Raw genomic sequence first — 230,686 nt, 5'->3', positions numbered from 1 at the left:
TTCCAAAGGATATTGCTGGCGCCCAGGTTGAAAGCATCGGCGTTAGCGGCAAAACCGCTGGTGAAATTAATTCCGCCAGGAGCGGTGAAGTCATAAGCCAATTGGCCCGCGCCGCCAACCAGGTGAGCGGTGGAAACGTTGATGATGACGGTTTCAGCGGAACCGGCATTCAACTCCAGACGAGCGTTTTGACGGAAAACATCAGCCGCGTTCACGGAAAACACAGCCACGCTGTCGGAACCGGAATAGTTCAAAGATACAACGTTGGGACTCGCAACAACACTGCCGTTGGCAGTCAGGTTGCTGTAGCGTTCAGAGGTATCGTAGAGCTCGCTGATGATGTTGTCGCGTTGATTTTGCAGGTCGCTCTGGTTGCCCTTGAGCAGTTTACCGCCGCCGTTGAAATTAAAGCCGGTGCCGCTCACATTACCACCGGTGACCACATTGCCTGCCTGTACATTGAACCAGCTGTTGTTGCCGGTGATATTGCCGACAACCGTCAGCGAATCCAAAGTGGGGCTTTTGGTTAGATCCAGACCGAGGTCAAGAGAATTTTTGGCGATGACGTTGCCGCCGACGAAAATCTTACCGCCGACAGAAGAGGATTGGTGCGTGTAATCCTCCGCAACGATCAGGTTGTACTCACTTAAGGGTAAAGCAAAAGCCCCTAAGCTTAATAAGCTGGTTGAGGCCGCGAATAAGGCCCTGGCAATCAATCGTTTCATATAGTCTCCGTCTTGTTGAAGTGTCCGCTATAGCCAAGGTTGGCTCTCATTGCGAAGCAGCGTGACACTTAGCACGTCTCGTGCCGTTTTGTGCCGGTTGGACCAGGGGCTTCCTATATGATTGATTTGCAAACAAAAAAATTAGACAAATGTCGCCGAAAATCTGCTGATGACAGAAAAAATGACACGGGTGTAAGAAAATTCGGCAGTGTTGCGTAGGGACTCGCTGAGAATCCCTATTAAGCTGGATTTGACGACGGTTCAATTCGGTGAAGCACCCCTGTTTTATCCAAGCGGTAGTGCGCAAAGTCCTCTGCCAGAAACAGATTACCTTGATAGTTCGCGGAGGCCTCCTGGTGCACATCCATAATGGACGGTGATTTGGTTGCATCTCGCTGATAACGCGGGCTGAAATGGGTGAGGACGAGGTTGGGAATAGCGGCATTATTGGCAAAGGAGGCGACTCTGGCGGCAGAGCTATGTCCCCAAAGCTCGCCGGATTTCCGTGCTACCTCCTCGGTATAGGTCGCCTCGTGAACCAGCACGTGACATCCAGCGCTGACGTTTGCCAACAATTCCGGCGTGTCATTGTCTCCACACACTACGATTTTTCGCGGTTCATAATCGAACAGTAAATACTCTTCTGCGCGGAGCCACTTTCCGTTTAACTCGACATCCACACCTTTTTTGATTTCTCCCCAGAGCGGACCGCGGGCAATGCCATGCGCCTGCAATTTTTCCTGATTTAGACGCGACTCCTGGCGCACCTCGGTAAAGCTGTAGGCATAAGACGGAACTCGATGAGATAAGGCCACAGAGCTGACGACATAATTGCCGATCGACTGTTCCGCTAAAGATTCTGCAGCGAGAAATTGCAATTCAAAAGGCAGATGCAAGGATGTGTGCAGCATAGTGCTGTTGAGCCATTCCTGAATTCCTGCGGGAGCCACAATTACCAGCGGCTCCTCGCGTCCACTCATGCCAGCACTGGCTAAAACTCCGGGCAGACCATAACAATGATCACCGTGAATATGGGTGATAAAAATGGCGCCGAGGCTGCGCAAAGATAAGGGCGTGCGCAAAATCTGATGCTGCGTTGCCTCGCCGCAGTCGACCAAATACCAGCTCCGGCCGGACGTTTCCAGCAATGCGAAACCTGTTACGTTGCGGAACTTGGTTGGTGTACCAGCGGATGTGCCCAAAAAAATAAATTCCATAACGGACTCGTTGCAGAAATGACTTGTGGAAATGTACTGCAATATGGGTCGATAATCACGCGGTACACAACATCCTAATCGCCCAACCCAGCAAACCTGACTAGCGGAGACACATTTATGAAAGGAAGTTGTTTATGCGGCACCGTAACCTACGAAATCGACCCGCCTTTTAAAATTTTCCAGTACTGCCACTGCCAACGCTGCCGAAAATTTACCGGCTCCGCCCACGCCTCCAATATATTCGTTCCGCCGGAAAGATTTCGTTGGTTGAGCGGTGAAGAAAAAGTAGGGCGCTTTGAAATTCCCGAGGCAAAATATTTTTCTACCTGCTTTTGCAAAAATTGTGGCTCGTCTCTGCCATGGCATGTCAAAGGCGGAAAAAATGTGGTGATACCCGCAGGTACATTAGACGACGATCCAGAAATCAGGCCACAGCAAAATATCTTCTGGGACTCCCGCGCCTGCTGGTATGTGGAATCACATGAACTGCCGAAATATAGTGAGTTGCCACCTAAAAAACACTAGTCGTAATAGCATGGGGACGCGCTCGTAGTGTCCTTAAGTCAAACGATGACGCTACGAGTGGGATGGTCTTAATTTATTTGATATGCAGTTTTAACCAGTGGTGAATATCTTCAACCACCTGTTCCGCTTTTGAAATTCCATCTGTGTTTATTAGGCCGTGATCCAAATCGGGGTAAACCACAAAGTCGAGATTGCTTTTTCCCGAAGCTTTAAGGTTTTCCACCATGGCAGTAGCATTTTCCGCTGATACAGATTTATCCTGGCCTGCTTGAATAATAAGAGTGGGGATGCGAATTGAGGTCAAGGTATTTTGCATATCGTAAGTCAACATATTGCGCCACCATTTATAACCGTGATTGCTGACCTCCAACTCAAAAAAATCTCCCATAACAATTTGCTTGGCAAATTCGCTGAAGCCGGCGATTTCTTCCTCTAGAATATCCTCCGGCGTGGTCAAACGGATATTGTGAAGTACATCATCCAGAAAATAGCGGCCGCCGGCATTGATCAGAACTGCAGCGTCTATTAAATCGGATTCTGCTGCAATCATTGCAGCTATTTGAGCGCCCTCGCTGCCTCCAAGGGCTATCACTTTTTGGTAAGCATATTTTTGCTGGACTGAATTAAGCGCCTTTTTCAGATCCGTAACTCTTTGTTCGGGATTATCGTGCTGAATATATTCTTGGGGGCAACCTGATCGCGCTGCGTCAAAAGAAGGCGGTAAATCTGCAGTGATGCCACGTTTCTCAACCAATAGTACATCTGCAGAAGGCCAGAGCTTTTCGATATGGTCTTGCAAAAATCTATCGTGCAAAACACTGTTGCAGTCGGAACCTTGTAAATAAAGCAAAAGTGTTTTGGCAGAATCAAATTTCATATAAAAGTCAATTGTAGAGCCGTCGCTTCTTGAAAGAGCGACTCTTTCTGGCAATGTTGAAGTTGTGCTGATGATGGAGCAAGAAAAAATGAAGGGGATACAGATAAGCAGGAAAGATTTCATTTGTAGTTATTCGTGTTTGTCGAATGGTTATGGATTTGTGTTTGGCTGTAGAGTCCGCGCCGTCCTTTCGAGTCTAAGGCAGTAGCGGAGCTGGTAGATTGATCCAAAAGCAACAAAAAAGTTGCATTTCCGCAGTTATAATGTGAAAAGCAATTTATATATTGCTTTACTGTAGTGACAACCTTGAAAGCAATCTATATGTTGCTTTTTGGTTGGTTGGCAACTAATATGTTGCTTACAAATTGAAATGCAACATATATGTTTCCCAATGAAATCTCTTTTGCAACAGATAAAAGCGCGGCGTTTGGCCTTGAAGTTTAAGCAAAGTGATATGCCGTCCCGCATAGGCATCTCCCGCCAGCAGTACCAACTTTTGGAGTCGAAGGGAAACCCAAGGCTTGACACGCTCGAACTGATCGCCAAGGGGCTTAATAGCGAAATTCTCTTGATACCAAACGAAAAACTCGACACTGTCATAGCGATCCTTAGCGAGAAATCCGAAGAGAGCGAACAGCCTAATGAAAGCAAAAAACCTGTATCTGACGATCCATGGGATGGGTTATTAGGAGATGATCCATGAGTCAGGGAAGAGAAAATGAAGTTAACGTACTCAAACTTACGTTACATGGAAAGCTAATAGGTTACTTGACGGGATACCTTAATGGCAGAAATATACTGAGTTTTGCTCGTGAATATCGACAGGACTCGTTGCGACCAACATTGAGTTTAATCACCCATCCAAAATTTCCTCGCTCAGTTAAGTTCATGGCTGAACCACTGGTGCGTTCACAACGACTCCATCCAATACTATCGAATTTAATGCCAGAAGGATCTTTAAGAGAGTATATCGCTCACAGCTTGAAAGTTCATGTGGATAACGAGTTTCATATTTTTTCATATCTCGGCCGAGATTTACCTGGCGCATTAATGGCAGAACCTATGGACCCGGAAGAGGTTCCGAGAGCAGCGTTAAATATCAATGCTGAGGTAAACCCGGTAAAATTCGGAAAAAAAATCCTAAAAGGCGGAGAAAAAAATAGATTTTCTCTTGCCGGTGTCCAAATGAAGTTCTCCATGAACAAAAAGGATGGGCGATATAATCTGCCCGCGGAAGGTGAGTTGGGCGACTGGATTGTGAAAACGCCGTCTACACAGCATAAAGATGTTCCGCTCAATGAATACAGCTCTATGTCACTTGCTGCGATGGTTGGTGTTAATATTCCGGATATCAAACTTGTTGCTCTGGACAAGCTTGTTAATTTACCGCCAATCAATCTTCCGCAAGAAAATTTAGCGTTTGCAATTAAACGTTTTGATAGAGAAGAAGGCAAACGGATTCATATGGAGGATTTTGCACAGGTTTTTGTTAAATATCCGCACGAAAAATATAATACAGCCAACTATGAGCAAATCGCTCGTGTTCTTTACTTATTTTCTGGTGATGGTTTGGCTGATGCGCAACAGCTTGCTAGACGGCTACTTGTGAACGTTCTACTCGCCAATGGTGATGCACATTTGAAAAACTGGAGCCTTATTTATATGGACAAAATAACTCCGCGGCTTTCACCTTCTTACGACATAGTAACCACCGGTGTTTACGTGGAAAATGAACGACAGTTTGCCCTCAATCTTGGTAAAACCAAGGATTGGTATCAAGTATCTCTACAGCATTTTCAATATTGGTCCGAACATTCTGATATTCCGTGGCGAGCCATCAGATGGCATCTGAACGATGTGATGGAAAAAGCCAGAACTTTATGGCCGGAAGCTTTAAAAAACCTGCCGATGAATGAAAACCACAAGCAGTGGCTTCGCAATCATTGGAAACGGTTGAATCTGGATTTTCGAATAGCATGAACCTCAACAAAGTAATAAATTCTGAATTTCAGACTTCGTGAGTTGAGAACACTGTCGCCCTGTTTGGCAAATTTCGCTGGGGTACCTATAAAACAATAGAAACTATTTAATTTTCTATTTCTGAAACACGTGTACCCTTTCCATAAATGCTGCTATATCCTGCGGAATTCTGCCTTTGGCCATTTCCAGCTCTTTAGTATTGCGGGCGGAGATCGAGGATAGAAATGCGAAAGTCAAAAAATATCGATCATGAAACTCAAGGGCATAATATCTAGCGCCTTGACCTGTATCTCTACTATCCTCTGACCACGTGAATGCGGGTGCTCCGTTGACGGAGATTTCGGAGAAGTCGTTAGGTATTGATTTTATCCAACTGCCGAGTTCATCATCCGACCGATTTGGGCGCTTGCGTCGGAAATTAGTATTTAGTCCATTTTCTCCGTTATAGAATTCTTCATATAGAGAAGCGATAAAAGATTTTAGGCTAGTTAATTCAGGTTTCAAGGCGATATCGATTCTTAAATTTAGATCAGCCCTGCCTTTCATCTTGTAGTCCCACATAGCACCATCGAGCATAACCGATTCTCGCCAATGCCATAACTGAAATTTATGCTCTTCCGTTGTATCAAACGTTATTGTTCTTGGAGATTCGTTTGGATAGCGAATTCCGAAATTCATCAAGTTGGACATATTGCTAGGCATCTCATATGTAACCGTTATGCCTGGCTTTATATGCAGGATTTTAGGAATGGTCTGGTTGAAGTCCGGCCCCTGTAGGGAAGCCGGTTTGCAACCGAAAAGAGTGCTAATCAATGACATAAGTAAAAAGACCAGAATTCTAGGTGACAATAGTGGCTGAGGTTTCACGAGTTGGCCAGCCTTTTCATATACTTTTCCACCCTTGAAGCAGACTTAGTGTCGCCCGCCAGTGTCAGAAAGTGATGATAAGCCTCAAGGCTGATAAAGGGGAGTGTATGAGGACTTTCAACGACACTGGCGGTTTCGTTGCCTTTGACCTTTTTCCAGAATTGCAAGGTACGTTTTATGGTTGCCGGGTACAGGTCATTTCTTCCTGCCAAATGAGGAACAAGGTCAAAAGGATTATCCTTGTCTGGAGCGTTTTTGCGAATTCCAACTTGACCTAAAAGCTTTTCAGTTTCCTTCTTGTTATTACCCCCCGCATGGAATACAACGGAGTTTTTATCCAAGGATTGACCGGGGTACTTTTTAATATGATGGGCGACCGCTTGTTTAAAGATAATTCCACCTTGGCTGTGCACTACCCATTTCACTGGTTGACCTTTTCTTTGGATATCGGCCAGAATCTCTGCAAGATGTTTGGCATTTTCAGTGGTAAAACCCAAGTTGTCCCTGACTGACTCGAAAAAGTCAGGTAATGCGGATTCGCTGGGATTGTGGAAGAGAGTGTAGCCTTTGATCTCATCTTGAGGGTAGGCGTGCTCAGCATGAATCCCCATTAACCAGGACGCCTTTCGCAAGTCATTGAGCATACCGTTAACTGCAGCGATCTTTGTTTTGACCTCAAGCACAGGATCTTCCAATACCCAGGTATTAGGTAGCGTAGCTACCGTATTAAGATCAACACCGGAATGGAAATTCGTAACATCGAGTTTTTTGACATGGTAAAGGCAAGCTCTCTCATCCTTTGAATTATCTTTTACACCAAACAGTGTGTCATTAAGACAGATTTCCGAAATAACCACTGCCTCAGAAGTAACTCGATATTTAATTAAAAATCTAAAAGCATTAGCATCCGCGTGCTTTGCTTTAAAAAACGCGGGACGTTGTTTATTGACGGCTCCATCTAGGGGTAAGGGAATGCTGGCGAGTTCTTCAATACTTTTACACACCTGCATCTGATCATAGCCATTGAGATTGGTAACGTATTGAAGGGGGTCAGGCTCGATATAAATTTTGCGGCCGGACTTTTTATTAAGCCAATGGCGTCTGTTGGGAAGTTGATATCGAACGGCGGTGCCAATTTTATCTTCGTGCAGAATCCTATCTGGTATGTTCACAAACGTAACTCCTTTACGGATGTGGTGGGGTCCAAGTGCTAAAAGATTAATTTATTTTTCTTGTTATTGAGGATTGGATTTTTTGTGATTAATTTCGCAAAAATAAATTGCTATGGCGCGAGAAGCTTCTGTTGGCCAGTGTTAGGGGGGTGGAAGAGTGGGCAGGCTTGCTGCACCCAACCCTCTCCCAGGGTATCCATCTGATTAGGACAAATTCCTTGACCCTCCCTTTTTTGGGGGTTCGAATCCAGTAATGGACATAGGGTTTATAGTTATTGCGTACTACACCGGCATGGTCTAAGCGGTTCTAATAGTTTCATGGTTAATAGTTAGCCGGTTCTTATATATAGATAAAATCAAAACTCGAAGTCGATAATATTTTGTTATAACAGGCAATTACCACTTAGATGCCCTATTTAAAGGCATGGTTAATATGATGATTTGGCTAGCGGATTTGCCGTTATGTGCTAGGGTGAAAAAGGTTTATAACTATTCCTCTACGCATTTAGGAACGGATATGTCAAGTGCGACCACCATCGATGATCTGCGGAAAGAGCGCGCAAGACGAGCGGATAAAATCTTTCTCTGTGTTATTGCACTCGAATTCCTCTACGCCTTAGCGCTTGCCCCTTGGTACGGGACCTGGAATGAGGTAATAACGGTCGGTGTACCTCTAGTGATCTTCAGTTTTGCCAGTTACTTCCTCTATCCCGCAACCCGTCTGTCCTCGATCTTGTTGATCTCCTTTGGGATGGTGTTTGTGATGCTGCACATTCACCAGGCGCGGGGGCTGATCGAAATGCACTTTGGGGTATTTGTGCTGATTGCCTTTATCGCGATTTATCGCGATTGGTTGCCTCTGATAGTTGCGGCGGTTCTCATTGCGGCACATCATTTGCTGTTTTGCTATTTACAGCATCACGGCGCTGGTGTTTGGTTGTTTCGCGATATGGAAGATCACTGGCTCAGAGTATTTATGCACGCGGGCTATGTGATTGGCGAAACCGTCTTCTTTTTAATCTTCACTCACGCGGCTCGTAAGGATGTGGCGGTAGGTGACGTGCTTACGGTCACCACGCAAAAAATGATGGAAAAGGAGAATGTCATCGATTTTCGGATACAGGTGGATGACAGTATCAGCGGCTTGAAACACTTCGCCAATCTTATCCAGGGCCTCAAATTGTTTTTGAGCGATGTGCAGCAAGTATCCAATAAACTGGCGGCGTCCGCTGGTGAACTCGACGAAAAACGCGAATATTTGCGTCTGCGCAGTGAATCCATGCAGAGCGATATCCACCATTTGGTGAACGCGGTGGAAACCCTGTCAAATGCTGTCCACGATATAGCTTCCAGTGCGGAATCCGCCGCTCAGGCGGTAAATGATGCCTATAGCGACGAAGCCTCTCTGCGCGGTGTAGTGCAGGCAAGTCAGGAAATTAATTCGCAACTCGAGCAGGCGTCCGAGCGCATGCGCAATCTCAACAACGCCTGCCATACCATCGACAGCGTTGTGGCGGTAATTACCAGTATCGCAGAGCAGACGAACCTGCTGGCTCTTAATGCCGCCATTGAGGCTGCACGCGCTGGTGACGATGGGCGAGGATTCGCGGTGGTAGCCGATGAAGTGCGCGCACTCGCCGGTCGCACTCGCGAGTCCACCGATGAAATTGTTTCCTTGATCAAGGCACTGCAGGACGATTCGGAAAAAACCCTCAGCATGCTCGAATCCTGCCGTCGTATTTCCACGGAAACCGAACAGCGCGGCCTCGCTGTCACTCTGTCCCTCGACAAGCTCAAAACCAATTTAAGCAGCATCGCCCAGCTGAACCAGTCCATTGCTTTCGCCACCCAAGAGCAGGACCAAGTCAGCAAACGCATGACCCAAAACGCCCATCAAGTGCGCGAAGAAAATGCGGTGGTGCGCCAGGAAGTACAAACCCTAAGCGCTATTTCCGAAGAATTAATCATCCAACAAAGACGCTTGTGCGAGCGTATGCATAATTTGATATTGGATGCGGAAGTGCCTGCGAATTATCAAGGTAGGTCGGAAAAGGGATAGAATGCCTCAATGTTGCACTAGCAAGTGTTGTGAATGCGATCAGCTGCCGACCTAACCATCCAAGTCTTGATCGGGCTTTCATAAACGAGTAGAAAGCAGTATCTTGACGCGCTTTGATATGCCAACGTGCGCTTCCCACTCCCTCCATTATCTCCTATGATTCTTGTGCCAATGCTTTTGCGCTTGCTTAAAGTTGGGTTTAAACGATTACATTGCTGTTAACAATGAGTGAAATACGATTGTGTAGCCGGCTAATGAAGGCCGAATTTCTCAATGCTGGGTAGAATTGCGGGCGATGTCGTAATCGCGGGCGCAGCTGCAGCGACCTCAATTGGAGCAAATAAATACGCCAAAAAGCATGGCGGTGAATGGTACGACAAAATTATGAGCGCAATAGGGGTTATATGAACCTCTCTATTTTACTCGCCATTCCGGCAGTTTTAGCATTTTTTACATGTATTTTATTCGTGCTGTTCGGCCAGATCACTGTTCGAAAATTGAGGAAAAATCCGGAAACCAAAGACGCATTGGGAGCAGAATTTTTTAGCGGGTGGGATATTATCAACGTTGCACAGGCTGTTGCGTTTCCTAAATCTTGGAGCGATAAATTAGAGAAAGGGAGTCTAGCTTTTCTCTATGCAAATGCCAGTTTAATCCGTGCGCATACTACGAAATTTGATCGATGTTTGGGTGCTTTATTTTATTGGGTGTTTGCGATATCTGGCTCCTCTTTGATTTTCTTGGTGTTGGCCGACGCGCTCGGTTTTTCTGAATAAAAAACGAATGGACGTTTGTGGAGTATTTTGCCCGTTGTAGTAGTCAATCCAGACACTGGTGTCCACTAAGATCATTTATCCCTTCTCATCTCTTCCAGCGCAATTTACCCCGGAGTGCGCGGATACTTTCTTGTTTGCGTTGTTTGATCAAGGCGCGCAAGCCTGCTTCGACTGCTTCTTTTTTAGTTTTCAAGCCGGATGCTTTAAGAGCCTCATCCATCAATTGGCCGTCTATCACAATGTTGGTTCTCATATAACCCACCCAAACCGATGTGTATAAATGTGTGCATGTATACACATGCTGGTCGGGTTGGCTCTATTGGGCAACTCTTACTCCTTCTCCTTATGAATCCTCTCCTGCAACTCCCCCACCTGCCTCTCCAACTCCTCCAACTTTAACCGCGTCCGCTGCAGCACAGCCTGCTGAGCATCAAACTCTTCTCTCGTAACCAGATTGAGTTTGCGCAGGACTGATTCGAGCAGGGCGCGGAGTTGGGTGGGGGAAAGGTCTTCGGGTTGGCGGCCTTGGAGGCCTTGGCGCAGTTCGTGCAAAAACTCCTGAACTCGCTGCTTGGGAAAGTCGAAAATCATAAAACCTCCGGCGCAATGGCGCTGTATTGGTGCATAGCAAAAATTCTATGCATCTTTTTGGGGCGTATTTTGCCCCGTGGTTGGCAAAATTGCTGGCTTTTGTCGGCAAAGCTTTGATTTTCCGGGCGTTTCAATACTCGGAAATATTCATGTCACATCACCAGTCTTTATCGCTCGAACCTGTCCAGACGCGCCACTGGTTTGCCCAGTTGGATCTGCACCTGGAGCGGCGTGGGGCGAAATCCGTTTTGAGCCACGTTCGCCATCAAGGGCCTTTGCGGGTCCAGAGGCCGTTTTATCCCGAGGAAAACGGCTGCTGTCATGTGTACTTGCTGCACCCGCCGGGCGGCATGGTTCTGGGCGATTTGCTGCAAATTAACATAGCCGCCGCACCCGGTGCGACCGGGCTGATCACCACCCCCTCGGCGGGCAAGATTTATCGCGCCCAGGGCTTCCAGGAGGTGCAGCGTCAGCAGGTGCACATAAGTAGTGCATCTGGATCGTGTATTGAGTGGCTGCCGCAGGAAACCATCGTCTTCAACGGCGCTAACGGTCGACTGCGCACCCGCCTGGAACTTGAGGGCGACGCGCGGGCGTGTGTGTGGGATGTGGTCTGTCTCGGCAGGCCCGCGTCTGATGAGGTTTTTTCCGAAGGCCGGTGTGAACAGATTCTGGAAATCTACCGGGACAATCGCCCGCTGCTGATCGAGCGCAATCGCTTTGATGGCGGCGACGAGCGTATGCAGGCGCGCTGGGGTCTGCACAATGCTCCGGTGGCTGGCACATTTCTCGCTACGCTCAAGCCCACTCGCGACCGGGTGGACGCCTTAGTGGAAGCGCTGGAAGCCCTCGCACCGGCACCGGATCACCAATGGGGTCTGACGCAAAAAGGCGAGCTGTTTATCGTGCGTTATCTCGGCCAGTCCACGCGTTTGTGTCGCGCCGGATTTGAATATGTGTGGCGCGAGTTGCGGATGGATTTAACCGGCGCGCAGGCAGTCGCGCCGCGCATTTGGAATACATAAATCCGATCACCGCACTTGAGCGGAAGAGTTTCAGCCGCCCTTTCCGGGACCCTCACCGACAGGGAGGTCGGTGAGGGAGCCTACATGGACGTACTCGTGGGCGATCCCGGGAAGGGCGGGTGGAGCTCTGAAGCGGTGGTGATCGCTGGCACGCAGCCCTGACAAATCAGAAAGACACTTCAAATTACTGGGGGTAAAACCGTGGAGCTAACTCCAAGGGAAAAAGACAAATTGCTGATATTTACCGCCGCCTTGCTGGCAGAACGTCGCAAAGCGCGTGGGCTCAAGTTGAATTATCCCGAGGCGGTGGCGCTGATCAGCGCGGCGATTATGGAAGGCGCACGGGACGGCAAAACAGTGGCGCAACTGATGAGCGAAGGCCGCACCATCCTCACCCGCGAGGACGTCATGGAAGGCGTCGCCGAGCTGATCCCCGAAGTGCAAGTCGAAGCCACCTTTCCCGATGGCACCAAGCTGGTGACCGTCCACGATCCGATCGTTTAAAGGACCGCTCCATGATTCCCGGCGAATATCAAATCCAACCCGGCAGCATCGACCTCAACGTCGGCCGCGCCACCAAAAAACTGCTGGTCGCCAACACCGGCGACCGCCCCATCCAAGTCGGCTCCCACTACCACTTCTACGAAACCAATCCCGCCCTGCGTTTTGACCGAGAAGCCGCGCGCGGCTTTCGCCTGAATATCGCCGCCGGCACCGCCGTGCGTTTTGAGCCCGGCCAGGAGCGCGAGGTGGAATTGGTGGAATTAGCCGGTTTTCGACGCGTATACGGCCTGCGCGGCGCGATTATGGGGGATTTGTAATGAGCAGAATCGATCGTCGCGCCTATGCGGATATGTTCGGCCCAACCGTGGGCGACCGGGTGCGCCTGGGGGATACGGAATTGTGGATCGAAGTGGAAAAAGACCACACGATCTACGGCGAAGAAGTGAAATTCGGCGGCGGCAAAGTAATCCGCGACGGCATGGGGCAGGGGCAGGAATCCTGTTCGGTCACGCCGGATACAGTGATTACCAACGCCTTGATTATTGATTACTGGGGCATCGTCAAAGCCGACGTCGCCATCAAAAACGGCCGCATCAGCGCCATTGGCAAAGCGGGCAACCCGGATATTCAACCGGGCGTGAACATTATTATTGGCGCTGGCACGGAAGTGATCGCCGGGGAAGGGCAGATCCTCACTGCGGGCGGCATCGATTCACATATTCACTTTATCTGCCCGCAACAGATTGAAGAGGCCTTGATGAGCGGCGTGACCACCATGATCGGTGGCGGCACCGGTCCTGCGACTGGTACCAACGCCACGACCTGTACGCCCGGCACTTGGCACCTCGCCCGCATGCTGCAAGCGGTGGAAGCCTTCCCGATGAATATCGGCCTGTTGGGCAAGGGCAACGTCAGCGTGCCGCAGCCCATTGAAGAACAACTGCTTGCCGGCGCCATGGGCCTGAAGCTGCATGAAGACTGGGGTACCACGCCTGCCGCGATCGACAACTGCCTGTCGGTGGCGGAAGAGTACGACGTGCAGGTGGCCATTCACACGGACACACTCAACGAATCCGGCTTTGTGGAAGACACCATTGCCGCATTTAAAGGCCGCACCATTCACACTTATCACACCGAAGGCGCAGGCGGCGGTCACGCGCCGGACATCATCAAAGCCTGCGGCCTGCCCAACGTGTTGCCATCCTCTACCAACCCCACGCGGCCTTACACCATCAACACGGTGGACGAGCACCTGGACATGTTGATGGTCTGCCACCACCTGGATCCGAATATTCCGGAAGACGTGGCTTTTGCCGATTCACGTATTCGTAAAGAAACCATTGCTGCCGAAGATATTCTTCATGACCTCGGTGCGTTTTCGCTGATTTCGTCGGACTCGCAAGCCATGGGGCGAGTGGGCGAAGTGATCTGTCGCACCTGGCAAACCGCGCACAAAATGAAAGTGCAGCGCGGTGTATTAAGTGGCGATGGCAGTCCTGCGGATAATTTCCGCGTTAAACGTTATATCGCCAAATACACCATCAACCCCGCGATTGCTCACGGCATTGCGCACGAAGTCGGTTCCATTGAAGTAGGCAAATTGGCGGATCTGGTTTTATGGCGACCGGCATTTTTCGGCGTTAAACCTTCATTGATTATTAAAGGCGGCGGTATTGCCGCAGCGCCCATGGGCGATCCCAACGCATCCATTCCCACACCGCAACCTGTGCATTACCGGACCATGTTCGGCGCATACGGTCGCATGTGCAAAGCGACTTCCGTGAGTTTTGTCAGTCAGGCGGCGTTGGAAGCGGGCATTGCCGCGAGTTTGCGTTTGGAACGCCGTTTGGTCGGTGTAAAAGGCTGCCGCACCGCCACCAAAGACAAAATGATCCTCAACGATTATCAACCCCATATGGAAGTGGATGCGCAAACCTATGAAGTCCGGGCGGACGGTGTGCTCCTGACCTGCGAGCCAGCCAAAGAATTGCCATTGGCTCAGCGCTACTTTTTATTTTGATAGCGGAATTCAAATTATTTGATTGTGGAATTGCAAATGCTGGAAGTTTTTGAAATTGCCAAAAAGCTATCGCAAGACGCCACTATGCAAGTGGTGCTCACTTTCGATGAGCGGCAAAAAAGTCGTTACAAAACGGCAACCGCGTGCGGCAAAGAATTGGGTTGGTTTATTGAGCGTGGCACAGTTTTGCAGGACGGTGATGTTCTGCAATGTAAAACCGGTGAGTTGATTAAAGTGATTGCCGCTGCGGAAGAAGTCAGCGAAGTGCGCAGCCAAAATCAATTATTGCTGACGCGTGCGGCTTATCACTTGGGTAATCGCCACGTACCATTGCAAATTGGCCCGGGATTTTTGCGCTATCTGCGCGATCACGTATTGGACGATATGGTGCGCGGTTTGGATTTGGAAGTGCATTACGAGGAACAGCCATTTCAACCGGAAAATGGTGCCTATCACGGCCAGCATCAACACTCCATGTTATTGCTGCACAACCATCACCATTAATTCATGAACGCAGCGCTGCTCCACCTAATGCATTTAGTCAGCCCCGCGTTACCGGTGGGGGCTTATGCCTATTCGCAAGGATTGGAATACGCGGTGGACAGCGGCTGGCTGAACAATGAAGCCGCGATGGAAAACTGGCTGCGCGGTGTTATGGCCTTTGGTTTTGGCCAGTTGGATGCGCCGGTGTTATTGCGCTGCATGAATGCGTTGCGCGAAAACGATTGGGCGACCGCGAATGATTGGAACCAATTTTTACTCGCCTGTCGTGAAACGCAGGAATTGATGTTGGAAGACACACAGCTCGGTGTGGCTTTGCAGCGCTTGATGCGCTCGCTGGAAATTCCGGGCGTAGAAAATTTTAGTGGCGATGTGAGTTTTGCCAGTCAATTTGCGCTGGCGTGCCACCACTGGAAAATTCCTGCTGCAGATGCGGTGCAGGGATTTATCTGGGCCTGGCTGGAAAACCAAATCGCCGCCGCCACCAAACTAGTCCCGCTCGGCCAAACCCAAGCGCAAAAACTATTGGTGTGTTTGATGAAGGATATTCCGCCAATCGCAGAAAAAGCCCTGCAATTGCCGGATGAAGACATTGGCTGGAGTTTGCTGGGTGTTGTGATGGCATCGGCGAAACACGAGCGGCAGTATTCGAGGTTGTTTAGATCCTGACCCCGGCTAAACAAAAAAACCAAACTCATTATTCAAAAAACAGAGAACCGTTCATGAAAAAACCTGCACTGCGCCTTGGTATTGGTGGACCTGTGGGGTCCGGTAAAACGGCGCTGATGAAAACGCTGTGTGGCGAGTTGCGCGATAAATACAACATCGCGGCGATCACCAACGATATTTACACCCGCGAAGACGCGGAATTTTTGTTGCGGCATGAGGCGCTGGATCCGGATCGTATTATCGGTGTGGAAACCGGCGGCTGTCCGCACACGGCGATTCGCGAAGATGCCTCTATGAATTTATCGGCGGTCGCGGAATTGCAGAACCGCTTTCCCGATCTCGATGTGATTTTGATTGAAAGCGGCGGTGATAATCTGGCGGCGACTTTCAGCCCGGAATTATCCGATCTTACTCTTTATGTGATCGACGTTTCCGCCGGCGACAAAATTCCCCGCAAAGGCGGCCCCGGCATTACCAAATCCGATCTGTTGATCATCAACAAAATTGATATCGCCCCATACGTCGGCGCGGATCTTTCGGTGATGGACAGAGACGCGCGCAAAATGCGCGGTGAAAAGCCGTTTATTTTTTCCAATTTGAAAGATGGCACAGGCGTGGCGGACATCGTCGCGTTTATCGAAAAACAGGGCATGCTCACGCCGAAAACCAACACTTAAATGAGAGAAACACCAATGAAAAAACTTATCGCATTTGCCCTCGTCATGTTTCCCGCTGTGGCGCTTGCGCACCCCGGGCATCATCACGTTGACTGGCTGGACGGTTTTCTCCATCCGTTGACGGGTTTGGACCATTTGTTGGCATTGGTCGCCACTGGCCTGTGGTTGGCGCAAACTCAGACGCGCCATAAAGTGGGGTTTATCGGAGCCTTTATCGCAATCCTGGCTGTATCCATTGCGCTCGGCACGCAATTTTCTCATCTCACCATGGAAGCTGGTATTACTGCTACTTTGGTAGTGCTGGGTGGCTTGATCGCCTGCGCAGTAAAAGGCTCGATGATTTTGCGAACTGTAGTGGTTGCCTTAACCGCGATTATTCACGGTTTTGTGCACGGCACGGAATTGCCCGCTGAAGCGGCTATGCCTTTTGCGGCTGGACTATTGGCAAGCAGTGCGATGGTTGTTGTGCTCGCCTCCTGGCTCGGCCACTACAGCCAAAAATTCGCCAAGGGTGTTGTCGCGCAGGTTTTAGGTGCGCTATTAGTTCTTTTTGGTATTACTACCGCCTTCTAATTACTCGTGCGCCCCACAAAAATGCGGGGCGCATATTCTTCCGCGTTTTAAAGCTCTCTTTTCGTCTCCAATTATTGTTTCCAATCCCTCTAATCTGCACTTAATTCCTCAAAAAACTCGATTGTGCACCATTGTGGGTGCAGAGGACGTTTTTGGTGCCCTGATTTGCGCCATTAATGGACAGCTCTAATTTGGTGCTTTTGCAATGCAGCTGCAGGGGATCCCCGGCCGCATAAAAAATTTCTTTATTTACAATAAGTTGCTTGTATACAAGGTGCCAAAAACGCAACAAGCGCCAACATTGGCACCATTTCTGCTCTTCCTGCCAAGCCGTTTTTCGGAAAAAAGCAATACGAATTTATGCGTATCGAAATACGGCAAATGAATTCCGTTAATTCGAAATCCAGCAGGCCGAAATTATTCGTATCGATAGCTGCTTTGGTTTTGTCGATTAACGCCACCCAAAAATTTTTTCACAACATCTTAAAAAAGCGCTACAAAAGTCGAAGGAGACTATCATGAGTTCCACACTTAAGAAGCTGGTGAAAAAAACCAGTTTGGCCATTGGGGTTGCTGCTTTAGCAACTGGGGCGGCAGTATCTCACGCTGCAGATACCATTAAAGTCGGTGTATTGCACTCACTTTCCGGCACCATGGCGATCAGCGAAACGACGTTGAAAGACACCGTTTTGATGATGATCGAAGAGCAAAATAAAGCTGGTGGTGTATTGGGCAAAAAATTGGAACCAGTCGTGGTAGACCCTGCATCCAACTGGCCATTATTCGCTGAAAAAACCAAACAATTGCTGTCCAAAGATAAAGTCTCCGTTATTTTTGGTTGCTGGACTTCCGTATCACGCAAATCTGTATTGCCTGTTATCGAAGAATTAAATGGTCTGCTGTTCTATCCGGTGCAGTACGAAGGTGAAGAGTCTTCCAAAAACGTTTTCTACACCGGTGCGGCGCCAAACCAGCAAGCTATCCCAGCAGTTGATTATTTGATGTCTGCTGAAGGTGTAAAACGTTGGGTTCTCGAAGGTACTGACTACGTTTATCCGCGTACCACCAACAAAATTCTGGAAGCCTACCTGATCAGCAAAGGCGTGAAAAAAGAAGATATTTCCATCAACTACACCCCATTCGGTCACTCTGACTGGCAAACCCGTGTAGCGGAAATCAAAAAATTCGGTTCTGCCGGTAAAAAGACTGCTGTCGTTTCCACCATCAACGGTGACGCCAACGTTCCTTTCTATAAAGAACTAGCTAACGCTGGTATTTCTGCAGAAGACATCCCGGTTGTTGCTTTCTCCGTAGGTGAAGAAGAACTGTCTGGCTTTGATACCAAACCGCTGGTTGGTCACTTGGCTGCTTGGAACTACTTCATGAGCGCTGAATCACCGGAAAATGATGCCTTTATCGAAAAATGGCACAAATTCATCAAAGACAAAAAACGTCCTACCAACGACCCAATGGAAGCCACTTACATCGGTTTCAAAATGTGGGTTAAAGCGGTGGAAAAAGCTGGCACTACTGACGTAGACGCTGTGCGTAAAGCCATGTACGGAATCACCGTTCCAAACCTGACTGGTGGCATCGCTGTCATGAATACCAACCATCACCTTACCAAGCCAGTTTTGATCGGCGAAATTCAAGAAAACGGTCAGTTTGAAATTGTATGGCAAACCCCAGACGGTGTAATTGGTGACGCATGGACTGACTTCCTGCCGGAATCTGCCAGCATCGTTGCTGATTGGACTGCGCCAATCAACTGCGGAAACTTCAATATCAAAACTGGTAAGTGTTCAGGTCAGAACTATTAATCGCTGTCTCCAAAATTAGCCAATTTTGGAATAGCTTTACGGCTCCCTCCTTAGGATACGTAGCACAAGGATGTGCACCTCCAAAGCAAGAGTTAAAACCCTTCATCTGATTTAAAACAAGAATGGCTCATGTATCGAGCCGCGGCAGATTTGCAAACATTGGTGCTAACACAATGAACTACACGATAAAGAAAATCGTGCTGATCGCCATCGGATTACTTCTATCCTGGATATCCGTCGGATGGTCAGCAGATTTTGAATCGCTTACCAAGGAAGTAGCGCAGAGTTCCTATGCGCAAAAAAACAAATTGATCGATCAATTGGTGGCGCTGGAAGATCCGCGCTCTTTAACCGTCCTTAAAGCCATGCTGGATGGCAAATTGTATTTACAGAAATCCGATCAAACCGTCGTGATCGGTGAAGACCACCCGGATGGTGTACAAATCAAAAATATCAGCGATGAACAAGTCATAGACGTTGTCGGTGCACGCTCGCTGGAGAAAGTCAAAATCAACAACAGTGTGCGCGGCAAACTGCGAACCGTTATAGCTTCATTGCAGCTGAGCGCAAAGGACGCTTCACTGCGTCGTCAATCCGCTCGCGATTTGATTAAATCACCCGACGCCGAATTGCGCGACATAATCGCAGCAGCTGTCGAACGCGAAGAGTCCTCATCCGTTAAAAAAGAAATGGAGTTGGCCCTCGCTTTAGTGGATGTCGAATCCGAGAATGCGGATCGACGTAAACAAGCTATAAAAGTCATGTCTGCGTCATACTCACCGGAAGCACTCGCGGTGTTGGAGCGTTTGAGCGCGGACAAAGAAGGTGCAGCGGACATTGCCAAACTTGCGGCCGAGGGTGCGGATAAAGTGCGTCACCGCATGGGCATAATGAAATTCATCGAAAATCTTTTCTTCGGCGCCAGTTTGGGTTCCGTTTTGCTGCTTGCCGCGATTGGTCTTGCCATTACCTTTGGTGTAATGGGTGTGATCAATATGGCGCACGGCGAAATGATCATGCTGGGTGCTTATACCACCTTTGCCGTACAACAAATTTTCCCCAACTGGATCGAGGCCTCGATCATCATCGCCATTCCTATGGCATTTCTGGTTTCCGGTTCTGTCGGCGTGTTAATTGAGCGCACAGTCATTCGCCATTTGTACGGCCGTCCGCTGGAAACACTGCTGGCCACTTTTGGTATCAGTCTTTTTCTGCAGCAATTGGTGCGTACCTACAACTCCAACAACGTTCCGGTAGTCACTCCGGATTGGATGAGTGGTTTTTATCAAGTGAACGGCGCACTTTCGCTGACCTATAACCGTCTTTACATCATCGTGTTCAGCCTGCTGGTTTTGGGATTGCTCGCGCTGTTGCTGCGCAAAACCTTGTTGGGATTGCAAATGCGCGCGGTGACACAAAATCGCGCTATGGCAAATTCCATGGGTATTCGTTCCTCCTGGGTTGATGCTTTGACGTTTGGCCTCGGTTCCGGTATTGCCGGTATCGCCGGTGTGGCCTTGAGCCAGATCACCAACGTAGGTCCGAATATGGGACAGGGATTTATTATCGACTCCTTTATGGTGGTGGTTTTCGGCGGCGTCGGTAATTTGCTCGGAACCTTTTTTGCGGCCATGGGATTGGGCGTGGTCAACAAATTCCTCGAACCTTACGCAGGTGCAGTACTTGGCAAAATCTTCGTACTGGTTTTCATCATCTTGTTTATTCAATGGCGTCCGCGCGGCTTGTTCGCGCTGAAAGGCCGGTTCGTGGAGGATTGATTTTATGAGCCGCAAACCGATTCTCCAGTTATTACTGACAAACGACAAAGCATCCCGTTGGTTATTTATTGTGATGGGGGTGCTTGGTGTACTGGTCCCCATATTAAATCTCGCAGTGCCAGCAGATTCCGCATTTCACGTGCCGACCTATATGGTCACACTGATTGGCAAATATCTGTGTTTTGCCATGTTGGCTCTGGCCCTGGATTTAATTTGGGGGTATTGCGGAATTCTGAGCCTCGGCCACGGCGCATTTTTTGCGCTCGGTGGTTATGCCATGGGCATGTATCTGATGCGCCAAATCGGCGACCGCGGTGTGTATGGCAACCCGGTATTGCCGGACTTCATGGTGTTTTTGAACTGGCAGGAATTGCCTTGGTATTGGTACGGCTTCGACAATTTTGGCTTTGCCTTGCTGATGGTATTCCTTGCTCCGGGTTTGCTCGCATTCCTGTTCGGTTGGCTGGCCTTCCGCTCGCGTGTTACCGGTGTTTATTTATCGATTATCACGCAGGCGCTGACCTACGCATTGATGCTGGCATTTTTCCGCAACGACATGGGTTTTGGTGGCAACAACGGTCTGACCGATTTTAAAGATATTCTCGGTTTTGACCTGCAGGCGGACAGCACCCGAGTGAGCTTGTTTGTGATCACACTGCTGTGTCTTGCAGGTGCTTATATCCTCTGTCAGTACATCACCCGCAGCAAAGCCGGTCGAGTGCTGATTTCCATTCGCGACGCCGAAAGCAGAACCCGTTTTATCGGTTATAAAGTTGAGCACTACAAGTTGTTTGTCTTTGTGGTTTCCTCTCTGATCGCCGGTCTTGCGGGTGCGCTCTATGTTCCGCAAATCGGCATTATCAACCCGAGCGAATTCAACCCGCTCAACTCCATTGAAATCGTTATTTGGGTTGCCATCGGTGGTCGTGGAACACTTTACGGTGCGATCATTGGTGCGATATTGGTTAACTACGCCAAAACAACCTTTACCAGCGGTGTGTTTGCCGAATATTGGTTGTTTATTCTCGGTGCTCTGTTCGTTATCACCACCATTTATCTGCCGCGCGGTGTCGTTGGCATTCTCGATGGATATCGCCAGAAGGTAGCGAGAAAAAAAGCTGATCAAGCGGCTGCAACGCCGGTTCCTCAAACCGCGGGAGGAAAATAACCATGGTAGAAACTAAAGTTCAAAGTATCCTCTACCTCAACGGTGTCACCAAATCGTTTGATGGATTCAAAGCGATTAATAATTTGTCCCTGGATATTCGTCCCGGCGAATTGCGCGCAATCATCGGACCTAATGGCGCTGGCAAAAGCACCATGATGGATATCATCACCGGCAAAACCAAACCGGATGAAGGTGAAGTGAAATTCCGTGATGTCATTGATTTGACCAAACACGATGAAGCTGAAATCGCCAATATGGGAATAGGGCGAAAATTCCAAAAGCCTACGGTGATCGAAAGTCTTTCCGTATGGGAAAACCTGGAATTAGCGCTCGCGGGCCATCGAAATGTTTTTCAAACATTATTTTTTAAACTCGACAAAGCGCAAATTGAACGGATTGAAGAAATTCTTCTGCTGATCGGTTTGCAGGAACGCCGCGCCGAGCAGGCGCGCAATTTATCCCACGGACAAAAGCAGTGGTTGGAAATAGGGATGTTGATTATCCAGGATCCGGAATTGTTGCTGGTCGACGAACCCGCAGCCGGAATGACGGATTATGAAACCATGGAAACGGCCAAACTGCTGAAATCCATCAGCGAAAATCACTCAGTGATTGTCGTTGAGCATGATATGGATTTTATCCGCGCGTTGGACACCAAAGTGACTGTTCTGCATGAGGGCAGCGTGTTGGCGGAAGGCACACTCGATGTAGTGTCTTCCAATCCGCGTGTTATCGAAGTCTATCTCGGTCGGTAAGGGATAAATTATGTTGAATGTAGAAAATATCGATCTCCACTACGGCGCGAGCAAGGCTCTGCACGGCGTCAACCTGAAAGCGGAAAAAGGCAAAATCACCTGTATATTGGGACGCAACGGTGTGGGCAAAACCAGTATTGCCCGCGCGGTTACCGGTCGTCACAGTATCAGCGGCGGGCAAATTCTGTGGGAGGGAAAAGACATTGCCCGCATGACCATTTCCGAGCGCGCGCGCATGGGAATTTCCTATGTGCCACAAGGGCGGGAAATCTTTTCCCAACTTACGGTTTTGGAAAACCTGAAAACCGGCTTTGCGGTTTTATCGCGCAAGCAGCGCAAAATCGATGATGAAATCTTCGATTTGTTTCCGGTGCTGCGCAAAATGTTGCATCGTCGCGGCGGTGACTTGTCCGGCGGTCAACAACAACAGCTCGCCATCGCGCGTGCCCTGGTTATGAAACCGCAATTATTGATTCTCGACGAGCCTACAGAAGGTATTCAACCTTCAATCATCAAGGATATTCAGGAAGTCATCTCCATTTTGCGCCAACGCGGGGAAATGGCAATCCTCCTGGTCGAACAATATTTCGATTTCGCTCGCGCCCTGGCCGATTCCTATATCGTTATGGACCGCGGCAATGTGATGGTGGCAGGCGATATCCAGGATATGGATGAGCAGAAGGTCAGAAGTTATTTGATGGTTTAAGCGCTCTTCTCTCTGTCTCTCTCACTGCGTAAGATTTCACGCCGCCGCCCGCAGACATCTGTTGTAAGGGCGGTTATTTTCTAATCTCTTTTCCTCATTCTCTGTCCGATTGACGATTCTTAATATTCGAATTATCTGAAACAGGGATTGCGTAAGGCTATAGCTTGTGCAGTTATAGATTTAATTACGACAGTGATATCAGAGCTATTTGGCGTTTTCATATTTGAGATACTGAGACGACCATCAATGTCTTAATCAACGTCTTCACAAGGAAGGTCTACCTTGCTGTCTAGCTCACCTCAACCCACTTGGCAAACAACCCCATTTCCCGATAAATTGCGCCGCCTGGCGACTCTGCTCGCTGCTATTCTTCTCAAGCGTCCTTCTCTTGGATGCCAGCGGCAGAGGCTTCGTCCTTTGACCGCCATCAGCACTTGCTGTGGTTATTTGCATTTGCTTTCAACCATCACTGTTGTATGTCGAACCAGTCTCCTTGTCTGTCGTGTGGCGCCTGCTGTGCTTCTTTCCGGGTGTCTTTTTATTGGGGTGAACTGCAATCTGCCGGCGGTTTAGTGCCGGATAACCTGACTGAACAGATAAATCCGCATCGTGCCTGTATGAAAGGCACCAATCAAAAAGAGCCGCGCTGTGTGGCCCTGCTGGGGACGGTGGGTGAGCAGGTGCGCTGTACAGTCTATGAAAATCGTCCCAGCCCTTGCCGGGAGTTTTCCTGTAACGGGGAAGTGGCGGAATACAATGAGGGTTGCGATAAAGCGCGAGCGCGTTTTGGTCTGCCTCCGTTGACGCCTCCCGTCATTAATCCTGCATTCGATGATGAGCCGCCCATCAGCGCCTGATTCTGTGCTGCGTAGCGGCTGGTGATCTATTTTGATGCGCCCCATAACAGATATGGGGCAAAGAAGGGATTATTCGCCGATTGGAATGCCAAATGAGACAACGAACTTCAATTTGTCTTCAAATGGTGCATCGGCAATAAACTGGCTCAAGGTAAAGGACAGATTCTCGTTATAGGCGTAGGTCACATCCAGATGCACGGGAGAGCACTTGCGCTTGGTGGACCCTGCATCCACATGGCATTTCGCCACACCGCCGCCAGCCACATCTTCACTGTGCATACCGAGCAGAATAGAGAAGTCACCAAATGAGCCGCCGAGGGTGAAGTAGGTGTAATCGCCGCTGCTGTTAAGTTTGCCCACAGGGATATAGGCTCCAAAGGATACAGGGCCGTAGCCAAGAGAAATCACTGCATCGCTGTAATCGCCGAATTCGCTGTTGGCTCGTGTTGGATAGTTGTAGCTGATAGCCCCCAATCCGTACGAAAAATCCCCGACTTCTCCGTTGTAACCAGCGCTCAGCTCGTATTTAGAGCCTCTTGCTTCATCTCCGGATGTGCCCCAGATGCCGGAATAAAAGCCGTGGCTCTTGAAATCCAATGAGCCGGATATCGCAGGCGTTCCCTGTCCCAAATCCAGGCCGCGATACAGATAAGTGCTTGCGATGCCCGCGGATGCTGAGACTTCCGCGAATGCCGGAACTGAAGCTGCGGCGAATGTCGCGGCGGCAACTGCGCCAGCTACTGCTTTTTTTATAAATGTCATGAATGTTTCCTCCAGGGATACAACAAGTTTGGGGTGTAAATCCGGTCCTGCATAAAAGCGCGGTCGATTTGGCAGGCGCCAAGCCTACCCTTTTTTTCTGATTTCAAAAAATTTTATCGGGCATTTTTAAAAATTTATTCAGACAACGCCACCCCTTTTGCACAAAACCAGTGCATTTGGCTAAACCGTAGTGCATCAGGATGCCCCCCAAGGGAGCTTCGACGCTTTGGTACAACCACAAAAATATGACCAATTTTTAGTTAACTGCATGATTCAAAAGGAGAAACAAAAATTGGCTTAGAACCTGCTATCCCAGGCGAAGCTCAGCCATTCCGCGAATGGGTCACGGCTCAAAAACAACGAAATGACGTCTCTCTCATTACTTGGAGGAAACATCCATGAAGTTCCACAAAAAAACTCTCGCTACATCTGTCGCTGCAACTATGCTCGCGGTTGGTTCCGTTCCTGCGGCTTTTGCTGATATTGAATTGGGGGAAGGTTTAAGCGTTACTGGTTTCGTCGACATGTCATACCAATACATTGACGACGATGCAGAAGAAAGTACTACCAAGTCTTTTGGAATTGACCAAGTAGAAGTTGATTTTCTCTACACCGGCGCTAACGGTATTTCTGCGCGAGTCGATGTTGAATACGCGTCGGGTGGTGAATTTGCGGAAGACCGCACGTTCATCGAACAGGCTTATATCACCAAGCAAATCAACGATCAGTTCAGCGTCAAAGCCGGACGTTTCCTGAGCTATAGCGGCTGGGAGACAGAAGAACCCACCGGACTGTATCAATATAGCCCCACCGGATATGCCCCGTATTTTTACGGATATTACCAACAAGGTGTGTCTGCCTATTATGACGGCGGCGTAGTCGATTTCATGGTGTCGGTAGTTAACAGCGCAGTAGCGCCTGGCGAATACGACACTACAACTTTGGCAACGGAATTCGGTGTAGCAATTCAGCCGGTGGAAGGTCTCTCTGCCAAATTGTTTTACATCAGCGATGATGATAATGATCTGATCAACTTCTGGACCTCATACGAAGTTTCCAATTTCACGTTTGCCTTTGAATATAACCAAGCAGACTACGCCAACGATGACGAAGGTGACGGCTTCTTGTTGATGGCAAATTACGCGGTTGGCGATTTCGGTATCACTCTCCGTTACCACGATTATTCAATTGAAGACGCAGCTGGTAACACCCTTGAGGAAAATACCGGTATCACCATCTCGCCCAGCTATGCCTTGGGTGACAACCTGTTGCTGGTCGCTGAATACCGTATAGATGAATTCGGTGATGACGACAGAAATACTTTTGCCCTGGAATTGTTGTATTCCTTCTAATTGAGGGAGAAATAAATTCCGGATTTTGGTGCCACGTGTCGGTTGATAAAACCGACACTTTTACCTCAGAGAGGACAGTCCCATGAAATTGATAACGGCTGTAATTAAACCCTTCAAACTCGATGCCGTGCGCGAGGCACTTTCCGATATTGGCGTGCAAGGTATCACCGTAACGGAAGTAAAAGGTTTTGGTCGACAAAAAGGTCATACCGAACTTTATCGCGGAGCGGAATACGTTGTTGATTTTCTGCCGAAAACCAAATTGGAAGTTGCGGTGGCTGATAGTCAAGTGGATTCGGTGGTGGAAGCCATCAGCAAGGCTGCTCACAGCGGGAAAATTGGCGATGGAAAAATCTTTGTTTCAAATCTGGAACAGGTGATTCGCATTCGTACCGGCGAAGCCGGCGAAGACGCATTGTAAAAAAATTTAAATCTCACGCTTTATAGATACCACAGCCGGAGATACCGCTATGGAAAATACGATATTTGAATTGCAGTACGCCATGGATACTTTTTATTTCCTGGTGTGCGGCGCACTTGTTATGTGGATGGCCGCTGGCTTCGCCATGTTGGAAGCAGGGTTAGTCCGAGCAAAAAATACGACTGAAATTCTCACCAAAAACGTCGCGCTGTTTGCGATTGCATGCACCATGTACCTGATTTGTGGCTATCAAATCATGTACGACGGTGGCTGGTTCCTGGCAGGTATTGCGTTGGATGGAGCTGAGTCTGCTGAAGCATTGGCAGAAAGCGTTTATGGAGAATTCAAAGGTGAAGATGCAAACGCCTACTCCAACGCCTCTGACTTTTTCTTCCAAGTGGTGTTTGTGGCTACCGCCATGTCCATTACATCTGGAGCTGTTGCTGAGCGCATGAAACTCTGGTCATACCTGCTTTTCGCAGTATTTATGACTGGTTTCATCTATCCGATGGAAGGCAGCTGGACTTGGGGTGGTAAAGAGGTATTTGGTCTCTATTCACTGAATTATGTCGACTACGCCGGATCGGGCATTGTGCACTTGGCTGGTGCAGCTGCAGCCTTGGCTGGTGTGTTGATCTTGGGTCCCCGCAAAGGAAAATACGGCCCCAATGGCGCAATCAACGCAATTCCGGGTGCAAACCTGCCATTGGCTACCTTGGGTACCTTTATTCTGTGGTTAGGTTGGTTCGGATTTAACGGTGGTTCGACCCTGTCTCTGGATTCCATCAGCGCTGCCAACGAAGTTGCTGTTGTGTTCGTCAACACTAATGCTGCTGCATGCGGCGGCTTGATTGCGGCACTCATCTTTGCACGCTTGCTGTTCGGTAAAGCCGACTTGACTATGGCGCTCAACGGCGCGCTGGCAGGATTGGTTTCCATCACTGCTGAGCCTGCAGATCCAACACCTCTGGTTGCCACCATCATCGGTGCGGTCGGTGGTTTGATCGTTGTCGCCAGCATCCTGTTGCTCGACAAATTGAAAATTGACGATCCAGTCGGTGCGATTTCTGTTCACGGTTCGGCTGGCCTGTGGGGTGTATTCGCAGTCCTGATCTCCGATGCAGAAGCAACCTTTGTAGGTCAGCTGGTTGGCGTAGTGACTATCGCCGTCTGGATGTTCGTAGCTTCTCTGGTCGTCTGGCTGATCATCAAAGCCATCATTGGTGTTCGAGTCTCCGAAGAGGACGAATTCTCCGGTGTCGACATTTCCGAATGTGGTATGGAAGCCTATCCGGAGTTTACCTCGAACAAATAGTTTTAATCTGCACTCCGTTAGCATCTTATGCCCCGGTCATTTTGACCGGGGTTTTTTTATTTAAGGGTGGTTGACGTTTTGTGCGGTCATTGCGGTGAGGTAACGCTCAGCGGTGGTCAATTAACCTTGGGAGTGGTATACATTGCCCCTAATTTTGGAATTCAAACGGGGCGCAGCCCCTGGCTTGTTCATTTAATATCGGGAAATAAAACATGAAACTCATCACTGCAGTAATCAAGCCCTTCCGTTTGGATGACGTGCGCAACGCACTTTCGGATGTGGGTGTACAGGGCATGACTGTCACGGAGGTTAAGGGTTTTGGTCGCCAGAAGGGCCACACTGAGCTCTATCGTGGTGCAGAGTATGTGGTGGATTTTTTGCCGAAAGTGAAGCTTGAGATGGCGGTTGCTGATGACATGGTGGATCAGGCGGTTGAAGCCATCACCAAAGCGGCCAAAACAGGCAAAATTGGCGACGGCAAAATTTTTATCCAAAATCTGACCGAAGTTATTCGTATCCGCACCGGTGAAACAGGGCCGGATGCCGTCTAACGCCGTACCGCTCACGAATTTTTCAGCCACCCGCTTTGGGTGGCGGAATTGTCTTGTTCCGTTAATCTCTTTTCTGTAAATTCCCGCCCGCAAACTATCCACCGGACGCTGCCCAAACCAGCTTGCTTGCATGTGCTAAATTTATCCTGCGGGGTATGTTTATAGAGAGGGTTCTTTTGCCGGTTTCGCCGACATTTGAACGGGTTTCCACAAGTTTTTGCCGTGCTCTTTTTAAATAACCGAACAGCTACTAAGCTTGGCTGTCTAGAACAAAAAATACTAAGAAAAAGCGACATTAATGATGACGGCAAAATTGGCCTGGACTATAAATATCCATACTACCCGCATTCTTAGGGGTATTCCGGCAGCATTGGCGAGGCTTCGCCTGCGGAAAACTCGGGGGTTCCGGTGATAGTTCCTTGCAAGTTACAGAAAACGTGAGGATGTTATGAGCGACGAACACGATATCGAAGAAAACGAAGAAGAAATTGAAGCCGAAGCCGAAGAACTGGCTGAAGATGACGACGTTGGTGCCTTCACCGCTGCCGCTCCAACAGGTGATTATCCTGTCGAGGAGTCCGTAGTCGCACGTGAGGCTCTGCGCCAACAGATCCAGAGCGACGTGGAAGCGTTTCTCGCCCGTGGTGGCGTGATTCACGAGATTCCACCTAATGTTGTCTCGGATCCTCCGCGCAAGCCGCAAAGCAACTACGGCGGACAGCCCATCTAAGAGCGTTCAACAAAACAGAATTTCCAGCTAAACCCGGCCTTTGTGCCGGGTTTTTGCGTTTGGGCTGAGCAGAAATAAAATCGCGTGGGCAATTAGGGGAGATGTTTGGGGATAAGCCGGTCCAGCACATCGGCAATATGGGTTAAAAACAGCGTTCCCATGCCGGCTTGATAATATTTCGGGTCCGTGTGACCGATTGCCAGCACGCCCAAGAGCTGATTGGTATAGAGCGGAACCATTGCGGCAGAACCAACGCGGGCGTGATCGCGGTCGAACAAAAAGGCGATTTCTTCCCGGTTAAGGCCACCGCCGACCGCCCGGCTGGTTTTGAGATGGCGGCCGATAACCATCTTGGCCTCATCTTCAGTCGCGATGCGGACATTGCAGGGTTGCGGCGGTTTGCGAAAGAGGATGAGGCGGGTAAAGGGAATACCGAACTCTTTATCAAAGCTGTAGTAGAGCGCGTCGACTATATCGCCCAGTTCATTGCACTCCAGTAGCGCCAGCACAAGACGCTTGCTGCGTTCGAATAGGCGGTCGTTTTGGCGGGCATTGTCCAGCAGTTGGTTCAGGCGGTGACGCAGTTCGGTATTGCGTTCGCGCAGAGCGGAAACCTGCTTTTCGATCAGCGAGATGGCTCGACCGGTGGGGTGATATAAGCGCAGGTCCCGCAGCACGTCCTCGTGCCGGTCAAAAAAGTCCGGGTTTTGAGCCAGATAGTCGGCGATGATTTGTTCGCTGGGAAAGTGATCGTCAGAGTTGCTCATCGCCGGGTCCGTCAAATATTGATTTGCCCGTGGAATACGGTGGTGGCCGGACCCGTCATCAGCACGGGGTGGCCCTCGCCATCCCATTGGATCGTAAGATCGCCGCCGGGAAGGTGAACTTTTACTTTGTTTTCAAGCAGGTTGCGCAGTCTGCCGGCGACCACCGCCGCGCAGGCGCCAGTGCCGCAAGCCAGAGTTTCGCCAGCGCCGCGTTCAAACACGCGCACACGAATCTCATTGCGACTGATCGGTTGCATAAAGCCCGCATTGACCTTTTTGGGAAACGCCGGGTGTTTTTCCACTTCCGCGCCGATCGTGCGCACATCAAACGTCTCTACATCATCCACCACAGTCACAGCATGGGGATTGCCCATGGACACGGCGGAGATTTCCAAGGTGCGATCGGCCAAAGGCAGGGAATAGGTGGTAGAGCGCTGTGGTGCCTGGAAGGGGATTTCCTGCGGCTCCAGACGCGGCACGCCCATATCCACGGTGACGCGATTGTCCGGCAGTACTTTCAGGATCAACAGACCGCCGGCAGTTTCCGCACGAATAATGCGTTTACCGGTGAGTTTGCGCTGGCGGACGAACACGGCAAAACAGCGGGCGCCATTGCCGCAGTTTTCCACTTCGCTGCCGTCGTGATTGAAAATGCGATAACGAAAATCCGAATCGGGTGAATGAGGTGGCTCCACCAATAAAACCTGGTCGCAACCAATGCCGAAATTGCGATCCGAGATTTTGCGGACGCGCTCGGGCGTCATAGTGATTTTTTGGCTGATGGCATCGATCATGACAAAGTCATTGCCGAGGCCATGCATCTTGGTGAAGCGAATTTTCATGCCGCTCAACCTTGATCCGGAACTATGGATTCCAAAGCGAGCAGATCACTGATGGTTTCGCGTCGGCGGACCAGATGGGTGCGAGTGCCGTCCACCATCACTTCGGCTGCTCTGCCGCGGGTGTTGTAATTCGAGCTCATAACAAAACCATAGGCGCCGCTCGATTTCATTGCCAGCAGGTCGCCTTCTTTCAAGGCCAAACTGCGGTCTTTACCGATGAAATCGCCGGTTTCACACACTGGGCCGACGATATCCCAGGTGCGTGTTTCGCCGTCGTGAGGGGCGACCGGAACTATGTCCTGCCACGCCTGATACAGCGACGGGCGAATGATGTCGTTCATGGCCGCATCGACGATCGCGAAATTTTTGTGCGCAGTGGGTTTAAGGTACAGCACGCGGGTCAGCAATACACCGGCGTTGGCGACAATGGAACGGCCGGGTTCGAACATCAATGCGAGCGGACGATCGCCAATTTTTTCTTTGACGGCTTTAAGGTACTCCGCCGGAGTGGGCGGGGTTTCCTGACGATAGGTAACGCCCAAGCCACCACCCAAATCCAGGTGGTGGATAGAAATGCCGATGTCGGCAAGTTGGTCGATCAACAGCAGAACGCGGTCGAGGGCGTCGAGGAACGGAGTCAGGCTGGTCAATTGTGAGCCAATATGGCAGTCGACGCCTTTGATATGAATGCCCGGCAACTGGGCGGCGCGGCGGTAGACGGATACCGCTTCATTGATATCGATACCGAATTTGTTTTCGCGCAGACCGGTGGAGATGTAAGGGTGGGTTTGCGCATCCACATCCGGGTTTACCCGCAGGGAGATGTGGGCGACTTTGTCTTGTGCGGTAGCCACTTGAGACAGCAGCTCAAGTTCGCTGGCTGATTCCACGTTGAAACAGGCAACGCCAACTTCGAGAGCGCGCGCCATTTCTTCCGCTTTTTTGCCGACGCCGGAGAAAACCACTCGGGAAGGATCGCCGCCCGCTTGCAGAACGCGTTCAAGTTCACCGACCGAGACAATATCGAAACCTGCGCCCAGGCGCGCCAATACGTTGAGCACGCCGAGGTTGGAGTTGGCTTTTACCGCAAAGCAAACCATGCCCGGATGTTGTCCGAGGGCGTTGGCGTAAGCGAGATAAGCCTCGGTAATCGCCGCGCGGCTGTAGACATAAGTGGGAGTGCCGTATTGAGCGGCTATGTCTTGGAGACTGACGTCTTCCATAAACAACTGATCTTGGCGATTCTGCAAAACGGACATACAAACCTACTGTTGTTGGGTAGCGGAGGCGGGCGCTTCGATAGTGTCGGCTGGCTGCTGCGACTGAGGCAACGTCAACGACCCTTTCTGACCGCAAGCCAGAAGAAAAAAGCTCAATAAGCTGATGACGCCAAACCTTGCCACAGGAACTCCGCGCTGGACCTGACCAAAACGCCGAAGTATACGGTGGGCAGCGGCCGTGTCACAACTTTTGTGACGCTTGTCTATAGGCGTTCAGCACCAGTTGCCAGGAATTGTCGTGCCAATGGAAAGGGGAGTGGCGCGCCTGCAGTTTGCGCAGCGAGCGCAGCAGGCGGTCGAGATTGTTTTGCTGCCAAGTCGCGGCAGGTTCGCGGATTTCGCCGCGATCAAAATCGAGCAGAAAAAATTGCCCCTGCTCGTTGAGCAGAATGTTATTGGCATTGAGATCGGCGTGGTAAACGCCGTGCTGGTGGAAACACGCGAGTAGTTTTCCAAGATCACTCCACTGCGCATCCGATAGCGGGTGGTTTTGCAGGGTTTGCGCCAGGGTTTTGCTGGCGGGAATCAATTGCGTGATCAGATCGCCGCGGTAGAGAAAGGGGCCGGTTTTACAGCAGCGCGCGGCTATGGGGGTGGGCACTGGTAGATCGAGTTCGCGCAGACGCAGCAATAAACGAAATTCCCGCCACATGCGGGTGTTCTGCACCTCACTGCCGAAATACAAATCGCGGATAAAGTGCCGAACAAAACCGCCGCGCTGGTAATGGCGCAACACCAAATCCATGTCGCCATGACGGAATAGAATCACGGTGCCGCGACCGAGAGTGTTGTGGTTATCGGCGGTGGGCGTGAATATCTCCGGTATTGCCTGGGGCAAAGCCTGCAGATTCCAGAAGTAGATCGTGGAGTCCTGCTCCGTCTGGGTGGGGGATTGCTCAGCCATATGTGTGAGTGACGGTCAGTGCAGGGATGGATTCGCCGCCGCAGAGGTGGGCGCTCGGATTGAGGGGCGAATTTTACTTGGGTATCATGCCCGCCTCAACTTATCTGGCCTGCGGGCGACGATCGAGCAAATCCTCATGACGCAATACACAGTGCCGCCGGATCGCTGGTACGACCCATTGGTGGGGCGATTTTTGCGTTTCGCCGCCGGTGGTTGGGTACCCGCCAGCTGGTTTCTGCCCAAGATTCCTGCCGAAAGCGAACGCGCGGCCAAAACCGGCACCCTCCATATCGAAATCGTCAGCCACTGCTGGAAATATGCGCACTTTCTGATTTATCAGCTGAGTTCGCTGGTGCGTTTTCCGCCGCAGAAAGCGCACGTCACTATGACGGTGTATTACTGCAGGGAAGACACCACCACGGTCGCACTGCTGAACTATTTTGGCTCTCTGCAAGTACCCAATGTCACCTGGAACTGGCGCGAGCTGCCGCGCCAGGCGCTGTTCCGCCGCGCGATCGGGCGCAATGAGGCGGCGCTCAATACCAAAGCCGACTGGATCTGGTTCACCGACTGCGATCTGATGTTCCGCGAGGATTGCCTCGACCGCTTGGCGGACGTTCTGCAGGGGCGTAAAGATGTATTGGTCTATCCGCGCATTGAGCGCTGTACGTCGCTGCTCAGCAATGAAGATCCCATGCTCGCAATAGACTGGAACAATTTGCAGGTGGTGGATGTAGATACCACCCAGTTCGAAGAATTTGTCCGCACCCGCGCCACAGGCCCACTGCAAATTACCCACGCTGATGTCGCGCGCGCCTGCGGTTACTGCGACAGTCTTTCCTATTACCAGCGCCCCTCGGAAACTTGGTGCAAAGCCTACGAAGATCGCGCTTTCCGCTGGCTGCTGCGCACTCAAGGTGTGCCGCTGGAAATTCCGGGTGTCTACCGCATTCGCCACGTATTTAAAGGCCGCTATACCGGCAGCGCGATTAACACGGGTGTGCGCAGTTGGATTCGCCGCACTGTCGCGCGTATCAAAGGGTGAGTGGCGCACTATGAGCGCCCTGCATTTTTGGGTCTTTTCCTACAATCGCGCTGAATTTCTCAGCAACTGCGTCGCCTCGATCGAGCTCTGTGCGCCCGGCCGGCCGATTCATATTTTTGATGATCACAGCTCGGACCCGGAAACTCGCGCGGTCCTCGCCGAACTCGCCCTGCGCCACCAGGTTGTCTATCCCACGCCGCAAGCGCACGAGCAGACCAAACATGGCGGTCTCTACGCCAATATGCAGGCGGCTTATGAGCAGAGCGGCGCGGACGATATTGTGTGTTTTCTGCAGGACGACACCCAGTTGGTCCGGCCTCTGTCCGCTGAGGACGTGCAGGCTATCGAGACCTTTTTTGCCAGCCAGGCCAAACCCTGTTTGTTGCAGCCCGCGTTTATGCGCGGCTGCAACAAAAAGAAAGACTTTGCGCGCACCCGCTACGACGCGACCCACAGGGTTTACTACGTCGACCGTTTGAGCAACAGTGCGGGTGCTTTCTATTCCGATATCTGCCTGTTCCGCGTGCGCGATTTGCGCGCGGTGGGTTGGCGCTTTGTGACCCGCGAGGCGGGCAACGAAACCCAGGCGCGGGAGCTCTTGGCGCAAATGGCGTACTGGCGCGATCCTTTCGCGGCGTGGTTACCGAATGTGCCGGCGTTTCGCGGCAAACAGCAGACCTTGGCGCTGCGCCTTGCACAAAAACGCCGCCGCAGCGGTTTTTATCCAGTGAAAATTATGTCCGCTGAGGACAACCGCTGTTTTCTTGAGCGGCCTCATAATGCCGTGCCTTATGCAGAAGATTTTTTACAGTTGCAGCAAGGTCGTGTAAGTGAACCGTGGATTTATTACCCCTTACAGGGCAGTTCCTGGTTTAAGACGTTAAACAGCATCGAGTTGAAATGGCGTAAATGGCGAGGGAAGTGATCATGGATGAGAACACACCGTTTGTTTTTCTTACGGTGACCTGGGCAGCGGATCGCACACATTTTTCGTTGCTGCACCAATCCCTTGCGCAGTCGCGCTTCGCCCACATTCCCCATCACGTGGTGGTGCATCATGAAGACTTGGCACTCTTCCGCGAATTCCCCGACATTATTCTGCACTCCACTGCCGACATTCTGCCGCCAAAGGTCGAACAGCGACGCCGTGAGGCCCTGGTCTGGCAATCGCGCCTGGGCCGTCGCGGCACTGTGGTGAGCGGCAGCCTGACGCGCTATACGGGCTGGCCCCGCTGGGTGCGCTATACCGGTTGGCACACCCAGCAGATCACCAAATTGGCATTTGTTGCGGCAAGTCCGGTGGATACTGTGGTCGTTCTGGATTCCGATGTGATCGTCACACCAAGTGCGGCAATCGAGGATTTCGTCTGCCCCGGTAAAATTGTGTGTTATCAGGATCTGCGCTCAGCCGACGGACTCAGAGGCAAGGTTTTCCACTGGCAAGAATCTGCCCACCAACTGTTTGGCGAGCGCTTTTCCGCCAGCGAGTACGACGGCTATTACGACACGCCATTCGTTATGCATGCACCGAGCGTCCGGGCGATGCTCGCGTCCTTGGAAAACCGCTATCAGAAGCCCTGGTGGCAGGTGCTGCTGCAACAGCCGCCCCGGCGCTGGTCGGAGTTCGGCACCTACAAATACTTCTTGCGGCATTGCCAGAACCAGTCGGTGGATTGGCGGAATGCGGACATCATGGGCTATCTGTTCGATGCCAGTGATATCGCTCAGCTGACCGACAAATTCACCCGCATGTTGCGTGATCGGCAACAACACTACATCACCATTCACTCGCAGAGCAGCGGCCGTCAGCTGTGGACGGCTGAAGCATACGTGGACGCGGTCCGGGAAATCCTCCGCAACAACGTCTGACAAAACCCTCTTATCTATCCAGTCCCAGATACGGGTTCCTCTCCCATCCCGCATTTTTTTAACGGGTTCTTTGTTCGCGTTTCCGAAGCATGAAGCTGAGCACAGATAAGTCCTATATATGGGTGTTATTTTCCCAAATAGCGTCTAAGCCATGGTGACAGTGGGCTCTCGATAGAAGCGGCGCTATTCGATAACAAGTCCTTAACGGACATCCATAGGGGTGGTTATGCAACGATATTGCACCATTTTGGCGACTCTGGCGTTGACGGGGTTGCTTTCGGCATGTGGGAGCCCGGACGATACGTCGAGTTCTTCCGGTTCCTTGTCTTCAAGTTCATCCTCATCTTCCAGCTCGGGTAATCCAGGTTCCGGCGCCGCAGATCTGGTGGTTTCGGAAGTGGTCGCCAAATCCGCCGACAACAACTATTTGGCTGGCAACGACTGGATCGAAATTTTTAACGCCGGTTCTGTAGCGGCCAATCTGTCTGAATATGCGCTGGCGGATGACTCCAGTCCGCAGATTCAGCTACCCAGCATTACCTTGGGGCCGCAGCAGTACATAGTGATTGCCGCGGCGGACAAAGACGATCCCAATCCACCAAGCCCATCGGTGCCTTTCAAATTAGGCGGCGCTGATTTGGTGAGTTTGTATTGGAAGGGTGAGCTGATCAGCAGTTTGTCCTGGCAGGATGGTCAGGCGCCCGAAGGCAAGAGCTATGGCTTGTACGACGGCAGACCGCAGACCTTGGATCCTACCCCTGGCGCGCCCAACAAGCTCCCGATCACCACAGGTCCTGTTCGTGGCAACCCGACCGGCAACTCGCCGCTGCGCATCAGCGAAGTGGTGGCGCAGTCTGATCGACCCGCTTTCCACGACTCTGCCGACTGGATTGAACTGGTTAATACGGGATCCGCAGCGATTAACCTGGGCGACTTCTCTCTAGCGGACAATCAAAGCCCGCTGGAAAAACTGCCGGCTCGAACGCTGCAGCCCGGTGAGCGCGTGGTGATTGTCGCGGGCGCTACCACCAATGACGGCACGCCTTATGTCAGCTTCGGTCTAGGACGGGAAGATTCGGTTTCCCTGTTCCGCGGCGAGGAAGAGGTCGACTATGTGATTTGGGGCCGCGATTACAGTAAAAATGGCCGCAGCTACGGTCGCCTGACCAATAACAGCACCACCTTCCAGGAGCTGTACCCGACGCCTGGATACGAAAACGTTGCCTATGTGCTGTTTGACCGCACCAAGGTCTTCACTGCAAAAGTCGATATTTCGCCTTCCACCTGGCAATCCATAGTGAATGCGCGACAAGAGGTGTATTACCCGGCGAACTTCGAACTCAATGGCGCGAAAATTGAGAACGTCGGTTTCCGCATCAAAGGGCAGGGGTCATTGATGTCCGTTCCCCAAAACTCCAAACGTTTTGGTTTTAAAGTCGATATGAATCGTTATGTCGACCAGAAATTCATGGGCATGAAAATGCTCGTATTCAACCAAAGCTTCTCCGACCCGACATTCATGCGCGATCTGCTCGCCTATGACCTGATGCGCGATGCGGGCGTGCCTGCGCCGGAAATTTCCTACGTGGATTTGTATGTGGCGGGTGAACACCTCGGCTTGTATCAAATGATCGAGATGATCGACACCGAATTCCTGGAAAAACATTTCCCGGAAGATGAAGACGATCAAGGCGATTTGCACAAGGGCGAGCTGCTCCAGCGCTTAACTTTGAATGGCAATTCCTATTCGAACTATCGCCAGGGCTTGCCGTTGAAAAACAACTCATCGACCGTGGGTACCCCGCAGGAAGGCGCTGCGCTGGTGAAATTCATCCAGGACATCAACAGCGGCAACGCGGATCTGGCGCGCTCACGGGTGGATATAGATCTCACCATCAAATATCTTGCCGCATTGGTGCTGACCGGCAACCTCGACAGCCCCAATGGCGCGACGGCGAATAACTTCTATCTGTACGAACGCCGCAGCAAAAACACCTTCACCTATCTGCCCTGGGACTTCAATTTAGGTTTTGGTCTGTGGGGCAACGGCGCTGCGCCCAACCTGGGCGGTGGCGGCGGCTTCGGTGGTGGTTTCGGAGGTTTTGGCGGCGGATTTGGTGGAGGATTCGGCGGTGGTTTTGGCGGCTTCGGCGGCACCACTCAAAGTTCTTGCCGCATCACCAACCACGTGATCGACAATCCGGTGCACGATGCCAATCCGACGCGCCCGATGCTGGATGTGATCTTGAAAGATTCGACATTGCGCGAGCGCTATCACGCGGAACTGCGCCGCCTGATCGAAAACTTCTACAACCCGCAGGTGATGCGTACCAAGATTGAAAGTATCGCGACTTTGATCGACACCTACGTGCGCAACGACCCGACCAAATTCTTTACCTATGAAGAATTCCGTCAGGCGCTCGATCAAGGTCTGCCCGCCAATAGCAATATCAGCGGTGGCCGCGGTGCGGGCATTTATGGCCCGGATCCAGGTTTGCTGAAATTCATTACTGAAAAATCCAGCAATATCCTGAGCCAGTTGAATGGTCAACTGCCCTCGTCCAATGGGGGTGGCACTGCGGGATCCTGTCCTCCGGGAACCTGATTTTTGCAGCACAAAAAGCCGGCATTTGCCGGCTTTTTTTATTTCTGATGTTCACCTGAGCGAAATATTGCCTCACAGGGGGTAACGAGGCCTGCGCTCTGAATAAGGTTTATTCCCAGTGTGACAGGATTTGGGTGAGGGATAATGGAAATGGATCCGTTTTATTTAGTGGGGCGTGCACCGATCTGTTTGATATACGGCCCTCACCTGTGCAACCGGAACATAGGTAACAACTCATCTGGGAATCGCCGTGCATCGTACGAAGCCGGGTACACCCACTCAAAACGCCCGGCATGAGCGTATGCACGGCTCACTGAATCAGGCGATAGGTGATCAGCTGCGAGGTTCCAGCTTGAGCCGACAACAAGCAATGCTGGAGTCGTTTCGACACGAATACAATTCCGAGCGCAGCCATGAAGCCTTGGGAAGAAAAACGCCAGCCAGCGTCTACCAGCCATCAAGGCGAGCTTACTCACCTGTTTTAAAGCCAATTGAATATGACGCAGACCAGAAGGTCCGCAGCATTCGCCAAAACGGTGAAATTAAATGGGGCGGCAAGTTGATCTACATCAGCGAGCTACTCGCTTTCAACCATGTAGGCATGAGAGAAATTGATAATGACCGAGTGGAAGTGAGATACAGCTTCCACCTACTTGGTCATATCAACTTAAAAACTTCGCGACTGGAAACTGCATGCGAGTGGCATGCAGGGGAAAAGGTGTAACCCATGTTCCCGGTTTAAAGTGTTACCTATGTTCCGGTTGCACAGGTGAGGGCGTATGTGGGCGTGTTCGGACGCAGGGCAAATCAGTTCGTATGATTGGAGGGCTGAGAATTCAGTCTTTATCGCCCAACTGGCGAATACCAAACTCGGTAGTGGTGACTTTGTTTTTCTCATTGGCAATACGCAATTCCCGGTTGGCTTTTACACGTTCAGGATCGATGTAGCCACGGCTGTGATCCAGGTGAATCACAATGGCATTAAAGCGGACGTGTTTGGGTTTGATGCCGGAATTAATGAGGCGCACGCCAAATTCGCGATCTTCTCCACCCCAGGGCATACGTTCGTCAAAACCGTTCACCTTAAGCGCATCCGCTTTCCATACCGAAGCGTTGGAGCCTTTCAGATTGCATTTGGTGGTAGTTAGATGATTGAACACTTTTGCCCAGCTGGGATTTAGGCCGATTTTATAGCTCTTGCGCCAGAAGCTGAGACCGTGCTCGCGCAGCCAGGAGACACTGAAGCAGCGACCGCTGAAAATATCGTCCTTGGTAATGGCTTTGCTGGTTGACATAGGCAGCTTGAAATAACCACCTGAAAGGTAATGTCCGGGGCGCGCTTCTTCCGCGTGAACCTGAAGAAAGTCGCGCCGCGGAATACAGTCGCCGTCGGTGAACACCAGATAATCGTAACGCGCCTGGGTTATCGCCTTATTTAGAATTCGACATTTGCGAAAGCCTTTGTCCTGCTGCCAGACGTGGCGGATATCCAAACCCGTTTCCACACGCATGCGATTTAGTAACTCTACGGTGCGCTGATCGGAGCCGTCATCGGCAATGATGATTTCAAAATCCTGAAATGTCTGGCAGCTGTAGCCCCACAGTACTTTCTCCAGCCATTCGGGAGAGTTGTAGGTGGAAATAATGACGGAGAGCTGCATGAAGTGGCCTTTTGTCTCAGATCGAAGACGCGATCGAATTATTTAAAAGCTTTCCGTAAAAAATTTTCCAATTTATCCAGTTTGCGCAAAACGCGGGAGCGTTTGAGCGGGTGGAAAATCCACGGCTTGCGCAGCACTGGATCAGTTTCCAGGTAATCTTCGGCGATGGGCACTTGCGACGCGGGCCGGTTTTTCAATTTTTCGACGTCCGCATCGGTCATATAACGGAATTTATACAAGCCCGACTGATTGAGCTTTTCTGCAATTTGAAATGCTAGGGTTTTCTTTTTATTGCGGTATGCCGGTGCATTGGGAAGCTGCATGGCGACTGGCGCGTATAGATATCCCATCTCGTGGAATTTATCTTTCGCCTGCAGTTCATTTTGATATTCGCCCGGAATAAAACGCCAATCCACTTCTCTCAGTCTTTGTCGGGTTGTAATTGAAATGTCGGAGTAATAAACGCCTGCGACTTCGATGCGACTGCGGTGATGGCAAATATAAACACCGAGTTCAGGGTGGTAGATAAAGCGATCCAGGGTGCGCTGTTTGGTAATGCGCTTTTGGAAAACCGGCGCTAAAAAACCTGCCCGAGGATTTTGCGCGAAATAATTGTTGATAAATTCCAAATCGTTTTCAGTGATTTTGCGAATCAGCTGAGCATCGTCCTGGATGAAAAAAATCAGTTCATCATCGCTGACGGAATCAATGGCGCGCTGCATATTGGTATAAAGCGCGCCGTGCTGGTCCTTCGATTTTTTATCTCCCATGGAGCGCACTTCGTGCCGCTTGGCGATATCTGCCAGAATTTCCCGGGTTTCCGGATCGTTGCTGTCGTCATCGTAAATAATGAGCGTGGAATTGGCAGGTGCGCAGTGCTCGATGGACTCGACGCAGTTTTTCAGCAGGGGTCCACGATTGTAAGAGAAGAGAAAAAAAATCAAGTTGGCCTCATGATAGCAATACGGCTAAATATGAAGGCGCTGATTGTAGGGATGTGCCCCGCGCAACTCAAGATCACGCGATGCGCGTACTCAGGCGCTTTCTCACCCACCGGCGCCAGTAAAAGCGTTTGAAAAAGCGCAAGCGGTCAATGACTTTATGCCGCTCACACGACAGGTTGGACTTGAGTTTGGTTTCCTCCGGGTGCTGCACCAACATGGGGACGCATACGCGTGCGCCAATCTCTGTAATGTCACCCGGCCAATCTGCGGTGTGGTCGATGGGACGGGAGTGCTGCAGTAGATACTCGGCACCTCGCCGCGATACAACATAGGCGGCAGTCATCCAGCAGGGCAGTAACAGGCGGTAGGTTTTGAAATGGCCGAACAGCGGACGTTCCGAAAAGCGCCACACATAACTGAAGCGATGGTTTAGCAGAAGCAGGTCGTAGCGGGTATAGGCTTCGCTTGATATTAGCCGCAAGAGGTTTTGGTCTACCTGAACGTCGTCTTCCAGGATCAAAGCGTAGGGATGACCTTCAGATAAAATTCTTTCGTAGATTAAAGCGTGAGAAATGGCGCAAGCGGCTTCGCCATTTCCCAATCTTCTGCCGAGGCGAGCAGCGGCTTTTACAAAATCGACCCGCCTGTAATATTCCTCCGGCAGTCCATTGCGGCCGTCCACGGCATTAAAAATCTCGAAATCCAAACCGAGGGCACGCAATTGCGCGACTAAGCGCGCGCGCCTCTCCGTGTCGCTTGCCAAACTCAGGACGTAAATTTTCATTGCAAAACTATGCACAGCATGTGACTACGCACCCTCCCTTTTCTTCCGGGCGCCACCAGGAAACGCCGCGGATTTTAGCAGAGCTGCGGAGCGAATTTGTAAGAATATTTAAAGGAGAGTGCGGGACGCAGCGAGTAATTGGCGCTCTAAATCGATTTTGGCGCGGAGATAATGACTAACCTGCAATTCTCTCTTGGAACTGAGCTGTTCGCGGCAGGCGTCGAGATCTAAATCGCTGATCAAGTAATTATCGCTTTCACCAAGATGGTGCAATAAATATTGTGCCGCTGCATAAAAAACGTCGTGTTTAAACTGCTCCCATGCGAATAGCTGTTGTTCGCAATAAAGGTCGTATTCAAATTGGCCTTGATCGTTACAGACAACCCGTGCCCGCAGATCGAGTCGTCCTGGTTGGGGTGGGATAAGTCTGGGAATCACTGACCAATGGCGTCCCGGTTCTTGGTGCAGTTCATAAAATTCGATTGGGTGAACACCAAAATCCACGTTGAGAGCTTTGGTGCAGCGTCGCAGTGCTTTGCGAAAAAAAACATGCAAGTTACTCAACAGATCGCGTGCAGATGCATTTTCTGCCATGAACTGCACCAGCGAGCCGCGTTCGTCGGATACATAAATATCGATAAAACCTTGTTGGCGTTGGAAGAACACTTGGATCGCATTGCCGGAAACGCGCCGCGCAAGCGCTTTTAATGGGTGATCATGCAAAGCGGCGCTGTCGACCACTATCGGGCTGTAACGGCTTTGACCTTCACCGAGGTATTGCATTAACTGCGCAGGATCTTTGTGGTTGAGCACAACCAGTTTGGCGCCCTGAAATTGCAAGCTGTAATAACGCGGGCCAAGACAGAACACGTAACGGGCGGTAGGTGGCTTGCCGCCGTAATAACAGGCACACACGTCGTGAAACCAATGGCGGACTCTATGGGCGATTAAAGCGGTTTGGGTGGTACCCAGGCAGTCGATTTCCCACTTTGGTGGTGACTGGTGAGTTCCAGGTAGGCACAGGGCGACGTAGGCGTGGAGCGCCTGGATCAAAGCATTGCTGCCTTCGAAACGCTCGCAGGTGATCTCCTGCCAGGAGTTGCGCACGACCAGATCGACACTGGCAACCAGATTTTCTTCCAGCGCGCCATAACATAGGGGGTCGCTGTTGCTGCTCAGGCGATGCACGTGAGTACCATAGGGCGACGGTGTTTCCGCGGCGACGTTCAGGAGCAACAACACATGGGTCGGAGCTGCGGGACGTTTAAAGGCGTCGCGGCTCGGCGCTGCCATGGGTAACGGCAGCCATTGGCGCAGGCGCACAAGCGTGCGGCGTAATTGGCTCTCTCTGGCGGAAGGAGCTCGGCTGGCATCCAGGCGCACATGTCCAGCCGCAATACCGTTCAGGTAACTCCAGAACAGAAGTTCCACCGGACTTTGACTTTGCCGCAGCAATACCTGTTGTTCGCCTTCCCAGGCGTGAAGCTGCCAGACGGGTGGTTCGTTTTCCGCGCGCTGCTCGACCAGAGCCAGCGCGGGTTCACTCAGATCTTTGGATATTCCTGGATTGATCCAATCCAGTTTGCCGGGGCGGCGTTCAAAGGAAGCCTGAAGTTTACGTCCGAGTTCATTTAATTCATCGGCTGAAATCGCGCGTGCTGCGCGACTGCGCTGGGCGAAGTCGAGCAGCATGCCATAGCTGCTATTAAGAGCTTGCACCAGCTGGTTGCGCTCTTCCTTTACCCGCAGGGTCTTCCATTCGCCGCGTTGATCGAGCATGCGCATATAGTCGGGGGTCCAGCCCCAGTCCGCGACCAAGGTTTCCATTAATTCATGTTGCCAGGATTTGTTGCGCGGCGTGGACGCGCGGGAAAGCGGCTTGTTGACTTTGAAGTACAGACACCGGCGTACAAGATCCAGCCGGTTCATATCCCCCAGCTGGGTCAAATAGCGTTCGATACGCCGGTAAATCAAAACGTAGGGGTCGAGCTCATTGATATGCAGATCCCCTTGATACAAATGCTGTTTGTATTCCAGCGCGAGGGGCGTGATGTTGGGGTAGTCGTGAACGTAGGATTCCAACAGCAATAATTTGAGCACCGATTTGTAGGGCGACGAGATCGCTTTATACAGCTGCCAGATACCGGCGCCGATGAACTCACCATCTGGAATTGGCGCAACCGGGCCGAAGTCGATCACCGAGTTGGGGCGGATAAACCGTTTGTTGACCAGCTCGTGGGATTCCGCGTTGTAGTCGACTTCATGCGATGCCGGCACGAACCACCAGAGAGGATGGCGTCCGGCAATATGCAGGGCGGTGCGATAAAACTCGTCCAACAGCAACAAGCGCTGGGCGCTGCCGCTGGATTCCGAGTCCAGGCAAGCCAGCTGACCGGCACGGAATGCCTCGCAGTCCATCAAAAAGATATGTACATCCAGGCGTAAGGTTTTTGCCCATTTACTGATGCGCTGACATTTTTGCTCCAGCTCCGCCAATGCCGTGCGGGACAGGCCGGGGCGGTGGCACAGCCAAATGTCGAAATCGCTGTGGCTGCTTTGCGCCAGCGTTCCAACGCTGCCCATCATAAAAATGGACCAGATATCCTCACCTGAGTACTGACTACTCAGGAAAAAGCTGCGCGCTATGGCTTTGCCATAATGAATATCACTTCTTCCGGGTTTAAATCCGCTGATTCCAGCAGGCGTATTGTGGCTGACGAAGCCGGGCAACATGGGGTGGTTGCAATGAAACAGGAGGGGCAAAGCGCCCAGAAAAACGTCTTGCTGGTGGTCGAGTGCAATACGCGTGCGCCGCAGACGATCGTGATTGATTTGCAGAAATCGCTTGCGCACCGAAGCAGGGCTTTGGCGTTCTACGTCATGCTCCATTGAGCCATTGCGTCCTGTATGCGTTGCAGGGGAATCATGGCCCACAGAAGTATTGCGTTCCACCGCTTGGTGAAATGACATAGGGGTCGCTCGATTTCGTCAGGGATTCTGTGCGCGGCAGGCCGCACTCGAAACACGTGAACGTATCTGGTTTTGTGAACACGTCCAGGTTTGATAGTAGCAGTGGGTCACGAGCCGTGCCGTGGCTTAGGCAGGCATAGGAGAAACTGATCTAGAGGTCTGGCGATTAATAACACACATCGATTGCCTATTGACTTTAGTTAACAATCGATTTGATCAAAATTAACGCAATGCTAAACAAGACCAATCGCAAAAAGGATGCGTGTCGCATTTTTTGCAGGACAGGCGAAAAAGACAGTGATACCTTACGGGACCTTAAAGTGAGGCTTTAACTGGCGCACTTGTACGGTTGATTCCGTTGGGCCAAGCCCGCTGGTGATTACAATAGATAAAAGACGGAGATGCAAAATGTCCACAGCCGCTTTGTTTTATAAAAACGTCACGCCCGTCAACAAAGTCCGCCATGCGGATTGGTCGATCGTTGGTTCCAATACGTTTGAGTTTGCAAAGAACATCCACTCAGTGCCGCTTAACGCCATTGAGTTTCCCAGTGCCTGCCACGAATTCACTATCGTTTTCGCGAAAAACAATGACGGAGTGCTGCCGATCGCTGTGATGGGCGTTCGTGTCGGCGAAAATCTCTATGTCACTGCCGAAGGAAAGTGGGACGCGACCTATTTGCCTGCGTTTATCCGCCGCTATCCTTTTATTTTTTCCACCTCTGACGAAGGCAAAACCCTGACACTGTGTATTGACGAAGAATACAAAGGGTGCAGTCAAAATGGCGAAGGGGAGCGTCTGTTTACTGAAAGCGGCGAAAATTCTCCGTACCTGAAAAAAGTCGTGGAGTTTTTGCAAGAGTATCAAGGTCACTTCCTGCGCACCCAAGCGTTTTGCAAAAAACTGGAAGAGCTGGATTTGCTTGAACCTATGAGTGCACAGTACAAAGCAGCTGACGGTCGGGAAGGTTCGCTGAGCGGATTTTTTGTCGTCAACCGCGACAAACTGAAAAAACTCAGCGCGGAAAAATTGGCCGAGCTTGCGCAAACCGACGAACTGGAAATGATTTATTTGCATTTGAGTTCACTGGGTAATCTGCGCAAAACAATTGCCCGGGTAGGTCAACAAAATTCTGCTAATGCGTAATCTGCATTGAGCAATAAAAAAGCCCCGTAAGGGGCTTTTTTATTGGGCCGTATTTTACAAATATCTCGACCAGAGCAGTTTGGCACCCGAACCGGGAAGCGGAGTGCCGCAACCTACTTGGCAAGGATCTGCGCCCATCCAAGGTACTGTTTTTGGTGAATACCATTCGGTTTCTGAGTCGGTATAGATTTTGATATCACCGTCAGTGATATTTTTAACAGCTCCGTCTGTTCGCGCTGGCCCCTGCACAGAGGCGGAAACATAACCCGTAATAGCGACATTGTTCCTTACGGAGAGATATCCCCCAGCCAGGACAATTCCAAATATATTGGAGTTGTTTTTAATATAGATATCACCACCACTGTAAGTGATGTCGTCACCACCCAGCTCGTTATCTGACGGCCGCACACCGCCAGCTGCTAAGGCAATATTGCCGAGTTTATGGGGAATATAAACGCCATCTGTTTTATTGCATAAATTGGTTGGAAACTGGTCTTTGAATCTGTTTTTATAAGTAGCGAGGTGATGGCCCATTTCGTTGTTATTCAAGCCGGTTCCAATGACTTCGCAAATCTCCTCGTAAGGAGTTGTCCTTTTAGTCTCGTCTCTGACTGAATCGGAATAAATAACCGGCTCTGCGCCATAGTTTACGGCAGCACCTCGGTAGTGATTGCTGGTGGCGATATTGCCAGTCGCCAAAATTGTGCCGTTATTATAACCATTGCTGAAAATCAAACTGCCGTCAAACCACCATATTCCAGGAGCTATGCCAGCGCCTTGGACCTCAAAATATCCTTTTGATGGATGAGTGCCAGTAGTCAAATCTTGATAGGAGATAGAGGCTGAGGCGTTCTCTGCCACTGTAAAGCTTTTGAATGAATAAGTGAGGCACGCCTCACTTGGGCTTTGCCCAAGGCATACATACTTATCGGTTGGTGTATCATCATTACAATCGCCGTTTGACTTTAATTCGCGGCAAATTTTGTGTCCATTTGCTACGTAGTAAATTCCATCTTCCAAGCCATTGATATTGCTTACCCGCACCTTTATTTTTCCTTCGACATAGCTCACCACGTAATTGGCTTCTGCTCTAAAAGGATAAACGTCAACGGCCAGGGTAGGCATAGTGAAGGACGAGACTGGATTCATGACGTCCACCTTGACTCCCGCATTCTGAATAACGGTTTGTCCTGGCTCCAGTGGGGGCAGTAGCTTGGTACAGGCACTATCTATAGTGCCGTTAACGGCAATTTTGGTAAATCCGTTCCATTCTTTGTTCTCACAATCAAAAGTTGCTTCTCCGGAAGCCGTGACCAAAGTTGCATTTTTGGATTTGTTGATGATTGTGCGGACAGACCAGAGATCTGTAATGGTGCCTTTGTAAGTCGAGTTAATGGTCACGCCGCCGCCTGCACTAACAAAATCATGGTTGCCGCTATTATCTACTGTTATGTCGGATCGGCTGCGCATGCTCATGGTATTGGTGCTGGCATTATGAAAGACATCGCCATTAGCAGAAATCAGAGGCGCTTTCGCGGTATTTTGAAGCGTTACTTTTCCTTGGGCTTTAATCTCCGTAGCAGTCGCATCAGTACCACTTAACTTGACATCGCCATTTGCATGGATGGTCCCGAGTTGTACTGCATTATTGGATACCACAGTGACAGAGCCCGTAGCATTGATGCCTTGCAAATTCGAGATATTGGCATTGGCGATTTTCACATCGCCTTTAACATTAATCGTCAAGGGCTTATCGAGCACCAACCGGCTAGTCAATTCCAAGTCGTCATTAAAATTCAGTGGCCCTGATAATTCATACTCCCCATAAGAAGGAGTCACCTCATAAATAACTCCCACCGCAGCAGAAGCGTGCGCTGCATCCTGCACATTTACGATGGTCGCTTCTATGCGATATCCACCAGTACCCGTAGGATTCACGCTTTGGACTTTGGCTTGCATAGTGCCATAGCCCGTTAATTCGATTGGGTAAACACCTGCAGTCAATCCTTCAACACCTTTAGAATCGAGATAGCGGCGAAATGCTTCTACGCCAGCCCATGCGCCGGTTTGTGCATTCGTTACCGCGTGCACCGCAATATGTTTTTCCTGCGTGCTGCGAATGGAATGCATCATGCCAATCGCTGTTGCGGTCAACGCCACACCAATCAGCACCACAATCAAAATGGTTGCAATGCCCCGTTGGGAAGACGGGCGGGAAGTTTTAGAAAAAAACAACTGACGTTTCATACAACACCTGTAGCGATCACGGAGACGCCGGATAAATATTGGGTAAACAGTATTTATATTCGTTGGCAGTCATATCTGCTGCGCCCTGCAGAAATGCACTACCGGGAGCTGTTACGGTTAATACAACACGATCTTCGGTTGCATCGCTGAGTGCGCCGTAGGGATTGCAAGGTTCTTGAGTCAAGCCATAACCAAACATATTGGAGTAGGTATCTATGTAATTATCGAGACCATCACCGTCCAAGATGCGCCAGCGGCCCAGCACCGCAATAGGATTTGCAGTCTGCCAGGTCAAACTGTCTAAAGCCGTAACGCCATCGCAGCCGCTGTCGACTTTGACGAGTTTTAATACGCGAAATACACCGCCGTTGGTGTCCTCCTCTTCGTGAAGGCCGCGGCATTGATAAGTCGATCCGCTATCGGTACTAAATCTCCACAATAATTGACGTTTTCCCGTTTCTGGCTCATTGATCACTATATGGTTGAGAGATGCGTTATCAATACCAAACCCCGCACTTTGCACTTCCAGTTGCACGGTCAGCATGGCACTGGCCAGTTGACCGTCGTGATTGGAGTCGAGCTTGCTTTCGGTGGCGACCTGAATCAGATTTTTGTACAGCGTCAAACTACCCAGCATACAAAGCACGGAAATCAATAAACCGATCAGCAAGCCGACAAGGGTCATCCCATCCTGGTGTGAAAAAGAAATAGTTTTCATGCGTCAGCTTCCACTACCGCCCACAATCACTTCGCCGCCCAATACATCGCTGGTAACCGAGATATACAGGGGTTTTCGAATATCGCTAATGGTTATGCCACCGATAACGGCTGTAGTTAATCCGCTAGCATCGCAACCGAAAACTTTGGTTTGAATGGCGCTGTCATCGACACCAGGCAGCTTTACGGAAGGTGGCGTCGCACAGATATCGATTCCACCTGTGCCATTGTTCAGCAACAATGCTCGCATCTGATTAACCGCGATTTCCTGCAAGCGCATATCTTTTTGTGCGACCGACATTTTTGAAGTCACGAAAACCACACCCATACCGATAATGGCCATCAGCACCAGGCCGATCAGTGATTCAATTAAAAAATCGCCACGCTGCCGATTTATTGAAATCTTTTTGCTATTGGATAAATGCATAATTTTAACTCTGCGCATAATTAATGCAGTGCCAATGGATCTTCGCCATCTAAGGATAAATTGGATGTAGTGGCACAAGCGCTGCAACTGCCGCTGGTGGTCAACAAACCTTTGTTGTTGAAGCACACGCAGGAAAAATCATTGGAATCCACTTTTACGCTGATGCCTTTGTGCAACTGCGCCTGCCAAAGTTTTGTTCCTGCAGCAGAGGTGCAGGATGGCGCTGCACCAGCAGTACCTTCGAGGACAGTTAATAAATTGGAGTCGGACAGGCAGATTGCCGTCACCGGACTTTCGCCCGTTGCGGCCATATGATTGCGCAGCGCCGCTGCTTTAGCGCGACCCACGGCTTGTGTTAATTGCGCTTCTGCTTCTATACGTTTGGCATCTGATACCCAGTTACCTGTGAGAGGCGCAGCGACTAACACAACCAGTGCTATCACCGCGATCACGATCATAATTTCGATCAGAGAAAAACCCTTGCTCATAACCAGTCACCAGTTGAGCTTAATGAGCAGCTTTCGATTTTTCTGACATTGTCTTTGGTAATTGACACAACGCAACCTGCGACGCCGGTGCCAGTTTTCCCTTTGGCCACCAATTTGTAGTCGGTTTTGGACGCAACATCCTTATCGCTTGCGAAATCGAAATCTTTGGAGGCGGGCTGCCAGCCTTTAAATTCTGTTGTCAATTTATCAGTCGTGGTCAGATCCTTGGTATTCTCGGGATAAGCCAGTTTGCGCTGATAATAATTGGCGAAGTTCAGGTTCAGAGCGATCAGATCTGCCTGCGCAGTTTTGATTTTTCCGCGGTTGATATAGTTGTTGTAAGACGGAATCGCGATTCCCGCGAGAATGGCCACTAAAGCGACCGCAATTAGGATCTCTATCAGGGTAAAACCGATCTGCGAACGCATATTCAGTTTTGTCAGTTTCAGGTATTGCATGGGCATCTTGTCCGTCCAGTTCGACGCATGGAAAGCTTCTGTCAAGAGGTTCTCGGCTAGCCTTTCACGGCGCCTTTTTTGGCGTTTATTTGGTTAAAAAAAGTATTGACGTAGAGTCAGACACAGGCAACAGATGGTGATTTATGCGCCACAATTATAAAAATATGAAAAACCCTCTAGATTGGTTATTGATCACCGTACAAGCCGCGCCATGTCTAGCTTTTCGACCAAAAAACCTAGCGGATCTTAATTTTTGATAGGGGTAAAAAAGGCGAAAAAGACCCAATCATGTTGGGTAAAAGTTATATTTAATAATAATTTCGCAAGAGATTTACGATTTTAAATAAATAAAAGATCTAAGACTGTGCCCAAAAATTGCCAGACAGGCGGACCCTTTTTGGGATAAGTGGAGAAGGCTATTTTTTGGCAGTTTTTACTCAGAAAATTAGCGGAGATAAGCGGTTGGTAAAGCGGTACGAAGGGACAATTTTTCTTATTTTCTGCCGGGATAAATGGTCATTTTTTCCGTTAAACGGCGTAAAAACCCCGCCAGTTGCGAGGCATTCAGCCTCAACTATGCTCTATAAGTAGTCAGCGCCGCGCAGCATACGGTTGCGAGCCCTTGCATGAGTAAGGGGTTAGGCCTTTTTCACGCACTGGAGCAGTAGTTGTGGTAAGTCTGAAACAGTCCAAGCCGATCCTTATTATTGATGATGTGGCGGACGAACGCAGAGCATTAGTAGAACAATTGGGGAAATATCGCGACGAATTTCCACGAATTGTCGAAGCCGACAATATTGCAGAAGCATTATTGCGGATTCGTGAAGAGGAACCCATTTGTTGCCTGATTGGCGCTGGCGTTACACGCAATGAAGGCTTGGCATTGCTCCAATTAATTCGCCACGATTATCCGGCGGATGTGCTGTCCGTTATAGTCGTGACCGACCCTGAATGTGAAGACCTCGCCGTTGATATGTTGCACCACGGCGCCCAGGATTGTTTGATTCGCGACAACATTACGCCGACGCGACTTTACAGTGCGATTTGGAATGCGATGCGGGCGAGCGATCTCTATAAGCAAGTAAAACATCTCGCTCACTACGACTCCTTGACCGGTTTATTGAATCGCAATTTATTGATGAACCGCCTGGAGCAGGCGCTTAAACGCTGTGATCGTTACAAACAGCGCTGTGCGTTACTGCATCTCGATATAGATCATTTTAAACCGGTCAACGAAACCTATGGTCATACCGTCGGTGATGAGTTATTGCAGGCCGTAGCAGAAAGAATTCGCAATCATTGCCGCAACACCGATAGCCCTGCGCGAGTTGGCAGTGATGAATTTTTGATTTTGCTGGAAAATGTCGACAAAAACACCGGGCGGAAAGTTGCAGATAAATTATTGAAAGCCCTGGAAGCACCGTTTGAACTCAGCGGACATGTGGTACAGGTAGGCGTGTCCATCGGAATTTCCACTTATCCCGACACTGCTAAAAACGCAGAAGAATTAATTAAGCAGGCAGATCAGGCGTTGCGCAGAGCAAAGCAGGAAGGTATTGCCAATTTTGTGGCCTTTTCCGAGCAGCATCGTCACCAGTGGAATCGCCAACATGTGTTGGAAACCGAATTGCCACGAGCCATAATGCGCGGCGAACTTTCGCTGGTTTATCAGCCGATTGTGACGGCAGATTCTTTTGAATTAAAACGTCTCGAAGTCTTAAGTCGCTGGCCGCGTTCGGATTACACCGTGAATGCGCTGGAATTAATGGAAATGATCGATCGGTTAAATTTGACCGAACCGTTTCATGAGTGGCTTTTTAATACGGCATTTGCCCAGCTAAGAAAATGGCGCAGTGAATCGATCAATCCAGATTTGTGTTTGAATATCCCAGCCAATTACTGCTATCACTCGGCGATTTCCAATTGTGTTCTCAGCGCCTTGCAGCGCCATCAGGTAGATCCGCAAAAAATCGAGTTGGAAATTACTGAATCGACCTTGATGCGCTTCCCGGATAAAAGCGTCCGCGTGTTGCAAGGCTTGCATGATGCGGGCTTGCGCATTGCCGTCGACGATTTTGGAACAGGTTATAGTTCCATGGCGTACCTGACCAGTTTTCCTTTGGATACCTTAAAAATCGACCGCAACTTTTTTCTCGCGGATGTGAATAAGGATCGCAATCGCAAAGTGATTGAGGCGATTACCGCCTTGGGCCACAGCTTGGATCTGGAAATTATTGCCGAAGGTGTGGAAACAGATGTTCAGTTGAAATTGGCGAAAGAAGTCGGTTGCGACCTATTGCAGGGATACTACTTTGGTCGACCGGAATTTCCCGGAATCAATTGGGAAGATTACGCGAAGCACTTTTCACACATGAGCGTACCGCGCTGAACATCAGCGCGGTTTACCACTATTTCAAATACTTTCTTATCCCCAAAAAAGCCATCCGAAAAGAAGCCCAACTACAGCGCCAGCGGCAAAAATCCAGAGACTATTTGAGTTGCCAGATTCCGCTTGACTTGGCCGTGTAGGTTGGGTTGTCGCCTGGGCTTTTGGTGTTTGTGTTTGTTGCAGGATTTTGCGGGTTTCATCTGGCCGCAAAAACACGGTGCTGGTCGTAACCGGAGGGGGTTCGGCTGAGGGTGGTGGTTCCGAATCCGGCAGAGCTTCTTCGCTCAATTTAACCGTCAATGCGAATTTGCCGATGCCGATAGTGTCGTCGCTAGTCACGGTCGCCTCTTGAATCGACTGGCCATTTAGGAAGGTGCCGTTGCCGCTGTTCAAATCGATCAGCTTTACCTCGTTTCCTTGCCGCAAAATTTTTGCGTGGGTACGGGAAATGCCGGCGTTGTCCAACAGGACGTCACATTCGGAGGATCGACCGATCAGAATCTCGGTTTCTGTAAAGTTATACCGGTGCAGTTCGCTGTTATTGATAGATACCACGATGTGTAAAAACATAAGCCCGTCCGCTGCCAAGTGGGTTTATTGAAGCTGCAATAAGAATAAATGCGTCATTATAGCGAGCGCATTGAATGCCGAACCAGTGGATATGCGCATTTTTCGCCGGTATTCATGGATTTACATGGGGTGATTGTGTATTGGAACCTGCAATAACAGTGCTGCCAACAGAGTTGGCAATTTTATTGATGGGTAATTTCTTGACTGTTGTCACGAAAACGCCACTTAAGCGGGCGTTTTTTGTCTCTGGCGGTAAAGGCGATAGATGGTATTTAAATTGACAATGATTAATGTCGATTCCAGCAGTGTTCCTCCCAGAGAGCCGACAATAATATTGTTGGTCAACCAAAAAACTGCCCCGAGCAAAAATGCCAGGCGCATGCGGATGCCACTTAAACAAAAAACGGCGTAGGTTCCCATGCAGGAGCCGAGGATCGCAAACATATCCGTCCAGTGGTCCCCCACCCAGATCCCCAAAATAATACTCAGCAGCATAAAAAGATAAGCCAGCCGGCGCGACTTGGTGCGAATCGCCAATCCCGTGCGGGCGACGGACAGAAGTGAGCTGAGACTAGCTGTCCAGGCACCAAGCAAGCCGTAGTGCAGCACGTTGTTGAGCTGCAGTAGCAGCATCATGATTTTGAGCTTGCGGTCATCGCGCTGGTAAAAACACAGAATTCCCAGTGTAAAACTCAATAATCCGAAAATTTGCGCTATGTTCAGTTCGAACATGCGTAGCCCAGGTCATACATAAGTGTCTCGAAGAGGGTCATTGGACGTTGCTACAGCGGGCGCCCAAACAGCATTTGCAGGAAAGTATTGCGCACCATCGGGCTGTTGTCGCGCTGAGTAAAAAATTTTGGTGTCTCGTCAGGCTTGGAAATGTTGATTTCAATTCCCCAAAGCGGGACAAGGGAATGAGGCAGCATGGCATAACGTCCATCGCCAATGCGTTGTGGGTTGTCCGGATCCGCTATCAGCATGCCATTGGTCAAATGATAAAAGCGTTGCAAATCCTTATAAGCCCGCGATTCTTTTGGATAAGTGTTCGGATCGAACAAGGCGCGGCTAGCTCCCTCATACCACATGGCTTCGCCAAAGGGCGGTAGGAAAACTGCATTCGCGTATATCTGATTCTGATGAACTACCAGAGTGCGCCACAACAGCAAGTTGGCTAGCGTCGGTTTGACTTCGATTCGAGCATCCATCATCTGGCGTTCGGTAGCCCAATTTTTCGCAGTTTGGTGGGCGCGCTTATGCTGTAGACCACCAAACGCAACAAGATAGAGTATGCCGGCGAATATGCCGTACACGGCCGCGGGCTTTCTCGCCAAAGAGAATATCAGCGCAATGGCAAGGACTAGCGTAAATGCAGGGTCGATGACAGCCACTATGCTGAGTGCCACCGCCTCAAATGGCAGTGGCCAAAGTAGATAGGTGCCATAGCTGGTGCAGGCGTCGAGCAAGCAGGCGCTTATATAACCCGTTAATGAAATGCTGTAAGCACGTAACCGAGTGAAGTGGTTGCGCCATAACGGCCATAACAAAAATGTGGCCAAAACGGCGCCCAACGGAGCGAACAAAAGTGAATGGCTGAAATGGCGGTGGTATTCCAGCACCAATAGAGGATCTTCCGCGCTGCGAATAAATACATCCAGGTCGGGCAAAAGCGCAGAGATGGCACCGATTGCGGCCGTGCGATAGCGCGGACTTTTTGCGCGCAGGGCTGATGCACTCAGGGCTCCGAGAACAGCGTGGGTCAAAACGTCCATCAAGACTCCAAAACAGCATGATCAAAGAATTTAATCAAAGTTTTCACCTTATATCGTAGTTTTCTACAGAAGAAACGCGGTTTATTCAGGTGAAGCGAGTGTCGTCAAAAAGTGTGTTGATTAAGCAACGGCTTACTTCATCGGACGCGCCCGTGTAATACTTCACAACTTCTCCTGCGCTTCCTCTCTATAATCCGCAGATTCGCGCGTCCCTTGATCGCAGGAATCACTCACGGCTTTATTCTCTACTTCGGGGAGCTTATCGTGGCTATAGATTTTACCCCTGCCAAATTTTTTACCCAGGAAACCCGTCATCTCCGTGTCCAATCCAATTTGGGCACCAACGCATTGTTGTTGCGGCGTTTCAGTGGTGTGGAAGGCATATCCCGCTTGTTTCATCTTGAGCTGGATTTACTCTCGCATAACGGTGCCATAAAACCGCAGGATATTGTGGGCGACAAAATCGGCATTACGATTGAGCCCGAGGGAGAGTCCAAGCGCGTTTTCAGTGGCTTCGTTAAAAGTTTCCAATATTCCGGTTTAGAAAAGAGAGGTCTCTACTCTTATAAAGCCGAAGTAGTGCCGTGGTTCTGGTTTTTGGGCAAGCGCACGGATTGCCGGGTGTTTCAAAACCAGACTGTGCAGGAAATCGTCGAGTTTATCTTTAATGAGCTCGGCTTTTCCGATTACGTGTTTGCGCTGATCGAGCAGCATCCAAAAATCGAATACTGTGTGCAATACAACGAGTCGGATTTGGACTTCATTAGTCGCCTGCTTGAACATGAAGGAATCTATTACTTCTTTGAGCATCAAGAAGACAAATGCATCATGCATTTTTCCGACGACGCCTCCCATTACACCGACTTGTCGCCCCGACTGATTGAACACAGCTCGGGTGTTCGGCAAAAACACTATATTCGCCAGTGGCAGCATCTTTATCAGTATTGCTCCGGCGCCTACGCACAAACCGATTTCAACTTTGAAAAATTCAACCAATCGCTACTGACGGAAACCCCGACTACCATCAAGCTCAAAAACAACGCGAATTTTGCGCGCTTTGAGTTTCCTGGCAGCTATCGCGAAAACGAACAGGGAAGGGTGTTGACCAAGCTGCGTATGCAGCAAGAGGAAATGAACTACGAGCGTATAACCGCCGCCAGTAACGTCAATACGCTGGAAGTCGGCAAAAAATTTACTCTCAAATCCGATGAAAATGAGGCCGATCACGGCAACACCTACGTCATTACCGAAATTCGCCACTCGGCTTATGACCCGAGCTACCTGAAAAGCGAAAATGACGAGCCGCCATATACCAACCATTTTGTCTGCATTCCGGCGAGTACCACTTTCCGTCCGGCGATGGTCACGCCGCGACCGCGCATCGATGGTGTGCAAACTGCTGTGGTGGTCGGTAAAGCAGGGGATGAGATTTACACCGATAAATACGGCCGCATCAAAATTCAGTTTCACTGGGACCGTTATGGTGCCAAGGACGAAACCAGTTCCTGTTGGGTGCGTGTGTCGACACCTTGGGCCGGTAATAAATGGGGCTCGGTGACCATTCCGCGTGTCGGTCAGGAAGTGATCGTAACTTTCGTCAACGGTGATCCCGATCAACCTCTGGTGATCGGCAGCCTTTACAACAGTGCTCATATGCCGCCTTATCCTTTACCGGAAGGCAAGAGCATGATGGGTATGAAATCCCGCTCTGTTAAAGGCGACGGCGGCAGTTATAACGAGATGGTGATTGACGACACCAAAGGCTCGGAAGGCTTCCGCGTCAACGCGCAGAAAGATTACGACATGAAAGTGGGGAATAATTCGAATACCCACGTTCTCAATGATCACACTGGCAAAGTGGACGGAAATTCCACCACTACGGTGCAAGGCAATTCCACCCATACCACGCAAGGTAACGACAGCTTTACCGTCAACGGCAATCGCACTGCAACCGTTGACGGCAATGAAGACAGCACCGTGCAAGGTAATGCCACAGTGACGGTAGTGGGAAATAAAGATGCGACCGTCAACGGCAATACTACGTTTACGGTTGGCGGTAATGACACAGTTGCTATAGGCGCAAAACAGGAAGTTTCCGTCGCAAGCAAGCAAACCATTTCGGTTGGTGCGGATCAGGAAACTGTGGTGGGTTCCAATCAAATGGTTCAGGTTGGCGGCAAGCAGGAAATCTTCGCCATGTCACAAACGGTGGGGATTACTACTGATGCGTCGCTCGGAGCAATGAAAATCACTCAGGTTGGTGAAACCGAAATTACACTGGCGGTAGGTGCGTCGGTTATCACGCTTACGCCGGCGGAAATCAAGTTATCCGTCGGTACAAGTTCGGTCACCATCGACATGTCAGGCGTGTCAGTACAAGGTCCCAAAGTCAACCTGAATTAAGCCTGAGGAGTACGCATGGCTCAGGAAAACGCGATTCAAAAGGAAGTGGAAAAATTGGCGCAACACTGGCAGGAATTTACTGCCGGTGATCATGCTATTTTACATTGGATGATCAAAGCTACCGATATTGCTCTGGCAAATACCTTCGTCCAAATCAAAGAGCGCTTCGATCAAAAAAACGGCGAATGGTTTATTCAATTAACCAACGAATTTGTCGAAATTAATTCTTATGCGGGCGACCTTGCAACCGAGCTGAATAGATTGATGGAGGAGGGGCTTGCACAAGAGTATGAAGAACTTCTGGACGATTGGAAGAAAATCAACCTGAATGAAGCGCAAAGTGGCTTTCATGCACTTTTTATTGTATGTGGAGAAATTCTGCGCTTATTTGGCAAAAACTTCGAATTTCTGACCCTGGTCATCAGTCCTACCGCAGTCAAAAAGCCGCAGGAATATGCACGGTGGTGGGCGCTTGCTTGCAAAATCCGCCGCGACTACCGCGAGTGGGATCCCAAACTCAAGCTGCTGGTTTTGGACAAAGCGGAAAAACCCTTTTTGGCCGAAACTTTTGCGGATAATTCTGATGTGGCACTCAGCCAGACCCCGCCGCTGGATTTTAACGGCGCTGCGCGCGCTATAGCCGAGCAGGCCAACGACGGCTCGGACAGCGGGCATTTTCGCGTACACCTGCTGGATTTGAACAACGCCATTACTGAGCAAAATAAAAAGAAGGTAGAGCAAGCATCCGTAGCCGCACTTGCCATAGCAGAAAAAAATCAATGGCTTGATATGTGGACAACGGTTTTGATGACCCGTGCGGCTGGCTGGTTGAACTTTAAAATGTTCGATCAAGCCATCAAAGATTATCGGCAGGCACAACAGATAGCGACGCGCGGAACCGAACAACAGACACCCGGCTGTGACAAATTATTAATGCAGGCCATGTTATTCGAAGGCACTGCCTATTTTATGGCGAATTATTTTGAGCATGCGGCGCAAGCCTTTGTCAGCGCGGCGAAAAAAGCCGAAGAATTAAAAGATGCCTGGATACGCCTGGAAGGTTGGCGCATGGCATCGCTCAGCATGGAACACCACAAACAAAAGGATATGGCCTGGCAGTACGCCAGTCAGGCATTTGCTGTTGGTCGCGAAATGGCAGACGAAGAACGTAAACAATCGACACTGGCGTTTGTCGGGCACGCAATGTTGCGCATAAGTCCCAATAGCCAAGTGAAGTCAGAAGTCAAAAATGCATTCGACCGACTTCTTGGCGAGGAATGGTTGGAGCAAGTGGAGGCCGTCACCAAATGATGCCCGTCATCAAACATTTCGACCCGGTAATGGGGATCGATATTCATATAGTGACACTCCCAACAGGTGTGCCCACACCCATGCCGCATCCGCATATCGGCATGATCATTGACCCCATAGATTACATTCCGATTTTGGGTGCGACTGTGTTTGTCGGCCCCTTACCGCGCGGTCAAGCAGGCACCATGGGTAAAGCAATTCCGCATATTCCTATGGGTGGGCCATTCATCAAGCCACCGATGAATGAAGACGAAATTTTTATGGGCAGCACCCTGGTTTGCGCCGATGGTGAACCCTTAAGTTATACCGCGCTGCCTGTTTTGAGCTGCCAGGAAGTCGGCACAATGGCACCGCTGCGGCCTGATAAACCCAGGTGCACATTTGGCATGGTGTTGCCTCTCAGTATTGTGCTGGGCATTCCATTGGGGCGACCTGTTCTTGTCGGTGGTCCACCAACCATCAGTTTGCTGGGGGCGGCTTTTGCTTTTTTGGGGCCAGCGCTTTCCGCATTCCGAACATTTCAAAAAAATAGCCAAAAATTTGCAGACCTGTCCGCCGCATTGCGGGGCCGCGCTGACAATCTTTGTGCGAATTTGAAAGTGCCAACCAATATCCGTAACAAAATCAGCGATGCCATCTGTTTTGTCACGGGGCATCCGGTCGATATACCTTCCGGCAAATTATTTACCAAAGCGCTGGATTTTGAATTGCCGGGGCCAATTCCGCTGAAATGGCAGCGTATTTGGTACAGCACTTCTATATATGACGGCCCCCTCGGTCACGGTTGGCATCACAGTTACGACTTGGAATTAATGGAAGATGACAAAGTCGTCGCCGTGCGTATGACCGACGGTAGGCCCGTCGCATTTCCCCGTCCACAAATGGGTGAAAGCTGTTTTGAGCGCAATGAACGATTGACGCTGATCCGGGATGCGCGCGGTTACGCATTGGATACGATCGGCGGTTTGCGTTACCGCTTTGAAATCAGCAACGTTCAAGAAAGGCGGCATAGACTTAAATTTATCGCGCAAAAATCCACAGGCGTAAAAATCCAATTTGAATACGACGGCAAAAATCGCCTACGCCAGATTATTGATAGCGGCGGCCGCTTTATTCGTTTGGAATACAATGCGGATAATCGCCTGCACAAAATCTTTTTGCCACATCCCGATACCCATAGGGTTGAGGAGTGGGTATGCGCTCTGGAATATCACTATCGCGATGGCGAATTGGTGCAGGTAGACGATGCGATGCAACAACCCTGGAAATACGAATATCAAAACCATCTGCTGGTCAAAGAAACCTGGCGCAACGGCCTGAATTTCTTTTTCCGCTTCGATGGCGATGACCACAACGCCCGCTGCGTTGAAACCTGGGGTGATGGTGGACTTTATTATCGCAAGCTTACTTACGATCTCGAGCGCAATATCACCTGGGTGCAGGATTCCCTGGGGCATGTCACCGAGTACCATCACAACCTCGTCCTGCCGCATAAAATTATCGATCCGCTCAAAAACGTTACACGGATTGAGTACAACGACTACTACCAGCCCGTATGTGAAATTAATGCGTTGGGTTTCAAAAAGAAATACGAATACGATGAATACGGCAACATAACAAAGATTATCAATACTGATGGTGCGACCATCAGTATGGTGTATGACCAAAACCATAACTTGGTACAAACGGAGGACGCCGTAGGTGGCAAGTGGGAATATAGGTACAACAATCACAACCGTTTGATTGAAGAAGTCGATCCGTTGGGCAATAAAACGTCTTATGGTTACGACGATACGACGCTTATTTCGGTTGCTGACGCCAACCAAAACCAATATTTTCTCCACTACGACCAGCACTTCAATCTGTGCAGCATAGTGGATCAAAAAGGGACGGAAGTAACTTGGGAGTACGACAGTCTGGGTCGGCTTGTCACTATTACTGATCCTCGCGGCAACAAGCGAATATTTCAGCACGATCTGCTTGGGCGAGTGACTCAGATTAATGAGCCAGACGGCAATGTGCGCCGTTTGCAGTACGATCCTGACGACAACATTATTCGCGCACAGGATAAACACTACGACGTTCAGTTTGAGTACCAGGGGTTGGGCCGCATGGTATCACGTAGCCAGGCGGGTACCACGGTTAAATTCGAATACGATACGGAAGATCAACTCAAAGCCATTATCAATGAGCATGGCAAAGTCTATAAATTCGAGCTTAATCCGCTGGGAAGAGTTATAGCCGAATACGGTTTTGATGGTCTTACCCGTAGTTATTTGCGCGACGCCTTAGGCCAGATTAGAAGAGTGCAACGACCGGACGGCCGTTATTCGACATTTGGTTACGATGCGGCTGGACGCATCACAGAAATTGTCCATTTCAACGGTGAAAGAGAGAAATACGAATATCGTGCCGATGGCGTATTAATTAAAGCCAAAAATGCCGTTACTCAATTGGAATTTGAGCGTGACTTAGTCGGTAATATTCTGAAAGAAGTTCGTGATCAGTATTGGGTGGCTTCGGAATACGATGCGCTGGGTTACCGCACACGAGTTTCTTCGTCGTTCGGTTTCGAGCAGAAAATTACGCGTAATAGCGACGGCCAAGTTACCCAGGTTTTTTGTGGAACGTTAGAGCGGCCGGAACAGTTTATTACTCAATTTGCCCGCGATGATATCGGGGTCGAACTGCAGCGCACTATGCCTGGTGGTATTCAATCGCGCTGGCGGCGGGATAGACTTGGTCGACCTATTCAACAGGATATAATCGGCGGACAAAAAACGTATTCCAGCAAAACTTACGTCTGGGGTTTGGACGATCGACTTAGCAAAATTATCGATGCGTTGGGGCGCGAAACCATTTTCCATCACGATGCCTTAGGCAATCTCGCAGCAGCGCAATACGGGCAAAATCATTTTGACCTGCGCATGCCGGATGCGGTGGGCAATCTGTTCCGCACCGAAGCGAAAAAAGATCGGGAATATGGACCTGCAGGACAGTTGCTCGCCAAACACGATAAAAATGGCACAACGCGTTATCACTACGATGCCGAAGGCAATTTAATCAGCAAAATTGAGCCTAATGACAAAGTCTGGCGATACGAATGGAATGCCACTGGCTCATTGCGCAAGGTTATTCGTCCGGATGGCAAAGAGGTTACCTTCGAGTATGACCCATTGGGCCGACGAATCAGCAAAACCTTCAATGGCAAAATCACCCGCTGGGTTTGGGACGGCAATAATCCCTTACACGAATGGGTTGAGTCTGTCCAAGTCGTAACGCCACTTAAATTAATCAGGCCCAATAAATCCGCAGAAGCCGAAATTGCTGCAGATCAGCGACAAATCGCCTTGCAACCGCTGCAATCGCAAGCGCCGCCGGTGGTTCCGCATGGCGATGAAAAAAATCCTGCAACCTGGTTATTCGATCCCGAATCATTTGCCCCCATGGGTAAAATGGTTGATGGACGCTATTACCCCATAGTCACCGATTATCTCGGCACGCCCGTGGCGATGTTCGACGACGCAGGTAATAAAATTTGGTCCGCGGATATAACTGTTTGGGGAGATTTGCGTAATCTCGAAGGCGAGCGGCAGACCTGCCCGTTCCGCTGGCCGGGGCAGTATGAAGATGAAGAAACGGGGCTCTATTACAACCGGTTCCGATATTACGATCCGGATGCGGGACAATATGTTCGTCAGGATCCGATTGGGCTAAGGGGAGGCTTAAAATCCTACGCTTATGTTGTAGATCCCACTGGCTGGGTCGATTCGTTGGGGCTGTCTGGTAAAAAAAGCTACTCCGTCGATTCTGATTTAACCGACACGGATATTGCCAAGGGGGTTTTGGTTGACGGAAGTTATGTTAAGAATCCAACAGCGCAAAATCTTGCGTCAGCGATTACGAGTTCAGGAAAGGTGGGAGGTAAAACGACCAATGGGCAATTTATGTATGTAATCGATCAAAATGGAGAAATTATTTTTGGAACAAGAGGAAAGGATGCTTTGACTGGAATGACATTGCATATGCCTCATCCGACATTGGTCGGAGGCCAAAATCCACAGGTACTAGCAGCTGGTATGATCGATATTAGAGGAGGGAAAATCTACAGTGTCGACAACGTTTCAGGCCACTTCAAGCCAGATGCAAGTTCGTTGAGCGTAGCGGAAGACGTCTTCAGAGGATCTCTTCCAGAGAATGTATTCCATAGAGATTTTCAGGGCTTTCTGCCTTTCTCGGGGTGAATATGTCAAATTCAAGTACTGTGATCTCGAAGATATGGGGTGTATTCCCTTGGCACCCCGAGCATGGTCTTCACCATATCTTTGATGAGGATGTGTCTTTAGCCAACCGGTATTTGCCGACTTCTTGTGTATTTAAATGTGTTGGCAGGTGCGGTGATTACCTTAAATTAAACTATAAGACGTTGCATATACGCGTTAAACCGGATTTGTTCCAAGAAGTTTCCGGGCCAATCACGGACATTGGAGGAAGGGTTAAAGTGCTGACGGGATCAGCAAAAGGTAAAGAGGCAGTGATTGAAAATCTAGCTTGGCATTTCAATAAGAAGGAAATTATCTACTCCTTAAAAATTGATGGAAAGTTGAGTTCTCGTCAATATTTTGCGAGTGATATCGAGTTGCTAAATTAGTAAATGCAGAATTTGAGGAATCTAAAAATTCTGTGAGCCATTAAGCGTGGTCCATATGCTCGCTTCATATGATTTATATCCTAGCGAGGCGGTTATGCACGATATAAAGACGATGCGCGAAGAATACTGCTTAGTCTATGAGGATGACACACTAGTTTTGAATGGCAAACCATTCACTGGTGTTGGATATGCTGAATTTCCAAATGGGAAACTTAGAAGGGAAGTTACTTACGTTGACGGATTCCCTCTCGGCCTGTGTCGTGAATGGTATGAAAATGGGCAATTAAAAAAAGAGTGGGTTGCTGAGCGAGGCGTGGCCCCGTCCAAAACCACTGAGTGGTACGAAGACGGCAAAATAAAATCAGTGTGTATTCGCGAACATGGTATAGAGCTTAAGTTTCAAGAATGGTCTAGCGATGGGGTTCTAATTGTAGAAAGAGCTATAGAGGAGGGGTCTCCTATGCACCGCGTTTTAATAAGAATGAGAACGTTAAAAAAAGGAGTTTAAAAGCTTTCTTTTAACGCGGTTCGTACAGCATGATCAGCTTGCCGAATTGTTTCAGGTAGGCGATATTTTGGTGAGAGTTGCAACGTCCATTCACACGCAGACATTAATGAAATGCGATGTCCTATCGAAACAAAAATTGGTTTGATTCCGGACTGAGTTCTCAATGCGCTCCCAATCACCTCTCCAGTTGTAGTGTCAACTAGAGGTGCTCTCGCACCTCTAGGAATATCGGGTTGAGGATATTCCCCTATTAATCGACTTTTACTACATCCGATAGTCGGCACATCAAACAATACTCCTAGGTGGCAAGCTAAGCCGAATCGACGAGGATGCGCGTAACCTTGTCCGTCGCAGAAAATTAAGTCAGGTGTATGACATAACTTCTCCAGTGCGTTTATAAGAGGAGGAAGTTCTCTGAACGAAAATAAGCCTGGAATGTAAGGGTACTGGGCATGAGCTTTGGCTGTCGCCGTTTCGATAGGCTCCAGCGTGCTAGCTTCCAATATGACTACTGCGGCCATTAATTGCTCGCTGCCGGAGGAATAGGCTACATCAACACCAGCGATAAGTTTTATTTCATCAAACTGATCTTCTTTTATTACTTTGGCCGCTAGTTCTTGTTGTAGCTTTTGAGCTTCTAACTCAGTTAGGGCCCACGGATGATTGATTTTAGGTTTCATTTTTGATGATCAGGTGATTTTGATGCGAAGTATTACGTGATGTTAACTCCCCATTTGAGGTGAGTTCAAATCTTAATAAGAGCTTTTGGTGAACCTTATGCCGTTAGAGCTGCGCAGCACTTATCCCAGTACAAAATTTTTATCTTCTTCGCTGGTGTTAAGCGCAGAAATGGTGCGGAAAGTCTTAAACTTGTGCTAATCAACTTGTACTGCTTGTATGGTGTGCTGAATCTGTAAAGGCTTCTGAGAAGCAGAAGAACGCGAGGAATATATATAGAGCCCGCTTGAGCTGAAAGGTGGGGTAGATATTGAAAAGGCAACCGAGCCACCCCGGTTGCCTTTTTCATTTCTAAAAACTTACTTCTTCTTTTTAGCCTTGGCTTTCTTGGCAGCTGCTTTAGCTTTGGCAGCGGCTTTCTTCTCAGCGGCTTTGATTTTCTTGGCATCAGCGGCAGAGCGCTTTTTCTGCCATGCAGCTGTGAACTTCTCTACTGCTTTGGCCAGGTCTTTCTCAGACTTGGCTGCCAGTGATTCTTTGAGCTTAGCTACTACATCAACAGCTACTACTGATTTTTCAACTTTAGCAGGAGCTTTGGCTGGTCTGCCAGCTTTTGCTTTAGCTGGACGGCCTGGCTTTCCAGCTTTTGCTTTAGCTGGACGGCCTGGCTTTCCAGATTTTACTGCAGCAGGTTTAGCAGCAGCGGCGGGTTTGGCTTTAGCGGGGCGACCACGCTTTTTCGCAGTTGTCGCTGGCGCTGCAGCGGCAGTAGAAGCTTTGGCGGGACGACCGCGTTTTTTTGCGGGAGCTTTAGCAGTTGCCATTAGTGATTCCTCTTTATGGATCGGTAAGTCTCTGTTGGTTATCAGTCAATGCATCCAGAAGCGGTTGCATCACTTATTGCCTAGTGCCTACGCTCGGTCTGTAAATCTGTTTTACCGACCCTGCTTCCCGATTGAGACAACTTTCGTCGCTCTATTTCGAGAGGCTGGCAAACAAAGTGAGACAGCTTCCCTTCGTGCGTTCTTTATTTAAGCCTTTTCAACAACTCAAATGACCGGACCGCTGGTGCATTTGGGCGTGAATAGTATTTTAAACAAAAAACATTTGCACCTGTTTTTTTTATAATAGTGCGTGACATTTATTTCTTGCAAGCTCACGAAGCAAAAAAATGAAGTTTTTTTGTACTTCGAGGGGTAATTTTTATGTGTAAACGCCGGTTTAACCTTTTTTGAGACGTCCGGAGATGTGATTTAGCTCAAATGAGTGGACGTTTTTACCTCTCGGCGGAGGTTTAATTTGTTGCAGCCCGCCTTCAATTTGCGGAATTGATCCTCTCATGCAGCCCTTCCTCCTTTAAAAACCTATTTGGATGACAGACCGAGCGATAAAACCAGTGTGTGCTTTCCAACAAGGTAAGTTGCGGTTCAGTCGCTTGGGGGTTACGAGTTTCAACTTGCTGAAAAGTGTTTTGAGCCAATAAAAGAATGTCTCAGTGCACAACAATGGAACTTTTTGAGAATTAGAGCGCGCGTTCGAATCCAGAATAGGTTCGTGTTTTTGGTTCTTTTGGATCAAATCCGCCTTTATGGTGCAGCTCTGCCTTATTTATAAGATGAAGATTGCCTTTCACCGGCTTTGACGGTGTCATGGACCGGGTTTTACATCGCGTGCAAATTGTTTGAGCAGGATTTTAGCGAGAGCTTTGGTTGCTGGACCGGCGTGAGAAGCGTTGGTGGTTACTAGAGATAAGGGTACATTTCGCTGGGCGCCGATTTCCAAAGGCAAAAGAATTAATGTCCCTTCTGCAAGATCTTGCGCAACACGGTGTTCGGGTACAAAGGCAAATCCAAGCCCGGATCTTAAAATATCGACGCTGGTGGCAAAATGACTAACCGTCCAGCGCTGTTCGGCGCCCAGCCATCCTGCATCTTGTTCACGTCGAATACCGCTATCGCGTACAACGATCTGCCGGTGGGTTTTCAATTGCGCTTCGCTGATGCTTTTTAATTTTGCTAGCGGATGGGATTTGTGAGCAACCGCGACCATCCGAATGTTTGTTAAAGGATCGGCCAAAAATCCTGGGGGTACTCGCGGGGCGATGGCGAGATCGCACTCGCGAGATAGGATTGCCTCGTCGGTTCCTGAGAGTGATGTTTCCAAAACCTTAACCCGCGTAAGTGGGCTTAGTAGAGAAAATTCCTGCAGTGCGCAGAGCACGTTCGGCATTGGCGTGACCGCATCGGCCACAAGTGTAATTGTGCTTTCCCAACCGCTCGCGAGATATTGCGCCGCCAGTTCAGTTGCGCACGCCTGATCCAATAGACCTGCCGCATATCGATACAAAGCGTTTCCTGCGGAGGTTAATACTGCTTTTCGTCCGTCCAATTCCAGAACCGGCGCAGGAAGTAATTCATTCAGTCGGGCGATGGCATAGCTGATGCTCGACTGGCTTTTATTAAGCACCTCTGCTGCGCGCGCAAAGGAACCTTCATCTACCACGGCTTTAAACGCGGCCCACTGCTCCAGGGTGATCTTGGGAATCGGAGTGTTCTTATGCATGGTCAGAACCTATCGAATTTGTCGTTCAATAAGAGCAAGTTTTTGAATCCATTCATCGATAGTACACCAATACACTGCTCCCCATAGACAAGCTGAACGGGAGAACTCAAATGACCAAGATATTGCAATTAGAGACCAGTGTATTTGGTGAAAACGGTGCGTCCAGCAGGCTCAGTCGCACGCTGATAGAAAAGTTAGCGCAGATTTACGGGGACGTCGAAATTATCCGGCGCGCCCTGGCGAGTGAACCGCTACCGCATTTTTCTGCCGAGGTGATTACCGCGCTTAATACTCCGGCGGAGCAGCGTAGTGAAGAGCAAGCGCGCCTGACTCAGTTGGCGGATGATCTTATTGCCGAGCTGTTTGCGGCGGATATTTTGGTGGTTGCGGCACCTATGTATAACTTTGGTATCCCATCAACTCTAAAAGCCTGGGTTGATTATGTCGCTCGTGCCGGTGTGACATTCCGCTATACAGAAAATGGCGCTGAGGGGTTGGTGACAGGGAAAACACTTTATTTGGTAACCACTCGAGGCGGCATTCACAAAGGATTAAAAACGGATGGTGCAGTGCCTTTCCTGCAGACCTATTTTGAGTTCCTGGGTTTTACGGATATTCGGACACTGTATGCGGAGGGATTAAATATGTCGGGCAGGGAAGAGCAATTTGCTATCGCGCTGGCGGATATTGAGCGGTTGATTGCTGCTTAACAGATGGCTTGCTTCTTAACAGATGGATTGCATAAACAAAGGATTGATAGCGAAACGAAATAGATTGATAGTGCAATTTTTATAGATGGTGAATTGAAAGCCGATAGCACAACGTCCTGTTTAGACGTTGATTAACCTTGGAGGTCAAAATGAACATACGCAAACCTGTGGAAATGATCAGAGGCAGACCCGCTTCGGATGGTGCAGGGGTAAAACTCTTGCGCGTTTTTGGCGGACCTCAGCCTGAGCGTTTCGATCCGTTCTTAATGCTCGATGAATTTGGCTCCCAAGAGGCTAGCGACTATATCGGCGGATTTCCTCCTCACCCTCACCGAGGTTTCGAGACCATCACCTATATGTTGCGCGGTAAGATGGAACACCGGGACCATTTGGGTAATGTCGGCTTATTAAATGATGGCGACGTGCAATGGATGACGGCTGGTCGAGGCATTATTCACTCCGAGATGCCGCGGCAAACCGAAGGCATGATGCGCGGATTTCAAGTTTGGCTGAATCTTCCAGCGGAAAACAAAATGACGCCTGCGCATTATGAAGACGTGCCCGGAGAGAAATTGCCCCGTTTTCAAATTGGCAACAGCGAGATTGTTGCTCTGGCCGGAAGCGCGGAAGTCGCCGGCGTTAACGTAAAAGGCTATTTCGAGCGCCCGAAGACTTTGCCGATCTACTGGGATATACATCTGGCTGCAGGTGAGAAGTTGCAAATCGCAGTTCCGGATCAGTACGTGGTGATGTTGTATGCCTATGAAGGAAGCGTGAAGGTCGCGGAAACCACATTGCAGCCGCAACACTTGTTGCGTTTAAGTCTCGATGGTGTTGTGGAAGTGAAAAATGACGGTGCTGACGAAGTGCGCGTGTTGTTGCTCGCTGGCAAGCCTCTGCGTGAGCCTATTGCGCAATACGGGCCATTTGTCATGAACACACCGGCGGAGATCGAGCAGGCGATTGTGGATTATCGCAATGGGGTTTTCGGTCAATAGAAGTCGGTTGCGAAAATCGCGAGCAATAAAAAAGGCGGGGAGACCCGCCTTTTTCGTGTGCGTCGATTCGGAATTTATCAGGCGCTTTTAGAAATGCGCGCTTCCTGTTCTTGCATAAAGTCGACCCAGATATCGTGAGCCTGGCGCAAAGGCATCATCTCCCAGCAGTTGGAGGCGAACAATTCGCGCAGCAACTGGTTGTTGAGGCGGTGACCGGAGCGATGGCCTTTAAATTGGCCGATCACGTAATGGCCCGCCAAAGCCAAGTCGCCGACGGCGTCGAGGAATTTGTGACGGACGAACTCGTCGGCGTAACGCAAACCTTCGCGATTCACAACGCGGTCGTTGGCAATCAGGATGGCGTTGTCGAGCGAGCTGCCGCGGGCCAATCCGCGGCGTTTCAATTCCATCAAATGTTCCTCAAAACCGAAGGTGCGCGCGCCGGCCACTTCCTCGCAGAATAATTGCGAGGTGAAAGGCAGTGACAGGCGCTGACGGCCGATCAAGCGCTGTGAAAAGTCGATGGACATGTCGAGCCATGGCACAGCTGACGGCAAATATGACGCGCTGGCTTTGTTTTCAGTGACGCCTACGGGGCGGTTTATGACGATGACTTGGCGTTCGGCTCGTTGTTGCACAACGCCAGCCTTGTGAATCAATTCGATAAAAGGAGCAGAGCTGCCGTCCATGATCGGCACTTCTGGCGCATCGAGAATCACGCGCGCGTTATCGATACCTGACGCATTGAGCGCTGCCATCAAGTGTTCGATAGTGCTGACGCGAATGCCGTTGGCATTGCTGATGGTTGTAGACAGCTCGGTATCGCTGACCTTGTCCCAACGTGCTAACACAACGTTATCGGTATGGGTTACATCGCGGCGGACAAACTCAATCCCGGTGTTTTCTTCCGCAGGTATGACGGACATAACAACGCGCAGACCGGTATGGAGGCCGCGACCCATGCAGACGAATGAATCCGCCAGCGTTTGTTGCTTGAAGGACAAGTCGGTATTGGCAAAGAAGTCGCTCACATCAAATCTCTCGGTAGTTGCGGCGATCTGCCGCGGTAATGCCCCGAGGGGTAGGGGCATTTTTTCTGAGTATGTGGATAGTTTTAGACCAGAGCGGCTTAACGTGAGCTGAATGGTGGAAATTTGTTTGCAAATGTGATGAAGCGCGGCTTCTGAGTGGGGGGAGGCCTTTGTGCTGAGCTTTGGGGGATAGGCTCAGCGCTCGTCTCGCCTTTCAGTGCTTAATACGTTTATTCAGTAACGACTTTGTAAAGCAGAAGTTCCGGGTCATCCATATCGATCAGATGTCCCAGCTTGATTGCCCCTTTGCCAACTAGTGGATAGTACTCATTATGGATAAAGACACTATCGGCGCGGCCTGGGCGCACAAAGGTGCCGTTGGTACTGGTGTCGAGCAGGCCGATCTGGTGGTCGCGCATCTGCAATACACAGTGGCGGCGGGAAATGGTGTCGCCGCTGATGGCGAGGTCACAGTTCTCTTCGTCCCGCCCTATATAAAAAGGAAGGTCTTCTCTTTTTATGACGAACAGCTTGCCGCGGTAAAAAAGTTCAATACGAACAAATTGAGCTATGACTACTTTGGCGGAATCAGTATTTAAACGGGTGGCGTAAGTTTCGTCGTTAGTCATGAGGTTCTCGATTGCATCTGCAGAGGCACAAAACCGGGCGCAATTTTGCCACGGCGCCTGCAGCAAAGGTAGCGTTTGATTCTGTTGCAGATCAAATACAGGTTAGTTATTGCGTGTCGAGGGGCAAAAATGCTTCGTTTTTCTAGGGTAAAACTTTGTGGCTAAGACTTTTTTCCAGGGTGACGATTAGAAACTTTCCAGAGTAATGCTTCAGGAATCGTTCAGAGACGGCGGAGCAACATCTGAATAAAAGCGGTTCATGGGAGATGGTGGAATGAAAACTCTAAAAGCGCTTGTTGTGGCTTTGATCATGATGTCTTTGCTGGCGTGCGACGGTGGTACTACTGAAACCGTATATGTAGACTCTTATCGCGGACCGGAGCTTTACAGTTTCAATATTATTGATTCTTATGGTGTCGATAGCGCAGAGAACCACGTAGACCCTCTGGTGCTCAATCCTGATGTAAATGGCGGTTATTTTGATATCGACTGGGATGTTCGGAGCCGTGGTGATTACTCCGTTTTAATCGGTATCAATGATCGCCCGATCATGAAAGACGCTGTGATCGTAGGATCAGCTTCGTGTGGTCGCGGATTAGCATGCGATCAGCAGACCTGGTATGTATGTCGCTATACCGAAGATTTACGTATTGGATGTGGTTTGGATGAGACTGCAGCGGATTTCAAACTGAAGTATGTGGATTATTTTATTTACGACCTTCCGCAGGATGTATATCTGGTAATTAAAGCGTGTGGTTCGCGCGGTGAAGGTTGTGAAGAAACCTCATTGCCTATTTGGCTGGAATAAAAGCAGGCGAATTATTTATTTTATTCAGAACTTAATTTGGCTTTGGTGAATAATTTTGGGCTGGCAGCAAATAACTGAATTTTTGCATAAGTTTTTTTGCTAGCACTAAAAATAATTAAGTTCTGAATTCCTCTTTAATGATCTTCGGTTGCTTTTGCCTTTTTTATTTTTCTTTTTAGTGCCTCCAAAAACGTCAAACTTCTGACGAATCTTAGTTCAGCATCCGCCCTTATGGCTGTGAATTACAGTTTTTCACAGTTTTTTGCTCCATTTAGTTATTTTCTATGCCAACTGGCACATTAGTCAGCGTGAATTACACTTAGTCATATACCTGTCACTATAACGAATAACGATCTATATATTTCAAAAAGGTAGAAGGAACAATATGGCAAGTGTCGGCGGATTATTGAAACTCAGCGTTCCATACCGGCCAGCCCGCTACCATTCACCGCGTAACATCTGAATTGTTGGTTGCCGATGTTGTTGTCGCAATTCCCATCTTTCAGCAAACGTTGCCGGCTTCTGCGGGCGGTTTTCTGCTGTTTGCTTTTAAGCCTTGTGTGCGGCGTGGGCAGCGCTGTGGCGGGGGGGCTCAGGTTCGAGCACATCATGAGCGAAAGTGGTGTGTCCGTAGCCGAGACCAATGCCATAGAACAAGACCAGCAAGGGTTTATATGGATCGGGGGCAGTAATGGACTCGCCCGCTACAACGGCCATAGTTTTGAGCTTTTTCGCCACAACCCGAAAGACGCCAAGAGTCTCAGCAATAACTTTGTCTGGGACCTGCTGGTGGATCGCCGTGGACGTTTGTGGGTGGCTACCACCAACGGCCTCAACCAGTTCATCCCGGAAACCCAGTCCTTTGAACGCTATGTCAACCGTCTGGACGACCCAGCAAGCCTGATCAGCAATGACGTCTACACCCTGATGGAGGACCGCCATGGTCAGCTGTGGATTGGCACCCGGGATGGCTTGGCCCGGTTGGATGCCGAGCGCAGCCAGTTCCGCCACTTCACCCAGGAGTCTTCGTCTCTCAGTGCTAACAATGTGACGGCACTTTATGAAGATAGCCGCGGCACTATTTGGGTGGGCACGCAGCGCGGACTCAATATCTATGATCCGGCGACACAAACCTTCAGCCTGTTCCGGCCTGATAGCCCCTTGTTCGACGAGAGTTTAAGTATCCGGGGCTTGGTGGAAGACGGTGACACCTTGTGGATCGGCACTGACGAGGGGCTGTTCCGCTACCACACACCCACGGGCGCTATGGCGGCTTATCGCCGTGATCCCAATGATCCTACGAGCCTGAGCGACAACCGTGTATGGAAGCTGCTGCTCGATAACAAGGGCATTCTCTGGGTTGCTACGGATCACGGGGGCTTGAACCAGTTTCAGCGCGATTCCGGTCGTTTCCTGCATTACCGCTACAACCCTTACGACAGTGCCTCCCTGGCGAGCGATCAGGTGCGCGAGATTTTTGAAGACAGCGCCGGGGACTATTGGGTAGCGCTATTCCCATCCGGGGTCGATTACGCCGACCACTCCGCCAGTGTGTTTACGGTCTACAACCACGATCCCAAAGACAGTCGCAGTATCAACCACGACGCTATTCTTTCGATTGCAGAGGGGCCCGCAGGCAAGGTGTGGATTGGCACTGAGGGCGGACTCAATCTGTTTGACCCGGCAAGCGGCAAGTTCCAGCATTTTCGCCATCAGCCCGACAATGACAGCAGTCTCGGCGCCAACGCGGTGCTCGCTGTTACCCAGGACAAAGCCGGTCGTTACTGGTTCGGCACCTGGTCCGGTGGCCTGAACCTGTTCGAGCCCAAAACCAAAACCTTCAAACGTTTTATGCCCGATCCAGCTGCAGACAACAGCGTCAGCAGCGCCTATATCTGGTCGCTGCTGGGCGATAGCAAAGGGCGCCTGTGGATAGGAACAGAGGCGGGGGATCTGGACCGGTATGACCCGGCAACCAACAAATTCACCCATTTCAAACCCGATTTGAACGACCCGCGTGCTCTCAGTGGCGGTTTTATGCGCGCCATTCTGGAGGACCGTGAAGGCGTTATCTGGATCGCGACCCTGCAAGGACTCAACCGTTTTAATGAAAGTGACCAGTCATTCACTCGCTATCAGCACCAGCCGGGCAATCCCGCCAGCATCCCCCACAACAGTGTGGCAACCATTTTTGAAGACTCCCGGGGACGCCTTTGGGTCGGCACGGAAAGCGGGTTGGCGTGGCTGCAGGATCGGTCTACAGGGCAATTCAGAACCTATACCACCGAGCAGGGTCTGCCCAACGATTCAGTTATGGGCATCCGTGAAGATCAGGAGGGCTATCTGTGGATCAACACCCTCAACGGTTTGAGCCGGTTTGATCCGCAAAGCGAGCGCTTTACCAACTACAACCGCCTGAATGGTCTGGCGGGCAACATCATGAACCGCCCGGCGATTCATATCACCGAAAGTGGTGAGATGTACGTGGGCAGCACCAAAGGACTCACACGTTTCCGCCCGGCAGAGGTTAAAGACAACACCCTGGTGCCGCCCTTGGTTTTAACCTCGTTCCAAGTGTTCAACCAGGAAGTCGAGATAGGCGGTGCGCTGCTGGAAAAGCATATCCAGTACACCGACCGAATTGTGCTGGATTACAAAAAGTCGATGTTCTCCATCCATTTTGCGGCCTTGAGCTACCGCAATTCCGCCGCGAATGAGTACACCTATCGCCTGCAGGGATTTGACGATCAATGGATCAACGCCGGACGCAATCTCAGCGCCACTTACACCAATCTCAATCCCGGCAATTATGTTTTTACGGTGAAGGGCTCCAATAACAATGGTGTGTGGAACGAAGAAGGGCGCTCCATTCATATCACCGTCCTGCCGCCGCCCTGGCGTACCTGGTGGGCCTACTGCATTTATGTCCTGATTGCGGCGGCAATTGTGTATGCCTTTGTGCAATCCCAGCGTCGCAAAGTGGAGTTTGAGAAACAAAAAGTCGCGCATCTGCGGGCGATCGACAAACTCAAAGACGAATTCCTTGCCAATACATCCCACGAATTGCGCACACCGCTCAACGGCATTATCGGCCTGACGGAGTCTCTAATCGATGATCCTGCGGCGGAGATGTCAGAAAAAGTCCGCAATTACTTGAAGATGATCGCTGGCAGTGGCCGCCGCCTGTCGAACCTGATCAATGACATTCTGGATTTCTCCAAAATCAAAAATCACGGCATTGAATTGCGTTTGGCGCCGACCAACTTCGCCAATGTGTGTGATGCCGTCTGCATCATGTCCAAACCCTTGGCGGATAAAAAGAGTATCCAGCTGATCAATGACTTGCCGGAAGATATGCCGCCGGTGCTCGCCGATGAAGACCGCCTGCAGCAGATTCTCTACAACCTGATCGGCAATGCCATCAAATTCACCTTTACCGGCCACGTGCGCATTCAAGCAGAGTGGGACGAAAAGACTTTAACGGTTTATGTGGAAGATACGGGTATAGGCATACCCGAGTCTGATCTCGGGTCCATTTTTGAATCTTTCACTCAAGCTCGCGGCGACGCGGCGCGTGAGTATGAAGGCACCGGACTTGGCCTAGCGGTGGCGAAAAACCTGATCGAATTGCACGGCGGCACTATTTCTGTGGTGTCGGAACTCGATAAGGGTTCCACCTTCCGTTTCACCTTGAAGATTTCCGACCAGCCGGTTGCGCATCAACAGCGCGAAAGCGCTTCGGCAGTGCGGTTGAATTCCGTGGTGGATGTTTTCTCCGACAACGAAGTTGTGGTCACCGAATCGCCCAATATGGATCACGGCAAGTTTCATATTCTGGTGGTGGATGATGACTCGATTAACCGGCAGGTTTTGATCGGCCAGTTGTCGCTGCATAACTACCGGATATCGGAAGCTTCCAACGGCCAGGAGGCGGTGGAGAAGATCAAATCCGATGATTCGGTGGATCTGGTGCTGTTGGACGTGATGATGCCGCGCATGACGGGTTATGAAGCCGCAATGCAAATTCGCGCGATAAAACCGGTGCACGAACTGCCAATTATTTTCATCACCGCCAAACATTTGGCGTCGGATCTGGTGGCGGGTTTTGTCGCCGGCGGCAACGACTTCCTGATCAAACCGGTTTCCAAAAACGAATTGTTATCGCGCACCAAAACTCATCTGCTTTTGATGGACGTTACGCGCAATCTGGAAAATATCGTCGAAGAGCGAACCAACACTTTGCGCGAAGCGCAAAAATCCCTTGAAACGGTTGATACCATCGTCAGTCTGATCAACCGTCAGAGCAGTTTGGAAGGGCTGGCGCGCATTCTGCTGAAGGAATCGGCGAAATTGTTGAACGATCAGGTCGCCGGCGCATTCTGGTTGTTAAATGAGAATGGCAATGCCTACAACCTGATATCCATTTATGGCGATAACGCGATTTCTCAGGTTTTTCCTACCAGTATTCCAGTTAAATATCTGACAAGGCCGGACGGTACTTTAGGCCTGAAATACGGCGTCCAGATAGTCGATCAGGAGCGAATCGATAAAGTCGTGCAAACGAAAGGTTCATTGGGCAGCGCTTTGGTGATGGCGATCGAAGCGGAAAATCAGTTGGCCGCGCTGCTGGTGTTTGCTCATCCGGTTGGTGGCGGAAGTTTTACCGAGCGCGATCGAGAGTTGTTTTCCCGTCTGGAAGTGCACGCGATTTCCGCTGTGTCGAAAGCGCGCATGTTGGAAGCCTTGCGCCGGCAAAATCAGAAGCTGGAAGAAATCAGCTACACCGATCAGCTCACGCAACTGCACAACCGTCGTCACCTGATCAAATACCTGCAGGGTGATATAGCATTGTGCAAGCGCCGCTACCAGGTTGCCCAGGCACGTCAGGCCTATCCGAAAGATGCCGATCTGCTATTTTTGCTGCTCGATATAGATCACTTTAAACCGGTGAACGACACCTATGGCCATAACGCTGGCGACCTGATTCTGAAAAAATTCGCGTCGATCATGAAAAAGGTGTTCCGCGAATCCGACCACTTGATTCGCTGGGGCGGCGAAGAGTTTTTAATAGTCGTACGTTTCTTTGATCGCGATGCCGTTACCAACCTCGCCGAGCGCTTCCGCCGTGAAGTTGAACAAACCGATTTTGAAATTGGGGGTGACGCCAAGATCAAGGTTACCTGTTCGATTGGTTTTGCCTGTTACCCCTTCTATCCGCAGGCGGTGGATGCTTATTCATGGGAGCAGGTGGTGGAAATTGCTGATGCCTGTCTTTACGCCGCGAAGAAAACCCGCCGCAACGCCTGGGTGGGTGTATGCGGCAATCATGAAAAGGAAATTCGTACCTTCGAAGAAGTTCATGCGGATATCCCAGCTGCGGTTGCCGATGGTTCGCTGACTTTGATGTCGAGCATCGAAGACAAACCTTTGATTTGGGAATAACCCGAACGGAGTGGACGCGCCACTCCGTTTCAGGGCCGGTGTTCTAAATATACAAAGCCACCACCGCAGCGATAATTGCCACCGCACTCAGCGACCAGGACAACATCAACAAGCGGCGCATGCGCGTCATATCCCGTTCCAGTTTTTCCGCCGCCAGCTCAATTCCCTGAATGGTTTGCTGCAGTTTATCGGCGAGCGAATGAATGGATTCCGCATTGCGTGTGGCCGCCGCCTGCAGTTCCTCGATTTGCTGTGCGATCAATGGATCGGCTTTGACATCCTCTTTTTTGGTAAATGCGGGAATGGCCACTGTGGCAATTTGAGCCACATGCGGCAAAAGAGCTTTCAAGATAGGGACTATGGCGGCCATCGATAACACCTAAGCGACAAATAAAATCTAAGTTTGGCTATTGGACAGTAATAATTAAAGGCCTTTCCATAATAAACCACGATTTATGTCTAGTGACGTGTTTGCAACCACTCCGTCATCACGGCCGCAGGCATGGGTTTGCTGACAAAGTATCCCTGAGCTATGCCGCATTGGCTGTCGCGCAGAAAATTTAATTGCGTTTCGGTTTCGACACCTTCCGCCACGATTTCCAGATTCAACTTTTGTGCAAGGGTGATGCTGATTTCGATAATGGCGGAATCACCTTCGTTTTTCTGCAGATCGCGTACGAAGGTCTGGTCGATCTTGAGCAGATTGATGGGAAATTTTTTCAGATAGCTGAGAGATGAATAGCCAGTGCCAAAGTCATCAATTGCACTGCGGACGCCTAATTCGCGTAAGGCATAAAGCATATCGACAGTAGTATCCGGATTCTTCATCAAAATATTTTCGGTAATTTCGAGTTCGAGTTTATCGGGTGGCATATCCTCTTCTTGCAATAATCTATGCACTTTTTCGAGAAATTTTTGATCATTGAATTGCAAGGCGGATACATTCACGGAAATGCGAATATCGCCGAGTCCTTTTTCCCGCAGCTGCCGGTGCTGTATGCAAGCTTGGCGAATAATCCATTCGCCGACCGGCACAATCAGACCGGAATTTTCCAGCAAGCCGACAAATTCCCCAGGGGGAACAATGCCGCGGCTGGCGTGCTGCCAGCGAATCAGCGCTTCCAATCCTATGGCGCGGCCTGTGCGCAGATCGAGTTGTGGTTGATAGAACAAACTGAATTCTTCCAGCTCGATGGCGCGACGCAATTCGGCTTCCAGCGCGAGAATTTCGCGACTGCGCGCATTCATCTCGGGGGCGTAAAAACTATACTGATTGGATCCCGCATTTTTGGCTTTGTACATTGCGGTATCTGCGTGGCGCAAGAGTTCTTCCGGCTGATTGCCGTCGTGCGGATACAGTGAAATTCCGGTGCTAAAAGTCGCGTAAATTTCATTGCCTTCCACAACAATCGGTCGGGAAAATTCGTGTTTTAATTTACTGACAACGGATAAGACATTACTGGTATCGCGCACCTCAGACAGAATAATGGTGAATTCATCGCCGCCGTGTCGCGCAACTGTATCCTGAGGTCGTAAACATTTGCGCAAGCGTGCGGCAATTTGCGCAAGAAAATCATCACCAGCGGCGTGGCCCAGGCTGTCATTGACGCGTTTGAAATTATCCAGATCGATAAACAGAACCGCGACCTGATTTTTATTCCTTTGCGCCTGTTGGAGGGCCGAGCGGACGCGATCGAGCAACAGAAAACGATTGGGCAATTGGGTGAGCGCGTCGTGAGTGGCCCGATGTTGTAATTCGATCTCGAACTGTTTCCGCTCTGAGATATCGCGCGCGATCACTGACAAATATTTCACTCGGCCGGTTGTATTTTTATGTGCCAGAATAACCAGAGAATAGGGGTTATCTATGCCTCGGCAAGGCAAATAGGCTTCGCCGGACCAACTGCCGCGCTCTAAAATTTCTGGCAGTACTTTATTTAGCAGGTGGAGAAATTGTTGTGGCAGATATTCCTCAAGACGACTTCCTCTGATGTCTACATTGTCAGGAATTTCCAGTGTTTTATAGCCAGCTGAATTCAAATACCACAAACGATCAGTTGGCTGCATAATGCAAACAACGTCCGGCGTCGCCTCCAAAATATTGGCCAGGCGTCTGCGACCTTCTTCGGCTAATATTTTTTCTGTGATATCCCGACTGGTAGAAACAAAATGACTGATTTCGCCTTTTTCATCCAAGAGCGGTGATATAACCCTTTCTTCACAAAAAGGATTGCCATTTCTTTTATGAGTGACACAGGTGAGACGCTGGACTTTAAGGGATTGTGAAATCCAGAAAGGTGCTTTGTGCAGATGATTTTTGGTGGGGTGCGGATTCTGATAAAGAAATAACGGCTGCTTACCTTTTAATTCAGTCAGCGTATAGCCGGTGAGTTCTTCGAATGCCGGGTTGACATATTCAACAAAACCATCGCGATCAGTAATGCAAATACCATCTTTGCTTTGCGCTATGGCAACGGACAATTTGCGCAAATTTTCTTCCGATTCGCCGCGCTCACGGCGCAGTTTGGCTTCGTGTAATTCGCGGTCGATGGTGGGCAACAACCGTTTTAAATTGCCCTTCATCACATAATCCTTTGCACCGGCCTTCATGGCCGCGACGGCTGCGTCTTCGCCCATGGTGCCGGAGACGAAAATAAAGGGCAGATCGAGGTTTTGCTCGCGCAATATTCCCAGTGCGCGAGTGCCGCTGAACCCTGGCATGGAGTAATCGGACAGGATAATGTCCCACGGTTTTTGCAAGGCTTCGAGCATCGCTGGCTCGGAATCGACTCTCTGCCATTCCAGCTGATAACCCGAATTTTTCAGGCTGTCGATCAGCAGCAGAGCATCATTTTCATCGTCTTCAAGAATCAGCACCCGCAGAGGAATTGCCTCTTCTGCTGGGTTGTGATGGCCGTTCATGGAATCATTTTTATTATTCATGACGTCGCCCTTCTATTTCCTAAGCCATTTATCAATAATGCGGTGGAGGTTGATTCAACAGCAGCCAATAAAGGCCGAGTTGGCCTGCCGCCTTGAGAAACTCATCAAAATCCACCGGTTTGCGCACATAACTGTTGGCGCCGAGTTTATAGCCGCGAATACGATCTTCATCTTCATTGGATGAAGTGAGAATAACCACAGGCTGAAATTTGGTGCGCTCGTCTGCGCGAATCAAATGCAAAACCTCCAGTCCGTCGATTTTGGGAAGCTTCAGGTCGAGAAGCACCACCGCCGGTTGGTCCGTGACGTCGCGCCCGGAAAACTTTCCTGTGCCGAACATATAATCCAGCGCTTCCACACCATTGCGCGCAACAATCACCGCATTGCCAACGTGATTCGCTTTCAGCGCGTCAAGGGTGAGAAGCTCGTCGTCCGGGTTGTCCTCTACCAATAAAATCGTTTTGCTGTTCATGAGTTTCGCCAGGTTGCCTATTGATTGGTTAAATTAAATATTGGATAGCCAAAACCCGGTACCGATCCCGCTTCGCTCAATTAACTTTTGAGGGTGAAATAAAAAGTCGCGCCCTTGTTCACCTCGCCGGTCGCCCATACGCGGCCGCCGTGTTTATGGATAATGCGCTGTACTGTGGCGAGTCCTATACCGGAGCCGGGAAATTCGCCTATATCATGCAAACGCTGAAAAGCGCCGAATAACTTGCCGGCATATTCCATCTCGAAACCCGCTCCGTTATCCCTTAGGAAATACACAGTTTGGTCATTTTGTCGTTCGCAGCCGAACTCGATAGTGGCATTGGATGTTTTGCCGCTGAATTTCCAGGCATTGTTGAACAAGTTTGTCAAGGCAATGCCCAACAAACGCACGTCACCTTTAACTTGCATGTCGGGCTGAATTTTTACCTCCATTTTGCGCTCTGGGTTCGCTTGGCGTAAATCATTGATGATTCCATTTGCCAGTTCGCTTAAATTAGCAGGAGTCCATGCAATTTCAGTGCGGGAGACCCGCGATAAATTCAAAAGGTCGTCGATTAAGGTCGCCATGCGCTGAGCCGCGCTGCGTATACGTAAGAGACGATCGCGTCCGCGCTCGTCGAGCTGATCTTGATAATCCGTTAACAAGGTGCTTGAGAATCCATCCATGGCGCGCAGCGGTGCACGCAAATCGTGGGATACGGAATAGCTAAAAGATTCCAATTCCTGGTTGATCTGTTCCAGTTGTGTTTTGCGCCGCTCCAAATCTTTATTAAGTGTACCTATGCGTTCACTTTGCTGTTTGCGTTCCGTTATGTCTTCCAGAATGCCGTCGTAGACGGTTTCACCATTGATGGTATTGGCTGCGATCGTGAGAAAACCAAAAAAATCTTCACCGTTTAAGCGGCGGAAGCGAAACTCTAGAGAGTTCAGATGAAACTGCTGTGCCATGCGCGCTGTATAGGTCGACCAATCTTTGTGGTCGAAAAAAAGTGATTCCAGAGAGGACGCCAATAATTGTGAGGCCGATTGCGCCGCGAAAATCGTCACCATCGCCGGGTTCACCTCTTGAAAGTGTGCAAGATCACTGTCGCAGATGCGAAAAACGCCAACTGGCAAATTGGTGACCAGCTCACTCAGGCGAGTCTGCGCATGGAGCTTGGCGAGCTCCATTTCTTTGCGCAGGGTGATATCGCGCACCGACGCCGTTATCCAAAGCTCACCACCAAACATCGAGGGGCTGAGACTCACTTCCATCGGAAACTCGCTGCCGTCACTGCGAATACCAACCAGTTCTGTACCGGATGCCATTATGCGCGTGCTGGGGTTTTGGTTGTAACGATTGCGATGCTCAATATGAGCCTGTCGCAAGTGCTCGGGTACCAGCATTTCCACTTTTTTGCCGACGAATTCATCTTTGCGATAACCAAACCATTTTTCCGCCAAGGCATTGGCAATATGGATGGTGCCTGTACCATCCGTAATAAAAATGGCATCTGGTGCGGCGTTTAGTAGAGCTCGGAGGTGTGCTTCGTTCCAATAATCCTTGTTTTCCTTCTTCGAATGGGCTTTGTCTTTTTCGGCGGATTGCCTTGCTATAAGTAAGACGAGGCCAACCATCGATAGCGCAATCGCGAGAAATAGAAATGCGATGAGATTTTTGTGCGGCAATTCATAGGGTCGAATCAGCCTTGTAAAAATTATTAACAAAACGCAGCAGGTGATTGCTGTAAAAATCACAATTATTCGAGAGATGCGGAAATTTTCAGAAAAAGGATTTCCGTGGTGCATGGAGGTAATCTCGCATAATGGAGGTGATCTCGCATGGTGAGAGTCTATTTGGTTAACATAGCACACTAAATTTCATGAGAGGGATTATGGCGCTTTGAGAGAAGGATTGGCGCGCGGAGATTTTGAGGAAGTGGTTATATCTCAGGAATTTGAATAATGCGGCATTATCCTTATGCCGCATTTTGAGCTGTTTCGACAGCTATGATTGGCTCAGTTCGAGCGCAATTTGTTTTGCTTTGCTGAAATCCGTTTTACCGGAGCCGAGTTTTGGTAATTGATCCAGGCGGATCCAATCTGATGGAACAGCCAAAGGATTTAATCCCCCAGACAGCAGTTGCGATTTTAAAGTATCCACCGATAAATCCGCATTATAGAGTGCCACCAGTTTTTCACCTTTTTTGGCATCGGGGATGGCTACTACAATCACCTCTTTTTCCGGATCGGCCAGTGCAGTTCGAATGGCATTTTCAACCGCTCCGAGGCTGACCATTTCACCGGCTATCTTGGCGAAGCGCGAATAGCGATCGACGATAAACAAATATCCGTCCGCATCTATATAGCCTTTGTCTCCCGTGACATACCAGCGTGTGCCGAATAATTCTTTGATAACGCTGGCGGTTCTTTCCGGATTATTCAGATAGCCCTGCATTACCTGGGCGCCGCCAATCAAAATCATACCGGCTTCACCGGTTGGCAGTTCCTCATAGGTTTCCGGATCGACCACCATGCAACTGGTTCCGGGAAGAGGCATACCGACTGAGCCCAATTTGTGGCCGCGTTGCACTTGGAAAGTTTCGGATTCCATTTTGTCCGGCAGGTTGACGCTGGCAACAGGTGTGGTTTCGGTTGCACCGTAACCTTCAAATATGGGTTTATTGAATTTCAACTGAAATGCGGTGTGCACGTCTTCGCTAAGTTTTTCCGCGCCGGCGACCACAACGCGCAGACTGTCCAGCATCAATGGATGCACTTTGGTGTTGCGACAATACAGACGCAGGAAGGTGGAAGTGCCACACATAATGGTCGCGCGATAACGCGCGATGGCTTTTGCACCGCCGACGGCGTCGGTCGGGTCCGCATGGCAAATCATCGGGCAGCCTTCCAGCAAGGGTAAAAATTGCGAGACAGTCAGGCCAAACGCATGAAATAAAGGCAAATTCGCCATCATGGCGTCGTTGTCTTCCATATTCAGAACGTCCGCAACCTGCTTCACGTTGGCGATAATGTTTTTGTGGGACAGCATTACCCCTTTGGGAATGCCTTCGCTGCCGCTGGAAAATAAAATTGCCGCGGTGTCATCCGCATTTTTGCCGAACGAATATACCGATTGAATAAAACTGGTGGGCAGGAATTTTACACATAGCAAGGTGATCAGTTTTTCTGCCGTTGAAATTGAACGGCTGAGCTGTTCGAGATCCACTATATCCAAGTCGACGCTGAGATCTTCCAGTTGAATTCCGCGCTGCGCCAATTTGCGCAAAAAACGTGTGGACGTATAAATGGTATTGATGCCCGCTTGTTCTATGGCATATATCAACGCTTCGCGACTGGCGGTGTAATTTAAATTGACGACCGTTTTACCCGCGAGTAGCACCGCCATATTGATCAAAGCGCCAGGTGCGCTGGTAGGCATCAATATGCCGATATTTTTCTCTTTGATTTTTGTGCGCACTCTGCGCGCCAGCACAATACTGCCAGTCAAAGCTTGGTTGCCGCTTAATTCCTGATCGAGAGAAAAATCGGCAATGGCCAATTTGCGCCCGGTTTTTTTCGCGCTGGCAATCCAGGCATGGCTGATGGTCGGCAGGTTTTTCACATACTCTTGCCACGAGGTAATGCCCAGATCAAACACGCGCCGTTTGAGCACATCTGCCTTGGTGTCTTTCGCCAGAGGCGAACCAAAGGCCACCACCAGATCGCGCGTCAAGGTTGAAGATGAATTTGCCTTTAAGCGCGGTGAAGAGCGGGAAAATTGGCTGCCCCATAAACCGCGCAAATAAAACGGCACGATTACGACGGAATCTTTTGCCAATTCGCAGGCGCGCTCATAACCGTGGCGAAATTCCGCCAAATGGCCGGTGCGGCTGATGGTTCCTTCAGGGAAGAGGCACACGGCATCACCGCGATTCAAGGCTTCCGCAACTTCCACCAGCGCCTTGCGACTGCGTGGGCCAGAGTCGATGGGAATACAGCCGAACAAATCAAAAAACCATTTGAGATACCAGCGCTGATAAATCGACCGCAACATGACAAAGCGCAATGGCCGAGGGCAGGCGAGTTGCAAAATGGCCCAGTCGATCCAGCTGATGTGATTGCCGAGCAATAAAACGCCGCCCTTGGAGGGAATATTTTTCATACCTTGAACGGTGAGTTTATAGCGGCGCGACAAAATATAGCCGAGCAGAAACCGCATAAAACTTTGCGGCAATTGAAACACTACGTAGATACAGCCGATTACCGCCACTACAGCGATCAATTGCAGCAGAGTTTTGCTGCTCCAGCCAAAATAGGCGAAGCTCGCAGTGAGAATGAGAAAACTCAGCATCACCACGTTCTGCACCCAGTTATTCGCCGCCAGAGTTTTGCCCAGCTCGTTGTTGCCGGCGTAGTACTGAATCAGTGCGTTGAGTGGAACAATAAACACACCGCCGGAAAAGCCGACAAACAAAAAGATTGCAGCGAATGCCCAACCGGAGGAGGAGCCCGGCAATAGCCACAAGCCTATGGCGATGCCCAGGGCGCCGAGTGGCAATAATCCGGTTTCGATGTAATTGCGGGAAAATCTGCCGGCGAACACGGAGCCTAGTGCAATACCAATACCGGTGCACGCCAAAATTCCCTGGACCAGAATGGTGTTATCGTCGTCGACAGTTTCCTTATAAAACGCCGGGAAAGCGGCAAGCATGACCTGCCCTACACCCCAGAAAACCGCCAATCCGACAACTGACAGGCGAATCAAGCGGCTTTGCAACAGCGGCTGCATATCGTCTTTAAAGGTGCGTCCGCTTAAATAACGCGGCCAGGAAAAAGCCGTCGTCACCCCAGTAGGAGGCTGTTGCGGTAGACGATACATCATGACGACTTCAATCAGACTGTTCAGAATCAGCAGAAAGCCGATGGGTGCTATGGCTCTCAGCACTTCGGCTTCTGTCTCTAAAGGCGCGGCGGCGCGGAAGCCCGATTCGAACAACACTGAATACACAAAAATGCCCGCGAGAATCGCCACAATGGATAGCGCCGATACCACACCATTGCCTTCGCCCAGGCGCTCCTTGCCGAAAAGCTCTTTGATAAAGCCGTATTTGGCAGGTGAATAGATGGCGGATTGGGCAGCGAGCAAAAACGTCATCGCAAACGCTGCCCAGAACCAGCCCAAATAATAGAAGAGGGTGATCAACACGGTGCAGGCCACCGCCGCCCAGGCGGAGATGCGCATGACTTCGGTTTTGCGGAATTTGTCCGACAGAAAGCCCGCGGGGTAAAGCAAAAGAATAAATGGCAGCAGGATCAAACTATTGACCAGCGCCGTCAGCATAACCTGCGGCGGCCCGACATAAAGTTTAAAGACAGTATTTTGGATAACGATCTTGTGGCCCAAGTCGACAAAGGCGTTTAAAAAGACTGCGGTAAAAAAGGGAATGGCGCCAGTGAAGTGGCGTAGCTTCTGCATAGTGACAATCCTTTAGAAGACCGAGCACTAAGTCTTCGTCAGTTTTTAGAGTTACCTGCAAGTATTGCATCTCGGCACAGGAACGCTCAAACGGTTACTCAAAGCTATCTCAACTTATACACCGGGATGCCGTGGGGGATGCTGATCACGCGGAGCACCTAGCCTGCGCGGCGACCAGGTGGTTTTTGAGATGACCTTTCGATAGTGAGCGCTGAATACGGCGCAAGGCGGGAGTTTGTCTAATCCGTCGTGCGTAAATCAGACGTTTTCGACGGAGTCTGGCCTGCAACTATTTGCACAGTTAATAAATCTGCTCGTCTTATGTATAAACAGTGACTGTTTGATATGGCGCAAGTGGGCGACTTCTAAAACTGCCGATTTTTTGTCTATAGTGAATCTTGGGGCTACAATCCAAACCGCTGCGACGCCCGTCGTCGCGACCAAATCCATCTTCCGTTTCATTCCTGGTATTACGGTTTATGAAACGACTGTTTTAATTTGAAATCTTGACCGGGGTAAACCTGCATGAGTCTAGACAAGAAGTACTTGAAATCGAAACCCATTTGCAAAGTCAAATTCATTGCTCCAGCTGAGTTGGCCAAGGAAGCCAAAAAAATCTACCTCGCAGGAGACTTCAATAATTGGGAGTTCAGCGGCACGCCACTGAAAAAACAAAAAGACGGCAGCTTCGCCACTACGCTGGAACTGGAAACCGGCAGCGAATACGAATATCGCTATGTGCTCGACGGTGAGCGCTGGGAAAACGACTACGATGCCGATAAATACGTGCCCAGCAAAATCGCTAATGTGGATAATTCGGTTGTGGTGGTATAACGAAGTTGTGATGGTATAACACAATTTTGATCTTATAACTAAAGTTGTGTGAGCTGCAGACCGGCGGTCTGGTCGTCTGCAGCTTTTGTGAATATTGTTCTCCCCATCCGCACATACATGAAGGATCGCTATGTCAAAAAGAATCTCCCCCTGGATTTTTGCCGCTTTAATTTGTAGTGCCAACGCGCAAGGCTTTGTCGAAGAAATTGTTGTAACCGGAATTCGCGCCAGTGCGGACGATTTTTATGAAGTACCTGCCGTTACTATTGTTAAGGATGCTGATTTTCTTGTGCAGAACATCCGTCTGATTAATGACAGTCGCGATCCGGACCTGCGCCGCAATGAAGTTATCAAAACCATCAACAATTTCATCAAAGCATCCTCATCTGTTAAAGGTATTGAGATTTCCTACGGCGATGGGTTTCTCGAGCCGGTCAAATTGAACTATGAATCCCTTGAGCTTCTGCAGGATAAAAGTAAGTCGGATACTTCCTACATTGATATCTATGTCAAAGTCGCCTTCGATAAAAAACAATCCGCCAAATCTCAAATTGGAAATCTGCGTACTTTTATTCAAAAAACGAAGCTGGAAGGGCGAACCTTGGTGGAAGAGCGGGGCGATATTGGCTTGAGTATCGTCGAACCGCAAAAGTATCGCTACGAAATTATCAAGGCCATTGCGGCAGAAAATCAAAAACTCAAAGAAGTCATTGGTCCGACCTGCGCTATCTCCATTAAAGGTCTCGAAGGCCGGGTTATGTGGGAGAGAATTAGCGTTGGAGAATTAATGCTCTATATCGGCCATTCGACCACTGTGTCGTGCAAATAAAAAGCATTTCTCTTGAATTCGTTTCTGAAGCCAGGTCTAAATTATGAAGCCAAGAATTTCCGTGCTGACACTTTGCGTGGATGATTTGGAAAAGGCGGTTCGCTTTTATCGCGATGGCTTAGAGTTGCAGACAGAAGGAATCGTGGGGGGGGGGGAATTTAGCGCATGGTGCCGTGGCATTTTTTGATTTGAATGCCGGATTAAAACTGGCGCTCTGGCCGCGCAAAAGTTTGGCTCACGATACGGGTTTGCCGGTCTCCTCTCCCAGTGCCACTGATTTTTCCGTCGGTCATAACGTGGCCTCAAAAGAAGAAGTTGATGCGGTAATGGCGCAAGCGGAAAAGGCAGGTGCGGAGATCGTTAAGCCTGCGCAGGTGACTTTTTTGGGGGGGGGTATGCCGGCTATTTCCTCGACCCCGATAGACACTTGTGGGAAGTTGTCTGGAATCCAAAACTATTACCTGCCGACTAATATTTCCCCAATTCACTCCCTCGGAAACATCCATGCATAAAGGCAGCTGCCTATGCGGCACCATCACTTTTGCAGTCTTGGCAGAGCCAAAGGCTGTAACCCATTGTCACTGCAAAATGTGTCAAAAGCAGCATGGAGCGGCGTTTGCGACATACGCCAGTGTTAAACGCGAGTATTTGCACTATTTATCTGGAGAAGCAGAACTCACGTCTTTTCAATCTTCAGATTCAGTTGTGCGCAGATTTTGTCGCAAGTGCGGTTCAAATATTGAGTGGAGTAGTGAAGGGGAATATGCAGATTGGCCGCTGGCTATTCTCGATACACCATTCAAGCCTTCTAAAATCAAGGTGATTTTTGCGGGGTCCAAAGCGGATTGGTTGGATTCAAGTCATCTCTGAAATGCCTACTCTCAACTGACTTGGCGCTACTTGGTGGAATCACAAATTATCGAGAGCACAAAAGAAAAGCCCCCTCGGCATCACCGAGGGGGCTTTCAGTTTTTGATCTCGAACGATCAGTGACGATTAATAGTCACTGGTACCGAGTTCAGGATAGGCGTTCTTGATCAGCATGATGAACTGCTTGTGGAACCAGCCACCAGCGTGTGGTGCCAATGCAGGAACCACGTCCACTTCTTTGTCGCCGTCACGAATTCCGCCGGGTGTACACATGGTATCCAGTGTCTTACCTGCGTATTTCGGATCAGACGCGCTGTCAACGATTGCACGGTCTACTTCGTCAAGAGCGTTATAAGCAGCAGAGCCTTTCGGATACTTGCTGGCATCGAAGGAGATACCGTCGGATTCACCCGGTGGTTTCATCCAGAAGAACGCGTCCAAGTGTGGACGGGTTGGATCTGGGTTGGCCTTAGGTACTTCACCAACACCGGCGTTATTGACGTTACACCAGTGACCGCGGTGGGCACGTTTGTCAACTCGCTTGCTGCTGTCGGTACCTTTGGTGCCTGTGCCGGGTTTCGGACGGTTTGGAGCGCCCCAGCCGTTACGTGCAGTGTCAATGATGAAGCCAGGATTGAAGCCGGGCTGTTGTGACTTAACACGTGCGCTGAACGCGTCGATGTAGCTCAGTTCGTCAACAGACTTGTTCCACTCGTACCAGTCGCTCAGAGCCATACGGTCAGCTTCTGCGTTGGAGATGAGAGGCTCTTCAACTGGAGTGTAACCAGATGTGTTGGAGGCGAAACCACGGACTTTCTTGAAGCCGTCGATACCGTCAGTGTTAGCACCTTTGATCAACTTCAAGAAACCTTCCACAGCGCGCTTCAGGTTACTGTTGTTGCTCATAGAGTCATCCCAGCCCAGCCAGCCAGCGTGGCCGATATCCAGGTAGGTGTAGACGTTGCCAACTTTGTACAGTTCTTCGATGGCGATCTGCAGACCGCGACCGTATACACCGAGGCCGGATTCCAGACCTGGAGAGCTATAGGTCAACAAGGTATCGCAGTAGGTAGTGCCGTCTTGAGTGGTCAACTCAGGCCATACCAGAGAAGGTCCATCGGGGTTCAGCTTGGTATTGGTGATCATGTTGGGGTAGGAGTCTGGCTCCAACATGGCAACGATACGCAAGTTTTTGTACTCGGGCTTCTTCTGGAGAGTGCTGGTGATTACACGCAGGTAATCGTTTTGGTATTTCTCCATACCGCCCAGGGTTGGGTTCGGATCACGTGGTTTACCGATTTCATACAACTGGCCGTTGGATGCGAAGGCCGCACAGTCACGGTCGGGCAGGTTGTAGATGATGATAACGATGGTCATTGGAGAAATCTTACCATCGAGCTCTTCGAAGAATTTCTGTTGCGCAACAGCTGCGTCCAAGTGGCCTTCCAAAGAACGACGTCCGGCTGCTGGATCACCGTAAATAGTCGCGATGGAGTCCATCCATACAGCACTTGGTTGACGCTGAATGTATTTGATCTTGTTCACCAGATCAGCGTCGTTACGAACTACGTTCAGTGAGTAGTCCATCATGGTGCTGATGTCTGGGCTCAAATAGAAATAGGAATCCGCGAACGGGTTACCAGTAGTTTGCAGCGATGCACCGGGCTTACCTTTGGCTTGTTCAGTCAGAGGGATAGTGCCGTCGTAAGTTGCAGGGTCAACAACTGCTACGTCAGAGTTGCCCAAGCCTGAACTGCTGGATGAGCTGGAGCTTGATGAGCTAGAAGATGATGAAGAAGATGAAGGTGTGCCTGAGCTAGAGGAGCTGGAGCTCGAAGAGCTTGAGCTGGAACTTGAGCTTGAGCCGCCGACTGGATCTGGATCTGGGCTGCCGCAAGCGGACAAGAGCGCCACGGAACTCGCCAACAATGTTGTGGCGACGAGGCGGGAACTGAGACACCGCAGGTTAGTGGATAGCATGGTTTACTCCGTTTGCTGATCAATAATCGATCAGAATTAACAGTTTATTATTGCTGAACCGGTTTTTATCGTTGAGAAGTACTGGTTGGAAGTAGGAAGCTGCACAACCTCCGGACCATCTCTTTACTTCACGCCGCATTCTACCTTTTGGGCGGCGACTTTCTGCCGTGATCATCACAGAATTTGGAATATGTCTCATTTGACAATTAGAAAAAGAGGCCACCTTCCGCATTTTTTTAAAAACTCACAGTTAATTTAAGAAAAGCCTCGGTCTTTTTTGTGATGGAATTCTCAAAGTGTGAGTGATAGATGACAAATGTGACATCAAGGGCAAGATCAGGCGAATAAAAAAATCATCGCAAGCGTTTTTTGCACCTCCAATAGAGACCATATCTTTTGAGCTGGAGGATGCTGCGACCTTAGTAAGGATTTATTTAGCCCTTTAACGTGATCGGCTTGATATCACTTTGGCGAACGCTGAAAGAATTTGGCATGTTAAAGGATAGAGGCGGGCAGACAGATGCTGACGAAGTCCAGGTTTCTTATATGGATGTAACAGAAGCTCCCGTTTCAGCCGCACATGCCCAATGCAACGCTTATGTGTCTTGCCGCACTCTTTGAACAAGGTTATCCGCGCGTGAAGGGCATGTATAAATAATGAGCTATCCAATGCAGTGCCGATTATGCGGGGCTGCATCTGTAGCAGTGGCCATCGTCGTCACGTGCAGACGATCAAAAATCAAAGTGGATACGATCATTTTTGCAGAGTTTGCGAAAAAATAATTTTGTTCTTGCACGCCAAGTTGATTTGGCGCATCGAAGATGTCATGGAAAATTGTGCGATAAAAATACCAGGGTAAGTGGTAGCTGTTTTGTTACAGAGAAGATGTTGAGGTATTCGAAATGGATTTTCTTTTTGAGAAAAAATAATTTATTCAATTGTTGGAGATCTCTTATGCATATTTTACCCAAGCTGTTTTTGGGATTTGCCATGCTGGCCTTTTGGGGTTGCGCTACCGCGCCTATCGATTCTCATAAAAAATCTGAAAAATTTTCGCAGACGGGTAAAGCTGCTTTTTATTCGGATAAGCACCAAAATCGAAAAACGGCGAGTGGGGAACTTTATAGGCATGATTTAAAAACCGCTGCACACAGGACTTTGCCGTTCGGCACAAAAGTGAAAGTGACCAATATTCAAAATGGAAAAAGTGTGGTGGTAAGGGTCAATGATCGAGGGCCGTTCGTGCAAGGCAGAATTATTGATTTGTCGAAATCCGCATTTGGCAATATCAGCGATCATAAAGTGGGCGTGATCGATGTGAAGATCGAGCAGGTCGAGTAATTCGATTTGCGATGTGTAATCGCCGTTACAATTCTTTAGGCAAATTGCATTTTTCAATTAAACCAATACTTGAATGTTTGGGCGATTCGGCGGTCTTTTATCTATACCTACTTATTGATAACTCTGCGCGTGTTTTTTTAGAGAGGTGATATGGCTCGCTTGCCTTCCTTATTTGTCTCCCACGGTTCGCCGATGCTGGCGATCCAGGAGAGCCCTGCCCATCACTTTCTCAAAAACCTGGGGGCGACATTGCCGACGCCTTCGGCAATTCTGGTGGCATCGGCGCATTGGGAATCCATGGGTGGGCCGGCGGTATCGGTGACGGCGAAGCCTGAGACCATTCACGATTTCGGCGGATTTCCGCAGGCATTATTTGACATACAGTACCCTGCGGCAGGTGCTCCCCAACTTGCCGCGCGCGCAGTGGAATTGCTGAAACAGGGGGGATTTCCTGTCGGCGTCAGCACCTCCCGCGGCCTCGATCACGGCGCCTGGGTGCCGTTGCGTTTGATCTATCCGCAAGCGGATATTCCGGTATTTCAGGTGTCCGTTGTGCGCGGCGCGACACCGGCTGATCACTTCCGCATAGGGCAGGCGTTGCAAACTCTGCGCGATGAGAATGTGCTGATTCTGGGTTCTGGTTCACTCACCCACAATTTGTACGAGTTTCGCGGTCAGCATATAGATTCTGCGGTGCCGGCGTGGGTGAGCGAATTTGATATCTGGATGAAAAAATGCCTGGAAGAAAATGACGTTGACGTTCTGCTGAATTATCGCTCCCTGGCGCCTTACGCCAGTCGCAACCATCCTTCTGAAGAACACCTTTTGCCTTTATTTGTTGCCCTTGGTGCGGGTGGGGCTGGCAATGTCCGGCATCTGCACAGCAGTTATGAGTATGGGATTCTGGCGATGGATATGTTCGCCTTCGATTAAAGGTTCTCGGCCCTCACCTCAAGCCTCTTCCAGTGGGAGAGGGGGTTTTACCAGTGAGAGGATTTAGGTGAGGGCATGTGAGTGATGGAATTTAGGACGAGTTACAGATAATAAAAAAGCGGCTAAGGATTTCTCCTTAGCCGCTTGGATCTTCCATACAGCAGGGCGGATTACCAGCCCATGATGTAACTCTTAACGTAGTTGCCGGTCTCGGTCAGATCGGCGTCAGTCCAGCCGTTTTCCCCGTTGGTGCCCGGTTTCAGGATAGAGGCGCCTTCGAGTTTGTCGCTGACCGACCAGTTGGCGTGGCTGATGTTGTTGTCGTAGAGGAACTGCAGCCAGGTATCCGATTCCGCAACATCCATAGCGCCGTCGCCGCTGGCGGTCACAGTACCCCATTCGGTCACGAACAGCGGAATGCCATTGCGCAGAGCGGTGCGGGCGCGGTTGCGCTCCTGCTCTTTATGGGTCGCAGCATAGAAGTGCAGAGTGTAGGCGATATTGACGCCGTTGATGGGGTCTTCGGACGCTTCATCGACGAATTGTGAATAGAAAGGCGTGCCGACGATGATCAGGTTGTCCGGGTCAATTGCGCGGATGGCCGCGATTACGTCAACCGCGTAAGCCTTGATCGTGGCCCAGGAAGTTTTGTTGTCCCAGCCGCACAGCACCACGTTGGTCGGGCAATCGGGCTCGTTGTAGATCTCATAGATCACGTTGTTGCGATTGCCGTAAGTGCGCGCCATTTCCTGGAAGAAAGCAATGGCTTGCGGTTTGTTGTCTTCGGCGTTGTGGGAGTGCCAGTCGATAATCACGTACATATCGTTGGCAATTGCCGCATCCACCACGGTTTTCACGCGGTTGGTGTTGCTCGCCGGATCTTCCAGATAGCCGCCAGGGCCGTCGACGCCCATAGCCGCGCGGACCAGTTTTGCGTTCCAGTCATTTTTCAGCGTGCGCACCACTTCCGCCGTATAGAACTTGCCGCCGTCTTCCACGAAGCTCGACCAGAACAGGCTCATGCCAGCGATACTGCCAGGCTGGCCGCCGAACAACACTTGGTTGCCCTGAGTGGTGATGGGCGGGGTGCCGACGATATTGGAACTGCCCACACCTGTAGGTGCCGCAGGCGTTTTGCTTGGATCGCCGCACTGAGAGCCAGGGTAAATACCTATGTCATCCAACTGGACGCCCAGTTGGGATAGGCCGAGGTTGAAGGTCAGACGGGAAGAGGTATCCGTCGTATTGGCGACGAAGGTGTATTTATAGTTCTGATAGCTGGTGGACAGTTGTGGCGTGTAGGGACCTTCGGTGATGACGCTGTCATAACCCGGTGTGCCGCCCTGGTCGATGTTGACCAACATAGTACGACTGCCTTCGGCTTTGGCGCGGAAGCAGATGCTGTATTGCTGTCCTTGGGTCACGGAAACATCGTGGATCAACTGAACGTGCCAATCCATTTGTGGCAGGGAGCGGATCGCCACACTGACTTCGCCATTCCAGGAGAAGGTAGCGTTGGTGCCCTGGGCGACGCTGCCGATGAAAAGGCCCTGACCTTTGCTGAAGGTACCGTCTGTTTCCAACAGTGTGCCTATGCCATTTCCGCCTGACGAAGACGAGCTGGATGAACTTGAGCTGCTGGAAGAACTGCTCGACGAACTGCTTGAAGAGGAGCTACTGCTGGACGAACTTGAAGATGAAGAAGAACTTGATGAGCTGCTGGAAGAGCTCGAAGAAGAACTTGAATTACCGGATGAGCTGCTGGAAGGAGATCCACAGGCAGCCAAAGTCATGGTGAATGCGCCGGCGCAGATCAACTTGGCCAATGGCAGCCGCCGCAGAAAGTCCAGATCGAAAATCATAATCGTCCCCAATTGTTAAATTGCTCAACCCATATGGCGGGCGGCACTATAACACGGGTCAAACCGGCAGTTATAAGCGAGTGAAAAAAGTGAGAACTGCGATATAGAAGGGGAATCGGGAAATAGTACGAATGAAGGCAAGGCGAAACGAGGCGGAGGACCGCCCCGTCGTCTGCGGATTAACGTTCGCTAAGTTCCTTACGTGCAACTTGAACCGCGCGGCGAACCTGCTCAGGTGCCGTTCCGCCGATATGGTTGCGGGCGGCGACGGAACCTTCGAGAGTCAGAACCTTAAACACATCTTCATCGATGCTGCCGCCGAACTGACGCAGCTCTTCCAGTGACATATCTGAAAGATCCTTGCCGGTTTTAACCCCGTAACCAACAGCCTTGCCGACGATTTCATGGGCGTCGCGGAAAGGTGTGCCGCGGCGCACCAGATAGTCGGCCAAGTCGGTTGCGGTGGCAAAACCGCGTTTGGCGGCTTCGCGCATGACTTCGCGCTTGGGCTCGATCGCCGGGATCATATCGGCAAAGGCGCGCAGGCAGTCACGCACTGTGTCGACGGCGTCGAACAGCGGCTCTTTGTCTTCCTGGTTGTCTTTGTTGTAGGCGAGCGGCTGAGACTTCATTAGCGTCAGCAGGGCGATCAAATGGCCGTTGACCCGGCCGGTCTTGCCGCGCACCAGCTCGGGCACGTCCGGGTTTTTCTTCTGCGGCATGATGGAGGAGCCGGTGCAGAAGCGGTCGGGCAGGTTGATGAAGTTGAATTGCGATGAGGTCCAGAGAATCAGTTCTTCACTCGCGCGCGACAAATGGGTGAGCAGAATGGCGGCGAAGCTGCAGAATTCGATGGCAAAGTCGCGATCGCTCACCGAGTCCAGGGAGTTGCGGGTCGGCTGGGAGAAGCCGAGCAGGCTGGCGGTCAGCTCGCGGTCGATCGGATAAGTCGTACCGGCCAGGGCGGCAGCGCCGAGCGGACTTTGATTCATGCGGCGGCGGCAGTCCTGCAGACGGGAATAGTCGCGGTTGAGCATTTCGTACCAGGCCAGCAAGTGGTGGCCGAAGGTCACCGGCTGAGCAGTTTGCAGGTGAGTGAAGCCCGGCATAATGGTGTCGGCTTCGCGCTCGGCCAACTCCAGAATGCCCTTCTGCAGACGGGTCAGCTCCTGGGCGATCACATCGATCTCGTCGCGCAGGTACAGGCGTACATCAGTGGCGACCTGGTCGTTGCGCGAACGACCGGTGTGCAGTTTTTTACCGGCGATGCCGATTTTCTGCGTCAGGGCGGATTCGATGTTCATATGCACGTCTTCCAGCTCGACGGACCACTGGAATTCGCCGCTGTCGATCTGCGCTTCGATGTCGCGCAGGCCGGTGTGAATCGCGTTTTTCTCTTCTTCGGTCAGCACGCCGACTTTGGCGAGCATTTCCGAATGGGCAATGGAGCCGCGGATATCCTGGCGGTACATGCGCTTGTCAAAATCGACAGACGCGGTAAAACGCTGGACGAAGGCGTCGGTGGCTTCGCTGAAGCGGCCGCCCCAAAGGGTGCTGGTGGATTCTTTCTTGCTCATCTCGGGCTCCTCTTCTGCCGCGTCTAAACTATGAGTGCATGGCCGCCTGGGGCGTTGTTACACTGCTGGCGCCTGCGAAAAGTGGCGGATTATAAACAAAGCCATTCGCCAGAGCAGTGGTTTCACCGAGCTGTTCAAGAACGAATAACGATAAAACGCATACAGAGGACACGCTTATCAACACATCCAGGCGCACATTCCGCGGCGACTTCCTGCCCGATCTCTGCACGGTGCAGGCAGTTTTCCACCTGATTCTGGTGGGCGAGTTATTGGCCATTGCGCTCACTGTGGTGCACGGCGGGGTGGTGGACTTCAACTGGAACCGGCTCGGTGTGCTGTCCATGTTGATTCAGTGGATCGTGCTCACCAGCGCCGCCTGCCTCTGTCCGCTGAGACCCTGGTTCCGCCGCCAGCATCCCATGGTCGCGGGGGTGATCAGCTACCTGCTGGTGCTTGGCATTACTGTTCTATACACCGTGGTTGGCGCCTTTATTCAGGACCTCGACGGGCCATTTCCCTGGGATCAATTGCTCACCAACCTGATGCTGGCCGCCGTGTTTGCCGGCATTGTTCTGCGTTATTTCTACCTGCAACAGCAATTGCGCAATCAGCAGCAGGCGGAATTGACCGCACGGATTCAGGCGCTGCAGGCGCGCATCCGGCCGCATTTTTTGTTTAACAGCATGAACAGCATCGCCAGCTTGATCGCTATAGATCAGGACGCGGCGGAAAAAATGGTGGTGGATCTGTCGGAGCTGTTTCGCGCGTCCTTGAGCGAGCCTGGATTGATTCCGCTGGAGAACGAGCTGGAGCTGTGCCGCAGGTTTGTCGCCATAGAACAGATCCGCATAGGCGACCGCCTGCAGGTTGAGTGGGATCTGGACCATATGCCGGAAGCCAAGGTACCGAGTTTGTTGCTGCAGCCGTTAATTGAAAACGCGATCTACCACGGCATTCAGCCGTTGCTGGAAGGCGGTACCGTGACCATTGCGGTGAAGCGGGTCGGCAGCCACTGCCGCATCCAGGTGCGCAACCCGATTGGTGATACTCAGCAGGCGTCCAACAAAGGCAACGGCATGGCATTGGAAAACATCCGCCACCGCCTAGAGGCCCACTACGGGGAAAAAGGCGAGCTGCAGGTGCAGGCCACCGCCAGTTTTTACGAAGTGACGGTGGAATTTCCCGCCGTGCCGCCGGCGGTGGTGGGTTGATTTTCGTGTTAACAGCAGTAGGCGGGTATTCACAACCTTTCGTCGGCGCACTTATGGCCTACACTTAAACAGACTTGGAATTGACTCACTTACAAGGACTTACAACAACTAAAGACTGACGGTGCAAAACTGCCCGTCATAAACTCGGATTCAATGTGTGATGCATGTATTAGTCGTGGATGATGAAGGGCTGGCTCGTCAGCGGTCCATGCGCTTGATTGAAAGCATTGATGGGTTCGACGTCATTGGAGAGGCCGCCAATGGTGACGCGGCGCTCAAAGCTATTCAGACGCTCGATCCAGACATCGTTCTGTTGGACATTCGCATGCCGGGCGAAGACGGTCTCGCAACCGCCAAAAAAATTGCCCAATTGAGTGATCCTCCGGCTGTGGTGTTTTGCACAGCCTACAACGAATACGCGGTGGAAGCTTTTGAAACCCTCGCGGTGGGCTATCTGCTCAAGCCGGTACAAAAAGACCAGTTGGCTGCGGCACTGGATAAAGCGCGCAAGTTCGTCAAATTGCAGCGCGCTGCTTCTACTCAGGACAGTGATCGCTCGGAAAGACGGCGCAATATAGCCGCCAAAACCCGCCGTGGTGTGGAGTTGGTACCGATCGAAGATATTTATTGTTTTATCGCTGATCAGAAGTACGTCACCATCATGCACCGCAATGGCGAGACCCTGATCGACGATACGCTCAAAGAGTTGGAAGAAGAATTCAAAGGCGTGTTTGTGCGCGTCCACCGCAATGCGCTGGTGGCCATTGATGAAATCGAAAAACTCGAACGCATGCCCACCGGACAATACGAATTGAAATTAAAAACGACGGAGTACCGCCCGGTGGTCAGTCGACGCCATGTGGCATCTGTGCGGGAATTGTTGTCCAACTTGTAGTGCCGAAATAAAACGTAATCTGATTTACCGAAACGTCCGGTGTGTCCCATCGGGCGTTTTGTTTTTTTGGGGGCTAAGTTGCCCTCACCCCAGCCGCCAGAGGGAGAGGGGGGTTAGGGTAGTGCGCGGAGGGAGGATCAACTTTTATTGACTGGGCGTGTGCGGCCGGCGTCGTCTATGGCGACGTAAACAAATTCACCTTCGGTCACTTTCTGCTGCGAGCGGTCGTAATGTTTTACCCACACTTCTACGCGCGTTTTGATGGACGAGCGGCCTATATCCAAAACTTCGCAATAACAGCTGACCGTTGAACCGACGGGTACCGGGCGCAGAAATGCCATGCTGCCAACGGCCACAGTGGTCACCCGGCCCTTGGCGATTTCGCGGGCGATAATGGCGCCTGCCAAATCCATCTGCGCCATCAACCAGCCGCCAAATACGTCGCCATTGGAATTGGTGTCCTTCGGCATGGCCAGCGTTTGCAGGGCCAGCTCACCGGACGGCACGGGATCTTCGTCGATTTTCGCCATATAAATAACCTTGTTCTGTACCGAGTTTTGAATGTTGTTGTATGTAGTTTTCATTGTTTCATTAACAGGTTCGGCAACCAGGTGGCTAATTGAGGCCACAGGGCAAGCACGACCAGCAGGGCCAACTGCATCACAATGAAAGGCACTGCTCCTTGGTAGATCGTGCGCGTGGCAATTTCGTCTGGCGCTACCCCTCTCAAATAAAACAACGCGAATCCGAAGGGCGGAGTCAAAAACGACGTCTGCAGATTAAGAGCAATCATTATGCCGAGCCACACGGGGTCTACCCCCATCGCCAGCAATGCCGGGGCGACCAGGGGAACCACCACGAACGTGATTTCGATGAAATCCAGAATAAATCCCAGCACAAAAATCACGGCCATTACCACCAGCATAGCGGTAAATACGCCGCCGGGCAGGTGATGGAAAAACCGTTCGATCATCGCCTCGCCACCAAGACCGCGAAACACCAGGGAAAATACTGATGCCGCGAGCAAAATGGTGAACACCATAGCGGTCATTTTGGCGGTGTCGTGCACTATGGCGGTGAGCTTACGCCGGCAAAGTTGCTTTTTTATGAGCGCGAGAATCACCGCAGCCACCGCGCCTACTCCGGCGGCTTCGGTTGGGGTGGCAGCACCGCTGATGATGGAGCCGAGCACCACCAGGATCAGCAGAATCGGCGGCAGGATGCTGAACACCAAACGCCGTGCACTGACTTTTTCCTCTTCCAATATGCGCGGTGCTTGCGCCGGTTGGAACAGCCCTTTACCGAAGGCGTACAAAAGATAGAACACAACCAGCAATAATCCAGGCAGCAGCGCGCCCAAAAACAGGTCACCGACAGACACGGGTGCTGCGTTAAAAATCCCTTTGGCCAATTGAGACTGTTGATAGGAACTGGAAAGAATATCGCCGAGCAAAACCAGTGCGATGGAGGGCGGGATGACTTGCCCCAAGGTGCCGGTGGCGCAGATAAGCCCGGTCGCCAATTGTGGTGAATACCCCCGCCGCAACATGGTGGGCAGCGACATCAAGCCCATGGTCACCACAGTGGCACCGACTATACCGGTACTGGCGGCCAGCAGGGTGCCGACCAGCACAACCGAAACCCCTAGTCCTCCCGGCAGCCGTCCGCAGGCGCGCGCCATGTTTTCCAACAATTCTTCCGCCAGTTTGGAACGCTCCAACACCACGCCCATAAAAATAAACAGGGGGACAGCAATCAGGGTGCCGTTGGTCATAACGCCGAATACCCGATCCGGGTAGGCGAATAACAATTGCGCATCAAAATGGCCGAGCAGAATGCCGATTCCGGCAAACCAGAGCGCCACCCCGGCGAGAGTAAAGGCGACGGGATAGCCGAGCATCAGCGCAGCGCAGACCGCCAAAAACATCAACAGGGGAAGCAAATCACTCATGGTCGTTCACATAGAGCAGGGTGATCAGGTTGCGCGCCAGCTCCGCCAGTCCCTGCAAAGCCAGGGTGGCGCCGTAGACGATGATCAGGGACTTCATTAGAAAAATTGCCGGGATGCCACCAGCATCAGGTGAGGCTTCGCGGATTGCCCAGGAATTGGCGACGTAATTCCAGCTAATGACGCCGCAGTAAATGCAGAAGGGCAATAAAAACAGCAGCGTGCCGAGCGCGTCCAGCCAGGCTTTCTGCAGTGGCGAATAGCTGCGATAGAAAATATCCACGCGCACATGGCCGTCGGCGCGCAAGGTATAGGCTGCAGCGCACATCATCACCAGCGCATGCATATAGGTAACGGATTCTTGAAGGGCGACAGCGCCAACATCGAATAGGGCGCGGCTGATCACAATAACAGTGGTCGCCACGGCCATCACAGCCGTCAGCCATGCCACGCCTTTACCAAGGATGACGGAGGCGGCGCTGCAGTGCCGGTCGATGGCGCGGCATATCCTGGGCAGGAAACGCATAATTATTGTCTTTTTCTGCATTCGCGGAGGGGCCGCCATTATAACCATGTCCGCGGAAAATGCTCTTGCCTGCAGGCAGTTTTGCCAAATGTGAGCGGCAATTTTTCGAGCTGCAACACAATTGTCATATAGCCTCATTAGGATGGCTCTCATACGGACCCCATCAGGAGGCTTTTTGTGAAAAAACTATTGCTCGCCCTTACCTGTGCCGCCGGCCCTCTCATCAGCGGTGCCGCAATTGGCGACAGCCGCGACCATATCATGGTCGTCGGCTCTTCCACGGTATTTCCCTTCTCCAAAGTCGTCGCCGAGCGCTTCAGCCTTAAAACCGGGCAAAAGGCTCCCAAGGTGGAGCCGACCGGTACCGGCGGAGGTTTTAAGGAATTTTGCAAAGGCGTCGGCGTGGGCACGCCGGATATTGCCAACGCATCCCGCCGCATCAAGGAATCGGAATTCAAAGCCTGTCAGGACGCTGGCGTTAAAGACATAGTGGAAGTGTTTATCGGCTACGACGGCATCGTTATCGCCAATAGCAAGAAAGCGGAACCTATAGCGCTTTCCCGCCGCGATATTTTTCTCGCTCTCGCCAAGGTAGTTCCCGATCCGAAAGGTGGCGAAGAGCTGATTGCCAACCCCTATAAAACCTGGAAAGACGTCAATCCAGAATTGCCCGCCAAAGCCATTTCCGTGATGGGACCGCCGCCGACTTCTGGCACGCGCGACGCTTTTGTGGAGCTGGCGATGGAAGGCGGTTGTAAAGCGTTTCCCTGGATTGCCGCTTTGGACAAAAGCGATAACGCTCGTTACAAAGCCATTTGCCACGGCGTGCGCGAGGACGGCGCATTTATCGAAGCCGGCGAGAACGACAATTTGATTGTGCGCAAACTATCGGAAAATCCCAATTTGCTCGGCATTTTCGGTTTCAGTTTTCTCGATCAAAACGCCGATGTAGTGCGCGCAGCAACCGTCGATGGTGTGGAACCACAATTTGAAACCATTGCTGACGGCAGCTATCCGGTATCGCGGCCTTTGTATTTCTACGTCAAAAAAGCCCACGTCGGTGTTATTCCGGCGATTCAGGAATTTCTCGCAGAATTCACCAGTGAAAGAGCCTGGGGCGACGAGGGATATCTGGCGGAAAAAGGCATGATTCCGATGGAAGAAAAACGGCGCAAAACTGTGGCGGAGAGTGTGAAAAAACTCGAGCCCATGAGTCTGTAAAAAAATGAATGCGTCTTTGTTGTTGCTGATTGTTGCACTGCTCAGCGGCCTGGCATTCTGGGCCGGCCGATCCCGCTCCCTTGTGGTGGCGGGCGTCGGCGGTGTGCGGACGCTCAATTCCCTGCCGTTTTATTACGGCTCCCTCACCGCCTTCTGGTGTGCACTGCCCAGTTTGGTGGTGATTTTTCTTTGGTCCATATTCGACGGCGTTTTTATCGAAAAACTGGTGCACCCGCTGATCGCGCCTGCAGTGTTGGAGGCGGCGCACGGCAATATGGATCTGGTGATGAATCAGGTGCGTAATCTGGCGGCGAGCCACGTCAGTGCCGCATCGGTCGATCCTTCCGTTGTCGCCGCGGCGGAACGGTTAAACTCCCTGGAAAATATCAACCGCTGGGCGCAAGCCGGAGTGGCCCTGAGTTTTGCCGTTATAGGTGCAATCTGGATTTGGCTGCGCATCAATCCGCAACTCAAGGCGCGCGCAAAAGTGGAAGATATTTTTCGCTGGCTGTTATTTTCCTGCGCATTGCTCGCCATTCTCACCACCATCGGCATTTTGCTGTCGGTTTTATTTGAATCCCTGCGATTTTTTCAGCGCGTACCCGTAACCGAATTTTTATTTGGTTTGGAGTGGAGCCCGCAAACCGCGATTCGCGCCGATCAACAGGGCAGCTCCGGCAGTTTCGGCGCTGTGCCTTTATTTGCTGGCACTTTGTTGATTGCCGGCATTGCACTTTTGGTGGCTGTGCCAACGGGTTTGATGGTGGCGATTTATTTAACCGAATACGCCAGTCCACGTATGCGCAGTTTGATCAAACCGGTGCTGGAAGTGCTCGCTGGAATTCCCACAGTGGTGTACGGATTTTTTGCCGCACTGACGGTAGCGCCTTTAATTCGCGATCTGGGTTTGTCATTAGGGCTGGATCAGTGGCTTGCCATCAGCTCGGAAAGCGCCTTGGCCGCCGGTTTGGTGATGGGGGTGATGATTATTCCGTTTGTATCTTCCCTGTCCGACGATGTCATCAACGCTGTGCCGCAAAGCCTGCGCGACGGCGCACTGGGTTTGGGTTCCACCCATTCGGAAGTGGTCAAGCTTGTCGTCATTCCCGCTGCGCTGCCGGGTATTGTCGGCAGTATTTTGCTCGCCGCCGCGCGCGCGATTGGTGAAACCATGATTGTGGTGATGGCAGCAGGATTGGCGGCGAACTTGACGGCGAACCCTTTCGATTCGGTTACCACCGTCACCGTACAAATCGTCACTTTATTGGTGGGCGATCAGGAATTTGAAAGCGCAAAAACTCTGGCGGCATTTGCGTTGGGATTGGTGCTGTTTATGGTGACGCTCGGCCTTAATTATTTCGCCCTGTACATCGTGAGAAAGTATCGTGAGCAATATGAATAGAAAACCGATGGAACTGGTGCAGAAAAGTTTGGCGCGACGTTATCGCGCTGAACGGCGTTTTCGCTTTTTTGGTGTGGTGTCGGTCATTATTGGTGTGCTCGCGCTGCTGGTATTGTTTTTCGAAATTTTCAGCAGCGGTTTGGGGGCCTTTCGTCAAACTCATATTCAATTGAGCGTCAATTTCGATCCAGAAATTCTCGAAATCACTGACGCGCATGATGCTACTCAAATTCGGAGTGGCAATTACGAAGGCATTTTGCGCAAGGCGTTGGCGCAGCGTTTTCCGCAAGTCAGCGGTCGCGCGGCAAAACGCGAACTCAATGGTTTGATCAGCATCGCCGCCGCATACGATCTGCGCGCGGAATTGGCGGACAATCCGGAATTATTGGGCCAACAAAAAACCTACTGGGTATTGGCAGATGACGATGTCGATACCTATTACAAATCGCTGCAAGGCGACAAACCTTTTACCGCGCGCACTAGTGAAGCCCGCCAGGCGCAAATCGCCGAATTAATTAATCAGGGTGAAATTCGCACGCAGTTTAATTGGCGCTTTTTTACTTCCGGCGATTCCAGCGAGCCGGAAATGGCCGGTATTCTCGGTGCGGTGGCGGGCAGTTTGCTCACTTTGTTGGTGACCTTTGTTTTGTCGTTTCCCATAGGCGTAGCCGCAGCGGTTTATCTCGAAGAATACGCACCGAAAAATCGATTCACGGATTTTATTGAGGTGAATATCGCCAATCTGGCAGCGGTACCATCGATTATTTTCGGTTTGTTGGGACTGGCGATTTTTATTGGTTTTTTCGGCATGCCGCGCTCGATTCCGCTGGTGGGCGGTCTGGTATTAACCCTGATGACGCTGCCGACCATTATTATTTCCAGCCGCAACGCCATTAAAGCCGTGCCGCCCAGCATTCGCGACGCCGCGTTTGGCATAGGCGCGTCGAAAATGCAGGTGATTTTGCACCACGTATTGCCGCTCGCCATGCCCGGCATGTTGACCGGTGCGATTATCGGTATGGCTCAGGCACTCGGCGAAACCGCGCCGCTGCTGATGATCGGCATGGTCGCCTTCATCATGGATATTCCCAACAGCATCAGCGATTCCGCCACTGTATTGCCGGTGCAAATTTTTCTCTGGTCTGACAGTCCCGAGCGGGCGTTTGTCGAGCGGACTTCCGCTGCTATCATGGTGCTGCTCGTGTTCCTGGTCTGCATGAATACGCTCGCGGTCTGGCTGCGCAAACGTTTGGAGCGCCGCTGGTAAGCGGCGGATAACGAGGTAACACGATGCACGACATTCTCGAACACAAATCCCGGGTTTCACCCAAGGTAGACCTGCCCTTTATGGCTCCAACCCATCCCATCGCCGAACCCGGCCAGCGCCCTTTTGCAGCGGATGACTATCAAACTGTAGGCAGTCCGTTTGTCGACAAAGCCAAATTTGCCATGCGCGATGTCAACGTTTTCTACGGTGAAAAACAGGCAGTGGTGAACGTCAGCCTGGATATCGCCGAAAATGAAGTGATCGCCATGATCGGTCCATCCGGCTGCGGCAAATCCACCTTTTTGCGCTGCTTAAATCGCATGAACGACACCATCGAAGCCTGCCGCGTCAGCGGCAGCATTCAGTTGGACGGGCAGGAAATTTATTCCAGCAAAATGGATGTAGTACCGCTGCGCGCGCGGGTAGGCATGGTGTTTCAGAAGCCGAACCCGTTCCCTAAATCGATTTACGAAAATGTCGCCTATGGGCCGAAAATTCACGGCCTGGTCAATCGCCGTGTCGATCTTGATGAAATCGTCGAAACCAGTCTGCGGCGCGCCGGTTTATGGGACGAAGTCAAAGATCGCTTGGATGCACCGGGCACCAGTTTGTCCGGCGGTCAACAGCAGCGTTTATGTATCGCCCGCACTATTGCGGTGAGTCCGGAAGTAATTCTGATGGACGAACCCTGTTCTGCACTCGACCCCATTGCCACGGCCAAAATCGAAGAATTGATCGCCGAGCTGAGCGAGAACTACACCATCGCCATAGTGACCCACTCCATGCAGCAGGCGGCGCGGGTCTCCCATCGCACGGCCTATTTCCACCTGGGCAAGCTGATTGAAGTCAACGACACCCAAAAAGTGTTTACCACTCCGGATCATCCATTGACCGAAGCCTATATCACAGGGCGCTTTGGTTAAGTGAGGGTTTTGCCATGGACACTTTGAATCTCGACCAGCATATCTCCAACCAATTCAACGCCGATCTGGAGCAGCTGCGCACGCAATTTCTCGAAATGGGCGGCCTGGTGGAACAACAGGTGGCGGACGCCGTGCGCGCCATTGAAACCGCCGACGGTGCCCTGGCGGAAAAGGTGCGCCGCACCGAAAGTGAAATCGATCGCCGCGAGCTGGAACTCGACCGCGTGTGCACACTGATTCTGGCGCGCCGGCAGCCGGCGGCGTCGGACCTGCGTCTGGTGCTGATGGTCACCCGCGCGACCGCCGACTTAGAGCGCATCGGCGATGAGGCCAACAAAATCGCCAAGATGGCCATAGCGCTGAACGAAGACGGCGCTTCGCCGCGCGGCTATGTGGAGCTGCGCCATATAGCCGCCCGCGTCTTGAAACTGGTCAATCTCGCCCTCGATGCTTTTGCGCGCTTTGATGTGGACACCGCGAAAACCGTGGTGCGCGACGACTCCCTGGTGGACCAGGAATACCGCACCGCGATTCGCGAACTGATTACCTACATGATGGAAGACCCGCGCTCCATCTCCCGGGTGATGAACATCATGTGGGCCCTGCGCGCCCTGGAGCGCATCGGCGACCACGCGGGCAATATCGCCGAGCACGTGATCTATTTGGTGCATGGCATGGATGTGCGCCATATGCCCTTCAACGAGATGGAGCAAAAAATCGAACAACGGACCGGCAAAAAGTAATCAATGTGCGTCGCAAGCGGCTTCTAGTTGGCATTCCGGACTATTTCTGACTAGTCTGATAAATACAGTGATGCCGGCTCGGCCCGGATGGATAATCCTGCTAACTACCTGATCCTGTTGATTAACTGTCTGACCTGCTTGCGAGTGTTCATGAAATCATTCTTCGCGATGATCGCCGCTTTTGTTTTTTTGTGCGCGTGTGAAGGCAACTCCAAAATGAAGCAGATGAGCAATGCCGAGCTCGCGAGCAAACGCGACGAATGCTTGCGGGTAAATCCCAGCGCGCCGGGGAAAGTGACGGCTTGTGAAAATATTCGCAAGGAATGTGAAAGACGGCGGAGTCAGGGGAATTATTCCTGCTGATCCCGTCTGAGAATTAGCCAGCCTCCCGCAACACCACCGCTGGCGGTGTATTAACCGCCGGACGACAGCTCACCACTCCCAATCCTCCAATCAACAATGCGCTCAATAATGGACCGGTAAGCCACAGCCAATAGTGCGGCTTGATAGGGGTTTCCAGCACCCAGTGTTGCAGACTGGCTAATAAGATTTCCGCCCCCAGAACCGCAATAAGCCCAGAGAGCAGTCCGAGCAGGGAGAACTCCAGCCAGACGCTGCCGAGCATCAAGCGGCGCGGGCTGCCGAGGGCGCGCAGCAGGCCGACTTCCTGTTTGCGTGAATCGATACTGCTGGTGACCGCGGCGAGCAGCACCAGACAGCCAGCGGCCAAGGTGAGCAACAGCACCAACTGCACGCCGTCACTGACATTGGTGACTATGGTGCGGATCTGCTCGAAGATACGGTCGAGTTCGATCACCAGTACCGTGGGAAAGCGCTGCAGCAGGTCGTTGATAAAGGCTTTGTCCGACGGCGGTAGATGCAGGCTGGTGATGTAGGTGGGCGAGAATTGGTCGAGCGCGCCCGGTTCGAAAATAAAAAAGAAATTTGGCCGCATGGAGCGCCAGTCGAGGGAGCGCAGGCTGGCGATTTCAGCTTCCATGGCGAGTCCGCCGAGGGAGAAGGTCAGGCGATCACCCGGTTTTAAATCCGCCTCGCGCGCCATTTCCACTTCCACCGATACCCCGGGCAGGCCGTGCCGGCTCTGCCATTGCGGCCACCAGTTGCCATCCACCACCTTGTTGTCATCCGCCAGATCCGCCGTCCAGGTGAGATTGGCCTCGCGGTTGAACACCCCTTCGCGCGCGACCTTGGTTGCGCTCAACTCCACGCCGTTGATATGGGTAAGACGCCCGCGCACCATGGGGTAGAGCGGCTGGCGCTGGTAGTGGCGTTCGTCAATCAGCTGCTGGATGTCGTCGACCTCGTGCTGCGGGATATTCACCAGAAAATGATTGGGTGCATCATCCGGCAGTTGCGCCTGCCAGTCGTCCAGCAGCGAGGTGCGCACTATGGTCAGCGTCAGCAGCAACATAATGGCTACCGAGAACACCACTATCTGCATCAGGGTCTGCTCGCGCCGCCGCTGTAGATTCGCCACCGCCAGACGCCAGACGCTGCCCGCGCTGCCCGCCAGGGACCGGCTGAGCCGCAGCAAGCCGAGTGCAAGCAAAGCTGTTGTGAGCAAGACCGCGACCAGCGCGCCTATCACGCTCGCGGCCAGCTTCAGGTTCTGACTGAACATCAACACCAGCAACAGAATGGCGAAAAACGCCAGTGCTACCTGTACGCCTATCTGTATACGTCCGACAGTCAGCTCACGGCGCAGGATTTTCATCGGCGGCACATAAGGCAAAAACCACAGGGCGGGCAGGGCGAAGAACAGCAGGCAGATCAGGCCGCTGCCAAGGCTGATCAAATAGGGATACACAGTTCCGGAGCCGAGGCGGATCTGATAGCTGCGCCAGAGGGCTTCTTCCACAATTCGCTGCATGATCTCACCGACCAACAACCCCGCCAGTGACGCCAGCACAGCCAGCACAAACAATTGGGTGAAGTAGAGCCGCCGCACGCGCCCGCTGCTGGCGCCGAGGCTTTTCAGCAAGGCCACCTGATCCACATGGCGATTGGCAAACTGGCGCGCTGACAGGGCGAGGGCGACGCTGGCGAGCAGCACGCCAATCACCGCCGCCAACAGCAGAAAGCGCTGGCTGGTAGCCAGCGCGCGCCCCAGGTTTTGCTGGTTTTTGCCGACGTCCACCAGGCGCTGATGCGGATTCAATTGCGGTTCCAGCCACGCGGAAAACGCCTCTACATCAGCGGGGCGACCGGCGTACAGCCATTGGTACTGCACCCGGCTGCCCGGTTGCACCACTTCTGTCAGTGGCAGGTCGGCTTGATTCATCAGCAGGCGCGCGCCCATAAAACTGAAGGGGTTGCTGCTGTCTGGCTCGCGGATCAGTACGCGGGTGACGGTCAGCTCGTATTCGCCGACCGCCACGCGATCGCCGAGCTGCAGATTCAACAGGGGTAATAAACGCGAGTCGACCCAGGCTTCGCCCGGTGCGGGAATGCCGTCGGCAATGGTGATTTGCTGCGGGTCTATGGCAAAGGGCACCAGGCTGGTTTCCAGCTGGCCGCGCACGGGATAACCCTCGCCGACCGCTTTGACTGAGGCGAGGTGCATATGCTCCCCGGCATAAACCATGGAGGCAAAATGCACCGCGGTGGTTTGCGACAAACCGGCTTCTTTTGCTGCTTGTTCCCATTCCGGATTGTGGGGGTGAGAGCCGCGCACCACTCGGTCCGCGCCGAGCAGCACATTGCTCTCCTGCACCAAAGTGCGTTGCAGTCGGTCGGTAAAAATCGCGATGCCGCTGACTACAGCAACTGCCAGCAACAATGCTCCCGCCAGCAGTTTTACCTCGCCGCTGCGCCAGTTGCGCCAGAGCAGTCGCAGGGCCAGCATCAGGTTTGCACCGTAGAATTGGCAATGCGGCCCGCGTTCAATTCGATGCGTCTCTGACAGCGCATCGCCAGGCGCTCTTCGTGGGTAATCAACACCAGGGTCGTGCCCAGCTCGCGATTCAGGTCGAACAACAATTCAATAATGCGCGCGCCTGTGGCGCTGTCGAGATTGCCGGTGGGCTCGTCGGCAAATAACACCCGCGGCGAACTGGCGAAGGCGCGGGCTATGGCGACGCGCTGTTGCTCCCCGCCGGAGAGTTGTTGCGGGTAGTGATGCAGCCGCTGTGCAAGGCCGACGCGACCGAGAAACTCCGCCGCCGCTGCACGGGCATTGCTGACGCCGTGCAGTTCCAATGGCAGCAGCACATTTTCCAGCGCGGTCAGTCCGGGCAGAAGTTGAAAGGATTGAAAAATAAAACCGACATTTTCCGCGCGCACCTTAGCGCGGCCTTCTTCATCCAAATCCGTTAAGTGATGGCCGTTGAGGAACACGCTGCCGCTAGTAGGCAAATCCAGCCCGGCGAGAATTCCGAGCAGAGTCGACTTGCCCGAACCGGATGCACCGACAATCGCCAGACTTTCACCAGCGGCAACGTCCAATGAGATGTCCTGCAGAATGGTGAGGGCACCTTCATAGGTGTGCACGGTCTTAGCCACGTTCTGCGCCGAAACCATAGGTTTTGCTGCAACAGGATTCGTTGGCGCGGAGTTGGCGGTTGGTACGGAGTTCGACTGCAAACCCATGGAATTCCTTAAATATTGGTAGATGGGGTTAAAGGCGTGTCGATGCATCGGCAACTAAGCTGTGCATTGGCAATGTTTTCTTCCCTCAACAGAGTTAAGCCCATGTCGCACCTATTGTCCGCCCGCGTTTTGGTCTTCTGGTTCCTGCTGCTGTCCATTCCCTTACAAGTTGTTGCCGAGGCCCCGCGTATTCTGGTGCTCGGTGACAGCCTTAGCGCCGCCTACGGTATCGAGGTGCGTCAGGGATGGGTGAGTCTGTTAGAACAACGCTTGGCAGGAAAATATCCCCACGTCGTCATCAACGCGAGTGTCAGCGGCGAAACCACGGGCGGCGGTCTCGCCAGACTGCCCGCGCTGCTGCAACAGCATCAGCCATCAGTGGTGATTGTGGAGCTGGGCGGTAACGACGGTCTGCGCGGTTATCCGCTTAACGTGATGCAACAGCAGATGACGGAAATTATCGAGAAGAGCCGCGCGGCGGGAGCGACCGTGGTGCTGGTAGGCATGCAAATTCCGCCTAATTACGGCCCGCGCTATACCAATCGTTTTCGCGATATCTACAAAGAATTGGCGGAAAAATTCGGGTTGCCATTGGTGCAGTTTTTATTGGAAGGTGTGGCCACGGAGGCCGCGCTGATGCAGCGGGATGGTATTCATCCCACGGCAGAAGCACAGGAAAAAATTCTCGATAACGTGTGGTCGGTTTTGCAGCCTTTATTGGTGAAAGAATAAAAACTGTTGGTGAGGGATAAAAACTGTTGGCGGGTAAATAGAAGCGATCACGAAAATGTCTGTGCGCGAGGGATTTTTGCGATCGCTGCAAATTTATTTGGTGAACTTTCCAATTGGAATTGCTATGCCTGCTTGCACTTGAGTTTTCAGGCGCTGGGTATAAAAAGCTTCCACGTAAAGTCCGATGCCTGCGTACCTGCCTAAAACGGCGGTTGCGTAAAACGGAATACCGATCAGGGTGCCTTTCTTTTCGTCGCAACGCCGAATAGGAAAAAACAAGCCGTCTACCTGCAAAGAACCGCAATTCTCGGTCCACGAACCAGTTCCAACGCCCAATCCTATACCGGCATCGGCGTAACCCCAGCCGCTGGTAGCGGAGATAAAACGGGAGACAGAAGCGGTTTTAAACAGCGGATTAAATGTTTCCCATTTGTTTTGTTCGATGCGGCCGGTGCGAATATATCCTGGATCGCCATCATATTGGGAATAACCAAATGCCCAGCCGGCTTTTTGCAGATCCTGGAACTTGATTTTGACTGCTGCGTTCTCCCAGCTCGACGAGCCAAATTCCATCCAGGCTCTGTCGTAGTCCGCAAAACACTTGGGAATCTGCGACAGCAAAAAAATTAACAAAAACACTTTATTCATAGGTCCCTCAGAGCTAAACAAAAGGCCGGGCAAACTACCGGCAATGTTTCGGTTCGTCAAGCTTTTGCAGAACATGGAAATCTGCGAAGGAAAATAGCAATTTGCTAGAGGGGATAGAAATTAGCAGAGGAAAATAACAAAGGCCGCGTGCGCGGCCTTTGTTTGCGGAGGTATGAAAGCTTACGGCAGGATCAGCACGTCATCGAAATCAGGATCGAAATCTTCCACCGTGTAGCTTATTTCGCTGTTGGCGAGATAAATTCCATCTTCGCCCAGACCGGTGAAAAATCCGTAATTGAAATCACGGTAAATTTCGACGATGTCGTCCCCACCTTTCAAATCAATCAAAAACTCTTCGAAGTCGGAGGTAATGTCGATATCGGCAAACTCGCCGATGGTCAGCTTATTGGCGCCATCGGTTCCTTCCAAATTTAAATAAGAGGAAAAACCGCCGAGGCGGATGGCGCCATTGAGCAGCAGGGATTTGGAGAAAATTGCCTGCAGCATGCCGATATTGCCCAGATCCACGGACGATGTGCCGGCAGAGCCGAGGTCTATGTGCGCTGCAGAGATCGACAAGCTGCTATCACCGCCGACAATATGAGTATTTTCCAACTGCTTCACAGTGGAATCTTCACCTAAAGAACGCAGAGTGATACTGGCATCGAGCAGATCCCAATTGCCGAGGGCAATATCGTTGGCATCGGTCAGGCTGATGGCGGTGGCGTGACCGGCTTCTATGGTAATGCTGTTGAAATCATTTTCCGGATTTTCCAGCGTTACCTGACTGCCTACAGGTGTGCGCAAAAAGAAATCTCCTGTCAGAGTGATTTTCCCAAGCTGGACAATATCCAGAAAGGTCAGTATCTCCGCGTCCGTGGCGTTTAACTCGCGAATGACAAATTGTTCATAATTGCTTGTGGTGTACAGCGAAAAATCACCATGACCGGTAACTGAGAAGCTTGTAGTGTCACTTAGGCCCTCCGCCTGGAACGGAATAAATTCCGGAAATTCCTCTAAGCCGGTGGAGGTGCCGACGATGTGAGCGTCGCGCGAATAGGCAGCGTGCAGGTCGCTAAAGCCGTGCAGATTGAGCGTTGCACCGGATCGGTCGCCCAAATAAATTCGCGCCGCGTGTACTTCCAAAGTGCTGTCGCTGAGATCAATGGCGGTACCCGCGAGTTGCGACACCATGCCATTTTCACCTAAAGAGGTGAATTTCACCCACGAATCGAGGATATTGAGGTTGCCGAGTAAAATGTCGTTTTTATCGGCGATATCCACAGTAGTCGTATGGCCCAGTGTTAAGTTGACGGTGCGGAAGTCGTTGTCCTCATGGGTGAGCGCGACGTCACTGCCTGCCGTAGCTGTCAGGCTGAAGGAGCTTGTTTCGATGGCTCCGGTCTGACTGATGTTGCCAATGGATGATAGGCTCGCGCTATTTGCATTAAGGCGACCGATCTGGATACCGGAATCATTCAGGGTAGCGGATAAAGCGAACTGGCTTGGACCGTAAATGGTAGGTTGCTCGAATTGGGCCTGACTGCGCGCATTGACGCGATTGACTCCGTCGTAACCTTTTGCCGTTACTAGGCTGACATCAAACTCGCTCGGTGAGCTTATGGCATTTACGACATCGATGCTGTTGCTGAAATTCAGATCCAGCCAGCTGTAGATCATATACACACCACTTCCTTCTGCGCGTGTGCCCAGTGCGATGCTATCGCCGGTCAGATGCAGATCGCTGGCATCGAGGGTGATACTCGTCCCATCGAGCTGACGGATTGCGCCATCTGACTGGATATGCACTATGGAATCCAGCACGTCGAGCTCGCCCAGATCAATCCCGCCAGTCTCAGTCAGACTGATAAAGCTCGTGTGGCCGGTGTTCATAGTGACGCTGCCAAAATCATTGGCAGTGTTATTGAGGCGCACATCCGCGCCTGCGGTCACATAGAAATGTGTGTTGTCCGAAATCAAAAGGGAGCCGACCTGGCGGACGGTGCCGATACTGTTAATAGTGAGATTCTGCGCGCTGATATGTGGCAGATTGGCATAAATATAAGCGGTAACTTCCACATCGCCGCTGGTCAGGATCGGGTTTCCGGTAGCGCCTATGACCTGATCGCCTTCAAGCACTATATGACCGCTGCCGGTGTCGCCCTGAGCACTCAAGCTGCCGCCGCCGTTTAGGCGAAGGGTATCGGTTGCCAACAGGTGAATGCCGCCGGCGGCGCCACTCTCGTTATTCGCAGTCACTGCTCCTCTTTGAGTCACATTGCGTCCTGCCAAAACCACTTCGCCGGCAGTGCCGGCGATTGCGTTAACGCTTAACGAGCCTGTGTTAAGGACATCGACACCTGAGCCGAGAGAAAAACTGCCATCATCGTGAAGAACAACCTGTGTATCGCCACCGAGGTCGCCGGAATTAACAGCACGCGAAAACAAATCCTCGCTCACGCTGGCGGTCAGCAGAATTTTTCCACCCGCAGCCTCGATCAGACCGGAGTTGGTAACGCCTGTGTCCACATCTATAGCGGCCTCATCCACACGGACTCCGATAAGTCCCTGATCATCGAAAGTGACCACCGCCGCGTTGCCGGAAGCGAGCACCACGTGGCCGAGGTCTGCATTGATCAAGCCCGTGTTGGTAACCTGTTTGCCAATCAAAGCGACATTACCGCCGGTAGAAGCGTTGATAAGACCTCTATTGATAACAGTACCCGCGCTGTCTTCCACTGCCAGCAAAATAAGATCGCCGTTGAGAAAATCATCGGTATTTAAATTGAGGCCGGTGGCCACCAGACTGCCGACATTCACTTGTGAACCTGCACCGAACAGAATGCCATTGGGATTCAACAAAATAATTCGGCCATTGGCGTCAATACGCCCCAGAATCTGGCTGCCGTTGAGATCGAGAATACGGTTCAACGCAATCGATGATTCACTCGGTTGGACAAAATTTACTCGTTCATTTGCTGCGACATTAAAAGAATCCCATTCAATGGCCAGGCGATCTGTGCCCTGCGTGATGGTGGTGTCCAAACCACTTTGATTGATAACACCTTCTCCGCCAACCACTGTGCCACCGGTTGGCGCGGCCAATGCACCTGCGGCGAACAGCTGACCGATAATGGCGACACATAAAGGTTTGATACGAAAAACAGAGGATAAAGAAGACAAATTTGGACGAACGTAAGACTGGCTACGCTGAGGCATGACGAAATTCCTTCTGATTTTGCTGGATTGAACCCTCGACGGCTTGGGTATCAGGCGTTTTTATTATCGATTTCCCAATCAGAGGGTCATGTGCTGATGCTGCTCGGTAATTTTGCTGGTCGCTCAATCATTAACACATTTAGGTTTTTGCGTTAGCAATATGCATACCGCCAGAAGAAAAAAGTCAGATTAAATATAAAATTGGTTATTTTATGTTTTGGTGCGAAGCGCTTGTTGTCAGTTTTTTGTGATGAATACGTGTTTTTTGTGGCGGGAGAAAGAAAAAACAGAAAATAAAATCTGCAAGAAAAAATATGCAAATGGAAAAATTTACGAAGGTGTAAATGGATTCGACATGACTCGTTCACTCGCTTAGGCGAGTGAACGAGTAAAACAGGGTTAATTAATGTGAAGTTGGCTTTTCAACCTAATGTCGCGAGAAGACGCGCCGACAAGAATTTCAAAATCACCGGGCTCAACCAGCCAATTGCGCACATTGCTCGACCAGAAGGCAAAAGCCTGCGGCGGTAATACGAGTTGCACAGTGGTTTGTTCGCCGGGAGCCAGGCTCACTTTTTGGAAACCCTTCAATTCTTTAAATGGCCGGGGTTCACTGCTGTGTAGATCGCGCACGTAAAGTTGCGCAATTTCCTGGCCGGCGACATTTCCGGTATTGGTGATCTTAAAACGCACTTCCACGCCAGGCTCCGCTGTGTTGGATAACACATTGACCACCAGATCCGAGTAGCTGAACTGGGTATAAGAAAGTCCAAAACCAAAAGGATAGAGCGGCTCAATATTGCGGCTGTCGTACCAGCGGTAACCGACAAAAACGCCTTCCTTATAGTGCACATCGTAAACGGGATAAATTTTTTCCCACTCATCATTGGCACCGTTGTACAGAGTTGAACCTGCGGGTACGTAATCCGCGCCGGGGCCGTCGCGGAATTCGCGCTCTATGGTGAAAGGCAATTTGCCGGATGGATTGACGTCGCCGCAGAGTATTTCCGCCACTGCAATATTGCCGTTCTGGCCGTTGTAAAAGCAGTGAACAATCGCCGCCGCTTTGTCGTACCAGTCGGTCATGCGAATACCGCCGCCGGAATTTACCAGCACAATCACGTTCGGATTCAGGCGCACTATATTGCGGATATAGAGCTCTTCGTGAGGATCCAGCTCGAACGGACGGTCCCAACTTTCCGCATCGTAAGTCCCGGTTGCGACAATAATGGTTTTGGCGTTGCGGATGGTTTCGTTTGTCGGCGACACTTCGTAACGCACGCGCTCGCCAAACGTATCTTTCAACGCTTGGTACAAGGTTATCTGGTTGTAGCCTTTTACTTCGGAGGAGCCGCCACCCACCGCTTTTTTGTGGATATAGGTTCCCAACAGCAGAATTTCATCCGAGCTGTTTTTATCCAGCGGCAAAATTTGATTTTGATTGCGCAGCAGTACCACGCCTTCGCGGGCAGTTTGCAGGGCAATTTGTTCGTGCCGTGGATATTCCTGTACCAATTCCGGCTGCGGTTTTTTGTTGTACAAATCCATGGCTTTCAGCGTGGTCAGAATGCTTTTTACCATGCGATCCAAATCGGCTTCTTTGACTTCACCGCGCTGAATTTTTTCTTCCAGACCGAGCGTCGCCAAATTGGCTGGCATTTCCAGATCCTGACCGGATTCCACCAATTTCACGCCGTCGTAAACCGACCACCAATCGGTCATCACCAACCAGCGGAAGCCGAGAACTTTGCGCAGCAAATCGTGAATAACCGCTTTGCTTTGGCCAGTCCATTCGCCGTTCAACAGGTTGTAGGACGTCATTACCGCCAGGGCGCCGGCGTCGATTCCCGCTTTAAAAGACGGTAAATAAATTTCGTGCAGTGTTCGTTCGTCGATAATGGAATTACTTTTACGCCGGAAAAAATCCGTGTTATTGGCAACAAAATGTTTGAGGGTTGCGATAGTGCCGGTGCTTTGCACACCTTTGACATAACGCTCCACCATGCGTGAAATCAAATAAGGATCTTCACCAAAATATTCGAAATTGCGTCCGCATTGAGAAATTCGATACAAATTGAATCCGGGGCCGAGCAAAATGCCAATGCCATTTGCATTGCATTCTTCACCTACGGCGGTGGCATAGGCTTCACAGAGATCCGGATTCCACGTTGCCGCCAACATAATCGGCGCGGGAAATGCGACAGAAGTCGGCACAGGATATTGAAAGGTGACTTCGTTAAAACGCTCGCGCAATGTAATACCAGCAGTAGCGTCTGAACACAAAATGGGAGGCAAACCCAGACGGGGAATTCCTTTAATAAAAAATATATCGGTACCACCGATGTAAGCGCATTTTTCGCTAAGCGTCATCTGCGCCAAAATAGTTTCCGCCCATGAGGCAGCTTCTTCGAATGATAATTTGGGATGCATGGCGTCTCCGTGCAAACGCAAGTAAAAAGGCGGAACGAAAGCGCGCTATTGTAAAGGATTGTTTGCCAAAGAAAAAATTGCAGAAGAAAAAACGGCCTCAAAAGAGGCCGCGAAGCAGGGTACTAACCTTGAGGAGAGGACGTTCACGCACGGTAAACAAAACCACACGTATGGATCCTTGTTGCCAAGAATCCGAGCTTAGCAGCCACGCCCACGGCTAATAAGCTCTAAAAATTCGTTTGCAGCCATTACCAATCTGCAGCAGCACCAATCCTCATCTACACAAAGAGCGGAAAAAAGAGGTGAGGGCGGATCAACAGCAGAAGTAAACACAGCATCGGTACAAGCAAACCCGAAAGATCACTTCATAATCCAACACTCACCCCGCTGGATGGTGCGAGCAACGGACCGAAAATGTGACTACTAAGACTACTGCTCAAATGCCTTACACATTTCTTTGTGTATCGCCGTCGCTCACTTTTATTGTAGGTAAGCTTTTATTCCCGATCAGGAATTGTTTTGTCTAGTTTTGGGGTTTGTCCAAACAGAAGGGAATAAAAATGTGAGTCAATGTCACTCATCCCAAAATGCGGGCGCTTATCTGTGATAAATGAAGAGCATTAAGAATTTAGGGGCTGGTTATTTCAAATTTATAGAATTCCTGCGTTCCGTTGATTTGCGATAGGAAATAGAAAACGAGATTGAAAAAGGAGAGGAAAGTTAGCAGAAAAGGTCAGCTGGCGAAGAAGGGAAACGAGGGGAAAAGCGGGCTCCATAGCAGGAGCCCGCCAAGGTCAAATAACGCTTACTGGCACTGTACGCCGGCTTTGTCGCCCATGCCGGGAACCATGCGCACGTTGGTCACCTGCAATTCCAGGCTGCCGTCGGTTTGCAGAACAAAACCGCGGGTAATTTCGTGGAAGCGAATACCCAGTTTGGCGAAGCAGGCCAGATCGACGGAAAGCTCATTCCAGTCATTGCGCGGAGAAGCGTTCACCAGCGTGGTGATGTCGATATTGGCCTCGCAGCCAGCCCCCAGGCAGGCCATCTGCAAATTTACCGGCCCCGTGGAAGGCTGCAGCAGGCGGATGTCGAACACCAGTGCGCCTTTTTCTTCCTGCACTTGCGAGAGGTTGCGCATGGCGTTGGGAACAATGATTTGCAAGGCCGCGCTGCCTTTGCCGTCCCAGGTGGCGTGAATGGCGTCGCCCTGAGTTTCCTTGTCGCCTTCGGTCAGGGTCAGGCTGGCGTTTTTGGCGATGCCGGACAGGTAGCGCACTGGTGTTGTCTCCGGTGCTACCGCGTAAACCTCCCAGGGCGCTTGGGCGGTGCCGACAAACAATTCCTCATCCGCACCGCCTTTCACATTGGTGTAATTCTCTTCGGTCGACAGCTCGCCCAGGTCAGCCGCGGGTGACGCATAGGTCAGACCGTAACCATAGGGGAACAGTGGATCGTAATTCTTATCGCCGATATTAACTTCGGCCTGATCCAGGCTCTTCGGCCAGGAGAAAGGCAATTTGCCTTTGAAGTCGTAGCGCGCTTTGCCATTGGCATCGGCGAACAATACGTCGGCGATGCCGCCGCCTTCAGAACCCGGCAACCAAGCAGCCACAAATGCGTCGGATGCGTTGAGCGCGCGGTTCACCCACAGCGGACGGCCGGAGATAAATACTGACACGGTTTTAATGCCGTCCGCCTTGAGTTTTTCCAGCAGTTTGGCGTCTTGATGGTTGCCCGCCTGATAGCCGACGTGGCGGATATCACCCTGCCATTCGGCATAAGGGGTTTCGCCGTACACCACTATGGCGACATCGGGTTTGCGCGTGTACTTGCCATCAACGCTCAGCTCCACCTTGCCACCGGCTGCTTCCACGGTCTGGCGGATGCCTTGGTAAATGCTGGTGCCGTTGGGGAAGTCGTCGTTGGTGATATCGGTCGCCTGCCAGGAGATGGTCCAGCCGCCGCTTTGTTGTGCGAGGTTATGCGCGCCTTTGCCCGCGACCAATACATTCAGCGTGGGCTTGAGTGGCAGGGTCTGTTGATTGTTCTTCAGCAGAACCAGGGATTCGCGTACCGCCTGGCGGGCGACTTCTTTGAATTCCGGTGCCGCCAGCAATTCTTTTTTGTTGGCGTGCAGACGTTCAGACGGTTTGCGGCCGTCCATCAGACCTGCGCGGAATTTGGAGCGGAGAATGCGGCGCACTGCGTCATCCAGACGCTCCATGGAAATCCGGCCAGCTTCCACGTCTTCCAGGGTGTTTTTGATAAATTCTTTCCAGTCAAAGGGCACCATCAGCATGTCCACCCCGGCGTTGATCGCCTGCGGGCAGCGGGTGTTGGTACAGCCTTCCACCAGACCGTGAGAGTTCCAGTCGCCGACTACAAAACCTTCAAAGCCGAGGCGTTTTTTAAGGATCTCGGTTAACAGATATTGCTCCCCGTGCATCCGGGTGCCGTGCCAGCTGCTGTGCGATGCCATGATGGATAAAACCCCGGATTCCACCGCAGCGAAATAGGGGAAGGCGTGCAGCTTGATCAATTCAGCTTCGGAGGAAAAATTGTTGCCGCGGTCGATGCCGTCTACGGTGCCGCCGTCAGCCAGATAGTGCTTGGCGGTCGCCATAATGTGATTGGGGCTCATGCGGCCGGTTTTGCTCAGGTCGCCCTGATAACCGAGGATGGTCTGGCGACCGAGTTCGGATACCAGCTTCGGATCTTCGGAAAAACCTTCGTAAGTGCGACCCCAGCGGTCGTTGCGCACCACAGACAGAGACGGCGAGAAGGTCCAATCCATACCGCTGGCGCGCACCTGCAGGGCGGTGATTTCGCCGATGCGACGCACCAGCTCGCCATTGCGGGTAGCGCCTAGGCCGATGTTGTGCGGGAAGATAGTCGCACCGACGATTTTGTTGTGGCCGTGCACCGCATCCGTACCCCAGGTAATCGGAATGGCAACGCCGCCATCGGAGGTATCCATCGAGGCTTCGTAGTACGCATCCAGGGCTTTGACCCATTCATCCAGCGTGGCAGATTTATTGCCATTCAAGAAACCGCCGCCGCCATTGAGCACCGAGCCCAGGTGATATTTCTTCACATCTTCCGGCGTAGTGCGGCTGATTTCCGCCTGGGTGATCTGCCCGACTTTCTCCGCCAGGGTCATGCGCGCCAGCAGTTTTTCCACTTCGGCGTTGATAGCAGCGGTTTCATCAGCGGGGAAAGGGGAGGTCAGACGGGGCCAGAGGTCAGGTTGATGCTTGGTTTTTTTGGCGTCCGTGGTCCCGGGAGTGGAGCAGGCGGTCAGCAGTGCGGTGAGTCCCGCAGCCAGCGCACAGCGGGAAAAGGTCTTGGCGATCATCATCGCGGAACAAAGCCTCGTTATTAGAATAGGTAGATCCTGGTTGGCCACCAGGAGTGTCATACAGCCGTTTTAAAATGGTCCAAAGTATCCATTCTAGCTGCATTATCCTGCGCGCGCGACCAAGGCCCACTTGGCGCGGGGTGTGCGCCGAATGTGACGTTGCGCTTAGTTTCCTGATGGACCCCTGTAAAGAAGTGTAAGAGAAGCGTTTGGTTACTAGGTTCCCAGGCGGTCCTGCCGCTAGAATGAGGCCATCAGCTAATGCTTGTGATATAGCGATTTAAAGGCAAACTGTGAAACGACCCGTCCTAACGTCTCTCGTATCGAAAGCTGCGACTTCCGTAGCGAAAGTTGCGATTTTGAGGACGCATTTACGTTCGGCCATAGCAATCGCTTTGTTAGTCGCCGGTTCTCTGGTCCAGGCGGACGAATGTCTGGACTGCGTCGAGATCGGCAAGTGGCGCGTCAACGTCGGTCTGGGTCTGGGTATGCGCAGCAACCCTCTGCACCTGGGCGACGACACCCCCCTCATAGTGCTGCCGGAAATCAGTTATTACGGCGAGCGCTTTTTTCTCAAGAACCTCGAAATGGGGTTCACCCTTTTTGAGAATGATCGCCACCAGTTCAATGCCCTGATCACCCCCGGTTACGATCAGATGTATTTCAATCGCTGGGACCCTTTCAATTTCACCGCTGGCGGTGGTTTTACCGCAGGCGGCTTTGTTGGTATTGGGAGCACTCCGCCGTCTTTGGCAGCGGGCTATCAGGTGAATATTTCCGGAACCCAGGATTCCAAAAACAACCCTATAGGCTCCGAATCCGAACCCAGTGGTGTGCAGATTTCCCAGGCGAACGCCGTCTATATCAATGATCAATACATCGCTCTGGGCGAAGGCAGACAAATGCTATTCGGCGTCGAGGGCAATCCGATCACCGTGCATATCGAAGAAGGGGTGGTGGATATCCGCGGTGTCGTCACCGGCGATCGGATTCGTTTGGACGGTGTGCAGTTCACCAATCCGAAAGACCTGGAAAGCGTCGGCGGAGCCGATTTGGAATTCGACGGCTCGCGCAATTCCAACTCCATTTTGATCGATCTGGAAAAAGGCAACCTCTATCGGGTGACGGGCGAATCCGATGTTCAGGCAGAGCGCCAGCAAATCGAGGCAGATGCGGTGGCCAGCCGCAGAATGGCTGGTCTTGCCGGTTTTGAATATTCCTACCTCACGCGCTACGCGACTTTTCATTTTCAGGCATTAAAAGATTTCACCAATGTGCACCACGGTCACGAGGTGCGAGCAGCGGTGATTTTTCCTTGGTATATCGGCGAACAAAAATGGGCGCTCACTTTGGGGGGCAACTATAAAAGCCGCGATATTCTCGATTATTACTACGGCGTAGGGCCGCGCGATACCGATCTTCCGGATTTATTTTTTACGCCGCCTTCTTCCGGTGTGGAAAAAATGGTGCGACTCGATTGGCAATTTCCCCTAACGGAAAAATGGTCATTGCGCGCTATGACACAGTATTCCCGCCTGCCGAACAGTATTCATGACAGTCCGCTGATGTCGGACAAAGAGGTGAAATCGATTTTCTTTGGGGGCATCTACCATTTTTAGAGGAACTCAAGCGAGATGGATCGCATTTCTGTGCTTTCCTTATGCTGCGTTTGCGGCAGAGTTGCCTGCGCTCCAATTTTCCCTAAAACCCCGCCTCTGCGTTTTAACGGAAGAAGAAGACGCCTGTTACGATCAGCTGGAAGTGCGCTGGAAGGCCGAGCAGCAAATGAGTTTATGTTTGTATCAAAGCGATATGGACCAACCGTTGCGTTGTTGGCAGGAAGCGAGTGAAGGGCAGCATAAATTTATTATCTCCGCGACGCGCAATGTGACCTTTCAGCTGCGGGAAAATAATCAGACCACTCTGGTCAGTGAAGCCTTCGAAGTCATACACGATCAAAAAAAATATCGGCGGCAACGCCGCAATCCATGGAGCTTTTTCTAATGGTGCATCGCATTTTGTTGGCCGAGGACGATGTGCGCCTGGCGTCTTTGGTAAAAGATTATCTTGAATCCACCGGCGAATACGCCGTAACCGTGGAAACCAACGGCGGCAAAGTACAACGGACGGTCAGCGACGTGCTGCCGGAATTATTGATTCTGGATGTGATGTTGCCGAATAAAGACGGCATTTCGATTTGCCGCGAAGTGCGCCCGACTTTTCCCGGTCCGATTTTGATGCTGACCGCGCGCAACGATGATGCGGACCAGATTCTCGGTCTGGAATGCGGCGCGGATGATTACGTTATCAAACCAGCAGAACCGCGCGTATTGCTGGCGCGTGTGCGCGCGCTGTTGCGCCGCTATGCGTTGGAAGGAAATTCCGATAAAGAAACGCTCACCTTCGGCGATTTGTCCATCTGCTGCAACTCGCGTTCGGTCACTTTTGCCGGTGAGCCGGTGGATTTGTCCAGCCATGAATTCGATTTATTGCTGACCTTCGCGCGCCAGCCCGGTCAGGTGATGAGCCGCGAATTTTTATTCAACACCATTTATTCCCGCCCCTATGACGGCCTGGATCGCACCATCGATGTGCGCATTTCCCAGCTGCGCAAAAAACTCGGCGACAATGCGGAAAAACCTTTCCGCATCAAAACCATTTGGGGCCGCGGCTACATGTTTGTCGAAGACGCATGGCAGGCTAGCTGAGCCTCGCCATGCGCCGCGCCTTTCTTTCGCTCTACAGCCTGATTGTGGTTGCGGTGATCGCAGTCGGCTGGGGGCTGGATCAATTTTGGCAAAATCATTCACCGAATGAGCGCATTACCGAAAGCGAACTCCAGCTGCTTCAATTAGCCGAATACTGGCTGGCACAGGTTCCACCAGCGGAGCGGCAAGCGGCGCTGGCAAAAATCGAAAAGCAAATCGGCCTACCTATATCGCTGCACTCCTACGAGGATTTTGCCAACACACGAATATTCGAAAAAATCAGCGTCGGCGAACCTGTATTGGTGGAAACCGAAGAGGCGCGTTTTCTCTACCAACGATTAAGACCGAGTGAGCTGATCATAAGAATTCGCCAGGAATTACCGGATGCGCCGGACCCGCTGATTTACAATCTGTTGTTATTGGTTTTCTATCTCGCTATTGCCCTGGTGATTTTTATCTGGGTATGGCCGCTGTCGCGCGATTTGGACAAATTGGAAAAACAAACCAAGCTGGTCGGCTCCGATGCAGTGCCGCCACAATTGCGCATTGCACCTTCATCTGCGGTTTACGATCTCGCCAGTGCGTTTAATCGCATGGGCCAACGCGTGCGCGATCTGCTCGCTTCGCATAAAGAAATGACCTATGCAGTCTCCCACGAGTTGCGCACACCGCTCGCGCGTATGAAATTCGGCCTGGAAATGGCTAATGATTTCGACGATGTGCAAAAAATCAAAAAACAACTCGCCGGCGTGCGCGAAGACGTTACGGAAATGGATTTGCTTGTCAACCAGTTGTTCGCCTACGCGGGTTTTGAACACAGCGACGGCAAACTGGATTTACAGCCGGGTGACATGGACGCATTTATTCAACACCTTATCTCGCGCGCGCAATCCACTCCGACGCAAAAAGAATTGCACTATCAATTTACCAATGAATTGGGCGACGAGCTGGTTGTGTGCGAATGGTATTTGATGGAGCGTGTGATTCTCAATTTATTACACAACGCCCAGCGCTATGCCAAAAGCCAGATTCACGTGATTTTGCGCAAGGCCGGCGAAAAATACCAACTCCTGGTCGACGACGACGGCCCCGGAATTCCACCTCAAGAGCGCGAACGCATTTTCCAATCCTTCATCCGCCTCACCGACCACACCAACGCCCAAACCCGCGGCTTAGGTCTCGGCCTTGCCATAGTGCGGCGAATTATCCAATGGCACAATGGCAAAGCCTTCGCCGGCGTCTCCCCGCTTGGCGGTGCGCGTGTGGGGGTGGAGTGGGTGGTTAATTCGCCTGTTACATAAATAAATGGTTTGGCTTTATCTAATTTAGTCCCTCCGAGCGTCACCAATAATTTCCGGGATCGCCGCAAGTATATTGTTCACAGAGGTTCAGACTGCCAAAATTTCTGCCCGCAGTTTTATCCGTCGTGTTCAGTTCTGAAATAGACTCATTTCCAGGATTTAGATGAGGGTGATTTCTTTTCTAGTGCATGCAATGTGGCCCTCACCCCAGCCCTCTCCCAGAGGGAGAGGGGGTTTTTAGGAACCATCACTCTGAATTTGGCACAGTTCCAAGTTCCTTAAATCTCGTCGAGTTTGGAATTATGGTTTTGCTTCAACTCCCTCTCCTCTAGGAGAGGAGGTTATGCGTTCTCATTTTTAATTTTGTGCAATTCCGAGCGCTCCTAAATTTCTCGAATTTGGAATCGTGCCGCTCAATTGGGAGAGGGTTAGGGTGAGGGCTGGCTCTTTATTTCCCTTTTGCTTCTTCCAGCTCCCTCTGCAACAAAGAACTTTCCACCGATCGCGGTTTTTGGAAACGCCCAATCGCCAAATAAACCACCGGGGTTAAAAACAGGGTAAAAATCGCGGCGAGGCCGAGGCCGCCGAACATTACCCAGCCGATAGCTTCGCGGGCTTCGGCGCCGGGGCCGGTGCTTAAAATTAAGGGTAATCCGCCGAGGGCGGTGGAGAGTAAGGTCATGGTGATGGGGCGCAGGCGGACTTTGGCGGCTTCCAGTACCGCGTTGCGGATTTCGTAGCCCTGCTCGCGCAATTGGTCGGCAAATTCGACGAGCAAAATTCCATTTTTCGCCATCAGGCCGATCAACATTACCAAACCAATTTGCGAATAAAGATTAATGCTCGTGCCGGTTAAAAATAATGCATAAATCGCCGCAGCAACGCCGAAGGGCACAATTAGCATCACAATAATGGCGCTGGTAAATCCTTCGAATTGTGCGCACAAAACCAAAAATACAACGAGCAGCGCAATGCCGTAAGTGAAAGCGAGATCGCGCGAAGTTTCATTCAGCGTTTGCGCTTGTCCTAAAAATAAAATGCCAATGCCATCTGGTAAAACTTCTTTGGCGAGCGCTTCCAGATCCATCACCGCTTGTCCCAATGTGTAACCGGGCGCGAGGCTGGCATCTACTTGAATGGCGCGGCGTTGGGCGTGGCGATTTAATTCGGCGGCGACAGCTTCCTCGCGCAAAGTCACCACGCTGGACAGCGGAATTAATTGCCCAGCAGTATTTTTTACGTAGAGATTCACCAAATCCTGCGGCGAGGTCACAGTAGTGCTGGAGGATTGCAGAATAATCGGAATGGTTTCATCGCCGACGTTAAGGTCCACCACGTCCAAGCCGTCGACAATCGCACGCAATGTCACGGCGATATTATTCAGCGGAATACCGAGATCCGATGCGCGGCGGCGATCGATCGCAATGGATAATTGCGGTTGTGTCGGCTTATAGGAAGTATCCGGCTGGCGCAGCTGCGGCAGGCGATCTTCAATGGCGGCAACAAATTGTTTGCTCGCCTCGTACAGCACTTGGTAATCGTTGCCGAGCAGCGCCAGTTCCACGCTGCCGGAATTACCGCGAATCGCCAAGCTGTTGGGACTGCTCACGCGAATGCGCACGCCCGGCAAATGGCTGAGTGTCTGCTGCACTTCTTTGATAATTTCCTGCTGACCGCGTTTGCGCTCTTCGACAGGTTTCAGCGGCACCATGATCTGCACGCGGTTGGGGTCGTAACGGCCGACAATGGTGAATAAACCTTCCGCCTCACCGCTGTCCACCAACGGCTGCAGCAGCGCTTCCATATGATCGGCCTGGCGCTGCATGTAATTCAGCCCCACACCGTCCGGCCCTGTGGCATCCACATACAACACACTGCGATCTTCCGGCGGCAGCAGTTCGTTATCCAATTTGGTGTAGAGAAAGGCCGCGCTTAACGCGATCACCAAGGAGATGGCAAAAGTTAATTTGGGAAAGGCGATACAGCGGGCGAGGGCGTGCTCATAAAACTCAGCGCAGCGGCTGCCAATTCGCTGCAGGCGGGACGTTGGGCGCGGCTCCGCCTGTGGCATAAAGTGAATGGTCATGGCTGGCACCAGCGACAGTGCTACGAAAGACGAAATCGCCACAGCCGCCGCGAGCACCAAGCCAAATTCGCGGAACATCTGCCCGGTAGTGCCGGGCAGCATCGCAATCGGCACAAACACGCTCACCAGCACAGCCGTGGTGGCGATCACCGCAAAAATCACCTGCCGGGTGCCGAGCACTGCGCCTGCGCGCACGCCCAGGCCGAGGTTTCTGCGGCGCTGAATGTTTTCCAGCACCACAATCGCGTCATCCACCACCAGCCCTGCCGCCAGCACAATCGCCAGCAGGGTCAGAATATTGATGGAAAAACCCATAATCCAAACCGCCGCCAATGTGCCAATCAGCGAGATGGGAATGGTGACGCTGGGAATCAGGGTGACGCGCAGGGAGCCGAGGAACAACCACAGGGACGCGATCACAATCAGAATCGCATAAATCAAACTGGTGACGACTTCGTTAACCGAACCGCGAATAAATACCGCCCTGTCTTCCGTAATCGTCAGCTCCACGTTGTCGAACCGGCGGTTCAAATTCTCCACCACTTTGCGCACACCGTCGGAGATGGCGATGGTGTTGGATTGCGCTTGGCGGACTATGCCGAGGCCGATCACTGGCGTGCGGTTGAGGTACACCAGCGACTCGGCATCCTCCGGCCCGAAGGACACATAAGCCACATCGCCGATGCGCACGTCGCCAGCGATGATGATGTCGCGCACCTGATCTTCCGTCACCGTGGAAGCATCTGTGCGCACCAGCAGCTCCTGATCCTGCGAGCGGAAACTGCCGCTCGGCACATCCAGCGGCGCCAGTTCCAGCACCGCCGCCACTTCCGCCACCGAGAGGTTAAAACTGGTCAGGCGCAGCGGGTCCAGTACTATGCGCAATACGCGCTGGCGCTGGCCGAACAGGGGAACATCCGCAACACCGGGAATGGCGATCAAGGCAGGCACAATGTCCTTTTCGATCACCAGCGTCAGCTCTTCCTCGCTGTAGGTTTTGCTGGTGACGGCGATATTGATGATCGGCATAGCATCCGCGTCCGCCTTCACCACCGCCAGCTGTTCCACATCCGGCGGCAAATTGCGCTGCGCCTGATTAACCGCCTCGCGCACATCCGCTGCGGCAGTGTCCAGGTCGACCTCGGGCAAAAATTCGATATGGGTGCGGAAGTTGTTTTCCTCGCTGCCAGAGCGGATGTTCTTGATGCCGGACACCCGCGCCACCGCGCCTTCGATAATGTTGGTCACCTGCGCGTCCATGGTTTCCGGCGAGGCACCGGGCAGAACGCCGCGCACCGACACCACCGGAATATCCACATCCGGCAGCTCGCGCACATCGACCGCCAAAAAAGCCGCAAAGCCCGCCAGGGCGATCAACAAATTCAAAACCAGAATCAGCACCGGCCGGCGCACGCTGAGGGAGGCGAGGTCGTTCTTGTGAATTTCCTGGTCGATAAGTTCTTGTTGATCGTCAGGAGAGACTTGCTTGGGATCGCGCTCGTTTGTCATCGGCCAATCTCCACCAGGCGCTCAGATACGTCGATCACTGGCTGGCCTTCGCGCAGCCGTTGAATGCCTTCGGTCACTATAATCGTGCCCTCGGGTAAATCCGCATCCACCAGAATCTGTCCCTGCAGACGCTGCACAATGGTGGCCGGCACGCGCACTGCTACACCGTTCTTCACCGCCCACACATAAGCGCCATCGCCACCCCACTGCAGCGCCACCTCCGGAATCACCGGGAATTCCCCGCCGGCGAGCTGTAACTGAATGCGAAAGCTCATGCCGGGCCGCAAAGTGTCCGCCGTATTGGGCACACGGGCGCGCACGGTAAAAGCACGGGTCTGCGCATCCACCCGGCTGTCCACATCAATCACCTGACCGTTACTGCGCTCCCGGCCGGACCAGGTGGACAGCTCGATCCACTGCCCCTGGGTCACCTGACCGTAAAACATCTCCGGCACATTAAAGGTCACCAGCAACTCACTGCGATCGTCCAGGGTGACAATCGGCGTAGAGGGTTCGACGCGCGCGCCGCGATCCAAATCCGTCAGGCCCACATGGCCGGTAAAGGGCGCGCGAACGGTGCGATAGGTAAGATTCACCTGCGCCCGCTGCAAGTTGATGCGCGCTCTATCCACCGCGCTCTTGGCGTCATCCAGCATGGACTTGGTCACCGCGCCCGCGCCCTCGCTGCGTTTATAGCGGCTGTACAACCGCTCGGCTTCCGCCAACTCCACTTCGGCCAGTTCCACCGCCAACCGCTCATTGCGCGCATCCAACTGCACCAACGGCTGCCCGGCTTCCACCTGCGCACCCGTCTCAAACAAAATCTCCGCCACCTCGCCGCTCACCTCGGGATACAAAGTCACCGACTTCCGCGCCCGCGAAGTCCCAACGGCCTCCACCAACGTCATTCGCGGCTGCCAGCTTACGGTTGCGGTTAACACCGGAGATTTGTTCTCCGCACGCGGCTTGGTCGCCGTCGTTTCCTGCTTGTCACATCCACTCACCAGCCCCAGAGCGAGCAATAAACCGGGAACAAGCAAACAGTGGCGGGGGATAAAACTCATATAAAAGGCTCTTTATTCTGTAAGGCGGCTATCGCCGGCATTTTTTGTCATGTTGGGTTTGGTCACGTGTCAGCGCCTGTCAGGGCTGATCTCGGACCTTGGCGAAGCTAAAAAGATCAATTGCGCCATTTTGGGGGTAATTATAGGGGGAAAGAGGGGGTGGGGGCGGGTGGTGTTTTTGGGCTCCTCCCCCTGGGAAAGCGGGAGGTTGGGGAGGGGGTTTACTTCAAACGCCGCTCAAAACTCTGGTATGAACGAGATTCAAAACACTTTTTTGCAGATAAGCGCATTTGCTAAGGGGTAACGCGCCACCTACGCTAATAATGTACGCGAAAAGCCAGAGCTATATTCGCAGTCGGTGGTGTCCCGTGAATAAATATATATTCTTTGTTTTACTGCTTATATTGCAAAACTCTGCAAATGCCGAGGAATATGTGGCTAAAAGCTATGTAGATGACTCCAGAGGCTTTCTTTATATAGAAGATCCTAATCGGCAAGCTGAAGCTTGGGCAATGTGTGCTGCGTCATATGATTTGATGGCAGAAATATTAGCGAAATCCCACCCAGCCCGGTCACAGCAGCTTGCTGAGCTGGCAAACGGAGCAGAATTGGCTGTTATTTTATCTATGGTAGTCAGTGAAATAAATGAAAAAACTACACCGGAAAAATTTGATGCTGTTTGGAATTTTTCAAAGATTTTTGGGGGCGAACTTCCGAAAACAAGACGAACAGTGCTGCTTGCGGACTTAGAATCAGACAAATCGGCTGGCGCAGCGGTTTTCATCTCAGACATTTCCAAGACGCTTGAGGTCTGTATGGCAAATCTATCAGCCCAACAAACATATATTGATATCTGGAGAAAGTTGGCAACAAGCGGACTTCTACAACTTCCAAGCGAATAAATTCTTAAGGCAATTAAAATCCATACCGTATGACACTTGAAATAAGGGATAGAAAGAATTTAGAAAAATATGTTCAGCAGATGCTTGAGCTTAAAGCCCGACTTTCATATATCAAGGAAAATGGATCAAAAAAAGATAGATTCCAAATTGAAAACACTGCCCTTCATATTAGAAAAATCATAGAGACATTTGCCTTTTCTCTGATGTCCTTGCAAAAAGACTCCTACAGAAAATATCGAGAATCAGCGAATGCGGACTTCCTGAATGATTGGAATGGGAGAGAAATTCTAAACAACCTTTTAAAGTTAAATCCGGATCTGTTTTTTGAGCCAATACAGAAAGAAATAAGAGCAGTCGACGGCACCAAAGTCATACAACCCTTGGATAAAAAGCAGGTATACTCCATAAAGCAACTAAGTAAGCTCTATGAGAGATGTGGAGGCATTCTCCACGTTTCTAACCCTTGGAAGAACTGTAAAAAAATAGAATCCTTTGGTGGTGAGCTACCAAGGATTATCGAACGATTGTCGCTTACATTTGAAGACCAATCTATTTTGGTAAATCACTGGAAAAGCAACATATCTACCGCTGTGATTGTTACATTGACAGGACAAGACGGAAATCCGTCAATTTATCTGGCCGTCAGCGACGGAAACTTCGCATTACTAGATAGATCGTAGTAAACGTTGGCCAATAATGCCTATGTTTCGCCTGCCCCAATGGTGACGGAGATTGTAGTGGCATAGTGAATTTGGCCACCTAATTGGAAGTGATATTATCACTTCATTCAACCAATAGGTGTCCAATGAGCAAGCGTACTAGACCAACCTTTAGCCCAGAATTTCGCCATGATGCGGCGCAGCTGGTTGTAGCGAAAGGCTACACAATTCGAGAAGCAGCAGAATCAATGGGGGTTGGCCTATCCACTATGAGCAAGTGGGTCAAACAACTTCGATCAACGCCGGATGGCCTGCCGGCTAAAGGGGTAGCGGTAACACCTGAACAGCAGCGTATTCGGGAACTGGAAAAGAGAATTAAGCGCATTGAAACGGAGAATGAAATCCTAAAAAAGGCTACCGCTCTCTTGATGTCGGACTCGCTGAACAATTTGCGTTAGTCCAAAAACTCAACGAGAGCTATTCCATCAAAATCCTGTGCGACTCCTTTGGCATTCATCGCAGCAGCTATAAATATTGGGTCGGAAGACCTAACACCATCGACGCCAAAGATATTCACTTACGGAGTGAAGTTCGTGCTGTTCACGCGGAAAGCAACGGTTCGGCAGGGTCGCGAACCATTGCAAACATGGTAACAGCCAGAGGTACATCGCTGAGCCGTTATCGAGCCAGGAAACTGATGAAACAGCTGGAATTGGTGAGCTGTCAATTGCCCAGGCACAATTACAAGAAGGTGGATCAGGAACATGTTGTCATCCCCAACAAACTGGATCGGCAATTTACTGCGACAAAACCCAATCAAGTTTGGTGTGGTGACGTGACTTATATTTGGGTCGGCACACGGTGGGCGTATCTTGCGGTGGTGCTAGATTTATTTGCGCGCAGACCGATTGGTTGGGCGCTATCCCTATCTCCTGATAGTGAGCTCACGAGGCGCGCATTAACCATGGCATTTGAGGCGAGAGGAAAGCCAATTGGGGTGATGTTTCATTCTGATCAAGGATGCCACTACACCAGCCGGAGTTATCGCCAATTGCTGTGGCGTTATCGCCTTGATCAAAGCATGAGTCGTCGAGGCAATTGCTGGGACAATGCACCAATGGAGAGATTTTTTAGGAGTTTGAAAACGGAATGGGTGCCGACATTAGGCTATCGAAATTTTAATGAAGCTGAATGTTCAATTACGGATTATGTTTTGGGTTACTACAGCCAGACAAGGCCGCATCAACATAATGGTGGATTGCCGCCAGTGTTGGCCGAACAGCGGTATGTAAGTAACTCTTAAATCGTGGCCAAATTCACTTGACCACTACATATCGCCGCTCGCTCGGAGGTTTCACCAAACTCAATGCCCCCACCTAGCGGAATCAGATAATGCTCATTTTTCGTGGGGTCATAGCCTTCCGTAAGCAAAATTTTGTTTTGGTGGCGAAATACACACACCGACTTGGCTCTAATCTTTGTCACAAAAATTCCCTAATTGATTAAACGTTATGTCTTCGCTTCTGCCTTGGCTGCGGGAGCAGGGCAGGGCACTTTAGCCCATATTGCCAACAATTGGATGAACAAATTCAGAGCTTTATGAAGACAAGAAAGCCAGCCCCAACTCAAACAAGCGTTTTACGGCGGTGTGGGCCCTCAAAGCATTTATAAAGTACTATCCGTAAACTTCTCGTATGTCTGGGCCAGCGATTACTGATTGTTGATCGAATATTGAGGGATTCAGTCAGATAAATCTGTCTCGCAATTTGTACTTTATTACCTTTAAGGGATATCGATCATGTCAGATACAAAAATTCTGCTCAGTTTTGCTATGCCAAATCACGGGTCCACCTTCGCTCATTGGTTAAGGGATCGGCTGATGAAGCATTATGATTTGTACCATCACAAAGCAGTGTATCTGGATTCCGTTGTCGCCCGGGCTGGCGCAACAGACCATGCAGTTGATTTTGGCGAACGCGAGCAGAAAGGGGAAACTGCACACGTATCGCCGGACAAGCGACCTCATATGCGATCGCCTACCGGCGCTGTACCGATTGGCGCACGCATCGAGGCCTGGGAAAGCCTTTATGCAACTGCCATGTCTGAGGCAAGTGCGATGGTCTTCGTGTACACCAGTGAATTTCCAGAAAGCCTTAACTGTATAAAAGAATGGAACAACTACATTAAAGAAACCAAATCCCGAACACCTGATCGCCCTTTGCGGGGGATTATCCTCGAACTTGCTGATGCCGCCGCTCTCGAGGCCCAAGGTGCCCCCAACGTCAAACGAATTAGAGCCGCAAAAACACCCGGCGGACAAAAAGGATTAACGTGGGATAAAGGCGATTTTGTTATTACGGAAAGTGCATTTTCGGAATTGACCAGAGCGATAGGGAAAGTCTAGGGCTCGAATACGTAGTTCATTGTCGGTAACACTTCCTTACCTGATCTGGATTAAAGATAGTGATTCATAATACTCGACGGCATTTGCCGGCCCCGGTGCTATCGGCATCTGCGATAATCGCAGTTGCGACAATTTTATTCGTTGTTTTAGGCTGGATGCCCCTTATCAACGCAGCCTTGCTGCTTCCCTTTGCGATTGGGCTTTATTACTTAACGACGACCGATGGTTCGCATAGAGCGTTAATTGCGGCCATTCTGGTTCCGACGGTGTTAATTGGCTTCTTTGTGGCTATTTTTAGGCCCAAAGGATTTTCCTATCCATTGATATGGAATCCTGGAGCGCTGTACGAAGGGGGAGAGCCTTTTTCACTTTATGTGAATTTAAGCAAAGCCATTGGTGGATATCTTGTCGTTATCTGGTTAGGGCTGGGATTGCGGCATCATCGCTCGACACTAGTAGGTGAGCGGTCTTTACTCTCGCAAATGGTTGTTGCTCTGGTTGGGGTGGGCGCAATTTTATTTACGGCATTTGCATTTTATGGCGTGGGTTGGAAGCCTAAGATTCCCGACGGGATTCTTTATTTTGTCGTGGTCAACTTGCTGGTGACGGTTCTGTCTGAAGAAGCTTTTTTCCGACTAATGCTGCAATCTCAGATAGAAAGATTTTTCAAGAATAAGCGGTTAGGAATCTGCGTGGGCATCGTAATAGCTTCCTTGCTTTTTGCTTTAGCGCACGCAGGGGCAACAGGGCTGGTATTTTTTCTGTTCTTATTCGCAGGTTTCATCTACGCAGCAGTGTATGCGTGGACGAGAAGTCTGCTTGCGAGCATGGCTACTCATTTTGGGGTTAACATCGCCCATATTCTCCTGCTTGAATATCCTCTGTGACCTGAACACAAGTCAATACATTGGATTCTTTGAGGGAAAGCTCTTTCCGGACGAGTTCTGCACCCGCGCATAAAGCGTGTAGCTTGCCCCGGGCTACGGAGCGCGCCAGCGGCGCCATGCCGCAATTAGTGGATGGATAGAGCTTATCCGCGTCCACAAACTGCAAGGCCTTGCGCAAGGTATTGGCGACTTCTTTCGGGGTTTCAATGGTGTTGGAGGCCACATCAATGGCTCCCACCATCACTTTTTTACCTCGAATCAATTCGATAAGTTCCATAGGAACGCGCGAGTTGTGGCATTCCAGTGAAACTATATCGATCTTGGATTTTTGCAGTTTAGGAAATGCTTGCTCGTATTGACGCCACTCGGAGCCCAAAGATTTTTTCCAGTCGGTGTTGGCTTTAATGCCATAGCCGTAACAAATATGCACGGCCGTCTCACATTTCAGCCCTTCGAGCGCTCTTTCCAAGGTCGCAACACCCCAATCATTGAGCTCGTCAAAAAAGACATTAAAGGCGGGCTCGTCAAACTGAATAATATCAACCCCAGCAGCCTCCAATTCTTTGGCTTCTTGATTGAGAATTTTGGCGAACTCCCAAGCGAGTTTTTCCCGACTTTTATAGTGATTGTCGTACAGGGTGTCGATCATGGTCATAGGCCCTGGTAATGCCCATTTGATCGGCTGCCGAGTCAGTTGACGCAAAAACTTGGCGTCTTCGACAAATACAGGCTTTTCTCGAGCCACAGAACCCACTACGGTCGGAACACTGGCGTCGTAGCGATTGCGAATCCTTACCGTCTCACGTTTTTCAAAATCAACGCCGCTTAGATGTTCAATAAAGGTTGTTACGAAATGCTGCCGGGTTTGCTCGCCGTCGCCGACAATATCGAGACCTGCGTGCAACTGCTCCTGCAATGATAAGCGCAGAGCATCCTGTTTGGCTTCGATTAATTCGTCACCTTGTGGTCTCCATGGAGACCACAGTTTTTCTGGTTCTGCCAGCCAGGACGGTTTCGGCAAGCTGCCAGCCGTGGAAGTGGGAAGTAAAGTTTTCATATTCAGATTCTCATCGACTTTTAATCATTTAAAGAGAAGAACTCTCGATCCATTTTTTCAGCACCTGCTGATAGGGTTTGATGAAGTGTTCTTCCGTGAATTTTCCCTGCTTAACCGCAAGTTGGCTGCGTTCCTCTCGGTCGTAAACGATTTTGGTCAATGAGTAGTCCGAGTTATTTAAACTGGGTTGGTAACAGTATCCCGCCGGTGAGTTGGCGTTATAAATTTCAGGGCGGTAGATCTTCTGAAAAGATTCCATCGTACTGATGGTGCTGGCCAGCTCAAGGTTGGTGTAATCAGCTAGCAAATCGCCGCCAAAATAGAATGCCAAAGGCGCTACGCTGCCCGGCGGCATAAAATACCGCACTTTTAAGCCCATTTTTTGGAAGTATGCGTCGGTTAGAGAAAACTCGCTTTGCCGATATTCAACTCCCAATATGGGATGCTGATTCTCGGTTCGGTAATAGGTCTTGCTGTTTGATACGCTCAAGCAAATAACCGGCCTCTTGGTGAAATTCTGCTTATAAATATCTGCATTTAGGAACCCTTTGAAAAGTTTGCTGTGCAGATCGCCAAACGTGTCTGGAACGCTGAATTTCGCTTGGTCTTTGTTATGGGCCAACAGCAATACACTAAAATCATAATCTCTCACGAAAGAAGAAAAGTTGTTGCCAACAATGCCTTCGAAGCGTTGATTATTCTGGTGATCAATAATGTGCGTCCTCAGCATTTCAATCATAGGGAACTCATCACCGTTTCCTTTAATGTCAACACCAACGGAAATAATCTCAAGCTCAACGGAATAACGGTCCCCATTGGGGTTATCCCAATGTGCAAGGCTATTAAAACGGTTGTTGATCATCTGCAGGGTGTTGCGCAAATTCTCCTGACGATTTTCCCCTCTGGCCAGATTGGCAAAGTTGGTGGTAAGGCGAGTGCTTTCGGCAGGAATATAGTTTTCATCAAAACGAATTCGTTTGATGGAATAGTTGAAATCGTTACTCATCGCAATTGACCTTGATTTTTTAACCCGACGGCAAGGTCTATTTATAGTCGCGGCGTCGCGCGAATAAAAATGATCTTATTTAATGCGTCGATGAGAAGAATTCATGCTTATGGATTTTCCGATGTGCTTAGAAACTCTGTTCGCTCAGTTCGCGATGGTGTTAATATGCACAAAACATGAATATAAATGATTATATTTCATGAATATATGAACCCCATTCATGGTTTTGCTATGGCTATTATTGACCGCACCCATCTCACAATGGTCCTTGCTATTCAGGAGCACGGCTCACTAACCGCTGCTGCGGACGCGCTGCATATCACTCAGTCTGCCCTTAGTCATGCCCTTAAGAAGCTAGAGGATCAGCTGGGCGTGACTTTGTTTCGTCGCGAATCCAGAAAGCTGTTTCTCACCCAAGCTGGCGAATACCTGCTAAGTGTGGCGAATCGTTTGGAGCCGCAATTAGCCTATGCTGAAGACAGGTTGAAGCAATTTGCACGGGGCGAGCGGGGCAATTTACGTATAGGTATGGAGTGCCACCCGTGCTATCAGTGGCTGATTAAATTGGTGGGTCCCTATTTGGAATCGTGGCCAGATGTGGATGTGGATGTAAAACAGAAGTTTCAGTTCGGCGGCATGGGCGCATTATTCGGTTATGAAATCGATATGCTGGTAACGCCCGATCCCTTATATAAAGAAGAATTACATTTCGAGCCTGTTTTTGATTATGAGCAGGTGTTGGTTGTGAACAATAAACATCGCCTGGCGAAAACCGACTATGTCAATCCAGAAGCACTCAGTGACGAAGTGCTTATCACTTATCCGGTGGCAAAAGAGCGGTTGGATATTTTCAGCTTATTCCTAATGCCGGCCGGCATAGCACCTAAAAGCCACAAACTGATTGAAACCACCGATGTCATGCTGCAAATGGTGGCAAGTGGGCGCGGTGTAACCGCACTGCCGCGCTGGTTGGTGGAAGAGTACGCCGAAAAGTTAAATATTGTTCCCGTACGCTTGGGGAAGAAGGGTGTTCCCAAGCAGATTTTTGTAGGTGTTCGCAAAGACGATTTGGCAATTCGCTACATCAAAGACTTTATTGAATTTGCAAAAGCAAGAAAGAAGGGTTGATGCTTCATAAAGTCGAAACGGAGAGGTAAGTGACGTTTATCGGTAATGGGCCTCATCGAATACGCAAAACAACTCAAATAAAGTTCCTGCCCAAAGCAGCCGTTACGCTGGGTGTTATCAGTCTGTTGACGGCGTGCGCTAACATTTAACGGAGCACTGTGGTTGGGCGAACCGAAGCAGGTGCATGAGAGCAGGGTGGGGCGGGTTTAATCGCGGCGCGTCACACCCTCTGCGCCTGGCGCTGGACGATTCAAGTGTCTGGGCCGACAATGAGGCACTTATTTTTCTCTCGGGCCCCGACTATGACTCAACCCTTGCATGACGACGGCTTCCTGGCGGGCGGAGGGGAAATGGGTGCGCTTATCCGCGCCTATGATTGGGACAAGAGTCCGTTGGGGCCTCCGGCGTACTGGCCACAAGCATTAAAAGTGGTGATCCGTTTGATGCTGACCTCCGGCCACCCCATGTTTATCTGGTGGGGGCCGCAGCTGATTCAGTTTTATAACGACGCCTACAGCCGCTCCCTCGGGCCGGAGCGCCACCCCAGTGCGCTGGGTCAGGAGGGCCGGGAATGCTGGCAGGAAATCTGGCCGCTGATTGGTCACCAAATTGAACAGGTTCTGGAAGGTAGGGGATACACCTGGCACGAGAACCATCTGGTTCCCATCACCCGTCATGGTGCTCGGCAAGACGTTTATTGGACTTACAGTTACAGCCCCATCGACGATCCCAATGCGGAAAATGGCATCGGCGGCGTGCTGGTGGTGTGTACGGAAACCACCGAACAAGTGATGAATCAGCAGCGCGCCAAAGCCGCCGAGGCCAAATGGCGGGCGCTGTTTGATTTGGCTCCCGTGTTTATGTGTACGTTAAGAGGGCCTGACCATATTTTCGAATATGCCAATCCGGATTATTTAAAACTGATTGGCATGCGTCCATTGGTGGGCAAACCTGTACAGGAAGCGCTGCCTGAAGTGGTTGATCAGGGATTTATCGAATTGCTGGATCAGGTTTTTCAATCCGCAAAACCTTTTCAAGGGCACGCAGTGCCGGTGGATCTGATATCAGAAACACACGAAATCACACGGCGCTATGTTGACTTCACCTATCAACCGTTGACCAATGAAGACAACCAAGTCACCGGCATTTTTGTAATCGGCTTCGACGTAACCGAGAGCGTGCGCGCGAACGAGCGCTTGCAAGAGCAGGATCGCCGCAAAGACGAATTTCTCGCCATGCTCGCGCACGAATTACGCAACCCTATGGCGCCCATCGCCAGTGTGGCCGAGCTATTAATGCGCAATGCCAATAGCCCGCAAGAAGTTAAAAAAGCCGGCGAAATTTTGCAGCGTCAATGCGGCCAGCTGACCCATCTTGTAAATGATTTGCTCGACGTCTCGCGCATCACCCGCGGCATTATCGAACTGAAAAATGCGCCGGTGAATATCGATCAAGCCATTGCTATAGCTCTTGAATCCGCGCAGCCGCAAATCGCAGAAAAAGAACACACACTGGAATATATTCCCGCTAATGAAGATTTATATGTGTGGGGCGATATTCAGCGCCTGGTGCGGTGTCTTAGCAATATTCTGGTTAACGCCATCAAATACACGCCACCGCGAGGCAACATAAAAATTCGCGTTGCACAAACCGCGCAGGAAGTGGCGATTGAAATTTCCGACAGCGGCCTCGGCATAGCACCGGAAATGCTGCCCACCATTTTTGATCTTTTCACCCAGGCCAATCCCACCATCGACCGCTCCCACGGCGGGCTCGGCATCGGCCTTTCCATTGTAAAACGCCTGGTGCAAATGCACTCGGGAACCTTTAGCGCTGCCAGCGAAGGCGTTGGCCGCGGTGCTCAATTCACGCTGCGATTTCCACTGATTGAGCCGCCGAAAGTCGAGGCACCGCAAACACAAAACCAAAATGCCACGAGTTGTCGCCTGTTAATTGTCGACGACAACATTGACGCCGCCGACTCCCTCGCACGACTGTTAACCTGTTTGGGCCACGAAACACTCGCCGTGCATTCCGCCAATGACGGCCTGGAACAACAGGAAACCTTTAAACCCCAAGTGGCATTGCTCGATATCGGCCTACCGGATATGACCGGCTACGAACTAGCCCGCCGCTTCCGCGCCACAGCTTCCCAAGTAAAACTCATCGCACTCACAGGATATGGAACAGCGGAAGATCGCCGGCAATCGGAAAAAGCGGGGTTTGATTTTCATTTAACAAAACCCGTGACGCTGGCGGAGTTGGAGCAGGTTCTTACATCGCTATGCGCCGCCACGTGAACCGCCGCCAAGCGGATTCATGAGCTAGCTCACGTTAACTGCGGCTTACCGCGCATCCCCCGAAAATACATTGCTAGAATGCTTTGCTTCTATTTCGTGTCTACAGGTGCAGTAAAGGTCCATCACACCCTTCAAAGGCGCCCAGTGATGGTCCACATAACAATAAGATTTACGTGATCGTTTACAAAGAATGTCAATTGTTCTGATGGACGAAGAAAATATCGTGCCCGCCATTACTTAGCACGATCATCATTTCCAGAAAAAATCTCAAAAATCAGCAGGGAGTTCTCAATGACCGAGTCCAATAAAGTCGAACGCATGCTGGTGGTCGATGCGCTCAGGGGATTTGCGCTTGCCGGAATTGTGGTGGCGCATATGTATGGGCAGTTTATCGCGGCGCCGCGTCCCGCAGGCGGCTGGGGGGGTTACGCCAGACCTTGGCGACCAGATCACTGGCGGCGTTGTCTGGATTCTGGTGTACGGTAAGTTCTACTCCTTGTTTGCGCTGCTGTTTGGTGTCAGTTTCGGCATCATGATGGAACGCGCCGCCGTTGTCGGTAAGGATTTTTCCAAACGTTTTCTCTGGCGTTTGAGCCTGCTGTTGCTCATCGGCATTTTTCACGCGGCCATTTATCGTGGCGATATTCTTACCGCCTATGTGCTGATTGGGTTAATACTGCCGGCGCTCTATAGAGTGGCGGATCGTTGGTTATGGACCTTGATCATATTGCTGATGCTGGGGTGCGGCCAGCTGTTGGTGTATGGACTGGCGGGCAAGGCCAGTTTTCTACCTTGGGAATCCTCGCCAACTTCCCCCGAAGTGGCTCGCTATGTAGAAGTTTTAAAGCACGGCACTTTCCTCGACGTGGTGAAAGAAAATTTAAGCACGGGATTGGCCCATAAATTCGATTTTCTTTTCGCCATTTTTGGTCGCGCCTATATGACGCTTGCGTATTTTATTCTCGGCATGTGGCTGGTGCGCCATAGCATTGTGCACAACCTCGGGGATTATCGGCCGCAATTGAAACGTGTGTTATGGATATCGTCCGCATTGACGGTGATTTTTTTCGTCTTGATGATGATCGCGTTCATAAAAATGCCGGATATGACGCAATTCACTCAGTGGCGTCATGTGCTGGCTTTCTCCTTCTACAACTACTTCAATATCGCCATGACACTGGTGCTCGGCAGTGGCTTTGCTCTGCTTTTTCTCCGCGCTAAAGGAAGATGGAAAAACGCATTGGCTGTTTACGGCCGCACCGCCCTGAGCAATTACATTTTGCAGAGCCTGATCGGCACAACACTCTTTTTTGGTTTTGGCGTGGGTTTGCTCGGGGAACTGCACGATTGGCAAACTGTACTGCTGGCGTTATTGATCATCCTGTTGCAGATAAAAATCAGCGGAATCTGGCTGCGCCATTTTCGCTACGGTCCTTTGGAGTGGTTGTGGCGCTGTGGAACCTATCGCCAATGGCTACCCTTGTGTAAATCGGCGGGCATGGAGGCTCAGTCCATAAGCTGAGCATCATCAAAACAATAAATTCAGAATCTCAACAGCAATACCCGTAGTTGCGTAAATCAGGGCATGTGGCGAATTTTTAGGGGTGGGTATTTATCAAGGCTCCTTCCCCTGGCAAGGGGGAGGTTGGGAGGGGTCTTGTAGTACCTCTACCCTGACTCGCCGGCCAATCTAAAGGGCTCCTGCCCATCCGGTAAGCTGCCAATCCTTGATCTTGGACCAAGAACCAGTATGATAGCCCGTCATTGTGGACAACAATTTACAAGGAGTTAAAAGATGACAAGTTGATTCCCCCCTGGAAGCGTCGCAAACAATACAGTTGATGTGTACCAATGCGCCGATAGGGTTTCTCCCGGAGACGAGCCCCGCGATATTACCTCTACGAAGCATCTTTACGTCCCTCTTGATACCTCGAATTGGTCCGTCCATCTACGAAAAAATCCCTTTGGGGCCGTTATCTACAAAACTACCGTTCAGTCGGGAAACGTTTATCAAGCCTTTGATGGAAAGAGGTTAGTGGTTGAGGTCGGCTGCGACACCATTATTTATATCCATATCAATCCTGCACAGCCGGCAAAACACCACCGGTTGTTTATCCAATCAGAGAAGGCTTTTAATGGTGATACAACCATCCGAAGAGATGCTGCTGAAATCGCGAAAAACACTCGCCATATAGAAACTATCGTCAAGTATGAGATGTATTTCATTCTTGGGGTGTTCTCAACTGTCAGTTTGGCAGCTTGGTTGACCGTCACTGGTGCAGATGTCACCTATCTATATGCCTCTAAACGAGCGGTGGCCGATTCATCAAGGAAGTTATCTAAAGCGCTGCTTGCGGAGCTTGATACCCTGGGAACTTACGCTCCTACGTTACAGAAAAAAATATGGGAAATGATTACTGCGGAACTGGTCAACAACTCATCGCGGGCAGCAAAGAATCTTCCAAAAGCTATTGCGACCGATGAAAAGGTTCAAGCCCAGACAACAGGCATCATATTTGGCAAATGGGCAATGCCCAATGGGAATCCATTTAGTGCTTGGACGATTGTCAGCGTATTGTTGGTTCAAGCGGCCAGCAATTCGGTACTTAAGTATCCAGACGCGTATATCCAATCTCTGATTGACCAATATAAGCCCCTTTTGGAAGAAATGCGGCAAGTTAACCCCTCACAGCCAGCAACGATGCAAAAGCCATCAGCTACACTTATTAAGCTGATGAAGGAAACCGGGGTAACTTTAACTCAGAACGAAGCTGCAAGCATTTTCAAGGAAGTATCTCAAAACAAAGAAAAGGCTTATACATCCATGACAAATGTTTTGAAAGCCGTATCAGAATTCAAGCGGATTACCAACAAATAAATGATGGCAGCCATGAAAAGAAAATTTTTAATAATCGCCTTATTATTTATTACCACCAATGCGTGCTCAGATGACAGTTTCGAAAAAGCGGCGAGCCAATATTGTGGTTTATACAGCCCTAAATCTCTCACATCATTAGGGCAGGGCGCAGAGCTTCAGCAGATATTCGGCCATATCCTGGAGCAGCAAAAAACAATTAACAATAAAAAATTGCAGGACATATTAAAGACCGCCGATAAAGCAGATTTTTCAGCTTATTATGCGAGCATAAAAGCCAATATCGAGAAGGAGCTTGGCCGTCCGTGGTCATGCGCGGACTTTGATCAGTTCTTTTTGCCAAAACAAAAAGTCGTGTCCTTGTCATTAAAGGGCGTTCACCACAAATCGATCGACCCACTGGCAGACAACGTCATCACGATTATGGTCGCCCATTCTGGTGAGATTTTGGTGAACGGTGCTGCGTTAAAGGAACCTTCAAAACTGAAGGCGGCACTTGAATCCCGAATTGCTAAAAGGCCTGTGGAGGAGGTGAGTTTTGTGCTTTATTTTGACGACGATTCAAATGGAGCGTTCGCTTCGGATGTGCTTTCAGTATTGACTGAGTTGGGTGTGGAGTCGGTTGATCTTATTGATCTATAAGTAGCGAAGTCGGATTGCAGCTCAAAGTCGTCAGCTGTAGTGGTCAAGTAAATTTGGCCACAATTTAAGAGGTACTTACATATCGCTGTTCGGCCAACACTGGTGGCAATCCACCATTATTTTGGTGCGGCCTTGTCTGACTGTAGTAACCCAACACATAATCCGTAATTGAACACTGAGCTTCATTAAAATTTCGATAGCCGAATGTCGGCACCCATTCCGTTTTCAAACTCCTAAAAAATCTCTCCATTGGTGCATTGTCCCAGCAATTGCCTCGACGACTCATGCTTTGATCAAGGCGATAACGCCACAGCAATTGGCGATAACTCCGGCTGGTGTAGTGGCATCCTTGATCAGAATGAAACATCACCCCAATTGGCTTTCCTCTCGCCTCAAATGCCATGGTTAATGCGCGCCTCGTGAGCTCACTATCAGGAGATAGGGATAGCGCCCAACCAATGGGCCTGCGCGCAAATAAATCCAGCACCACTGCAAGATAAGCCCACCGTGTACCAATCCAAATATAGGTCACGTCTCCATCCTGATAACGCGTCACCCACTTATAAACCGTTTTGCGGCTTAAGCCATAACCTCGGGCTAATTCACTGATGCTGCTTTCCTGTCGCAGCCAGTCAGCGATCAACTGCATCTTCAAATCCATCACACAAGTCTCGTTCCAGGGCATAAGCAAGTCCTCCTTGCTCATACCATAACTTGTGTAACCCATGTTCCCGGTTTGTTTTGTTACCTATGTTGCCGGTTTGCACAAACCCCAACCCTCTCCCAGAGGGAGAGGGTCTTAGAAACGGGAGGGGGTCAGATTGAGGAGCGCTGTAGCAGGCAGTCGACGTAAGCGCCGGGGGAAGAAGGCGAAATTGAAACACGCTAAGCATAAGAAGATTTGAGATCTCAATTCCTCAACAGCCCCTCCGCATTCTTGTGAAAAACTTCTCCAAAAAATCCTCCGCACATAGCTTGCCAAAGCGGATGAAAAAAAGCCGGCAAATTGCCGGCCCCTTTTATTTATTTTTCTTCAGTCACTTTTCGCTTATAAGTCGGCACAATTTTTTGGATGCTGCCGTCGCTATTGAAATACACGCGGTCTATGCAAGTGGAGCGGCGATAGCTGCCGCCGCCGGGCAAGGTCGCATCGTGATAGGCCAGAAAAGTATGGCCTTTAAAGTCGAACAGCGCCGGATGAATGGTGGTGGTGTTGGGCAGGGGGTCCATAATAATGCCACGATATTCCCAGGGACCGGTGGCGGAGGTGCTGGTGGCGTAACCGATGCTCTCCGGAAATCCTGCGGCGTACACCAAATAATAAAGGCCGTTGTGTTTGGAGACGTAAGGCGCTTCTTCGTAATTCGGCAATGTATCCACGGTATGAATTTTGACATCGCTCATATCGCGGCTGACCATTTTGCTGTTGGCATCCAGCGTATATTTTTCGCCTTTTAAGTGGATTAAATCGCTTTCCAATTCCACCCACCATAATTGCCGGTTGCCCCAATACAGGTAGGCTCGGCCGTCATCATCAATAAATACGGCGGGGTCGATATTGCGCCAGGAATGGTCTTTATATTGCGCGGTATCGGCCAGCACAATCATAGGCATGCCGCGCGGATCGGTAAAAGGACCTTCCGGATTGTCGGATACTGCAACACCAATGGCAAAGCCAAATTCCGGCTGGCCGCCTTCCATGGTCACATAAAAATAATATTTGGATTTTCCTGATGCGTCTTTTTTGTGGGTAACGTGCGCCGCGTAGGCATTACCGGTCACTTCACTACTGCGCGCCCACGCAAAATCTGCATGACTCAAAACCGCGCCTTTGTTTTCCCATTTCACTAAGTCCTTGGTGGTCCACAAGCGATAGTCGTACATCCGGTAATCGTTGACATCTATGGCTTGCTCGTCGTGGCTGGTGTACAGATACAGGGTGTCGCCCAACACCATAGCGGCAGGATCAGCGGTATAAATAATTTCGCCAACTTCATTGGTGGGGTCTTGGGTGTCGTAGCGAATAATCGGGTTGTCAAAAACAGTTGGCGGCTCAAAAGCAGTCTTATCCGATTTTAAGCTGGAACAAGCCGCCACTGTTAATACCGAAGCCACGGTTAAAACCGCTGAAATTATTTTTCTCATATCAATCGTTCTCTTTACATTTTTTAACTGAGTATTGTGCCGTAAATGCGGTCCAAATCGACAACACCTATGTAATAGGACGTTACCTTAACGGTTGAATACATGGATTGCCAGATTTTTACGCGCAAAAGGGCAGAGAACGTGTAGCGGAGCATTAATGACATTCTTCGAGGTCATATAGCGGGGGGCTGCGGGAGCCGTTTTTAATTCGATACCAAATCTTTAGGAAAGTCCGGGCAAAGAGACATCAATTCCTGCGCAAAGGATACCAGTCTATGGGATTTTGGGTCAGCGCCATCTGTTCCCCGAAAAATAACTTCATTTCCTGAATACAGGGTGATTAATCTTGATGATCCACCAATAGAAACCGGAGAATCGCCAGCCTTTGGCAATGTTTGAATAGGTAATGCCAATGCATCCTTTGCAAGCTTCTCAAAAACATCGAGCTCGATGGTGCAGAATTTTTCAAGAATAATTTCGCCGTAGGCATGAATCATTAAATGACATTGGTCTAGCGTTACTGTGATTCTATAACTTCTATGATAGGGCGGAGGAACGGCGGAATCATTAAATTCGTATAGGATTTTGGTAATGGCTTGAGACATGGCTTTTATCCTCAGATCTATAGCAATATACGTTGCCTTGGTATATTTAATTAATAAAGCGTGGCTTGAGATAATTCCTATCACAAGCCACGTTGCAGTTGGAGTCCATTCCTCAGTTTTTTATTTCGCTACAGCCAGTTTGGCAAAGTATTTTTTGAAAGTGGATGCTTTCATTGCAAAAACACCGTTGGTATTTAGTGGCACGACAGCATTGTAGGAAATATGATGCGCAGACCAGGTTCCGGAGCGAGTATCGAGGGTTGCATGGTGAGTGCCCCAAGGATTTCGCAGAACGATGTACTGTTCATTGTTGTAATCGTCCCAACCCAACACGGAGTAAGCATGGTTCGCTACAACACGAGCGCTAATGTAGTCAGTTCCGGAAGGCTGGCTGGGGTATGTCCATGCCACCATCGGATTGACAGTGCGTTTACTTACTGAATTAGCGCGGACAAATTTCCACAAGTCATTGGCTGAAGTGCTCGCATTGGCTTTGTAGGTTCTGGTACCGCCAATCAATTGAGCACAAGCCAAAGCGGGGTCGCCGCCAGAAATCGCCGGGTAGTTAGGAAAATCAGTGAGATTGTTCGTTCGCCATTTGGCATAAGCTTTTTCCATAACGGCGGGCCAAATTTCTGTCGAATCCAGTGATCGTGCGTAAATCCAGTAGCGGGTAGTTTTGGTTACTGGAACCTTTTCTGTCACCTCTACAGATTGGGGCGAGCCTGTTCCGTTCTGATAAAAACTGATTTTGTGGATTGGGCTGTCTTCATTGCCCCAACCGGATGGTCTGGCCATGTTGACGATGGTGTAAGGTCTCGCCCAGGCAACTGAGGCAAGGGCAGCTATAAAGTAGCAATCCCCAAGCGCACCTTGGATAGGATCATTGACCTCTGCGACATCCTCAAAATAATCGCCTTTGTCGAACCACTCTTTATCCGCGGGCTTCCAAGGAACGCTAGACTCGGATCGGACAACGGCGGAGGACAGTAATACCTCATCCAATTTATCGTTAGCTGGTGTTGGCAAACGCAAGCTGCTAATCGCTTGCTCTATTTTTACCTGAGGTTGACGGTCCAGCAAAAAATTTTTCAGCCGATTTTCGGCATCCGTTTCTCCGAGGATCGCTACTTTCTCGTCGAGATCAATTTTTACACTTGGGTTGAGAATGGGGTTCCTTATATCAAAGATGGCTTCTTTCTTGATATTGAGAATTTCAGAGAGAAGTTTTTCGGGTTCGCTGACTGAATTCCATTGAATATTCTTTTTGGCTACGAGTTCACCGAGGGCATAAGGATTGATAACACCTACTTTATCGCTCATTGCTGTTACTCCGTTGATAGTTGAAAATTTCCTAGATGACAGCGTGATTGGTTTGACTGTGTTGATCGCTGCCGGTATCAAACACGGGCTCAATATATTGGCGAGGCCAAATTGGGCTCTGTGAAATATTCACATTCACCGGGAGCAAAATTCACATTGAAGGGGGATAAGAAGCATCGTACAGGCGGTCGTCGAAAGTGATTTTTCGACTTAATACTTTTATGGCAGGGTATATGAGGAATTTTGGAAATTATTAAAGGAGAAACGTGGCGAGTGTCCGAATTTGAATTGAATAGCAATTACCAGATAAAAATTTTAAAAAAAATAAGCAAGCCACAGACCCCGAGTAACATAAACCATCCTAAAAATTTGGTTGCCGAAATTGGCATTTTGCGGTTTATTTGCGGAAATAAAATCAGCGTTAGTGAAAGTAGCGGCAATAACCCAAAAAGCTGTCCCGGATAAGTCAACTTTATAGGCAAGTGTGGCGGTACGCCTAAATAGACTATTAGATACAGTGCAACAAAAGCTAAAGCTGCCAGACAGCTTCTTTCTGTTCCATTCTGTCTAACATACGAGAAATAGGTAGCCGCAATGAGAGCAAACAGGATTGTTTCAAGCATAAGGAAAAGGCTGGGCAACCACGCCCGAAAAATCGGGTGTGGTTATTCCCGTCAGACCTTTGGCTTTTCCGGTTTAACAATCTGATTTTCATTCTGAAATTCGCGAATAAAAATTCCCCAGAATGCAATAAACAAGGCGGCAATCAGTGGTCCAATCACAAAGCCGTTAATACCAAATAAAACCAAACCGCCAAGGGTTGAGAGCAGCACGAGATAGTCGGGCAGTCTGGTATCGCGGCCGACCAGGATGGGGCGGAGGATGTTGTCGATCAGGCCTATGCCTACCGCGCCGACGATTACCAGAATAATGCCTTTGATAACGGAACCTGTGGCGAAAAGATAAATGGCCACGGGCGCCCAAATCAGGGAAGCGCCTACTGCTGGCAAAAGGGAAAAAATGGCCATCACCACGCCCCACAAAAATGCCCCGCCAATACCGAGTGCAGCAAATGCAATTCCGCCGATGGAGCCTTGGACAACAGCGACCACTATGTTGCCTTTGACAGTGGCACGGGTGACTTCGGCGAATTTGGTAAATAACAGGTGTTCGCGTTCATCGCCGAGGGGCAGAGCTTTGTAGAGCAGGGCAACGATTTTGTCGCCGTCGCGGATAAAAAAGAAGGACACATACAGCATCACCCCAACTGCCAGGGCAAAGCCAAAAGCGTTTTGGCCGATGCTCACAGAGTGCTGGGCGATAAATTTGCCCGCTGCCATGGCGGCTTCGGTGGCGCTTTGTTTAAGGCGGTCAAAATCGATTCCGAACCGATCCATCCAGTGTTGCACGGCGGGAAAACCGTCCTGGACTTTTTGCACGTGTTTGGTGATTTCTACTTGGCCGGATTCCACGGTTTTATAGAAATCGGCGATCTGTCCGACCACTGAGGTAATAGTAAAAATCACCGGAATAATCACGATCACGGAGCAAGCCAACAGGGTAAGTGCCGCGTTGAGATTGCGTCTGCCGGGCATTTTGCTGTTCAGCCAGTCCTGTACGGGGGCAAAAATAATGGCGATGGCAACGGACCAGAAAATGGGGCCAAAAAAGGGTTTAAGGACCCAAAAAAACGCCAGAGAAACCAGGATAAGGAGAGCGAGAAAGGATTGGTTTTCGATTCTTTTGTACATAACGCATCCCGAGCGGCTGTCGCGAAAAGATTCGCTATCTTAGCGCGCTGGGATGGTTTTGGCTTGGGGAGCTTCTGGTTTTATTGTTGTGTTGCCGAAAGATCTAGGACTCCTGACGAATCGGCGGAATTTTGCTCAGTTGCACATCAACCTGACGGTAGGGCATTTCGATTCCCGCGGCATCAAAGCGGTTTTTGATGTTTTCCAGCAGGGCAAATTGTGTATCGCCCAGGTCGGAGCTTTTTACCCAGACGCGCACCACAAATTTGATGCCGGTTTCGACAAAGCCGGTAACGCCTATGGCGATTTCCTTGTCTTTCAGTACGCGCGATTCGTTTTGCACAACCGCCGAGAGTTCTTCTTTTACGCGGGCGACATTTGCGCTGTAACCGACAATGACATCAAGGTCGATGCGCCGCTGCGGTTGGATGGAATGATTAACTACGTTGCCGCTTAAAATTCCGCCGTTGGGAATGGTGACGGTTTTGTTGTCAGCGGTGATCAAAGTGGTTGAGAAAATGGAAATTTCCCGCACTGATCCCGCCGCGCCCGCCGCTTCTATGTAGTCACCAGCGCGAAATGGCCGAAATAAAATCAGTAATACACCTGCGGCGAAGTTGGACAGTGAGCCTTGAAGAGCAAGGCCAACAGCAAGACCTGCGGCGCCGATCACGGCGACGAAAGACGCGGTCTGCACACCCAGCTGGCCGAGTGCAGCCACTATTACCACGATCAATAAACCGTAATAGGAAATTTGGCGGAAAAAAGCCGATACGGCGCTGTCGACACCGCGGAAGGTCAGTGTGCGTCCCAGTAATATGGATACGCGTTTGGCGATCCAGCGGCCGATAAAAAAGACAGCCAGTGCCAGCAAAATCTTGATGCTGTAGATAACGATGAGATGGGGGATTTGGTCAAACAGGGCGTGAAGTTTGTCTTCCACGGTGGAATTCCTTCCGTAAGACAAAAAATTAGGCCGGGGCGAACCACCGGCCTTTTTTACCGCTAAACGCGTGAATTAGCGTTGGATGCTTTCTACGTGTGCAGTGACTTTTGCAGTTACGCGACGGTTGGCTGCACGATTTTCTGGAGTGTTGTTGTTCACCAGCGGACGTGATTCACCGTAACCAACGGAAGAAACGCGTGAACGGTCGATGCCGTAGCGTTCAACCAGAACGCGGGCAACAGCGGCAGCGCGTTTTTCTGACAATTGCTGGTTGAAAGCTTCAGAGCCGCGATCGTCTGTGTGACCTTCCAGAACAACTTTGGTCAACGGATATTCACGCATAAATTGCGCAACGGCTTCGATTTCGCTCAAAGAATCTGAACGGACTTCGAAGGATTCATTTTCGAAATTGACGCGCAATTGGACTTCTTTGGTTTCGGTGATAACGATATAGCAGCCTTTTTCGTCCACTTTGGCACCAGCAGAAGTGTTGGGGCATTGGTCGTACGCATCTGCTACGCCGTCGTTATCGGAGTCTTGGACCAATTCACAGCCGTAAGCATCAACTGGAGTGCCTGCTGGAGTGCCCGGGCAGCGGTCTTGGGAATCGATAACACCGTCGCGGTCGGAATCAGCAGGTGCTGCAGTTCTCACAGGCGCAGCCGCTTTTTTGCCGCCGATCAGGAAATTCAAACCCAGACCAACGCTGTAGTGAGTCCAGTCGCGCTCGAGGTCGCGAACCAAGCGAAGTTCGGGGCGGAAGCTCAGAGAGTTGGTGATAGCGACTTTCAAACCGGCACCCAGGTTGGCCATGTCGTTTTTGTAGTCGGCATTGCCGTAGTCATAAACTTGTTGGCCGCCACCGATCAACAAATAAGGCTGAACGCCTTCTTTTTCAGCGAAGTGATAAAGGAAGTCCAGGCGGTAGGTTTCCAGATCGATTTCACGGTCGCTGGTGGAGAAATCCGTGCTGCCAGCGGTATAACCGATTTCTACGCCCCAAGGAGTAGAGGTTTTGTAACCCAGGTTGATAGCGCCCAAAAACGGATTATCAAACGGCGCGTCTTTATCCAGCATGTGATATTCAACACCGGGGGTGATGGTAAAACCGCTGCTTTGTTCTGCAACTGCGTACGAGGAAATACCTAAAGCTGCGCCGCACATCGCGACACGAATGGCGTTGGCGAGTTGAGATTTCATGATGTACTCCTTCTTTTTTGGTTGTTCTTAATAATTAATGCTTTCTGAGCCGATTTTGGGTGGAACAGGCGCGCAGCCTAAAGGTAGAAATGTGAACAAATTCTGAATTTGTGCGTTTTTACCAAATTTCCTGCTCCGATTAAAGTTGGGTAGCGATCATTTGGCGGCATCTAGCAGCAAATTGGCGTCTCGTTCAGCGGAATAAATTTAATTTGAAGTGACAAACGCTCCGCGAGGAGTCAGAAATATTCGGTGGGCTGGTGATAATCCGAGCAAGGCATCGGCAGCTAAAATGACTGCCCCTGCAGTCCATGTGGTTTTTTCTTCCGGCCAAATTGCGCGATCGCGGAAAACATAACCCGTCCAATATCCGCCATCGCGATCGCGCCATTGATGAAGCGTGTCGTAAAGTTCGAGTGCTTTTTCATGCTCGCCGCATGCCATAAGCGCGATGATGAGTTCGCTGGTTTCAGCAACTGTAACCCAAGGTTCATCGTTGACGCAGCGACAACCTAAACCCGGTTCGACAAATTCATGCCAGCGTTTTTCGATGCGTCGTCGCGCATCGTCACCGCTGTAAATTCCCGCCAGAATCGGGTAATACCAGTCCATCGAAAAACGCGCTTTGCTCGGCCAGGTGCGATCAAAACGCTCCGGGCGCTCGCGCAACGCGATTTCCAATTGATCGCCAGCTTGGCGCCAAGTGGATGCTTCTTCGCCGAGTGTTTGGGCGATTTTTTGTGCGCAATCCAAACTGCGCAAAATCGAGCTGCACGCCGTAACCAGAGCATCATTTTGCGCGTTGCCATTTTCATCGACTGCCCAGGCAATTTCTCCAAATGGACTTTGGTGGCGCAAAACAAATTCAATGGCCTTGCGTACGCAAGGGAACATATCAGCGAGAAAACTGCGATCACGCGTGATTAAAAAGTGATGCCACACTCCGGTTGCAACGTAGGCGACAAAATTGGTTTCGCGCAGCGAGGTTTGCTGGTTTTCATCGGGAGTGGCGCCGGCGAGAAAATAATGGGCATACCAACTGCCGTCGGCTAATTGTTGTTGCGCCAGCCACTGATAAGCCAATGCCGCTTCATCGCGAAATCCGGCGACGCTGAGTGCCATGGCCGCTTCTGTGTGATCCCAGGGATCGAGTTTGCCGCCGCGAAACCATGGAATGGCGCCATCCGCCAGTTGGGCGGAACGAATATAGCGCGCGGTCGGGTGCAGTTCTTCCGGCAGCAGAATGGGAGGCACTGAAGTCACGACAAATCCCTCTTGGTGAAATAAAACACGACGCTTTTGCCCATCAGGGGATTGAGCATCCATTCGAGAAAACGGGTCAGCGGCGGATGTTTGAGTAGATCCCAAACCAGTAGCCGGTGATAAAGGCGCACAGGTGCAAAGTCAGCGCCGCGCTGCCAGAACAAACAGCGCAACCACCAATAGGGCACGTGTAAAGCATGCGCCCAGTGGTGCGAAATTTTGTCGAATCCGCGGCTTTGGATTTCGGCGCAGAGTTTTCTGGCGTTGAAGATCCGGATATGGCCGCCTTCGACTTGGTGATAAGCGCGGCTCAACCACCAGCAGATGCGCTCCGGCCAGGCGCGCGGAACACTGACCGCCAGTATGCCGCCGGGCGCCAACACGCGCCGTGCTTCGGCCAACATGCCCTGGTAATCCGGAATATGCTCCAGCACTTCGGAGCAGATCACCACATCAAACGTGTGATCGGCAAACGGCAGGCGCAAACCATCGCCCACCAAAAAATGACAACGCTTTTCAGGATCGGCTTGCGGGAAATCGTTTTTGCGCGATTGCGCCGTGCGCACGTCTTTGTGGTTGACGTCCAGCGCGACTACCTCAGCCGCCGCACTAAACCAGTAAGCCGCCAGGGCGTGCCGCCCTTCGCCGCAGCCCAAATCCAAAACGCGTTGATGTGGCTGCAGCGCCAGCTTGTCCAGGCGAATGGTTTGCATCAGAGATTGGCTCCGGCTGCGACGGAATCTGATTGAAGCGTCGGAATGATCTGGTGGTAAAAATCCGTAAGCCGCTCGGCCACCCGGTCCCAACAATATTCCTGAGTGATGCGCTGCCGGCCCATTTGCATCATGGCCTGGGCAAGCACCCGATTGCTCAGAACCTGGCAGATCCCCTTGGCGAGGGCCTCGCTGTCTCCAGCCGGCACCAGCACACCGGCATTGCCGACCACTTCCGCTAAAGCACCGCCGTTGGAGCTGACCAGTGGCACTCCGCAGCTCATAGCCTCCGCCGCAGGCAGGCCAAAGCCTTCATATAAAGAAGGGCAGACGGCCACGCTGGCGCGGGCGTATTCTTCGACCAGTTCCTGGTCACTAATGCCGCTGCGAAAGGTCACGCAGTGCTCCAGACCCAGTTCCTTCAGCAACTTTTGATTGCGACCGCCTTCCTGCAGCTTGCCGATCACCAGCAAATGCGCCTCCGGCAGTCGCTCGCGTACGCGGCGCAGGGCTTCCAGCAGAACGCCAAAGCCTTTCAACGGTTGGTCGGAAGAGGTGGTGGTCATGATGCGAAACGGCACCCGCTCGATCTGCGGCTGCGGTTGGAACAGCTCGGTATCCACGCCATTGGGGATCACCTGGGTCAGATGCTGCGACCGGCCGAATTCCGCGGCTATGTCGCGGCGCGAGCACTCCGATACAGTCACCACATGGCGGAGCCGGCGCACCACTTTCTGCTGCATGCCGAGAAAGCTGTACCAGCGGCGGATCAACAGGCGATGACCCCAGCTGTGCGCGTCGGCCACGGCCAAATCGCGATCCCGGGTAATCGGGTGGTGCACTGTAGCCACCACGGGCCAGCCAGCTTTTTGCAATTCAAGCAGGCCGTAACACAGGCTCTGGTTGTCGTGAATGATGTCGTATGCGCCGCGGTGCTGTTGCAAGTAGCGCACAACCCGTCGGCCAAAGGTATAAGGCTCGGCAAAACCGCCAGTCGCCATGGACCACCATTCGAAGGTATCGGTAAACGACTTCAAATGGTGCCAGCGCAGCGCCCGTATGTGGTTGGGCATGGCGGCGTAGAGATCCAGGCTGGGAATGCGGATCAGCCGGACTTCCGGGTCGAGTTCTGGATAGGGTGGCCCGGATAGCACATCAACCTGATGGCCGCGACGGACCAGGGCGCGGCTCAAGTACTTCAAATAGATGCCTTGGCCGCCGACATGCGGGTGGCTGCGATAGCCGAGCAAGGCGATACGCAGAGGCCGTTGCTCAGTTGTCGCCGGCCCGGTGTCCGGTGCTGGGAAGCGATCTTGGGCGAGTTGCACTACAAATTCTGCAGAAAATTATCCGGCTCGTACGCCAGAGAGATAAAACGCACAGGTGTGCCATCGGCCTGGGCGACCAGCAGCGTGGGGAAAACATGGACGCCGTAAGTGCGCATAAGCGTGCGGGTTTGCGGATCTTCGGAATCCAGGCGCACAAACACGTATTTTTCATTGATGCGCGCTTTCACGCGCTCGTCGACCATCACCATGCGGTCGAGCTTGCGGCAGAAACCGCACCAATAGGCGGAAAAGTTAATGAGTAGCGGTTTAGAAGTTTCCCGGGAAAGCTGCTGTGCTTCGGCGAGGGTTCGTTTGGGGAGGCCGGTTGCGGCAAAGGCAGCGCGGCCCAATTGATTCGGTGAGGTCATCCATAACACCGCCAGCACGAGTACGCCGAGTAAGGCAACGCCAGCCAGTGCGGCCAAAATCTTTGTTCGGGTACCAAATGCCATGAGTGCGCCCAGGAAGGGTAAAGCCAGAGTGTGGAAGTGTTCGGACTCGTGAATCCAAGCCAATATGGCTATAATCCCGCCCTCTCAACAAGGGGCAGACAGTATGGCCGAACGTAAGGCTTCCATCAATCGGGATACCCTGGAGACGCAAGTGAGCGTGACCGTCGATTTGGACGGCACCGGCAAAGGTGTGTTCTCCACAGGTGTGCCATTTCTAGAGCACATGATGGATCAGATCGCTCGCCACGGCATGATCGACCTGCACGTCACTTGCAATGGCGATACTCATATCGACGACCACCACACAGTGGAAGACATAGGTATCACCATCGGTCAGGCAATCAACAAGGCGCTGGGCAGCAAGAAGGGCATTCGCCGCTACGGCCACGCCTATGTACCGCTGGATGAAGCTCTGTCGCGCGTAGTGATCGACTTTTCCGGCCGTCCCGGTTTGGTCATGCAGGTGCCGTTTACCCAGAAACGCATCGGCACCTTCGATACCGAGCTGTTCTACGAATTCTTCCAAGGCTTCGTCAATCACGCCCAGGTCACCCTCCATATCGACTGCCTGCGCGGCCACAACGCGCATCACCAGATTGAAACGGTCTTTAAGGCATTCGGCCGCGCCCTGCGCATGGCGTTGGAGCGCGATGAACGACTGGGCGACGCCATGCCGTCGACCAAAGGAACTCTTTGATTGCAGGCGACAACAGCATGAGCAGTAACTTTATCGCGGTAATCGACTACGGAATGGGCAACCTGCATTCCGTTGCCAGCGCCCTGCAGCACATAGCGCCTGACGCTCATATCGAAGTGACCTCAGACGTGGGGCGCGTGCGCCAGGCGGATAGAGTGTTGTTCCCCGGCGTCGGTGCCATTCGCGCCTGCATGGGTGAGATTCGCCGCGGCGGCTTCGATGTCGCAATCGCGGACACCATTGCTTCCGGCAAACCACTGCTGGCGATTTGCGTCGGCCTGCAGGCGCTGATGGACAGCAGTGAGGAAAACGGCGGCGTGCCGTGCCTCGCGCATTTCCCCGGTGAGGTCAAGGGCTTCGCCGCCAATGCGGAATTCCAGATTGCCCAGGCGAGTGCACCAGCGGCGGAGCGCCTCAAGGTTCCGCATATGGGCTGGAACCAGGTGCGCCAGACGATCGATCACCCCATGTGGCACGGCATTCCGGACTACAGCCGGTTTTATTTTGTGCACAGTTTCTGCGTACAGGCGACTGATCCCCAAGTGGTCGCGGGTGTGTGTCATTACGGAATCGATTTCAACGCTGCGCTGACCCGCGCCAATGTGTTCGCCGTGCAATTCCATCCGGAAAAAAGCGCTGAACACGGTTTGCAACTACTCAAGAATTTTGTCAGCTGGAACGGTCGCCCCTGATCGCTCAGCCCGGATATAGAGAACTTTTTTCATGCAAATTATTCCCGCCATCGACCTCAAAGACGGCCAGTGCGTACGTTTGCGCAAAGGTGTGATGGAAGACTCCACCGTATTCTCCAATGACCCTGTCGCTGTCGCCCGCCAATGGGTGGAGCAAGGCGCGCGCCGCCTGCATCTGGTCGACCTCAACGGCGCCTTTGCCGGAAAGCCGGTCAATGGTGAAGTGGTGACCGCGATTGCCAAAGCTTTCCCCGAGCTGCCGATCCAGATCGGCGGCGGTATCCGCTCGGCGGAAACCATTCGTCATTATCTGGAAGCGGGAGTCAGCTACGTCATCATCGGTACCAAAGCAGTAAAAGAACCGCAGTTCGTGACCGATATGTGCCGCGAGTTCCCGGGCACCATCATCGTCGGCCTGGATGCGAAAAACGGCTTTGTTGCCACCGACGGCTGGGCGGAAGTGTCATCGGTCAAAGCTACCGAACTGGCCAAACGCTTTGAGCAGGATGGTGTCAGCTCCATCGTCTACACCGATATCGACCGCGATGGCATGATGCAGGGCGTCAACGTCGAAGCCACAGTCGCCATGGCAAAAGCCTCCAGCCTGCCGATCATCGCCTCAGGCGGCATCACCAATCTCGACGACATCAAAGCCCTGCTCGCCCGCGCCAACGAAGGCGCTGGTATTTGCGGTGCTATTACTGGTCGGGCGATCTACGAAGGCACATTGGATCTGGCTGCCGCGCAACGGCTGTGTGACGGGCAGTAGGGAGAGATTTATGGCGCTGGCAAAACGCATCATTCCCTGTCTCGACGTCGACAACGGCCGAGTGGTCAAAGGCGTGCAGTTTGTGGATATCCGCGATGCCGGTGATCCGGTGGAGATTTCCAAGCGGTACAACGAACAGGGCGCGGACGAGATTACCTTTCTCGATATCACTGCAACTCACGAAGCGCGCGATACCACTGTGCATACAGTGGAAGCCATAGCCGCAGAAGTCTTTATCCCCCTGACTGTTGGCGGTGGTATCCGCACCCTGGAAGATATCCGCCGCATGCTCAATGCAGGCGCGGATAAAGTCAGCATCAATTCTGCTGCAGTGAAAAATCCAGATTTTGTCGCCGAAGCCGCAGCGCGCTTTGGCTCGCAGTGCATCGTCGTCGCCATAGACGCGAAAAAAGTGAGTGCTGAAGGCGAAACTCCCCGCTGGGAGATCTTCACTCATGGTGGCCGTAAGCCGACGGGTATAGACGCGGTCGAGTGGGCGGTGCGCATGGTCAACAGCGGCGCAGGCGAAATCCTTCTGACCAGCATGGACCGCGACGGCACTAAAAACGGCTTCGATCTCGGTGTGACCCGCGCGATTGCTGATGCTGTACCAGTGCCGGTTATCGCCTCAGGCGGTGTGGGCAATCTCCAGCATCTGGTGGACGGTGTAACGCTGGGCGGCGCAGATGCCGTACTGGCGGCGAGCATATTCCACTTCGGCGAATACACGGTTCCCCAAGCCAAAGCCTATATGCGCGAGCGGGGGATTGAGGTTCGACTGTAAGAGTTCATTGCATCTTTATAGATGCAGGTTACACATTCGAAATGTAACTTTGATGTGTAACCTATGGATGCCACAATCAAAGACCTGTGTTTGCACACCAAAAAACTCCTTTCTGCCACAGCGCGCGGAGAATAGATGCAGCTGGCTGATGCGCTCATCGCAGCGAGCGCCTTGTCATCCGGACTGGCCCTGATGACTGCCAATGACAAACATTACAAATTCATCGAGGGGATAGAGTTAAAGATTTTTCGCCCCTGATGGAGAAGTAGAAAAGAATGGAAGCCGGACCATAAGGTCCGGCATAGAGATCACGCCGCGCGGCTGTAACGATTAAGGCTTTCTCTAACGTGCGGTTCGGCGTGAAGGACAAAGTCGATAAAAGAGCTGGCGCCTCTCTCTGCCTCGTGCAAGGTATCGAAAGGACCTATATCAATCCCCTCCCGGGTTGCGTAATAAAAATATCCATCGCGTTCGAAAAAGCGTGAGTTGCGTACTGGTGGCTCACTCATTTCGCCAGTTCTTTTCATGGCCATGGAAGGACCTCCTCGTCAGCTGATTTAAAGGTGCTCCTTGTGCGAGATTGGGTCCGCGTGCCGCCTCTCAAACGTGCCGCTAACCTCAATAGTCCCTTTTTGTTCGCCCTCGTTGGGGCGTGTCGACCGACATTAACACAGAAAAATAGACTTGGCAGCGAGCGTTTTGTCACAAGGCTCAGTGCGTTTCAGATCGTTTTGATAGGGAAAGAGCGTGTTCCGGTATAACAATTCGACGCTTTTATTCTGAAGTAAGAATAAATGGAGGTGAGCGGCGTCATTGGTCGGATAAAGACGCCGCTCGAAGAAAAGTTACTGGGTTTTGGCTGCGGTTTGAGTTGATGGGCTTTTTTGGAAGAAAGACAACCCTTTCAACATATTGAGCGCTTCGTAGAGCTGGTTGTCTTTGCCTTGGAGGTCTTCCAAAAGCTTACTGCGCTCGGCCTCACGCTCTTTGGCTTTGATATCTTTGCCATCCTTGCCGTTTTCCAGGTGACCTGCCAACTGGGCTTCGGTGAGAGTAGTGCCTTTAAGCGCGGTAAGCGTGGCGCGTTCGATGACAATGTCCGGTTCAATGCCCTGGGCCTGAATCGACCGCCCGTTGGGGGTGAAGTACAGAGCGGTGGTCAGTTTCACGGCTTTTTCATCGGTGATCGGAATGACTGTCTGCACCGATCCTTTACCGAAACTGCGGGTTCCCATCACCAGGGCACGGCGATGGTCCTGCAATGCGCCGGCGACAATTTCGGAAGCAGATGCCGAGCCTTCGTTGATCAGTACAACAATCGGCAGCCCTTCGCTAGCATCACCCGGCTCAGCTTTGTAACTGAAGTTCGACTGCAGCATACGGCCTTCGGTGTACACCACTGTGCCGCCATCGAGAAACGCATCAGCCACTTCCACCGACGCCTGCAAAACCCCGCCAGGGTTGTTGCGCAGGTCGAGTATCAAGCCCTGCAGCTTGTGGTCCTTTTTGGCTTTTTTGATGGCTTCCAGAACGTCTTTGCCGGTGTTGACCTGGAACTGTGCGATACGGATGTAGAGGTATTGGTCGTCCATGACTTCGGTGCGCACGCTGCGGACTTTGATGGTGTCGCGCACCAGGGTGACGTCAAATGGTTGGTCGCGGCCTTCGCGCACTATGGTCAGCACAATCTTGCTGCCTTTGGGGCCGCGCATGCGATTGACCGCATCGTTGAGGCTGAGCCCTTTGAGCGTGGTGTCGTCGATCTTGATGATCAGATCGCCTGCTTCAATACCGGCGCGCGACGCCGGTGTGTCGTCTATAGGACTGATCACTTTGACAAAGCCACCCTCCATACCGACTTCAATGCCGAGGCCGCCGAACTCGCCGGTGGTGTGAACCTGCAGGTCGTCGAAGGAGGAGGCGTCGAGATAGCTCGAGTGTGGATCCAACTGGTCGAGCATGCCGCGAATGGCGTACTCCAGCAGGGTTTTATCGTCGATCTCCTTGATATAGGCATTGCGAATATGTTCGTAGGCCTTGGTGAAGACGCGCAGATCTTCCAAGGGGAGCACGCTTTTGGGAATCGGATCGGCTGCTTTCGGAGTTTCCGCCAGTCCGTATCCGCTCCAGCACAAGAGGACTGCGAAAGTCAGCGATGGGAGGCGCAATGCCATAGAAAACTCCTGAGAGCGATTAACACGCATTAAATAGATAGCCCCTACGCCTTGCGCAACCAAGGTCGTGGGTCGGTCGGCTGGCCTTTATAGCGAAGTTCAAAATAGAGTCCGGCGCTATCCTGTCCGCCACTTTGGCCGACGGACGCTATCTGCTCGCCAGCCTTCACCCAATCCCCAAGATTTTTAAACAGCGATTGGTTGTGGGCATAAAGGGTCATAAAACCTGCACCGTGATCGATGATCAGCAGTAATCCCTGACCGCGCAAATAGTCGGCAAATACCACCCGGCCCTGATGCACCGCATACACCGGGCTGCCTTCAGGAGCGCCGATCAGCACACCTTGCCAGGAAATCTTATTGGCAACCCGGGGCGAGCCAAAATTGCGTAACACCTTGCCGCCAGCGGGCCAGGGCAATTGGCCTTTCAATTTGGCGAACGCCTCATTGCTGGTCGGCACTTGCATGTCGCGGGTGATCAACACGACTTCGCGCAACAGAGACTCCAGATGATGGCGATCTTCTTCAGTCGATTTCAGTTTCGCATCGGTGGAGGCGATGGAGCGTTCGAGGTCAGCCAGCGTTTTTTTGCGTTGCGCCTGAGTAGAGACCAATTGATCGCGCTTGGAGCGCAATTCGCTGTGGCTGCGGGCCAAAGCTTCCGCTTCAGCCGCGATGGTGGGCTCCAACTCTTCCAGTCGTTGAATCGTGGTGACGTACCGACCAACCTCTTGCGCTTGCGCGCCAGCAAAGTAGCGGTAGTAACGCAGATTGCGTGCCAGTTGAGTTGGATCTTGTTGATTAAGCAGGAGCTTCAAGCTGCTCTGCTGGCCCAGTCGGTAGGCGGCATCAAGATACCGCGCGACTGAGCCCTGTTGCTGCTTTTTTGCGAGGGAAAGCTCCTCCTTCTCGCTTTTCAACTTTTGCAGATGACTCTGTTTATTTTCCAACTGCTTGCGCAGTTCCTGCACCTTTTTGCTCAGTTCGCCGATTTTGGTCTCGGACGACTCGAGCTCGTTGAGGAGCTGATCGCGGTTGGATTTAACCTTGTTCAGTTCGCGTTTGAGCTCCTCGATGGTTTCGCGCAGCTCTTTGACACGTGCTTGCCGTTCCTGCTCGGTCATGGCCATGGCCGGCGCAGTAAAAATTAGGGCTCCGAGCAAGAATGCACTGCACAAGCTCCGACCCTTGGACGAAAAGATCATCATGGTTTGCCAATTCCTCCTGGTCTGGTCGTGACTGTCGACGCGGTTTTTTCCAACTGGTTCAATCAGTGTAGTTCAACCAGACTTTGACCCGTCATTTCTGCAGGTTGTTTCAGTCCCAGAAGGGCCAGCATGGTAGGTGCTATATCCGCGAGGCTGCCGCCGTTTTTGAGGTTGAGCTGGCGCGGTCCCACGTAGACCAGAGGCACGGGCAGAGTAGTGTGCTGCGTGTGTGGCTGGTTGGTGGTCTCGTCGAACATCTGCTCGACGTTGCCGTGGTCGGCGGTGATCAACACGTCGCCGCCTTGTTTGGCGACTGCGGCGATGACCTGATCGAGGCACGCATCCACCGCTTCCACGGCTTTTACCGCTGCTTCAAACACGCCTGTGTGCCCCACTTGGTCGCAATTGGCGTAGTTGCAGATGATGGCGTCGTAATGTCCGCTGTTGATGGCGGCCACCAATTTTTCAGTGACTTCCGGCGCGCTCATTTCCGGCTGCAGATCGTAAGTAGCGACTTTGGGCGATGGGATCAAAATGCGATCTTCACCTTCAAATGTCGCTTCCTGACCGCCGCTGAAGAAGAAAGTGACGTGGGCGTATTTTTCGGTTTCGGCGATGCGCAGCTGGTTTTTTTGATTCTTGGCCAGCACTTCACCAAAAGTATTGGTGAGATCTTCTGGCGGATAGGCGCAGCTGGCGTTCAAGCCGGCTTCGTATTCGGTGGTCATGACGAAATCCGCCAGAGCCGGGATGCGCTTGCGCTGGAAGCCATCAAATCCGGGCGTGACAAACGCGTGCACCAGCTGGCGGGCGCGGTCAGGGCGGAAGTTCATAAAGATGATGGAGTCGCCGTCTTCGATGGTCACAGGCGCTTCACCGTCGCTGTAAATGGCAGTGGCTTTGACGAATTCGTCGTCTTCACCGCGTTCGTAGGCTGCCAGCAAGCCGTCCACGGCATTGGCGGCGGTGTATTGTGCGGTGCCGTCGACGAACAGTTCATAAGCCGCTTGCAGACGATCCCAGCGCTTGTCGCGATCCAGGGCGAAAAACCGACCTACGATGGAAGCGATCTTGCCGACGCCCAGTTCGGCCAACGTATCCTGAGCCTTTTGCAAAGACGCTTCCGCACTGCGCGGTGGTGTGTCGCGGCCGTCGAGCATGGCGTGCAGATACAGTTTTTTCGCGCCTTGCTGCGCTGCCAGTTTCAGCATGGCGAGCAGATGGTCTTCGTGGCTGTGCACGCCACCAGGAGAGAGTAGGCCGAGCACGTGCACCGCTTTGTCGTTTTTGACGGCTTTTTGGATGGCGTTAACGTAGACCGAATTGGTGAAGAAATCCCCGTCGCTGATGGCTTTGTTAATGCGCGTGAAGTTTTGATAGACGACGCGCCCGGCGCCAAGGGTCATATGGCCAACTTCCGAGTTGCCCATTTGACCTTCTGGCAAGCCCACCGCCATTCCCGAGGTGTCGATCATGGTTTTGGGACAGGTTTGCCAAAGCTTCTGCCATACAGGCGCATTGGCTTGAGCAACGGCGTTGTATTGCACGGTGTCGGAGTGGCCGAAGCCGTCAAGGATAAGAAGTACCACGGGTTTTTTCGGGCTCGTCATAAACAACCTTTAACAAAACAGCGGGAAGGGGAGGGAGCAGCAGGGGTTCCTGTGCGCAAGATGCCTATTCTAGCGGCTTTCAGGCGGAATTGTCGCTTTTCCAACCTTCGCAGGGCGGTATGGCAAACCTTTCATGTATACTTGGCCGCTTTTTCGCGGGGCGAATTTAGAATGCCCGCGGCCTTGTCATCAGAAATCGAGAGGTGTGTGTGAGCTGGGTGGATTTTGTTGCGGAGCAGTGGCTGTTGGTGTCGATTCTGACCGTGCTGGTAATTGCGTTTTTGCTGCTGGAAGCCCGCAAAGGCGGTACGACTATATCCCATCACCAGGCGACTCGCCTGATCAACAGCGGCGCGGCCGTGCTGGTCGATTTGCGCGATGCCAAAGAATTCAAAGCCGGTCATATAGTCGACGCCATCAATATTCCCTACGCTAACTTGGCAAGTCGCATTGATGACTTGGAAAAGCACAAAGGCAAACAAATTATTCTCGTCGACAAAATGGGTCAGCACGCGGGTGCGGCTGGCAAAATTTTGCGCGAAAAAGGTTTTCAGGTTGTACGCATGCAGGGCGGCATGATGGAGTGGTTACAGCAGAATCTTCCTGTGGTGAAGGCCTAATTGGAGTGGTTTTAGGCCCTCACTTCGTTAAGAGTGTCGTCTTTTTATGTCAGTTAAAATTTATACACGCAAATTGTGTTCGTATTGTGTGCACGCCAAAAACCTGTTCGATCGACTGGGCGTAGCCTATGAGGAAATTTCCGTCGACGGCGATCAAGAAGCGTTGTTGCGCATGGTTGAGATGAGCGGGCGCCGCTCAGTGCCGCAGATCTGGATTGGCGACACCCATGTTGGAGGCTGCGATGACCTTTACGCGCTCCACCGCAATGGGCAGTTGCAGGGATTGCTGGACGCAGACGCTAACGCCGGCCGGGCTTAATTAGCTCGCCGAGTGCTTGTCGGGCACGCTTGAATTTAAAGTCGGACGCCCCCAAATCCTTCCGACTGCTTTTGCCTCGGGTCTTCTGGGGCATCTACTCACTAATGAAAAAGGCTAACTCATGGCAGACAACAATAACTTCCAAGGTGATGCAAACCTCCAAGGCGACGCACCACAAGCTCCTCAGTTCGCGTTGCAACGCATCTACCTGAAAGACCTGTCTTTCGAATCTCCCCTTGGTCTCGAAGCCTTCAAACAGGCGTGGCAGCCCAAGATCGGCCAGGATCTCAATACCAGCGTTAACAAACTGGACGAAGATCTGTACGAAGTTGTTCTCAAAGTCACTGTCAGCGCAACCGCCGAAAACAAAACGATTTTCCTTGTCGAAGTTCAGCAGGCCGGCATTTTTATGGTTCGCCAGATGGAACCACCGCAAATGGCGCACCTGTTCAACTCCGTTTGTCCGCAGATCCTTTTCCCATACGCTCGCGAAGTGATCGACAGCTGTGTGGTGAAAGGCAGCTTCCCGGCGCTGGCTCTGCCGCCGATCAATTTCGATGCCCTATTCCTGCGCGCCGTCCAACAGGCACAGGCGCAAGCTGAAAAAGAAGCCGCTAAAGCGACTACCAATTAATCATTGCTTCGCTGCGTCGCTCGGCGCAGTTCCGCTATCTTCCGCCAAACTGCGACTCACAGAGCCGCAGTTTTCGCTTCTATACTTTACATTTTGCTGGCTATACCGCCTCGCGCCGCTTGCGCAACAGCTGCTACGCTGCCAATTCTTTATGGCAGCACTAATGCCCGGAAAGAATGAATGACAGAAAGCCTGGTTGAGGATCTTAACCGCTCGATCGCTGAACGGCGTTCTCGTGTCATTCGCAACGCAATTGGCGTTCTTTTCCTGGTTTTGGCGGCGTTCCAGGTAAAAAGTGTCCTCCTGAGTTCCATGTTGTGTCTGACGATCCTGTCATTCGCCATGGTGGCTCTTGTCCTTGCGTTTTACTACAACCGCGCTGGCGCAACCCAGGTGGCGCTGGTTTTGATGTTTTCCTCTTTGTGGGTCTGCGTGATGGCGGGCATTCTCGCCGCGGGGGAAACGGAATCGGTCGCTATAGCATGGTTTCCCGTACTTATTGCGCTCGCCGGGGTGCTGGGAGGGCGGAGCCACGGTGTTATTTGGCTGGTGGTGAGCGTGGTATCCATTGCTGTCTTGTGGGGTTTGGATTTTGCCGGTGTCGATTGGTCGCTCCCCCAAAGTGAAAGTGGCAAACGCTTGCAGCTGCGTCTGCACCTGATTACGCAGCTCACTATGGTGGCGGTGACAGTGCTGTCGTTTGTATCCATGAATCGCCAGCGTGAAACTCAGCTGGTAGAGCAAATCACCAGGTTGGGACGGGAAGTGGAGCTGCGGCGCAAGACGGAAGAGGCTGCTACTAACGCGAATCGGGCCAAGACCTTGTTTCTGGCGAATATGAGCCACGAGATTCGCACGCCGCTCAACAGCATCATTGGCTTTTCCGGGCGTTTGATAAAACGGCAGAGCTTTTCTGATCCGAAGGACGCCGATGCCATCGAATGTGTGCATCGCAATGGCAAGGGGTTGTTGTATCTGGTCAAAGAACTGCTGGAACTGGCGAGCATTGAGTCCAATGACCTGCAGTACAGCTCCACCGAATTCTCCATGGACAATCTGATCCGCGAATGCCTGACCTCGATCGAACCGGTCGCTCTCAGTTTTGGTTTAAAACTCGACTACAAATGCAAGCAGGACAGTGAGCTGCGGGCTGATCGGGCGCGGTTGCATCAGGTGATCTCGAGTTTGCTCTATTTCGGTATCCGGCAGACGCGGGAAGGGGGGATCGATCTGATATTGTCCCGGACAAACAAGGATGGCATCAACGGCGTGCAGATCTCAGTCGCCGATACCAGCCCGGGAATTCCGGAGGAGCAGCTGGCAGGGTTGTTCGAAACCCATTATCAGTTGGTATTGAACAGCAATCGTGATTTGCCTGTATCGCCGTTAACTTTGGCTCTGGCAGCCAAGCTGGTGCAGATGCACGGCGGTGAAATCAAAGCGGATAGTACCCTGGGCAGGGGCACCCGCTTTGTCATCTGGGTGCCGTTACAACCACCTGCCGCGCAATAGTCCTCGACCCTCAATCGCTGCCGTCGTCTCCGTCGTCGGCCATCCCCAATTCTTTCAGCTTGCGTGTCAATGTATTGCGTCCCCAACCGAGCAGGTTGGCTGCATCGCGCTTGCGCCCGAGGGTATGTTTCAGTGCGGTTTCGATCAGCGCACGTTCGAAGGTGGGAACCGCCTTGGACAGAATGTCGTGCTGGCCTGCGGCCAGAGACTGGTCGGCCCAATGGCGTAGAGCCTTTTCCCAATCTCCTGAAGGCGCCTGAGCGTCCCGGCGACTCATCAGTTCGGGTGGTAGATCCTGCACATGCACTTCGCGGCCGCTGGCCATCACGGTGATCCAGCGACAGGTGTTCTCCAGCTGGCGCACGTTGCCCGGCCACGCCAGGCTTTTCAGATAGGTTTCCGCTTCCGGCGTCAGAGTCTTGGGCTCAACGTTCAGCTCGGCCGCTGCTTTGTGGAAAAAGTGTTGTGCCAGTTTAGGAATGTCTTCGCGCCGGTCTGCCAGCTTCGGCAGATGGATGCGAATCACGTTCAGACGGTGGAAAAGGTCTTCGCGGAAGCGGTTTTCCTCTACCAGATGTTCGAGGTTCTGGTGCGTCGCAGCGATGATGCGCACATCCACTTTGATGGGGGTGTGGCCGCCGACTCTATAAAACTCACCATCGGCAAGAACGCGCAGCAAGCGGGTTTGGGTTTCCGCCGGCATATCGCCGATCTCGTCGAGAAACAGGGTACCGCCATCGGCCTGTTGGAAGCGGCCTTGGCGCAACGCTGCAGCGCCGGTGAACGCACCTTTCTCGTGTCCGAACAGCTCGGATTCGATCAGGTCGCGCGGAATAGCCGCCATGTTGAGGGCGATAAAAGGACCGTCGCGGCGCGGGCTGTGGCGGTGCAGCGCCCGGGCCACCAGCTCCTTACCAGTTCCCGATTCGCCGTTGATCAGCACGGTGATATTGGATTGCGACAGTCGGCCGATCGCGCGAAACACTTCCTGCATCGCCGGTGCTTCACCGATGATCTCGGTGGTCATTTCCGGCGGTGCCACCACGATTTCGTGGTTTTGTTCGCGGCTGTGGGCGAGGGCTCTCTGGGTGACGGCAACCGCTTCATCCACATCAAAAGGTTTGGGCAGATATTCAAATGCGCCACCCTGGTAAGCCGAAACCGCGCTTTCCAGATCCGAATGCGCCGTCATGATAATGAACGGAATTTGCGGGTATTCGCGATGGAGATCTGCGAGCAGGGATAAGCCGTTGATTCCGGGCATACGAATGTCGCTGATGATCGCATCCGGCTTTTTATGCGGCAGATGAGCTAGAGCGCGATCGCCGGAATCAAAACAGTCGGTTTCAATGCCGGACTGTTGAAGGGCTTTTTCCAACACCCAGCGAATAGAGCGGTCGTCATCGATAATCCAGACCAGGTTAGGTTTCTGCATAGTGTTCTTCCAGCGGTAAATAGATTGAAAACTCAGTCAGTCCCGGCGTGCTTTCGCACTCGATGATGCCGTCGTGTTGACCGATGAGGTTTTGCGCTATGGCCAACCCTAGCCCTGTGCCCTCGGCGCGTCCTGTGATCATGGGAAAAAAGATATCTTTGATAAGTTCAGGCGGAATACCCGGTCCGTTGTCGATAATCGACACGCGTGCTACCAAGGTGTGTTGCTTGCGGCCGATGGTGTAGCGCCGCTGCACGCGGGTGCGGAAGGTGATAACACCGTCGTGTTCGCGACCGTTTTCCAGCAGGACCTGGGTGGCGTTGCGTGCGATATTGAGGATTGCCTGGATAAGCAGTTCTCGGTCACCTGGAACTTCGGGGATGCTCGGGTCGTAATCGCGGACCAGTTCGAGCCGGTTGTTGATCTCGGCTCTTACAACCTTCAAAACGTGTTCCAGTACTTCGTGAATATTGATGGGTTTGCGCTTGGCCGGACGATGTGGGCCGAGCATGCGGTCGACCAGATTGCGCAGGCGATCGGTCTCGTCAATGATGATCCGCGTGTACTCTTCGAAGGCGTCGAGACTGCTGGCATTGAGTTCGCGCGCCAATAGTTGCGCTGCACCGCGAATGCCGCCTAAAGGATTTTTGATTTCGTGAGCCAGACTGCGTACTAGATTGCGTGATGTCTCTTGGGTGGACAGCATTGCTTCTTCCCGGTTGATGCGCAGCAACCGTTCCAAAGGGTGCGCCTCAATAACGATCATTCCCAGCTCCGGATTAGGGCTTACGGAATAATCCACCGTGATTTCGCTGTAGTTGTGCAGGCGCCAGCGCGCTCGGCGCATAGTGAATGGACGATTTTCTGCCAGCGCTTCGTTGAAGGCATCTGGTGAGCTATCGATATCGGAAAAACAGTGACTGACGTGCTTCCCCAAAACCTGGTCGCCACTTAACCGCAGCAGCATTTCAGCGGCGCTGTTAACAAAGGTAAGCTGCAGATCCACATCCAGAACGATGGTGGCTGTGAGCAGATTGTCCAGAATCTGTTTGTAGTGTGAGGCGTGGACCATAACAGTGTTCCAATTTGGTGAGCTGGGCAAAGCAAAAACCAAACCAACCGTTGCGCTGTTTTGAATGTCAGCCTTTTTCGGTGCAGCAGGCTCAAAAATGGATCAGCGACCGGCTACTAACTCCCTGATTTATTTGGTTTTTGGACAAGCGTTTACAAGGCCTTGATCTCGGTAGAGAAAAACGGCTGAAAACGGGTTAAAACGCCATCAGTAAAAAGCAGTAATTGGACTCAGTATGGAGCATGATTGCACTATTTTTGTGCATGGGTGGGACAAAATTTGGTGCAGGAAAGAAATAAAAAAAACCCCGCCGAGGCGGGGTTTGTTGCGATGCGGAAGTACAACTCGGTTATACGGAATAGTACAACTCGAACTCTACCGGGTGCGGAGTCATGTTGACGCGTTGGATCTCAGCGCGCTTCAACTCAATGTAAGAGTCGATGAAGTCTTTGCTGAACACACCGCCGCGGGTAAGGAACTCGTGGTCCGCTTCCAGAGCTTGCAGAGCTTCTTCCAGAGAGGCGCAAACCTTTGGAATTTCGGCTTCTTCTTCCGGCTCCAGGTCGTACAAGTCTTTGTGAGCAGGCTCGCCTGGGTGGATTTTGTTCTGAACGCCGTCCAAACCAGCCATCAACAAGGCAGCGAATGCCAGGTAAGGGTTGGCAGTCGGGTCAGGGAAGCGAGTTTCGATACGCTTGGCTTTGGCGCTCTGTACGAACGGAATGCGGATTGACGCAGAACGGTTACGTGAAGAGTAAGCCAGCATAACTGGAGCTTCGAAGCCAGGAACCAGACGCTTATAAGAGTTGGTGGATGCGTTACAGAAAGCATTCAACGCTTTAGCGTGCTTGATGATACCGCCGATGTAGTACAGAGCGGTTTCGCTCAGACCAGCGTAAGCATCACCAGCGAACTGGTTTACACCGCCTTTGGAGAAAGACTGGTGAACGTGCATACCGGAACCGTTGTCGCCGATCAGCGGCTTAGGCATGAAGGTAGCGGTTTTGCCGTATTGGTGAGCGACGTTGTGAACGCAGTACTTGAGGATCTGCACTTCGTCCGCTTTCTTCACCAGAGTGTTGGCGCCTACGCCGATTTCGCACTGACCGGCGTTCGCCACTTCGTGGTGGTGAATTTCGATCTCAAGACCCATTGCTTCCATGGCATTACACATGGCAGCGCGGATGTCGTGCAGAGAGTCGATCGGAGCTACAGGGAAGTAACCGCCTTTTACGCGGGGAGCGTGGCCGTGTTTGCCTTCAACTTCTTCGCCAGACAACCAAGCCGCTTCTTCAGATTTGATCTTGTAGAAAGCGCCGCCCATACCTGAGTGGTAATGAACGCTGTCGAAGATGAAGAATTCTGGCTCAGGTCCGAACAGAGCGACGTCGCCCAGGCCAGTTGATTTCAGGTATTGTTCTGCGCGCTTACCGATGGAGCGAGGGTCGCGGTCGTAGCCTTGCATAGTTGAAGGCTCAACGATGTCGCAGCGTACGATTACAGTAGGCTCTTCATAGAACGGGTCGAGCACTGCTGTAGAGTCGTCGGGCATAAGAATCATGTCGGATTCGTTGATGCCTTTCCAGCCAGCGATAGAAGATCCGTCGAACATCTTGCCTTCACTGAAGAATCCTTCATCGACAATGCTTGCAGGGTAAGTCACGTGTTGTTCTTTGCCCTTGGTGTCGGTGAAGCGCAGGTCGATCCAGCGCACGTCATTGTCTTTTATGAGTTTCAGAGTCTTCTCTGACATGAGGGGTCTCCAACTATGGCCTCAGGCCAAATGGTTGTTAGGGATTAAAAATTTTTGGGGGATGGTGCTGTTCTGCTAGGGGCGGCAATCTAAGAGTTTCCCAACCAATAAGCAAGGACAACAGTCGCATAACCGTTGGCAAGTTATGTGCCATAATTTTGCGCCTCGTTCCAGCCCGGAGATCCGCTAGGCTTGTGCGATTTGGCGGACAAAGTGCACCAAAATAGTGATTTGTTTTGGTGCGAACATAGTGTAATCCGCTCAGGTTTGGTGCGTACCTGCCGTTTTGCCCCACTTTAACGATCGAGCTTCCATGAAATTCATCCTTAAGTTTTTTCCTGAAATCACTATCAAGAGTGGTCCCGTGCGCAAACGCATGAGCCGCCAGCTGACCGAAAACCTGCGCATACTGCTGCGCCGCTTCGATCCGGAGGCGAAAGTTAATCAGGAATGGGACAACCTGGAAGTATTCGTTCCCGGGGAGGACGAAGAGCGCGCTCGAGCGGTGGCAGATCTTCTGGCGCGGGTTCCCGGCATCGGCAAGTTTGCCCGCGTGCGTGCCTATCCGCTGGCGTCGCAGGAGGAGATTTATGAGCATGTGTTGCGGGCATGGGAGAGTGCGCTGGCGGGAAAAACGTTTTGCGTGCGGGTTAAACGAACCGGCAAGCACGATTTCACCTCCACCGATTTGGAGCGCTACCTCGGCGGTCGGTTATTGCACGAAACTGGAGCAGCGGGCGTTGATCTCCACAACCCGGACCACGTGGTGCGCTTAGAGATTCGGCATGACACAGTTTATATAGTCGAGCATACCTTCCCGGGTCTTGGCGGATTTCCCCTCGGGTCGCAAGAAGCGGTGCTGTCTCTGGTATCCGGCGGCTTCGACTCGACCGTGGCCTGTTATCAAAGTATTAAGCGCGGCCTGCGCACCCACTTTTTGTTTTTCAATCTCGGCGGCTTGGCGCATGAGTTGGGTGTTAAGGAAATCGCCTTCTATCTTTGGAACCGTTTCGGCTCCTCCCACCGCGTTAAATTTGTCACCGTCCCCTTCGATGGCGTCGTGAACGAAATACTCACCAAGGTTGATCCTTCCTGCATGGGGGTGATTTTGAAGCGGTTTATGCTGCGGGCGGCAAGTCAGGTGGCCGATGGGGCGGGCCTGGATGCGCTGGTAACCGGTGAAGCGGTGGCACAAGTGTCCAGCCAGACTCTGACCAATCTCGCCATTATTGACCGCGCCAGTACCAAGCTGGTGTTGCGACCTTTGGCTTTTATGGATAAGGGACAGATTATCGATCAGTGCCGTGAAATTGGAGCGGAACATTTCGCTTCCGCGATGCCGGAATACTGTGGGGTGATTTCCGTACGACCGTCAGCTCATTTGCGTCTGGACAAGGTGGAAGCGGAAGAACAGAAGATGGATCTGAGCGTATTGGAAGATGCGCTGACGCGCGCGCGGGTGCAACCGATTGATGCAGTGATGCGCGATGTGGAACGCGGGGTGACTCAGGTACCGGAGGTTCAGGCACCTTCCGCGACTCAGGTCATTATCGATATTCGCCATCCAGACGAGCGTGAGCTCAAACCCCTGCGTCTAGGCGATAAAGTCGCGCCATTGGCAATTCCTTTCTATAGTTTAAATAACGAGTTCCCGCGTCTGGATGCATCGCAGGAGTATTTGTTGTATTGCGAGCGAGGAGTGATGAGTCAGCTCCACGCTGCGCATCTGCGCGATGCGGGTTTCAATAATGTTGGAGTGTATCGTCCGGCGGAAGCGAAAAATAATAACGCGAATATTCCGGAAGGTTGATTTCAGGAGGCCATACCTGATTTTGTTGCGGGGGCCTGACTTTGCTATTGGAGTTGCGACTGCCAGCAGTCGCGCTGCATCGACACTCAAACGAGGGCGGTGATTATGAAAGCGAAGTATCAGCAAATCTGGATCATTGTATTCGCTTGTCTGATCATTGCGCTTTATGTGCTAAGCAAATTATTTCCTATTTTTGGCGAGGATTCTTCCGCAACAGTCTCGTTTGATAATGCAGTTGCATCCTGCGAAAAAGAAATTCGCACTCGTTTAGGGGAAAAGCTCCGCAGCCTCAATTTTGATAAATCCTCCAGCCGCTTTGATAAAGCGGCTGGGCGCCACCGTATACTCTTTTTTGCCCAGATCAATCCACCTCACAGCGTTGATCTGCAATTTCTATGTGTTATAGATGCGGAAAATGGCAAATTGGTGCAATTGGATATGGCAGAGGGAAAACAAAGCGATAATAAAAATCCCTTTGGTTGGCCGCCGCGTTAATCGGCAGGCCAGCAGTGGAATCCCAGAAGCCAATTAATGATGATGACTGTGATGTGAGTGATTTAGCGAAGCGCTGATCTTTTTCTCCAGATTTGACTCCAGCGGCTTTTCCTTCGAGCCAAAATGAGTAATTTCACCACCATCAATTAAATATTTGTTGAAATTCCAGGCCGGTTCTTCCGTTTTTTGCGCAAGGTATTTGAACAGTGGATGCGCATTTTTTCCTTTGACATCCACATGCTCAAACATTGGGAAAGTGACACCGAAATTTTTGAAGCAGACAGTGGCAGTTGCTTCTTCCGATTTTTCTTCCTGATTAAAACTGTTTGATGGAAATCCGAGAATTACCAAGCCTTGATCTTTGTACTTTTGATAAAGCTTCTCCAGATCGCCAAATTGACCGGTGTAACCGCAATTACTTGCCGTATTGACGACCAATATAGGTTTGTCGCTTTTAAAAAATGAACAGAGATTGGCGGTTTCTTTTGAATGCAAGCGGCGCAGTTCTGCATTGAGATAATCAGGACAGGAGGCTTCATCTGCAGTTGCCCAAGTGGCTGTCAGGGCTAATATGGATGGAATCAATAAATTGGAAAATATGGTAAGTGGCTTCATGGCTGCATCCTCGCGAGCTATGTGGCAATCAGGGGTTGATATCGATTGTGTAGTATTTCAAAAGTTCAATCATGGCGCCGACAGAGGAGAGTGCGCAGGTTTCTTCGGTGGTGTGATAACCCGTGGTTGGCACCTGCAATGTGGCGCCCTGAATAAGTCCTTTTGATGCATTAATGATTCTGCCGAGTTCTGTGCTGCCGAGAGAAAACGGATTTTTTCCCTGATTTTTTCGTTCGATATTTTTTTTTGCAATATATTCGTCCTTAAATCCGTAACGGATACCGAGAATTTGGCAGGCGTTTTCCAATTCGCGAACCATGTCTGGATGAAAAGCGGCATTGCTATCGCAATTACGCAAAACCAGGTGTTGCGCTTCTGCCTCCTCAGTGGTGGCGTAAGGGCTGGTATCCAGCACAATCAGTTGCGATGTGCTGTTGGCAAAACGTTGAAACCATTCGAGCAGAAAGCGCCAACTTCGGCCAGCTTCTTCCTGCGCAGTAAAAAATGCAGTGCCTTGGTAGCCGCGGCGAAACAAATAGATAATCACTGCGGCAGAGAACACGTTATCCAATTGTGCGCTGATGCGCTGGCCAGATATTTTTAATTTGTCTTGAAATGCAACTGGTGTGCCCGCCACCACATGTTCCAGGCCGTGAATTTCGAACACCATGTTGCCGCGATGCGGACACACATAAGCGCGGTCGATAACGCCTTGGCCGCGATACACGCCGGACCAGGGTTCATAAGCGCTGACGGCAGCGCCGTGATAGCGCTCAGAGATTTTGGTAAAGGTTTGTTCGGAAACAGAATCGCCAATCAAATCGCCACGGTTGCTGGCAATAAATGCTGCGTACTGAAATTCATTTGGCCCGGTGCAGATCAACCCATGGCGGTCAATGTGTGCGGATAAATAGCGGCTATCGGGTTTATTACCTTGTGCTACCAGCAATCCTTCATACCAGGTAGCTTTTACACCGATTTCTTCCAGCTCCCGTTGTAAGACGCGGAAAAATGAATGCTCTGCACTGACCACGCTCGGATGGCGAATCAGAATTTTGAGAATATCGAGAAATTCGTAAAGGTCATGTTGCATGAGTGCCGCCCGCCGATTGGTCGCAGCAAATCTTATCGGAACACCGGAGTTCTATACAGAACAATTGGCGAGAATGGTACGAGGTATGAAGGAGGGAGATCCCGGCCTTGTGATGGCCGGGAGGTAGATAATTGGGGTATTGCTTAGAAGTGATAGCTAAAGCCAACGGTGCCGCCGCGAATATCAAATTCATCCGCGTTGATCAGTTTTTTCCATTCGGCGTTAAGTTGGATATTCGGAGATAAAGTGAAGCTGACGCCTACGCCGAATGAGGCCGCGGTGTCTGTATCGTCTTCAGTCAGGCCGCCCAGATTGGTGTCAAATTCAAGAGTAGTCACGCCGAGCAAACCGTACAGAGTGGCTTTCTCATTGCTGATAAATGGACGGAAATAGGCGCTGGCGAAATAGGTGATTTCGAGACCGAATGGTTGGGCGAACAAGGCGTCGTCCCCGGTATCCGGATCTATGTCAACGTAATAGAAAGTGTCGCGTCCTTCATTGATACCGGCGCCGGCACGAACTTCAAGGGATATATGAGGGAACAATACTATGCCGCCAAAGCCTTCGAGAGTTTGTACGCTGAAATCCAATGAGTTTGCGTGTGATTGGACTTTCCACGGAGAGATGCCTGCTCCTACGTAATAACTTGGTTCCCATGCATGGGCAGAAATGGCAAAAGTCGACAAACCTAAAAGCAATAGCTTCTTCATACCAGAGGGTCTCCAGGGAATTTCCAGCGGCCTAACGCGTTGTTATTGTTCAATAAAACCCGGGTTTATCACGTGCTACAAAACGCGGTGTTTTGTTGTAAGAGGTGACGACTTGGCGTCGTCCAGCGCCTCGGCAAGTATTCTGCGAATTGCCAGGAAAGTCAAACCAAGTCAATCACCTAGTACATTTAATGTTAACTGTAGCACCTCTCAGCGCTATCGCTGGAAAAAGGGTACCGCTATAATGCGCGCCGTCCGCGCCCCCGCCCATCTTAGAGGTCCCCCCAAGTGATCGAACATCTCCGCAATATTGCGATTATTGCCCACGTAGACCATGGCAAAACCACACTCGTCGACAAGCTGTTGCAGCAATCTGGCACATTGGATCGTAAAGATCTGGGTGCTGAGCGCATCATGGATTCCAATGACCAGGAGCGCGAAAGAGGCATCACCATTCTCGCCAAGAACACCGCCATCAAATGGAATAACTATCGAATCAACATCGTAGACACCCCCGGACACGCCGACTTCGGCGGTGAAGTGGAGCGCGTATTGTCGATGGTCGACAGCGTATGTTTGCTGGTCGACGCGGTGGATGGCCCTATGCCACAGACCCGCTTTGTAACCAGTAAAGCATTCGAGCGCGGATTAAAGCCGATCGTTGTGGTGAACAAAATCGACCGTCCAGGTGCACGTCCGGACTGGGTGATCGACCAGGTATTCGATTTGTTCGACCGCCTCGGTGCCACCGATGAACAGTTGGACTTCCCTATCGTTTATACCTCGGCACTTAACGGTATCGCCGGACTGGATCCGAGCGATATGGCGTCTGACATGACGCCCTTGTTCGAGATGATCGTCAACAAGGTCAGCCCACCCAAAGTGGACCTCGACGGGCCGTTTCAAATGCAGATTTCCGCCCTCGACTACAGCAGCTATGTGGGCGTTATTGGTATCGGTCGTATTACCCGCGGCAGTGTCGGTCCCAACCAGCAAATCATCGTTGTCGACCGCGAAGGCAAGCAGCGCCGTGGCAAAATCCTGCAGGTAATGGGCTTCCACGGTTTGGAGCGGGTGGAAACCAGCAAGGCAACCGCTGGCGATATCGTTTGTATCACAGGTGTTGCAGAGTTGGGGATTTCAGACACGCTATGCGCGCCGGAAAAAGTCGAAGCTCTGCCGCCTCTGACGGTGGACGAGCCGACGGTCAGCATGACCTTCCAGGTCAACGACTCACCGTTTGCCGGTTTGGATGGCAAATATGTGACCTCCCGTAATATCAAAGAGCGTCTGGATCAGGAGCTGATTCACAACGTTGCCTTGCGCGTACGTCAGGGGGATAGTCCGGATAAATTCATCGTCTCCGGTCGCGGTGAATTGCACCTGTCGGTCTTGATCGAAAATATGCGCCGCGAAGGCTTCGAGCTGGGTGTATCCCGCCCCGAAGTAATCCAAAAGGTAGTGGACGGTGTGGTACACGAGCCCTACGAACAGGTCGTGATCGACGTAGAAGAACAGCACCAAGGCTCTGTGATGGAAGAGCTGGGACTGCGCCGTGGCGAGTTGACCAATATGGAGCTGGACGGCAAAGGCCGAGTCCGCCTGATGTTTACCATTCCGTCGCGCGGCCTGATCGGCTTCCGCGGTCAGTTCATGACGCTCACCTCCGGTACCGGCATTATGACCAGCGTGTTCGACCGCTATGACGTTGCCAAGCCAGGTGAAGTGGCTAAGCGCAAAAACGGCGTTCTGGTATCCATGGTACGCGGCAAGACTCTGGCGTATGCCCTGTACAGCTTGCAGGAGCGCGGCCGTCTGTTCCTTGGCCATGGTGAAGAGGTGTATGAAGGTCAGATCGTCGGTATCCACTCGCGCGACAACGACCTGGTTGTAAACCCCACCAAGGCGAAGCAGCTCACCAACATTCGCGCAGCGGGTTCTGACGAAGCTTTGATTCTGACGCCGCCGATCCGCCATTCATTGGAGCAGGCGTTGGAATTTATTGAGGACGATGAACTGGTTGAGGTAACTCCAAACCATATTCGCCTGCGCAAGAAATTGCTGACCGAAAACGAGCGCAAGCGAGCCAAAAACAGCAAACTCGGTGATTAATGGGCGCTTATTAGCGCCCTTTCACAGCAAATCTGACGAATGCGTCACCTCTCTGGCTTGCAATTCCTCACCGATAGACCCACCCTTAGTACATAGTCGCCGCGAACTAGCGCGGCTATGTCTTGTCCGATTAAGGGACAAGTTCCGTCGACGGACTTGGCTGACATCCGTCCTGAGGGATCGCCTATAAAAAGCGAAAGCTGTAGCGAGGTTTATATGGTTAACGCTCTTATGTTCCTGGGTTTTGCTTTGATTGTTGGAAGCTTTTTCCTCAATGCCCAACAGGAACCGCAGCGCCGAGTCGTGCGCATCGAAGATATCGAACGCAAACGACGTCGTTAATTACAAAGCTTGGCTAACATCCTGCGATCACAAGCTTTGTTCCGTTTATCCACACCCGTTGGTTGTTAAGACATTAGCCGAGGAATCCGCCGGATTGATGTGCCCATAGCTGGGCATAAATCCCGTTTTTTGCCAGCAATTCGTGGTGGGATCCCTGTTCCACAATTTTCCCTTCATCCAGCACCACCAATCGATCCATGGCTGCAATCGTCGACAGGCGATGGGCAATGGCGATCACCGTTTTATCCGCCATCAATTGATACAGGTTTTCCTGAATTGCCGCTTCCACCTCTGAATCGAGCGCGGAGGTGGCCTCGTCGAGTATCAAAATCGGGGCGTTTTTCAACAGGACTCGGGCAATTGCAATGCGCTGGCGCTGTCCGCCGGACAATTTAATGCCCCGTTCGCCTACGTGGGCGTCGTAACCCTGCCTGCCCTGATGGTCGTGTAGCGTTTCGATAAATTCGTCAGCCTTCGCCTGACGCGCCGCTTCGCGCACCTGTGCATCCGTCGCGTCCGGACGACCGTAAATCAGATTTTCTCGCACCGAGCGGTGCAACAGGGAAGTGTCCTGCGTCACCATGCCGATGTTCTGCCGTAGAGATTCCTGCTGCACATGGGCAATATTTTGGTTGTCGATAAAAATCTCGCCTTTTTCTACATCAAAAAAACGCAGCAATAAATTCACCAGAGTGCTTTTGCCAGCGCCGGAGCGCCCCACCAAACCCACTTTTTCGCCCGGGCGAATGAGCAGATTAAATTCCTCGATAACACCGCTGCCTTTGCCGTAATGAAACGACACATTGCGAAATTCGATTTGTCCGCGTTCGATTTTGAGCGGTTGTGCGTTCTCGCGGTCAACGACTTGCTGCGAGCGTGCAAGCGTTTGCATGCCGTCATAAACCGTTCCGATGCTTTCAAATAATCCGGATACTTCCCACATGACCCACTGGGACATTCCGTATAAGCGCATAACGACACCGACAGCGGCAGCGATTGCCCCGGTGCTAATGCTTTCGCTGGACCACAGACAGATCGACAGAGCGCAGACGGTAAAAATCAGCAGGGCGTTAAGCGTCCACACGGTTGTCACAAACTTGGTGACCAAGCGCATTTGCGGATATACCGTTTGCAGAAAGTGGTCCATGCTTTCGCGCGCGTAATCGGCTTCGCGGCGCGAATGGGAGAATAATTTGACTGTGGTGATATTGGTGTAGGTGTCCACTATGCGTCCGGTCATTTCCGAACGCGCATCAGCTTGCTTTTGCGCTATGTCTTGCAAGCGTGGAATGAAATAACAAAGCGTCCCTATATAAAGCACCAGCCAAGCGATAAATGGCAAGGTCATACGCCAATCCATGGCTCCCGTCATAGCGAGAATGCCGATGAAAAATACGCTGCTGTAGAGAAACACATCGAGCAATTTCATCAGGGTTTCGCGCACAGCCAGCGATGTTTGCATCAGTTTGGTCGCGACACGCCCGGCAAATTCATCCTGATAAAAACTCAAACTCTGCCCTAGCAGATAGCGATGCGCTTGCCAGCGAATGCGCATGGGAAAATTGCCGAGCAGAGTTTGGTGAATGACGCTGGCGTGGAAAAAAATTGTCAACGGCAATCCTACGAGAACCAATAATGCCATCCACCATATTTGCTTACCGGTCTGTTCGAAAAATTCCGCCGGAGAATATTCTGTCAGCCAATCGACCAGATGACCGAGAAAGCGAAACAGTGAAACCTCAATAAGAGCTACGCACGCAGTCAACACCGCCATGAGGGCGAGAAACGGCAAGCTGCCTCGGCAATAGTGACGGCAGAAAGCAAAGAAGGTAGCTGGTGGCTGTTGCGAGGGAGTGTTGGGAAAAGGATTTAATAATTTTTCGAAAAACGTAAACATCCGCCTGACTCAACGAGTTTATTTGCGAGGCGGGGAGTATGCCACAGCGGCGTGCTGGTTTGGACGGCGACTTGAGGTCGCCGCTTCGGTTTATGTGGGATCGATCAGGTTGTCTGCAATCATGCGGATCGCGGTGAGGCCGGGCACAAAAAAATACTCGCCGCCGCGCGTTGTAACGAACCGAGGAATCTCCGGACAAAAAAATGGTGGATTGTCCGGACTGCCGCCTTCGATCATAAACATATCTTTGCCGTCGTGATTGCCAAGCAATGGGTCCTTTTGGTTGGATAATTTGAAATCGTTACCGTAGTTGATCCACTGCTGTTGCACGAATTCAAACTGTCGCTCGATGCTGGTGCCTATGGCCATAAAAATAACGCCGTGTTCGCCATCGTCGGAGAGCGGATTGGTCACTTCTCCGTAGGGCAAGCCGCGCCGCAGAATGCGCCGGCGATTATCCAACGCACCTGGCGTAGCAAACGCGTCTTTTATGCCAAATTCCAGGCAGCCGCGCGGATTTGCGCGGCGGATATGGGCGCCCATAGGGCATCGGCTTCCTGCGAGATCATTACCGAAATTAAAGCCGGTCCTTTTAAGGCGCAGTTCCTCATAGCGCTTCTTCCCTTTGGCAGAAGTAGCTGCTAATTCGCGGGCCTTTTCGTATTCCTGCGCAAATGCATTGGCCTCCTCCCGCGTCGGAAATAACACTAGAGGTGCCCCGTTGCGCCAGCGCCCAGCCATTTTGGCGGCCACTGCCTCTGGGCCTCCTGGAAAATCCTTGCCGACATTATTTATGTAGTCGTGAAATGTTTTGACCTTTTCGTGAAGTTTGCGATACACCATAAATGTGCCGTTGAAGGATAAAAGTGTCGGCACAGGTGCTATGGGTAATTCTTTTGTTTCGTCCGGATAACCCAAAATAAATTCGCCGGTTTCCAGCGGCTCCCATCCTTGCAACGTCGCTGGGTCGCCGCGAGTGGGTTTGCCGCCTCCCACGACATTGAGAGGGTTGCCGCCACTGCCCTTGAAATAAGGGTCTGATATGCCATCCTGATAACCGAAATGTTCTGTGGGTGTGGGCTTGCCATCGACAAAAATTGCGCTGGCTTCCTGATAAGGTAAATCGTCTCTCTGGCCGTCTCTGTGTCCGCGGAGCTGGGTCACTAATCCGGAGCTTTTTTTCAGTAGATCTTGTATTTTCTTATAGCGCTCTTCCAGAGCTTCCAGCGACTTGGCGTTGATCGACATAAACATATGAATATATTTGTCGTGATGCCATATGGGATCCCACTCTGTCGGCGAACTCTCGCCATCGTCTCCTAATATGTCAGCTCTGGCTTTCATTCCCATGCTGAATTCTTCAGGAAAACTATGCAGCGTTTTGGTAGGCAAACCGAGATGTTTAAGCCCCTGGTAAGTAAAAGCAATATTGGTTGTGGCTGATGGTGGTTGGTCTTTGCACCAAGGGCGGCCGGTTGTAATAAGGGGCAGAAGGTCTCTGATAAAATTTCGCCCTGCTTCTACATCGTGAAACTGGAAAAAAATATAGCGCGCTTTCGGATAACCAAATCGGCCGTAGGCTTTTACGATATTGCCTTGAATATCATTGAGATCAATATGTTGGTCGGGCATAAAAATTTCCTTTTTCTATGATCAAAGCGTGTTTTGTCCCGGCTTCCAGGTGGGGCCGGTAAGATCTGCTGGACGTGTGCGCTCAACGAACTCCTGGAAAGCTTCAAATAAAGCTTCTGCCGAAAGTCCTTGTTTTTCACACGCAAATTGTGAAAATTCCTGTTTCAAATAAAGCGCTTTCAACTGCTCATCCAGTGGCAGACCTGTTGAGCCATTAAAATAGATGGTGGTGTTGAGTTCGCATTTCTTAATGTAATCAATAAACGATTCTGCGTCGTGGACTTGCTCGAAGGCGACACAATGCCTCCAGATTTTTTGGGCTTCCTGTTGTGCGTTTTGCCAAAATTCGCGCAAATAGGTATTCAGATCACCATGAAAATTACAGCAGAATACCAAATACTTGGATTTCAAGTGATCTACTTTTCCTGGCGAGCCTTCGAAAAAAACATCATTAAGGACAAAGAAACGACAGAGAAAAGTATTGGGAACCTTGGCCATAGGACTTTTTTCATGGATGTCTAGGCTTTGCAAATACTTTCGCGTTAACGAGGCAAAAGTCTGACTTCCATCATCACCATTTTTTATTGGGCTTAACACGGTCAATGGGGTGGGTTCAGAAATTAGGTTTGCCATGCTCGTCCCTCAATGTCTTTTCATATGATTCGATAAGGCGCACGCGCTCAACCTTGGCCTGATCGGCAAGGTTGATGACAGGCGCTGAGTGCATTTTTGCAATATGTTGCTGGTTGTAGAAAAGGAATGCTTTGTAGGCTTTTTGAAACTCTTCTGGCGACATATTTTCGCTTTGTTTGATGAATTCTAATAAAGCCGCTCGCAAAGCAATGGCGGCTTTCACGTCATTGGAAGAGGCCAGTGGATAAGCATTGTAATAATGATCTGTCCAGATCTGGTTGTGGAGGATATAGCGATGAAAAGGTTGCAGAGGAACCGATTTGGGATACTTGAAATTGTGTTTCCAAATGCGATCCAGCCCTTTTGGTATTGCCATATGAAAAGAGTCGACATATTGCGACCAGCTGCCGTTGAAATTGGAGAAAAACAGCATATAGGCGTAGTGCAAATCTTCCTTGGGCTGATTGCTGGAGAGGCGGGGAAATTGACTGGGCCGAATGATAACCCAGCGGGCATAATGAATCAGGGAAAGTGTTTGTAACCCGAATGACTTTTTCTTTCTGATATTTTTAGAATACCAAAATTTCAATAAATTAACCCAAGCCCATATTTTGGGAATGGGTGTGATAACAGTCATGGCGTATGACTTGCCAGCGATATTGGACATACCTGTACCTCATTTTTTCGTAATGGCTTCGTCTTATTGCATTTTTAACTGGGAATGCTGTGGTCGGTTGGTTCAAACAGGGGAGTGTGATTCTTTCGGTGGCGAAAGTCCGATAACGCGAAATAAATGACTCTGCGGGCGCGGTTGATGCCGCCGATCGGTTTATGCGCGGGCAAACAGTGCCACGGATTAAAAGACATATTAATGCCATAGGTATTTTGTTCTGGTGTGTCGAATGATTGTTGCGGGATCAAAAGAGTGGCGGCTTTAATGAACGGAGAGAGATCTTCCGGCCATAATTTGCCTGGATCTTCTACGGGCATTTTTTGCGGATCTTTTTGCAGTTGGACGCAAAAGTCGAAGGCGTAATCTTGCTCCGCCAGTTGTTTCTTCATGTTTTCCCGCAAATAATTCTCGCCGGGATTTTCTGGAATTTTGGTCAGAATTCCTGCGTGAGGTATAAGCGAATATTTGACAACCTGATCGGGGCCCAGCAGATAGGGCGTAGTGCTCCAGTAGCGAGTCTGCAGGGGGCTGAAATAGTTTTTTTTGGATTTTAAAAGATTGAGAAAAGAACGGAGATGACGCATGAGATGCCAAATTAACGCCAGTTTACCCGATACCAAAGCCTTTATAAGATTAAAAAATTCTTCCACGTCGTGGGTAACGAAGACCGGTGTGGATATGGTTACAAAATCCTGGCTTGTTTTATTGTTGTCGCCAATATCCAGTTTTTCTCCCGGAACATTCATAAGTTTAATGGCTGCCCCGCGAATATCTTTTTTATTGTCCGCTTGAACAGGTGCGTTTTGATTGGAAAATCGAACCCAGGCATCGTATTTTTTGCCCGGAATAAACACGCCGTGACATAAATTTTTTGGCAGGTTTTCTTCAACGGTAAAGTACGCTTTTACCAAACCGTGCTGTTTGGGATGAGCGTCCCGCTGCATAAGATCGGGCGTTTCTCTCTCCATTTTTGCCCGCAGGATTTCAATTAATTTGTCGTAAAAGATTTCTTCATTGGCTGGTTTGTTCTCGTGCGTCATAGCGGTTCCCTGTGGTCAGATCCGTCGATATGCTGGTTAAAGCAATAGTCGGATGCGCGCAGTGCGCGCGGACATAGATTTTTATTGTTGTAACTGATGGCTACTGCCTGGCGGAGGGCCAGGACTATTGATCTGCCGTGACGCCGGATTTTGGAAGCGTCCCAATGCTTACTTTCGAGGGCTTCTATTATGTGTGCCGGATACTTCCATCACCGCTGAAAAGACGGATGTCAGCGCGGCGTCTTTGAACTGGCCATAAAACGGGCCGACTTGAAGTTCCGGAGAAAGATGAACTCTCGCCGCCAGGACGGTCGACGAGAGCTTCTTGTATGAAGTTTAGCTGTAGTTTTAGAAAAGGGGTATTTTTTTGGGCTTTTTACCAACCGATAAGAATGAGTATCCAGCCCAGCACAGCCAGCAATAAAATGCTTTGTGTTTTTGACCAATTAAAACATGCGTACAAATAGGCAAGTGGCGGCAAGAAAATGGCGCAGAGGCCCCAGCCAAAATCCTCTTCAAAGGATACAAACATCAAGTAAAACCAGCTGAAAGCCAGCAATATGACGCCGAAGGTGATTAGCGTTGCTGAGACAGGTTCCATGGCAATTCCTCATTATTAAACTTGATTAAAGGTTAGTCCTTTTATTACTGCTCCAGATTCGTCACGATTCCAGCAGGAAAGTCACCGGGCCATCGTTAACAAGGTGCACTTGCATATCCGCGGCAAAAACGCCGGTTTCCACAATGGGATAGCGCTCCCGCAGGTTTCGAACAAATGTATCAAATAAAGGTAGCGCGAGATCCGGCGGTGCGGCGGAAGAAAAACTCGGACGCAGCCCCTTTCCGGTATCGGCAGCCAAAGTAAATTGCGAAACCACCAGCAAGCCGCCTGCTATATCCCGCACGTTCAAATTCATTTTATCCGCAGAATCCGCAAATACCCGGTACGCCAATACTTTTTCCGCCATGCGCTCAACTGCCTGCGCTGTGTCATGTTTTTCGATACCAACCAATAGTAGCAAGCCGCGCTCAATGCGACCGACTGTTTCAGCTGCAATTTCAACATGCGCTTGTTTTACGCGCTGTATGAGGACTTTCATAAGTGTTTAATGAATTTATATGAACGTTTTAACGAATACTTTCACGTCAGCTCATCAATAAAGCAATCAAACCGACGGCTGCCAACAACACACCTTCCAGCGGCAGTGCATGTGCCGAAGGCCATAGCCAATAGGCCGAGGCCGCAAAGGCGATCGCTGCAATCAGACGGCGACGCTTGCGTTGTTGCTGCTGCAGACTGTAATTCCGAATTTCTATGCTCGCCCGTCGCAATTCGGGAGCGGTCTCGCCCAGTTCGTTGATTTTATGCAGGGTATCGAATACCAGATGCGGCACTTCCGGGAATTTTTCCATCCATTCCGGCGCCTGGCGGCGCAGTTCGTGAAATAGGGTTTTCGGATGGAAGCGGCGTTTCAGCCAGCGTTCGAGGAAAGGATGGGCGGTCTCCCATAAGTCGAGTTCGGGATACAGCTGGCGGCCGAGACCTTCGATATTCACCAGGGTTTTTTGCAGCAGCACCAGTTGCGGCTGCACCGGCATATCAAACCGGCGTGCGGTTTGGAACAGGGTGATCAGGGCATCGCCAAAGGAAATATCTTTTATAGGCTTGGCGAAAATCGGCTCACAAACGGTGCGGATGGCGGCCTCGAAGGCGCCGATGGGGGTGTCTTTTGGCACCCAGCCCGATAGAACATGCAGCTCTGCCACCTGGCGATAGTCGCGGCGGAACATCGCCAGCAGGTTGCGGGCGAGATAGAACTGGTCCTCGCGCGACAGGGAACCAATGATGGCCATATCCAGGGCGATATAACTCGGGTTGTCCGGATCTTCCAGAGAGACATAGACGTTGCCCGGGTGCATATCGGCGTGGAAGAAATTGTGCTCGAACACCTGGGTAAAAAAGATTTCCACCCCGCGTTCGGCCAAGCGTTTGATATCCACGCCGTGCTTATGCAGGGTTTCCAAATCGGTCACTTGCGCACCGTAAATGCGCTCCATTACCAGCACCCGGCGGCGGCAGTATTCCCAATAAATGCGTGGCACATACAGCAGGGGAGAAGTCTCGAAATTGCGCCGCAATTGCGCCGCATTGGCGGCTTCGCGCATCAGATCGAGCTCGTCGAAGATGGTCTGGCGGTATTCGTCCACCACCTGTACCGGGCGCAGACGCTGGCCATCCAGGCTGTAGCGTTCGATCAATTTGGCGAGCCAGGCCATAAGCGCGACGTCTTGCTCGATAACATTTTCGATTCCCGGGCGCACCGCCTTAACGACGACCTCGGTACCGTCTTTGAGACAGGCCGCATGCACCTGGGCAATGGAGGCCGATGCCAAAGGTTCCAGATCGAAGCGGGCAAACGCCACATCCACCGGCTGGCCGAGCGCCTGTTCGACCATTGCCTGGAATTGGCTACCGGGAAATGGTTGCACCCGATCCTGCAGTTTATTGAGTTCTTCCACTATATCCGGTGGCAGCAGATCGGGCCGGGTGGACAGCAGTTGGCCGAATTTAATAAAGATCGGCCCCAGGTCCTCCAGGGCCATACGCAGGCGTTGGCCGCGGCTGAGTTCGGTTTTCTCAGTGCGGCGAAAAGGGCGCATCAACCAGGAGAGGGCGCGGGGGCGCGCGTGAATTGGTAATAGCTCATCAATGCGATAGCGACCGAAGGTCGCGAGTATGGTGAGCAGGCGGCGAAAATGAGTCACGGATGAGGAGGCTTCTGCAAATCGAGTTGTTGGCGAAGTTTGCGAATGCGAGCGTCGAGCCGGTCAGTGGCTGCGCGCACTTCATCCACATCGGCGGCAAAGGCGCGAACTTCGTAGGGAGATGGCAATAGGCGAATTTCTTCCGTGAGATAGTCGCGCATCCAATCAGGCGTGATGGCTGCGTGACGGCGAACTTGCTCCGCGCTGGAGCGGATAAAGCGGAAAATAGGATAACTCAGCAGTTCAGCGGCAGAGGGTGTGGTGACCCGGCTCATGGCCTCGACCAGAATCTGCTCCCAGTCCACTTCCTGCTTGGCCAGGGTTTCCTGTAAGGCGCGCAGTAAACCTATATCGCCGCTGACCTCCACGCCGGAACCGGCCAAAGTGTGTTGGTCGCGCCACAGCAAGCTGGCGATCGCTGGCCCGGTGCCACTGAGCGTGCAGTCGGGTTTATCTTCCAGATAGCTCAGCACTCGGACGCTGTTGCGTTCGAAGCCTATGTAAAAGCTCAGATCGGGTTTGTGCAGATCGAGATGCAAATGCTTTCCCGCCAATTTTCCTAAAGCGCTCAGGCTGCCCGGGTCGTAGGCCAGGGCGCGGTTGACGGCGAACTCCAGGGCGCGCGCCAGGGCGGAGTGGAAAGCGGGATCCATCAGGCTTTGATTCCTTTATGCAGGGCCACTATGCCGCCGGTCATATTGTGGTATTGGCACTGAACGAAACCGGCATCTTCCATCATGTGTTTGAGCGTGTCCTGGTCCGGGTGCATGCGAATACTTTCGGCCAGATAGCGGTAACTGTCGGCGTCGCCCGCCACCAGGCGTCCCATAACCGGCAGAACGCGGAAGGAATAGAGGTCGTAGGCTTTTTCCAGCACGCTGGAGCGCGGTTTGGAAAATTCCAACACCAGCAACCGGCCGCCCGGCTTCAGCACGCGCAGCATTGAGCGTAGAGCGAGGTCTTTGTCGGTCACGTTGCGCAGACCAAAGGCGATGGTGATGCAATCGAAGGTATTGTCCGGAAATGGCAGGTATTGGGCGTCCGCCTGAACAAACTCCAGATTTTGACTGAGTCCCCTGTCCAGCAGCTTATCGCGGCCTACGCGCAGCATGGCATTGTTGATATCTGCCAGCACGACTGTCCCCTGCGGACCTACCAAACGGGAGAACTTGGCCGCCAGGTCTCCAGTGCCACCGGCGATATCCAAGACGGCGTGACCGGGGCGTACGGCGGCCATTTCGATGGTGAACAATTTCCACAGCCGGTGGATGCCGCCGGACATAAGGTCATTCATCAGGTCGTATTTGCCGGCCACAGAATGGAAAACTTCGGCCACTTTGTGGGCTTTTTCGCTCGCTTTAACCTTTTGAAAGCCGAAATGTGTGTACTCGTCTTGGTCCATAGGGCCCCCTGTTGGCAAGTTGGCTATTGTACGGAGAAACATCAATGGGGCGAAACAACCAGTGATAGGAATACTGGACAACCCCAGCTTGCACTAAAATCGCCAAACATTCATTTGAGAGAAAGATAAGAATGCGAGGCAGAAGCTGGATTGGGTTATGGGTGATGGTCCTGATTTGCGGGGAATCCGCGGCTCAGGATCGCAGCAATTGCGCAGAACAGGCGCGCACACCGCTGGAACAAACCTACTGCAAAGTGCGTGCGGCCAATCCAGCGGCTGCTTTACCGAGTTTGCAGGAGTTTCGCCGCAATCCGGAAAAAACCCAGCGTTTGCTGTTGCGTCGACCGGCGGAGCAGGCGGGCATAACACTGCCGCCCGAGACCCAGGCAAAAGCTAAACCGCCTGCCAGTCCCCCACCCGCGCCACAAGCATCAAACAATGCATTTGTACGTTCAGCTGCGGTGGCTAAAGAATCATCCCGTGAAAAGTTGGCTGAAGGCTCCTTGTCCGAGTGCGAGTTGCGCGAAACCATTATTCGCTGCGGCGGTGAACGCTATCAATTGCAAGGTAATCAGCCCAACAGTCGCCTGTCCCGGGGTGCGCTCGATCCTGACAATCCTGTGATGTTTGCTGAGTACCAAGGTGCTCCTGGCGATGCAGCCGAATTGCACTCCTATGCGGCTGAAACCTATCGTCATTACATAGATTCGATGCTCAATATTGGTTTGGGCGCATCGACTATGTCATTTACCAAGTTTTATCACACGCTAATGGACGCACAGGCCAAAGGCACGAAATTCGGCAAACGCATGAGTGAGATGTTTGTATTTCTCAAAAAAGATAAGGCGGCGTTAGGTGTGCAATCGCATTACAACAATGCACTACCAGAGGGCATTCATCAGTGCATGAGATTGAGTGACCAATTGATTGTGTGCGACGACGTTCAGCAGAACTGGGTATATATGAGAAGCGGTGCATGAGCGAAGCGCCGGAAAATATTCAACTGACTCACGCAGATCACGTAGCCAGTGGCAAAACATTTCCGCTGTATTTACTTGCCGACAGTGTGGAAGATCCGGCTAATATTGGCAGCATGTTTCGCTTGGCGGATGCATTGGGTGTCCGACATTTATATCTCGCGGGCGCATCGCCAACACCTCCCAATGCAAAGTTGCGACGCACGGCCAGGGCGACGGAACAATATGTCGAGTGGAGTCATGTCGCGGATCCATTGCTACTAGTCACAGAATTTAAACGCCGCGGCGTTATAACGCTTGCGTTGGAGCTTACGCGCGCTAGTATCGACATTCGCCAAGCGCAGCTTTCTGCTTTTTCTGAAGTGCTTTTGATTGTCGGCAGTGAGAATAAAGGCGTGAGTCAACCTTTGCTGGATGAGGTTGCGCAGACGGTGCACATTCCCATGCTCGGTCGCAATTCGTCGATGAATGTGGTAACCGCGTGTGCAATTGCTATTTTTGAATTGACGAAAAATTTATCCGCGAACTGAGCCCTCAGGCCGCTACAATTCATTTTTCGATTCTTCTCATCGCCACTCCATCATATCGGGACATACATTGAGCGCGAGTACCATCAATAATCTCCTTCTCCTGGGCGCTATGCTGGTTGCTGCCAGCATCCTCGTCAGTTCTTTCTCCAACCGCATCGGCGTACCGGTTCTGGTCATTTTCCTCGGTGTGGGGATGTTGGCTGGGGTGGATGGTATCGGCGGCATAGTCTTCGATAACTATCACGCGGCCTATCTGGTCAGTAACCTCGCGCTGGCGGTCATCCTCCTGGATGGTGGGATGAGAACCCGGGCCTCGACCTTCCGCGTGGCGCTGTGGCCGGCGCTATCGCTCGCTACATTTGGTGTAGTGGTAACGGCGGGTTTAACCGGGTTGGCCGCCGCTTGGTTATTCGATTTGGAATTGCTGGAAGGTTTGTTGATCGGGGCGATTGTCGGCTCGACGGACGCCGCAGTGGTTTTCAATTTGTTGAATGGCAAAGGGCTTAATGAACGGGTCGGATCAACGCTCGAAATAGAATCGGGTAGTAACGACCCCATGGCGATGTTCTTGACGGTCACCCTGATTGCCATGATTGCGGCAGGTGAAACCAGCTTTTCTTTCAAAATTCTGCTCAGCCTCGTGCAGCAGTTTGGCCTGGGAATTTTGCTGGGGCTGGCTGGCGGATGGCTGCTGCTGAGGATGATCAATCGCCTCGATATTGCCGACGGCCTTTATCCGCTGCTCGCGGTCAGCGGCGGCATCATGCTGTACGCCATCTCCGGAGCTATAGGTGGCAGCGGCATTATGACGGTTTATGTATGCGGCCTTTGGTTGGGTAACCGACCTATCCGCAACCGTTCCGGTATTCTCCACATGTTCGACGGCTTGGCATGGTTGAGTCAGATCGGCATGTTCCTGGTGCTCGGCTTGTTGCTCACGCCGAGCAATTTGCTGCCCATCGCGGTGCCTGCACTTTTGTTGTCTGTGTGGATGATTCTGTTTGCACGGCCTTTGTCGATCTTTCTCGGCTTGCTGCCGTTCAAAGGATTCAACCTGCGCGAGCGCGTGTTTATTTCCTGGGTAGGATTGCGCGGCGCGGTACCCGTTATTCTCGCGGTGTTTCCACTAATGGCGGGTCTGGAAAACGCGCAGCTGTTCTTCAATGTCGCTTTCTTTATTGTGCTGGTTTCGCTGCTGGTGCAGGGGACGACCCTCACCTGGGCCGCCAAAAAGGCAGATGTGGTGGTTCCATCCGTGCCTATGCCGATTTCGCGTGCAGGTCTCGGCGTCCACACGACCAGCCAGTGGGAATTGTTCATTTATCGTTTGGGCGAAGAAAAATGGTGTATCGGCGCTCCTCTGCGCGAACTTCATATGCCCGAAGGCACCCGTATCGCCGCCTTATTCCGCAACCACCAACTGCTGCACCCGACGGGAAGTACCCGACTGTTGGCAGGGGATATTCTCTGTGTAATAGGTCATGAGTACGATCTGCCCGCGCTCAGCAAGCTGTTTAGTGTTGCACCTAAGCGCACGCACGATCTGCGTTTCTTCGGCGACTTCATTTTGCGTGGCGACGCACTGATGGGCGAGGTTGCGCCGCTGTATTCGCTGGACCTGCAATCGGTCGATGCCAATCTGAGCTTGGGCGAGTTTATCTCCCAACGTTTTGGTGGCCGACCAGTATTGGGTGACCACATCGAATGGAACGGTATGATCTGGACCGTGGCGGAATTGGAAAACAACCAAGTGGTTAAGGTCGGCGTGAAGCCCGCAGTGTCCAAATTGCCCAAGTCCGCCTGACACTCCTGTCGATGGTGGCGGCGGAAAACCGCGGCCATCGTCCTTCAATTTCTGTAAGTTTGCGTTCGTAGCGCGGGAAGATTTACAAAAAATTTCCGCGATGTGCGCGTGAACACGCCAAATTTCGCATCCTGTGCCATGGCCAGTATCTTGCAGTTCCGCCTGCTGCTTTTAATGAAATGGCAGGGGAAAGAGATGGAAGAAACATCCGGCACTTTAACCGCACTGGGCAATATTTCCGCGCGCCTTGGAATCGAAAATCTCCCAGGCGTCGCCGTGGTGATAGCGGCGGTTATTCTCGCTGTTGTGGCGCACTGGCTGTTATTCAAAGTGTTGCGGCGTCTGTCTCATGGGCCGGAAAAATTGCAGTGGTTCAGATTGGTCGATCGGGTGCGCAATCTGGTGCGCCTCGGCATGATGATTATTGCGGTTGAGCTGACACTTCCCCTGGTGCAAATGCCTGAGCACGCAGAGGCGTTTATTTCCCAGGTGACAACACTCTGTATTGTTGCTGTGGTTGGGCGAGTCGCCATTCTCGCCGTGACCGTATTAACTGACTTTTCTATATCGCGTCATCGCATAGACGTAGAAAACAATCTCGAAGCCCGCAAAATTCGTACGCGCTTGCGCGTCTTGCGCCAGGCGATGGTAATGATCATTTTCCTCGTCACTATCGCCGCTATGCTGATGACATTTCCCGGTGCGCGCAGTATCGGCGTATCGATTTTTGCCTCTGCCGGCGTGGCGGGCATTGTGGTGGGTTTCGCTGCAAGACCAGTATTGAGCAACTTATTGGCGGGATTGCAGATCGCCCTTACGCAACCTATCCGTATCGAAGATGCGGTGGTTATCGAAGGAGAGTGGGGGTGGATCGAGGAAATTACCTCGACTTACGTGGTAGTGAAATTGTGGGATTGGCGCCGACTGATCGTTCCATTAAGTCATTTTATTGAGAAACCCTTCCAAAACTGGACGCGCGAAACGGCATCCATCATAGGGGTAGTGACCTGGCATACGGATTACACAGTGCCGATCACCCAGATGCGGCAAAAACTGAAAGAATTTCTCAGTCAGTCCAAGCTGTGGGATGGTAATGTTCAGGTGCTGCAGGTGATCGATTCCGGCAAACATACCATCGAACTGCGCGCGCTGATGAGCGCCAAGAACAGTCCGACCGCCTGGGATCTGCGGTGTGAAATTCGGGAAAAAATGATCCTGTGGTTGCAGAAGGAACATCCCGGAGCGCTGCCGCGTAATCGCGCGCAAGTACAAATGGACGAACGCCAGCCGGTGGAACCGTTTGGGCCGGAGCAGCCCGATGAAAAAACCGGCGCTATGGCCAGTCAGATTGATGCTCCTGAGGAGATGGGATCGAAGCCGCATCCGTAAATGCTGAGAAGCGCTTCGGTCGACAGAATCGCCTCTCGGTCGGATATACGCAAAAATGATTTCTAGCCGCGCTTGAGGCGGTGTATGATGCGTCGACGCCCAATGCGATTTTCAATAATGCTAACATTGGCGCTTGGCATTTCTGCAGTCAGCGATAAGCACCCATGAAGTACTTCCTCTTATTAAGTTTTTTGTTGGCGTTACTGCCGGGCTCTGCTGGCCGGGAGTATCACGCGGCCAAAACAAAAAGCTTTATTGCTGCAGGTGATCTGATTCCCAGTCTTCCTGCTTCTGAGCACGCGAAAAAAGCGGATACAGAAAGCGAAGATCTTCATCCGATAAATTCAATAAATCCCGACGAGCCAGGTCTTGGCGAGGTTATTTTCCTCGAAATCGCTTCGAATATTGATCGCATCTCGATTTCCTTTTATTCAATTCGCGCTCCTCCCATCGCTTAATTTCTCCGTGATTTGTTTATTCCGTGTTTGACTCTATTGAGTCGGCATGGGTATTTCTTTCCGAGCAGTGAATTCCGGGCAGCTGCACAGGCGTGTCTGTATTGCCTTGGTTTTCACCGCGTCATACGGAGATATAACAATGAAAAGATTCAATCTTTATCAAGTTGAATCATTTGATGAGTTGGCGCGACCGGAGGTGGTCAGTGATATCACGCTCGATTCTCCTGCGCTGTCGGTGTTGACCGATTTTATGTATCACGAGCCAATGGTCGCAGATGTAGACGAACCTGCTTGTGACATAGAACAAAAAATGTTGCGAAATCACGTGCGCATGAAGCTTGTGGTGGATAAGCAGAATCAATTTCTAGGGCTGATCAGTTTGGATGACCTGAACGCGCAAGAAATTCTGAAAAGAGTCGCGCAAGGTTATCTGCGGGAAGATCTGTCGGCAGCGGATTTTATGAGGCCGAAAGAATCTTTGCGGGCGTTGGATTATCACGAATTGCGCTACGCCACTGTCGGCGACCTGGTCCAGATTCTCAAAGACAACCCACACCAACATTATTTGGTGGTTGACCGAACGCTACACAAAATTCGCGGCGTTATTTCCGCGAGTGATTTGGCAAGAAAGCTGCGCCTCGATATCAACGTCAATAAACACTCCTCTTTTATTGACGTTTATTCAGCTCTCTATCCCAAATCGATGCACTGAACCCGCTTATGCGGCCGGAGGTTGGCCGCCTTTTTTTGGCGGACATGGAAGTCCGCTTCTTTTATTTCCTCGCCTTGTCATCTTGACGATGTATTAAAACAATTTGGCGTGAACCTCTAATTGAAGTTTGAGGTAATGGCTTTTGCGATAGTCCGAACTGTCACTTGCCAAGCCAAAGGCGAAATGTGGGTGTTTGATTTGCAGCCCCCAGATACTGTCATCAGGGTTCCATAGAACACTGCCTGTCCATTTCGGTGTGATATGCCAATTGCCTGCCCAGGCAGTCCAGCGTTTATTGTCGAGCTTTTCGTGATTCAACCCTGCGCTGAATTGCGGATTGAGTCGGTAGCGGTAATGTAATTGTGTGTGGACGGGGAGCCGCTGGTGAATCTGGGCGCGAAAGTGGCTGTAGCGGATGGCGGCTTCATCGTCGGACAGCAAGCTATTGAGATTGCCTTCAATGCGGCTGCCCGGTGCGGTATTCCAATAAAGATCTGAATAAGCCTCGCCGATCAAGGCGGCGAAACTGTGCTCGCGCCAGGAGTATTGAATATTCAGATCCAAGGTGATTCCGGTTCCCTCCGGCGGGTCAACGGGTCGTTCAAAAATACGGTCCTCGGGATAGGCGTAGTCGATAGTGATTTCGGTGCGATTGCTGGCCGTCTCAGCGGGATCAAAAAAGCCGAAGGCCTCTCCGTAATAAAGCTCTTCGAGGTCAAGGTAATTGAGTGTGGCATTGACACTCAGCCCTTTCCATTCAACCGTATAACCCAAATAAAAACCTTCCGCCTCCGCATTATTGGCGTTTAGGTAAATGTCGAAAGTTGTTTTGTCGTGCTTGATATTGTTGCGTTCACGATAATGCAACAGAGCAGTGTCATGGGAAAAATTCAGGTAGTAATACAATTGTTTGGTGTAGCCAAGATGAACCCGATTGATGGTGAAACCGGCTCGGGCAACTTGCTTGGAATAGAGTCGATTGCCGGGTTTTAGCTCCTCATCCGTTTCCCAATCATCAAAATTGGTTTTTATGGTTACAGGCTCGCTGAGGCTGATAGAGGAAATGTTGACCTCGGTTCCAAAGCTGGGCTTTGCGTTTGCATGATTGGCTACAGAGAGCGTGGACAAAAATAAGAAAAAGCCAATATTTGTTTTTCGCAAAATCATTACCTGCCTCTGTTTGATGGTGAATCTACAGTTTACTGTGAGCACAAACAAAAAAAGGCGGCCTAGGCCGCCTTTTTTATGATTTATGTCAAGGGATGGATTCACCAGTGTTATCGATGTACTCGATGGTGATGATTCCTTTAACCCGTTTAATAGTTCCATAAACTTTGTTGTTGTAAACCAGTTTACCTTCCAGTTCAGGGTTATCTTTGCTGCCAACATCCTCCACATCCGGGAAGGCCAGATCAAGCTTCACGCCGTGCTGATTTTCAATGACCAGCTTCGGTTTTTTAAGATCGACCGACTCGTCGCTGCCACCGTAGCCAGGCAAGTGATACCAGTACTGCGTATTGAAATTGAAGCGTTTGCCATCAACGATGATGTAAAAGGAGAAAGTTCCTTCATTGAGTTTGTCACGTGTTAACTTGCTGCCAAATGTCAAATGAGGAAGATCAAACGGTTTGAGCTCTGCTTCCAGAGATACCGCAATTTTCAGGAATTGGTCATCCGTTTCGGTTGGATCGTAAGGTGTAACGAGATAACCATAAATGTTGCCACCGGCAGCACTGAAACGACTGTTCGGATAAACACCCCAAGGGGATGATCCTACCAGCGTCGTGATATACAAACCTTCCTGCGGTACCACAACATCTCGGCCAATTCCGGAATTCGGAATTAAATCGCCAGCGACTTCCCTCAAAGTGGCTCTGGTTGATGTCGCGAGGTAAGACTGAATCGGATCCTCGTCGCCCTTGCGATAGAGCTCATAAAGATAAGTATTGGGGGTGCCGGTCGGCGTGATATGAATGCTCCAATTTTGCAAATTAAAGGTAAATAGGTTGGGCGCAACCGTGTAGTTACCCAAAATTTGCAGTGTGCCTTCATCATAGGGTTGTGGCGGTACGAAGTCGGCAGCATTTTGTATGACTGCAGACAGTTTCAGCTGAATGTCGTCTTCTTCAATTCCACTGCCGACAAGGAATTTATTAGAGAATTTGGCATTTAGTGTAATTTCTCCTGGTATGTAGCCAGTTGGAGAAAGCTGCCAGGGTTCGTCGAGCTTATAGGCGGTCGCTGTGAGATTGCCTGTCAGCAGGTTGTGTGACACTACGTCTACAGAGCTGTCACCCACAAGCAATGGGAATTGTATGTCGTCAATCCATACTGTGTCCTGATTATGACCCACGGAGTCGTCCTTAATGTATTCCCACACGATTGTGTGTTCGCCGGGAGCGAGGAAAACGTAAGCGTTTTCAAATTTCGGTTGATAGCCGCTGGCGGAGAGAACTCGCTGACCGTCGACATACACATTGAAGAAGTCGTAGCTTGCTTCGGATTCCACCGCATAGGCGAAGCTCAGGTAGCCACCCCAGGTGTTAAAAGTAGAGCTGATTTGCGTGCTGTCGTTATTGCCAATCGCCGGAGCGCGCAGAGAGGAAGTGCCACTGTTAGCTTTGCCTGAAACAATGCTCCAGTCGTTAGTGTCGAGCAAATTGGAATCGGGCGCGCTCTCAAAGTCAATGACGCCGCCCTGAGCCAAACCATATTTGGCTTCTATGGTGAATTTGACCGCTGCGGACAATTGAGAAATTACCGGTATTTGATCGTTTTCAATTTGGTCGATGATTTCTTCCGGTGTCGTTGAATTCGGGAACACTGCATTGATCGTACTGCCCTTGGCAATCACGAGTTGAATATCTTCGCGCGACAGACGGCCTGCAGCTATATCAATGGAATGACTGGTAGCCCATTCGTCAATCGGAGGCAATTGCAATTGAATATCGACGCCTACACCGTGGATGGATCCTTCGACATCCAGCGTGCCGTCAGAATGCAGTCGATAAACCAGATCGCCTATGACGAGTTCTTTTTCAACCGCTGCAATACTTATTAGACCGTCCGATTCGCAGTAGTAGCAGAAGCTGTAGGATGGTGAGACTGCTTGCCCAATTCCGGGCAATACATCATTTAATGCGGATGCAAGAATCTTGACGTCGTCCTCCCATAGTTTCCCAAGTGACTCAGTGCGGGCTTTAAAGTTGGCCAAGGCGGTCTCATTTTGCTGAGTTAAGTTGCGCAACCAACCGCGAAAATCTTTGACAAACTCTTTTACCTTCGCCAGTTCTCCAACCGGAGGTTTGGGTGGTAGAGGTGGTTTGATCGGCCCGCACGGATCGCCGGGTATACATTCGTAACGAGTGATTACCAGTAGTATTTCACTGATTAAATGTTGCAGGTCAGGTCGGCCTTTGGTTATTCGTTTAGCTTCGTGTTTGGCGTGATGCAGAAGCTCCAATAACAAACCGCGATTGACATCGCCATTATCATAAAAAAGCTCGGCATCGATCTTTTCGATGGCTTTAGGAATGGTCAGGTGTTTTTGGTGTGCATATCGCGCAACAGCGGCGTTGTACAGAGCATAACGTAAAGATTCAGGATCTACATCGCCGTCGATTGCTTTGGTAATGTCCAGTGCAATGGCCTGGGATAATTCGGTCGGAAAATTAAGCAACTCCGCCAGAATCGCTAACTCAGCATTGATTTCTTCGTTGCTGAATTTGCCTTTCTTTTTCACCCTTTGTGCTGCTAAATGCGAGACGGGCGTCACGCTGACTTTTAGCTGCGGAGAGCTTTGGTAGTCTTGAATGATAGTGGACAGCTTAAAATCGTCCGAGAGGACGATGTCTTCGCCGAATTCAAGCACACCGTTGTTATTGGTGTCTTCACCGTCGATTTCACCAACGATGCCACACACATCAGTGTCGCAAGTCATTCTCGAGGACCCGTTCGGCGAAGCGACTACTTCTATATACACTGCGTCTGCTGCTTTGGTTGGAATTTTAACTGAGAAAAGCCCTTGGTCGTCCGTTTTAGTGCTGGCCAATGGATTGGTGGCAAGTTTACCTTTGCTTATCGGGTAAATATGGACATCAGCATTTTTTACCGTTCCTTTTAAAACATTTCCTGCAACAGATGTCGAAGTAACGTCTGGATTATTTTGTTGAGGAGTGGACACCGCGTTACTGCTGGGGCGGGAATTATCACTGCTGGAACAGCCGGCTATCAGCAGAGAGGATGACGCACATAAAACAAATAAGGTTTTTCTTGGAATTTTTAGCAAGTTCATGGCAGTTCCTCGCGCAGAAGAAAAGAGCCGGTGGATTATATAGAGCGCTATATACGTGGACAACGAGGTATTTAGCGACATTTGCGGCATTATTTTTTGTACGATTGTTTGAAAAGGATTTTATAAGTCAACACGTTAAATAAAGTGTCATAAATATAAAAATTTCCTTTCTGGATGTTATCCAAAAACAAAACGCTATTAGGTTCTGTTTGATGGCACACGAATTTGGGAAATTATTTTTTTATTTTTCTTCGTTGAGATAAATATCCCTCCTATTTTGTGTGTGATTAAAGTCACAGAGGAGCGGCTGGTTTCCTCGGAAATAGATAAGAAAATGTCTGTGCTTAGAATAAGTTCAGTTCGACGTAAGCGCATCGCGGCAGAGTCCGTTTCCCCTTGTTTCCCTGATTCAACCTCTATTGCGCAGCTGGCGGAACCTGTAGGGGTGAACTAATCTGAGAGAATCTGCAACGCGAGCAAACAAGTTCGGGATTGCTGTTGTGTCAAAAATAATCAGAGACGATGCAAGACAGGCTCCTGGATCACCGAGGCTGGCAAGAGAGCAATAACGAGGTAAGTAGTGTTGCGACGGGATAAATAGGGTCGCAGTTGGCGTTGAGGGGTCAATCACATCGCTTCCGATAGTTTGAGGATCGACATGTTCACAAGGGGGTCGCGTGGCAAGGCGCGCTTAGCTAGATTGCTTCCTGGCTTAGTGTTGTTTGTATTCTGCTTTGCTTATGGTGCACCTAGCGAAGGTGAGCTGCGAGCCGCCGTAATTGTGGCGATCATGCGTTTTACCTCATGGGCAGAAACCATTCCGGATGACGGCCAACTCAATGTGTGTCTGGTCGGTCAGCCAATTTCTGAAGTGTCGCTGTTGGCGGCGGACCTCCAGCAAAAAGTGGCCTCGCGTGCACTACATGCGCGCCGTGTCGTCCGGCGCGATATAGAGTCGTGTCAGGTTCTGGTAATGGGAGGGGATCTGAATGAGCCAGAGTACGAGCAGTTGCTCGCAGCGGCAGACGCCAAATCGGTTTTAACGGTGTGCGACGGATGTCGCCGTGGGCTTGGCGAAGATGCCATTATTCAATTGAAGCTCCGCCAACAGCGGGTCAGCTTTGAAGTCAACTTGGCTAGGGCAAAGAGTAGCGGTGTGGCCCTGGATGCGCAGTTGCTAGAGCTGGCAGCTGTGGTAAGGAAATAAATATGCTCGCGGTTATTCATAAATCATTCCGCAAAAAGATTCTTCGGTCCATTCTGGTCAGCATGATCATTACGCTCGGGATAACGGGCCTTGGTTTGGTGCTGATCGAAATCTGGTTGAACAATAAAAAGCTCGAAGGGGACATGCAGGTGCTGGCCGATATCCTCGGCAATCGCTCGCGAGCCGCATTGGAATTTGCCGACACAAACGCTGCGCAGCTGAATTTGTCTGCTGCGAAATATCAGAAGTACGTCGATGCGGTGTGCCTTTACGACCAAAATGGCAACCTGTTCAGCGATTACCTCCGCAGAGAAGGCAGCTATAACTGTAGCGATAGCCTTGCTCAGCTTTCGCTGCGGCAAAGTATCTGGCAAACCGTCACTACGCGTGAAGTTCAGCACCTGGATCAGAGCATTGGCACCATCTCGGTGGTCGCTAACCGCAATTTCGTTTTTGAAGGTCTGCGTTTTTTTATTCCCTTGCTCCTCATATTGATTGGGGTTGTTCTCACCATTGTTACGCGGGTGCTGCGCCGGTTATTGCGCTCTGTAACCCAGCCCTTAGAGGAGCTGCATGAGACGGCGCAAGCCATAGTGGAAGACGCCTATTCCACGCGTCGTGCGACCAGGCGTAGTGATGATGAAATTGGAGCTCTGGTCGACGTGTTCAATCGCATGCTCGATAATCTCGCCCGCGAAAATTCCGCTTTGCAATCTTCGGAGAATCGCTTTCGCATTTTGACCTCCAGCGCGCCGATCGGAATATTTCAATTGGATATGGATGGTAAGCTGTTATATGCCAATGAGCGCTGGTACAAAATTACCGGAACCGAACCGGATGTAGCCGCGTGGGAGCAACACGAGCGGCGTATTTCTAACGAGGATCTCAGTGCATACCGAGCAAGTTGGGAGCGCTCACGTAAAGAAAATCACCCCGTGCTGGTGGAATATCGTTACCAAACAGAAAGCGGCGGCGAAAAATACTTAATGGAAAACGTCGCCCCCCTGACGGCCTCGTCGGGAATGGAGGGCATGATAGGAACCTTGGCGGATGTCACCGAATTAAAAATTGCGCAAAAAGAGCTGGAAAAGCTGGCGTTCTTCGACCCTTTAACAGCATTGCCAAATCGCAGATTTTTTGCCGATCTCCTCGGCTTTGGTTTGGCAAAAGCCAAACGCGCGTCCGCTAAAGCCGCGGTGCTGGTTCTGGATATGGATAATTTTAAGCGTGTAAATGATTTGCTCGGCCACGCTGGTGGCGATCAATTTTTGCAACACCAAGCTAATCGCATACGTTCCGCAGTGCGCGAAGAGGACGCTGTGGCGCGCATGGGCGGAGATGAATTCTCTATTCTGCTGTCTCCGGTCAGAGAAATTTCTGAAGTGACTGCTTTGGCAAAACGCGTGTTGGACGCTATCAATGTCCCTGTGACGGTTAATAACCACACGCTCGAAGTCACGGCTTCTATCGGTGTTGCACTTTATCCAGCGGATGGAGAAAAAGCGGAAGATCTTTTGCGCACTGCCGATATGGCTTTGTATGAAGCGAAAGGTTCGGGGCGCAACCGCGTCAATTTTTTCTCTTATAAGCTCGACGTTGAATTGCGGGAAAGTTTGCGAATTGAGCAAAAATTGCGGCAGGCAATTCGCAATCGTTCTTTGGAAGCTTATTTACAACCGCAGGTTTCAGCTGAAGGCAAGGTTGTCTGGGCGGAAGCGTTGGTGCGCTGGTTCGACCCAGAAGATGGTGCCATCAGCCCAGCCCGTTTTATTCCTCTCGCCGAAGAAACGGGTTTGATTCATGGTCTCGGCCAATTGATGTTGGAGCAAGTCTGTTTTCATTTGTCACAGCATCGCGGTTATTTGCAGAATGTGGGTATTTCCGGCATTGCGGTGAATTTATCTGGCAGACAATTTTATTCCCGCTCCCTGTTGCGCGATATCAAAAGAATCATGATGGATTCCGGCGTGGAGCCGTCACAGCTGGAATTTGAGCTGACGGAATCCCTGGTTATGGATGATGTGCAAATGGCGATCGATGTTATGCGCCGATTGCGGGATTTGGGCTGCCGAATTTCCATTGATGATTTTGGTACCGGGTACAGCTCGCTCGCCTATTTAAAACGATTCCCGATTAATTGTCTTAAAATCGACAGATCTTTCGTAGAAGATATTCCGCACGATCCGCACGGATCGGAAATTGCGACGGCCATTATTGCTATGGCACACAAGCTTCATCTTTCAGTGGTGGCAGAAGGCGTTGAGACTGAAGCGCAGAGAGATTTTTTGATCGCCCAAGGCTGTGAATCTCTGCAGGGCTATTTGTTCGGCAAACCGAAACACATCCAGGAATATGTTGATCAAGGGCGTGAGCTATTCTTTGCGGCGAACACCGGACAAATTCGCTCGGTGAACTTCGATAATCGTGAATAAATTTCGGCGGCAATCAGCTGGACTATTGAATAAATTTGACAACGGACGTGTCGGGATCTCGAGTTTTTCCCGCGCTTGCCAGCGCATCCAAATAGGATTGCCATAAGGCAGCCTGCCGCCTTCCCAAATCGTATAAATAATCCCAGGTATATATGCCGCTGTCGTGGCCGTCGTCAAAAATCAAGCGCACAGCGTAATTGCCTTGGGGTTCCACTCCGGTAAGTTTTACGTGCAGTTTGCCGTACTGTAATTTTTCCTGTCCCAGACCGTGACCGCGCACTTCGGCGGATGGCGAATACACGCGCAGATATTCCGCCGGAAGCTCGAATGTCTCGGAGCCAAAGCGCAATTCCAGCAAATTGGATTTGCGCCTTAATTTAATTTCCGAAGGTGCAGGCATTACAGAATAAACCGGCTTAAATCTTCGTCTTGTGCGAGATTGGCGAGTTGCGCGTTGACGTAATTCGCATCTACTTCAACTATTGTCGCTTCATCTCCGGCGTTGAAGGATACATTTTCGAGCAAACGTTCAAGCACAGTATGCAAGCGTCGCGCACCGATATTTTCGGTTTTTTCATTCACGGTGTAGGCAATTTCCGCAATGCGGCGGATGCCGTCTTTGGTGAATGAAAGTTGCACATTTTCCGTCGCCAGCAACGCAATATGTTGTTCGGTCAGGGACGCGCTCGGCTCTGTCAGAATGCGTTCGAAATCATCCGGGGTTAAAGCATCCAATTCCACGCGAATGGGCAAACGGCCTTGCAATTCAGGAATTAGATCGGAAGGTTTGGATAAATGGAATGCACCAGACGCGATAAACAAAATATGATCGGTTTTGATTACGCCGTATTTGGTGCTGACGGTGCAGCCTTCAATTAAAGGAAGAAGGTCGCGCTGTACGCCTTCGCGGGATACATCGGCACCGGTGGTGCCTTCGCGTTTGGCAACCTTGTCGATTTCGTCGATAAAAACTATGCCGTTTTGTTCGGCGGCGCTGATGGCGGCCGCTTTGATTTCTTCGTCGTTGACCAATTTATTGGCTTCTTCATCGGTGAGTTTTTTCAATGCCTGTTTCACCGACATTTTGCGTTTTTTGGTACGGCCAGAACTCAAGGAAGAGAACATGTTCTGCAATTGGCTGGTCATTTCCTCCATGCCGGGAGGCGCCATAATTTCAACGCCGACGGAGGCGCTGCTTACTTCGATTTCAATTTCTTTATCGTCCAATTCACCCTGGCGTAATTTCTTGCGGAATACCTGCCGGGTGGTGGAATCGGTCGCAGGCTCATCGTGGCGAGGCGGGGGTAGGAGTGCATCCAGAATGCGCTCTTCCGCTGCATCCAGGGCGCGGTGTTTGACTTTGCGAATTTCCTGCTCGCGATACAGTTTGATGGCGCTGTCGACCAGGTCGCGCACAATGGATTCCACATCGCGACCGACATATCCGACTTCAGTGAATTTGGTGGCTTCTACTTTAATAAAAGGCGCATTAGCCAATTTGGCCAAACGGCGGGCAATTTCCGTTTTACCAACGCCAGTTGGTCCAATCATCAAAATATTTTTGGGCGTGACTTCATTGCGCAGTTCTGGATCGAGTTGCATGCGCCGCCAGCGGTTGCGCAGAGCTATGGCTACAGCGCGTTTGGCCGCCTGCTGCCCAACAATGTATTTATCCAGTTCGTGCACGATTTCACGGGGAGTCATCTGCGTCATGAGATTTTTAAAACTCGAGTTCTTCGATGGTGAGGTTGTGGTTGGTGTAGATGCAAATATCGCCAGCGATATTGAGCGCTTTTTCAACTATGGAGCGGGCATCTAACTCAGTATTTTCCAGCAGTGCGCGAGCGGCCGCCTGTGCAAAAGCGCCGCCGGAGCCTATGGCAATCAAATCGTTTTCCGGCTGAATCACATCGCCATTACCGGTGATGATCAAGGATGCTTCCTGGTTGGCCACCGCCAGAAGGGCTTCAAGCCGTCGCAGGGCGCGGTCCGTACGCCAATCTTTGGCCAGCTCGACTGCGGCGCGCACCAGGTTGCCACTGTGGCTTTCCAGCTTGGCTTCGAAACGTTCGAACAGGGTAAAGGCGTCTGCTGTGCCACCGGCAAACCCGGCGATAACCTGGTTGCGATATAAGCGGCGCACTTTGCGTGCATTGCCTTTCATGATGGTGTTGCCAAGAGAAACTTGGCCGTCGCCGCCAATAACGACCTTGCCGTTACGGCGCACGGAAACTATGGTGGTCCCGCGGTACTGTTCCACAAATATTCCTTACAAAAATGCGCCCGCTAAAAGCGGGCGGGGTTTGACTATGAATAGAAGTGCAACGTGGGGGCCGACGGACAGTATTTCAAGCGGAGCGTTGTATCAGCCGCCGCGTTTGCGTGTGAGAAGCATCGCGTCGTAGCGGTTGGACAGCAGAATATCCTTCGCTTTGGACATTTGAGAGCGGTTGGCAAAGGGGCCTACGATAACCCTGTGCCAAGTGTTGCCTTCGCTGGCAGCCGATTGTTCTATGCGCGCATTCAGGTTTAACAGAGTTAGTTCTGCGCGCACTTGTTCGGCGTCCGCCGCTGAACGGAAAGAGGCAACCTGTAAAAGGTATTCAACATTTTCCTCAGCTTTTTTGGGGGTGGTAGAAGTGGTTTTGGGTTTTGCGGTTACAGGTACTTCGGTATCCCGCAGCATTTTGTAGAAGTCGTATTTCGGCGGAGCTTTTTTCTCCTCCGTGGCGGCGGCAGGCGGTGGTGGATTCTGGCGAGCAGTCGGCGCAGCGGGTTGTAGGTCACTCAAACGCATCAAAAACGTTATAAATGCTCCGAGGATTGTGCCAGTGAAAAGCCACACCCAGCCGGGAACTTTAGAACTGGACGATTGATTTGCCATGTCGATCTCGATAAGTCGGAATGAAAACGTTATTCATTGTAGCCTGCTTGGACGAATTGAAAGAACTGTGAAGCGTGTCGAAATTTTTTAATGTGCTGCAGGCGGTATATATCGAATCGAATTTAGCGCTTTTTTATTGTCATGTGCGCTAGCTCATATCTTGCGGGTCCACATCGACGCTCCAGCGCACGCGCTGCGCCAGGGCTGTCTTCTCTAGTTCTTCGATTACGCTTTTCAACAATTGCTGGAGATCCGTGCGGCGTGCGCTGGTAATCTGCAATTGATAACGATAGCGGTGATTGCGTTTTTCCATCAGGGCGGGCAGGGGACCCAGATAAGCGTGATCGGGACTTGGTGGGCGCAAATTGTGCGCGATTTTGAGTGCTGCCTGCAAAAAGTTCACGGCGTTTTCCGGGCGTTTTGACTCTGCCCGCAGCAGCGCCATGGCCCAGATGGGCGGCATGCGCGTCAGCGCCCGTTCCCGCAGTAACTCGCGGGCAAAAGCGCCGTATCCCTGGGCGAGCAGAAGTTGCAGAAGGGGGTGATCCGGCTGATAGGTTTGCAGCAGCACTTTGCCCGGCAGGTGTCCCCGACCCGCGCGGCCTGCCACTTGAATCAACTGCTGCCCCATGCGCTCAGGTCCGCGGAAATCTCCGCTAAACAGCCCTTGATCTATATCGAGCAAAACGGCCAGAGTTACTTTGGGGAAATGGTGACCTTTCGCCAGCATCTGCGTACCCACCAAAATGCAGGGGTTTCCTTGGGCGAGTTTTTCGCTGAGTTCGCCCATGGCGTTTTTACGCCGCATGGAGTCCTGGTCCACCCGCAGGACTTCGGTGTCCGGAAAATATTGCTCCAGCAGGGATGCACAGCGCTGTGTTCCCTGACCTAGGGCGGTCAGGTCGGGATGCAGGCAACTGGGGCATTGGCTGGGCACCGGTTTCTGTTGGTCGCAGTGATGACAGCGCAAATGTGGAGGATGACTGTGCAGGGTCATGCGCGCGGCGCAAGCCGTGCAGCTCGCAACCCAACCACAGTGCCGGCACAACAAGGCCGGGGCGTAGCCGCGCCGGTTGATAAACACCAGTACCTGCTCGCCGCGCGCGAGTGTGCGTCTTATATCTTCTAGCGTGCTCTTGGCCAGAACTCCGTCGTTCTCCTCCTTGCGCATATCCAGCACTTCGATTTCAGGCGTCTGCGCCCCGCCCGCTCTTTGCGTCAGGACAAGGTGCTGATAGCGGTTCTTGAGTGTATTATGCAGACTTTCCAGAGACGGTGTGGCGGATCCGAGCAGCAGTGGTATGGAGGCTTTGAACGCGCGCATCACCGCGACATCCCGCGCGGAATAGCGCACGCCGTCCTGTTGTTTGAAGGACAGATCGTGCTCCTCATCGAGAATGATCAACCCCAAATCTGGCATAGGCGTAAACACCGCCAAGCGAGTGCCGATCACAATCCGCGCTTTACCGGATGCTGCATCGTGCCAGTTTTGCGCGCGCTCCAATTCCGCCACGCTGGAATGTAGCTGCACAATGGGCAACTTAAACCGGCGTTGAAAGCGCTGCAGGGTTTGCGGGGCAAGGCCGATTTCCGGCACTAGCATCAACACCTGTCGACCGGCCTGCAAAGTGCGGGCAATAGCGTGAAGGTAAACCTCCGTCTTACCACTGCCCGTGGCGCCTTCGAGAAGATAAGTCTGGTATTGGTGGTAGCGAATTTGCTCTAAGGCCGCCTGTTGTTCCGGATTGGGAATTTGCGGAGCCTCGGCCAGCAAAGTATCTGGGATAACTACGGGATTATGATTGTCATACAGGGACACTTGCTGCCGGGCAACGAGCCCTTTCTCTTCCATGGCCAACAAAACCGAGGAACTGATACCGTGCTCCCGCAACTGTGAATCCCGAAGTTGGCCGTGTTCCAAGAGAAGTTGGTGAACCAATTGCTGCTTGGGGCTGCGTTTCAGCCCGGTCGCAGGCAGCCCCTTGCCAGCGGTGGTGTGCGCCCAGCTGGTGACGGTGGGAAGAGGATCGGACTTGCGCAGTAATGTGGGAAGCGCTGCATGCAGCACTTCTCCCAAGGGGTATTGATAGTAGTCTGCGGCCCACTGGCACAAGCCGATGATGTCGTCTGTAAGCTTCGGTTGGTTATCCAGAATGGCCGAGGCCCGGCGCAGTTTTTCGATGGGGTAATCGCTGCTTTGCGCTACTTTGACCACAATGCCAACCAGTGTTTGTGAGCCAAACGGAACCTCGACGCGTGTACCGGGGAGTATCGAAAGCGTTTCGTTTCCTTCCGGCGGCAAGTAGTCGAACAGGCGCCGCAGAGGTGTTGGCAGGGCAACGATAAGGATTGGCGGCATCGGCAGGGTCGGGAGTTGGCTTTACGGCTGGGCTGTCTAACTTTTATTCAGGTTGTGCTTGCGCATCCGGCGCATTCTGGTACCATTCGCGCCCTTAACGCCAGCAACTTTAACCAGTATGCGGTGCTCGACACAAGATCGGGTGGCGGCATACGCTTCGAGGCAATCATCATGAAAGAGAGCATCCAACCGAAATACAACGACATTACCGCTACTTGCAGCTGCGGTAACGTTATCCAAACTCGTTCAACACTGTCTAAAGACATCACTATCGAAGTGTGCTCCGAGTGCCATCCGTTCTACACCGGCAAACAAAAAGTAGTTGATACCGGTGGTCGAATCGACCGCTTCAACAAGCGCTTCGCCGCTCGTCGCGGAAATTAATTTCCAAAGGGCCGCTCAAGCGGCCCTAATTTTTTCTCCCTTCCCAATCTTTCTTCCTTCTTATTTATTGCTTCTGGCTGAGAGGCTTGCGCCCCTCGCGTCAGAAGATAGATTCTGTTCTAACCTTATCCGCTTCCTGCCAGGGTGACTCTATACCATTCCCCGAGTCGAACTCGGGCACATGATCGCTGCGGAATATTTCATAGATTGCATTAGGATCGTCTGCGCGGGCGCGCTTGCCCGTGTCCGGGTTGATGCGCACAGTGACTAAGCCCGGAGGTTGGGGTTGATGAATTTCCGGCCGGTTGCGCAGAGCCTGCCGCATAAATTCAATCCAAACGGGCAGGGCGGCCGTACCGCCATACTCCTGTCGACCCAGAGTAGTGGTGTCATCGAAACCCAGCCATGCCACGGCAGCCAGATCGCCACCGTATCCGCCAAACCAAGCGTCAGTTGCGTTGTTGGTTGTTCCAGTCTTGCCGGCGATATCCGAGCGTTTGAGGACTTTGGCTTTGGTAGCAGTTCCTCGTTGCACCACATCTTTAAGGATGGAATCCATGATGTAGGCCACCTGATCATCGACCACTTTGGGAGCGCGGGGGTAGTCTTGCGGCTCCAGGCCGCCGACGAGATCGCGCAATTCCTTATTGATCTCAAAGGGATCACCGGAGAAGGAAAAGGGATCGTTGGTGCTGACAGAATATTCTTCGTCGTCATCAGTACAGCCGCGGCACACGGTTGCGGGGCGCGCTTCATAAACCGGCTGGCCATCAAAATTCAAAATCCGTTCTATATGGTAAGGATCCACCTTGTAGCCGCCGTTGGCCAGGACCGCGTAACCCTGAGCGACATTGAGCGGCGTCACGCCAAAGCTGCCGAGTGCGATGGAAAGGTCTCTTGGGAAGGCGCTCGCATCAAAACCGAATCGGCCTAGCCCTGCCAGAGCCTTATCAATGCCAATCGATTGCAACAGGCGAATGGAAACCAGATTGCGCGATAGATAGAGAGCCTTGCGCAATCGAGTTGGCCCTAAGAAGTCACCACCGGAATTTTCCGGTCGCCAAGCGGATTCCAGATTGGCGTCGTCGAATACGATCGGTGAGTCATTAATGAGGCTGGCGGCTGTATAGCCGTTCTCAAGCGCAGTGGTATAAAGGAAGGGTTTAAAGCTAGAGCCAGGCTGGCGACGGGCTTGAATTGCTCGGTTGAAGTTGCTCTGTTGGAAATCCAGTCCGCCGACCAAAGCCAGAATGGCGCCATTGCGTGGGTTAAGCACCACCATGGCCGCTTGCGCTTGGGGAATCTGAGTCAGCTTCCACTGATTGTCCTGGTCGCGCCACAGGCGGACAACATCGCCGACTTCGAGGAGATCCGCGGGTTGTTTAGGCTTGGGACCTACGCGGTTGACGGAAACATAAGGGCGCCACTCCGACATATCGCCTTCCCACGGAAGGCTGACCGTCTCACCAGTGCGTAATAAGAAGTGAACATCCTGCTCGGTCAGAGCAATTATGGCGGCGGGCTGCATCTCGGCGTACGCCGGCAATTCCTGTAGCGCAGTTCGGATTGGCTGCACCCATTGCTCTTCTAATACTTGTTTTTCCAATGCCGCTTTGGTCACTTCTTCAGGGATTTGCAGTTTTTGTTCTGGGCCGCGGAAACCGTGGCGTTTGTCATAGTCCTGCAAGCCGACGATCACGGCTTGGCGGGCGGCGGATTGCAGCTCACTGTCCACAGTGGTGTAGATTCGATACCCATCGGTATAAGCCTGCGGGCCGAACATTTCGACCGCGGTCCGGCGTGCCATTTCGGCAACATATGAAGCATTCAGATCGAGTGGCGTGCCGTGATATTTCGCCACCACCGGTTCAGCAATGGCGGCTCGATAAGTCGCCTCATCGATTTTGTTGAGTTCCAGCATACGACCGAGGATCCAGTTGCGGCGCTCGGTGGCGCGGGTGGGATTGGCCAACGGGTTAATAGTAGAAGGAGCTTTGGGAAGGCCTGCTAATGTGGCCAGTTGGGCGATGGAAAGTTGGTCGAGCGGTTTCCCATAATAAACCTGGGAGGCTGCCTGGATGCCGTACGCGCGATTGCCTAGGAAAATAACATTGACGTACAGCTCCAAAATTTCTTCCTTCGACAGTTCCCTCTCGATGCGCAAAGCGAGTAAGATCTCGTTAAATTTACGCTTGAACTCCTGTCGTTTGGTGAGGAAAAAGTTCCGGGCAACTTGCATGGTGATCGTGGAGCCGCCTCCCTGGATGTCTCCAGACATTAATAATTGTGAAGATGCTCGCATAAGTCCCTTAATTGATACGCCATGATGGGAGTAGAATTGAGCGTCTTCCGCTGATAGTAAGGCGTCAATGTAGCCTTGAGGAATCTCCTGGAACTTAACGGGTGTGCGGCGCATCTCGCCGATCTCCCCGATAAGCTTGCCATCACTAGAATAAATACGCAGTGGAGTTTGTAAGCGAACATCACGCAAACTCTCCACAGATGGCAAAGATGGGCTAAGGTATAAGTGGACTCCAGCTAAAACTGTTAGGGAGCCACCTATAACGGCGAAGAAAAGCCAGGAGAGAGCCAATAACACGCGTTTGAATTTCATGTAGAAAGGTCTGCGTTGGTTTCTGGTTGTATAGCGTTTCAGCAAGCTGGTTATTATAAGACCTTTTTCACACTTTACACGTGCGGCCTTAAGTTGCAGGCTTTTGTTAAAGTGCTATACCATAAACATCAGCTAAGTAGTGGAAATAGATAGAAAAATGAGCCTTCTCAGTTTTTTGGATAAAAAAACAAAACCCATGCTTGGCCTGGATATCAGTTCCACTACAGTTAAGATGCTGGAGTTGAGTCGCCAGGGCAGTGGCTACCGTGTAGAGAATTACGCAGTACGCGCATTGCCAGCCAACTCGGTCGTTGAAAAAAATATCAATGATGTCGAGGCCGTTGCCCAGGCGATTAAATCCACCATCCAGTCCTCCCGAACAAAACTCAAAGATGCCGCCGTAGCAGTACCGGGTTCCGCCGTTATCACCAAAGTTATCGAGATGCCCGCGGGACTTAGTGAAGATGCTATGGAATTGCAGATTTCTCTCGAAGCCGATCAATACATTCCCTATCCCTTAGAAGAAGTCGCTCTCGATTTCGACATTCAAGGACCTTCGGACAAATCCCCTGATCAAGTTAAAGTTTTGTTGGCTGCCTGCCGTAAAGAGAATGTGGAGACCCGCTCTGCGGTGCTCGAACTTGCAGGCCTGCATCCCAAAGTTGTGGATGTCGAAGCCTACACTATGGAGCGCGCGTTTGCGCTGATCCGTGATCAGTTGGCCGATCAGCAGGATCAAGTGGTCGCGATAGTGGATATAGGTTCAACCATGACGACTTTGAGCGTATTGGTTGATGGCAAAACAGTTTATACGCGCGAACAGCTGTTTGGCGGCCGCCAGCTGACGGAAGAAATCCAGCGCCGTTATGGTTTGTCTGAAGAAGAAGCTGGGCTCGCTAAAAAGCAAGGCGGCCTGCCGGACGATTATGAACCGGAAGTGCTTGAGCCTTTTAAAGATTCCGTTGTTCAGCAGGTTACCCGCTCGCTGCAGTTCTTTTTCTCATCTAGCCAGTACAACGATGTGGATCACATCATTCTGGCAGGGGGAGTTGCTTCTATGGCAGGACTTGCAGAACTGATTGAAGAAAAGCTCGGTACTTCTGCCAGTGTTGCCAATCCGTTTGCCAACATGTCCATTTCTTCCCGCGTGAACGCCGCTGCATTGGCGAACGACGCTCCCGCACTAATGATCGCAACTGGATTGGCTCTGAGGAGTTTTGATTTCGATGGCTAGAATTAACCTCCTACCCTGGCGCGAAGAATATCGCCAGGAAAAAAAGAAAGAGTTTCTCACCCAATTAGCCGGTGTAAGCATACTTGCTGCGGTAGTAGCGTTCGGATGGGTGCGTTTTGTCGACGGTGCAATCGAAAATCAAAACGAACGCAACAAGCTATTGCAAAGCGAAATTGCCGCTTTGGACAAGCGAGTTCAGGAAATCAATGAATTGAAGAAAAAGCGTGAGCAACTTATCGCGCGTATGAAAGTTATCCAGGATCTGCAGGGAACTCGCCCGACGATTGTGCGTTATTTTGATGAAATCGTGCGTGCAGTACCGGACGGCTTGTTCTTTACTAATTTAACACGCCAGGGCAACTTGGTATCGGTCAAGGGTGTGACTGAGTCCAGCAACCGTGTCTCTAGTTTTATGCGCAATCTCGATCAGTCTGAGTGGTTTGCCAATCCCAATTTGAGATCCATCACGGCTTCCAGCAAATATGGCGATCAGGCATCAGAGTTTTCCCTCCAGTTCAACGCGGTCTTGCCTGCGAACGATAAACCGGAAGGTGGTGCTTAATTATGGCTGGCATAGCTGAATACGCAGAACAACTAAAGAATCTGAACCTTTCCGATCTGGATTGGGAGCGGATAGGCGTCTGGCCGGTACCTGCGCGAATTTTTGTTTGTCTGTTGGCCTGCGCGGTAATTATTGCTGGGACCTATTTTGTCGTGGTCAAAGACAAAAATTTGGAATTGGCCGGCGCCCAGCGCAAAGAAGTGGATTTAAAAGCGACTTTCGAGAAGAAGGCTTTTGAAGCTGCGCATCTCGAAAAATATCGCCAGCAAATGGCAGAAATGGAAGAGTCCTTTGAAGCGCTCAAGAAACAACTGCCCAAAGATACAGAAGTACCTGGACTGCTCGAAGACATCGATGAAAAAGGCATCGACAGTCGTTTGGCGATTGAAAGTATTACCCTGAAGCCGGAAATCTCATCTGAGTTTTACGTGGAGCTGCCGATCGAAATCAAAGTGTCCGGGGGTTATCACGAATTTGGAGCATTTGTGAGTGGTGTTGCTGGAATGCCAAGGATTGTGACCCTGCATGATTTCGACATTAGACGTGACGAAAAGGCAGGCAATCTTTCCATGACTATTCAAGCGAAAACATACAGATATAAAGAGCGGGAATAGGCGGATGGTTACAACATTAGTAAAAGGGTTGGCGCGGCTGCCTGTGCTTCTTGCCTCTTGTGGACTCCTCGCGTTAGTGGGGTGCTCCTTCGGCGACAGTCACGCAGATTTGCGAGCCTATATCAACGAAGTAAAAGCAAAACCTCAGGGAACGATCGAACCCTTGCCGCCGCTGCGCACGTATGACGCTTATGTCTACAACGTAACGGCGATGCGCAGTCCATTCGATGCTCCTGTGGAAGTTAAAGAGATTGTTCAGTCCACGGACCCCAAAGTGAAGCCGGATTTTGGGCGTGAGAAAGAGTATCTCGAAACATTTGCCCTGGATTCCCTGACCATGGTTGGGACATTGCAGAAAGAAGGACGTTTCTGGGCGTTAGTGAAAGATGGTGTGGGCGGCATTAATCGTGTCACGGTGGGCAACTATATGGGTAAAGACCACGGCAAAATTGTGTCCGCATCGCCGACGCAGCTCGACTTGATCGAAATTGTGTCCGACGGTCTTGGCGGTTGGCTGCAGCGCCCCCGCACTTTGAAATTATCTGAGAAGGAATAACTGGCATGTTTGTTCAACATAAGAAAATCGCTGGGTTTCTGTTGAGTGCTTGCGTTATGCCGGCACTGTCATGGGCGGCGGAATTACAAAACGTTCGATTTGCAGAACTGCCAGGAGAAAAAGTCGAGTTGCGCTTGCAGTTTGATGAACTGCCATCCGACCCTGCGGGATACACCATCGAAAAGCCAGCGCGAATTGTGTTGGACTTTGATAACACGGATAACACCTTGGCGCAGAAAAAATTCGCAATGAATATCGGCGATGTTTCCAGTGCTGTGGTGGTGTCCAGCGGCGGCAGAACTCGCCTGATCGTTAATATGGACCAGTTGTCTCCCTATACGACACGTAAAGAAGGGAATGAGTTCATTATCGAGGTTGGGTCCGAGCAATCGGTTGCTGAAGCCGATGTCATTAGAAGTGCTGAAACTACTCGCGCACCTGTGGTTGCCGCAACAACCAAAAGCACCAACAAATTTGATCGTGCGAAATCAACAATTTCCTCTATTGATTTTCGCCGCGGCGAAACCGGCGAGGGTCGCATCATTGTCCAACTCACCAATCCCAATGTCAGCATCGATATTGAAGAAGTTGCGGGCGGTATTGATGTGAGCTTTATGCAGACCGCTCTGCCTGATGAGTTGAGACGTAAACTGGATGTTACTGATTTCGCCACACCAGTTAAGACTGTAGCTGCGTCCTCTAACAGTGTTCGTTCTTCGCTCTCTATCAAAGCCTCTGGCGAATACGATTATTTGGCCTATCAGGCTGATAACGAATATGTGATCAGTGTTAAGCCTCTGACTCGCGCTGAACTCGAAGAGAAAAAAGCACAATTCGCTTATACCGGTGAAAAACTGTCGCTCAATTTCCAAAATATTGAAGTGCGCAGCGTATTGCAGTTGATTGCCGATGTGACCGACTTGAACCTGGTAGCCAGTGACACCGTTAAAGGCAATATTACCTTGCGTCTGGACAATGTGCCCTGGGATCAGGCTTTGGATTTGGTGTTGAAAACCAAAGGTCTGGATAAACGTCAAATTGGTAATGTGTTGATGGTTGCGCCAGCGGCTGAGATTGCCGAACGCGAACGCCAGGAACTGGAAACCAAAAAACAACTGCAGGAGTTGGCTCCGCTCAGAACCGAATACATTCGTGTGCGCTATGCCAATGCGCGTGAGCTGTTTGATCTGTTCATCCCACAATATGGTGAAAGGGGTGGTGCGGGTGCAGGTACATCTCGTTCCGCTCAGGATCGAAATACTACAGGTAGTATTCTCTCTGAGCGTGGTCATGCGATCGTTGACGATCGAACCAACTCCATTATCCTGACCGATACCGAAGAGAAAATCGCGGCTTTCCGTAAGGTGATCGATCAGGTCGATATCCCGATTCGTCAGGTGATGATCGAAGCTCGAATCGTTATTGCCAATACCGACTTTAGAAAAGAATTGGGCGCAGCACTCTTTGGTCACGTCAGCCCGCGTGATCGCCACGGCGGTAATATTCTGACTGGCAAGTATCTGACTGCTGACGATATCGAAATAAACGGTGATGACGTGGAAATTACCACTAATCCTTTCTTCGATATGGGGATTAGAGGCGATACTGCTTCAAGATTCGCATGGAATATCATTCGTAACAATATGTTCCTGGGCTTGGAGTTGTCTGCCCTTGAAGATAGTGGTTATGCGGAAATTGTCAGCCAGCCGAAAGTCATTACGGGTGACAAGCAGCAAGCGAGCATTGAATCCGGTACCGAGATTCCTTATCGCGATGCAACGGCTACTACAGGTGCGGGTGGTGCTGGCGGTGGTGTAGCAGCAAGTATTTCGTTCAAGAAAGCTCTGTTGCGACTGGATGTAACGCCGCAAATCACTCCAGACGACAAGATCATCATGGATCTCGTGATCAACCAGGATTCGCCGGGTGAAAATACTTCAGCAGGTCCAACTATCGAAGTGACCAAGTTGGAAACTCAAGTGTTGGTTCCAGACGGTCAGACGGTTGTGCTCGGTGGTATCTTCCAGAACAACGTGCTGACGGCACAATCGAAGGTGCCGTTCTTGGGTGATATACCGGTGTTGGGTCGCCTGTTCCGTAAAGACGTGACCAGTGAAGATAAGCGCGAGCTTCTGATTTTTATCACTCCGCGTATTATGTCCAACGGAGTGGACGACTAAACGTGACTGGAAATATCGTACTTGTCGGTCCCATGGGGGCCGGCAAGTCAACAGTTGGACGTTACCTCGCATCCCGCCTTTCCTTTTCCTTTGTCGATACCGACCACTTGATTGAAGAGCGCGCAGGCGCCGATATTCCGTGGATATTTGATGTAGAAGGGGAGGCGGGCTTTCGTGCGCGCGAAACGGCCATTTTGGATTCTTTGCTGGGCGTCGAGCGTCATGTTATTGCCACGGGTGGAGGCATAGTGGTCCGCCCGGAAAATCATGAAAGGTTAAAGCGCCTGGGAACGGTGATTTATTTAACCGCCTCTATAGACCAGCTTCTGGCTCGCACCGCCAAAGATAAAAAACGCCCCTTGTTACAAGTCGCCGATCCCAGGGCTCGTATTCAGGAATTGTTGACGCAACGCGACCCTTTATATCGCCAACTTGCTGATTATGTTCTGCAGACAGATGGTCGGAGCAGTAAGTGGGTCGTGCAGCACATTATCCAATGGATGGCGGCAGAACAGCGCGCCTTGTGAGTTTGTAAGGCGATTTGCTTGATTGCCGGAGGGGAACTGCTTAATCTGGCTCCCCCTTTGCCAATCCTTTTCTTGTTATGACTTCCTTTTCTGAGCTGAAGGTGGCTTTGTCGGATGACCGCAGCTACCCCATATATATTGGTTCCGGTGTCTTGAAAAAACCGGAACTGCTGCAACCGCTCTCTGGCGCCCGCCAATTTTGCATAGTAACCAACCCAACTGTAGCTGCGCTCTACGAGACGCAGGTGCGCGACTTATTACGCAGTTTTAACCCCGGGGCGCAGATCTCGGTCGTGCGCTTGCCGGATGGAGAGAGCTACAAAACCTTGGAGACGCTGGCGCAGGTATACGACGTATTGCTGGCGGAAAAACACAATCGCCGCACGGCCATTGTGGCATTGGGAGGCGGTGTTGTCGGCGATATGGCCGGGTTTGCTGCAGCAACTTATCAGCGCGGCGTGCAATTTGTGCAGATTCCTACCACCTTGCTGTCGCAAGTCGATTCTTCGGTCGGTGGCAAAACCGGGGTTAACCATCCTCTGGGCAAAAATATGATCGGCGCCTTTTATCAGCCGAAGGCCGTGCTGATCGATACAGACGTATTACATAGCCTGCCGCCGCGCGAATATGCTGCCGGGCTTGCCGAGGTGATCAAATACGGTTTGATCGCTGACGCCGCCTTTTTTGAATGGTTGGAATCCAATATAGACGCGCTAAACCAGCGCGATCCGGCGGCCCTGACCTACGCGATCCGGCGCTCCTGTGAAATCAAGGCCGATGTGGTCGGTAAAGACGAGTTTGAAGGCGGCCTGCGCGCCATTCTCAATCTCGGTCACACCTACGGTCATGCTATAGAAACGGAAATGGGCTACGGCACCTGGTTGCACGGTGAAGCCGTTGCTGCCGGTATGGTGATGGCGTGCGAGCTGTCGGTTGATCTGGGATGGCTGGAGCGAGACTACCTGACTCGCACTATCGATTTGCTGAAAAAAGCGAATTTGCCTACCGAGCCCCCCAAAGAAATGACGGCAGACTCCTTCCTGCGCCACATGGCGGTGGACAAAAAAGTGCTGGATGGCAATCTCCGTTTAGTGCTTTTGCAGGGCTTTGGTAACGCGGTCGTGACATCAGACTTTGATCAAAACGCTCTTTTGGCGCAACTGCAGCGGCTTTGACCTTGTCGCTGACTTTTATTGCTCACGTTAAATAGGCTGCGTCGCACCGAGAGGATATATGACTGTTGTGAACAATCATCAGGGCACCAAAGGAGTGGATTCTGGTGTGCTTTTTCCTCCGAGCTGGCAGGGATTGCGACAGCAGATCATTTATCTGGCCCAGTTCGGCAATAGCATACAAGTTATTCATGGAAAGCCGGGGGCGGGTAAGTCGACTTTCTTCCGCCATTCTGTGGAGAACGGCCTCGGCAGTACGACGATCGGCGTGCAGGTACAGGATGGCGAGAGCACGGAAAGTTTCTTCCGTGCTGTCGTGGAAGAGATAGGTTTGCGCCCTGCGCAGGACGCATCCGTCGGGCAATTAATTTCCATGTTAAGGGGCTTCGTGCAATCGCTTCACAAGGAGCGATTACGCACCGTATTGATAATCGATGATGCCCAAAAATTGGGCGACTCTGAATTGGGGGCTCTGGTCAGCATACTGCAAGGGGATGCAGAACCAGGTATTGGGCTGCATGTGGTGCTGTTTGCTCAGCCGGGGTTTGTCGATCATCTCGACGACCTCCAGGTCCTGGATGTTGCCGTCCATGACGCAGCTCTCCCGCCATTTTCCCCGACCGAGATCCACCAGCTTTTGCAATCACACCAAGCAAATCTAGGCGTCGCACCTGGATCTGCGCAGGATGTTCAACTTATTTGGAGGCAGGCGGAGGGCCTGCCCGGGGCTGCTCTTTCACTGGCTAAAGAGATGAGCTCGCAACCTGAACCAGCCTTTCAAAAAGTGTTTTCGTTGCGCGGTTTACCCTGGGGTCATTTGGCTGCGTTGTTGGTTCTGTGTGTGGTTTTGGTGTGGGCATTTTTGGTGCGATCTCCAGGCGAGTCGCACCAAGATAGATCAATTGTTTCGCCAATTGAGGTGCCTTTAGCGCCAATTCCGGCGGCGCAAACGGCGCCAATGAAAAAAAATTTGCCCGACGCCGAATCGGTTCCTGACCAGGCGCAGTCAGTGGTCGCATCGCTAGAGGCCGCGCCAAACCTAGCGCAATCAGATTCTAAGTCGGAAGGGCTGGCGCCGGAATCGTCCCGCGAACAAATCGAAACGGCGACCTCGGAACTAGATGGGGAAAAAATGCCCGAAGTTGGCGCGAATTTTGATAATAAAACTCGCGATGTGACCGTTGGTTCTGTGCCAAGTGAGGAGGTTTCCGCGCCCAGCGTAGCAAGAACGACAGCTGCCCCGCAGAGTTCTTCTCCTGAGCGTCGCTCACCGGCTTCGTTGGCGGAATCGGAGAAACAACTGTTGGCGTACCCGTCTCATGCGTACGTGCTGCAACTGATGGCGACCTTAGATCTTGAGAAGCTGATGTCTTTCGTCGCGCAGCAGCCGAACGCAGCCAACTTGCTCGTATACAGGACGAGACGGGATAACAAGCTGCTTTACATTCTGGTCGAAGGATTCTATGCAGACAAAGATTCCGCTGCGGCAGCGGTGGTGAATCTACCGATCAGGCAGCGTGAAGGGGGACCCTGGCCCAAAAAGCTGGAACAGGTTCAACAGGAGATCCGCAAAAGTCGCTAACTTTGGTGAGATCCATGACCGGTCCCAACCCCCCGCGCGCTATCACGTCCAGCGTTAACAAGCAGCATGCTGCGCCCGAATTGGTTCGGCAAAGCCCCTTTCAAAGGGGCTTTTTCGTCTAAGGATCGTTGCTCTCCCATTCACAGAGTTACCAGGTTTCTGAGCGTGTTTGCCATTGGCAGTCCCCAGCGGCGGCCTCTGGATGCGTTTATCAACTTTGTTTGGATGAAGTGAAGCAGCCTATGAACACTGGTCTATACCGGTTAGATGAATTCAAAGATAACTGCGGCTTTGGCTTGATTGCTCACCTCAAGGGCCAGCCCAGCCACAAATTGCTGAAAACCGGCATTGAGTCTTTGACTTGCATGACGCACCGCGGCGGTATTAACGCTGATGGTAAAACCGGTGACGGTTGCGGGTTGTTGATCCAGAAGCCGGACGCCTTCCTGCGCATGGTTGCCAAGCGCGATGCCGGTTTTGAATTGTCGGCCCGTTATGGCGTCGGCTCCATCATGATGAGCCGTGACGCCGAGCAGTGCGCCCACGCCCAACAAGTGGTGGCTGAGAGTCTCGCCAAGCAGGGGTTAACCGACATCGCCTGGCGCAAACTGCCTACTGATCACAGCTGTCTCGGCCCTATCGCCAAGATCAGCGTTCCTGATATTTATCACTTATTCGTTAACAGCGACGCGGCCTCAGATCATGAGCTGAACGCGAAGCTTTTTGTCGCCCGCCGCCTTGCCGAAAAGCAGCTGCGCGATGACAGCGCTTTTTACGTCGCCAGCTTGTCAGCCAACGTGCTGTCCTATAAAGGGCTGATGATGCCGGTCGACCTGCCGCGCTTTTATCCGGATCTGGCGGACGAGAACCTCGCTACTGCAATCTGCGTGTTCCACCAGCGCTTTTCCACCAACACCATGCCGCGCTGGCCACTGGCTCAGCCATTCCGCCTGCTGGCGCATAACGGTGAAATCAACACGGTCACCGGCAACCGCAACTGGGCTGTCGCCCGTACCTCCAAATTCCAGTCGGAATTCCTGCCGAACCTCGAAGAAATTGCGCCTCTGGTCAACCGCGAAGGCTCCGACTCCTCCAGTCTCGACAATATGCTGGAAGTCCTGCTGACCGGCGGCATGGAACTGCACAAAGCCATTCGTATGCTGGTGCCGCCAGCGTGGCAAAACGTGGAAACCATGGATGAAAATCTCAAGGCGTTCTACGAATACAACTCCATGCATATCGAGCCCTGGGATGGCCCGGCAGGTCTGGTGATCACCGATGGTCGCTACGCGGTTTGTACGCTCGACCGCAACGGTTTGCGTCCGTCCCGTTGGGTCATCACCAAAGATGACACCATCACAGTCGCGTCTGAAATCGGCGTCTACAGCTATGCGCCGGAAGACGTGGTCGCCAAAGGTCGTTTGGGACCCGGCCAGATTCTGTCCGTGGATACCCTGACCGGTAAACTGCTGCACACTCAGGATATCGACAACCAGTTGAAGCAGTCTCGCCCATACCAGGAGTGGTTGAAAAACCGCGCGGTGCGTATTGAGTCGAGCCTGGACGTGGACGTTGCGGAAAACGGCTTGTCCACTGAAGAAGTCAAAGCCTACATGAAGATGTATCACGCAACTTTTGAGGAGTGTGATCAGGTAGTGCGTCCCCTGGCGGAATCCGGTCAGGAAGCCGTCGGCTCCATGGGTGACGACACACCTATGGCGGTGCTGTCGCAAAAACGCCGCGTTCTTTTCGATTTCTTCCGCCAGCAGTTCGCCCAGGTAACCAACCCGCCGATCGACCCTCTGCGCGAGGCGATCGTCATGTCGCTGGAAACCTGCCTCGGACGCGAGCTCTCCGTGTTCTCTGAGACGGAGGAGCACGCCAACCGCATCATCCTCAGCAGCCCGGTTTTATCGCCCGCGAAATATCGCGCTCTGATGGCGGTCGACCAGACTCGCTACACCATCGGCAAATACAGCCTGCAATACCGTCCGGAAGAAAAGAATCTGGAGCAGGCGCTGGCTGATTTGGTCGCAGATGTCACTGCAGGTGTGCGCGCAGGTCAAGTAATCATTGTGTTGTCTGACCTCGGTTTTGGCGACGGCGTACTGCCCATTCACGCTTTGCTCGCTACCGGCGCGGTGCATCACGCGTTGACCAACGCAGGCTTGCGTTGCGATGCCAATATCATCGTGGAAACCGCCACAGCGCGCGATCCACACCACGTCGCCGCCCTGATCGGTTATGGCGCGACTGCGGTTTATCCGTATCTGAGCTACTACATCATCAACCACTTGGTACAAGCCGGTGACTTGTTGGTGGATATCAGCACGGCCTACAAAAACTACGTGAAAGGCATCGACAAAGGCTTGCTCAAAATCCTGTCGAAAATGGGTATCTCCACCGTTGCTTCATACCGTGGTTCACAACTGTTCGAAATCATCGGCTTGAGCAGCAATGTGGTCGATACCTGCTTCCCCGGCACGCCAAGCCGTATCGAAGGTGCTTGTTTCGCGGACCTTGAAGCGGATCAGCAAAGCCTGGCGGCGGACGCGCGTAAACAGCGCAAGCCGATCAGCCACGGTGGCGTGTTGAAGTATGTGCACGGCCAGGAGTACCACGCATTCAATCCGGACGTGGTGCAGACTCTGCACGCCGCGGTGCAATCCGGTGACTATTCCGCTTGGCGTGATTACGCCGCTCTGGTCAACAACCGTCCGGTTGCCACCTTGCGTGACCTGCTCAAGTTGAAGCCCGGCATTCAACCGATTCCCCTTGAAGAAGTGGAGCCAATCGAAAGCGTGCTGAAAGCCTTTGACTCCGCCGGTATGTCACTCGGGGCACTGTCGCCTGAGGCTCACGAAGCGCTTGCCGAGGCGATGAACAGCCTGGGTGGCCGCTCCAACAGTGGTGAAGGTGGTGAAGACCCGGCCCGTTATGGCACCAACAAGGTTTCCAAGATCAAGCAGGTGGCATCCGGCCGATTCGGTGTGACCCCGGCTTACCTGGTCAACGCGGAAGTGTTGCAGATCAAAATCGCCCAGGGCGCCAAACCGGGTGAAGGCGGTCAGTTGCCCGGCGGCAAGGTCAATGGGTTGATCGCTCGCCTGCGTTACTCCGTGCCCGGCGTTACCCTGATTTCGCCGCCGCCGCACCACGATATTTATTCGATCGAAGACTTGGCGCAGCTGATTTTCGACCTCAAACAGGTCAACCCGGATGCCCTGGTATCGGTGAAGCTAGTATCGCGCCCAGGTGTGGGAACCATCGCCGCTGGTGTGGCAAAAGCTTATGCGGACCTGATCACCATCTCCGGCTACGACGGCGGTACTGCAGCCAGTCCGCTGACTTCTATCCGCTACGCCGGATCGCCCTGGGAGCTGGGCCTGTCCGAAACGCACCAGACGCTGTGCGCCAACGACCTGCGTGACAAGGTCCGTGTGCAGACTGACGGTGGCTTGAAAACCGGTCTGGATGTGGTTAAAGCAGCCATCCTCGGTGCTGAGAGCTTCGGCTTCGGTACCGCGCCCATGGTGGCATTGGGCTGTAAATATCTGCGTATCTGCCACCTCAACAACTGTGCAACTGGCGTGGCCACGCAGCAGGACAAACTGCGTCGCGACCACTACATAGGCACGGTTGAGATGGTGAAAAACTTCTTCACCTTCGTCGCTCAGGAAACCCGCGAGTGGATGGCGCTGCTCGGCGTGCGCACGCTGCGTGAACTGATCGGCCGCGTGGATCTGCTGGAGGTGGTGAAAGGCGATACCGAGCGTCAAGCCAAACTGGACTTGTCGCCCATCGTCTACACCGACGAATTGCTGCGCAGCAAACCGCAGTTCTGTAAGGTTCCGCGCAACGAACCGTTTGACCGCGGTTTGATGGCTCTGCGCATGGTGCAGGACATATTGCCAGCTATCGAAGCCAAGAGCGGCGGCGAGTTTGAATACACCATCACCAACTGCGACCGCTCCATAGGCGCGCGCATCAGCGGTGAAATCGCCAAACGTTATGGCGACACTGGCATGGCAGATGCACCGATTCGCATACGCTTCACTGGCGTAGCCGGACAGAGTTTCGGCGCCTGGAACGCAGGCGGTCTGGAACTGTACTTGGAAGGCGACGCCAACGACTACGTCGGCAAAGGCATGGCAGGCGGCAAGATCGTGATTCGTCCGCCGCGCAACTCATCCTTTGCCAGCTATGAAACCACCATTATCGGCAACACCTGTCTCTACGGTGCCACCGGCGGAAAACTCTTCGCCGCAGGTCAGGCGGGCGAGCGCTGTGCAGTGCGCAACTCTGGTGCGCACGTCGTTGTGGAAGGCGCTGGCGACCACTGCTGTGAATACATGACCGGTGGTGTGGTAACCGTTCTGGGTGAGACCGGAGTTAACTTCGGCGCGGGCATGACCGGTGGTTTCGCCTATGTTCTCGACCGGAACAACCGTTTCGTCGACAAATACAACCACGAGCTGGTGGACATCACCCGCATCAACACCGAGCAACTGGAAGCACATCGCAATCACTTGCGCGGGATCATTCGCGAATTTGTGGAAGAAACCCAAAGTGCGTGGGGACAAGAGCTGTTGGACAACTTCGGCCATTACATCGGCAGTTTCTGGTTGGTTAAACCCAAAGCCGCCAGTATCAACAGCTTGTTGACCAGTTTCCGCAATCGCGGTGAATAACAAGTTAATCGTGCAAAAAGTATTCGGTATTAGTTGCGGGCGCACCGAGTGCGCTTCCGGTATCTGAGATAAAACTATGGCAGAGCGTTTACACAACGATTTTCAGTTTTTGGATGTTTCCCGACAGGATCCAGACAAAAAGGATATCAACGTCCGTAAGACACAATTTGTCGAAATCTACCAGCCGTTCTCTGAAGAACAGGCGAAAGGGCAGGCCCATCGCTGCTTGGCGTGCGGCAACCCTTACTGTGAATGGAAATGCCCCGTTCACAACTACATTCCCAACTGGCTCAAGCTGATTTCCGAAGGCAACATTCTGGCGGCCGCGGATCTTGCGCACCAAACCAACACCCTGCCGGAAGTGTGCGGGCGCGTATGTCCGCAGGACCGTCTGTGTGAGGGCGCTTGTACGTTGAACGATGGCTTCGGCGCAGTGACCATCGGCAACGCGGAAAAATACATTACGGATACTGCTTTCGCCCTGGGCTGGAAGCCGGATATGTCCAAAGTCGTGCCCACCGGCAAAAAAGTCGCGGTTGTTGGTGCTGGCCCTGCGGGTCTCGGCTGCGCTGACATTCTGGTGCGCAACGGCGTCAAGCCTGTGGTATTTGACCGCTACCCTGAAATCGGCGGCTTGCTCACCTTCGGTATTCCGGAATTCAAGCTGGAAAAAAGCGTCATGGTTCGCCGCCGCAAGGTGTTCGAAGAAATGGGCGTGGAATTCCGTCTGAACACGGAAGTGGGCAAAGACATTTCCATGGATCAACTGCTCGAAGAATTCGACGCAGTGTTCCTGGGCATGGGCACCTACAACTACATGAAGGGCGGGTTCCCGGGCGAAGACTTGCCCGGCGTATACGACGCTCTGCCATTCCTCATCTCCAATGTGAACCGCAATCTCGGGTTTGAAAAAGATCCTTCCGAGTTCATCAATGTGCGCGGCAAAAGAGTCGTGGTTCTCGGTGGTGGTGACACAGCGATGGACTGTAACCGCACCTCTATTCGCCAGGGTGCAGCAAGCGTGACTTGCGCATACCGCCGCGATGAAGAGAATATGCCCGGCTCGCGCAGGGAAGTCGCCAACGCCCGCGAAGAAGGGGTTCAGTTCCTCTTCAACCGCCAGCCTGTGGCCATAGTCGGCAACGGTCAGGTGGAAGGCGTGAAAGTGGTGACCACTCGCATGGGCGAGCCCGATGAAAAAGGCCGTCGCCGTCCGGAAACCATTCCGGGAAGCGAGGAAGTTCTGCCTGCGGACGTGGTATTGATCGCGTTTGGTTTCCGTCCCAACCCAGCACCTTGGTTCGAGAAGTTCGGCATCAAGGTCAATGACTGGGGTGGCGTTGTCGCTCCAGAGCGACAGACTTACAAATTCCAGACGTCCAATCCCAAAGTCTTCGCCGGTGGTGATATGGTGCGCGGTTCCGATCTTGTGGTGACGGCAATCTGGGAGGGCCGCAACGCCGCAGAAGGTATACTTGATTATTTGGACGTGTGAAGGAGGTTGTACCTGAGCGCGGCCATCTATAACGATCTTATAAAAAAGGTGGATTATGGCAGAGCTCAAAAACGACCGATTTCTTCGCGCCCTTATGCGTCAACCCGTCGACGTGACGCCGGTTTGGATGATGCGTCAGGCGGGTCGTTATCTGCCGGAATACCGCGCCACGCGCGCCAAAGCCGGCAGCTTTATGGACCTCTGCAAGAATCCGGAACTCGCTTGCGAGGTCACCCTTCAGCCGCTCGATCGCTATCCATTGGATGCGGCGATTCTCTTCTCCGATATTCTCACCATTCCCGATGCCATGGGCCTCGGGTTGTATTTCGAAAACGGTGAAGGACCGCGTTTTGAAAAGCCGATAACCACGGCCGCCGATATTGAAGCCTTGCCGGTGGTGAATACCGTAAAAGACCTGCCCTACGTGCTCGACGCTGTGCGCACCATTCGTCGTGAATTAAACGGCCGCGTGCCTTTGATCGGGTTTTCCGGCAGTCCCTGGACTCTCGCCACTTACATGGTGGAAGGCGGATCGAGCAAAGATTTTCGCCGTGCCAAAGCTCTGGCATACAACCAACCTGAATTGATGCATCAATTGCTGGATAAGCTCAGCGACTCCGTGATCGATTACCTCAACCAGCAGATTCTGGCCGGTGCTCAGGCGGTGCAGATCTTCGATACCTGGGGCGGCGCTCTGGCCCACGATGCCTATCTCGAATTTTCCCTCAAGCCTATGCAGAAAATCGTGCAGGGCTTGATCAAGGAGCATGATGGGCGCCCAGTGCCCGTCATTCTGTTCACCAAAGGCGGCGGCCAGTGGTTGGAAGCCATGGCGGCAACCGGTGCGCAAGCACTCGGTCTGGATTGGACTACGGATATAGGTTCTGCCCGCGCGCGCGTCGGCTCTCATGTCGCGTTGCAAGGCAATATGGATCCCGCTATTCTCTACGCCACTCCGGCCCGGATACGGGCGGAAGTTGGCAAGATCCTGCAGTCATTCGGCAGCGGTAGTGGTCACGTTTTCAACTTGGGACATGGGATAACACCAGAAGTGGATCCCGAACATGCGGGTGCCTTTATTAACGCAGTGCATGAACTGTCCGCGCAATATCACGAAGCCGATTGATAACGTCAGCTATTACAAAACGGATGCCCGGTTCAGTTTGGAGAGTGGTCTGGCCATATGGCTTAGGCCACACAGTTCACACTGAGTCGTTGCGCTGGTTTGCATTGCTTAAATTTCGCGCCAAGCTGTTTATTCGACCTTCAATCGCCCAGTTTATACTCAGCTCGTCTATTCAATGACCACTTTGGATAGGTAGCAGTCGCTTTTGTGGGAGAGGTACAAAGCTTTGGGTATTAAGCAACTCAAATTGGATGTCAATGAAGTTACCATTGGCATGTTCATCTCCGGGCTTGACCGCCCGTGGACTCAGACCCCATTTCCGTTGCAGGGGTTCTACGTCCGTGAATTGGAAGAAATCAAAGAACTCAAAGCCTATTGCCGCCACGTTTATATCGACGTTATTAAAGGCAGTAGTCCGTTAAAAACCAATCTCAAAACCCTGTCCAAATCGCCGTCCGGTTCTGTGCGCAAAGATTTGCGCCCCAGCATTTCGACATCCCGTCTGCCGGATGTAGCGCCGATCAAAATTCGCGAAAACACCTATCCGGTGCCGACAGTGCCTATGGAAAAGGAAATCGCGAAAGCCAAAAACCTGCACCGCGAAGTGCACGGCGCTCTTGGCAAGATGCTGGAGCAAATTGAAAAAGATCATCACTCAGTCCCGGTGAGTGAAACCAAGCGCGTTGCCAGTGAAATGGTCGACAGCGTCCTGCGCAGTCCGGATGCGTTTACTTGGTTGACCCGGGTGCGGGAAAAAGATGAGTACACCTACAGCCACGCCGTGCGTTGTGCGGTTCTGGCTATTTTGTTTGGCCGCCACATCGGCCTGAACAAATTGGATCTGGATGTGCTGGCGATGGGGGTGTTGCTGAAAGATATTGGCAAAACTCGTCTGCCCAGACACCTGATCGAAAAATCCGACCGCACTCGCACCGAGCAGGAAGCCTACGAGAAGTTTGTCGAGTACGGCGTGGAAATCCTGAAAAAGATGCCGGACATTAAACCGCGCGTCACCTCTGTGGTGAAAACCCACCGCGAGCGCGTCAATGGCAGTGGTTACCCTGAAGGTTTGCGCGGCGATCGCATTCCGCTGCTCGGCAAAATCGCCGGCATAGTGACCTTCTACGATGAAGTCACCAATCCCCGCGGGCAGAAACCTCTGTCGCCCTCCAAAGCCGTTGCCAAGCTTTATGAGCTGCGGGATATCGAATTTCAGTCAGACCTGGTGGTGGAATTTATCCGCGCCATTGGTCTGTACCCCACTGGCACAGTGGTCGAGTTGAATACCGGCGAAGTGGCTGTGGTAGTGGAGCAAAACTTCAAACGCCGCCTGAAGCCGCGTGTGATGATCGTGACCGATGCCTACAAGCGCCTGCTCAACGAGCCGGTTTTTCTCGATATGGAGCAGGACGACGTCGATAAGCAGGCAAAGTTGGATTCGGGTAAATATCACCCGAGTGAAATTGAACGGATCGAAATTGTGCAGGATTTGGAGCCAGGTGCATTTGACATAGATGTCACCGGCATTCGCGATCAATACCTGCAGAGCCGGTCTGGTAGCAAGATCCTATCGTTCCTGAAAAACCGCGCGCGTCTTACCTCTCTGTTCGGCGGCTGATTTTGCCGCCCAACAGTCTTCTTTCCGCTAAGCCGTTTTCTGTCTTTATAAACTTGTCGAGGCCGTTTGCAGCTGCCCGATGGCCTCACCCATTCGTACAACATGAGTGGCGTCGAGGCGCTCATCCCACTGCACTGCGCCCTCAGGGAACAGCACGATTGCGGTAGATCCCAGCAGGAAGCGCCCCATTTCCTCCCCCTTTCGCAGACTAATTGGCTGGGCACCGCTGTATTGGGTGGTGCGAACACGGCGGCGCAGCGGCGCGACTACACCATCCCACACGGTTTCAATACTGGCGACGATCATGGCGCCCACTAGTACGACCACCATTGGACCTGCCGCTGTATCAAAGTGACACACCACCCGCTCATTGCGGGCAAATAGACGCGGCACTTCTTCGGCGGTGACTGTGTTGACGGAAAACAGATCGCCGGGCACATAGGTCATATGCGTCAGAGTGCCGTCCAGCGGCATATGCACGCGGTGGTAATCCCGCGGCGACAAATACACGGTGACAAAACTGCCGCCGGCAAACTGGTTCGCCCATTCGGCATTGCCACCTAACAACTCCTGCACACTAAAGGTCTGGCCTTTGGCCTGGAAAATGCGCCCGGCTTCAATGCGGCCAATCTGGCTGATAGCACCGTCGGCGGGGCACACGACGGAGGTAGGATTGCCATCAATTGGACGCGCTGTCGGTTTCAAAGCGCGGGTAAAGAACGCGTTGAAGTTGGGATAGGCCAGCGGGTTTTCCTCAAGGGCTTCCGACATATCGACTTTGTAGCGGTCGACAAACCAGCCAATAAATTGGTTTTTGATGGTGGGATTGGTGGTGTTGGCGAGCAGACCTGCTGCGCGGGAAATCAAATGTTGAGGGGCAAGGCGCTGGAGGGCGATAAACAGATTTCGATTCATGATGGACTCAAATGACGGTTAAGTGCGCATCTCGACGGAGTCGAGGCTGATCAAGATTTGGCGGTAGCTTTGGAACCGCGCGGCGCTGATGGTTCCATTTTCGACCGCTTCGCGCAGGGCGCATCCCGGCTCCTGGTTATGGCTGCAATCGCGGAAGCGGCAGTTCTGTATGTGCTGGCGAAACTCGCGAAAACCTTGCTCCACCTGTTGCGCGGACAAATGCCAAAGGCCGAATTCGCGAATACCGGGAGAGTCGATGCAGTCCCCGCCAAACGGAAAATGGTAGAGGCGCGCGTGGGTGGTGGTATGGCGGCCTTTGAGTTCCTGCTCGGACAGCTCGCCGACTTTGATGGATTCGTGCGGCAGCAGCGACTGAATCACCGAAGATTTTCCGACGCCGGATTGGCCGACAAAAATGCTGGTTTTGCCGGCGAGCAAAGAGCGCAGTTCTGCCATACCCTGACCGGTGCGCGCGGAGATGGCGGATGTTGCATAACCCAGGGCGCGATAGTCGGCGAGAAGTTGCGCGAGGGGATCGTCGTCGGTCAACAAATCGGCTTTGTTGGCCAGCAGAAGTGGTTCGAGTTCCAGGTTTTCTGCCACCACCAGATAGCGGTCGATCAGATTCGCGTGTGCCTGGGGTTCCGGTGCGACCACTATGACCATCTGAGTTACATTGGCAGCGACCAGCTTGAGCTTGCCAAAGGCGTCAGGTCGGTGGAGTTCTGAGGAGCGGGGAAACAGGGCGGTAACCACGCCGCCGTCGCCGCCAGCGCGCCAGATGACCTTGTCGCCAGCGACTATGTTGCCGAGGTTGGCGCGCAGGTGGCAGCGCACCACGGTGCCGTTGGCATCTTCCACGTCGGCGTGTTTGCCGTAGTGGCTGAGCACCAAGCCCTCCTGCTCTGGGCCAAGCAGGTGATCCGCCAAGGTGGAGTCCGGCACGTCGCCGCCAGCCTGGCGGCGTTTCTGTACTCGTTCTGTCTGTTGTTTGGACAGTTTGCGTTTAGCCAAAATAAAACCTTGGTTGCGGAATGAGTTGGTCACTTGAGCGGTTGAGCTATCTCCGCCACACTTGTTGATCGCGACCGCTTAAAAGCGTCGGTATTGTAGAGTACTTCGCCATATTCCTTACAAACCGTATCCGTCACGTCCCCCTAATATCAGCAAGAGATCACCGCATGCCCACGGATAACAACAACCTGATTTGGATCGATTTGGAAATGACCGGGCTCAGTCCGGAACGCGACGTTATTATTGAGATCGCCACCATTGTGACGGATGCCGATTTGAATATCCTCGCCGAAGGCCCGGTGTTTGCCATTCACCAGTGCGATGCGGTGCTGAACAGCATGGATGAGTGGAATACCCGCCAGCACGGCGGTTCCGGCCTGCTCGACCGGGTGCGCAGCAGTACCATTACGACCCGCGCCGCGGAACAAGCGACCATCGACTTTCTGAGTGAATGGGTGCCGCCGGGCAAGTCGCCTATGTGCGGCAATTCCATCTGTCAGGACCGGCGTTTTCTCGCCCGCTATATGCCGCGCCTGGAAGCCTATTTCATGTACCGCAATCTGGATGTGTCGACGCTGAAAGAGCTGACCAAGCGCTGGTATCCGGATGTGCCCGGGTTCAGCAAAAAAAGCAGCCATCTGGCGCTTGACGATATTCGCGATTCGATTGCGGAATTAAAGCACTATCGCAATACCGTTTTACGCTAACTTACTGAGCTGGCGGTGCGGCAGGTCGATTTGGGGTTTCGCTCTGCGCTCGTTTGATTTTGCGCGCGCGTCTTAGATTGGGATTGCGCTGGCGCTCCAGCGCCCAATCGATATGCTCCTGCACCAGCGGCGTCGCCTCGCTGCGGCGCTGTTCTAATGCCTCAATGATCGCCGGATCGGATGGGGCGTTGCCGAGTCCCACCGCCAGATTGCGCAGCCAGCGCTCGTAGCCAACCCGCCGAATCGCCGAACCTTCGGTATTGCGCAGAAAGGTAGTCTCATCCCACAAAAATAATTGCAGCAGATCACTGTCGGCCAAGCCGTGGCGCGGTTTGAAATCCGCTTCATCGGTCGGCTTGGCGTATTTGTTCCAGGGGCAGATGGCCTGGCAGTCGTCGCAGCCGAATACCCGGTTGCCCATGGCGGAGCGGAATTCTTCCGGTATCGCGCCCTTGTGCTCGATGGTCAGATAGGAGATACAGCGGCGCGCGTCCAATTCATAGGGTTTGGGAAAGGCATCGGTCGGGCAGACTTTCAAGCAGGCGGTGCATTCGCCGCAGTGGTTGTCCGATAGGATTTGATTCACCGGTAGCGGAATATTGGTAAGGATCTCGCCGAGGAAAAACCAGCTGCCTGCTTCGCGATTGAGCACCAGGGTATGTTTGCCGATCCAGCCGAGTCCCGCCTTGACGGCGAGCGGGCGTTCCAGGACGGGCGCGCTATCGACAAAAGGCCGTTGGTTGACCGGCATCAGCGGCTCGGCGGCTTGGCGTATCTTTTCTGCGAGCAGGGCGAGGCGTTTGCGCACCAGCTTGTGGTAGTCGCGCCCGAGGGCGTAGCGGGAGATATAGGCTTTTTGCGGATCTTTGAGGATCTGAATCTGACGGGTGTCGCCGGGCAGATAATTCATCCGCACCGAAATGACTCGCACGGTGCCGGGCATCAGCTCTTCCGGGTGAATGCGCTTGTCGAGATTGTCCGCCAGCCACGTCATATCCCCCTGATAACCCTTATCCAGCCAAGCCTGCAAAGGCTCGCGCTGGACGCGCAGATCCGTGTCGCTGATGCCGACCTGGGCAAATCCCAATTCCGCTGCCCAGATACGGATTTTGTCGGCGAGTTGCAAAAGGGTGTGGTCTGTCATACGAAATAAAAAAGCAAAATTCCTGTACAATCCTGCGGCTTTTTACGCCCATCTCACGCGAACGCACTCATGGCCTCTAGCTTAACCAACAATCTCTACAGCGGCGAACAAACTCGTGAATTGGATCGTCGCGCCATCCACGATCTCCGGATTCCCGGTACGGTTCTGATGAAGCGCGCAGGGCGGGCGGCCTTTGAGCACGCCTGTGTGCTTTGGCCGGAGACGCGCACTTGGCGGGTGTTATGCGGCGCCGGTAACAACGCGGGCGATGGCTACGTGTTTGCGGCACTGGCGGCCCAGCGACAGCATCAGGTGGAAATTGCTTATATCTGTCCGCCGGACCAGCTGAAAGATGAGGCCAAAGCCGCTTATGAGTACGCCCGTCAGGAAGGCGTTGCTATGGCGGCGTTTTCTGCGCAAGACGATTTGCCGGAAGGGGCTGTCGTGATCGATGCGCTCCTGGGAACCGGTTTGCGCGGTGAGGTCCGGCCGGAATATGCCGCTGCTATTCGGTGGATCAACGCCTCCGGCGCTCCGGTGTTTGCCTTGGATATCCCATCCGGACTATGCGCCAACACAGGCGCGGAATTGGGTGTCGCGGTACGGGCGCATCACACCATCACTTTTATCGGGCAGAAAATTGGTCTGTTTACGGGTCGCGGTCCTGCTTTGACCGGGACCTTAGCATTTGCCGATCTCGATATACCGGGCGAAGTCTACGCAGGGCTCGCCCCTGTCGCTGACCGTATCGATCTTCCGCAACTCCTTTCATTGGTGCCGGAGCGCCAGGCAGATGCTCATAAGGGTCAGTTTGGCCATGTGATGGTTATTGGTGGCGAGCTAGGTTATGGCGGCGCAGCCATACTGGCGGCGGAGTCTGCGGCTTTGTCGGGAGCGGGTTTGGTCAG

General features: G+C 51.6%; 201 protein-coding genes (2 of these 201 only partly in view). 106 read left to right on the top strand and 95 right to left on the bottom strand.

Annotated features, from left to right (window positions below; translation table 11 throughout):
- On the bottom strand, positions 1–725 hold the 5' portion of the coding sequence (locus DWB84_RS10965; RefSeq protein WP_187409838.1) for a choice-of-anchor A family protein. Its footprint begins 298 nt before the window's first position; only the first 725 of its 1,023 coding nucleotides appear in the window; its start codon is at positions 723–725; its stop codon lies beyond the left edge, outside the window.
- A gap of 239 nt (positions 726–964) precedes the next feature.
- Positions 965–1,942, bottom strand: coding sequence for a ribonuclease Z (locus DWB84_RS10960; protein WP_187409837.1), 978 nt, complete (start codon positions 1,940–1,942; stop codon positions 965–967).
- Between the two features lie 117 nt (positions 1,943–2,059).
- Here DWB84_RS10960 and DWB84_RS10955 point away from each other — a divergent pair, with 117 nt between their 5' ends.
- Positions 2,060–2,467 (top strand): GFA family protein, encoded by a 408-nt coding sequence (locus tag DWB84_RS10955; RefSeq protein WP_187409836.1) that lies wholly within the window; start codon positions 2,060–2,062, stop codon positions 2,465–2,467.
- Positions 2,468–2,540: 73 nt separating this feature from the next.
- Here DWB84_RS10955 and DWB84_RS10950 read toward each other — a convergent pair whose 3' ends face one another.
- Positions 2,541–3,467, bottom strand: a complete 927-nt coding sequence (locus DWB84_RS10950; protein WP_187409835.1) for a S9 family peptidase — start codon at positions 3,465–3,467, stop codon at positions 2,541–2,543.
- 268 nt (positions 3,468–3,735) lie between these two features.
- Between DWB84_RS10950 and DWB84_RS10945 the strand changes: the two genes are divergently transcribed.
- Positions 3,736–4,047, top strand: a complete 312-nt coding sequence (locus tag DWB84_RS10945; protein ID WP_187409834.1) for a helix-turn-helix transcriptional regulator — start codon at positions 3,736–3,738, stop codon at positions 4,045–4,047.
- Positions 4,044–5,324, top strand: a complete 1,281-nt coding sequence (locus DWB84_RS10940; protein WP_187409833.1) for a type II toxin-antitoxin system HipA family toxin — start codon at positions 4,044–4,046, stop codon at positions 5,322–5,324. The genes DWB84_RS10945 and DWB84_RS10940 overlap by 4 nt, the downstream gene beginning before the upstream one ends.
- Before the next feature lie 114 nt (positions 5,325–5,438).
- Here the strand turns inward: DWB84_RS10940 and DWB84_RS10935 are convergent, their stop codons facing one another.
- Together DWB84_RS10935 and DWB84_RS10930 are read right to left on the bottom strand one after the other, a co-directional pair.
- Positions 5,439–6,143 (bottom strand): hypothetical protein, encoded by a 705-nt coding sequence (locus DWB84_RS10935; protein ID WP_187409832.1) that lies wholly within the window; start codon positions 6,141–6,143, stop codon positions 5,439–5,441.
- A gap of 44 nt (positions 6,144–6,187) precedes the next feature.
- Complete coding sequence (locus DWB84_RS10930) at positions 6,188–7,363, bottom strand: hypothetical protein (protein WP_187409831.1); 1,176 nt, start codon at positions 7,361–7,363, stop codon at positions 6,188–6,190.
- Between the two features lie 433 nt (positions 7,364–7,796).
- Between DWB84_RS10930 and DWB84_RS10925 the strand changes: the two genes are divergently transcribed.
- A complete protein-coding gene (locus tag DWB84_RS10925) occupies positions 7,797–9,422 on the top strand; it encodes a methyl-accepting chemotaxis protein (protein WP_187409830.1) in 1,626 nt (541 codons plus the stop codon).
- Positions 9,423–9,826: 404 nt separating this feature from the next.
- Complete coding sequence (locus DWB84_RS10920; RefSeq protein ID WP_187409829.1) at positions 9,827–10,198, top strand: hypothetical protein; 372 nt, start codon at positions 9,827–9,829, stop codon at positions 10,196–10,198.
- 85 nt (positions 10,199–10,283) lie between these two features.
- Here the strand turns inward: DWB84_RS10920 and DWB84_RS10915 are convergent, their stop codons facing one another.
- Positions 10,284–10,451, bottom strand: coding sequence for a type II toxin-antitoxin system VapB family antitoxin (locus DWB84_RS10915; RefSeq protein ID WP_187409828.1), 168 nt, complete (start codon positions 10,449–10,451; stop codon positions 10,284–10,286).
- Between the two features lie 77 nt (positions 10,452–10,528).
- A complete protein-coding gene (locus DWB84_RS10910; protein ID WP_187409827.1) occupies positions 10,529–10,789 on the bottom strand; it encodes an accessory factor UbiK family protein in 261 nt (86 codons plus the stop codon).
- A 149-nt stretch (positions 10,790–10,938) separates the two neighbouring features.
- On the opposite strand from DWB84_RS10910, the gene DWB84_RS10905 reads away from it, so the two are divergent.
- From DWB84_RS10905 to DWB84_RS10840, 14 genes are all read left to right on the top strand, one after another.
- On the top strand, positions 10,939–11,814 hold the full coding sequence (locus DWB84_RS10905) for an urease accessory protein UreD (RefSeq protein ID WP_187409826.1): 876 nt from the start codon (positions 10,939–10,941) through the stop codon (positions 11,812–11,814).
- Between the two features lie 201 nt (positions 11,815–12,015).
- Positions 12,016–12,318, top strand: a complete 303-nt coding sequence (locus tag DWB84_RS10900; protein WP_187409825.1) for an urease subunit gamma — start codon at positions 12,016–12,018, stop codon at positions 12,316–12,318.
- Between the two features lie 11 nt (positions 12,319–12,329).
- Positions 12,330–12,635, top strand: a complete 306-nt coding sequence (locus tag DWB84_RS10895) for an urease subunit beta (protein WP_187409824.1) — start codon at positions 12,330–12,332, stop codon at positions 12,633–12,635.
- Entirely contained in the window at positions 12,635–14,338 is a 1,704-nt protein-coding gene (ureC, locus tag DWB84_RS10890) for an urease subunit alpha (protein ID WP_187409823.1), read from the top strand. Before DWB84_RS10895 ends, ureC begins: the two co-directional genes overlap by 1 nt.
- 36 nt (positions 14,339–14,374) lie before the next feature.
- On the top strand, positions 14,375–14,842 hold the full coding sequence (gene ureE / locus DWB84_RS10885; RefSeq protein ID WP_187409822.1) for an urease accessory protein UreE: 468 nt from the start codon (positions 14,375–14,377) through the stop codon (positions 14,840–14,842).
- Positions 14,843–14,845: 3 nt separating this feature from the next.
- Positions 14,846–15,508 carry an urease accessory UreF family protein gene (locus DWB84_RS10880; RefSeq protein WP_187409821.1) on the top strand — a complete coding sequence of 221 codons (663 nt, stop codon included), beginning with the start codon at positions 14,846–14,848 and terminating at the stop codon, positions 15,506–15,508.
- Between the two features lie 53 nt (positions 15,509–15,561).
- Entirely contained in the window at positions 15,562–16,185 is a 624-nt protein-coding gene (ureG, locus tag DWB84_RS10875; RefSeq protein ID WP_187409820.1) for an urease accessory protein UreG, read from the top strand.
- A gap of 15 nt (positions 16,186–16,200) precedes the next feature.
- Complete coding sequence (locus DWB84_RS10870) at positions 16,201–16,758, top strand: HupE/UreJ family protein (protein ID WP_187409819.1); 558 nt, start codon at positions 16,201–16,203, stop codon at positions 16,756–16,758.
- Positions 16,759–17,276: 518 nt separating this feature from the next.
- On the top strand, positions 17,277–18,578 hold the full coding sequence (urtA, locus tag DWB84_RS10865; protein WP_187409818.1) for an urea ABC transporter substrate-binding protein: 1,302 nt from the start codon (positions 17,277–17,279) through the stop codon (positions 18,576–18,578).
- A gap of 173 nt (positions 18,579–18,751) precedes the next feature.
- Positions 18,752–20,356, top strand: a complete 1,605-nt coding sequence (gene urtB, locus DWB84_RS10860) for an urea ABC transporter permease subunit UrtB (RefSeq protein ID WP_187409817.1) — start codon at positions 18,752–18,754, stop codon at positions 20,354–20,356.
- Positions 20,357–20,360: 4 nt separating this feature from the next.
- The gene (gene urtC, locus DWB84_RS10855) at positions 20,361–21,524 is read left to right on the top strand and encodes an urea ABC transporter permease subunit UrtC (RefSeq protein ID WP_187409816.1); all 1,164 of its coding nucleotides are present in this window, start codon (positions 20,361–20,363) and stop codon (positions 21,522–21,524) included.
- A 2-nt stretch (positions 21,525–21,526) separates the two neighbouring features.
- Entirely contained in the window at positions 21,527–22,279 is a 753-nt protein-coding gene (gene urtD / locus DWB84_RS10850; protein WP_187409815.1) for an urea ABC transporter ATP-binding protein UrtD, read from the top strand.
- A gap of 10 nt (positions 22,280–22,289) precedes the next feature.
- On the top strand, positions 22,290–22,985 hold the full coding sequence (gene urtE, locus DWB84_RS10845; RefSeq protein ID WP_187409814.1) for an urea ABC transporter ATP-binding subunit UrtE: 696 nt from the start codon (positions 22,290–22,292) through the stop codon (positions 22,983–22,985).
- Between the two features lie 476 nt (positions 22,986–23,461).
- Positions 23,462–23,842, top strand: coding sequence for a YkgJ family cysteine cluster protein (locus tag DWB84_RS10840; RefSeq protein ID WP_187409813.1), 381 nt, complete (start codon positions 23,462–23,464; stop codon positions 23,840–23,842).
- A 69-nt stretch (positions 23,843–23,911) separates the two neighbouring features.
- Here the strand turns inward: DWB84_RS10840 and DWB84_RS10835 are convergent, their stop codons facing one another.
- Positions 23,912–24,604, bottom strand: coding sequence for a TorF family putative porin (locus DWB84_RS10835; RefSeq protein WP_187409812.1), 693 nt, complete (start codon positions 24,602–24,604; stop codon positions 23,912–23,914).
- A gap of 398 nt (positions 24,605–25,002) precedes the next feature.
- Here DWB84_RS10835 and DWB84_RS10830 point away from each other — a divergent pair, with 398 nt between their 5' ends.
- The 5 genes from DWB84_RS10830 to DWB84_RS10810 all read left to right on the top strand — a co-directional run bounded on the left by DWB84_RS10830 (position 25,003) and on the right by DWB84_RS10810 (position 28,973).
- Positions 25,003–25,956: a porin gene (locus DWB84_RS10830; RefSeq protein WP_187409811.1), complete on the top strand. Its 954-nt coding sequence runs from the start codon at positions 25,003–25,005 to the stop codon at positions 25,954–25,956.
- Between the two features lie 82 nt (positions 25,957–26,038).
- Positions 26,039–26,377 carry a P-II family nitrogen regulator gene (glnK, locus tag DWB84_RS10825; RefSeq protein WP_187409810.1) on the top strand — a complete coding sequence of 113 codons (339 nt, stop codon included), beginning with the start codon at positions 26,039–26,041 and terminating at the stop codon, positions 26,375–26,377.
- A gap of 49 nt (positions 26,378–26,426) precedes the next feature.
- Positions 26,427–27,692, top strand: a complete 1,266-nt coding sequence (locus DWB84_RS10820) for an ammonium transporter (RefSeq protein WP_187409809.1) — start codon at positions 26,427–26,429, stop codon at positions 27,690–27,692.
- A gap of 212 nt (positions 27,693–27,904) precedes the next feature.
- On the top strand, positions 27,905–28,243 hold the full coding sequence (glnK, locus tag DWB84_RS10815) for a P-II family nitrogen regulator (protein WP_187409808.1): 339 nt from the start codon (positions 27,905–27,907) through the stop codon (positions 28,241–28,243).
- A gap of 448 nt (positions 28,244–28,691) precedes the next feature.
- Positions 28,692–28,973 (top strand): hypothetical protein, encoded by a 282-nt coding sequence (locus DWB84_RS10810; protein ID WP_187409807.1) that lies wholly within the window; start codon positions 28,692–28,694, stop codon positions 28,971–28,973.
- A gap of 92 nt (positions 28,974–29,065) precedes the next feature.
- Here DWB84_RS10810 and DWB84_RS10805 read toward each other — a convergent pair whose 3' ends face one another.
- The 5 genes from DWB84_RS10805 to DWB84_RS10790 are packed head-to-tail and all read right to left on the bottom strand — an operon-like array spanning position 29,066 to position 32,766.
- The gene (locus DWB84_RS10805) at positions 29,066–29,740 is read right to left on the bottom strand and encodes a DUF484 family protein (protein WP_187409806.1); all 675 of its coding nucleotides are present in this window, start codon (positions 29,738–29,740) and stop codon (positions 29,066–29,068) included.
- Between the two features lie 11 nt (positions 29,741–29,751).
- Entirely contained in the window at positions 29,752–30,582 is an 831-nt protein-coding gene (dapF, locus tag DWB84_RS10800) for a diaminopimelate epimerase (protein ID WP_187409805.1), read from the bottom strand.
- A 5-nt stretch (positions 30,583–30,587) separates the two neighbouring features.
- Positions 30,588–31,841, bottom strand: coding sequence for a diaminopimelate decarboxylase (gene lysA, locus DWB84_RS10795; RefSeq protein ID WP_187409804.1), 1,254 nt, complete (start codon positions 31,839–31,841; stop codon positions 30,588–30,590).
- 6 nt (positions 31,842–31,847) lie between these two features.
- On the bottom strand, positions 31,848–31,985 hold the full coding sequence (locus tag DWB84_RS19375; protein WP_222868135.1) for a lipoprotein: 138 nt from the start codon (positions 31,983–31,985) through the stop codon (positions 31,848–31,850).
- 58 nt (positions 31,986–32,043) lie between these two features.
- Entirely contained in the window at positions 32,044–32,766 is a 723-nt protein-coding gene (locus DWB84_RS10790; RefSeq protein WP_187409803.1) for a 3-deoxy-D-manno-octulosonic acid kinase, read from the bottom strand.
- Positions 32,767–32,902: 136 nt separating this feature from the next.
- Here DWB84_RS10790 and DWB84_RS10785 point away from each other — a divergent pair, with 136 nt between their 5' ends.
- From DWB84_RS10785 to DWB84_RS10765, 5 genes are all read left to right on the top strand, one after another.
- A complete protein-coding gene (locus DWB84_RS10785) occupies positions 32,903–33,811 on the top strand; it encodes a glycosyltransferase family A protein (protein ID WP_187409802.1) in 909 nt (302 codons plus the stop codon).
- A gap of 10 nt (positions 33,812–33,821) precedes the next feature.
- Entirely contained in the window at positions 33,822–34,736 is a 915-nt protein-coding gene (locus DWB84_RS10780) for a glycosyltransferase (RefSeq protein WP_187409801.1), read from the top strand.
- Positions 34,737–34,738: 2 nt separating this feature from the next.
- Positions 34,739–35,680: a DUF6492 family protein gene (locus tag DWB84_RS10775; RefSeq protein WP_187409800.1), complete on the top strand. Its 942-nt coding sequence runs from the start codon at positions 34,739–34,741 to the stop codon at positions 35,678–35,680.
- A 226-nt stretch (positions 35,681–35,906) separates the two neighbouring features.
- A complete protein-coding gene (locus DWB84_RS10770) occupies positions 35,907–38,285 on the top strand; it encodes a CotH kinase family protein (RefSeq protein WP_187409799.1) in 2,379 nt (792 codons plus the stop codon).
- 250 nt (positions 38,286–38,535) lie between these two features.
- A complete protein-coding gene (locus tag DWB84_RS10765) occupies positions 38,536–39,009 on the top strand; it encodes a transposase (protein ID WP_222868134.1) in 474 nt (157 codons plus the stop codon).
- Between the two features lie 112 nt (positions 39,010–39,121).
- Here the strand turns inward: DWB84_RS10765 and DWB84_RS10760 are convergent, their stop codons facing one another.
- From DWB84_RS10760 to DWB84_RS10745, 4 genes are all read right to left on the bottom strand, one after another.
- Complete coding sequence (locus DWB84_RS10760) at positions 39,122–39,946, bottom strand: glycosyltransferase family 2 protein (RefSeq protein ID WP_187409798.1); 825 nt, start codon at positions 39,944–39,946, stop codon at positions 39,122–39,124.
- 38 nt (positions 39,947–39,984) lie between these two features.
- The gene (locus tag DWB84_RS10755) at positions 39,985–40,890 is read right to left on the bottom strand and encodes a glycosyltransferase family A protein (protein ID WP_187409797.1); all 906 of its coding nucleotides are present in this window, start codon (positions 40,888–40,890) and stop codon (positions 39,985–39,987) included.
- Between the two features lie 73 nt (positions 40,891–40,963).
- Positions 40,964–41,674: a glycosyltransferase family 25 protein gene (locus tag DWB84_RS10750; protein WP_187409796.1), complete on the bottom strand. Its 711-nt coding sequence runs from the start codon at positions 41,672–41,674 to the stop codon at positions 40,964–40,966.
- A 108-nt stretch (positions 41,675–41,782) separates the two neighbouring features.
- The gene (locus tag DWB84_RS10745) at positions 41,783–44,644 is read right to left on the bottom strand and encodes a class I adenylate cyclase (RefSeq protein WP_187409795.1); all 2,862 of its coding nucleotides are present in this window, start codon (positions 44,642–44,644) and stop codon (positions 41,783–41,785) included.
- A gap of 408 nt (positions 44,645–45,052) precedes the next feature.
- Between DWB84_RS10745 and DWB84_RS10740 the strand changes: the two genes are divergently transcribed.
- Positions 45,053–45,790: a SapC family protein gene (locus DWB84_RS10740; protein ID WP_187409794.1), complete on the top strand. Its 738-nt coding sequence runs from the start codon at positions 45,053–45,055 to the stop codon at positions 45,788–45,790.
- Positions 45,791–45,844: 54 nt separating this feature from the next.
- On the opposite strand, the gene DWB84_RS10735 is transcribed toward DWB84_RS10740, so the two are convergent.
- From DWB84_RS10735 to DWB84_RS10715, 5 genes are read right to left on the bottom strand one after another with little or no spacing between them, the layout of a single operon-like run.
- Complete coding sequence (locus DWB84_RS10735; RefSeq protein ID WP_187409793.1) at positions 45,845–48,037, bottom strand: hypothetical protein; 2,193 nt, start codon at positions 48,035–48,037, stop codon at positions 45,845–45,847.
- A gap of 16 nt (positions 48,038–48,053) precedes the next feature.
- The gene (locus DWB84_RS10730) at positions 48,054–48,755 is read right to left on the bottom strand and encodes a hypothetical protein (RefSeq protein ID WP_187409792.1); all 702 of its coding nucleotides are present in this window, start codon (positions 48,753–48,755) and stop codon (positions 48,054–48,056) included.
- 3 nt (positions 48,756–48,758) lie between these two features.
- Positions 48,759–49,181 carry a hypothetical protein gene (locus DWB84_RS10725; protein WP_187409791.1) on the bottom strand — a complete coding sequence of 141 codons (423 nt, stop codon included), beginning with the start codon at positions 49,179–49,181 and terminating at the stop codon, positions 48,759–48,761.
- Positions 49,182–49,201: 20 nt separating this feature from the next.
- Positions 49,202–49,669, bottom strand: coding sequence for a type II secretion system protein (locus DWB84_RS10720; protein WP_187409790.1), 468 nt, complete (start codon positions 49,667–49,669; stop codon positions 49,202–49,204).
- Positions 49,666–50,127: a type IV pilin protein gene (locus DWB84_RS10715; RefSeq protein WP_304610851.1), complete on the bottom strand. Its 462-nt coding sequence runs from the start codon at positions 50,125–50,127 to the stop codon at positions 49,666–49,668. The genes DWB84_RS10720 and DWB84_RS10715 overlap by 4 nt, the downstream gene beginning before the upstream one ends.
- 670 nt (positions 50,128–50,797) lie before the next feature.
- Here DWB84_RS10715 and DWB84_RS10710 point away from each other — a divergent pair.
- A complete protein-coding gene (locus DWB84_RS10710) occupies positions 50,798–52,516 on the top strand; it encodes an EAL domain-containing protein (protein ID WP_187409789.1) in 1,719 nt (572 codons plus the stop codon).
- Between the two features lie 36 nt (positions 52,517–52,552).
- Here DWB84_RS10710 and DWB84_RS10705 read toward each other — a convergent pair whose 3' ends face one another.
- From DWB84_RS10705 to DWB84_RS10695, 3 genes are all read right to left on the bottom strand, one after another.
- Positions 52,553–53,086 carry an FHA domain-containing protein gene (locus DWB84_RS10705; protein ID WP_187409788.1) on the bottom strand — a complete coding sequence of 178 codons (534 nt, stop codon included), beginning with the start codon at positions 53,084–53,086 and terminating at the stop codon, positions 52,553–52,555.
- A gap of 225 nt (positions 53,087–53,311) precedes the next feature.
- Positions 53,312–53,818: a YgjV family protein gene (locus tag DWB84_RS10700; RefSeq protein WP_187409787.1), complete on the bottom strand. Its 507-nt coding sequence runs from the start codon at positions 53,816–53,818 to the stop codon at positions 53,312–53,314.
- Between the two features lie 50 nt (positions 53,819–53,868).
- Positions 53,869–54,858: a metal-dependent hydrolase gene (locus DWB84_RS10695; RefSeq protein WP_187409786.1), complete on the bottom strand. Its 990-nt coding sequence runs from the start codon at positions 54,856–54,858 to the stop codon at positions 53,869–53,871.
- Positions 54,859–55,122: 264 nt separating this feature from the next.
- Between DWB84_RS10695 and DWB84_RS10690 the strand changes: the two genes are divergently transcribed.
- The 5 genes from DWB84_RS10690 (at position 55,123) to DWB84_RS10670 (ending at position 63,731) form a co-directional block, all read left to right on the top strand.
- Positions 55,123–57,261, top strand: coding sequence for a type VI secretion system tip protein VgrG (locus DWB84_RS10690; protein ID WP_187409785.1), 2,139 nt, complete (start codon positions 55,123–55,125; stop codon positions 57,259–57,261).
- Between the two features lie 15 nt (positions 57,262–57,276).
- Positions 57,277–58,572, top strand: a complete 1,296-nt coding sequence (locus DWB84_RS10685; RefSeq protein ID WP_187409784.1) for a hypothetical protein — start codon at positions 57,277–57,279, stop codon at positions 58,570–58,572.
- Positions 58,569–62,816: an RHS repeat-associated core domain-containing protein gene (locus tag DWB84_RS10680; protein WP_187409783.1), complete on the top strand. Its 4,248-nt coding sequence runs from the start codon at positions 58,569–58,571 to the stop codon at positions 62,814–62,816. Before DWB84_RS10685 ends, DWB84_RS10680 begins: the two co-directional genes overlap by 4 nt.
- Before the next feature lie 2 nt (positions 62,817–62,818).
- Entirely contained in the window at positions 62,819–63,223 is a 405-nt protein-coding gene (locus DWB84_RS10675; protein WP_187409782.1) for a hypothetical protein, read from the top strand.
- 94 nt (positions 63,224–63,317) lie between these two features.
- Entirely contained in the window at positions 63,318–63,731 is a 414-nt protein-coding gene (locus DWB84_RS10670; protein WP_187409781.1) for a toxin-antitoxin system YwqK family antitoxin, read from the top strand.
- On the opposite strand, the gene nfi is transcribed toward DWB84_RS10670, so the two are convergent.
- From nfi to DWB84_RS10655, 3 genes are all read right to left on the bottom strand, one after another.
- On the bottom strand, positions 63,728–64,411 hold the full coding sequence (nfi, locus tag DWB84_RS10665) for a deoxyribonuclease V (protein ID WP_187409780.1): 684 nt from the start codon (positions 64,409–64,411) through the stop codon (positions 63,728–63,730). The genes DWB84_RS10670 and nfi overlap by 4 nt on opposite strands.
- Before the next feature lie 357 nt (positions 64,412–64,768).
- A complete protein-coding gene (locus tag DWB84_RS10660; RefSeq protein ID WP_187409779.1) occupies positions 64,769–65,233 on the bottom strand; it encodes a hypothetical protein in 465 nt (154 codons plus the stop codon).
- An 823-nt stretch (positions 65,234–66,056) separates the two neighbouring features.
- On the bottom strand, positions 66,057–66,971 hold the full coding sequence (locus tag DWB84_RS10655) for a LysR family transcriptional regulator (RefSeq protein WP_187409778.1): 915 nt from the start codon (positions 66,969–66,971) through the stop codon (positions 66,057–66,059).
- A gap of 110 nt (positions 66,972–67,081) precedes the next feature.
- Here DWB84_RS10655 and DWB84_RS10650 point away from each other — a divergent pair, with 110 nt between their 5' ends.
- Both DWB84_RS10650 and DWB84_RS10645 read left to right on the top strand, forming a co-directional pair.
- Complete coding sequence (locus DWB84_RS10650; RefSeq protein ID WP_187409777.1) at positions 67,082–67,681, top strand: FMN-dependent NADH-azoreductase; 600 nt, start codon at positions 67,082–67,084, stop codon at positions 67,679–67,681.
- Between the two features lie 155 nt (positions 67,682–67,836).
- Positions 67,837–68,679 carry a pirin family protein gene (locus tag DWB84_RS10645; RefSeq protein WP_370589710.1) on the top strand — a complete coding sequence of 281 codons (843 nt, stop codon included), beginning with the start codon at positions 67,837–67,839 and terminating at the stop codon, positions 68,677–68,679.
- Between the two features lie 77 nt (positions 68,680–68,756).
- Here DWB84_RS10645 and lpxC read toward each other — a convergent pair whose 3' ends face one another.
- The gene (gene lpxC / locus DWB84_RS10640) at positions 68,757–69,710 is read right to left on the bottom strand and encodes a UDP-3-O-acyl-N-acetylglucosamine deacetylase (protein ID WP_222868133.1); all 954 of its coding nucleotides are present in this window, start codon (positions 69,708–69,710) and stop codon (positions 68,757–68,759) included.
- Positions 69,711–69,940: 230 nt separating this feature from the next.
- Entirely contained in the window at positions 69,941–70,339 is a 399-nt protein-coding gene (locus tag DWB84_RS10635; RefSeq protein WP_187409774.1) for an FHA domain-containing protein, read from the bottom strand.
- Between the two features lie 274 nt (positions 70,340–70,613).
- On the opposite strand from DWB84_RS10635, the gene DWB84_RS10630 reads away from it, so the two are divergent.
- Both DWB84_RS10630 and DWB84_RS10625 read left to right on the top strand, forming a co-directional pair.
- Entirely contained in the window at positions 70,614–71,147 is a 534-nt protein-coding gene (locus tag DWB84_RS10630) for a hypothetical protein (protein WP_187409773.1), read from the top strand.
- A gap of 609 nt (positions 71,148–71,756) precedes the next feature.
- Complete coding sequence (locus tag DWB84_RS10625) at positions 71,757–76,589, top strand: two-component regulator propeller domain-containing protein (RefSeq protein ID WP_187409772.1); 4,833 nt, start codon at positions 71,757–71,759, stop codon at positions 76,587–76,589.
- 43 nt (positions 76,590–76,632) lie between these two features.
- Here DWB84_RS10625 and DWB84_RS10620 read toward each other — a convergent pair whose 3' ends face one another.
- From DWB84_RS10620 to DWB84_RS10600, 5 genes are all read right to left on the bottom strand, one after another.
- Positions 76,633–76,959 (bottom strand): hypothetical protein, encoded by a 327-nt coding sequence (locus tag DWB84_RS10620; RefSeq protein WP_187409771.1) that lies wholly within the window; start codon positions 76,957–76,959, stop codon positions 76,633–76,635.
- Positions 76,960–77,048: 89 nt separating this feature from the next.
- A complete protein-coding gene (locus tag DWB84_RS10615) occupies positions 77,049–79,532 on the bottom strand; it encodes an EAL domain-containing protein (protein WP_222868132.1) in 2,484 nt (827 codons plus the stop codon).
- Between the two features lie 31 nt (positions 79,533–79,563).
- Positions 79,564–80,004: a response regulator gene (locus DWB84_RS10610; RefSeq protein WP_187409770.1), complete on the bottom strand. Its 441-nt coding sequence runs from the start codon at positions 80,002–80,004 to the stop codon at positions 79,564–79,566.
- Between the two features lie 80 nt (positions 80,005–80,084).
- Positions 80,085–81,641, bottom strand: coding sequence for a PAS domain S-box protein (locus tag DWB84_RS10605; protein WP_187409769.1), 1,557 nt, complete (start codon positions 81,639–81,641; stop codon positions 80,085–80,087).
- A gap of 370 nt (positions 81,642–82,011) precedes the next feature.
- On the bottom strand, positions 82,012–85,482 hold the full coding sequence (locus DWB84_RS10600) for an acyl-[ACP]--phospholipid O-acyltransferase (RefSeq protein WP_187409768.1): 3,471 nt from the start codon (positions 85,480–85,482) through the stop codon (positions 82,012–82,014).
- A gap of 525 nt (positions 85,483–86,007) precedes the next feature.
- On the opposite strand from DWB84_RS10600, the gene DWB84_RS10595 reads away from it, so the two are divergent.
- From DWB84_RS10595 to DWB84_RS10580, 5 genes are all read left to right on the top strand, one after another.
- The gene (locus tag DWB84_RS10595; RefSeq protein WP_187409767.1) at positions 86,008–86,316 is read left to right on the top strand and encodes an isoamylase early set domain-containing protein; all 309 of its coding nucleotides are present in this window, start codon (positions 86,008–86,010) and stop codon (positions 86,314–86,316) included.
- A gap of 130 nt (positions 86,317–86,446) precedes the next feature.
- Entirely contained in the window at positions 86,447–87,145 is a 699-nt protein-coding gene (locus DWB84_RS10590) for a hypothetical protein (protein WP_187409766.1), read from the top strand.
- A 43-nt stretch (positions 87,146–87,188) separates the two neighbouring features.
- Positions 87,189–87,332, top strand: a complete 144-nt coding sequence (locus DWB84_RS19370) for a VOC family protein (RefSeq protein ID WP_370589704.1) — start codon at positions 87,189–87,191, stop codon at positions 87,330–87,332.
- Positions 87,319–87,657: a hypothetical protein gene (locus DWB84_RS10585; RefSeq protein ID WP_255428949.1), complete on the top strand. Its 339-nt coding sequence runs from the start codon at positions 87,319–87,321 to the stop codon at positions 87,655–87,657. Before DWB84_RS19370 ends, DWB84_RS10585 begins: the two co-directional genes overlap by 14 nt.
- The gene (locus tag DWB84_RS10580; protein WP_187409765.1) at positions 87,650–88,015 is read left to right on the top strand and encodes a GFA family protein; all 366 of its coding nucleotides are present in this window, start codon (positions 87,650–87,652) and stop codon (positions 88,013–88,015) included. Before DWB84_RS10585 ends, DWB84_RS10580 begins: the two co-directional genes overlap by 8 nt.
- A 126-nt stretch (positions 88,016–88,141) precedes the next feature.
- Here DWB84_RS10580 and DWB84_RS10575 read toward each other — a convergent pair whose 3' ends face one another.
- Positions 88,142–89,995: a glycoside hydrolase family 6 protein gene (locus DWB84_RS10575; RefSeq protein ID WP_187409764.1), complete on the bottom strand. Its 1,854-nt coding sequence runs from the start codon at positions 89,993–89,995 to the stop codon at positions 88,142–88,144.
- A 760-nt stretch (positions 89,996–90,755) separates the two neighbouring features.
- Between DWB84_RS10575 and DWB84_RS10570 the strand changes: the two genes are divergently transcribed.
- Together DWB84_RS10570 and DWB84_RS10565 are read left to right on the top strand one after the other, a co-directional pair.
- Positions 90,756–91,337 (top strand): septal ring lytic transglycosylase RlpA family protein, encoded by a 582-nt coding sequence (locus tag DWB84_RS10570; RefSeq protein WP_255428948.1) that lies wholly within the window; start codon positions 90,756–90,758, stop codon positions 91,335–91,337.
- A gap of 150 nt (positions 91,338–91,487) precedes the next feature.
- Positions 91,488–92,270, top strand: coding sequence for a class III extradiol ring-cleavage dioxygenase (locus DWB84_RS10565; protein WP_187409763.1), 783 nt, complete (start codon positions 91,488–91,490; stop codon positions 92,268–92,270).
- A gap of 170 nt (positions 92,271–92,440) precedes the next feature.
- Here the strand turns inward: DWB84_RS10565 and DWB84_RS10560 are convergent, their stop codons facing one another.
- Entirely contained in the window at positions 92,441–93,853 is a 1,413-nt protein-coding gene (locus DWB84_RS10560; RefSeq protein WP_255428947.1) for a cellulase family glycosylhydrolase, read from the bottom strand.
- A 10-nt stretch (positions 93,854–93,863) separates the two neighbouring features.
- On the opposite strand from DWB84_RS10560, the gene DWB84_RS10555 reads away from it, so the two are divergent.
- On the top strand, positions 93,864–94,151 hold the full coding sequence (locus DWB84_RS10555; RefSeq protein WP_187409762.1) for a hypothetical protein: 288 nt from the start codon (positions 93,864–93,866) through the stop codon (positions 94,149–94,151).
- 160 nt (positions 94,152–94,311) lie between these two features.
- On the opposite strand, the gene argH is transcribed toward DWB84_RS10555, so the two are convergent.
- Positions 94,312–95,709 (bottom strand): argininosuccinate lyase, encoded by a 1,398-nt coding sequence (argH, locus tag DWB84_RS10550; protein WP_187409761.1) that lies wholly within the window; start codon positions 95,707–95,709, stop codon positions 94,312–94,314.
- Between the two features lie 230 nt (positions 95,710–95,939).
- Between argH and DWB84_RS10545 the strand changes: the two genes are divergently transcribed.
- Both DWB84_RS10545 and DWB84_RS10540 read left to right on the top strand, forming a co-directional pair.
- Positions 95,940–96,920: a sensor histidine kinase gene (locus DWB84_RS10545; RefSeq protein WP_370589703.1), complete on the top strand. Its 981-nt coding sequence runs from the start codon at positions 95,940–95,942 to the stop codon at positions 96,918–96,920.
- Between the two features lie 160 nt (positions 96,921–97,080).
- A complete protein-coding gene (locus DWB84_RS10540; RefSeq protein ID WP_187410097.1) occupies positions 97,081–97,815 on the top strand; it encodes a LytTR family DNA-binding domain-containing protein in 735 nt (244 codons plus the stop codon).
- A 137-nt stretch (positions 97,816–97,952) separates the two neighbouring features.
- Here the strand turns inward: DWB84_RS10540 and DWB84_RS10535 are convergent, their stop codons facing one another.
- Genes DWB84_RS10535 through DWB84_RS10525 form a run of 3 tightly spaced genes read right to left on the bottom strand, consistent with a single transcriptional unit; the run spans position 97,953 to position 100,289 of the window.
- Entirely contained in the window at positions 97,953–98,345 is a 393-nt protein-coding gene (locus DWB84_RS10535) for an acyl-CoA thioesterase (RefSeq protein WP_187410096.1), read from the bottom strand.
- A 50-nt stretch (positions 98,346–98,395) separates the two neighbouring features.
- Positions 98,396–99,766 (bottom strand): TRAP transporter large permease subunit, encoded by a 1,371-nt coding sequence (locus DWB84_RS10530; RefSeq protein ID WP_187409760.1) that lies wholly within the window; start codon positions 99,764–99,766, stop codon positions 98,396–98,398.
- Complete coding sequence (locus DWB84_RS10525) at positions 99,759–100,289, bottom strand: TRAP transporter small permease subunit (RefSeq protein WP_187409759.1); 531 nt, start codon at positions 100,287–100,289, stop codon at positions 99,759–99,761. The genes DWB84_RS10530 and DWB84_RS10525 overlap by 8 nt, the downstream gene beginning before the upstream one ends.
- A 177-nt stretch (positions 100,290–100,466) precedes the next feature.
- Between DWB84_RS10525 and DWB84_RS10520 the strand changes: the two genes are divergently transcribed.
- The 5 genes from DWB84_RS10520 to phoU all read left to right on the top strand — a co-directional run bounded on the left by DWB84_RS10520 (position 100,467) and on the right by phoU (position 105,845).
- On the top strand, positions 100,467–101,510 hold the full coding sequence (locus DWB84_RS10520) for a substrate-binding domain-containing protein (protein ID WP_187409758.1): 1,044 nt from the start codon (positions 100,467–100,469) through the stop codon (positions 101,508–101,510).
- A gap of 4 nt (positions 101,511–101,514) precedes the next feature.
- Positions 101,515–102,912: a phosphate ABC transporter permease subunit PstC gene (gene pstC, locus DWB84_RS10515; RefSeq protein ID WP_187409757.1), complete on the top strand. Its 1,398-nt coding sequence runs from the start codon at positions 101,515–101,517 to the stop codon at positions 102,910–102,912.
- A complete protein-coding gene (gene pstA / locus DWB84_RS10510; protein ID WP_187409756.1) occupies positions 102,905–104,179 on the top strand; it encodes a phosphate ABC transporter permease PstA in 1,275 nt (424 codons plus the stop codon). Before pstC ends, pstA begins: the two co-directional genes overlap by 8 nt.
- A gap of 80 nt (positions 104,180–104,259) precedes the next feature.
- Entirely contained in the window at positions 104,260–105,102 is an 843-nt protein-coding gene (gene pstB, locus DWB84_RS10505; protein WP_187410095.1) for a phosphate ABC transporter ATP-binding protein PstB, read from the top strand.
- Positions 105,103–105,116: 14 nt separating this feature from the next.
- Complete coding sequence (phoU, locus tag DWB84_RS10500) at positions 105,117–105,845, top strand: phosphate signaling complex protein PhoU (RefSeq protein WP_187409755.1); 729 nt, start codon at positions 105,117–105,119, stop codon at positions 105,843–105,845.
- Between the two features lie 376 nt (positions 105,846–106,221).
- On the opposite strand, the gene DWB84_RS10495 is transcribed toward phoU, so the two are convergent.
- Together DWB84_RS10495 and DWB84_RS10490 are read right to left on the bottom strand one after the other, a co-directional pair.
- Positions 106,222–108,711, bottom strand: a complete 2,490-nt coding sequence (locus DWB84_RS10495) for an ABC transporter permease (RefSeq protein ID WP_187409754.1) — start codon at positions 108,709–108,711, stop codon at positions 106,222–106,224.
- Positions 108,711–109,385 (bottom strand): ABC transporter ATP-binding protein, encoded by a 675-nt coding sequence (locus tag DWB84_RS10490; RefSeq protein WP_187410094.1) that lies wholly within the window; start codon positions 109,383–109,385, stop codon positions 108,711–108,713. Before DWB84_RS10490 ends, DWB84_RS10495 begins: the two co-directional genes overlap by 1 nt.
- A gap of 171 nt (positions 109,386–109,556) precedes the next feature.
- Here DWB84_RS10490 and DWB84_RS10485 point away from each other — a divergent pair, with 171 nt between their 5' ends.
- Entirely contained in the window at positions 109,557–110,186 is a 630-nt protein-coding gene (locus DWB84_RS10485; RefSeq protein WP_187409753.1) for an arylesterase, read from the top strand.
- A gap of 93 nt (positions 110,187–110,279) precedes the next feature.
- Here the strand turns inward: DWB84_RS10485 and DWB84_RS10480 are convergent, their stop codons facing one another.
- From DWB84_RS10480 to DWB84_RS10465, 4 genes are all read right to left on the bottom strand, one after another.
- On the bottom strand, positions 110,280–110,834 hold the full coding sequence (locus tag DWB84_RS10480) for a hypothetical protein (RefSeq protein WP_187409752.1): 555 nt from the start codon (positions 110,832–110,834) through the stop codon (positions 110,280–110,282).
- 180 nt (positions 110,835–111,014) lie between these two features.
- The gene (locus tag DWB84_RS10475) at positions 111,015–114,053 is read right to left on the bottom strand and encodes a filamentous hemagglutinin N-terminal domain-containing protein (protein WP_187409751.1); all 3,039 of its coding nucleotides are present in this window, start codon (positions 114,051–114,053) and stop codon (positions 111,015–111,017) included.
- Positions 114,054–114,452: 399 nt separating this feature from the next.
- On the bottom strand, positions 114,453–116,483 hold the full coding sequence (locus tag DWB84_RS10470) for a glycoside hydrolase family 3 protein (RefSeq protein WP_187409750.1): 2,031 nt from the start codon (positions 116,481–116,483) through the stop codon (positions 114,453–114,455).
- A gap of 805 nt (positions 116,484–117,288) precedes the next feature.
- On the bottom strand, positions 117,289–119,844 hold the full coding sequence (locus DWB84_RS10465) for a glycoside hydrolase family 3 protein (protein ID WP_187409749.1): 2,556 nt from the start codon (positions 119,842–119,844) through the stop codon (positions 117,289–117,291).
- Between the two features lie 293 nt (positions 119,845–120,137).
- Here DWB84_RS10465 and DWB84_RS10460 point away from each other — a divergent pair, with 293 nt between their 5' ends.
- From DWB84_RS10460 to DWB84_RS10445, 4 genes are all read left to right on the top strand, one after another.
- On the top strand, positions 120,138–121,463 hold the full coding sequence (locus tag DWB84_RS10460) for a MipA/OmpV family protein (RefSeq protein ID WP_187409748.1): 1,326 nt from the start codon (positions 120,138–120,140) through the stop codon (positions 121,461–121,463).
- 61 nt (positions 121,464–121,524) lie between these two features.
- The gene (locus DWB84_RS10455; protein ID WP_187409747.1) at positions 121,525–121,848 is read left to right on the top strand and encodes a DUF3019 domain-containing protein; all 324 of its coding nucleotides are present in this window, start codon (positions 121,525–121,527) and stop codon (positions 121,846–121,848) included.
- Positions 121,848–122,552, top strand: a complete 705-nt coding sequence (locus tag DWB84_RS10450) for a winged helix-turn-helix domain-containing protein (protein WP_255428946.1) — start codon at positions 121,848–121,850, stop codon at positions 122,550–122,552. The genes DWB84_RS10455 and DWB84_RS10450 overlap by 1 nt, the downstream gene beginning before the upstream one ends.
- An 8-nt stretch (positions 122,553–122,560) precedes the next feature.
- Positions 122,561–123,853, top strand: a complete 1,293-nt coding sequence (locus tag DWB84_RS10445) for an ATP-binding protein (RefSeq protein ID WP_187409745.1) — start codon at positions 122,561–122,563, stop codon at positions 123,851–123,853.
- Positions 123,854–124,301: 448 nt separating this feature from the next.
- Here the strand turns inward: DWB84_RS10445 and DWB84_RS10440 are convergent, their stop codons facing one another.
- Together DWB84_RS10440 and DWB84_RS10435 are read right to left on the bottom strand one after the other, a co-directional pair.
- Entirely contained in the window at positions 124,302–127,448 is a 3,147-nt protein-coding gene (locus DWB84_RS10440) for an efflux RND transporter permease subunit (protein ID WP_187409744.1), read from the bottom strand.
- Positions 127,445–128,512 (bottom strand): efflux RND transporter periplasmic adaptor subunit, encoded by a 1,068-nt coding sequence (locus tag DWB84_RS10435; protein WP_187409743.1) that lies wholly within the window; start codon positions 128,510–128,512, stop codon positions 127,445–127,447. The genes DWB84_RS10440 and DWB84_RS10435 overlap by 4 nt, the downstream gene beginning before the upstream one ends.
- 368 nt (positions 128,513–128,880) lie before the next feature.
- Between DWB84_RS10435 and DWB84_RS10430 the strand changes: the two genes are divergently transcribed.
- The 5 genes from DWB84_RS10430 to DWB84_RS19365 all read left to right on the top strand — a co-directional run bounded on the left by DWB84_RS10430 (position 128,881) and on the right by DWB84_RS19365 (position 133,364).
- Positions 128,881–129,414 (top strand): hypothetical protein, encoded by a 534-nt coding sequence (locus tag DWB84_RS10430; RefSeq protein ID WP_187409742.1) that lies wholly within the window; start codon positions 128,881–128,883, stop codon positions 129,412–129,414.
- A gap of 29 nt (positions 129,415–129,443) precedes the next feature.
- Positions 129,444–130,094, top strand: coding sequence for a hypothetical protein (locus tag DWB84_RS10425; protein ID WP_187409741.1), 651 nt, complete (start codon positions 129,444–129,446; stop codon positions 130,092–130,094).
- 125 nt (positions 130,095–130,219) lie between these two features.
- A protein-coding gene (locus DWB84_RS10420) for an IS3 family transposase (protein ID WP_187409740.1) occupies positions 130,220–131,376 on the top strand; the annotation gives its coding sequence in 2 pieces (ribosomal slippage) (positions 130,220–130,478 and positions 130,478–131,376; 1,158 coding nt in all).
- A gap of 495 nt (positions 131,377–131,871) precedes the next feature.
- Positions 131,872–132,477, top strand: coding sequence for a hypothetical protein (locus DWB84_RS10415; RefSeq protein WP_187409739.1), 606 nt, complete (start codon positions 131,872–131,874; stop codon positions 132,475–132,477).
- 59 nt (positions 132,478–132,536) lie between these two features.
- Positions 132,537–133,364 carry a type II CAAX endopeptidase family protein gene (locus tag DWB84_RS19365; protein WP_187409738.1) on the top strand — a complete coding sequence of 276 codons (828 nt, stop codon included), beginning with the start codon at positions 132,537–132,539 and terminating at the stop codon, positions 133,362–133,364.
- On the opposite strand, the gene DWB84_RS10405 is transcribed toward DWB84_RS19365, so the two are convergent.
- Positions 133,324–134,421 (bottom strand): methionine synthase, encoded by a 1,098-nt coding sequence (locus tag DWB84_RS10405; RefSeq protein ID WP_222868131.1) that lies wholly within the window; start codon positions 134,419–134,421, stop codon positions 133,324–133,326. The genes DWB84_RS19365 and DWB84_RS10405 overlap by 41 nt on opposite strands.
- Before the next feature lie 28 nt (positions 134,422–134,449).
- Positions 134,450–135,427 (bottom strand): DUF1852 domain-containing protein, encoded by a 978-nt coding sequence (locus DWB84_RS10400; RefSeq protein ID WP_187409737.1) that lies wholly within the window; start codon positions 135,425–135,427, stop codon positions 134,450–134,452.
- Positions 135,428–135,613: 186 nt separating this feature from the next.
- Between DWB84_RS10400 and DWB84_RS10395 the strand changes: the two genes are divergently transcribed.
- The 5 genes from DWB84_RS10395 (at position 135,614) to DWB84_RS10375 (ending at position 142,372) form a co-directional block, all read left to right on the top strand.
- Positions 135,614–136,555: a LysR family transcriptional regulator gene (locus DWB84_RS10395; protein ID WP_222868130.1), complete on the top strand. Its 942-nt coding sequence runs from the start codon at positions 135,614–135,616 to the stop codon at positions 136,553–136,555.
- A 302-nt stretch (positions 136,556–136,857) separates the two neighbouring features.
- Positions 136,858–138,855: an ATP-binding protein gene (locus DWB84_RS10390; protein ID WP_187409736.1), complete on the top strand. Its 1,998-nt coding sequence runs from the start codon at positions 136,858–136,860 to the stop codon at positions 138,853–138,855.
- Positions 138,856–139,234: 379 nt separating this feature from the next.
- Positions 139,235–140,377: a DUF418 domain-containing protein gene (locus DWB84_RS10385; RefSeq protein ID WP_187409735.1), complete on the top strand. Its 1,143-nt coding sequence runs from the start codon at positions 139,235–139,237 to the stop codon at positions 140,375–140,377.
- A gap of 513 nt (positions 140,378–140,890) precedes the next feature.
- Positions 140,891–141,733, top strand: a complete 843-nt coding sequence (locus DWB84_RS10380; protein ID WP_187409734.1) for a hypothetical protein — start codon at positions 140,891–140,893, stop codon at positions 141,731–141,733.
- A 12-nt stretch (positions 141,734–141,745) separates the two neighbouring features.
- On the top strand, positions 141,746–142,372 hold the full coding sequence (locus DWB84_RS10375; RefSeq protein ID WP_187409733.1) for a hypothetical protein: 627 nt from the start codon (positions 141,746–141,748) through the stop codon (positions 142,370–142,372).
- A gap of 64 nt (positions 142,373–142,436) precedes the next feature.
- Here DWB84_RS10375 and DWB84_RS10370 read toward each other — a convergent pair whose 3' ends face one another.
- The 13 genes from DWB84_RS10370 to DWB84_RS10310 all read right to left on the bottom strand — a co-directional run bounded on the left by DWB84_RS10370 (position 142,437) and on the right by DWB84_RS10310 (position 154,098).
- Positions 142,437–143,021 (bottom strand): IS3 family transposase, encoded by a 585-nt coding sequence (locus DWB84_RS10370; protein WP_370589709.1) that lies wholly within the window; start codon positions 143,019–143,021, stop codon positions 142,437–142,439.
- Between the two features lie 374 nt (positions 143,022–143,395).
- Positions 143,396–144,517, bottom strand: coding sequence for a glycoside hydrolase family 43 protein (locus DWB84_RS10365; RefSeq protein WP_187409731.1), 1,122 nt, complete (start codon positions 144,515–144,517; stop codon positions 143,396–143,398).
- 23 nt (positions 144,518–144,540) lie between these two features.
- Positions 144,541–144,681 carry a hypothetical protein gene (locus tag DWB84_RS10360; protein WP_187409730.1) on the bottom strand — a complete coding sequence of 47 codons (141 nt, stop codon included), beginning with the start codon at positions 144,679–144,681 and terminating at the stop codon, positions 144,541–144,543.
- Between the two features lie 39 nt (positions 144,682–144,720).
- The gene (locus DWB84_RS10355) at positions 144,721–145,122 is read right to left on the bottom strand and encodes a hypothetical protein (RefSeq protein ID WP_187409729.1); all 402 of its coding nucleotides are present in this window, start codon (positions 145,120–145,122) and stop codon (positions 144,721–144,723) included.
- 120 nt (positions 145,123–145,242) lie between these two features.
- Entirely contained in the window at positions 145,243–146,526 is a 1,284-nt protein-coding gene (locus DWB84_RS10350; protein WP_222868129.1) for a C2 family cysteine protease, read from the bottom strand.
- 218 nt (positions 146,527–146,744) lie between these two features.
- On the bottom strand, positions 146,745–147,068 hold the full coding sequence (locus DWB84_RS10345) for a hypothetical protein (RefSeq protein ID WP_187409728.1): 324 nt from the start codon (positions 147,066–147,068) through the stop codon (positions 146,745–146,747).
- Between the two features lie 51 nt (positions 147,069–147,119).
- Positions 147,120–148,196, bottom strand: coding sequence for an AI-2E family transporter (locus DWB84_RS10340; RefSeq protein WP_187409727.1), 1,077 nt, complete (start codon positions 148,194–148,196; stop codon positions 147,120–147,122).
- 103 nt (positions 148,197–148,299) lie between these two features.
- Positions 148,300–149,139, bottom strand: a complete 840-nt coding sequence (locus DWB84_RS10335) for a mechanosensitive ion channel domain-containing protein (RefSeq protein WP_370589702.1) — start codon at positions 149,137–149,139, stop codon at positions 148,300–148,302.
- Positions 149,140–149,214: 75 nt separating this feature from the next.
- On the bottom strand, positions 149,215–150,342 hold the full coding sequence (locus DWB84_RS10330) for an OmpA family protein (protein WP_187409726.1): 1,128 nt from the start codon (positions 150,340–150,342) through the stop codon (positions 149,215–149,217).
- Positions 150,343–150,549: 207 nt separating this feature from the next.
- On the bottom strand, positions 150,550–151,605 hold the full coding sequence (locus DWB84_RS10325) for a prenyltransferase (RefSeq protein ID WP_187409725.1): 1,056 nt from the start codon (positions 151,603–151,605) through the stop codon (positions 150,550–150,552).
- On the bottom strand, positions 151,602–152,318 hold the full coding sequence (locus DWB84_RS10320; RefSeq protein ID WP_187409724.1) for a class I SAM-dependent methyltransferase: 717 nt from the start codon (positions 152,316–152,318) through the stop codon (positions 151,602–151,604). Before DWB84_RS10320 ends, DWB84_RS10325 begins: the two co-directional genes overlap by 4 nt.
- Positions 152,318–153,646 (bottom strand): glycosyltransferase family 4 protein, encoded by a 1,329-nt coding sequence (locus DWB84_RS10315; RefSeq protein WP_187409723.1) that lies wholly within the window; start codon positions 153,644–153,646, stop codon positions 152,318–152,320. The genes DWB84_RS10320 and DWB84_RS10315 overlap by 1 nt, the downstream gene beginning before the upstream one ends.
- A complete protein-coding gene (locus DWB84_RS10310; RefSeq protein WP_187409722.1) occupies positions 153,646–154,098 on the bottom strand; it encodes a thioredoxin family protein in 453 nt (150 codons plus the stop codon). Before DWB84_RS10310 ends, DWB84_RS10315 begins: the two co-directional genes overlap by 1 nt.
- A 103-nt stretch (positions 154,099–154,201) precedes the next feature.
- Between DWB84_RS10310 and hisB the strand changes: the two genes are divergently transcribed.
- The 5 genes from hisB to DWB84_RS19050 all read left to right on the top strand — a co-directional run bounded on the left by hisB (position 154,202) and on the right by DWB84_RS19050 (position 157,298).
- Positions 154,202–154,795 carry an imidazoleglycerol-phosphate dehydratase HisB gene (hisB, locus tag DWB84_RS10305; protein ID WP_187409721.1) on the top strand — a complete coding sequence of 198 codons (594 nt, stop codon included), beginning with the start codon at positions 154,202–154,204 and terminating at the stop codon, positions 154,793–154,795.
- A 17-nt stretch (positions 154,796–154,812) separates the two neighbouring features.
- Positions 154,813–155,487 carry an imidazole glycerol phosphate synthase subunit HisH gene (gene hisH, locus DWB84_RS10300; protein WP_187409720.1) on the top strand — a complete coding sequence of 225 codons (675 nt, stop codon included), beginning with the start codon at positions 154,813–154,815 and terminating at the stop codon, positions 155,485–155,487.
- A gap of 31 nt (positions 155,488–155,518) precedes the next feature.
- Positions 155,519–156,256: a 1-(5-phosphoribosyl)-5-[(5-phosphoribosylamino)methylideneamino]imidazole-4-carboxamide isomerase gene (gene hisA / locus DWB84_RS10295; protein WP_187409719.1), complete on the top strand. Its 738-nt coding sequence runs from the start codon at positions 155,519–155,521 to the stop codon at positions 156,254–156,256.
- 10 nt (positions 156,257–156,266) lie between these two features.
- Positions 156,267–157,040 (top strand): imidazole glycerol phosphate synthase subunit HisF, encoded by a 774-nt coding sequence (hisF, locus tag DWB84_RS10290; RefSeq protein WP_187409718.1) that lies wholly within the window; start codon positions 156,267–156,269, stop codon positions 157,038–157,040.
- Positions 157,041–157,175: 135 nt separating this feature from the next.
- On the top strand, positions 157,176–157,298 hold the full coding sequence (locus DWB84_RS19050; protein WP_255428945.1) for a hypothetical protein: 123 nt from the start codon (positions 157,176–157,178) through the stop codon (positions 157,296–157,298).
- A 50-nt stretch (positions 157,299–157,348) separates the two neighbouring features.
- On the opposite strand, the gene DWB84_RS10285 is transcribed toward DWB84_RS19050, so the two are convergent.
- The 4 genes from DWB84_RS10285 to gpmI all read right to left on the bottom strand — a co-directional run bounded on the left by DWB84_RS10285 (position 157,349) and on the right by gpmI (position 162,032).
- Complete coding sequence (locus DWB84_RS10285) at positions 157,349–157,573, bottom strand: DUF6316 family protein (RefSeq protein WP_255428944.1); 225 nt, start codon at positions 157,571–157,573, stop codon at positions 157,349–157,351.
- 312 nt (positions 157,574–157,885) lie between these two features.
- Positions 157,886–159,214: a S41 family peptidase gene (locus DWB84_RS10280; protein WP_255428943.1), complete on the bottom strand. Its 1,329-nt coding sequence runs from the start codon at positions 159,212–159,214 to the stop codon at positions 157,886–157,888.
- A 44-nt stretch (positions 159,215–159,258) separates the two neighbouring features.
- Positions 159,259–160,377: a murein hydrolase activator EnvC gene (locus DWB84_RS10275; protein WP_255428942.1), complete on the bottom strand. Its 1,119-nt coding sequence runs from the start codon at positions 160,375–160,377 to the stop codon at positions 159,259–159,261.
- A gap of 107 nt (positions 160,378–160,484) precedes the next feature.
- Positions 160,485–162,032, bottom strand: a complete 1,548-nt coding sequence (gpmI, locus tag DWB84_RS10270; RefSeq protein ID WP_187409715.1) for a 2,3-bisphosphoglycerate-independent phosphoglycerate mutase — start codon at positions 162,030–162,032, stop codon at positions 160,485–160,487.
- A gap of 218 nt (positions 162,033–162,250) precedes the next feature.
- On the opposite strand from gpmI, the gene DWB84_RS10265 reads away from it, so the two are divergent.
- The 4 genes from DWB84_RS10265 (at position 162,251) to DWB84_RS10250 (ending at position 165,117) form a co-directional block, all read left to right on the top strand.
- Positions 162,251–162,652 (top strand): rhodanese-like domain-containing protein, encoded by a 402-nt coding sequence (locus tag DWB84_RS10265; RefSeq protein ID WP_187410089.1) that lies wholly within the window; start codon positions 162,251–162,253, stop codon positions 162,650–162,652.
- Between the two features lie 46 nt (positions 162,653–162,698).
- Entirely contained in the window at positions 162,699–162,971 is a 273-nt protein-coding gene (gene grxC, locus DWB84_RS10260; RefSeq protein ID WP_187409714.1) for a glutaredoxin 3, read from the top strand.
- Between the two features lie 121 nt (positions 162,972–163,092).
- On the top strand, positions 163,093–163,605 hold the full coding sequence (gene secB / locus DWB84_RS10255; RefSeq protein WP_187409713.1) for a protein-export chaperone SecB: 513 nt from the start codon (positions 163,093–163,095) through the stop codon (positions 163,603–163,605).
- A 180-nt stretch (positions 163,606–163,785) separates the two neighbouring features.
- Positions 163,786–165,117 (top strand): sensor histidine kinase KdpD, encoded by a 1,332-nt coding sequence (locus DWB84_RS10250; protein ID WP_187409712.1) that lies wholly within the window; start codon positions 163,786–163,788, stop codon positions 165,115–165,117.
- 10 nt (positions 165,118–165,127) lie between these two features.
- Here the strand turns inward: DWB84_RS10250 and glnG are convergent, their stop codons facing one another.
- The 3 genes from glnG to glnA all read right to left on the bottom strand — a co-directional run bounded on the left by glnG (position 165,128) and on the right by glnA (position 169,377).
- Complete coding sequence (glnG, locus tag DWB84_RS10245; protein WP_187409711.1) at positions 165,128–166,552, bottom strand: nitrogen regulation protein NR(I); 1,425 nt, start codon at positions 166,550–166,552, stop codon at positions 165,128–165,130.
- Complete coding sequence (gene glnL, locus DWB84_RS10240; RefSeq protein ID WP_187409710.1) at positions 166,539–167,624, bottom strand: nitrogen regulation protein NR(II); 1,086 nt, start codon at positions 167,622–167,624, stop codon at positions 166,539–166,541. Before glnL ends, glnG begins: the two co-directional genes overlap by 14 nt.
- Positions 167,625–167,973: 349 nt before the next feature.
- A complete protein-coding gene (gene glnA, locus DWB84_RS10235) occupies positions 167,974–169,377 on the bottom strand; it encodes a glutamate--ammonia ligase (RefSeq protein WP_187409709.1) in 1,404 nt (467 codons plus the stop codon).
- Positions 169,378–169,690: 313 nt separating this feature from the next.
- Between glnA and thiI the strand changes: the two genes are divergently transcribed.
- Together thiI and DWB84_RS10225 are read left to right on the top strand one after the other, a co-directional pair.
- A complete protein-coding gene (gene thiI / locus DWB84_RS10230; RefSeq protein WP_187409708.1) occupies positions 169,691–171,187 on the top strand; it encodes a tRNA uracil 4-sulfurtransferase ThiI in 1,497 nt (498 codons plus the stop codon).
- 105 nt (positions 171,188–171,292) lie between these two features.
- On the top strand, positions 171,293–171,682 hold the full coding sequence (locus DWB84_RS10225) for a hypothetical protein (protein WP_187409707.1): 390 nt from the start codon (positions 171,293–171,295) through the stop codon (positions 171,680–171,682).
- Positions 171,683–171,715: 33 nt separating this feature from the next.
- Here the strand turns inward: DWB84_RS10225 and DWB84_RS10220 are convergent, their stop codons facing one another.
- The 3 genes from DWB84_RS10220 to DWB84_RS10210 form a co-directional block, all read right to left on the bottom strand.
- Positions 171,716–172,297 (bottom strand): glutathione peroxidase, encoded by a 582-nt coding sequence (locus DWB84_RS10220; protein WP_187409706.1) that lies wholly within the window; start codon positions 172,295–172,297, stop codon positions 171,716–171,718.
- Between the two features lie 28 nt (positions 172,298–172,325).
- The gene (locus tag DWB84_RS10215; protein ID WP_187409705.1) at positions 172,326–173,390 is read right to left on the bottom strand and encodes a peptidase M42; all 1,065 of its coding nucleotides are present in this window, start codon (positions 173,388–173,390) and stop codon (positions 172,326–172,328) included.
- A gap of 143 nt (positions 173,391–173,533) precedes the next feature.
- Positions 173,534–174,100, bottom strand: coding sequence for a porin family protein (locus tag DWB84_RS10210; protein ID WP_187409704.1), 567 nt, complete (start codon positions 174,098–174,100; stop codon positions 173,534–173,536).
- Between the two features lie 288 nt (positions 174,101–174,388).
- On the opposite strand from DWB84_RS10210, the gene typA reads away from it, so the two are divergent.
- Together typA and DWB84_RS19045 are read left to right on the top strand one after the other, a co-directional pair.
- Positions 174,389–176,212, top strand: a complete 1,824-nt coding sequence (gene typA / locus DWB84_RS10205; protein WP_187409703.1) for a translational GTPase TypA — start codon at positions 174,389–174,391, stop codon at positions 176,210–176,212.
- Between the two features lie 216 nt (positions 176,213–176,428).
- A complete protein-coding gene (locus tag DWB84_RS19045; RefSeq protein ID WP_255428941.1) occupies positions 176,429–176,554 on the top strand; it encodes a hypothetical protein in 126 nt (41 codons plus the stop codon).
- Positions 176,555–176,627: 73 nt separating this feature from the next.
- Here the strand turns inward: DWB84_RS19045 and DWB84_RS10200 are convergent, their stop codons facing one another.
- From DWB84_RS10200 to ubiE, 10 genes are all read right to left on the bottom strand, one after another.
- On the bottom strand, positions 176,628–178,451 hold the full coding sequence (locus DWB84_RS10200; protein ID WP_187409702.1) for an ABC transporter ATP-binding protein: 1,824 nt from the start codon (positions 178,449–178,451) through the stop codon (positions 176,628–176,630).
- 90 nt (positions 178,452–178,541) lie between these two features.
- A complete protein-coding gene (locus DWB84_RS10195; protein ID WP_187409701.1) occupies positions 178,542–180,083 on the bottom strand; it encodes a peroxidase in 1,542 nt (513 codons plus the stop codon).
- Between the two features lie 21 nt (positions 180,084–180,104).
- Complete coding sequence (locus DWB84_RS10190; RefSeq protein ID WP_187409700.1) at positions 180,105–180,716, bottom strand: hypothetical protein; 612 nt, start codon at positions 180,714–180,716, stop codon at positions 180,105–180,107.
- Positions 180,697–181,383, bottom strand: a complete 687-nt coding sequence (locus tag DWB84_RS10185) for a hypothetical protein (protein WP_187409699.1) — start codon at positions 181,381–181,383, stop codon at positions 180,697–180,699. The genes DWB84_RS10190 and DWB84_RS10185 overlap by 20 nt, the downstream gene beginning before the upstream one ends.
- Positions 181,384–181,427: 44 nt before the next feature.
- Positions 181,428–182,429, bottom strand: a complete 1,002-nt coding sequence (locus DWB84_RS10180) for a catalase family protein (protein ID WP_187409698.1) — start codon at positions 182,427–182,429, stop codon at positions 181,428–181,430.
- Positions 182,430–182,805: 376 nt separating this feature from the next.
- Entirely contained in the window at positions 182,806–183,030 is a 225-nt protein-coding gene (locus DWB84_RS10175; RefSeq protein WP_187409697.1) for a hypothetical protein, read from the bottom strand.
- Positions 183,031–183,091: 61 nt separating this feature from the next.
- On the bottom strand, positions 183,092–183,529 hold the full coding sequence (gene dtd, locus DWB84_RS10170) for a D-aminoacyl-tRNA deacylase (protein WP_187409696.1): 438 nt from the start codon (positions 183,527–183,529) through the stop codon (positions 183,092–183,094).
- 46 nt (positions 183,530–183,575) lie between these two features.
- Positions 183,576–185,195, bottom strand: coding sequence for a ubiquinone biosynthesis regulatory protein kinase UbiB (gene ubiB / locus DWB84_RS10165; protein WP_187409695.1), 1,620 nt, complete (start codon positions 185,193–185,195; stop codon positions 183,576–183,578).
- Positions 185,192–185,848 carry an SCP2 domain-containing protein gene (locus tag DWB84_RS10160; protein WP_187409694.1) on the bottom strand — a complete coding sequence of 219 codons (657 nt, stop codon included), beginning with the start codon at positions 185,846–185,848 and terminating at the stop codon, positions 185,192–185,194. Before DWB84_RS10160 ends, ubiB begins: the two co-directional genes overlap by 4 nt.
- Positions 185,848–186,597, bottom strand: a complete 750-nt coding sequence (gene ubiE, locus DWB84_RS10155) for a bifunctional demethylmenaquinone methyltransferase/2-methoxy-6-polyprenyl-1,4-benzoquinol methylase UbiE (RefSeq protein ID WP_187409693.1) — start codon at positions 186,595–186,597, stop codon at positions 185,848–185,850. The genes DWB84_RS10160 and ubiE overlap by 1 nt, the downstream gene beginning before the upstream one ends.
- A gap of 131 nt (positions 186,598–186,728) precedes the next feature.
- Between ubiE and DWB84_RS10150 the strand changes: the two genes are divergently transcribed.
- From DWB84_RS10150 to DWB84_RS10125, 6 genes are all read left to right on the top strand, one after another.
- On the top strand, positions 186,729–187,577 hold the full coding sequence (locus tag DWB84_RS10150; RefSeq protein WP_187409692.1) for a hypothetical protein: 849 nt from the start codon (positions 186,729–186,731) through the stop codon (positions 187,575–187,577).
- Positions 187,574–188,104 carry a TrmH family RNA methyltransferase gene (locus DWB84_RS10145; RefSeq protein WP_187409691.1) on the top strand — a complete coding sequence of 177 codons (531 nt, stop codon included), beginning with the start codon at positions 187,574–187,576 and terminating at the stop codon, positions 188,102–188,104. The genes DWB84_RS10150 and DWB84_RS10145 overlap by 4 nt, the downstream gene beginning before the upstream one ends.
- 67 nt (positions 188,105–188,171) lie before the next feature.
- Positions 188,172–189,908: a potassium/proton antiporter gene (locus DWB84_RS10140; protein ID WP_187409690.1), complete on the top strand. Its 1,737-nt coding sequence runs from the start codon at positions 188,172–188,174 to the stop codon at positions 189,906–189,908.
- A 138-nt stretch (positions 189,909–190,046) separates the two neighbouring features.
- On the top strand, positions 190,047–191,297 hold the full coding sequence (locus DWB84_RS10135; RefSeq protein ID WP_187409689.1) for a mechanosensitive ion channel family protein: 1,251 nt from the start codon (positions 190,047–190,049) through the stop codon (positions 191,295–191,297).
- 164 nt (positions 191,298–191,461) lie between these two features.
- A complete protein-coding gene (locus DWB84_RS10130; RefSeq protein ID WP_187409688.1) occupies positions 191,462–191,755 on the top strand; it encodes a hypothetical protein in 294 nt (97 codons plus the stop codon).
- Between the two features lie 139 nt (positions 191,756–191,894).
- The gene (locus tag DWB84_RS10125) at positions 191,895–192,467 is read left to right on the top strand and encodes a CBS domain-containing protein (RefSeq protein WP_187409687.1); all 573 of its coding nucleotides are present in this window, start codon (positions 191,895–191,897) and stop codon (positions 192,465–192,467) included.
- Positions 192,468–192,560: 93 nt separating this feature from the next.
- Here the strand turns inward: DWB84_RS10125 and DWB84_RS10120 are convergent, their stop codons facing one another.
- Together DWB84_RS10120 and DWB84_RS10115 are read right to left on the bottom strand one after the other, a co-directional pair.
- A complete protein-coding gene (locus DWB84_RS10120; protein ID WP_187409686.1) occupies positions 192,561–193,634 on the bottom strand; it encodes a hypothetical protein in 1,074 nt (357 codons plus the stop codon).
- An 88-nt stretch (positions 193,635–193,722) separates the two neighbouring features.
- A complete protein-coding gene (locus DWB84_RS10115; protein WP_187409685.1) occupies positions 193,723–196,761 on the bottom strand; it encodes a hypothetical protein in 3,039 nt (1,012 codons plus the stop codon).
- Between the two features lie 658 nt (positions 196,762–197,419).
- On the opposite strand from DWB84_RS10115, the gene DWB84_RS10110 reads away from it, so the two are divergent.
- Positions 197,420–197,968, top strand: a complete 549-nt coding sequence (locus DWB84_RS10110) for a YfiR family protein (protein ID WP_255428940.1) — start codon at positions 197,420–197,422, stop codon at positions 197,966–197,968.
- Positions 197,969–197,970: 2 nt separating this feature from the next.
- Entirely contained in the window at positions 197,971–200,400 is a 2,430-nt protein-coding gene (locus DWB84_RS10105; RefSeq protein WP_187409683.1) for an EAL domain-containing protein, read from the top strand.
- A gap of 22 nt (positions 200,401–200,422) precedes the next feature.
- On the opposite strand, the gene DWB84_RS10100 is transcribed toward DWB84_RS10105, so the two are convergent.
- The 5 genes from DWB84_RS10100 to DWB84_RS10080 all read right to left on the bottom strand — a co-directional run bounded on the left by DWB84_RS10100 (position 200,423) and on the right by DWB84_RS10080 (position 205,643).
- Complete coding sequence (locus DWB84_RS10100; protein ID WP_187409682.1) at positions 200,423–200,800, bottom strand: gamma-butyrobetaine hydroxylase-like domain-containing protein; 378 nt, start codon at positions 200,798–200,800, stop codon at positions 200,423–200,425.
- Positions 200,800–202,113 (bottom strand): ATP-dependent protease ATPase subunit HslU, encoded by a 1,314-nt coding sequence (hslU, locus tag DWB84_RS10095; protein ID WP_187409681.1) that lies wholly within the window; start codon positions 202,111–202,113, stop codon positions 200,800–200,802. Before hslU ends, DWB84_RS10100 begins: the two co-directional genes overlap by 1 nt.
- Before the next feature lie 7 nt (positions 202,114–202,120).
- Positions 202,121–202,660, bottom strand: a complete 540-nt coding sequence (gene hslV / locus DWB84_RS10090) for an ATP-dependent protease subunit HslV (protein ID WP_187409680.1) — start codon at positions 202,658–202,660, stop codon at positions 202,121–202,123.
- Between the two features lie 105 nt (positions 202,661–202,765).
- Positions 202,766–203,284 carry an SPOR domain-containing protein gene (locus DWB84_RS10085; protein ID WP_187409679.1) on the bottom strand — a complete coding sequence of 173 codons (519 nt, stop codon included), beginning with the start codon at positions 203,282–203,284 and terminating at the stop codon, positions 202,766–202,768.
- Positions 203,285–203,432: 148 nt separating this feature from the next.
- Entirely contained in the window at positions 203,433–205,643 is a 2,211-nt protein-coding gene (locus DWB84_RS10080; RefSeq protein ID WP_187409678.1) for a primosomal protein N', read from the bottom strand.
- Between the two features lie 171 nt (positions 205,644–205,814).
- Between DWB84_RS10080 and rpmE the strand changes: the two genes are divergently transcribed.
- Entirely contained in the window at positions 205,815–206,027 is a 213-nt protein-coding gene (gene rpmE / locus DWB84_RS10075) for a 50S ribosomal protein L31 (protein ID WP_187410088.1), read from the top strand.
- A 100-nt stretch (positions 206,028–206,127) separates the two neighbouring features.
- Here rpmE and DWB84_RS10070 read toward each other — a convergent pair whose 3' ends face one another.
- A complete protein-coding gene (locus DWB84_RS10070) occupies positions 206,128–208,641 on the bottom strand; it encodes a penicillin-binding protein 1A (RefSeq protein WP_187409677.1) in 2,514 nt (837 codons plus the stop codon).
- Positions 208,642–208,798: 157 nt separating this feature from the next.
- On the opposite strand from DWB84_RS10070, the gene DWB84_RS10065 reads away from it, so the two are divergent.
- From DWB84_RS10065 to DWB84_RS10010, 12 genes are all read left to right on the top strand, one after another.
- Positions 208,799–209,875, top strand: coding sequence for a pilus assembly protein PilM (locus tag DWB84_RS10065; protein WP_187409676.1), 1,077 nt, complete (start codon positions 208,799–208,801; stop codon positions 209,873–209,875).
- Positions 209,868–210,437 (top strand): PilN domain-containing protein, encoded by a 570-nt coding sequence (locus tag DWB84_RS10060; protein WP_187409675.1) that lies wholly within the window; start codon positions 209,868–209,870, stop codon positions 210,435–210,437. The genes DWB84_RS10065 and DWB84_RS10060 overlap by 8 nt, the downstream gene beginning before the upstream one ends.
- 2 nt (positions 210,438–210,439) lie before the next feature.
- On the top strand, positions 210,440–211,051 hold the full coding sequence (locus DWB84_RS10055) for a type 4a pilus biogenesis protein PilO (protein ID WP_187409674.1): 612 nt from the start codon (positions 210,440–210,442) through the stop codon (positions 211,049–211,051).
- 4 nt (positions 211,052–211,055) lie between these two features.
- Complete coding sequence (locus DWB84_RS10050; RefSeq protein WP_187409673.1) at positions 211,056–211,607, top strand: pilus assembly protein PilP; 552 nt, start codon at positions 211,056–211,058, stop codon at positions 211,605–211,607.
- Positions 211,608–211,612: 5 nt separating this feature from the next.
- Positions 211,613–213,787 carry a type IV pilus secretin PilQ gene (locus DWB84_RS10045; protein WP_187409672.1) on the top strand — a complete coding sequence of 725 codons (2,175 nt, stop codon included), beginning with the start codon at positions 211,613–211,615 and terminating at the stop codon, positions 213,785–213,787.
- 2 nt (positions 213,788–213,789) lie between these two features.
- The gene (gene aroK / locus DWB84_RS10040) at positions 213,790–214,314 is read left to right on the top strand and encodes a shikimate kinase AroK (protein ID WP_187409671.1); all 525 of its coding nucleotides are present in this window, start codon (positions 213,790–213,792) and stop codon (positions 214,312–214,314) included.
- Positions 214,315–214,391: 77 nt separating this feature from the next.
- The gene (gene aroB, locus DWB84_RS10035; protein ID WP_187409670.1) at positions 214,392–215,489 is read left to right on the top strand and encodes a 3-dehydroquinate synthase; all 1,098 of its coding nucleotides are present in this window, start codon (positions 214,392–214,394) and stop codon (positions 215,487–215,489) included.
- Positions 215,490–215,547: 58 nt separating this feature from the next.
- A complete protein-coding gene (locus DWB84_RS10030) occupies positions 215,548–217,068 on the top strand; it encodes an SPOR domain-containing protein (protein WP_187409669.1) in 1,521 nt (506 codons plus the stop codon).
- 242 nt (positions 217,069–217,310) lie between these two features.
- Positions 217,311–221,759, top strand: a complete 4,449-nt coding sequence (gene gltB, locus DWB84_RS10025) for a glutamate synthase large subunit (protein ID WP_187409668.1) — start codon at positions 217,311–217,313, stop codon at positions 221,757–221,759.
- Positions 221,760–221,835: 76 nt separating this feature from the next.
- Entirely contained in the window at positions 221,836–223,254 is a 1,419-nt protein-coding gene (locus DWB84_RS10020; protein ID WP_187409667.1) for an FAD-dependent oxidoreductase, read from the top strand.
- Positions 223,255–223,309: 55 nt separating this feature from the next.
- On the top strand, positions 223,310–224,380 hold the full coding sequence (gene hemE / locus DWB84_RS10015) for a uroporphyrinogen decarboxylase (protein WP_187409666.1): 1,071 nt from the start codon (positions 223,310–223,312) through the stop codon (positions 224,378–224,380).
- Between the two features lie 226 nt (positions 224,381–224,606).
- Complete coding sequence (locus DWB84_RS10010) at positions 224,607–225,998, top strand: HD domain-containing phosphohydrolase (protein WP_187409665.1); 1,392 nt, start codon at positions 224,607–224,609, stop codon at positions 225,996–225,998.
- Positions 225,999–226,043: 45 nt separating this feature from the next.
- Here the strand turns inward: DWB84_RS10010 and asd are convergent, their stop codons facing one another.
- Positions 226,044–226,913, bottom strand: coding sequence for an archaetidylserine decarboxylase (asd, locus tag DWB84_RS10005; protein ID WP_187409664.1), 870 nt, complete (start codon positions 226,911–226,913; stop codon positions 226,044–226,046).
- 18 nt (positions 226,914–226,931) lie between these two features.
- Positions 226,932–227,927 carry a small ribosomal subunit biogenesis GTPase RsgA gene (gene rsgA / locus DWB84_RS10000; RefSeq protein WP_187409663.1) on the bottom strand — a complete coding sequence of 332 codons (996 nt, stop codon included), beginning with the start codon at positions 227,925–227,927 and terminating at the stop codon, positions 226,932–226,934.
- Between the two features lie 167 nt (positions 227,928–228,094).
- On the opposite strand from rsgA, the gene orn reads away from it, so the two are divergent.
- Positions 228,095–228,634, top strand: a complete 540-nt coding sequence (gene orn, locus DWB84_RS09995; protein WP_187409662.1) for an oligoribonuclease — start codon at positions 228,095–228,097, stop codon at positions 228,632–228,634.
- Between the two features lies 1 nt (position 228,635).
- Here the strand turns inward: orn and queG are convergent, their stop codons facing one another.
- Positions 228,636–229,778, bottom strand: coding sequence for a tRNA epoxyqueuosine(34) reductase QueG (gene queG / locus DWB84_RS09990; RefSeq protein ID WP_187409661.1), 1,143 nt, complete (start codon positions 229,776–229,778; stop codon positions 228,636–228,638).
- 69 nt (positions 229,779–229,847) lie between these two features.
- Here queG and DWB84_RS09985 point away from each other — a divergent pair, with 69 nt between their 5' ends.
- On the top strand, positions 229,848–230,686 hold the 5' portion of the coding sequence (locus DWB84_RS09985) for an NAD(P)H-hydrate dehydratase (protein ID WP_187409660.1). Its footprint extends 655 nt past the window's final position; only the first 839 of its 1,494 coding nucleotides appear in the window; the start codon lies at positions 229,848–229,850; its stop codon lies off the right edge, out of view.

This window comes from Saccharophagus sp. K07, assembly GCF_014336955.1.
Taxonomy (GTDB): Bacteria; Pseudomonadota; Gammaproteobacteria; order Pseudomonadales; family Cellvibrionaceae; genus UBA5868.
The sequence above is the reverse complement of the archived record's forward strand: the minus strand, read 5'-3'. Positions and strand labels throughout refer to the sequence as shown.

Bases quoted from the DNA above. Each gene is read 5' to 3' on its own strand.
- DWB84_RS10960 (WP_187409837.1), bottom strand. From the start codon at position 1,942: ATGGAATTTATTTTTTTGGGCACATCCGCTGGTACACCAACCAAGTTC.
- DWB84_RS10955 (WP_187409836.1), top strand. From the start codon at position 2,060: ATGAAAGGAAGTTGTTTATGCGGCACCGTAACCTACGAAATCGACCCG.
- DWB84_RS10950 (WP_187409835.1), bottom strand. From the start codon at position 3,467: ATGAAATCTTTCCTGCTTATCTGTATCCCCTTCATTTTTTCTTGCTCC.
- DWB84_RS10945 (WP_187409834.1), top strand. From the start codon at position 3,736: ATGAAATCTCTTTTGCAACAGATAAAAGCGCGGCGTTTGGCCTTGAAG.
- DWB84_RS10940 (WP_187409833.1), top strand. From the start codon at position 4,044: ATGAGTCAGGGAAGAGAAAATGAAGTTAACGTACTCAAACTTACGTTA.
- DWB84_RS10935 (WP_187409832.1), bottom strand. From the start codon at position 6,143: ATGTCATTGATTAGCACTCTTTTCGGTTGCAAACCGGCTTCCCTACAG.
- DWB84_RS10925 (WP_187409830.1), top strand. From the start codon at position 7,797: ATGATGATTTGGCTAGCGGATTTGCCGTTATGTGCTAGGGTGAAAAAG.
- DWB84_RS10920 (WP_187409829.1), top strand. From the start codon at position 9,827: ATGAACCTCTCTATTTTACTCGCCATTCCGGCAGTTTTAGCATTTTTT.
- DWB84_RS10915 (WP_187409828.1), bottom strand. From the start codon at position 10,451: ATGAGAACCAACATTGTGATAGACGGCCAATTGATGGATGAGGCTCTT.
- DWB84_RS10910 (WP_187409827.1), bottom strand. From the start codon at position 10,789: ATGATTTTCGACTTTCCCAAGCAGCGAGTTCAGGAGTTTTTGCACGAA.
- DWB84_RS10905 (WP_187409826.1), top strand. From the start codon at position 10,939: ATGTCACATCACCAGTCTTTATCGCTCGAACCTGTCCAGACGCGCCAC.
- DWB84_RS10895 (WP_187409824.1), top strand. From the start codon at position 12,330: ATGATTCCCGGCGAATATCAAATCCAACCCGGCAGCATCGACCTCAAC.
- ureC (WP_187409823.1), top strand. From the start codon at position 12,635: ATGAGCAGAATCGATCGTCGCGCCTATGCGGATATGTTCGGCCCAACC.
- ureE (WP_187409822.1), top strand. From the start codon at position 14,375: ATGCTGGAAGTTTTTGAAATTGCCAAAAAGCTATCGCAAGACGCCACT.
- DWB84_RS10880 (WP_187409821.1), top strand. From the start codon at position 14,846: ATGAACGCAGCGCTGCTCCACCTAATGCATTTAGTCAGCCCCGCGTTA.
- ureG (WP_187409820.1), top strand. From the start codon at position 15,562: ATGAAAAAACCTGCACTGCGCCTTGGTATTGGTGGACCTGTGGGGTCC.
- DWB84_RS10870 (WP_187409819.1), top strand. From the start codon at position 16,201: ATGAAAAAACTTATCGCATTTGCCCTCGTCATGTTTCCCGCTGTGGCG.
- urtA (WP_187409818.1), top strand. From the start codon at position 17,277: ATGAGTTCCACACTTAAGAAGCTGGTGAAAAAAACCAGTTTGGCCATT.
- urtB (WP_187409817.1), top strand. From the start codon at position 18,752: ATGAACTACACGATAAAGAAAATCGTGCTGATCGCCATCGGATTACTT.
- urtC (WP_187409816.1), top strand. From the start codon at position 20,361: ATGAGCCGCAAACCGATTCTCCAGTTATTACTGACAAACGACAAAGCA.
- urtD (WP_187409815.1), top strand. From the start codon at position 21,527: ATGGTAGAAACTAAAGTTCAAAGTATCCTCTACCTCAACGGTGTCACC.
- urtE (WP_187409814.1), top strand. From the start codon at position 22,290: ATGTTGAATGTAGAAAATATCGATCTCCACTACGGCGCGAGCAAGGCT.
- DWB84_RS10840 (WP_187409813.1), top strand. From the start codon at position 23,462: ATGTCGAACCAGTCTCCTTGTCTGTCGTGTGGCGCCTGCTGTGCTTCT.
- DWB84_RS10835 (WP_187409812.1), bottom strand. From the start codon at position 24,604: ATGACATTTATAAAAAAAGCAGTAGCTGGCGCAGTTGCCGCCGCGACA.
- DWB84_RS10830 (WP_187409811.1), top strand. From the start codon at position 25,003: ATGAAGTTCCACAAAAAAACTCTCGCTACATCTGTCGCTGCAACTATG.
- glnK (WP_187409810.1), top strand. From the start codon at position 26,039: ATGAAATTGATAACGGCTGTAATTAAACCCTTCAAACTCGATGCCGTG.
- DWB84_RS10820 (WP_187409809.1), top strand. From the start codon at position 26,427: ATGGAAAATACGATATTTGAATTGCAGTACGCCATGGATACTTTTTAT.
- glnK (WP_187409808.1), top strand. From the start codon at position 27,905: ATGAAACTCATCACTGCAGTAATCAAGCCCTTCCGTTTGGATGACGTG.
- DWB84_RS10810 (WP_187409807.1), top strand. From the start codon at position 28,692: ATGAGCGACGAACACGATATCGAAGAAAACGAAGAAGAAATTGAAGCC.
- DWB84_RS10805 (WP_187409806.1), bottom strand. From the start codon at position 29,740: ATGAGCAACTCTGACGATCACTTTCCCAGCGAACAAATCATCGCCGAC.
- dapF (WP_187409805.1), bottom strand. From the start codon at position 30,582: ATGAAAATTCGCTTCACCAAGATGCATGGCCTCGGCAATGACTTTGTC.
- lysA (WP_187409804.1), bottom strand. From the start codon at position 31,841: ATGTCCGTTTTGCAGAATCGCCAAGATCAGTTGTTTATGGAAGACGTC.
- DWB84_RS10790 (WP_187409803.1), bottom strand. From the start codon at position 32,766: ATGGCTGAGCAATCCCCCACCCAGACGGAGCAGGACTCCACGATCTAC.
- DWB84_RS10785 (WP_187409802.1), top strand. From the start codon at position 32,903: ATGACGCAATACACAGTGCCGCCGGATCGCTGGTACGACCCATTGGTG.
- DWB84_RS10780 (WP_187409801.1), top strand. From the start codon at position 33,822: ATGAGCGCCCTGCATTTTTGGGTCTTTTCCTACAATCGCGCTGAATTT.
- DWB84_RS10775 (WP_187409800.1), top strand. From the start codon at position 34,739: ATGGATGAGAACACACCGTTTGTTTTTCTTACGGTGACCTGGGCAGCG.
- DWB84_RS10770 (WP_187409799.1), top strand. From the start codon at position 35,907: ATGCAACGATATTGCACCATTTTGGCGACTCTGGCGTTGACGGGGTTG.
- DWB84_RS10760 (WP_187409798.1), bottom strand. From the start codon at position 39,946: ATGCAGCTCTCCGTCATTATTTCCACCTACAACTCTCCCGAATGGCTG.
- DWB84_RS10750 (WP_187409796.1), bottom strand. From the start codon at position 41,674: ATGAAAATTTACGTCCTGAGTTTGGCAAGCGACACGGAGAGGCGCGCG.
- DWB84_RS10745 (WP_187409795.1), bottom strand. From the start codon at position 44,644: ATGTCATTTCACCAAGCGGTGGAACGCAATACTTCTGTGGGCCATGAT.
- DWB84_RS10740 (WP_187409794.1), top strand. From the start codon at position 45,053: ATGTCCACAGCCGCTTTGTTTTATAAAAACGTCACGCCCGTCAACAAA.
- DWB84_RS10735 (WP_187409793.1), bottom strand. From the start codon at position 48,037: ATGAAACGTCAGTTGTTTTTTTCTAAAACTTCCCGCCCGTCTTCCCAA.
- DWB84_RS10730 (WP_187409792.1), bottom strand. From the start codon at position 48,755: ATGAAAACTATTTCTTTTTCACACCAGGATGGGATGACCCTTGTCGGC.
- DWB84_RS10725 (WP_187409791.1), bottom strand. From the start codon at position 49,181: ATGCATTTATCCAATAGCAAAAAGATTTCAATAAATCGGCAGCGTGGC.
- DWB84_RS10720 (WP_187409790.1), bottom strand. From the start codon at position 49,669: ATGAGCAAGGGTTTTTCTCTGATCGAAATTATGATCGTGATCGCGGTG.
- DWB84_RS10715 (WP_304610851.1), bottom strand. From the start codon at position 50,127: ATGCAATACCTGAAACTGACAAAACTGAATATGCGTTCGCAGATCGGT.
- DWB84_RS10705 (WP_187409788.1), bottom strand. From the start codon at position 53,086: ATGTTTTTACACATCGTGGTATCTATCAATAACAGCGAACTGCACCGG.
- DWB84_RS10700 (WP_187409787.1), bottom strand. From the start codon at position 53,818: ATGTTCGAACTGAACATAGCGCAAATTTTCGGATTATTGAGTTTTACA.
- DWB84_RS10695 (WP_187409786.1), bottom strand. From the start codon at position 54,858: ATGGACGTTTTGACCCACGCTGTTCTCGGAGCCCTGAGTGCATCAGCC.
- DWB84_RS10685 (WP_187409784.1), top strand. From the start codon at position 57,277: ATGGCTCAGGAAAACGCGATTCAAAAGGAAGTGGAAAAATTGGCGCAA.
- DWB84_RS10680 (WP_187409783.1), top strand. From the start codon at position 58,569: ATGATGCCCGTCATCAAACATTTCGACCCGGTAATGGGGATCGATATT.
- DWB84_RS10675 (WP_187409782.1), top strand. From the start codon at position 62,819: ATGTCAAATTCAAGTACTGTGATCTCGAAGATATGGGGTGTATTCCCT.
- DWB84_RS10670 (WP_187409781.1), top strand. From the start codon at position 63,318: ATGCACGATATAAAGACGATGCGCGAAGAATACTGCTTAGTCTATGAG.
- nfi (WP_187409780.1), bottom strand. From the start codon at position 64,411: ATGAAACCTAAAATCAATCATCCGTGGGCCCTAACTGAGTTAGAAGCT.
- DWB84_RS10660 (WP_187409779.1), bottom strand. From the start codon at position 65,233: ATGGCAACTGCTAAAGCTCCCGCAAAAAAACGCGGTCGTCCCGCCAAA.
- DWB84_RS10655 (WP_187409778.1), bottom strand. From the start codon at position 66,971: ATGCATAAGAACACTCCGATTCCCAAGATCACCCTGGAGCAGTGGGCC.
- DWB84_RS10650 (WP_187409777.1), top strand. From the start codon at position 67,082: ATGACCAAGATATTGCAATTAGAGACCAGTGTATTTGGTGAAAACGGT.
- DWB84_RS10635 (WP_187409774.1), bottom strand. From the start codon at position 70,339: ATGACTAACGACGAAACTTACGCCACCCGTTTAAATACTGATTCCGCC.
- DWB84_RS10630 (WP_187409773.1), top strand. From the start codon at position 70,614: ATGAAAACTCTAAAAGCGCTTGTTGTGGCTTTGATCATGATGTCTTTG.
- DWB84_RS10625 (WP_187409772.1), top strand. From the start codon at position 71,757: ATGAGCGAAAGTGGTGTGTCCGTAGCCGAGACCAATGCCATAGAACAA.
- DWB84_RS10620 (WP_187409771.1), bottom strand. From the start codon at position 76,959: ATGGCCGCCATAGTCCCTATCTTGAAAGCTCTTTTGCCGCATGTGGCT.
- DWB84_RS10615 (WP_222868132.1), bottom strand. From the start codon at position 79,532: ATGAATAATAAAAATGATTCCATGAACGGCCATCACAACCCAGCAGAA.
- DWB84_RS10610 (WP_187409770.1), bottom strand. From the start codon at position 80,004: ATGAACAGCAAAACGATTTTATTGGTAGAGGACAACCCGGACGACGAG.
- DWB84_RS10605 (WP_187409769.1), bottom strand. From the start codon at position 81,641: ATGGTTGGCCTCGTCTTACTTATAGCAAGGCAATCCGCCGAAAAAGAC.
- DWB84_RS10600 (WP_187409768.1), bottom strand. From the start codon at position 85,482: ATGCAGAAGCTACGCCACTTCACTGGCGCCATTCCCTTTTTTACCGCA.
- DWB84_RS10595 (WP_187409767.1), top strand. From the start codon at position 86,008: ATGAGTCTAGACAAGAAGTACTTGAAATCGAAACCCATTTGCAAAGTC.
- DWB84_RS10590 (WP_187409766.1), top strand. From the start codon at position 86,447: ATGTCAAAAAGAATCTCCCCCTGGATTTTTGCCGCTTTAATTTGTAGT.
- DWB84_RS19370 (WP_370589704.1), top strand. From the start codon at position 87,189: ATGAAGCCAAGAATTTCCGTGCTGACACTTTGCGTGGATGATTTGGAA.
- DWB84_RS10580 (WP_187409765.1), top strand. From the start codon at position 87,650: ATGCATAAAGGCAGCTGCCTATGCGGCACCATCACTTTTGCAGTCTTG.
- DWB84_RS10575 (WP_187409764.1), bottom strand. From the start codon at position 89,995: ATGCTATCCACTAACCTGCGGTGTCTCAGTTCCCGCCTCGTCGCCACA.
- DWB84_RS10565 (WP_187409763.1), top strand. From the start codon at position 91,488: ATGGCTCGCTTGCCTTCCTTATTTGTCTCCCACGGTTCGCCGATGCTG.
- DWB84_RS10555 (WP_187409762.1), top strand. From the start codon at position 93,864: ATGCCATTTCCGCCTGACGAAGACGAGCTGGATGAACTTGAGCTGCTG.
- argH (WP_187409761.1), bottom strand. From the start codon at position 95,709: ATGAGCAAGAAAGAATCCACCAGCACCCTTTGGGGCGGCCGCTTCAGC.
- DWB84_RS10540 (WP_187410097.1), top strand. From the start codon at position 97,081: ATGCATGTATTAGTCGTGGATGATGAAGGGCTGGCTCGTCAGCGGTCC.
- DWB84_RS10535 (WP_187410096.1), bottom strand. From the start codon at position 98,345: ATGGCGAAAATCGACGAAGATCCCGTGCCGTCCGGTGAGCTGGCCCTG.
- DWB84_RS10530 (WP_187409760.1), bottom strand. From the start codon at position 99,766: ATGAGTGATTTGCTTCCCCTGTTGATGTTTTTGGCGGTCTGCGCTGCG.
- DWB84_RS10525 (WP_187409759.1), bottom strand. From the start codon at position 100,289: ATGCGTTTCCTGCCCAGGATATGCCGCGCCATCGACCGGCACTGCAGC.
- pstC (WP_187409757.1), top strand. From the start codon at position 101,515: ATGAATGCGTCTTTGTTGTTGCTGATTGTTGCACTGCTCAGCGGCCTG.
- pstA (WP_187409756.1), top strand. From the start codon at position 102,905: ATGAATAGAAAACCGATGGAACTGGTGCAGAAAAGTTTGGCGCGACGT.
- pstB (WP_187410095.1), top strand. From the start codon at position 104,260: ATGGCTCCAACCCATCCCATCGCCGAACCCGGCCAGCGCCCTTTTGCA.
- phoU (WP_187409755.1), top strand. From the start codon at position 105,117: ATGGACACTTTGAATCTCGACCAGCATATCTCCAACCAATTCAACGCC.
- DWB84_RS10495 (WP_187409754.1), bottom strand. From the start codon at position 108,711: ATGCTGGCCCTGCGACTGCTCTGGCGCAACTGGCGCAGCGGCGAGGTA.
- DWB84_RS10490 (WP_187410094.1), bottom strand. From the start codon at position 109,385: ATGGTTTCGGCGCAGAACGTGGCTAAGACCGTGCACACCTATGAAGGT.
- DWB84_RS10485 (WP_187409753.1), top strand. From the start codon at position 109,557: ATGTCGCACCTATTGTCCGCCCGCGTTTTGGTCTTCTGGTTCCTGCTG.
- DWB84_RS10480 (WP_187409752.1), bottom strand. From the start codon at position 110,834: ATGAATAAAGTGTTTTTGTTAATTTTTTTGCTGTCGCAGATTCCCAAG.
- DWB84_RS10475 (WP_187409751.1), bottom strand. From the start codon at position 114,053: ATGCCTCAGCGTAGCCAGTCTTACGTTCGTCCAAATTTGTCTTCTTTA.
- DWB84_RS10470 (WP_187409750.1), bottom strand. From the start codon at position 116,483: ATGCATCCCAAATTATCATTCGAAGAAGCTGCCTCATGGGCGGAAACT.
- DWB84_RS10465 (WP_187409749.1), bottom strand. From the start codon at position 119,844: ATGATGATCGCCAAGACCTTTTCCCGCTGTGCGCTGGCTGCGGGACTC.
- DWB84_RS10450 (WP_255428946.1), top strand. From the start codon at position 121,848: ATGGTGCATCGCATTTTGTTGGCCGAGGACGATGTGCGCCTGGCGTCT.
- DWB84_RS10445 (WP_187409745.1), top strand. From the start codon at position 122,561: ATGCGCCGCGCCTTTCTTTCGCTCTACAGCCTGATTGTGGTTGCGGTG.
- DWB84_RS10440 (WP_187409744.1), bottom strand. From the start codon at position 127,448: ATGACAAACGAGCGCGATCCCAAGCAAGTCTCTCCTGACGATCAACAA.
- DWB84_RS10435 (WP_187409743.1), bottom strand. From the start codon at position 128,512: ATGAGTTTTATCCCCCGCCACTGTTTGCTTGTTCCCGGTTTATTGCTC.
- DWB84_RS10425 (WP_187409741.1), top strand. From the start codon at position 129,444: ATGACACTTGAAATAAGGGATAGAAAGAATTTAGAAAAATATGTTCAG.
- DWB84_RS10415 (WP_187409739.1), top strand. From the start codon at position 131,872: ATGTCAGATACAAAAATTCTGCTCAGTTTTGCTATGCCAAATCACGGG.
- DWB84_RS10405 (WP_222868131.1), bottom strand. From the start codon at position 134,421: ATGAAAACTTTACTTCCCACTTCCACGGCTGGCAGCTTGCCGAAACCG.
- DWB84_RS10400 (WP_187409737.1), bottom strand. From the start codon at position 135,427: ATGAGTAACGATTTCAACTATTCCATCAAACGAATTCGTTTTGATGAA.
- DWB84_RS10395 (WP_222868130.1), top strand. From the start codon at position 135,614: ATGATTATATTTCATGAATATATGAACCCCATTCATGGTTTTGCTATG.
- DWB84_RS10390 (WP_187409736.1), top strand. From the start codon at position 136,858: ATGACTCAACCCTTGCATGACGACGGCTTCCTGGCGGGCGGAGGGGAA.
- DWB84_RS10385 (WP_187409735.1), top strand. From the start codon at position 139,235: ATGGGCAGTTTATCGCGGCGCCGCGTCCCGCAGGCGGCTGGGGGGGTT.
- DWB84_RS10375 (WP_187409733.1), top strand. From the start codon at position 141,746: ATGAAAAGAAAATTTTTAATAATCGCCTTATTATTTATTACCACCAAT.
- DWB84_RS10370 (WP_370589709.1), bottom strand. From the start codon at position 143,021: ATGCAGTTGATCGCTGACTGGCTGCGACAGGAAAGCAGCATCAGTGAA.
- DWB84_RS10365 (WP_187409731.1), bottom strand. From the start codon at position 144,517: ATGAGAAAAATAATTTCAGCGGTTTTAACCGTGGCTTCGGTATTAACA.
- DWB84_RS10360 (WP_187409730.1), bottom strand. From the start codon at position 144,681: ATGTCATTAATGCTCCGCTACACGTTCTCTGCCCTTTTGCGCGTAAAA.
- DWB84_RS10355 (WP_187409729.1), bottom strand. From the start codon at position 145,122: ATGTCTCAAGCCATTACCAAAATCCTATACGAATTTAATGATTCCGCC.
- DWB84_RS10345 (WP_187409728.1), bottom strand. From the start codon at position 147,068: ATGCTTGAAACAATCCTGTTTGCTCTCATTGCGGCTACCTATTTCTCG.
- DWB84_RS10340 (WP_187409727.1), bottom strand. From the start codon at position 148,196: ATGTACAAAAGAATCGAAAACCAATCCTTTCTCGCTCTCCTTATCCTG.
- DWB84_RS10330 (WP_187409726.1), bottom strand. From the start codon at position 150,342: ATGAAATCTCAACTCGCCAACGCCATTCGTGTCGCGATGTGCGGCGCA.
- DWB84_RS10320 (WP_187409724.1), bottom strand. From the start codon at position 152,318: ATGCAAACCATTCGCCTGGACAAGCTGGCGCTGCAGCCACATCAACGC.
- DWB84_RS10310 (WP_187409722.1), bottom strand. From the start codon at position 154,098: ATGGCATTTGGTACCCGAACAAAGATTTTGGCCGCACTGGCTGGCGTT.
- hisB (WP_187409721.1), top strand. From the start codon at position 154,202: ATGGCCGAACGTAAGGCTTCCATCAATCGGGATACCCTGGAGACGCAA.
- hisH (WP_187409720.1), top strand. From the start codon at position 154,813: ATGAGCAGTAACTTTATCGCGGTAATCGACTACGGAATGGGCAACCTG.
- hisA (WP_187409719.1), top strand. From the start codon at position 155,519: ATGCAAATTATTCCCGCCATCGACCTCAAAGACGGCCAGTGCGTACGT.
- hisF (WP_187409718.1), top strand. From the start codon at position 156,267: ATGGCGCTGGCAAAACGCATCATTCCCTGTCTCGACGTCGACAACGGC.
- DWB84_RS19050 (WP_255428945.1), top strand. From the start codon at position 157,176: ATGCAGCTGGCTGATGCGCTCATCGCAGCGAGCGCCTTGTCATCCGGA.
- DWB84_RS10285 (WP_255428944.1), bottom strand. From the start codon at position 157,573: ATGGCCATGAAAAGAACTGGCGAAATGAGTGAGCCACCAGTACGCAAC.
- DWB84_RS10280 (WP_255428943.1), bottom strand. From the start codon at position 159,214: ATGGCATTGCGCCTCCCATCGCTGACTTTCGCAGTCCTCTTGTGCTGG.
- gpmI (WP_187409715.1), bottom strand. From the start codon at position 162,032: ATGACGAGCCCGAAAAAACCCGTGGTACTTCTTATCCTTGACGGCTTC.
- grxC (WP_187409714.1), top strand. From the start codon at position 162,699: ATGTCAGTTAAAATTTATACACGCAAATTGTGTTCGTATTGTGTGCAC.
- secB (WP_187409713.1), top strand. From the start codon at position 163,093: ATGGCAGACAACAATAACTTCCAAGGTGATGCAAACCTCCAAGGCGAC.
- DWB84_RS10250 (WP_187409712.1), top strand. From the start codon at position 163,786: ATGACAGAAAGCCTGGTTGAGGATCTTAACCGCTCGATCGCTGAACGG.
- glnG (WP_187409711.1), bottom strand. From the start codon at position 166,552: ATGCAGAAACCTAACCTGGTCTGGATTATCGATGACGACCGCTCTATT.
- glnL (WP_187409710.1), bottom strand. From the start codon at position 167,624: ATGGTCCACGCCTCACACTACAAACAGATTCTGGACAATCTGCTCACA.
- glnA (WP_187409709.1), bottom strand. From the start codon at position 169,377: ATGTCAGAGAAGACTCTGAAACTCATAAAAGACAATGACGTGCGCTGG.
- thiI (WP_187409708.1), top strand. From the start codon at position 169,691: ATGAAATTCATCCTTAAGTTTTTTCCTGAAATCACTATCAAGAGTGGT.
- DWB84_RS10225 (WP_187409707.1), top strand. From the start codon at position 171,293: ATGAAAGCGAAGTATCAGCAAATCTGGATCATTGTATTCGCTTGTCTG.
- DWB84_RS10220 (WP_187409706.1), bottom strand. From the start codon at position 172,297: ATGAAGCCACTTACCATATTTTCCAATTTATTGATTCCATCCATATTA.
- DWB84_RS10215 (WP_187409705.1), bottom strand. From the start codon at position 173,390: ATGCAACATGACCTTTACGAATTTCTCGATATTCTCAAAATTCTGATT.
- DWB84_RS10210 (WP_187409704.1), bottom strand. From the start codon at position 174,100: ATGAAGAAGCTATTGCTTTTAGGTTTGTCGACTTTTGCCATTTCTGCC.
- DWB84_RS19045 (WP_255428941.1), top strand. From the start codon at position 176,429: ATGGTTAACGCTCTTATGTTCCTGGGTTTTGCTTTGATTGTTGGAAGC.
- DWB84_RS10200 (WP_187409702.1), bottom strand. From the start codon at position 178,451: ATGTTTACGTTTTTCGAAAAATTATTAAATCCTTTTCCCAACACTCCC.
- DWB84_RS10195 (WP_187409701.1), bottom strand. From the start codon at position 180,083: ATGCCCGACCAACATATTGATCTCAATGATATTCAAGGCAATATCGTA.
- DWB84_RS10190 (WP_187409700.1), bottom strand. From the start codon at position 180,716: ATGGCAAACCTAATTTCTGAACCCACCCCATTGACCGTGTTAAGCCCA.
- DWB84_RS10185 (WP_187409699.1), bottom strand. From the start codon at position 181,383: ATGTCCAATATCGCTGGCAAGTCATACGCCATGACTGTTATCACACCC.
- DWB84_RS10180 (WP_187409698.1), bottom strand. From the start codon at position 182,429: ATGACGCACGAGAACAAACCAGCCAATGAAGAAATCTTTTACGACAAA.
- DWB84_RS10175 (WP_187409697.1), bottom strand. From the start codon at position 183,030: ATGGAACCTGTCTCAGCAACGCTAATCACCTTCGGCGTCATATTGCTG.
- dtd (WP_187409696.1), bottom strand. From the start codon at position 183,529: ATGAAAGTCCTCATACAGCGCGTAAAACAAGCGCATGTTGAAATTGCA.
- DWB84_RS10160 (WP_187409694.1), bottom strand. From the start codon at position 185,848: ATGGATCCCGCTTTCCACTCCGCCCTGGCGCGCGCCCTGGAGTTCGCC.
- ubiE (WP_187409693.1), bottom strand. From the start codon at position 186,597: ATGGACCAAGACGAGTACACACATTTCGGCTTTCAAAAGGTTAAAGCG.
- DWB84_RS10150 (WP_187409692.1), top strand. From the start codon at position 186,729: ATGCGAGGCAGAAGCTGGATTGGGTTATGGGTGATGGTCCTGATTTGC.
- DWB84_RS10145 (WP_187409691.1), top strand. From the start codon at position 187,574: ATGAGCGAAGCGCCGGAAAATATTCAACTGACTCACGCAGATCACGTA.
- DWB84_RS10135 (WP_187409689.1), top strand. From the start codon at position 190,047: ATGGCCAGTATCTTGCAGTTCCGCCTGCTGCTTTTAATGAAATGGCAG.
- DWB84_RS10130 (WP_187409688.1), top strand. From the start codon at position 191,462: ATGAAGTACTTCCTCTTATTAAGTTTTTTGTTGGCGTTACTGCCGGGC.
- DWB84_RS10125 (WP_187409687.1), top strand. From the start codon at position 191,895: ATGAAAAGATTCAATCTTTATCAAGTTGAATCATTTGATGAGTTGGCG.
- DWB84_RS10120 (WP_187409686.1), bottom strand. From the start codon at position 193,634: ATGATTTTGCGAAAAACAAATATTGGCTTTTTCTTATTTTTGTCCACG.
- DWB84_RS10115 (WP_187409685.1), bottom strand. From the start codon at position 196,761: ATGAACTTGCTAAAAATTCCAAGAAAAACCTTATTTGTTTTATGTGCG.
- DWB84_RS10110 (WP_255428940.1), top strand. From the start codon at position 197,420: ATGTTCACAAGGGGGTCGCGTGGCAAGGCGCGCTTAGCTAGATTGCTT.
- DWB84_RS10105 (WP_187409683.1), top strand. From the start codon at position 197,971: ATGCTCGCGGTTATTCATAAATCATTCCGCAAAAAGATTCTTCGGTCC.
- DWB84_RS10100 (WP_187409682.1), bottom strand. From the start codon at position 200,800: ATGCCTGCACCTTCGGAAATTAAATTAAGGCGCAAATCCAATTTGCTG.
- hslU (WP_187409681.1), bottom strand. From the start codon at position 202,113: ATGACGCAGATGACTCCCCGTGAAATCGTGCACGAACTGGATAAATAC.
- DWB84_RS10085 (WP_187409679.1), bottom strand. From the start codon at position 203,284: ATGGCAAATCAATCGTCCAGTTCTAAAGTTCCCGGCTGGGTGTGGCTT.
- DWB84_RS10080 (WP_187409678.1), bottom strand. From the start codon at position 205,643: ATGCCGCCAATCCTTATCGTTGCCCTGCCAACACCTCTGCGGCGCCTG.
- rpmE (WP_187410088.1), top strand. From the start codon at position 205,815: ATGAAAGAGAGCATCCAACCGAAATACAACGACATTACCGCTACTTGC.
- DWB84_RS10070 (WP_187409677.1), bottom strand. From the start codon at position 208,641: ATGAAATTCAAACGCGTGTTATTGGCTCTCTCCTGGCTTTTCTTCGCC.
- DWB84_RS10065 (WP_187409676.1), top strand. From the start codon at position 208,799: ATGAGCCTTCTCAGTTTTTTGGATAAAAAAACAAAACCCATGCTTGGC.
- DWB84_RS10060 (WP_187409675.1), top strand. From the start codon at position 209,868: ATGGCTAGAATTAACCTCCTACCCTGGCGCGAAGAATATCGCCAGGAA.
- DWB84_RS10055 (WP_187409674.1), top strand. From the start codon at position 210,440: ATGGCTGGCATAGCTGAATACGCAGAACAACTAAAGAATCTGAACCTT.
- DWB84_RS10050 (WP_187409673.1), top strand. From the start codon at position 211,056: ATGGTTACAACATTAGTAAAAGGGTTGGCGCGGCTGCCTGTGCTTCTT.
- DWB84_RS10045 (WP_187409672.1), top strand. From the start codon at position 211,613: ATGTTTGTTCAACATAAGAAAATCGCTGGGTTTCTGTTGAGTGCTTGC.
- aroB (WP_187409670.1), top strand. From the start codon at position 214,392: ATGACTTCCTTTTCTGAGCTGAAGGTGGCTTTGTCGGATGACCGCAGC.
- DWB84_RS10030 (WP_187409669.1), top strand. From the start codon at position 215,548: ATGACTGTTGTGAACAATCATCAGGGCACCAAAGGAGTGGATTCTGGT.
- gltB (WP_187409668.1), top strand. From the start codon at position 217,311: ATGAACACTGGTCTATACCGGTTAGATGAATTCAAAGATAACTGCGGC.
- DWB84_RS10020 (WP_187409667.1), top strand. From the start codon at position 221,836: ATGGCAGAGCGTTTACACAACGATTTTCAGTTTTTGGATGTTTCCCGA.
- hemE (WP_187409666.1), top strand. From the start codon at position 223,310: ATGGCAGAGCTCAAAAACGACCGATTTCTTCGCGCCCTTATGCGTCAA.
- asd (WP_187409664.1), bottom strand. From the start codon at position 226,913: ATGAATCGAAATCTGTTTATCGCCCTCCAGCGCCTTGCCCCTCAACAT.
- orn (WP_187409662.1), top strand. From the start codon at position 228,095: ATGCCCACGGATAACAACAACCTGATTTGGATCGATTTGGAAATGACC.
- queG (WP_187409661.1), bottom strand. From the start codon at position 229,778: ATGACAGACCACACCCTTTTGCAACTCGCCGACAAAATCCGTATCTGG.